This window comes from Streptomyces sp. SA15 (assembly GCF_002291145.1).
Lineage (GTDB): Bacteria > Actinomycetota > Actinomycetes > Streptomycetales > Streptomycetaceae > Streptomyces.
Map to the genome: position 1 here is coordinate 1 of NZ_NTGE01000093.1, position 230,686 is coordinate 230,686.

The 230,686-nt window shown below is 70.4% G+C and carries 191 protein-coding genes, 1 tRNA gene, 2 rRNA genes, 4 pseudogenes and 1 riboswitch (1 of these 199 cut by a window edge); of the genes and pseudogenes, 121 read left to right on the forward strand and 77 right to left on the reverse strand.

Translation table 11 applies throughout. The annotated features are described in order from the left end of the window. The 4 genes from CLM62_RS50765 to CLM62_RS16900 all read left to right on the forward strand — a co-directional run. A 23S ribosomal RNA gene (locus tag CLM62_RS50765) occupies positions 1 to 105 on the forward strand; the annotation flags it as partial. A 91-nt stretch (positions 106 to 196) separates the two neighbouring features. After that, positions 197 to 313: ribosomal RNA gene (gene rrf / locus CLM62_RS16890) — 5S ribosomal RNA — on the forward strand. 113 nt (positions 314 to 426) lie between these two features. Further along, the gene (locus CLM62_RS16895) at positions 427 to 1,089 is read left to right on the forward strand and encodes a DegT/DnrJ/EryC1/StrS family aminotransferase (RefSeq protein ID WP_095750894.1); all 663 of its coding nucleotides are present in this window, start codon (positions 427 to 429) and stop codon (positions 1,087 to 1,089) included. An 84-nt stretch (positions 1,090 to 1,173) separates the two neighbouring features. Next, positions 1,174 to 1,249: transfer RNA gene (locus CLM62_RS16900), tRNA-Thr, on the forward strand. Positions 1,250 to 1,307: 58 nt separating this feature from the next. On the opposite strand, the gene CLM62_RS16905 is transcribed toward CLM62_RS16900, so the two are convergent. Beyond that, positions 1,308 to 4,061, reverse strand: a complete 2,754-nt coding sequence (locus CLM62_RS16905) for a SpoIIE family protein phosphatase (RefSeq protein ID WP_095750702.1) — start codon at positions 4,059 to 4,061, stop codon at positions 1,308 to 1,310. 375 nt (positions 4,062 to 4,436) lie between these two features. On the opposite strand from CLM62_RS16905, the gene CLM62_RS16915 reads away from it, so the two are divergent. From CLM62_RS16915 to CLM62_RS51555, 9 genes are all read left to right on the forward strand, one after another. Next, entirely contained in the window at positions 4,437 to 9,911 is a 5,475-nt protein-coding gene (locus CLM62_RS16915; RefSeq protein WP_095750703.1) for a HAMP domain-containing protein, read from the forward strand. 318 nt (positions 9,912 to 10,229) lie between these two features. Then, positions 10,230 to 10,910 carry a two-component system response regulator gene (locus CLM62_RS16920; RefSeq protein ID WP_095750704.1) on the forward strand — a complete coding sequence of 227 codons (681 nt, stop codon included), beginning with the start codon at positions 10,230 to 10,232 and terminating at the stop codon, positions 10,908 to 10,910. A 158-nt stretch (positions 10,911 to 11,068) separates the two neighbouring features. Continuing rightward, a complete protein-coding gene (locus CLM62_RS16925; RefSeq protein WP_095750705.1) occupies positions 11,069 to 13,786 on the forward strand; it encodes a DNA translocase FtsK in 2,718 nt (905 codons plus the stop codon). Between the two features lie 234 nt (positions 13,787 to 14,020). Then, positions 14,021 to 14,860 carry a helix-turn-helix domain-containing protein gene (locus tag CLM62_RS16930; RefSeq protein ID WP_095750706.1) on the forward strand — a complete coding sequence of 280 codons (840 nt, stop codon included), beginning with the start codon at positions 14,021 to 14,023 and terminating at the stop codon, positions 14,858 to 14,860. 92 nt (positions 14,861 to 14,952) lie between these two features. Continuing rightward, positions 14,953 to 16,425, forward strand: a complete 1,473-nt coding sequence (gene rimO, locus CLM62_RS16935) for a 30S ribosomal protein S12 methylthiotransferase RimO (RefSeq protein WP_095750707.1) — start codon at positions 14,953 to 14,955, stop codon at positions 16,423 to 16,425. After that, positions 16,422 to 17,195, forward strand: a complete 774-nt coding sequence (gene pgsA, locus CLM62_RS16940; RefSeq protein WP_095750708.1) for a CDP-diacylglycerol--glycerol-3-phosphate 3-phosphatidyltransferase — start codon at positions 16,422 to 16,424, stop codon at positions 17,193 to 17,195. Before rimO ends, pgsA begins: the two co-directional genes overlap by 4 nt. Continuing rightward, positions 17,192 to 17,749, forward strand: coding sequence for a CinA family protein (locus CLM62_RS16945; RefSeq protein WP_095750709.1), 558 nt, complete (start codon positions 17,192 to 17,194; stop codon positions 17,747 to 17,749). Before pgsA ends, CLM62_RS16945 begins: the two co-directional genes overlap by 4 nt. 109 nt (positions 17,750 to 17,858) lie before the next feature. Then, positions 17,859 to 18,239, forward strand: a complete 381-nt coding sequence (locus tag CLM62_RS16950) for a helix-turn-helix domain-containing protein (RefSeq protein WP_003993396.1) — start codon at positions 17,859 to 17,861, stop codon at positions 18,237 to 18,239. A 363-nt stretch (positions 18,240 to 18,602) separates the two neighbouring features. After that, positions 18,603 to 18,890, forward strand: coding sequence for a hypothetical protein (locus CLM62_RS51555; protein WP_095750710.1), 288 nt, complete (start codon positions 18,603 to 18,605; stop codon positions 18,888 to 18,890). Here CLM62_RS51555 and CLM62_RS16960 read toward each other — a convergent pair. From CLM62_RS16960 to CLM62_RS16975, 4 genes are all read right to left on the reverse strand, one after another. Continuing rightward, complete coding sequence (locus tag CLM62_RS16960; RefSeq protein WP_095750711.1) at positions 18,838 to 19,602, reverse strand: SDR family NAD(P)-dependent oxidoreductase; 765 nt, start codon at positions 19,600 to 19,602, stop codon at positions 18,838 to 18,840. The two genes, CLM62_RS51555 and CLM62_RS16960, sit on opposite strands and share 53 nt — an antisense overlap. A 106-nt stretch (positions 19,603 to 19,708) precedes the next feature. After that, on the reverse strand, positions 19,709 to 20,545 hold the full coding sequence (locus CLM62_RS16965; RefSeq protein WP_095750712.1) for an Fpg/Nei family DNA glycosylase: 837 nt from the start codon (positions 20,543 to 20,545) through the stop codon (positions 19,709 to 19,711). Between the two features lie 44 nt (positions 20,546 to 20,589). Then, on the reverse strand, positions 20,590 to 25,704 hold the full coding sequence (locus CLM62_RS16970; RefSeq protein ID WP_095750713.1) for an ATP-dependent helicase: 5,115 nt from the start codon (positions 25,702 to 25,704) through the stop codon (positions 20,590 to 20,592). A 253-nt stretch (positions 25,705 to 25,957) separates the two neighbouring features. Beyond that, a complete protein-coding gene (locus tag CLM62_RS16975) occupies positions 25,958 to 26,902 on the reverse strand; it encodes a hypothetical protein (protein ID WP_095750714.1) in 945 nt (314 codons plus the stop codon). An 80-nt stretch (positions 26,903 to 26,982) separates the two neighbouring features. Here CLM62_RS16975 and CLM62_RS16980 point away from each other — a divergent pair, with 80 nt between their 5' ends. Both CLM62_RS16980 and CLM62_RS16985 read left to right on the forward strand, forming a co-directional pair. Then, entirely contained in the window at positions 26,983 to 27,177 is a 195-nt protein-coding gene (locus CLM62_RS16980; RefSeq protein WP_095750715.1) for a DUF3046 domain-containing protein, read from the forward strand. A 60-nt stretch (positions 27,178 to 27,237) separates the two neighbouring features. Then, the gene (locus CLM62_RS16985; protein ID WP_095750716.1) at positions 27,238 to 28,488 is read left to right on the forward strand and encodes an AI-2E family transporter; all 1,251 of its coding nucleotides are present in this window, start codon (positions 27,238 to 27,240) and stop codon (positions 28,486 to 28,488) included. Between the two features lie 51 nt (positions 28,489 to 28,539). Here CLM62_RS16985 and CLM62_RS16990 read toward each other — a convergent pair whose 3' ends face one another. Further along, entirely contained in the window at positions 28,540 to 29,112 is a 573-nt protein-coding gene (locus tag CLM62_RS16990) for a GNAT family N-acetyltransferase (RefSeq protein ID WP_095750717.1), read from the reverse strand. Positions 29,113 to 29,390: 278 nt separating this feature from the next. On the opposite strand from CLM62_RS16990, the gene recA reads away from it, so the two are divergent. Together recA and recX are read left to right on the forward strand one after the other, a co-directional pair. Beyond that, on the forward strand, positions 29,391 to 30,515 hold the full coding sequence (gene recA / locus CLM62_RS16995; protein ID WP_095750718.1) for a recombinase RecA: 1,125 nt from the start codon (positions 29,391 to 29,393) through the stop codon (positions 30,513 to 30,515). A gap of 3 nt (positions 30,516 to 30,518) precedes the next feature. Next, the gene (gene recX, locus CLM62_RS17000) at positions 30,519 to 31,403 is read left to right on the forward strand and encodes a recombination regulator RecX (protein WP_095750719.1); all 885 of its coding nucleotides are present in this window, start codon (positions 30,519 to 30,521) and stop codon (positions 31,401 to 31,403) included. A gap of 385 nt (positions 31,404 to 31,788) precedes the next feature. On the opposite strand, the gene CLM62_RS17005 is transcribed toward recX, so the two are convergent. The 8 genes from CLM62_RS17005 to CLM62_RS17035 all read right to left on the reverse strand — a co-directional run bounded on the left by CLM62_RS17005 (position 31,789) and on the right by CLM62_RS17035 (position 38,270). Beyond that, positions 31,789 to 32,190, reverse strand: coding sequence for a rhodanese-like domain-containing protein (locus CLM62_RS17005; protein WP_095750720.1), 402 nt, complete (start codon positions 32,188 to 32,190; stop codon positions 31,789 to 31,791). Positions 32,191 to 32,218: 28 nt separating this feature from the next. After that, positions 32,219 to 32,758: a cysteine dioxygenase gene (locus CLM62_RS17010; RefSeq protein ID WP_095750721.1), complete on the reverse strand. Its 540-nt coding sequence runs from the start codon at positions 32,756 to 32,758 to the stop codon at positions 32,219 to 32,221. Between the two features lie 84 nt (positions 32,759 to 32,842). Then, a complete protein-coding gene (locus tag CLM62_RS53070) occupies positions 32,843 to 32,929 on the reverse strand; it encodes a putative leader peptide (protein ID WP_313960178.1) in 87 nt (28 codons plus the stop codon). 82 nt (positions 32,930 to 33,011) lie between these two features. Beyond that, on the reverse strand, positions 33,012 to 34,655 hold the full coding sequence (locus tag CLM62_RS17015; RefSeq protein ID WP_095750722.1) for an FAD-dependent monooxygenase: 1,644 nt from the start codon (positions 34,653 to 34,655) through the stop codon (positions 33,012 to 33,014). Between the two features lie 235 nt (positions 34,656 to 34,890). Beyond that, the gene (locus CLM62_RS17020) at positions 34,891 to 35,799 is read right to left on the reverse strand and encodes an amino acid ABC transporter permease (protein WP_095750723.1); all 909 of its coding nucleotides are present in this window, start codon (positions 35,797 to 35,799) and stop codon (positions 34,891 to 34,893) included. Then, complete coding sequence (locus CLM62_RS17025; protein ID WP_095750724.1) at positions 35,796 to 36,470, reverse strand: amino acid ABC transporter permease; 675 nt, start codon at positions 36,468 to 36,470, stop codon at positions 35,796 to 35,798. Before CLM62_RS17025 ends, CLM62_RS17020 begins: the two co-directional genes overlap by 4 nt. Positions 36,471 to 36,566: 96 nt before the next feature. Beyond that, positions 36,567 to 37,412 (reverse strand): glutamate ABC transporter substrate-binding protein, encoded by an 846-nt coding sequence (locus tag CLM62_RS17030; protein ID WP_095750725.1) that lies wholly within the window; start codon positions 37,410 to 37,412, stop codon positions 36,567 to 36,569. Between the two features lie 81 nt (positions 37,413 to 37,493). After that, entirely contained in the window at positions 37,494 to 38,270 is a 777-nt protein-coding gene (locus CLM62_RS17035) for an amino acid ABC transporter ATP-binding protein (RefSeq protein WP_095750726.1), read from the reverse strand. A 284-nt stretch (positions 38,271 to 38,554) separates the two neighbouring features. On the opposite strand from CLM62_RS17035, the gene CLM62_RS17040 reads away from it, so the two are divergent. Both CLM62_RS17040 and CLM62_RS17045 read left to right on the forward strand, forming a co-directional pair. Beyond that, complete coding sequence (locus CLM62_RS17040) at positions 38,555 to 39,241, forward strand: response regulator transcription factor (protein WP_095750727.1); 687 nt, start codon at positions 38,555 to 38,557, stop codon at positions 39,239 to 39,241. A gap of 9 nt (positions 39,242 to 39,250) precedes the next feature. After that, positions 39,251 to 40,642, forward strand: a complete 1,392-nt coding sequence (locus CLM62_RS17045) for a HAMP domain-containing sensor histidine kinase (RefSeq protein WP_095750728.1) — start codon at positions 39,251 to 39,253, stop codon at positions 40,640 to 40,642. A 144-nt stretch (positions 40,643 to 40,786) separates the two neighbouring features. Here CLM62_RS17045 and CLM62_RS17050 read toward each other — a convergent pair whose 3' ends face one another. Further along, positions 40,787 to 41,782 carry a TAXI family TRAP transporter solute-binding subunit gene (locus CLM62_RS17050; protein WP_095750729.1) on the reverse strand — a complete coding sequence of 332 codons (996 nt, stop codon included), beginning with the start codon at positions 41,780 to 41,782 and terminating at the stop codon, positions 40,787 to 40,789. Positions 41,783 to 41,902: 120 nt separating this feature from the next. On the opposite strand from CLM62_RS17050, the gene CLM62_RS17055 reads away from it, so the two are divergent. Continuing rightward, entirely contained in the window at positions 41,903 to 42,307 is a 405-nt protein-coding gene (locus CLM62_RS17055; protein WP_095750730.1) for a MazG nucleotide pyrophosphohydrolase domain-containing protein, read from the forward strand. 19 nt (positions 42,308 to 42,326) lie between these two features. Here the strand turns inward: CLM62_RS17055 and CLM62_RS17060 are convergent, their stop codons facing one another. Together CLM62_RS17060 and CLM62_RS17065 are read right to left on the reverse strand one after the other, a co-directional pair. After that, complete coding sequence (locus CLM62_RS17060) at positions 42,327 to 43,538, reverse strand: cation:proton antiporter (protein WP_373559153.1); 1,212 nt, start codon at positions 43,536 to 43,538, stop codon at positions 42,327 to 42,329. Positions 43,539 to 43,560: 22 nt separating this feature from the next. Beyond that, positions 43,561 to 44,046 (reverse strand): cation:proton antiporter regulatory subunit, encoded by a 486-nt coding sequence (locus CLM62_RS17065; protein ID WP_095750732.1) that lies wholly within the window; start codon positions 44,044 to 44,046, stop codon positions 43,561 to 43,563. Positions 44,047 to 44,178: 132 nt separating this feature from the next. Between CLM62_RS17065 and CLM62_RS17070 the strand changes: the two genes are divergently transcribed. From CLM62_RS17070 to CLM62_RS17085, 3 genes are all read left to right on the forward strand, one after another. Then, positions 44,179 to 45,183: a sensor histidine kinase gene (locus CLM62_RS17070; protein ID WP_095750733.1), complete on the forward strand. Its 1,005-nt coding sequence runs from the start codon at positions 44,179 to 44,181 to the stop codon at positions 45,181 to 45,183. A 32-nt stretch (positions 45,184 to 45,215) separates the two neighbouring features. Further along, positions 45,216 to 45,872 (forward strand): response regulator transcription factor, encoded by a 657-nt coding sequence (locus tag CLM62_RS17075; protein WP_095750734.1) that lies wholly within the window; start codon positions 45,216 to 45,218, stop codon positions 45,870 to 45,872. A 344-nt stretch (positions 45,873 to 46,216) separates the two neighbouring features. Continuing rightward, positions 46,217 to 46,738 carry a bifunctional DNA primase/polymerase gene (locus tag CLM62_RS17085; RefSeq protein WP_095750736.1) on the forward strand — a complete coding sequence of 174 codons (522 nt, stop codon included), beginning with the start codon at positions 46,217 to 46,219 and terminating at the stop codon, positions 46,736 to 46,738. A gap of 45 nt (positions 46,739 to 46,783) precedes the next feature. Here the strand turns inward: CLM62_RS17085 and CLM62_RS17090 are convergent, their stop codons facing one another. Next, on the reverse strand, positions 46,784 to 47,026 hold the full coding sequence (locus tag CLM62_RS17090; protein ID WP_095750737.1) for a hypothetical protein: 243 nt from the start codon (positions 47,024 to 47,026) through the stop codon (positions 46,784 to 46,786). A 279-nt stretch (positions 47,027 to 47,305) separates the two neighbouring features. On the opposite strand from CLM62_RS17090, the gene CLM62_RS17095 reads away from it, so the two are divergent. Then, complete coding sequence (locus CLM62_RS17095; protein WP_095750738.1) at positions 47,306 to 48,835, forward strand: FAD-dependent monooxygenase; 1,530 nt, start codon at positions 47,306 to 47,308, stop codon at positions 48,833 to 48,835. A gap of 160 nt (positions 48,836 to 48,995) precedes the next feature. Next, positions 48,996 to 49,763 (forward strand): hemerythrin domain-containing protein, encoded by a 768-nt coding sequence (locus tag CLM62_RS51560; RefSeq protein WP_257003888.1) that lies wholly within the window; start codon positions 48,996 to 48,998, stop codon positions 49,761 to 49,763. A gap of 63 nt (positions 49,764 to 49,826) precedes the next feature. Here the strand turns inward: CLM62_RS51560 and CLM62_RS17110 are convergent, their stop codons facing one another. The 5 genes from CLM62_RS17110 to CLM62_RS17130 all read right to left on the reverse strand — a co-directional run bounded on the left by CLM62_RS17110 (position 49,827) and on the right by CLM62_RS17130 (position 53,291). Beyond that, positions 49,827 to 50,363 (reverse strand): hypothetical protein, encoded by a 537-nt coding sequence (locus CLM62_RS17110; RefSeq protein WP_095750739.1) that lies wholly within the window; start codon positions 50,361 to 50,363, stop codon positions 49,827 to 49,829. Continuing rightward, entirely contained in the window at positions 50,360 to 50,821 is a 462-nt protein-coding gene (locus tag CLM62_RS17115) for a DUF4383 domain-containing protein (RefSeq protein WP_095750740.1), read from the reverse strand. The genes CLM62_RS17110 and CLM62_RS17115 overlap by 4 nt, the downstream gene beginning before the upstream one ends. Positions 50,822 to 50,925: 104 nt before the next feature. Beyond that, entirely contained in the window at positions 50,926 to 51,903 is a 978-nt protein-coding gene (locus CLM62_RS17120; protein WP_095750741.1) for an SDR family oxidoreductase, read from the reverse strand. Positions 51,904 to 52,056: 153 nt separating this feature from the next. Then, the gene (locus CLM62_RS17125; protein WP_095750742.1) at positions 52,057 to 52,782 is read right to left on the reverse strand and encodes a DUF6766 family protein; all 726 of its coding nucleotides are present in this window, start codon (positions 52,780 to 52,782) and stop codon (positions 52,057 to 52,059) included. An 86-nt stretch (positions 52,783 to 52,868) separates the two neighbouring features. After that, the gene (locus CLM62_RS17130; protein ID WP_095750743.1) at positions 52,869 to 53,291 is read right to left on the reverse strand and encodes a hypothetical protein; all 423 of its coding nucleotides are present in this window, start codon (positions 53,289 to 53,291) and stop codon (positions 52,869 to 52,871) included. A 189-nt stretch (positions 53,292 to 53,480) separates the two neighbouring features. Here CLM62_RS17130 and miaB point away from each other — a divergent pair, with 189 nt between their 5' ends. Then, the gene (miaB, locus tag CLM62_RS17135) at positions 53,481 to 55,010 is read left to right on the forward strand and encodes a tRNA (N6-isopentenyl adenosine(37)-C2)-methylthiotransferase MiaB (RefSeq protein ID WP_095750744.1); all 1,530 of its coding nucleotides are present in this window, start codon (positions 53,481 to 53,483) and stop codon (positions 55,008 to 55,010) included. A 138-nt stretch (positions 55,011 to 55,148) separates the two neighbouring features. Further along, positions 55,149 to 55,862: a class III extradiol dioxygenase subunit B-like domain-containing protein gene (locus CLM62_RS17140; protein ID WP_095750745.1), complete on the forward strand. Its 714-nt coding sequence runs from the start codon at positions 55,149 to 55,151 to the stop codon at positions 55,860 to 55,862. 83 nt (positions 55,863 to 55,945) lie between these two features. Here CLM62_RS17140 and CLM62_RS17145 read toward each other — a convergent pair whose 3' ends face one another. Together CLM62_RS17145 and CLM62_RS17150 are read right to left on the reverse strand one after the other, a co-directional pair. Continuing rightward, a complete protein-coding gene (locus CLM62_RS17145) occupies positions 55,946 to 56,239 on the reverse strand; it encodes an antitoxin (protein WP_095750746.1) in 294 nt (97 codons plus the stop codon). A 26-nt stretch (positions 56,240 to 56,265) separates the two neighbouring features. Next, positions 56,266 to 56,535, reverse strand: coding sequence for a hypothetical protein (locus tag CLM62_RS17150; RefSeq protein ID WP_095750747.1), 270 nt, complete (start codon positions 56,533 to 56,535; stop codon positions 56,266 to 56,268). A gap of 183 nt (positions 56,536 to 56,718) precedes the next feature. Here CLM62_RS17150 and miaA point away from each other — a divergent pair, with 183 nt between their 5' ends. The 6 genes from miaA to hflX all read left to right on the forward strand — a co-directional run bounded on the left by miaA (position 56,719) and on the right by hflX (position 64,921). Next, positions 56,719 to 57,657, forward strand: coding sequence for a tRNA (adenosine(37)-N6)-dimethylallyltransferase MiaA (miaA, locus tag CLM62_RS17155; protein ID WP_095750748.1), 939 nt, complete (start codon positions 56,719 to 56,721; stop codon positions 57,655 to 57,657). Positions 57,658 to 57,765: 108 nt separating this feature from the next. Next, positions 57,766 to 58,269: a hypothetical protein gene (locus CLM62_RS17160; RefSeq protein ID WP_095750749.1), complete on the forward strand. Its 504-nt coding sequence runs from the start codon at positions 57,766 to 57,768 to the stop codon at positions 58,267 to 58,269. Between the two features lie 48 nt (positions 58,270 to 58,317). Continuing rightward, positions 58,318 to 59,187: a diaminopimelate epimerase gene (gene dapF / locus CLM62_RS17165; RefSeq protein WP_095750750.1), complete on the forward strand. Its 870-nt coding sequence runs from the start codon at positions 58,318 to 58,320 to the stop codon at positions 59,185 to 59,187. A 209-nt stretch (positions 59,188 to 59,396) separates the two neighbouring features. After that, positions 59,397 to 61,637 (forward strand): bifunctional (p)ppGpp synthetase/guanosine-3',5'-bis(diphosphate) 3'-pyrophosphohydrolase, encoded by a 2,241-nt coding sequence (locus CLM62_RS17170; protein ID WP_095750751.1) that lies wholly within the window; start codon positions 59,397 to 59,399, stop codon positions 61,635 to 61,637. Positions 61,638 to 61,735: 98 nt separating this feature from the next. Next, a complete protein-coding gene (locus tag CLM62_RS17175; protein WP_095750752.1) occupies positions 61,736 to 63,244 on the forward strand; it encodes a M1 family metallopeptidase in 1,509 nt (502 codons plus the stop codon). Positions 63,245 to 63,427: 183 nt separating this feature from the next. Then, positions 63,428 to 64,921, forward strand: coding sequence for a GTPase HflX (hflX, locus tag CLM62_RS17180; protein ID WP_095750753.1), 1,494 nt, complete (start codon positions 63,428 to 63,430; stop codon positions 64,919 to 64,921). Between the two features lie 123 nt (positions 64,922 to 65,044). On the opposite strand, the gene CLM62_RS17185 is transcribed toward hflX, so the two are convergent. Continuing rightward, entirely contained in the window at positions 65,045 to 66,268 is a 1,224-nt protein-coding gene (locus tag CLM62_RS17185) for a serine protease (protein ID WP_095750754.1), read from the reverse strand. Between the two features lie 518 nt (positions 66,269 to 66,786). On the opposite strand from CLM62_RS17185, the gene CLM62_RS17190 reads away from it, so the two are divergent. The 4 genes from CLM62_RS17190 to CLM62_RS17205 are packed head-to-tail and all read left to right on the forward strand — an operon-like array spanning position 66,787 to position 73,792. Further along, on the forward strand, positions 66,787 to 67,185 hold the full coding sequence (locus CLM62_RS17190) for a CU044_2847 family protein (RefSeq protein ID WP_095750895.1): 399 nt from the start codon (positions 66,787 to 66,789) through the stop codon (positions 67,183 to 67,185). Beyond that, positions 67,185 to 69,434, forward strand: coding sequence for a trypsin-like peptidase domain-containing protein (locus CLM62_RS17195; protein ID WP_095750755.1), 2,250 nt, complete (start codon positions 67,185 to 67,187; stop codon positions 69,432 to 69,434). Before CLM62_RS17190 ends, CLM62_RS17195 begins: the two co-directional genes overlap by 1 nt. Next, the gene (locus CLM62_RS17200; protein ID WP_095750756.1) at positions 69,431 to 70,429 is read left to right on the forward strand and encodes a MoxR family ATPase; all 999 of its coding nucleotides are present in this window, start codon (positions 69,431 to 69,433) and stop codon (positions 70,427 to 70,429) included. The genes CLM62_RS17195 and CLM62_RS17200 overlap by 4 nt, the downstream gene beginning before the upstream one ends. 6 nt (positions 70,430 to 70,435) lie before the next feature. Next, positions 70,436 to 73,792, forward strand: a complete 3,357-nt coding sequence (locus tag CLM62_RS17205) for an SAV_2336 N-terminal domain-related protein (RefSeq protein ID WP_095750757.1) — start codon at positions 70,436 to 70,438, stop codon at positions 73,790 to 73,792. Between the two features lie 302 nt (positions 73,793 to 74,094). Here CLM62_RS17205 and CLM62_RS17215 read toward each other — a convergent pair whose 3' ends face one another. From CLM62_RS17215 to CLM62_RS17225, 3 genes are all read right to left on the reverse strand, one after another. Continuing rightward, positions 74,095 to 74,457: a sensor histidine kinase gene (locus CLM62_RS17215; protein WP_095750758.1), complete on the reverse strand. Its 363-nt coding sequence runs from the start codon at positions 74,455 to 74,457 to the stop codon at positions 74,095 to 74,097. Between the two features lie 147 nt (positions 74,458 to 74,604). Beyond that, positions 74,605 to 76,089: a histidine kinase dimerization/phosphoacceptor domain-containing protein gene (locus tag CLM62_RS17220; RefSeq protein WP_095750759.1), complete on the reverse strand. Its 1,485-nt coding sequence runs from the start codon at positions 76,087 to 76,089 to the stop codon at positions 74,605 to 74,607. Further along, positions 76,086 to 76,763: a response regulator transcription factor gene (locus tag CLM62_RS17225; protein WP_095750760.1), complete on the reverse strand. Its 678-nt coding sequence runs from the start codon at positions 76,761 to 76,763 to the stop codon at positions 76,086 to 76,088. The genes CLM62_RS17220 and CLM62_RS17225 overlap by 4 nt, the downstream gene beginning before the upstream one ends. A 177-nt stretch (positions 76,764 to 76,940) precedes the next feature. Between CLM62_RS17225 and CLM62_RS17230 the strand changes: the two genes are divergently transcribed. The 9 genes from CLM62_RS17230 to CLM62_RS17270 all read left to right on the forward strand — a co-directional run bounded on the left by CLM62_RS17230 (position 76,941) and on the right by CLM62_RS17270 (position 88,054). Beyond that, positions 76,941 to 77,339 carry a hypothetical protein gene (locus tag CLM62_RS17230; protein ID WP_095750761.1) on the forward strand — a complete coding sequence of 133 codons (399 nt, stop codon included), beginning with the start codon at positions 76,941 to 76,943 and terminating at the stop codon, positions 77,337 to 77,339. 193 nt (positions 77,340 to 77,532) lie between these two features. Next, the gene (locus tag CLM62_RS17235) at positions 77,533 to 78,696 is read left to right on the forward strand and encodes a DUF6777 domain-containing protein (RefSeq protein ID WP_095750762.1); all 1,164 of its coding nucleotides are present in this window, start codon (positions 77,533 to 77,535) and stop codon (positions 78,694 to 78,696) included. 723 nt (positions 78,697 to 79,419) lie between these two features. Next, entirely contained in the window at positions 79,420 to 80,805 is a 1,386-nt protein-coding gene (locus CLM62_RS17240; RefSeq protein ID WP_095750896.1) for an FAD-binding oxidoreductase, read from the forward strand. A 103-nt stretch (positions 80,806 to 80,908) separates the two neighbouring features. Then, positions 80,909 to 81,550: a choice-of-anchor M domain-containing protein gene (locus CLM62_RS17245; protein ID WP_179382125.1), complete on the forward strand. Its 642-nt coding sequence runs from the start codon at positions 80,909 to 80,911 to the stop codon at positions 81,548 to 81,550. After that, complete coding sequence (locus tag CLM62_RS17250; RefSeq protein ID WP_095750764.1) at positions 81,550 to 83,235, forward strand: choice-of-anchor M domain-containing protein; 1,686 nt, start codon at positions 81,550 to 81,552, stop codon at positions 83,233 to 83,235. The genes CLM62_RS17245 and CLM62_RS17250 overlap by 1 nt, the downstream gene beginning before the upstream one ends. An 86-nt stretch (positions 83,236 to 83,321) precedes the next feature. Continuing rightward, entirely contained in the window at positions 83,322 to 84,851 is a 1,530-nt protein-coding gene (locus CLM62_RS17255; RefSeq protein ID WP_095750765.1) for an anchored repeat ABC transporter, substrate-binding protein, read from the forward strand. Continuing rightward, positions 84,851 to 86,449 (forward strand): TIGR03773 family transporter-associated surface protein, encoded by a 1,599-nt coding sequence (locus CLM62_RS17260; RefSeq protein WP_095750766.1) that lies wholly within the window; start codon positions 84,851 to 84,853, stop codon positions 86,447 to 86,449. The genes CLM62_RS17255 and CLM62_RS17260 overlap by 1 nt, the downstream gene beginning before the upstream one ends. Further along, complete coding sequence (locus CLM62_RS17265) at positions 86,442 to 87,185, forward strand: anchored repeat-type ABC transporter ATP-binding subunit (RefSeq protein WP_095750767.1); 744 nt, start codon at positions 86,442 to 86,444, stop codon at positions 87,183 to 87,185. Before CLM62_RS17260 ends, CLM62_RS17265 begins: the two co-directional genes overlap by 8 nt. Continuing rightward, positions 87,182 to 88,054 (forward strand): anchored repeat-type ABC transporter permease subunit, encoded by an 873-nt coding sequence (locus tag CLM62_RS17270; RefSeq protein ID WP_095750768.1) that lies wholly within the window; start codon positions 87,182 to 87,184, stop codon positions 88,052 to 88,054. The genes CLM62_RS17265 and CLM62_RS17270 overlap by 4 nt, the downstream gene beginning before the upstream one ends. A gap of 127 nt (positions 88,055 to 88,181) precedes the next feature. On the opposite strand, the gene CLM62_RS17275 is transcribed toward CLM62_RS17270, so the two are convergent. The 6 genes from CLM62_RS17275 to CLM62_RS17300 form a co-directional block, all read right to left on the reverse strand. Further along, positions 88,182 to 88,949, reverse strand: coding sequence for a class I SAM-dependent methyltransferase (locus CLM62_RS17275; RefSeq protein ID WP_095750769.1), 768 nt, complete (start codon positions 88,947 to 88,949; stop codon positions 88,182 to 88,184). A gap of 93 nt (positions 88,950 to 89,042) precedes the next feature. Further along, positions 89,043 to 90,260: an aminotransferase class V-fold PLP-dependent enzyme gene (locus CLM62_RS17280; RefSeq protein ID WP_095750770.1), complete on the reverse strand. Its 1,218-nt coding sequence runs from the start codon at positions 90,258 to 90,260 to the stop codon at positions 89,043 to 89,045. A gap of 1 nt (position 90,261) precedes the next feature. Next, positions 90,262 to 91,581 carry a pyridoxal-phosphate dependent enzyme gene (locus CLM62_RS17285; RefSeq protein ID WP_095750771.1) on the reverse strand — a complete coding sequence of 440 codons (1,320 nt, stop codon included), beginning with the start codon at positions 91,579 to 91,581 and terminating at the stop codon, positions 90,262 to 90,264. After that, positions 91,578 to 93,047 carry a Y4yA family PLP-dependent enzyme gene (locus CLM62_RS17290; protein WP_095750772.1) on the reverse strand — a complete coding sequence of 490 codons (1,470 nt, stop codon included), beginning with the start codon at positions 93,045 to 93,047 and terminating at the stop codon, positions 91,578 to 91,580. The genes CLM62_RS17285 and CLM62_RS17290 overlap by 4 nt, the downstream gene beginning before the upstream one ends. A gap of 358 nt (positions 93,048 to 93,405) precedes the next feature. Next, complete coding sequence (locus CLM62_RS17295) at positions 93,406 to 93,825, reverse strand: hypothetical protein (RefSeq protein WP_095750773.1); 420 nt, start codon at positions 93,823 to 93,825, stop codon at positions 93,406 to 93,408. Beyond that, entirely contained in the window at positions 93,822 to 95,792 is a 1,971-nt protein-coding gene (locus tag CLM62_RS17300) for a heavy metal translocating P-type ATPase (RefSeq protein ID WP_095750774.1), read from the reverse strand. The genes CLM62_RS17295 and CLM62_RS17300 overlap by 4 nt, the downstream gene beginning before the upstream one ends. 95 nt (positions 95,793 to 95,887) lie before the next feature. On the opposite strand from CLM62_RS17300, the gene CLM62_RS17305 reads away from it, so the two are divergent. Beyond that, on the forward strand, positions 95,888 to 96,280 hold the full coding sequence (locus CLM62_RS17305; protein ID WP_095750775.1) for a helix-turn-helix transcriptional regulator: 393 nt from the start codon (positions 95,888 to 95,890) through the stop codon (positions 96,278 to 96,280). A gap of 144 nt (positions 96,281 to 96,424) precedes the next feature. Here CLM62_RS17305 and CLM62_RS17310 read toward each other — a convergent pair whose 3' ends face one another. Next, positions 96,425 to 99,466, reverse strand: coding sequence for a SpoIIE family protein phosphatase (locus tag CLM62_RS17310; protein WP_257003889.1), 3,042 nt, complete (start codon positions 99,464 to 99,466; stop codon positions 96,425 to 96,427). A gap of 1,295 nt (positions 99,467 to 100,761) precedes the next feature. Between CLM62_RS17310 and CLM62_RS17320 the strand changes: the two genes are divergently transcribed. The 6 genes from CLM62_RS17320 to CLM62_RS17340 all read left to right on the forward strand — a co-directional run bounded on the left by CLM62_RS17320 (position 100,762) and on the right by CLM62_RS17340 (position 109,131). Next, on the forward strand, positions 100,762 to 101,016 hold the full coding sequence (locus CLM62_RS17320; RefSeq protein WP_179382127.1) for an ATP-binding cassette domain-containing protein: 255 nt from the start codon (positions 100,762 to 100,764) through the stop codon (positions 101,014 to 101,016). Positions 101,017 to 101,036: 20 nt separating this feature from the next. After that, positions 101,037 to 101,387, forward strand: a complete 351-nt coding sequence (locus CLM62_RS53075) for a hypothetical protein (RefSeq protein WP_373559154.1) — start codon at positions 101,037 to 101,039, stop codon at positions 101,385 to 101,387. 563 nt (positions 101,388 to 101,950) lie between these two features. Next, positions 101,951 to 103,519 (forward strand): diaminobutyrate--2-oxoglutarate transaminase family protein, encoded by a 1,569-nt coding sequence (locus tag CLM62_RS17325; protein WP_373559155.1) that lies wholly within the window; start codon positions 101,951 to 101,953, stop codon positions 103,517 to 103,519. 429 nt (positions 103,520 to 103,948) lie between these two features. Next, complete coding sequence (locus CLM62_RS17330) at positions 103,949 to 105,961, forward strand: IucA/IucC family protein (RefSeq protein ID WP_095750899.1); 2,013 nt, start codon at positions 103,949 to 103,951, stop codon at positions 105,959 to 105,961. 39 nt (positions 105,962 to 106,000) lie between these two features. Then, positions 106,001 to 106,825 carry a GNAT family N-acetyltransferase gene (locus tag CLM62_RS17335; protein ID WP_095750778.1) on the forward strand — a complete coding sequence of 275 codons (825 nt, stop codon included), beginning with the start codon at positions 106,001 to 106,003 and terminating at the stop codon, positions 106,823 to 106,825. A 332-nt stretch (positions 106,826 to 107,157) separates the two neighbouring features. Then, a complete protein-coding gene (locus tag CLM62_RS17340; RefSeq protein WP_095750779.1) occupies positions 107,158 to 109,131 on the forward strand; it encodes an ATP-dependent DNA helicase in 1,974 nt (657 codons plus the stop codon). 151 nt (positions 109,132 to 109,282) lie between these two features. Here the strand turns inward: CLM62_RS17340 and lexA are convergent, their stop codons facing one another. Continuing rightward, on the reverse strand, positions 109,283 to 110,062 hold the full coding sequence (gene lexA, locus CLM62_RS17345) for a transcriptional repressor LexA (protein WP_095750780.1): 780 nt from the start codon (positions 110,060 to 110,062) through the stop codon (positions 109,283 to 109,285). Between the two features lie 564 nt (positions 110,063 to 110,626). Between lexA and nrdR the strand changes: the two genes are divergently transcribed. Together nrdR and CLM62_RS17355 are read left to right on the forward strand one after the other, a co-directional pair. Further along, entirely contained in the window at positions 110,627 to 111,184 is a 558-nt protein-coding gene (gene nrdR, locus CLM62_RS17350) for a transcriptional regulator NrdR (protein ID WP_095750781.1), read from the forward strand. Between the two features lie 164 nt (positions 111,185 to 111,348). Then, positions 111,349 to 114,228 carry a vitamin B12-dependent ribonucleotide reductase gene (locus CLM62_RS17355; protein ID WP_095750782.1) on the forward strand — a complete coding sequence of 960 codons (2,880 nt, stop codon included), beginning with the start codon at positions 111,349 to 111,351 and terminating at the stop codon, positions 114,226 to 114,228. 105 nt (positions 114,229 to 114,333) lie between these two features. Here CLM62_RS17355 and CLM62_RS17360 read toward each other — a convergent pair whose 3' ends face one another. Then, positions 114,334 to 114,867, reverse strand: coding sequence for a TerD family protein (locus CLM62_RS17360; protein WP_095750783.1), 534 nt, complete (start codon positions 114,865 to 114,867; stop codon positions 114,334 to 114,336). Positions 114,868 to 115,016: 149 nt separating this feature from the next. Between CLM62_RS17360 and CLM62_RS17365 the strand changes: the two genes are divergently transcribed. The 3 genes from CLM62_RS17365 (at position 115,017) to CLM62_RS17375 (ending at position 117,353) form a co-directional block, all read left to right on the forward strand. Further along, on the forward strand, positions 115,017 to 115,622 hold the full coding sequence (locus tag CLM62_RS17365) for a YdbC family protein (protein ID WP_095750784.1): 606 nt from the start codon (positions 115,017 to 115,019) through the stop codon (positions 115,620 to 115,622). Between the two features lie 153 nt (positions 115,623 to 115,775). Beyond that, entirely contained in the window at positions 115,776 to 116,435 is a 660-nt protein-coding gene (locus CLM62_RS17370; protein ID WP_095750785.1) for a histidine phosphatase family protein, read from the forward strand. A gap of 12 nt (positions 116,436 to 116,447) precedes the next feature. Next, the gene (locus tag CLM62_RS17375) at positions 116,448 to 117,353 is read left to right on the forward strand and encodes an ADP-ribosylglycohydrolase family protein (RefSeq protein ID WP_095750786.1); all 906 of its coding nucleotides are present in this window, start codon (positions 116,448 to 116,450) and stop codon (positions 117,351 to 117,353) included. A 373-nt stretch (positions 117,354 to 117,726) separates the two neighbouring features. Here the strand turns inward: CLM62_RS17375 and CLM62_RS17380 are convergent. Continuing rightward, positions 117,727 to 118,114, reverse strand: a pseudogene (locus tag CLM62_RS17380) (MFS transporter); the annotation flags it as partial. A gap of 183 nt (positions 118,115 to 118,297) precedes the next feature. Here CLM62_RS17380 and CLM62_RS17385 point away from each other — a divergent pair. Both CLM62_RS17385 and CLM62_RS17390 read left to right on the forward strand, forming a co-directional pair. After that, positions 118,298 to 118,999: a ribonuclease HII gene (locus CLM62_RS17385; protein ID WP_095750787.1), complete on the forward strand. Its 702-nt coding sequence runs from the start codon at positions 118,298 to 118,300 to the stop codon at positions 118,997 to 118,999. Positions 119,000 to 119,067: 68 nt separating this feature from the next. Then, on the forward strand, positions 119,068 to 119,709 hold the full coding sequence (locus CLM62_RS17390; RefSeq protein ID WP_095750788.1) for a hypothetical protein: 642 nt from the start codon (positions 119,068 to 119,070) through the stop codon (positions 119,707 to 119,709). Between the two features lie 295 nt (positions 119,710 to 120,004). On the opposite strand, the gene CLM62_RS17395 is transcribed toward CLM62_RS17390, so the two are convergent. Continuing rightward, positions 120,005 to 120,640: a hypothetical protein gene (locus CLM62_RS17395; RefSeq protein WP_095750789.1), complete on the reverse strand. Its 636-nt coding sequence runs from the start codon at positions 120,638 to 120,640 to the stop codon at positions 120,005 to 120,007. 366 nt (positions 120,641 to 121,006) lie between these two features. On the opposite strand from CLM62_RS17395, the gene CLM62_RS17400 reads away from it, so the two are divergent. Beyond that, positions 121,007 to 123,166 carry a RecQ family ATP-dependent DNA helicase gene (locus CLM62_RS17400; RefSeq protein ID WP_095750790.1) on the forward strand — a complete coding sequence of 720 codons (2,160 nt, stop codon included), beginning with the start codon at positions 121,007 to 121,009 and terminating at the stop codon, positions 123,164 to 123,166. A gap of 108 nt (positions 123,167 to 123,274) precedes the next feature. Here CLM62_RS17400 and CLM62_RS17405 read toward each other — a convergent pair whose 3' ends face one another. Beyond that, a complete protein-coding gene (locus CLM62_RS17405; protein WP_143659105.1) occupies positions 123,275 to 123,535 on the reverse strand; it encodes a hypothetical protein in 261 nt (86 codons plus the stop codon). Between the two features lie 37 nt (positions 123,536 to 123,572). Beyond that, entirely contained in the window at positions 123,573 to 124,478 is a 906-nt protein-coding gene (locus CLM62_RS17410; protein ID WP_143659107.1) for a hypothetical protein, read from the reverse strand. A 114-nt stretch (positions 124,479 to 124,592) separates the two neighbouring features. Here CLM62_RS17410 and CLM62_RS17415 point away from each other — a divergent pair, with 114 nt between their 5' ends. The 7 genes from CLM62_RS17415 to CLM62_RS17445 all read left to right on the forward strand — a co-directional run bounded on the left by CLM62_RS17415 (position 124,593) and on the right by CLM62_RS17445 (position 136,043). Then, positions 124,593 to 126,335 carry a DUF4192 domain-containing protein gene (locus CLM62_RS17415; RefSeq protein WP_095750793.1) on the forward strand — a complete coding sequence of 581 codons (1,743 nt, stop codon included), beginning with the start codon at positions 124,593 to 124,595 and terminating at the stop codon, positions 126,333 to 126,335. A 606-nt stretch (positions 126,336 to 126,941) separates the two neighbouring features. Continuing rightward, positions 126,942 to 129,128: a glycogen debranching N-terminal domain-containing protein gene (locus CLM62_RS17420; protein WP_373559156.1), complete on the forward strand. Its 2,187-nt coding sequence runs from the start codon at positions 126,942 to 126,944 to the stop codon at positions 129,126 to 129,128. 131 nt (positions 129,129 to 129,259) lie between these two features. Further along, a complete protein-coding gene (locus CLM62_RS17425; RefSeq protein WP_095750794.1) occupies positions 129,260 to 130,018 on the forward strand; it encodes an NUDIX domain-containing protein in 759 nt (252 codons plus the stop codon). Positions 130,019 to 130,178: 160 nt separating this feature from the next. Continuing rightward, positions 130,179 to 132,068: an ATP-binding cassette domain-containing protein gene (locus CLM62_RS17430; protein ID WP_095750901.1), complete on the forward strand. Its 1,890-nt coding sequence runs from the start codon at positions 130,179 to 130,181 to the stop codon at positions 132,066 to 132,068. Between the two features lie 162 nt (positions 132,069 to 132,230). Then, positions 132,231 to 133,118, forward strand: coding sequence for a FadR/GntR family transcriptional regulator (locus CLM62_RS17435; protein WP_095750795.1), 888 nt, complete (start codon positions 132,231 to 132,233; stop codon positions 133,116 to 133,118). Between the two features lie 427 nt (positions 133,119 to 133,545). Further along, entirely contained in the window at positions 133,546 to 135,084 is a 1,539-nt protein-coding gene (locus tag CLM62_RS17440; RefSeq protein ID WP_095750902.1) for an RNA polymerase sigma factor, read from the forward strand. Positions 135,085 to 135,206: 122 nt separating this feature from the next. After that, positions 135,207 to 136,043: a trypsin-like serine protease gene (locus tag CLM62_RS17445; RefSeq protein WP_095750796.1), complete on the forward strand. Its 837-nt coding sequence runs from the start codon at positions 135,207 to 135,209 to the stop codon at positions 136,041 to 136,043. Between the two features lie 130 nt (positions 136,044 to 136,173). Here CLM62_RS17445 and CLM62_RS17450 read toward each other — a convergent pair whose 3' ends face one another. Further along, positions 136,174 to 136,404, reverse strand: a complete 231-nt coding sequence (locus CLM62_RS17450; protein WP_095750797.1) for a hypothetical protein — start codon at positions 136,402 to 136,404, stop codon at positions 136,174 to 136,176. A 444-nt stretch (positions 136,405 to 136,848) separates the two neighbouring features. Between CLM62_RS17450 and CLM62_RS17455 the strand changes: the two genes are divergently transcribed. The 6 genes from CLM62_RS17455 to CLM62_RS17480 all read left to right on the forward strand — a co-directional run bounded on the left by CLM62_RS17455 (position 136,849) and on the right by CLM62_RS17480 (position 143,784). After that, on the forward strand, positions 136,849 to 138,972 hold the full coding sequence (locus CLM62_RS17455) for a type IIA DNA topoisomerase subunit B (RefSeq protein WP_095750798.1): 2,124 nt from the start codon (positions 136,849 to 136,851) through the stop codon (positions 138,970 to 138,972). Positions 138,973 to 139,212: 240 nt separating this feature from the next. After that, positions 139,213 to 139,737 (forward strand): CcdC protein domain-containing protein, encoded by a 525-nt coding sequence (locus CLM62_RS17460; RefSeq protein ID WP_095750799.1) that lies wholly within the window; start codon positions 139,213 to 139,215, stop codon positions 139,735 to 139,737. After that, positions 139,734 to 140,885 carry a sensor histidine kinase gene (locus CLM62_RS17465; RefSeq protein ID WP_095750800.1) on the forward strand — a complete coding sequence of 384 codons (1,152 nt, stop codon included), beginning with the start codon at positions 139,734 to 139,736 and terminating at the stop codon, positions 140,883 to 140,885. Before CLM62_RS17460 ends, CLM62_RS17465 begins: the two co-directional genes overlap by 4 nt. Beyond that, positions 140,882 to 141,565 carry a response regulator transcription factor gene (locus CLM62_RS17470; RefSeq protein ID WP_095750801.1) on the forward strand — a complete coding sequence of 228 codons (684 nt, stop codon included), beginning with the start codon at positions 140,882 to 140,884 and terminating at the stop codon, positions 141,563 to 141,565. Before CLM62_RS17465 ends, CLM62_RS17470 begins: the two co-directional genes overlap by 4 nt. 69 nt (positions 141,566 to 141,634) lie before the next feature. Further along, complete coding sequence (locus tag CLM62_RS17475) at positions 141,635 to 142,195, forward strand: DUF485 domain-containing protein (RefSeq protein ID WP_095750802.1); 561 nt, start codon at positions 141,635 to 141,637, stop codon at positions 142,193 to 142,195. Further along, entirely contained in the window at positions 142,192 to 143,784 is a 1,593-nt protein-coding gene (locus CLM62_RS17480; protein WP_095750803.1) for a cation acetate symporter, read from the forward strand. Before CLM62_RS17475 ends, CLM62_RS17480 begins: the two co-directional genes overlap by 4 nt. Positions 143,785 to 143,882: 98 nt before the next feature. On the opposite strand, the gene CLM62_RS17485 is transcribed toward CLM62_RS17480, so the two are convergent. Beyond that, positions 143,883 to 144,575 (reverse strand): response regulator, encoded by a 693-nt coding sequence (locus CLM62_RS17485; protein ID WP_095750804.1) that lies wholly within the window; start codon positions 144,573 to 144,575, stop codon positions 143,883 to 143,885. A 147-nt stretch (positions 144,576 to 144,722) separates the two neighbouring features. Between CLM62_RS17485 and CLM62_RS51565 the strand changes: the two are divergent. Continuing rightward, positions 144,723 to 144,901, forward strand: a pseudogene (locus tag CLM62_RS51565) (ABC transporter ATP-binding protein); the annotation flags it as partial. A 62-nt stretch (positions 144,902 to 144,963) separates the two neighbouring features. On the opposite strand, the gene CLM62_RS17495 reads toward CLM62_RS51565, so the two are convergent. The 5 genes from CLM62_RS17495 to CLM62_RS17515 form a co-directional block, all read right to left on the reverse strand. After that, a complete protein-coding gene (locus CLM62_RS17495) occupies positions 144,964 to 145,644 on the reverse strand; it encodes a response regulator (RefSeq protein ID WP_095750805.1) in 681 nt (226 codons plus the stop codon). Next, the gene (locus tag CLM62_RS17500) at positions 145,644 to 147,317 is read right to left on the reverse strand and encodes a sensor histidine kinase (protein WP_095750806.1); all 1,674 of its coding nucleotides are present in this window, start codon (positions 147,315 to 147,317) and stop codon (positions 145,644 to 145,646) included. The genes CLM62_RS17495 and CLM62_RS17500 overlap by 1 nt, the downstream gene beginning before the upstream one ends. 124 nt (positions 147,318 to 147,441) lie before the next feature. Further along, positions 147,442 to 148,386 (reverse strand): sucrase ferredoxin, encoded by a 945-nt coding sequence (locus tag CLM62_RS17505; protein ID WP_095750807.1) that lies wholly within the window; start codon positions 148,384 to 148,386, stop codon positions 147,442 to 147,444. A gap of 359 nt (positions 148,387 to 148,745) precedes the next feature. Further along, positions 148,746 to 148,982 carry a hypothetical protein gene (locus tag CLM62_RS17510; RefSeq protein ID WP_095750808.1) on the reverse strand — a complete coding sequence of 79 codons (237 nt, stop codon included), beginning with the start codon at positions 148,980 to 148,982 and terminating at the stop codon, positions 148,746 to 148,748. Positions 148,983 to 149,119: 137 nt separating this feature from the next. Next, complete coding sequence (locus tag CLM62_RS17515; protein WP_095750809.1) at positions 149,120 to 149,674, reverse strand: DUF6082 family protein; 555 nt, start codon at positions 149,672 to 149,674, stop codon at positions 149,120 to 149,122. A 320-nt stretch (positions 149,675 to 149,994) separates the two neighbouring features. On the opposite strand from CLM62_RS17515, the gene CLM62_RS17520 reads away from it, so the two are divergent. Then, the gene (locus CLM62_RS17520) at positions 149,995 to 151,047 is read left to right on the forward strand and encodes a GTP-binding protein (RefSeq protein ID WP_179382128.1); all 1,053 of its coding nucleotides are present in this window, start codon (positions 149,995 to 149,997) and stop codon (positions 151,045 to 151,047) included. A 39-nt stretch (positions 151,048 to 151,086) separates the two neighbouring features. Here CLM62_RS17520 and CLM62_RS17525 read toward each other — a convergent pair whose 3' ends face one another. Continuing rightward, on the reverse strand, positions 151,087 to 153,543 hold the full coding sequence (locus CLM62_RS17525; RefSeq protein WP_095750810.1) for a DNA topoisomerase (ATP-hydrolyzing) subunit A: 2,457 nt from the start codon (positions 153,541 to 153,543) through the stop codon (positions 151,087 to 151,089). A gap of 398 nt (positions 153,544 to 153,941) precedes the next feature. Between CLM62_RS17525 and CLM62_RS17530 the strand changes: the two genes are divergently transcribed. From CLM62_RS17530 to CLM62_RS17545, 4 genes are all read left to right on the forward strand, one after another. Then, complete coding sequence (locus CLM62_RS17530) at positions 153,942 to 155,339, forward strand: pitrilysin family protein (protein ID WP_095750811.1); 1,398 nt, start codon at positions 153,942 to 153,944, stop codon at positions 155,337 to 155,339. After that, positions 155,336 to 156,724: a pitrilysin family protein gene (locus CLM62_RS17535; protein ID WP_095750812.1), complete on the forward strand. Its 1,389-nt coding sequence runs from the start codon at positions 155,336 to 155,338 to the stop codon at positions 156,722 to 156,724. The genes CLM62_RS17530 and CLM62_RS17535 overlap by 4 nt, the downstream gene beginning before the upstream one ends. A gap of 215 nt (positions 156,725 to 156,939) precedes the next feature. After that, positions 156,940 to 157,104: riboswitch (cyclic di-AMP (ydaO/yuaA leader) on the forward strand. A gap of 12 nt (positions 157,105 to 157,116) precedes the next feature. Further along, positions 157,117 to 157,902 carry a M23 family metallopeptidase gene (locus CLM62_RS17540; RefSeq protein ID WP_095750813.1) on the forward strand — a complete coding sequence of 262 codons (786 nt, stop codon included), beginning with the start codon at positions 157,117 to 157,119 and terminating at the stop codon, positions 157,900 to 157,902. A 201-nt stretch (positions 157,903 to 158,103) separates the two neighbouring features. Further along, entirely contained in the window at positions 158,104 to 158,799 is a 696-nt protein-coding gene (locus CLM62_RS17545; protein ID WP_095750814.1) for a GntR family transcriptional regulator, read from the forward strand. A gap of 170 nt (positions 158,800 to 158,969) precedes the next feature. Here the strand turns inward: CLM62_RS17545 and CLM62_RS17550 are convergent, their stop codons facing one another. After that, complete coding sequence (locus CLM62_RS17550) at positions 158,970 to 159,251, reverse strand: HPr family phosphocarrier protein (RefSeq protein ID WP_095750815.1); 282 nt, start codon at positions 159,249 to 159,251, stop codon at positions 158,970 to 158,972. A gap of 207 nt (positions 159,252 to 159,458) precedes the next feature. On the opposite strand from CLM62_RS17550, the gene CLM62_RS17560 reads away from it, so the two are divergent. From CLM62_RS17560 to CLM62_RS17575, 4 genes and pseudogenes are all read left to right on the forward strand, one after another. After that, positions 159,459 to 162,332 (forward strand): bifunctional GNAT family N-acetyltransferase/acetate--CoA ligase family protein, encoded by a 2,874-nt coding sequence (locus tag CLM62_RS17560; protein ID WP_095750816.1) that lies wholly within the window; start codon positions 159,459 to 159,461, stop codon positions 162,330 to 162,332. 91 nt (positions 162,333 to 162,423) lie between these two features. After that, entirely contained in the window at positions 162,424 to 163,020 is a 597-nt protein-coding gene (locus CLM62_RS17565; protein ID WP_095750817.1) for a DUF5998 family protein, read from the forward strand. Then, on the forward strand, positions 163,020 to 164,222 hold the full coding sequence (locus CLM62_RS17570) for an alkaline phosphatase family protein (protein WP_095750818.1): 1,203 nt from the start codon (positions 163,020 to 163,022) through the stop codon (positions 164,220 to 164,222). The genes CLM62_RS17565 and CLM62_RS17570 overlap by 1 nt, the downstream gene beginning before the upstream one ends. Before the next feature lie 71 nt (positions 164,223 to 164,293). Then, positions 164,294 to 164,503, forward strand: a pseudogene (locus CLM62_RS17575) (thymidine kinase); the annotation flags it as partial. A 49-nt stretch (positions 164,504 to 164,552) separates the two neighbouring features. Here CLM62_RS17575 and CLM62_RS17580 read toward each other — a convergent pair. Beyond that, the gene (locus CLM62_RS17580) at positions 164,553 to 165,356 is read right to left on the reverse strand and encodes a VOC family protein (RefSeq protein WP_095750819.1); all 804 of its coding nucleotides are present in this window, start codon (positions 165,354 to 165,356) and stop codon (positions 164,553 to 164,555) included. 306 nt (positions 165,357 to 165,662) lie between these two features. Between CLM62_RS17580 and CLM62_RS17585 the strand changes: the two genes are divergently transcribed. After that, a complete protein-coding gene (locus CLM62_RS17585) occupies positions 165,663 to 166,514 on the forward strand; it encodes a sulfurtransferase (RefSeq protein ID WP_095750820.1) in 852 nt (283 codons plus the stop codon). Between the two features lie 143 nt (positions 166,515 to 166,657). Here CLM62_RS17585 and sepH read toward each other — a convergent pair whose 3' ends face one another. The 3 genes from sepH to CLM62_RS17600 form a co-directional block, all read right to left on the reverse strand. Next, on the reverse strand, positions 166,658 to 167,704 hold the full coding sequence (gene sepH, locus CLM62_RS17590; protein ID WP_095750821.1) for a septation protein SepH: 1,047 nt from the start codon (positions 167,702 to 167,704) through the stop codon (positions 166,658 to 166,660). A gap of 462 nt (positions 167,705 to 168,166) precedes the next feature. Then, entirely contained in the window at positions 168,167 to 169,486 is a 1,320-nt protein-coding gene (locus CLM62_RS17595; RefSeq protein ID WP_095750822.1) for a D-arabinono-1,4-lactone oxidase, read from the reverse strand. Beyond that, entirely contained in the window at positions 169,446 to 170,684 is a 1,239-nt protein-coding gene (locus tag CLM62_RS17600; protein ID WP_095750823.1) for an MFS transporter, read from the reverse strand. The genes CLM62_RS17595 and CLM62_RS17600 overlap by 41 nt, the downstream gene beginning before the upstream one ends. Before the next feature lie 150 nt (positions 170,685 to 170,834). On the opposite strand from CLM62_RS17600, the gene CLM62_RS17605 reads away from it, so the two are divergent. Together CLM62_RS17605 and CLM62_RS17610 are read left to right on the forward strand one after the other, a co-directional pair. Beyond that, positions 170,835 to 171,977 carry a ferrochelatase gene (locus CLM62_RS17605; RefSeq protein WP_095750824.1) on the forward strand — a complete coding sequence of 381 codons (1,143 nt, stop codon included), beginning with the start codon at positions 170,835 to 170,837 and terminating at the stop codon, positions 171,975 to 171,977. An 8-nt stretch (positions 171,978 to 171,985) separates the two neighbouring features. Next, positions 171,986 to 172,801 carry an inositol monophosphatase family protein gene (locus tag CLM62_RS17610; RefSeq protein WP_095750825.1) on the forward strand — a complete coding sequence of 272 codons (816 nt, stop codon included), beginning with the start codon at positions 171,986 to 171,988 and terminating at the stop codon, positions 172,799 to 172,801. A 255-nt stretch (positions 172,802 to 173,056) separates the two neighbouring features. On the opposite strand, the gene CLM62_RS50065 is transcribed toward CLM62_RS17610, so the two are convergent. Further along, on the reverse strand, positions 173,057 to 173,230 hold the full coding sequence (locus CLM62_RS50065; RefSeq protein ID WP_172629090.1) for a hypothetical protein: 174 nt from the start codon (positions 173,228 to 173,230) through the stop codon (positions 173,057 to 173,059). Between the two features lie 417 nt (positions 173,231 to 173,647). Here CLM62_RS50065 and CLM62_RS17615 point away from each other — a divergent pair, with 417 nt between their 5' ends. The 4 genes from CLM62_RS17615 (at position 173,648) to CLM62_RS17630 (ending at position 177,199) form a co-directional block, all read left to right on the forward strand. Then, on the forward strand, positions 173,648 to 174,301 hold the full coding sequence (locus CLM62_RS17615; RefSeq protein WP_007385219.1) for a response regulator transcription factor: 654 nt from the start codon (positions 173,648 to 173,650) through the stop codon (positions 174,299 to 174,301). Positions 174,302 to 174,307: 6 nt separating this feature from the next. Beyond that, positions 174,308 to 175,534, forward strand: coding sequence for a HAMP domain-containing sensor histidine kinase (locus CLM62_RS17620; protein ID WP_095750826.1), 1,227 nt, complete (start codon positions 174,308 to 174,310; stop codon positions 175,532 to 175,534). Between the two features lie 416 nt (positions 175,535 to 175,950). Next, positions 175,951 to 176,247 (forward strand): DUF4193 domain-containing protein, encoded by a 297-nt coding sequence (locus tag CLM62_RS17625; RefSeq protein ID WP_005481602.1) that lies wholly within the window; start codon positions 175,951 to 175,953, stop codon positions 176,245 to 176,247. A 13-nt stretch (positions 176,248 to 176,260) separates the two neighbouring features. Next, positions 176,261 to 177,199 carry a hypothetical protein gene (locus CLM62_RS17630; RefSeq protein WP_095750827.1) on the forward strand — a complete coding sequence of 313 codons (939 nt, stop codon included), beginning with the start codon at positions 176,261 to 176,263 and terminating at the stop codon, positions 177,197 to 177,199. 17 nt (positions 177,200 to 177,216) lie between these two features. Here CLM62_RS17630 and CLM62_RS17635 read toward each other — a convergent pair whose 3' ends face one another. Beyond that, entirely contained in the window at positions 177,217 to 177,678 is a 462-nt protein-coding gene (locus CLM62_RS17635) for a DUF3093 domain-containing protein (RefSeq protein ID WP_095750828.1), read from the reverse strand. 58 nt (positions 177,679 to 177,736) lie between these two features. On the opposite strand from CLM62_RS17635, the gene CLM62_RS17640 reads away from it, so the two are divergent. The 8 genes from CLM62_RS17640 to CLM62_RS17675 all read left to right on the forward strand — a co-directional run bounded on the left by CLM62_RS17640 (position 177,737) and on the right by CLM62_RS17675 (position 185,018). Next, a complete protein-coding gene (locus CLM62_RS17640; RefSeq protein WP_095750829.1) occupies positions 177,737 to 178,321 on the forward strand; it encodes a PaaI family thioesterase in 585 nt (194 codons plus the stop codon). Next, positions 178,318 to 178,869, forward strand: a complete 552-nt coding sequence (dut, locus tag CLM62_RS17645; protein WP_095750830.1) for a dUTP diphosphatase — start codon at positions 178,318 to 178,320, stop codon at positions 178,867 to 178,869. The genes CLM62_RS17640 and dut overlap by 4 nt, the downstream gene beginning before the upstream one ends. A 1-nt stretch (position 178,870) precedes the next feature. Beyond that, the gene (locus tag CLM62_RS17650; RefSeq protein ID WP_095750831.1) at positions 178,871 to 179,641 is read left to right on the forward strand and encodes a DUF3710 domain-containing protein; all 771 of its coding nucleotides are present in this window, start codon (positions 178,871 to 178,873) and stop codon (positions 179,639 to 179,641) included. A gap of 99 nt (positions 179,642 to 179,740) precedes the next feature. After that, positions 179,741 to 180,433 (forward strand): ABC transporter ATP-binding protein, encoded by a 693-nt coding sequence (locus CLM62_RS17655; RefSeq protein ID WP_095750832.1) that lies wholly within the window; start codon positions 179,741 to 179,743, stop codon positions 180,431 to 180,433. Positions 180,434 to 180,567: 134 nt separating this feature from the next. Then, positions 180,568 to 183,114: a sensor histidine kinase KdpD gene (locus CLM62_RS17660; RefSeq protein WP_095750833.1), complete on the forward strand. Its 2,547-nt coding sequence runs from the start codon at positions 180,568 to 180,570 to the stop codon at positions 183,112 to 183,114. Further along, complete coding sequence (locus CLM62_RS17665; protein ID WP_095750834.1) at positions 183,108 to 183,824, forward strand: response regulator; 717 nt, start codon at positions 183,108 to 183,110, stop codon at positions 183,822 to 183,824. Before CLM62_RS17660 ends, CLM62_RS17665 begins: the two co-directional genes overlap by 7 nt. Before the next feature lie 45 nt (positions 183,825 to 183,869). After that, positions 183,870 to 184,268 (forward strand): OB-fold nucleic acid binding domain-containing protein, encoded by a 399-nt coding sequence (locus CLM62_RS17670; protein WP_095750835.1) that lies wholly within the window; start codon positions 183,870 to 183,872, stop codon positions 184,266 to 184,268. Between the two features lie 3 nt (positions 184,269 to 184,271). Further along, positions 184,272 to 185,018: a DUF3159 domain-containing protein gene (locus CLM62_RS17675; protein ID WP_373559151.1), complete on the forward strand. Its 747-nt coding sequence runs from the start codon at positions 184,272 to 184,274 to the stop codon at positions 185,016 to 185,018. 119 nt (positions 185,019 to 185,137) lie between these two features. On the opposite strand, the gene CLM62_RS17680 is transcribed toward CLM62_RS17675, so the two are convergent. Continuing rightward, positions 185,138 to 185,815, reverse strand: a complete 678-nt coding sequence (locus CLM62_RS17680) for a TrkA family potassium uptake protein (protein WP_095750836.1) — start codon at positions 185,813 to 185,815, stop codon at positions 185,138 to 185,140. Further along, the gene (locus CLM62_RS17685; RefSeq protein ID WP_095750837.1) at positions 185,815 to 186,486 is read right to left on the reverse strand and encodes a TrkA family potassium uptake protein; all 672 of its coding nucleotides are present in this window, start codon (positions 186,484 to 186,486) and stop codon (positions 185,815 to 185,817) included. Before CLM62_RS17685 ends, CLM62_RS17680 begins: the two co-directional genes overlap by 1 nt. Positions 186,487 to 186,875: 389 nt before the next feature. Between CLM62_RS17685 and CLM62_RS17690 the strand changes: the two genes are divergently transcribed. Together CLM62_RS17690 and CLM62_RS17695 are read left to right on the forward strand one after the other, a co-directional pair. After that, the gene (locus CLM62_RS17690) at positions 186,876 to 188,924 is read left to right on the forward strand and encodes an APC family permease (RefSeq protein WP_095750838.1); all 2,049 of its coding nucleotides are present in this window, start codon (positions 186,876 to 186,878) and stop codon (positions 188,922 to 188,924) included. A gap of 93 nt (positions 188,925 to 189,017) precedes the next feature. Then, on the forward strand, positions 189,018 to 190,346 hold the full coding sequence (locus CLM62_RS17695) for a class I SAM-dependent RNA methyltransferase (RefSeq protein WP_095750839.1): 1,329 nt from the start codon (positions 189,018 to 189,020) through the stop codon (positions 190,344 to 190,346). Positions 190,347 to 190,622: 276 nt separating this feature from the next. Here CLM62_RS17695 and CLM62_RS17700 read toward each other — a convergent pair. Together CLM62_RS17700 and CLM62_RS17705 are read right to left on the reverse strand one after the other, a co-directional pair. After that, positions 190,623 to 191,078: pseudogene (locus CLM62_RS17700) on the reverse strand (nucleotidyl transferase AbiEii/AbiGii toxin family protein); the annotation flags it as partial. 387 nt (positions 191,079 to 191,465) lie between these two features. Next, positions 191,466 to 191,966 (reverse strand): flavin reductase family protein, encoded by a 501-nt coding sequence (locus CLM62_RS17705; protein WP_179382129.1) that lies wholly within the window; start codon positions 191,964 to 191,966, stop codon positions 191,466 to 191,468. A gap of 418 nt (positions 191,967 to 192,384) precedes the next feature. Between CLM62_RS17705 and CLM62_RS17710 the strand changes: the two genes are divergently transcribed. Next, positions 192,385 to 193,329, forward strand: coding sequence for an NADP-dependent oxidoreductase (locus CLM62_RS17710; protein WP_095750841.1), 945 nt, complete (start codon positions 192,385 to 192,387; stop codon positions 193,327 to 193,329). Between the two features lie 51 nt (positions 193,330 to 193,380). Further along, positions 193,381 to 194,229 carry a helix-turn-helix transcriptional regulator gene (locus CLM62_RS17715; RefSeq protein WP_095750842.1) on the forward strand — a complete coding sequence of 283 codons (849 nt, stop codon included), beginning with the start codon at positions 193,381 to 193,383 and terminating at the stop codon, positions 194,227 to 194,229. Positions 194,230 to 194,265: 36 nt separating this feature from the next. Here the strand turns inward: CLM62_RS17715 and CLM62_RS17720 are convergent, their stop codons facing one another. Beyond that, positions 194,266 to 194,604: a helix-turn-helix transcriptional regulator gene (locus CLM62_RS17720; RefSeq protein ID WP_257003892.1), complete on the reverse strand. Its 339-nt coding sequence runs from the start codon at positions 194,602 to 194,604 to the stop codon at positions 194,266 to 194,268. A 189-nt stretch (positions 194,605 to 194,793) separates the two neighbouring features. Between CLM62_RS17720 and CLM62_RS17725 the strand changes: the two genes are divergently transcribed. Beyond that, positions 194,794 to 196,221 carry an MFS transporter gene (locus tag CLM62_RS17725; RefSeq protein ID WP_095750844.1) on the forward strand — a complete coding sequence of 476 codons (1,428 nt, stop codon included), beginning with the start codon at positions 194,794 to 194,796 and terminating at the stop codon, positions 196,219 to 196,221. 94 nt (positions 196,222 to 196,315) lie between these two features. Here the strand turns inward: CLM62_RS17725 and CLM62_RS17730 are convergent, their stop codons facing one another. Further along, positions 196,316 to 197,479, reverse strand: coding sequence for an LLM class flavin-dependent oxidoreductase (locus CLM62_RS17730; protein WP_095750845.1), 1,164 nt, complete (start codon positions 197,477 to 197,479; stop codon positions 196,316 to 196,318). Positions 197,480 to 197,689: 210 nt separating this feature from the next. Here CLM62_RS17730 and CLM62_RS17735 point away from each other — a divergent pair, with 210 nt between their 5' ends. Further along, positions 197,690 to 198,622, forward strand: coding sequence for a TIGR03619 family F420-dependent LLM class oxidoreductase (locus CLM62_RS17735; protein ID WP_257003893.1), 933 nt, complete (start codon positions 197,690 to 197,692; stop codon positions 198,620 to 198,622). 149 nt (positions 198,623 to 198,771) lie between these two features. Here the strand turns inward: CLM62_RS17735 and CLM62_RS17740 are convergent, their stop codons facing one another. The 4 genes from CLM62_RS17740 to CLM62_RS17755 form a co-directional block, all read right to left on the reverse strand. Next, a complete protein-coding gene (locus CLM62_RS17740) occupies positions 198,772 to 199,539 on the reverse strand; it encodes an AfsR/SARP family transcriptional regulator (RefSeq protein WP_095750847.1) in 768 nt (255 codons plus the stop codon). 232 nt (positions 199,540 to 199,771) lie between these two features. After that, positions 199,772 to 202,597 carry a LuxR family transcriptional regulator gene (locus CLM62_RS17745; protein ID WP_143659109.1) on the reverse strand — a complete coding sequence of 942 codons (2,826 nt, stop codon included), beginning with the start codon at positions 202,595 to 202,597 and terminating at the stop codon, positions 199,772 to 199,774. A gap of 280 nt (positions 202,598 to 202,877) precedes the next feature. Next, entirely contained in the window at positions 202,878 to 203,666 is a 789-nt protein-coding gene (locus CLM62_RS17750) for a thioesterase II family protein (protein WP_095750849.1), read from the reverse strand. Next, on the reverse strand, positions 203,663 to 203,899 hold the full coding sequence (locus CLM62_RS17755; protein ID WP_095750850.1) for a hypothetical protein: 237 nt from the start codon (positions 203,897 to 203,899) through the stop codon (positions 203,663 to 203,665). The genes CLM62_RS17750 and CLM62_RS17755 overlap by 4 nt, the downstream gene beginning before the upstream one ends. 549 nt (positions 203,900 to 204,448) lie before the next feature. On the opposite strand from CLM62_RS17755, the gene CLM62_RS17760 reads away from it, so the two are divergent. The 9 genes from CLM62_RS17760 to CLM62_RS17805 all read left to right on the forward strand — a co-directional run bounded on the left by CLM62_RS17760 (position 204,449) and on the right by CLM62_RS17805 (position 213,187). Then, positions 204,449 to 205,288: a helix-turn-helix domain-containing protein gene (locus CLM62_RS17760; RefSeq protein ID WP_095750851.1), complete on the forward strand. Its 840-nt coding sequence runs from the start codon at positions 204,449 to 204,451 to the stop codon at positions 205,286 to 205,288. Between the two features lie 95 nt (positions 205,289 to 205,383). After that, positions 205,384 to 206,259, forward strand: a complete 876-nt coding sequence (locus CLM62_RS17765; RefSeq protein WP_095750852.1) for an MBL fold metallo-hydrolase — start codon at positions 205,384 to 205,386, stop codon at positions 206,257 to 206,259. A 455-nt stretch (positions 206,260 to 206,714) separates the two neighbouring features. Continuing rightward, complete coding sequence (locus CLM62_RS17775) at positions 206,715 to 208,196, forward strand: MFS transporter (RefSeq protein WP_257003894.1); 1,482 nt, start codon at positions 206,715 to 206,717, stop codon at positions 208,194 to 208,196. Positions 208,197 to 208,287: 91 nt separating this feature from the next. Then, complete coding sequence (locus tag CLM62_RS17780) at positions 208,288 to 209,322, forward strand: AvrD family protein (protein ID WP_095750853.1); 1,035 nt, start codon at positions 208,288 to 208,290, stop codon at positions 209,320 to 209,322. A gap of 70 nt (positions 209,323 to 209,392) precedes the next feature. Continuing rightward, positions 209,393 to 210,088 (forward strand): AAA family ATPase, encoded by a 696-nt coding sequence (locus CLM62_RS17785; protein ID WP_095750854.1) that lies wholly within the window; start codon positions 209,393 to 209,395, stop codon positions 210,086 to 210,088. Positions 210,089 to 210,200: 112 nt separating this feature from the next. Beyond that, positions 210,201 to 211,208, forward strand: a complete 1,008-nt coding sequence (locus CLM62_RS17790) for a beta-ketoacyl-ACP synthase III (RefSeq protein WP_095750855.1) — start codon at positions 210,201 to 210,203, stop codon at positions 211,206 to 211,208. Between the two features lie 276 nt (positions 211,209 to 211,484). Beyond that, the gene (locus CLM62_RS17795) at positions 211,485 to 211,751 is read left to right on the forward strand and encodes an acyl carrier protein (protein ID WP_095750856.1); all 267 of its coding nucleotides are present in this window, start codon (positions 211,485 to 211,487) and stop codon (positions 211,749 to 211,751) included. Between the two features lie 90 nt (positions 211,752 to 211,841). Further along, positions 211,842 to 212,591: an HAD family phosphatase gene (locus CLM62_RS17800; RefSeq protein ID WP_095750857.1), complete on the forward strand. Its 750-nt coding sequence runs from the start codon at positions 211,842 to 211,844 to the stop codon at positions 212,589 to 212,591. Further along, the gene (locus CLM62_RS17805; RefSeq protein WP_095750858.1) at positions 212,588 to 213,187 is read left to right on the forward strand and encodes an AAA family ATPase; all 600 of its coding nucleotides are present in this window, start codon (positions 212,588 to 212,590) and stop codon (positions 213,185 to 213,187) included. Before CLM62_RS17800 ends, CLM62_RS17805 begins: the two co-directional genes overlap by 4 nt. Before the next feature lie 122 nt (positions 213,188 to 213,309). On the opposite strand, the gene CLM62_RS17810 is transcribed toward CLM62_RS17805, so the two are convergent. Genes CLM62_RS17810 through CLM62_RS17825 form a run of 4 tightly spaced genes read right to left on the reverse strand, consistent with a single transcriptional unit; the run spans position 213,310 to position 216,711 of the window. After that, entirely contained in the window at positions 213,310 to 214,011 is a 702-nt protein-coding gene (locus CLM62_RS17810) for a GntR family transcriptional regulator (RefSeq protein ID WP_095750859.1), read from the reverse strand. Positions 214,012 to 214,045: 34 nt separating this feature from the next. Further along, entirely contained in the window at positions 214,046 to 214,582 is a 537-nt protein-coding gene (locus tag CLM62_RS17815; RefSeq protein ID WP_257003895.1) for a flavin reductase family protein, read from the reverse strand. Next, the gene (locus tag CLM62_RS17820) at positions 214,579 to 215,007 is read right to left on the reverse strand and encodes an ester cyclase (protein ID WP_095750860.1); all 429 of its coding nucleotides are present in this window, start codon (positions 215,005 to 215,007) and stop codon (positions 214,579 to 214,581) included. The genes CLM62_RS17815 and CLM62_RS17820 overlap by 4 nt, the downstream gene beginning before the upstream one ends. Before the next feature lie 54 nt (positions 215,008 to 215,061). After that, positions 215,062 to 216,711 (reverse strand): BCCT family transporter, encoded by a 1,650-nt coding sequence (locus CLM62_RS17825; protein WP_095750861.1) that lies wholly within the window; start codon positions 216,709 to 216,711, stop codon positions 215,062 to 215,064. Positions 216,712 to 216,975: 264 nt separating this feature from the next. Here CLM62_RS17825 and CLM62_RS17830 point away from each other — a divergent pair, with 264 nt between their 5' ends. The 5 genes from CLM62_RS17830 to CLM62_RS17850 are packed head-to-tail and all read left to right on the forward strand — an operon-like array spanning position 216,976 to position 221,611. After that, positions 216,976 to 218,145, forward strand: coding sequence for an LLM class flavin-dependent oxidoreductase (locus CLM62_RS17830; protein WP_095750862.1), 1,170 nt, complete (start codon positions 216,976 to 216,978; stop codon positions 218,143 to 218,145). Beyond that, positions 218,142 to 218,768 carry an amino acid synthesis family protein gene (locus CLM62_RS17835; RefSeq protein WP_095750863.1) on the forward strand — a complete coding sequence of 209 codons (627 nt, stop codon included), beginning with the start codon at positions 218,142 to 218,144 and terminating at the stop codon, positions 218,766 to 218,768. Before CLM62_RS17830 ends, CLM62_RS17835 begins: the two co-directional genes overlap by 4 nt. Beyond that, a complete protein-coding gene (locus CLM62_RS17840) occupies positions 218,765 to 219,316 on the forward strand; it encodes an amino acid synthesis family protein (protein WP_095750864.1) in 552 nt (183 codons plus the stop codon). The genes CLM62_RS17835 and CLM62_RS17840 overlap by 4 nt, the downstream gene beginning before the upstream one ends. A 4-nt stretch (positions 219,317 to 219,320) precedes the next feature. Beyond that, entirely contained in the window at positions 219,321 to 220,088 is a 768-nt protein-coding gene (locus CLM62_RS17845; RefSeq protein WP_257003896.1) for an alpha/beta fold hydrolase, read from the forward strand. Next, positions 220,085 to 221,611, forward strand: coding sequence for an aldehyde dehydrogenase (locus CLM62_RS17850; protein ID WP_095750866.1), 1,527 nt, complete (start codon positions 220,085 to 220,087; stop codon positions 221,609 to 221,611). Before CLM62_RS17845 ends, CLM62_RS17850 begins: the two co-directional genes overlap by 4 nt. A gap of 13 nt (positions 221,612 to 221,624) precedes the next feature. Here the strand turns inward: CLM62_RS17850 and CLM62_RS17855 are convergent, their stop codons facing one another. From CLM62_RS17855 to glnT, 6 genes are all read right to left on the reverse strand, one after another. Continuing rightward, positions 221,625 to 222,290 carry an XRE family transcriptional regulator gene (locus CLM62_RS17855; RefSeq protein ID WP_095750867.1) on the reverse strand — a complete coding sequence of 222 codons (666 nt, stop codon included), beginning with the start codon at positions 222,288 to 222,290 and terminating at the stop codon, positions 221,625 to 221,627. Between the two features lie 52 nt (positions 222,291 to 222,342). Then, positions 222,343 to 223,458, reverse strand: coding sequence for an FAD-dependent oxidoreductase (locus tag CLM62_RS17860; protein ID WP_095750868.1), 1,116 nt, complete (start codon positions 223,456 to 223,458; stop codon positions 222,343 to 222,345). Beyond that, the gene (locus CLM62_RS17865; protein ID WP_095750869.1) at positions 223,455 to 224,774 is read right to left on the reverse strand and encodes an FMN-binding glutamate synthase family protein; all 1,320 of its coding nucleotides are present in this window, start codon (positions 224,772 to 224,774) and stop codon (positions 223,455 to 223,457) included. Before CLM62_RS17865 ends, CLM62_RS17860 begins: the two co-directional genes overlap by 4 nt. A 21-nt stretch (positions 224,775 to 224,795) precedes the next feature. Further along, positions 224,796 to 225,485 carry a glutamate synthase gene (locus CLM62_RS17870; protein WP_095750870.1) on the reverse strand — a complete coding sequence of 230 codons (690 nt, stop codon included), beginning with the start codon at positions 225,483 to 225,485 and terminating at the stop codon, positions 224,796 to 224,798. Next, complete coding sequence (locus tag CLM62_RS17875; RefSeq protein WP_095750871.1) at positions 225,473 to 226,360, reverse strand: glutamine amidotransferase; 888 nt, start codon at positions 226,358 to 226,360, stop codon at positions 225,473 to 225,475. The genes CLM62_RS17870 and CLM62_RS17875 overlap by 13 nt, the downstream gene beginning before the upstream one ends. A 152-nt stretch (positions 226,361 to 226,512) precedes the next feature. Continuing rightward, positions 226,513 to 227,871, reverse strand: coding sequence for a type III glutamate--ammonia ligase (glnT, locus tag CLM62_RS17880; RefSeq protein WP_095750872.1), 1,359 nt, complete (start codon positions 227,869 to 227,871; stop codon positions 226,513 to 226,515). A 310-nt stretch (positions 227,872 to 228,181) separates the two neighbouring features. On the opposite strand from glnT, the gene CLM62_RS17885 reads away from it, so the two are divergent. Continuing rightward, positions 228,182 to 229,735 carry a TIGR02677 family protein gene (locus tag CLM62_RS17885; protein WP_095750907.1) on the forward strand — a complete coding sequence of 518 codons (1,554 nt, stop codon included), beginning with the start codon at positions 228,182 to 228,184 and terminating at the stop codon, positions 229,733 to 229,735. Then, positions 229,732 to 230,686, forward strand: the 5' portion of a protein-coding gene (locus tag CLM62_RS17890) for a TIGR02678 family protein (RefSeq protein ID WP_095750873.1). It continues 392 nt past the right edge of the window; 955 of the gene's 1,347 nt are visible here — the first part of the coding sequence; it begins with the start codon at positions 229,732 to 229,734; its stop codon lies beyond the right edge, outside the window. Before CLM62_RS17885 ends, CLM62_RS17890 begins: the two co-directional genes overlap by 4 nt.

Sequence of the window (230,686 nt, forward strand, 5' to 3'; positions counted from 1 at the left end):
ATGAGGGGTTAAGGCTCCCAGTAGACGACTGGGTTGATAGGCCGGATATGGAAGCACCGCAAGGTGTGGAGTTGACCGGTACTAATAGGCCGAGGGCTTGTCCCCAGTTGCTCGCGTCCACTGTGTTGGTTCTGAAACCACGAACAGCCCCGTACCCGGTTCAGGGTGTGGTGCGGCGTTCACAGTTTCATAGTGTTTCGGTGGTTATAGCGTGAGGGAAACGCCCGGTTACATTCCGAACCCGGAAGCTAAGCCTTACAGCGCCGATGGTACTGCAGGGGGGACCCTGTGGGAGAGTAGGACGCCGCCGAACAATTATTCAGAGGGCTGGACCCGGAACTTCGGTTCCGGGTCCAGCCCTTTTTTGTTCTGCGTCACTTGAAGTTCACGTTGCGCAACCACGATCCCCGTATGGGTACTGCTGCAATGCTCAGGGCCGCCGGCGTCGGCATCGGTGACGAAGTTGTCGTACCGGCCTTCGGGAACGCGGAAGTCGCCGAGGCCGTGGTCCTGGCGGGGGCGCTTCCGGTGTTCGCCGACATAGATCCGGTGACCTATTGCCTTGACGCGTCCGCTGTCGAGGCGGCCGTAACTCCGCGGACGGCGGCTGTAGTTGTCGTACATCGATTCGGGCGGCCGGCCGACATGGTGCGGCTGCTCGGGGTCGGGGAGCGGCACGGGCTTCTTGTGCTCCAGCAGGGGGAGTCCGAGGCGCCGTACGACGAGGTTGCTCAGCGGAGGCAGCGGGCCAGCTATCTCGATACGAAGTTGAGGGGTGTGCGCACGCCTGATGGAGGTGACGGGCACACCTATCAGCAGTACGTCGTGCGGGTCCCGGGGAACGGGCGGCCGGATCGGGATGCCTTCGCCCGGGCCGTGGGGGCCAGGGGCGTCGAGTGCCGGGTGCCGGTGAAGACGCCTGTGCATCGGCTGCCGGAGTACCGGCGGTGTGTGGCGCTGCCGGAGACCGAGAGGGCCGCCGACGAGACGTTGGCGCTGCCCGTGGAGGCCTCGTTGACGAAGCGGGACATGCAGCGGATCGTCGGTGCGTGCAATGCGCTCGGGGGCCTGCTGCAGCCGGCCTTCTAGGGAATAGCTCCGGTTCGGAGCACACGCGAACTGTGTGTATGATCTATCCCGTCAACCGCGCGGGAGACCGCGAAAAGGTGACAGGCCCCTATAGCTCAGTCGGCAGAGCGTCTCCATGGTAAGGAGAAGGTCAACGGTTCGATTCCGTTTGGGGGCTCCACGACAAAAGGCCCTCGCCCTTCCGGGTGGGGGCCTTTGGCATGCTCTCCGGGGCTCGGTCAGTCCAAGTGGAGGCCGGGGACGCGCATCGCCAGGATCGCCATGTCGTCGGACGGGGCGTCCTGCGCGAAACGCTCCACCGCGCGCATGATGCGGGCCGCGACGGCGCCCGCCGTCAGGCCCGTGCAGGTCGTCAGGACGTCGGCGAGGCCGTCGTCGCCCAACATGCGGGTGCCTTCGCGGCGCTCGGTGACGCCGTCCGTGACACACAGGAGGACGTCGCCCGGATCGAGGGTGACCGTCTGCTCGTACAGCTCCAGGTCGTCCATGACGCCGAGGAGCGGCTGGGGTTCGGCGGCCGGCTCGACCGTACCGTCCTGGCGCAGGCGGAGCGGGAGGGGGTGGCCGGCGCAGACCACCTTCAGCTGGGCGCTGCCGTCCTCCTGTGGCCACAACTCACCGTAGAGGAGCGTCAGGAAGCGGCTGCGGGCGCCCTCATCGAGGATCGCGGAGTTCAGGCGCTCCAGGACCGCAGGGCCGCTCAGGCCCTCGCGAGCGAGCAACCTCAGGGCGTGGCGGGCCAGGCCCGTGACCGCCGCCGCGTTCGGGCCCGTGCCGCAGACGTCGCCGATGGCGAAGCCGTAGGCACCGTCGCGGATCGGGAAGAGGTCGTAGAAGTCGCCGCCGACCTCGTTGCCCTCGCCGGCCGCGCGGTAGATGACCTCGACCTCCACGCCGTCGATCTCGGGGAGCTCGGGCGGCAGGAGGCTGCGCTGGAGGGACTGGCTGATCGCAGTGCGCTCGGAGTAGAGGCGGGCGTTGTGCAGGGCGAGGGCGGCCCTGCGCGAAAGGTCCTCCGCCAACTCCAGGATTTCCTGGCGGAAGTGTTCGTCCGTGGGCTTGCCGAGGGTCAGCATGCCGATGACGCGGTTGCGGGCCACCAGGGGGAGGACCACTGTCTCGCCGCCCACTGCCGAGGCCGTGGCGAGGGTCGGGCCGATGCCCGACGCCAGCTGGCGGGTGGGTCCGCCGCTGAGGCCGAGGCTGCGCATGGAGCTGCGCAGGGCCGCCTGGTGGGCGGCCTCGCCCGGGGCGGACCAGACGCGGGCGCCGGGGGTGGGGACCGGGTCCGGCGGGGCGATCTTGGAGAGGAGGGACTTGATGCCGTCGATCAGTTCCTCGTCCTCGTGCAGGACGTACGACAGGTACGGATCCGAGGCCTGGTCCGCGATCGTGTAGACCGCGCACCAGGTGGCCAGGGACGGGACCGTCATCTGGGCCATCAGAGCGAGGGTCTGGTCGCGGTCGAGGGTGCCTGCCAGGAGGTCGGAGGCCTCGACGAGGAAGCTCAGGGAGCCTCGGCGCAGGCGTTCGAGTTCGCCGAGGCGGGCGGACTCCACGGCCAAGGCGATGCGGTCGGCGGCGAATTGGAGGCGGAGGGCCTCTTCGTTCGAGTATCTGCCGGGGGCCTCGGCCGCCACGCCCAGGGAGCCCGTGAGGCGGCCCTCGACCTTCAGGGGGACCGTGACGACCGAGCGCATGCCGGTGCCGCTCAGCAGCGGTACGGCGCCTGGTACGGCCGTGAGGTCGTCGTGGACGGCGGGCATGCGAGCCGAGCCGTAGCGGCCGGGGCCCGCCTCGACGGGGACGCGCGCGAAGCGCTGGCGGGCGGAGGGCAGGCCTGTGGAGGCGCGGACCTCCAACTCCGTTTCGTCGTCGGTCGCGAGGAGCAGGAAGGCGGAGTCGCCGTCGAGCATGTCGCGGGCGCGTTCCACCGTGCGCTGGAGGAGGCCGTCGAGGTCGTCCGGGGCCGGGGAGCCGATGAACACCTCGAACGGGTCGGCGTTCTGGCCGTCGGACCCGGTGTTCGTGTCGGAGGCGGGGACGCGCAACGGGGTCTGCAGCACGGCCCGTTCGTGGTCGCGGACGAGGAGGCAGACGGTGGAGGGCTCGCCGGCCGTGTCGCGGACGCGGAGGTGGGAGGCGTACACGGAGGTGATGCGGCCGTTGGCGCCCCTGATGCCGTAGCTGCCCTCCCAGCGCGAGAGTTGCAGGGCCTCGGCGATGCCGGTGCTGGTGCCGGGGGTGTGCGGCCAGGCCGCGAGGTCGGTCAGCGGCTTGCCGATGACCTGTTCGGCCGCGTAGCCGAAGAGTTCCTCGCCGTCCTCGTTCCAGGAGGTGATGGCGCCCGTACGGTCGATCTGGACGACCGCGACGCGGACGCGGCCGTCAGCGAGCGGGAGGAGGTCGGCCGGCAGGGACGGGCCCGCGGCGCGGGTGCCCACCGGGCGCTCGGGGAGTGCGAGTTGGAACCAGACCTGCTTGTGCGTGGGCGTGTACTCGACGCCCCAACGGCCGGCGAGGGCCGCGCAGAGCTGGAGGCCGCGGCCGCCCTCGCGGTCGGGGCTGCCCATGTTGACGGCCTGACCCTGGAGGGGGATTTCGCGCTCCGGATACCGGTCGGCCACCTCGATCCGTACGCCGTCGTCACTCCGTAGGCACAACACGTCGGCGGATGTGCCCGCGTGCACCACGGCGTTGGTCACCAGTTCGCTCGTGAGGACGACGGCGTCGTCGACGATGTCGGCGAAGCCCCAGCCCTGGAGGGTGTCGCGGACGAAGGAGCGGGCGCTCGCGACCGATCGCCCGACGGGCTCGAAGCTGGCGGCCGCGCGCGCGGTGATCACAGAACTCCTCGACCGGTTGTCGACGTGCAGGGCTGCCTGGCCGACGGGCTCGTGCCGCTGTTGCGGCAGGCCACCCGTCGGCCGGGGGTCCGGGGGCTGTCCCCCGGGGATCAGTCCGGTGGTCATGTGTGCGGCCGCCCTCCGATGCCCGCTCGTTCTCGTGCCACCGCCCAGGCCGGACGGACCGGCGCGGCTGGACAGCCGCATGCAAGGTTACTTACCTTCCCCGTCCATGCGGATGCCGGTCTGCAGTGTTTCCGTCCGGAGGGTGTGCGGACGATGTGCGAAGCTGCCGAACTGTTATGGCCTGGTTCAGGCAGGGTGAAACACTGGGCAAGCTTCTGGTGAAGGTACTGGCAGGCTGAGTGTGGTTTGCACGCGGTGGGCAGCAGCCCCCTCGTGCGGCCTGATATAGCGAGCAGGAATACGCAGTAGTAACTGGTACGCCGAGCAGTAGTACCCGACACAGCAGTAACGGTCGACCCCTGCGGGAGGGACACAGTGGAGTCTGGCGCAGCGACGCGGGGCACTAAGACGCGCGCGAAAGGCGGGCCGTCCCCGAGTAACCAGCGCAAGACGCGTGGCGGGACCACCGCGGTGGATACGGCTGCCTTGAACCGACTGCTGGTGGCTCTCGTGGCGATGCGCGACGGGAACTTCCGGAAGCGGCTCACGGTGTCCGGGGACGGCGTGATGTCGGAGATTGCTGCCGTTTTCAATGAGGTGGCGGACCGTAATCTCCATCTGACGGGTGAGCTCGCGCGGGTGCGGCGCATGGTGGGACGTGAGGGAAAGCTCACAGAACGTCTGGAAACGGGCGCATCGGAGGGCTCGTGGGCGGCCGCCATCGACAACTCGAACGCGCTTGTGGACGACCTCGTACGGCCCGTCTCCGAGGTCAGCCGGGTGTTGTCCGCGGTGGCCGAGGGCGATCTGTCGCCGCGTATGGAGCTGCGGACGCAGACGCCGGAGGGGGCGGGGCATCCGCTGCGCGGGGAGTTCCTGAAGGTCGGGCGGACCGTCAACAACCTGGTCGACCAGCTGTCGACGTTCACCGACGAGGTCACGCGCGTGGCCAGCGAGGTCGGTACCGAGGGCAAGTTGGGCGGACAGGCCCGGGTGCGCGGTATGTCCGGTTCGTGGAAGGACCTGACCGAGTCCGTCAACACGATGGCGTACCGGCTTACGGCCCAGGTGCGGGACATCGCGCTCGTGACCACGGCGGTCGCCAAGGGTGACTTGTCCCGGAAGGTCACAGTTCATGTCGAAGGCGAGATGCTGGAGCTGAAGAACACCGTCAACACGATGGTGGACCAGCTGTCGTCGTTCTCCTCCGAGGTGACCCGCGTCGCGCGCGAGGTCGGCGTCGAGGGCGAGCTGGGCGGCCAGGCGCAGGTGCCCGGTGTGGCCGGTGTGTGGAAAGACCTCACCGATTCGGTGAATCTCATGGCCGGCAACCTGACGGCCCAGGTGCGCGGGATCTCCCAGGTGACGACCGCGGTCGCCAGCGGTGACCTGTCGCAGAAGGTGACGGTGTCCGCGCGCGGCGAGGTCGCGCAGCTCGCCGACACGATCAACCAGATGACCGAGACACTGCGGACCTTCGCCGACGAGGTCACGCGCGTGGCCAACGAGGTCGGCGCCGAGGGACGGCTCGGCGGGCAGGCGAACGTGCCCGGAGCGGCGGGGACGTGGAAGGACCTGACGGATTCCGTCAACACGGTCTTCCGGAACCTCACCATTCAGGTGCGGGACATCGCCCAGGTGACGACGGCCGTGGCCAGTGGTGACCTGTCGCAGAAGGTCACGGTGGACGTGGCTGGCGAGATGCTGGAGCTGAAGAACACCGTCAACGGGATGGTGGACCAGCTGTCCGCGTTCGGTGCCGAGGTCACCCGCGTGGCCCGGGAGATCGGCGTCGAGGGTGAACTGGGCGGCCAGGCGCAGGTGCCCGGTGCGGCCGGTACGTGGAAGGACCTGACGGACTCCGTCAACACCGCGTTCCGCAACCTCACCGGACAGGTGAGGAACATCGCCCAGGTGACGACGGCTGTGGCCAACGGCGACCTGTCGCAGAAGGTCACCGTCGACGTGTCCGGCGAGATGCTCCAGCTGAAGAACACCGTGAACACGATGGTGGACCAGCTCTCCGCGTTCGGTGCCGAGGTCACGCGTGTGGCCCGGGACGTGGGTACCGAGGGCCGGCTGGGCGGTCAGGCCCGCGTGGATGGCGTCTCCGGCACATGGAAGGAGCTCACCGACTCCGTCAACTTCATGGCGGGCAACCTCACCTCGCAGGTGCGGCAGATCGCCCAGGTGACCACGGCGGTGGCGCGGGGTGACCTGTCGCAGAAGATCGACGTGGACGCGCGCGGGGAGATCCTGGAGCTGAAGAACACCCTCAACACGATGGTGGACCAGCTCTCCGCGTTCGCCGACCAGGTGACCCGGGTGGCCCGCGAGGTGGGTACGGAGGGCCGGCTGGGCGGCCAGGCCCAGGTGCCCGGTGTCGCCGGTGTGTGGCGTGACCTGACCGACTCCGTGAACGGCATGGCGGGCAACCTCACCGCCCAGGTGCGCAACATCGCGCAGGTCGCGACGGCGGTGGCGCGGGGTGACCTGTCGCAGAAGATCGACGTGGACGCGCGCGGGGAGATCCTGGAGCTGAAGAACACCCTCAACACGATGGTGGACCAGCTGTCGTCCTTCGCCGACCAGGTGACCCGGGTGGCGCGCGAGGTGGGCACCGAGGGCATCCTCGGCGGTCAGGCCGAGGTGCAGGGTGTCTCCGGCACCTGGAAGGACCTCACACAGTCCGTGAACTTCATGGCGAACAACCTGACCATCCAGGTGCGCAACATCGCCGAGGTCACGACCGCGGTCGCCAAGGGTGACCTGTCGAAGAAAATCACCGTCGACGCGAAGGGCGAGATCCTCGAACTCGTCAGCACCGTCAACACGATGGTGGACCAGCTGTCGTCCTTCGCCGAGCAGGTGACCCGGGTGGCCCGCGAGGTCGGCACCGAGGGCATCCTGGGCGGCCAGGCCCATGTGCCCGGTGTCGTGGGGATCTGGAAGGACCTCAGCGACAACGTGAACCTGATGGCCAACAACCTGACCATGCAGGTGCGGAACATCTCCCAGGTCGCGTCCGCCGTGGCCAACGGCGACCTGACCAGGACGGTGACGATCGAGGCGCGTGGCGAGGTCGCGCAGCTCGCCGACACCTTCAACACCATGGTGAAGACGCTGAGTTCGTTCGCCGACCAGGTCACCAAGGTGGCCCGTGAGGTGGGCACGGACGGCATCCTCGGCGGGCAGGCACGCGTGCCGGGTGTGGCCGGCACGTGGAAGGACCTCACCGAGTCCGTGAACCAGATGGCGTCCAACCTGACCGGTCAGGTGCGCAACATCGCCATGGTGACCACGGCGATCGCCAAGGGCGACTTGACCAAGAAGATCGACATTGACGCTCGCGGCGAGATTCTCGAGCTCAAGACGACGATCAACACGATGGTCGACCAGCTGTCGTCCTTCGCCGAGGAGGTCACCCGAGTCGCCCGCGAGGTGGGTACGGAGGGCCAGCTCGGCGGACAGGCACGCGTGCGTGACGTCGACGGCACCTGGCGCGACCTCACCGAGTCCGTGAACGAGATGGCGGGGAACCTGACCCGGCAGGTGCGTGCCATCGCGCGCGTGGCGACCGCGGTGACCCGCGGCGACCTCAACCTGAAGATCGATGTGGACGCCTCCGGCGAGATCCAGGAACTTCAGGACTACATCAACAAGATGATCGCCAACCTGCGCGACACCACGATCGCCAACAAGGAGCAGGACTGGCTCAAGGGCAACCTGGCCCGCATCTCCGCGCTGATGCAGGGCCGGCGCGACCTGGAGGACGTGGCCTCCCTCATCATGAGCGAGCTGACGCCGGTGGTGTCCGCGCAGCACGGCGCGTTCTTCCTGGCGATGCCCCTGGTCGACGGCAAGGACATGAACGCCGAGGGCGAGGACCAGTACGAGCTGCGGATGCTGGGGTCGTACGCCTATTCGATGGGTTCCATGCCGACCTCGTTCCGGCCGGGGGAGGGACTGATCGGGACGGCCGCCATGGAGAAGCGCACGATCCTGGTGGAGAACGCGCCCAGCGGCTATCTGAAGATCTCCTCCGGGCTCGGGGAGGCGCCCCCCGCGCAGGTGATCGTCCTTCCGGTGCTGTTCGAGGGCAAGGTGCTCGGTGTCATCGAGCTGGCGTCGTTCACGCCCTTCACGCAGATCCAGAAGGACTTCCTCAACCAGATCGCCGAGATGATCGCGACCAGCGTCAACACCATCTCCGTCAACACCAAGACCGAGGTGCTGCTGAGGCAGTCGCAGGAGCTGACCGAGCAACTGAGGGAGCGGTCGGAGGAGTTGGAGAACCGGCAGAAGGCCCTCCAGGCGTCCAACGCCGAACTGGAGGAGAAGGCCGAGCTGCTGGCCCAGCAGAATCGCGACATCGAGGTGAAGAACACCGAGATCGAGGAAGCGCGGCAGGTCCTGGAGGAGCGCGCCGAGCAGCTCGCCGTGTCCATGCGCTACAAGAGCGAGTTCTTGGCCAACATGTCGCACGAGTTGCGTACGCCGCTCAACTCGCTGCTGATCCTGGCCAAGTTGCTCGCCGACAACGCCGAGGGGAACCTCTCCCCGAAGCAGGTCGAGTTCGCGGAGACGATCCACGGGGCCGGTTCCGACCTGCTCCAGCTGATCAACGACATCCTGGACCTGTCGAAGGTCGAGGCGGGCAAGATGGACGTCTCCCCGACGCGTATCGCGCTCGTCCAGCTCGTCGACTACGTGGAGGCCACCTTCCGCCCGCTGACTGCGGAGAAGGGCCTGGATCTGTCCGTACGGGTGTCGCCGGAGTTGCCGGCCACCCTGCACACCGACGAACAGCGGCTGCTTCAGGTGCTGCGCAACCTGCTGTCCAACGCGGTGAAGTTCACCGACTCCGGGGCCGTCGAGCTGGTCATCCGGCCCGCCGGCAAGGACGTGCCGATGGCGATCCGCGAGCAGCTGCTGGAGACGGGTTCGCTGCGCGACCCGGACGCCGACCTGATCGCGTTCTCCGTGACCGACACCGGCATCGGCATCGCGGCCAGCAAGATGCGAGTGATCTTCGAGGCGTTCAAGCAGGCGGACGGCACGACGAGCCGCAAGTACGGCGGTACGGGCCTGGGACTGTCGATCTCGAGGGAGATCGCACAGCTGCTCGGCGGTGAGATCCACGCGCAGAGCGAGCCGGGACGTGGATCGACGTTCACGCTGTATCTGCCGCTGCATCCGAGCGAACTGCCGCCGCAGGGCTATCAGCAGCTGGTGCCACCCCCTCTGGAGGCCGGGGACCTGATGGTGTCCGCCTCGGGTCTGCCCGAGCTGCCCGAGGCGGAGACGCCGGCCGAGGTGAAGTCGTACCAGGAGACGCAGAACGGCGCCGCCGCGCTCTTCCGGCGCCGCCGCAGGCCCATGCCGGAGATCGAACAGCGCCCCGCGCAGGCCGAGCAGTGGCCGGCCCCCGCGGAGCAGCAGACGGCGTCGAAGTCCCGCCGGGGCATCCGCTTCGGCGGGGAGAAAGTGCTGATCGTCGACGACGACATCCGTAACGTCTTCGCCCTCACCAGCGTCCTCGAACAGCACGGACTGTCCGTGCTGTACGCGGAGAACGGCCGTGAGGGCATCGAGGTCCTGGAGCAGCACGACGACGTCGCGGTCGTCCTGATGGACATCATGATGCCCGAGATGGACGGATACGCGACGACCACGGCGATCCGCAGGATGCCGCAGTTCGCCGGGCTGCCGATCATCGCGCTGACCGCTAAGGCGATGAAGGGCGACCGCGAGAAGGCGATCGAGTCGGGCGCCTCCGACTACGTGACCAAGCCGGTCGATCCCGATCACCTGCTGTCGGTGATGGAGCAGTGGATGCGCGGCGAGTGACGGGAAGGGTCGGGCTTTGTTCGGGCTTCGTGACCATGTGGCGGGAACCTTCGGAGGGCGCCCGGTGTTGCCGACTCGGGGTGGCCGAGGTCGTGTAGAAGTACGGGAACCGGGGAACCTTCTGGTCTCCCGTCGCGTTTCTGCTACGTGCACAGTGACATCGCGGTGACAGGGTGTGGCGACGGGCGGGGTGCGGCTACGATGACCGGCACAAGGACGGGCGACGCAAGGGAGTCGTCCCCTGGGGCGGCGCCCACCGGCGTCACCCCAAGTCCTGCGGACAGGGGAGGCCCCACGCCGGGGCGAGGAGGGCGGGCCATGGTGCAGAAGGCCAAGATCCTCCTGGTCGATGACCGGCCGGAGAATCTGCTGGCGCTGGAGGCCATCCTCTCTGCGCTCGATCAGACGCTGGTGCGGGCATCGTCCGGGGAGGAAGCGCTCAAAGCACTGCTCACGGACGACTTCGCGGTCATTCTGCTGGACGTCCAGATGCCGGGCATGGACGGTTTCGAAACGGCCGCGCACATCAAGCGGCGAGAACGCACGCGGGACATCCCGATCATCTTCCTCACCGCGATCAACCACGGACCGCATCACACGTTCCGGGGCTACGCGGCGGGCGCGGTGGACTACATCTCCAAGCCCTTCGACCCCTGGGTGCTGCGCGCGAAGGTCTCCGTCTTCGTCGAGCTGTACATGAAGAACTGCCAGCTGCGCGAGCAGGCGGCGCTGCTGCGGCTCCAGTTGGAGGGCGGCGGCAAGGCGGCTGCCGGGGAGACGAAGGAGCCCGCGGGGTTGCTGGCCGAGCTGTCGGCGCGGCTCGCGGCGGTCGAGGAGCAGGCCGAGGCGCTGTCCAAGCAGCTGGACGACGAGTCGGCGGACGCGGCGGCGGTGGCCACGGCGGCCCATCTCGAACGCAAACTCACGGGGCTGCGGCGGGCGCTGGACGCTTTGGAGCCGGGCACGGGGAGCTCTCCTTCGGTGCCGTCGCAGAACTGACCTGTGCCGCAGGCGTCATAGCGTGCGATCGTGCCAGGGCTCAGACAGGGTTGTGTGCGTGAGCATGCGTCAACTCGGCGCCTTTCCGAGAGCGACACGAACGGGTGAAGCACCCGGCACACGTGTCCGCTGTCGTCTCCACCGGTAACCTCACACCTATGGCCTCACGTCCCTCCGCAGCCAAGAAGCAGCCCGCGAAGAAGGCTGCCTCCGCGAAGGCTCCGGCGAAGAAGGCCGCCGCTGCGAAGAAAGTCCCGGCGAAGAAGGCGCCCGCCAAGAAGGCCGCGGCGAAGAAAGCCGCGCCACCGAAGCCGGCGCCCAGCCCGACCGGGGGCATCTACCGGCTGGTGCGCGCCGTCTGGCTCGGGATCGCGCACGCCGTCGGCGCGGTGTTCCGCGGCATAGGGCAGGGCGCGAAGAACCTCGACCCGGCCCACCGCAAGGACGGCATCGCGCTGCTGCTGCTCGGCCTCGGGCTGATCGTCGCCGCCGGCACCTGGTCGAACCTGCGCGGCCCCGTCGGCGACCTCGTCGAGATCATCGTGACCGGCGCCTTCGGCCGGCTCGACCTGCTCGTGCCGATACTGCTCGCGGTCATCGCCGTGCGCTTCATCCGCCACCCCGAGCAGCCCGAGGCCAACGGCCGCATCGTGATCGGCCTGTCCGCGCTCGTCATCGGCGTGCTGGGTCAGGTTCACATCGCCTGCGGCTCGCCCGCCCGCGGCGACGGCATGCAGGCGATAAGGGACGCCGGCGGCCTCATCGGCTGGGGCGCGGCCACCCCGCTGACGTACACCATGGGCGAGGTCCTCGCCGTACCGCTGCTCGTGCTGCTGACGATCTTCGGGCTGCTGGTGGTCACGGCCACCCCGGTCAACGCAATCCCGCAGCGGCTGCGGCTGCTCGGCGTGAAGCTGGGCATCGTGCACGACCCGGCCGAGGACGAGCTCGGTGAGGACGACGAGAGGTACGACGACCAGTGGCGCGAGGCGCTGCCCGCGCGCCCCGGCAGACGTCGTACGGCCTCCGAGGCGTACGACCCCGACAGCGCGGAGCAGGAGGCCCTCTCACGGCGTCGTGGGCGCCCCAGGCGCTCCGCTGTGCCGCAGCCCGCCATGGACCGCCCCATGGACGCTGTGGACGTCGCAGCGGCCGCCGCTGCCGCGCTCGACGGTGCCGTCATGCACGGCATGCCGCCCTCGCCGGTGGTCGCCGACCTCACCCAGGGCGTGAGCGTGGGGGACCGCCAGGAGACGACTCCGACGCCGACGCCCACTCCGGCGCCTGTCCCTGCCGCGCGCCCCAAGCAGGAGAAGCTGGACACGGGGGTCGCGGACCTCACCAAGGCCGCCCCTGAAGTGCCCCGCGAGCTGCCGGCGCGCGCCGAACAGCTCCAGCTCTCCGGCGACATCACGTACGCGCTGCCCTCCCTCGACCTCCTGGAGCGCGGAGGCCCCGGCAAGACGCGCAGCGCCGCCAACGACGCCATCGTCGCCTCGCTCACCAACGTCTTCACCGAGTTCAAGGTCGACGCCCGCGTCACCGGCTTCACGCGCGGGCCGACGGTCACGCGCTACGAGGTCGAGCTCGGCCCCGCCGTGAAGGTCGAGCGGATCACCGCGCTGACCAAGAACATCGCGTACGCCGTCGCCAGCCCGGACGTACGGATCATCAGCCCGATCCCCGGCAAGTCGGCGGTCGGCATCGAGATCCCGAACACCGACCGGGAGATGGTCAACCTCGGTGACGTACTGCGTCTCGCGGCCGCCGCCGAAGACGACCACCCGATGCTGGTGGCGCTCGGCAAGGACGTCGAGGGCGGCTACGTGATGGCGAACATGGCGAAGATGCCGCATGTGCTCGTCGCCGGTGCGACCGGTTCCGGTAAGTCGTCCTGCATCAACTGCCTGATCACCTCGGTCATGATGCGGGCGACCCCGGAGGACGTCCGCATGGTCCTCGTCGACCCCAAGCGCGTCGAGCTGACCGCGTACGAGGGCATCCCGCACCTGATCACGCCGATCATCACCAACCCGAAGCGGGCCGCCGAAGCGCTGCAGTGGGTCGTACGGGAGATGGATCTGCGCTACGACGACCTGGCGGCGTACGGCTACCGGCACATCGACGACTTCAACGAAGCCGTGCGGAACGGCAAGGTGACGGCGCCGGAGGGCAGTGAGCGCGAGCTCCAGCCGTACCCCTACCTGCTGGTGATCGTCGACGAGCTCGCCGACCTGATGATGGTCGCCCCGCGCGATGTCGAGGACTCGATCGTGCGCATCACGCAGCTCGCGCGCGCGGCCGGCATCCATCTGGTGCTCGCCACGCAGCGGCCGTCCGTGGACGTCGTCACCGGCCTGATCAAGGCGAACGTGCCCTCGCGGCTCGCCTTCGCCACCTCCTCGCTCGCCGACTCGCGGGTCATCCTCGACCAGCCCGGTGCCGAGAAGCTGATCGGCAAGGGTGACGGGCTCTTCCTGCCGATGGGCGCGAACAAGCCCACCCGTATGCAGGGCGCCTTCGTGACCGAGGAAGAGGTCGCGGTGGTGGTCCAGCACTGCAAGGACCAGATGGCGCCCGTCTTCCGGGACGACGTCACCGTGGGCACAAAGCAGAAGAAGGAGATCGACGAGGACATCGGCGACGACCTCGACCTGCTGTGCCAGGCGGCCGAGCTGGTCGTCTCCACGCAGTTCGGGTCGACGTCCATGCTGCAGCGCAAGCTGCGGGTCGGGTTCGCCAAGGCCGGGCGGCTGATGGACCTCATGGAGTCCCGGGGGATCGTCGGACCCAGCGAGGGGTCCAAGGCCCGTGATGTTCTTGTGAAACCTGACGAGCTGGACGGCGTGCTCGCGGTAATACGCGGGGAGTCATAAAGAGAGTCCCAAGGCCGGTGCTCGATCGTGACCCTCTCGTAAGGGATCATTGAGCAACCGTTTCCCTTCGGCGTACGTCAAGTTGAGGGAAGCGCAAAGCATGTGCTCCACCATCGGCGTGTCCGGCCATTCCGATGGCGTACAAAGTCCCACCGCCCGGTTGCCCCACCCTTTCGCACCCCCCCTAGACTGAACCTCCAGCACAGGTGGCTTAAACGCTCGAAAGGCGCCCCCGTGTCCATCGGCAACTCCCCTGAAGACGAGCGTCCGTTCGAAGACGATCGTGAGGATGCCCGCCCTTCGATCGGCCGTGCCCTCCAGCAGGCGCGCATCGCGGCCGGGCTGACTGTCGACGATGTCAGTTCCGCCACCCGAGTTCGCCTCCCCATCGTGCACGCCATCGAGGCGGACGACTTCGGTCCGTGCGGCGGAGACGTCTACGCCCGCGGTCACATCCGGACTCTGGCCAAGGCCGTCCACCTCGATCCCGGTCCGCTGCTCGCCCAGTACGACGCCGATCACGGCGGCCGTCCGGCTCCGACGCCGGCCGCGCCCCTGTTCGAGGCGGAGCGCATCCGTCCGGAGCGGCGGGGGCCCAACTGGACCGCTGCCATGGTCGCCGCGATCGTCGCCGTGGTCGGCTTCGTCGGGTTCACCGCGTTCAAGGGCGGCGACGGCGACTCCGAGGCCAAGACACAGGTCGCGGAGGGCTCCAAGCCCGCGCCCAAGTCCCCCTCGCCCACGCCCAAGAACGACAAGCCCGAGGACCCGGAGCCGGAGCCGTCGGACAGTGCCATCGCCGCCGCTCCCCAGGACAAGGTGACCGTCCAGATCCGCGCAGCCGACGGAAAGAGCTGGATCTCCGTCAAGGACCACAACGGCATGCGGCTGTTCGACGGGCTGCTCAAGGAGGGCGAGACCAAGACCTTCCAGGACAGCGAGAAGATCAACCTGGTCCTCGGCGACGCCGGGGCGATCGACCTGTATGTGAACGGCAAGAAGATCGAGGACGACTTCCGGCCCGGGGCCGTGGAGCGGCTGACCTACACGAAGGGCGATCCGCAGGTCGGATAAGCGGCTTCTTCGGGTGAGTGGGTACGGGGTTGGCCAAGATCGGCCAACCCCGTCGACGTGGGGTGTCAGCGGGACGAAGTAGTCTTGAGCCCATGCCTGAACGCCGTACCGTCGCACTCGTCACTCTTGGCTGCGCCCGCAACGAGGTGGACTCGGAGGAGCTCGCAGGCCGTTTGGAGGCGGACGGCTGGCAGCTCGTGAAGGACGCCGAGGACGCCGACGTCGCCGTCGTCAACACCTGCGGATTCGTCGACGCCGCCAAGAAGGACTCCGTCGACGCCCTCCTCGAGGCCAATGATCTCAAGGGGCACGGCAGAACCCAGGCCGTCGTGGCGGTGGGCTGCATGGCCGAGCGGTACGGCAAGGAGCTCGCCGAGGCCCTCCCCGAGGCCGACGGCGTACTCGGCTTCGACGACTACACCGACATCTCCGACCGCCTGCAGACCATCCTGAACGGCGGCATCCACGCCGCTCACACCCCGCGCGACCGGCGCAAGCTGCTGCCCATCAGCCCTGCCGAGCGTCAGTCGGCGTCCGACGTCGCCCTCCCCGGGCACGGTGCCCCGTCCGACCTGCCGGAGGGCGTGGCTCCGGTGTCCGGCCCCCGTGCACCCCTGCGCCGCCGCCTCGACGGCGCCCCGGTCGCCTCGGTGAAGCTGGCCTCCGGTTGCGACCGGCGCTGCTCCTTCTGCGCCATCCCGTCCTTCCGCGGCTCCTTCATCTCGCGCCGCCCGAGCGATGTGCTGAACGAGACGCGGTGGCTGGCCGAACAGGGCGTCAAGGAGATCATGCTGGTCTCCGAGAACAACACGTCGTACGGCAAGGACCTGGGCGACATCCGTCTGCTGGAGTCGCTGCTGCCCGAGCTCGCGGAGGTCGACGGCATCGAGCGGGTGCGCGTCAGCTACCTCCAGCCGGCCGAGATGCGGCCCGGACTGATCGACGTGCTGACGTCCACGCCCAAGGTCGCGCCCTACTTCGACCTGTCCTTCCAGCACTCCGCCCCCGGCGTGCTGCGGGCGATGCGCCGCTTCGGCGACACCGACCGCTTCCTGGAGCTGCTCGACACCATCCGGAACAAGGCGCCCCAGGCCGGCGTGCGCTCCAACTTCATCGTGGGCTTCCCCGGTGAGTCCGAGGACGACCTGGCCGAGCTGGAGAGGTTCCTGAACGGCGCGCGGCTGGACGCCATCGGCGTCTTCGGGTACTCCGACGAGGAGGGCACGGAAGCGGCGACGTACGACAACAAGCTGGACGAGGACGTCGTCGCCGAGCGGTTGGCACATGTCTCCCGGCTGGCTGAGGAACTCGTCTCGCAGCGGGCCGAGGAGCGGCTCGGTGAAACGCTTCAGGTGCTGGTCGAGTCCGTGGACTCCGCCGAGGGCGCGTACGGCCGCGGGGCGCACCAGGCTCCGGAGACGGACGGCCAGGTGCTGCTCACGAGCGGCGAGGGGCTGAGCGTCGGTCGTATGGTCGAGGCGAAGGTGGTCGGTACGGAAGGTGTCGACCTGGTGGCCGAGCCGCTGCAGGGTTCGCTCGCGTGTAGTGAGGAGGCGGGCAGATGACCGGAGTACCGGCATCGGCGGCGGGTGGCCCCTCCGGTGCGAAGCGTGCGGCCGGCCCTGCTGCCTCCGTCCCCGCGCCGTCCGGCGGGAAGGGGGCGTCCGGTGCCTCATCTGCCTCGTCTGCCCCGTCGGAGGGGACCAAGTCCGCTCGTAGTGGGAAGCTGGCGGCAGCCGCCGTCAACCAGGCCAGCGTCTGGAACATCGCCAATCTGCTGACCATGCTCCGGCTGCTCCTCGTGCCCGGCTTCGTCGCGCTGATGCTGGCCGACGGCGGATACGACCCGGCGTGGCGCTCGCTCGCCTGGGCGGCCTTCGCCATCGCCATGATCACCGACCTCTTCGACGGGCATCTGGCGCGGACGTACAACCTCGTCACCGACTTCGGGAAGATCGCCGACCCCATCGCCGACAAAGCGATCATGGGGGCGGCGCTGATCTGTCTGTCGGCGCTCGGTGATCTGCCGTGGTGGGTGACGGGCGTCATCCTCGGCCGGGAACTCGGGATCACGCTGCTGCGTTTCCTGGTCATCCGGTACGGCGTCATTCCCGCGAGCCGAGGCGGCAAGCTCAAGACGCTCACGCAGGGCGTGGCCGTGGGGATGTACATCCTGGCGCTGACGGGGTGGCTGGCCACCCTGAGGTTCTGGGTGATGGCGGCGGCGGTCGTGCTGACCGTCGTGACCGGACTCGATTATGTGAGACAGGCCATTGTGTTGCGCCGGCGGGGAATCGCCGAGCGCAGGGCCGCGTTGGAGGAGACGGAAGCGTGAGTTCCCCGGCCGCCGAAACGGCCGTAGAAGTGGTGCGACTACTCAAGGTGAAGGGTGAGACGCTCGCCGTCGCCGAGTCGCTCACGGGCGGACTGGTTGCGGCGGAAATCACAGCGGTCCCCGGGGCGTCCAAGGTGTTCCGGGGTTCGGTCACCGCCTATGCCACCGAGCTGAAGCACGAGTTGCTGGACGTCGACGCCACCCTGCTGGCGGAGCGCGGGGCGGTGGATCCGCAGGTCGCGGCCCAGATGGCGGCCGGAGCGCGCAAGGCGCTCGGTGCCGACTGGGGCATCGCGACGACTGGCGTCGCCGGTCCGGAACCGCAGGACGGCAAGCCCGTCGGGACGGTGTTCGTGGCCGTCGACGGGCCGTCGGCAGCGACTCCGGCGGTGCCCGGTGGCGGGAAAGTGACCGCTCTGCGGTTGAACGGCGACCGTGCGGACATTCGTATGGAGAGTGTACGGAGCGTACTCGCACTGCTCCTGGAGGGGCTTGCGAGCGAACAGACTGGGAATGAGCGGGCACAGGATACGGAACGGAACGGGGGGTTTTGATGTTTGCAGCCCTGAGTGAACACGACATCGCTCCCCGCACGGCCGCGGCGCAAGGCGGTACGGTGGGGCGTAATGGATGCGGCTACGCGGTCCGAGGAGGGAGCCACCGATGATTCTGCTCCGTCGCCTGCTGGGTGACGTGCTGCGTCGGCAGCGCCAGCGCCAGGGCCGTACTCTGCGCGAAGTCTCCTCGTCCGCCCGAGTCTCACTCGGCTATCTCTCCGAGGTGGAGCGGGGGCAGAAGGAGGCTTCCTCCGAGCTGCTCTCCGCCATCTGCGACGCGCTGGACGTACGGATGTCCGAGCTCATGCGGGAAGTGAGCGACGAGCTCGCCCTCGCCGAGCTGGCCCAGTCTGCTGCTGCCACCCCCAGCGAGCCTGTGCCCACGCCCGTTCGCCCCATGCTGGGTTCCGTATCGGTGACCGGTGTGCCACCGGAACGGGTGACGATCAAGGCGCCCGCCGAAGCGGTGGACGTGGTCGCCGCGTGAGGTTCACGCGGGTGTGAGCGTGAGCTGACGCTGCGCTGAGGAAGTGTGCGGGGCCCCGCCGGGGGCTCTCCGGATGATCTGGATACAGGTGATCTTGGGAGGCGCTGGTTGGGGCTTTCGTGCGTTGTGGGGGCCGGCTGGGGGTCCTGGTGGGTCTTGGGGAGGTGGCGGCTGGGGGTTCTGGTGCTTCGTGGGGAAGCGCCGTTTGGGGCTTTCGTGCATCGTGGAGAGGCGGGGCCGTAGTTTTTCGGTTCGGCGCGGTTGTTTGGAAGCCGCGCGGACCCACTGGTGCGACCGTGTGCCGCCGGTGCGCCCTCCCCGTGGGTGAGCAGGGCGGTCTAGCGTCGGGCTGGAGGTGGGTCCATGGCACGGCCGATAGTGCGCTGGGGGGCCTGGGGCGCGGTCGTGGGGCTCGGTGCGCTGTGGTGGTGGGCCGTGGTGCGGCTCGCGGTGTCACCCGACGCCGGGGCGCTGGAGGGGGCCGTCGCGGCCGGGGGATGGGGGCTGAGTCTGCTGCCGGTGCACTGTGTGCCCAAGGCACGGGCCGTAGGAGCGGTCGGTGCGGAGCGGTGGGCGCTCGCCTGGAGGGCGGCCCGGGCTACCACGGCATCGCCACACCGCCGTTCGGACGCAGGATCTGCCCCGTCGTGAAGGACGAGGCGTCACAGGCCAGGTAGAGGACGGTTTGGGCGACCTCCTCCGGTTCGCCGACCCGGCCCAGGGGCGACATCCGGGACATCCGCGCCTCCGTGTGCGCCTGTGCCTCGGTGTCGTGGCGGTCGGTCATGGGGGTACGGATCCAGCCCGGCGCGACCGCGTTGACCCGGATGCCGTGCCGGCCGACCTCCCCGGCCAGCGTCTTCGTCAGCTGGACGACGGCCGCCTTGGCCGCGCCGTAGCAGAGCAGGCCGGGGCCGCCGGTGTCCACGGCGCCGGAGGCCATGGTGACGATGCTGCCCCTGATCTGCTGCGCGAGCATCAGCCGGGCGGCCTCCTGGCAGGCGTAGAGCACTCCCTTGAAGTTGACGGCCAGTACCCGGTCGAGGTCCTCGTCGCGGGTCTCCAGGACCGGGCTGCTGTGCATGATCCCGGCGATCGCGGCCATCACGTCGAGGCGCTCGCAGGAGGCCACGGCCCGGCGGATCTGTTCGCGGTCGGTGACGTCCAGGTGATGGGTGTAGGCGGTGCCGCCGGCGTCCTTGATGGTCCTCGCCGTCTCGTCGAGGCCCGGTGCGTCCAGGTCCGCGCAGTGCACGGTGGCGCCCGCCTCGGCGAGCAGGACGGCCGAGGCACGGCCGATGCCGCCGGCGGCGCCGGTGACGAACGCGGTGCGGCCGGTGAGGTCGTACGCCTTGACGGGCATGAAGGGACGGTACGAGCGTTTCTGACGGGTCGTCAATTGCTAGTCGTCGATTAGTCGTACCGTGTGGAGTAGGGGCCGGCTGCATGTGCAATGTGGTGATCTGCGGTCAACCGGTCGTACGGCGTGGGGTTCTGTGGGGCGGGGCTGTGTGTGGTGCCGGACCCTTCTGACAGTTCGGGCACCAGTACGTGGGGCGCTCGCGGGAGCCGTCGCCCTGGTCGGCCGCGCGGACGGGCGTGTGGCAGCGCAGGCAGGGGCGGGGTGCGCGGCCGTACACGAACAAGTCCTGGCCTCGGCGGCCCGTCGTACTGCGGATCGGGCGGTCGCGGTTCGTTTCCAGGAGCTTCTTGGCGAGCGCGGGCAGTTGTGCCGCGCGGTCGGTGGGGAGGGCGCCGACGGGCAGCCAGGGGGTTGCGCCGAGAAGGAAGCAGAGCTCGCTCTTGTAGACATTGCCGATGCCGGCGAGGTTGCGCTGGTCGAGCAGGGCTTCGCCGAGGGGGCGGGCGGGGTCGGCGAGAAGGTTGGCCAGGGCCCGGTCCGGGTCCCAGTCCGGGCCCAGGAGGTCGGGGCCGAGGTGACCGACGGCGCGGTGTTCGTCGGTGGTGCGCAGGAGTTCGAGTACGGGGAGGCGGTAACCGACGGCCGTGCGGTCGGTGGTGCCGAGGATCGCGCGGATCTGGTGGGTCGGGCCGCCGGTCCAGCGCTGGTGATGGGCGTACACCTTCCAGGAGCCCTCCATCCGCAGGTGCGAGTGAAGGGTCAGGCCGCCCTCGATGCGGGTGAGGAGGTGCTTGCCGCGCGGAATCACGTCCAGGACGGTGCGGCCCGTGAGGTCGGCCGTGGCGTACCGGGGCACTCGGAAATCGCTTCGGGTCAGCACCTTGCCCGCGAGGGCGCCGTGCAGGCGCCTCGCGGCCTGCCAGACCGTGTCTCCTTCGGGCATGGGTCAAGGGTGGCATGCCACGGGCGGCGGTGACGTCGGGGCGGTCATGCCCGAAGCCGCAGGCCGCGAGGTGTCGCTATGAAGCCCGCTCCTTCCAGGAGGGTGCCGATGGGGGAGGTGAGGGCCGAGGCTCCGTTGACGCGCTCCACCGTGACCGTGCCGAGGGAGCCGGCCTTGGCGGCAGCGGCGAGGGCCTCCGCCGCCGCTTGCAGGCGTGGGTCCTCGGTGGCCGTGCCGTCGGGAGCGGAAGGCCAGGCCAGCAGGGTCTTGCCGCCCCGCTCCATGTAGAGCGTCAGCTCGCCGTCGACGAGAACCACCAGGGAGCCGGCCTTGCGACCCGGCTTGTGGCCGGCGCCGGTCGGGGGCTCCGGCCACGGGAGGGCCGCGCCGTACGCGTTCGCGGGGTCGGCGGCGGCGAGGACCACGGCTCGGGAGTCGGGGGCGGGGCGGGTACGGCGGCCGGGGACGGTGGGGCCGTACGGAGAGCCGCCTGGGGCATGGCCGGGGCCGGTCGGCTGGGGCTGGGCGAAGTCGCGGGGTGAGGTCCATTCGCTCCGCGTGGTGGGGGCGGGGAAGGGGGGCCAGTCGTCACCGAAGCCGAGGGCGCCGAAGCCGGGGGCGGTCTCGTCGGGGTGGCCGGGACCGGTCTCGTCGGCGTGGCCGTCTGACGGGTCCGCAGCGTCGGCTGCGAGGGCGTCGGGGGAGTCGACGTCGTGCGGTGCAGAGGTCGTGGGTGGGGCGTGCGGTGACGGGTCCGGGGATGCGCCGAGGTCGTGCGGTGACGGGTCCGGGGATGCGCCGAGGTCGTGCGGTGACGAGTCCGGGAATGCACCGAAGCCGTACGGCGACGGGGCCGTGGGTGGGCCGAAAGCGTCCGATGTGCCGTCGCTGTGGGGCGGGGCGGGCAGCGCTTCGCCCCGGTCGCGGGCGTTGGCCACCGCGCGGAGGCGATCGACCGCGCCGTCCATCGCGAACTGGGCAGCGCCGAGGCCCTCGACCACATAGCCGCGTCGTGCCTGTCCGCTGTCCTCGAAGGCGGACAGGACGCGGTACGTCGCCGAGAAGCCGCCCTCGACGCCCTCCGCCGAGACGGCTCCCCGGGTCACTACGCCGTGCCGGTCGAGCAGGACGCGGGCCAGTGCGTGAGCGCGCACGGTGGGGTCCGCTTCCAGCTCCGGGAGCAGGGACCAGCGGCCGGCGACGGTCGGCGGGCCGGTGCGGGAGGCGGGGCGGGCGGCGGCCGTGAGGGAGCCGTAGCGTCCGCGCGGGATCGTGCGCTTGGCGCGGTGGGCGGTGGAACCCGCGGTGCGGCCCGAGCCGAGGAGGGAACGCATGGGCGCGAGCGTGTCGTTCGTGAGCCGTCCGGACCAGGCCAGGTCCCAGACGGCGTCGGCCAGTTGGGGATCGGTGACGTCGGGGTGGGTGGTGGCGCGGACCTGGTCGGCGATCTGGCGGAAGAACAGGCCGTAGCCCCCCGAGAGGGTGTCCAGGACGGACTGGTGGAGCGCCGTCAGCTCGAGGGGGTGGGGAGGGGGCAGGAGCAGGGGCGCGGCGTCCGCCACGTACAGGGAGACCCAGCCGTCCTTGCCGGGGAGCGCCCCGGCGCCGGCCCACACGATCTCGCCGGCCGCCGTGAGCTCGTCGAGCATCGCCGGTGTGTAGTTCGCGACGCGGGACGGCAGGACCAGCTTCTCCAGGGCGGACGCGGGCACGGACGCGCCCTGCAGCTGTTCGACGGCACGCACCAGTCCGTCGATGCCGCGCAGCCCGTGTCCCTTGCCGATGTGCTGCCACTGGGGGAGGAACTGGGCGAGCGCGGGCGGAGGAACCGGTTCCAGTTCATGCCGCAAGGCGGCGAGGGAGCGGCGGCGGAGGCGGCGGAGCACGGCCGCGTCACACCACTCCTGACCGATCCCGGCCGGGTGGAACTCGCCCTGTACGACCCTTCCCGTAGCCGCGAGCCGCTGGAGGGCGCCGTCGGTGACCGCCACGCCCAGGCCGAAGCGGGCGGCCGCCGTGGCCGAGGTGAACGGGCCGTGGGTGCGGGCGTAGCGCGCGAGGAGGTCGCCGAGCGGGTCTTTGACGGGCTCCATGAAGGCTTCGGGGACGCCGACCGGCAGCGCCGTGCCGAGCGCGTCGCGCAGGCGGCCCGCGTCCTCGATCGCCGCCCAGTGGTCGGTGCCGGCGATGCGGACCCGGATCGCACGGCGGGCGGAGGCCAGCTCCTGAGACCACTGCGGCTCGGCGCCCCGCTCGGCCAGCTCGGCGGCGGTGAGCGGGCCGAGCAGTCGCAGCAGGTCGGCGACGCCTTCGACGTCCTTGACGCGCCGGTCCTCGGTGAGCCACTGGAGCTCCCGCTCCAGCTCGGTCAGTACCTCGGCGTCGAGCAGTTCGCGCAGCTCCGCCTGGCCGAGCAGCTCGGACAGCAGCCGCGAGTCCAGGGAGAGGGCGGCGGCGCGGCGCTCGGCGAGCGGTGAGTCTCCCTCGTACAGGAACTGAGCGACGTACCCGAAGAGGAGGGAGCGGGCGAAGGGGGAGGGCTCGGGGGTGGTGACCTCGACGAGGCGCACCTTGCGGGACTCCAGGTCGCCCATCAGCTCGACCAGGCCGGGCACGTCGAAGACGTCCTGGAGGCACTCGCGGACCGCCTCCAGGACGATCGGGAACGAGCCGAACTCGCTGGCCACCTGGAGAAGTTGGGAGGCACGCTGACGCTGTTGCCACAGCGGGGTGCGCTTGCCGGGGTTGCGGCGCGGCAGCAGCAGCGCGCGGGCGGCGCATTCGCGGAAGCGGGACGCGAAGAGGGCCGAGCTGCCGACCTGGTCGGTGACGACCTGGTCGACCTCGCCCTTGTCGAAGACGACGTCGGCCGCGCCGACGGGGGCCTGGTCCGCGTCGTACTCCGTGCCGAGCTTTGTCGGTTCCTGGTCGAGCAGGTCCAGGCCCATCAGGTCGGCGTCGGGCAGCCGTAGGACGATGCCGTCGTCGGCGTGCATCACCTGGGCGTCCATGCCGTACCGCTCGGACAGCTTGGCGCCGAGCGCCAAGGCCCAGGGGGCATGGACCTGGGCGCCGAAGGGGGAGTGCACGACGACCCGCCAGTCGCCCAGTTCGTCGCGGAAGCGCTCCACGACGATCGTGCGGTCGTCGGGGACGTGGCCGCAGGCCTCCCGCTGCTCGTCGAGGTAGGACAGGACGTTGTCCGCGGCCCAGGCGTCCAGGCCCGCGGCGAGGAGGCGGAGGCGGGCGTCCTCCTTGGTGAGGGATCCGACCTCGCGCAGGAACGCGCCCACCGCGCGGCCCAGTTCCAGCGGGCGGCCGAGCTGGTCGCCCTTCCAGAAGGGGAGCCTGCCCGGGACGCCCGGGGCGGGGGAGACCAGGACGCGGTCGCGGGTGATGTCCTCGATGCGCCAGGAGCTGGTGCCGAGGGTGAAGACGTCGCCGACTCGGGACTCGTAGACCATCTCCTCGTCGAGTTCGCCCACCCGGCCGCCGCCCTTCTTGGGGTCGGAACCGGCGAGGAAGACCCCGAAGAGGCCACGGTCGGGGATCGTGCCGCCGGAGGTGACGGCGAGGCGCTGGGCGCCGGGACGGCCGGTGATCGTGCCGGCGACTCGGTCCCAGACCACGCGCGGTCGCAGTTCCGCGAAGGCGTCGGACGGGTAGCGGCCGGCGAGCATGTCGAGGACCGCCGTGAAGGCGGACTCGGGGAGCGAGGCGAAGGGGGCGGCTCGGCGGACCATGGCGAGCAGGTCGTCCAGCTGCCAGGTGTCCATCGCCGTCATGGCGACGAGCTGCTGGGCCAGGACGTCCAGGGGGTTCGCGGGGACCTTCAGGGACTCGATGGCGCCGGTGCGCATGCGTTCGGTGACGACGGCCGCCTGCACCAGGTCACCGCGGTACTTCGGGAAGACCACGCCGGTGGAGACGGCTCCGACCTGGTGTCCCGCGCGTCCGACGCGCTGGAGGCCGGAGGCCACGGAGGGCGGGGACTCGACCTGGACGACCAGGTCCACCGCGCCCATGTCGATGCCGAGTTCGAGACTGGAGGTGGCGACCACGGCGGGGAGGCGGCCTGCCTTGAGGTCTTCTTCGACGAGGGCGCGCTGTTCCTTCGACACCGAGCCGTGGTGGGCGCGGGCGATGACCGGGGGCGCGCCCTGGGCCGCGCCGGAGCCGCCCATGAGTTCGGCGGGGGCGTGGTGTTCGTCCAGGGTCTCGCCGGTGGCTCGCTCGTACGCGATCTCGTTCAGGCGGTTGCAGAGGCGCTCCGCGAGGCGGCGGGAGTTGGCGAACACGATCGTCGAGCGGTGAGCCTGGACCAGGTCGGTGATCCGCTCCTCGACGTGCGGCCAGATCGACGGGCGTTCCGCGCCGTCGGTGGCTTCGGCCACCGGGGAGCCGCCCAGTTCACCCAGGTCCTCGACCGGGACGACGACGGAGAGGTCGAACTCCTTGCCGGACTTCGGCTGGACGATCTCCACCTTTCGGCGGGGGGAGAGGTAGCGGGCGACCTCGTCGACCGGGCGGACCGTGGCCGACAGGCCGATGCGGCGGGCCGGCTTGGGGAGGAGCTCGTCCAGGCGCTCCAGGGAGAGGGCGAGGTGGGCGCCGCGCTTGGTGCCGGCGACCGCGTGCACTTCGTCGAGGATCACCGTGTCGATGCCGGTCAGCGCGTCGCGTGTGGCCGACGTCAGCATCAGGAACAGGGACTCCGGGGTGGTGATCAGGATGTCCGGGGGGCGGGTGGACAGGGCGCGGCGCTCCGCGGCGGGGGTGTCGCCGGAGCGGATGCCCACCTTGACCTCCGGTTCGGGCAGGCCCATACGTACGGATTCCTGGCGGATACCGGTCAGGGGGCTGCGGAGGTTGCGTTCCACGTCTACGGCGAGGGCCTTGAGCGGGGAGACGTACAGGACGCGGCAGCGCTTCTTGGGGTCGGCGGGTGGGGGTGTCGAGGCGAGCTGGTCCAGGGCGGCCAGGAAGGCGGCCAGGGTCTTGCCGGAGCCGGTCGGGGCTACCACCAGGACGTCCGAGCCCTCGGCGATGGCCTGCCAGGCGCCTGCCTGGGCTGCGGTGGGCGCGGAGAAGGCCCCCGTGAACCAGCGGCGGGTCGCGGGGGAGAAGGTGTCGAGGGCTCGGTGTGTGGAGCTGGCCATGCGTCCATCCTGCACCCGGGCACTGACAATGCCTCTGCCTCCGGCGGTCGGGGCGGGGTGCCCTGCGGGGGTCTCCGGCGGTTGGGGAGGGTGCGGCGGGTGCCTGCGGGTGCCTGCGGGTGCCTGCGGGGGTCTCCGGCGGTTCGCGGGGGTGCGGGTGCCTGCGGCGGCCTGTGCGGGTTCGGTGGGGGCGCGGGTGATGGGCGGGTGAGCTGCCGACCGAGGTTCGGCGACGAGGCGCGCGGGTGGCGCGTCAGGTCAGGGCGCGGCCGTAGGCCTTCAGGGTGCGCAGTGCCTCGATGGTCACCATCGGGCGGGCCTCCAGAGCGGTGCCCGGAGCCCACTGGCGCCACCGGATCGGCCAGCCGCCGTCGTCCTGTTGGTCGCCTGCGAGGAAGTCCAGGGAGCGGGTCATTTCGGCGTCCGTGAACCACGCGCGCGCGAGGGAATCCGGCGTCTTCGCGTAGTCGTGCGGGAAGTGGTGCTCGCCGGGGGCGTACCCCGGGGCGACCGGGTACGTGTCGAGGCGGTCCGGTTCCAGGGCCGCGAGCCGGTTCTCGCGTACCAGCCGGCCCAGGCGGTCGGCGACCGCCTCCGCGCGCGGGCGGTCGGGAACCGAGTCCAGGAAGGCCACGGCGGCCTGGATCTCGTACGGGTGGGACTGCTGAAGGGACTCGACCGTGTGCCAGCAGAAGTCTGTGGCCCGGAACAGCCAGGCGTGCCACACCTCGTTGCGGTGCAGGAGGCCGACCACCGGTCCGGTGGCGAGCAGATCGCTCGGCGGGTCGTCCACGATCGGGATGAAGGGGGCCGCCGGGTAGCCGCGCTGGCTGGGATGGATCGCCGGGAGCGCGCCGTCCGGTGTGGAGACCGAGGTCAGATACCGGCATACGCGCTCCACGCGCTGTCCGCCGCAGCGTCCGACGGCGTCCAGCACCCGCAGGGCCTGACCGGTGTGCAGCGGCTGGCTGACCGGGCCGCGCAGGTCCGGTTCCAGCGCGTGGCCGTACCCGCCGTCCTCGTTGCGGTAGGCGTCCAGCGCCGTCTCCACCGGGTCGGGGCTCCCGTTCAGGAAGTGGTACGCGAAGAGCCGCTGCTCCAGCACCCGCGCGGTGAGCCAGATGAAGTACTCGGCGCGTGCGAGCGGGGAATGCGCCGGGGGCGTCGGGGGGAGTGGGGAAGCTCCTGTTTCGGCCATGCGTCAGACCGTAGGGCGGAAAGCGGTGTCGGCAAGCGGTCCCGGCTCAGGCCCACCCTCAGGGGCGGGATACTGGAGTCATGCGGTTGACGGTCTTCTGGCAGCGGATGGCGGACCACTTCGGTCCGGGCTACGCCGACACCTTCGCGCGCGACCACGTGATGTCGGAGCTCGGCGGGCGCACGGTGCACCAGGCGCTGAACGCCGGCTGGGACGCGAAGGACGTGTGGCGTGTGGTCTGCACAGTCATGAACGTTCCGAGGGAAAAGCACTGATCGGTCACGAAGATCGCAGGACCGCAGCCGATTGTCAGCCACATGGGCGAAACTTGCAGCGTGGCACCCACTGACGAGACCGGCCAGGCCGCCCAGCACGCATCCCCGTTCGGTACGACGCCGCCCACCCGGCCCCCGGCCGACGGCACCGCCCGGCCGAACGCCCGCATGCCGCGCTGGCTGCCGCGCGCCATGGTGCTCGCGCTCGCCCTCTTCGCCGTGTTCCAGCTGGGCAGCTGGGCCTTCCACCAGCTCACCGGCCTGCTGATCAACATCCTCATCGCGTTCTTCCTGGCCCTGGCCATCGAACCCGCGGTGAGCTGGATGGCCGCGCGGGGCCTGCGCAGAGGCCTGGCCACAGCCATCGTCTTCCTCGGCGTGATCATCGCGGCGGCGGGCTTCGTCACGCTGCTCGGCTCCATGCTCGCGGGCCAGATCATCAAGATCGTCGAGGATTTCCCGGCCTATCTCGACTCCGTCATCAACTGGATCAACATCCACTTCCACACCGATCTGAAACGGGTGGACGTCCAGGAGGGCCTGCTCCGCTCCGACTGGCTGCGCAACTACGTGCAGAACAGCGCCACCGGCGTCCTGGACGTGTCCGCCCAGGTCCTCGGAGGACTCTTCCAGCTGCTGACGATCACCCTGTTCTCGTTCTACTTCGCCGCGGACGGCCCACGGCTGCGCCGCGCGCTCTGCTCCGTCCTGCCGCCCGCCAAGCAGGCCGAGGTGCTGCGCGCGTGGGAGATCGCCGTCAACAAAACCGGCGGCTACATCTACTCGCGCGGTCTGATGGCGCTCATCTCAGGAGTCGCGCACTACGTCCTGCTGGAGTTTCTGAATGTGCCGTACGCGCCCGTGCTCGCCGTGTGGGTGGGGCTGGTCTCGCAGTTCATTCCCACCATCGGCACCTATCTCGCGGGCGCCCTGCCGATGTTGATCGCTTTCACGGTCGATCCCTGGTACGCGCTGTGGGTGCTGATCTTCGTCGTGGTCTACCAGCAGTTCGAGAACTACGTGCTGCAGCCCAAGCTGACCGCGAAGACTGTCGACATCCACCCCGCGGTCGCCTTCGGCTCGGTCATCGCGGGCACCGCCCTCCTCGGCGCCGTCGGTGCGTTGATCGCCATCCCGGCGGTGGCCACGCTGCAGGCCTTCCTCGGCGCGTATGTGAAGCGGTACGACGTCACGGACGATCCCCGCGTCCACGGACACCGAAGAGGGGCGGGGCCCGGACTGCTCACCCGCGCGCGTGGGCTGTGGGCGCGGCGGCCGGGGGCACAGGGCCCCGCCGACGGCTCCTCCTGAGGGAATCGGGGCAGCCTGCACGGGGGACGGCGGCCGCCGAAGGCTGATCTGTCAGCGCAGGTCGAGCCGCATCAGGACCCGGGGATGACCGGCCAGCACCGACGTGGTGTCGGCGGCGTGGACGAACCCGGCACGTTCGAAGTTCTTGCGGAGCCCGGCATACGCCATCGTCAGGTCGACCTTGGCGTCACCGTTGTCGAGGGGGTACGCCTCGATCGCCGGTGCGCCGTGGGCGCGGGCGAACTCCACCGCGCCGGCGATGAGCGCGTGCGAGATGCCCTTCTTCCGGTGACCGGAGCGTACGCGGATGCACCACAGCGACCAGACCGGCAGGTCGTCGACGTGCGGGATCTTACGGTTGCGCGCGAAGGAGGTGTCCGAGCGCGGCGCCACGGCGGCCCAGCCGACCGGCTCGTCGCCGTCGTAGGCGAGCACCCCCGGAGGGGGCTGAGCACGACACAGCTCGGCGACGTACTCACCGCGGGCCGGCCCGCGCAGCTCGTTGTTGAGCCTGGACGGGATCCGGTAGCTCAGGCACCAGCAGACGTTGGCCCCGGGTGACTTCGGGCCGAGCACGGTCCGGACATCCTCGAAGACCGAGGCCGGGCGAACCTCGATGGCCATGGCACCACGATGTCACGGCGTACGTGGCGGCGCCGCTCAACCTCCGGCGGCACGGCGAACGTAGTCTCGGAGGTGCCACGGGGTGCGCTTGACACGAAAATCGAACATCCATTCTCATGGAGGCTCCGGCGAGGACCTCGACGGGGATTTCGACACGGTTTTGACGGAGAAGTGCCCCAGTTATCCACAGGCCGGACGAGCGTCGGGGCGCATTGTCAGTGGCAGGCGTTAGCGTCTTTGACGTGAAGCGATCGACTCAAGCAAATCGGGTGGAACCCATGGCAGGAACCGACCGCGAGAAGGCCCTGGATGCCGCGCTCGCACAGATTGAACGGCAATTCGGCAAGGGCGCGGTCATGCGCATGGGCGACAGGTCGAAGGAGCCCATCGAGGTCATCCCGACCGGGTCGACCGCGCTCGACGTGGCCCTCGGCGTCGGCGGCCTGCCGCGCGGCCGCGTCATCGAGGTCTACGGCCCCGAGTCCTCCGGCAAGACGACCCTGACCCTGCACGCGGTGGCGAACGCGCAGAAGGCCGGCGGTCAGGTCGCGTTCGTGGACGCGGAGCACGCTCTCGACCCCGAGTACGCGCAGAAACTGGGCGTCGACATCGACAACCTGATCCTTTCCCAGCCGGACAACGGCGAGCAGGCCCTGGAAATCGTGGACATGCTGGTCCGCTCCGGCGCCCTCGACCTCATCGTCATCGACTCCGTCGCCGCGCTCGTCCCGCGCGCGGAGATCGAGGGCGAGATGGGCGACAGCCACGTCGGTCTGCAGGCCCGCCTGATGAGCCAGGCCCTGCGGAAGATCACCAGCGCCCTCAACCAGTCCAAGACCACCGCGATCTTCATCAACCAGCTCCGCGAGAAGATCGGCGTGATGTTCGGCTCCCCGGAGACCACGACCGGTGGCCGGGCACTGAAGTTCTACGCCTCGGTGCGACTCGACATCCGACGCATCGAGACGCTGAAGGACGGCACCGACGCGGTCGGCAACCGCACCCGCGTCAAGGTCGTCAAGAACAAGGTCGCGCCACCCTTCAAGCAGGCCGAGTTCGACATCCTCTACGGCCACGGCATCAGCCGCGAGGGCGGCCTGATCGACATGGGCGTGGAGCACGGCTTCGTCCGCAAGGCCGGCGCCTGGTACACGTACGAGGGCGACCAGCTCGGCCAGGGCAAGGAGAACGCCCGCAACTTCCTGAAGGACAACCCCGACCTCGCCAACGAGATCGAGAAGAAGATCAAGGAGAAGCTGGGCGTCGGGGTCCGGCCGGAGCCGTCGGCCGTCGAGCCGGGCGCGGACGCCGCGGTCTCCGCCGCCGCGGACGACGCCGCTAAGGCGGTGCCCGCTCCGGCGGCCAAGGCGGCCAAGACCAAGGCCGCGGCGGTCAAGAGCTGATCCGTGACACGACGAACCGACTGGGCCGAGTACGCCTACCCGGACGCTCCGCGTGAGCGGGGTGGGGTAGGCGACGAGGGCTCCGCGCACGCCGGCGTGAGCGGCGGCGACCCGGCCCACGGCGTGGACGGGGCTTATGAGCGGGAGGCGTGGTACGGCAGGGCCGGCTCGTATGGCGACGAGTCAGCTGGTGGACAGCGGCTGGACGGCGGGCCGGACGGTGGCTCGGCGTTCGGCGCCGATGCGTACCCCGGCGGCTCGCGCCGGGGTGGTGGGGCCCATGGCGCGGGCGGCGCACGCGGACGCCGTCGGCGCGGTCGCACGGAGCCGTCCGGTGAGGACGGAGGCGCCTCCTCTTCGTCGAGGGCCGGGCAGGGGGAGCCTCCAGGGGACCCGGTGGAGCAGGCACGGGCAATCTGTCTGCGCCTGCTCACCGGGACCCCACGTACGCGGAAGCAGCTCGCGGACGCCCTGAGTAAGCGGGAGATCCCGGATGACGCCGCCGAGGAGGTGCTGTCGCGGTTCGAGGAGGTCGGCCTGATCAACGACAGCGCGTTCGCGGACGCCTGGGTGGAGTCCCGGCACCACGGCAGGGGGTTGGCGCGGCGCGCACTCGCGCAGGAACTGCGGACCAAGGGCGTCGACCCAACGCTGGTCGACGCGGCCGTCGCCCAGCTCGACTCCGAGCAGGAGGAGGCGACCGCGCGCGAGCTCGTCGCCCGCAAGCTGCGCACGACCCGCGGCCTGGACCGCGACAAGCGGCTGCGTCGCCTCGCGGGGATGCTGGCTCGCAAGGGCTATCCCGAGGGCATGGCTCTGCGGGTGGTCCGGCAGGCGCTGGAAGAGGAGGGCGAGGACACGGAATTCCTCGGGGACGAGGGGCTCTGAACGAGTCCTTCGGGGACGAGGCGTTCCGGGCGAGGCTTCGGAGGTGAGAGCTCGGAACGGCGAAAGGGCCAACAAGAGGGCTGCGTGGCCCGGCGGCCCGGACACGGTGGACGCGCGGGGGCGCCCATCGCGTTCGGGAGCCGGGCACGCTGCGGGGCACAGGTGTCCCGGCACGGTCCTCCCCGTCGTTGACGTCACCGTCCTCCGTCGCCCGCACCTCGCCGGTATGCCGGTACGGCGGGTCTGCTCGCCCTGGCCGCCACCGCCGTACCCGGGCGCACCGCGCTCAGGACCCGGCCGGTGACGGCGGCCACGGCGAAGGAGTAGGCCGACCGCGGCAAAGGGGCAGGGGCGCCTACGACGTGACGTCCTTACAAGAAGACGCCTACGACGTCACCGGAAGCCCCGCCGCCTTCCACGCCTGGAACCCGCCGACCAGATCGGTGGCCCGGCGCAGCCCCAACCGGTGCAGGGACTCGGCCGCCAGGCTGGAGGCGTAGCCCTCGTTGCAGAGCACCACGACACGCAGGTCGTGGCCGGTGGCCTCGGGGGCGCGGTGGCTGCCCTGCGGATCGAGGCGCCACTCCAGCTCATTGCGCTCCACGACGAGGGCGCCGGGTATCAGGCCGTCCCGCTCGCGCAGAGCCGCGTAGCGGATGTCCACCAGCAGCGCGTCCCCGGCCCGGACGGCCTCGTACGCCTCCCGTGGCTCGATCCGCTCGTATCCCTCGCGGACCCGCTCCAGCAACTCGTCGATACCGACCGGCCGTTCATCAAAGCCGTTCATCGCCGCCCCTCCCTTGCTCCCGTTCCGCTCACTGCCAGTCCTCCGGGCGCTCCACCTGCTCCAGGTGCAGGATCTGACCAGTGCGGCTGTAGCGGCGGATTCGTGGCAGCGGCGGGTAGTAGGCGTGGACAGAGATCGCGTGCCGCTCGGTGGACTCGTTGAGGACCTCGTGGACGTGGTGGCGGCCGAAGGCGCGGCCCTGCCCGGCCGGCAGCCGGCGCTCCCGGTCCACGCCGTCGGTCAGTTCCAGCGTCTTCCAGCCGTCGGTGGGCAGCCGGGCGGCGAGCGAGTTCTCCTTGAGTTCGCCGGAGGCGGTGAGGAAGGCGCCGACCGAGTCGGCGTGGTCGTGCCAGCCGGTGCCGCTGCCGGGCGGCCAGCCGATCAGCCAGGCCTCGCTGCCGCCGGGACCCTCCAGCCGCACCCAGGTGCGGCCCTCCGGGTCGAGTGGGAGCGAGGCGATCAACTCGGCGTCAGCGGCCGTACGCCGTACGAAGTCGAGCAGGTCCGCCTGCGTGGGGGCGGCGACTTGGGGAGACCCAGCGGGGGACACAAGGGGAGAGACAGACACGGGCACCGTCCTGATGAGCGTTCGCGAGGAGCGCGCGACAACGCTGGAGCGACGCGCGCTTGAGAGAAGACGAGGAATGCGAATTCAGCAGGACGGGCGACACACGCAGCCCGCATAGCGGACGAGGTCCATGTGGACCCTCCGCCACAGGCGCACACAGGTGTCGGTCATGATCCGGAGTACACCACGACGGTGCGGACGGGTCAACTCACCGTCACTATGTGGACACACAGTGACGGCGAGTACAGACGCGTCAGCGAGAACCGGCCCCCGCACCCGCCTCCGCCTTGGCCGCCCCGCCCAGCGCCGCCTCGGCCGCCGTGTACAGGTCGGCCGGCCGCACTCCGGTCAGCGCCGTGACCAGGTGACCGTCGGGCCGTACGAGAAGGACGGTGTGGGGGGCGGCGCCCGGGTACTCCTCGGCGACCAACAGCTCGGCCGGGTGCGGCAGCGCGGTCACCGCCGCGGCCAGCCGGGGCATGATCCCGGCGGTCACCCAGTGCTTGCGCTCCCACACGCCCGTGCCCGGCGCGATCAGTACGACGAGCAGGGCGCCACGACCGAGGCGGTCGCGCAGCTGTACGAAGGAGCCGTCCTCCGCGGTGACCCGTACATCGGTGACCTGCGCCCCGGGCGGAGTATCGACGGGCGTCTCGCCTTCGAGGCTCGGCGGTGCGAGCGGCGAGTCGGCGTACGCCCCCGGCGCACCGAGCGTGCCGCGCCCCAAGTGACCGTCCGTGAGCAGCGCGTCGTGGCCGCGGGCCGAGCCGGGGACGTAGGTGCGCAGCCCTCCGCCGCCACGCAGCAGCGGCAGCGCCTGGTCGGCGGCGCGCAGCCGGGCGGCGACGATGGCGCGCCGCTCGGTCTGGTAACTGTCGAGCAGCGCCTCGTGCGGCCCGTGGTGCCAGGCCAGCGCCAGCTTCCAGGCGAGGTTGTCGGCGTCGCGGAGCCCCTCGTCCAGCCCCTGCGTGCCCAGCGCCCCGAGCAGGTGCGCCGCGTCCCCGGCGAGGAAGACCCGGCCGACGCGCCAACGGCGGGCCACTCGGTGGTGGACCGTGTGCACGCCGGTGTCGAGGAGTTCGTACGGCGGTGTCGAGCCGCCGGTCCAGCCGGCCAGGGTCTCCCGGACGCGGGCCACCAGCAGCTCGGGCGTGACCAGGTCCTTGCCCGGCGGCAGCAGCCAGTCCAGCCGCCACACCCCGTCCGGCAGGGGGCGTCCGGTGATCTCGCCGGCCGACGGGCCGGACGTCCGCCACGGCGGCATCCGGTGCAGCAACGCTTCGCCGGGCCAGGGGAGTTCCGCGCGCAGTGCGGCCACGGCGTGTCGCTCCACCGCCGTACGGCCCGGGAAGCGGATGTCCTGCAGCTTGCGCACCGTCGAGCGGGTGCCGTCGCAGCCGACCAGGTAACTGCCGCGCCACCAGGTGCCCTTGGGGCCGCGGGTGTGGGCCGTGACGCCTGAAGGTTCCTGCTCGATGGTGTCGAGGCGGCTGTTCACGGCGATCTTGACGAGGGGCTGGCCGGCGAGGGCGGCGCGCAGGGCCCCGGTGAGCAGATGCTGGGCGAGGTGGAGCGGGGCGGGGCCGGCACTGACGACGTCTGTGTCGCCGTCGGCGCCGGTGTCGTCCGTGCTCCCGAACGTGACCTTGCGCATCACCTGCTTGCGCCGCATCGACCGCCATCCGGCCCAATGGACTCCGGCCTCGGCGAGCGGCACGCCGGTCAGCCGCTCCATGAGGGCGGTGGTGTCCTCGCGCAGCACCACCGTGCGCGCGAGACGCGGTTCGTCCTTGCCCGGCCCCTCGTCGAGGACGACGGACGGCACGTCCTGACGGGCCAGCGCCAGGGCGAGCGTGAGCCCGACGGGCCCCGCTCCGACGATGATCACCGGATCCACGGCGCGGCGCCCCCTGCCCGCAGCGGTGTCCCGAGGGACGTGAGTGAACAGGAAGGTGGAGCAGGGTGCACGATCACAGAACGTATGCAACAGACTGGGCGCCAGCCGGTCAAGCTGGACGCACTTCCGGTGACCCGTCACGTCGGGTGCCGCCGACGATGATCACAAGCGTCGGAGGCAGTGGCGCGCTCGCCACTGCCTCCTCGCCGCTCGAGTCATGTCACATGACTGGCCGTCAAATGGTGCCTCCGGCGCCGGTCCCGTAGCTGCCGCGCACCTCGGCGGCGTTGAGCTCCTCGACGTCCTCCTTGCCGAGGACCGTTCCGGTGCCCCTCTTGCTGCGCCGCAGCCTGCCCTCCAGCCAGCTCGCGAAGCTGGTGAGGATGAAGTTGAGCACGATGTAGATGACCGCCACCACGATGAAGCTCTGAACGACGTTGGCGTAGTTGGCAGCGAGTGTGCCGCGCGTGTTGAGCAGCTCGGTGAACCCGATCATCACGCCGCCCAGCGCCGTGTCCTTCACGATGACCACGAGCTGGCTGACGATGGCCGGCAGCATCGCGGTGACGGCCTGCGGCAGCAGGACGTTGGTCATCGTCTGGCCCTTGCGCAGGCCGATGGCCATCGCGGCCTCCGACTGGCCCTTGGGCAGGGACAGGATGCCGGCCCGTACGATCTCGGCGAGGACGGACGCGTTGTAGAGCACCAGGCCGGTGACGACCGCGTAGAGGGGCCGCTGTTCGCTGGTGACGTTCGTGTAGCGGTCGTAGAACTCGTTGGCGAACAGCATCAGCAGCAGGACCGGGATCGCCCGGAAGAACTCGACCACCACGCCGGCCGGACCCCGCACCCACCGGTGGTCGGAGAGGCGCGAGATACCGAAGAACGCGCCCAGCGGAAGGGCGATCAGCATGGCCAGTGTCGCGGCCTTCAGCGTGTCGCCGAGGCCTGGCAGCAGATACGTCGTCCAGGCCTGGGACTCGGTGAACGGCTTCCACAGGGCCCAATTCAGCTGGCCCTTGTCGTCCATGGTCTGCCAGACCCACCACAGGAGCAGGGCGAGCAGGACGAAGAAGACTATTGAGAGGAGCACGTTGCGCCGCTTGGCGCGGGGCCCCGGAGTGTCGTAGAGAACGGAGCTCATCGCTTCACCGCCAGTCGCTTGCTCAGCCAGCCCAGGATGAGGCCGGTCGGGAGGGTCAGTACCACGAACCCGAATGCGAAGACGGCGCCGATGAGCAGCGTCTGGGCCTCGTTCTCGATCATTTCCTTCATCAGGAGGGCGGCCTCGGCCACGCCGATCGCGGCCGCCACGGTCGTGTTCTTGGTCAGGGCGATCAGCACGTTGGCCAGCGGGCCGATCACCGAACGGAAGGCCTGCGGCAGGACGATCAGCCGCAGGGTCTGGGTGAAGTTCAGCCCGATGGCACGGGCCGCCTCGGCCTGTCCGAGCGGCACCGTGTTGATGCCGGAACGAATCGCCTCGCAGACGAAGGCCGCGGTGTAGGCGACGAGACCGAGGACCGCCAGGCGGAAGCCCTGGTCTTCGAAGTCGGACGCACCCATCGTCACGCCGAAGATGTCGGCGAGGCCGAGCGAAGTGAAGACGATGATGACGGTCAGGGGGATGTTCCGGACGATGTTGACGTAGGCCGTGCCGAACCCGCGCATGAGCGGCACCGGGCTGACCCGCATCGCGGCCAGGAGGGTGCCCCAGACCAGGGAGCCGACGCCGGAGAAGACGGTGAGCTGTACCGTCGTCCAGAAGGCGCCCAACAGGCTCGGGTCGTCATAGTCTGAAAGAAAGTCGAACACGATTTCCCGCGCTTCCGGGTGTGTGGCGTACGTGGACAGCGCGGCGTGCCGCCGCCTTGATCGCAGTCGGCGACGGCACGCCCGTGAACCCTCGAGCTACTTGACGATGTTGCCGATCTTCGGCGCGGGCTCGTTCTTGTAGTTGGCCGGACCGAAGTTCTCGTCGACCGCCTTCTGCCAGGACTTGTCGCTGACCATCTTCTCCAGGGCGGCGTTGATCTTGTTGAGGGTCTCGGTGTCGCCCTTCTTCACACCGATGCCGTAGTTCTCGTTGCTGAGCTTGAGGCCGGTGAGCTTGAACTGGCCCTTGTACTGCTCCTGCGCGGCGAAGCCGGCGAGGATCGAGTCGTCCGTGGTCAGCGCGTCCACGGCGCCGCTCTGCAGAGCGGCGATGCACTCCGAATAGCCGCTGTTCTGCTTGAGGTTGGCCTTCGGCGCGATCTCTTCCTTGACGTTCTGCGCCGAGGTGGAGCCGGTCACCGAGCACAGGTTCTTGCCGTTGAGGTCGGTGCCCTCGGTGATGTCCGAGTCGGCCTTGACCAGCAGGTCCTGGTGAGCCAGCAGGTAGGGGCCGGCGAAGTCGACCTTCTTCTGGCGCTCCTCGTTGATCGAGTAGGTGGCCGCGATGAACTTCACGTCGCCACGGGCGAGCGCGTTCTCGCGGTCGGCGCTCTTGGTCTCGACCCACTCGATCTGGTCGGGCTCGTAACCGAGCTCCTTGGCCACGTAGGTCGCCACGTCCACGTCGAAGCCGGAGAAGGACCCGTCCGGCTCCTTCAGACCGAGGCCCGGCTGGTCGTACTTGATGCCGATCTTGATCTTGTCGCCACCACCGGAGGAGGCGGAGTCGCCGTCGTTGCCGTTGTCGCCACCGCATGCTGTGGCGCTGAGGGCGAGTGCGAGGACGGCGGCCGAGGCGGCGGTGACCTTGCGGAGCTTCATGGTGAACATCCTTTGAGTGGTGAAAGATGCGTGCCGTCAGAGGCGGGTGACGCAGGCCTGCAGGCGGGCGCGGGTGCGCCGTCAGTGGTGCAGGATCTTGGACAGGAAGTCCTTGGCCCGATCGCTGCGCGGGTTGCTGAAGAACTGGTCCGGTACGGCCTCTTCGACGATCTTGCCGTCGGCCATGAAAACCACCCGGTTGGCGGCCGAACGAGCGAAGCCCATCTCGTGGGTGACGACGACCATGGTCATGCCGTCGCGGGCGAGCTGCCGCATGACCTCGAGGACCTCGTTGATCATCTCGGGGTCGAGCGCCGAAGTGGGCTCGTCGAAGAGCATGACCTTGGGGTCCATGGCCAGGGCGCGCGCGATGGCGACACGCTGCTGCTGGCCGCCGGAGAGCTGTGCGGGGTACTTGTCCGCCTGGTTGGCGACACCGACCCGGTCGAGCAACTGGCGGGCCTTCTCCTCGGCCTTCTTCTTGTCGGCCTTGCGGACCTTGATCTGCCCCAGCATCACGTTCTCGAGCACGGTCTTGTGCGCGAACAGGTTGAAGGACTGGAAGACCATCCCGACGTCGGCGCGCAGTCGGGCCAGTTCCTTGCCCTCCTGGGGCAGCGGCTTGCCGTCGATGGCGATCGTGCCGGAGTCGATCGTCTCCAGGCGGTTGATGGCGCGGCACAGGGTGGACTTTCCGGACCCGGAGGGTCCGATGACCACGACAACCTCGCCGCGGCCGATCGTCAGGTCGATGTCCTGGAGCACGTGCAACGCGCCGAAGTGCTTGTTGACGCTCTTCAGGACGACCAGTTCTCCGGTCGCGGCCACATCTTCCTTGGCCACCGATACTTCGGTCATCGCTCTCTGGCTCCGTCCTCCTCGGTTTCGGAGGACCTTAGTAACCCACGCGACCAGCGTCATTACATCTGAGGTGAATCTGAGGATCACGATCCGATAGCAATCGGACACCTGTCGTAGCACTTCGAGCTGGGCGCGTATCGGGCGGGTAACGGAAGTGGCGCGCAACCGGAACCCTCTTGACGCCGTCCTCGTTCATCAGCGTCACTGCCATGTGCACGCGCGCGTGCACGCGTTTTTCTACACATCGAGATCGTACGTCCGATGAACCAAAGGGGGCCCGGATGAGACTGCTCCTTGTCGAGGACGACAACCATGTCGCAGCCGCCCTGTCCGCGGTCCTGGCGCGGCACGGTTTCGACGTCACGCACGCCCGCAGTGGCGAGGAGGCCCTTCAGGCCCTCGTCCCGGAAGGCGCCGGCTTCGGAGTCATCCTCCTCGACCTGGGTCTGCCCGACCAGGACGGATACGAGGTCTGCGGCAAGATCCGCAAGCGCACCAGCACGCCGGTGATCATGGTCACCGCGCGCTCCGACGTCCGCTCCCGCATCCACGGCCTCAACCTCGGGGCCGACGACTACGTGGTGAAGCCGTACGACACCGGAGAGCTGCTCGCCCGTATCCACGCCGTCAGCCGGCGCACCGCCCACGAGGACGCCCCGGACGGCGCCGAGACCGCGCTGCGCCTCGGTCCGGTGCACATCGAGCTGCCCACCCGTCAGGTCAGCGTGGACGGTTCGGTCGTCCAACTGACCCGCAAGGAGTTCGACCTCCTCGCCCTGCTGGCCCAGCGGCCCGGCGTGGTCTTCCGACGGGAGCAGATCATCAGCGAGGTCTGGCGCACGAGCTGGGAGGGGACCGGACGCACCCTGGAGGTGCATGTCGCCTCCCTGCGCGCCAAGCTGCGCATGCCGGCCCTGATCGAGACCGTACGCGGCGTGGGCTACCGGCTCGTCGCCCCGGGCTCGTAGCGGGGCCGGGTGCGCACACGTCTCCTCCCGCTGCTCATCGTCCTGATGGCGGCCGTGCTGCTCGCCCTGGGCATCCCACTGGCCGGCAGCGTGGCCGCGGCCCAGCAGCAGACGGTGGTCGTGGACCGGATCGACGACACGGCACGCTTCGCGGCGCTCGCCCAGTTCGTCACCGACACGCCCGGCGAGGCGAACGGGCGCAAGGAGACGCTGGCCAGCGAACTCGCCAGCTACCACGACGTCTACGGCATCCGGGCCGGTGTCTTCTACCGCAACCGCATCTCCATGGCGAAGGCGCCGGCCGGCTTCGTCCTCCCCGAGGCGGGAGAGGTACGCGACGCGTTCGACGAGGCGCTGCTCAGCCGGCGCAGTCACGACCCCAGGCAGGTGTGGCCCTGGCAGCGCAACCGCCTGGTCGTGGCCTCGCCGGTGATCCGGGACGGCGACGTCGTCGCGGTCGTCGTCACCGACTCGCCCACCGGGCAGATGCGGTCGCGGACCCTGCACGGCTGGCTGATCATCGGCACGGGCGAGACCGCCGCGATGCTGCTGGCCGTCGGTGCCGCCCTGCGGCTGACGGGCTGGGTCCTCAGGCCCGTCCGTGTCCTCGACGCCACCACCCATGACATAGCCACGGGTCGCCTGAAGTCCCGGGTCGCGGCCGCCGGCGGTCCGCCGGAACTTCGCAGGCTGGCCCGGTCGTTCAACGAGATGGCGGACAACGTCGAGGACGTCCTGGAGCAGCAGCGCGCCTTCGTCGCCGACGCCTCGCACCAGCTGCGCAACCCGCTCGCGGCGCTGCTGCTGCGCATCGAACTGCTCGCCTTCGAACTCCCCGAGGGCAACCAGGAGATCGCCTCGGTCCAGGCCGAGGGCAAGCGACTGGCCCAGGTCCTCGACGACCTGCTCGACCTGGCCCTGGCCGAGCACACCGAGGCGGACCTGAGGGTCACCGACATCGGCGCGCTGACCGCCGAGCGCGTCGCGGCCTGGACGCCGACCGCCGAGGCCAAGGGTGTACGGCTGGTTGGCGACTGTCCGCCCACCACCGCCTGGGCCGACCCGGTCACCCTCTCCAGCGCGCTGGACGCGGTGATCGACAACGCGGTGAAGTTCACGCCGAAGGACGAGATCGTCGAGGTCACGGTCGCCTCCGACGGCGACACCTCCACAGTGGTGGTCACCGACAACGGCCCGGGCCTGACCGACGAGGAACTCGCCCGCATCGGCGACCGCTTCTGGCGCAGCGGTCGCCACCAGAACGTCAAGGGCTCCGGCCTCGGCCTGTCCATCTCCCGGGCCCTGCTCGCGGCGGGTGGCGGCTCGATCGCGTACGACCACCACGAACCGCACGGGCTGACGGTGACGGTGACGGTACCCCGGTCGGGGCCGGTGGCGTGAGGCGGATGCGCGGAACTCCGTACGGCGACTTGCGGTGCGCTCCTGAGGTTTCGCTACGGCGTGCGCGCATGGCTCGTACGGCGTGCGGCCGAGACGGCGTACGACGGCTCCCCCGGACGCCCTACGACGTCCGCGTGAGGTTTCCTACGGCTTGACGGAGCGGTAGTAGCGCCGGGCGCCCTCGTGCAGGGCCAGCGGGTCGGTGTAGATCGCCGTGCGTACGTCGACCAGCTGGGCGGAGTGGACGGTCGCGCCGATGCCGTCCCGGCTGTTGATCACGGTTCGGGTGAGCCAGTCGGTGAGCCGGGGGTCCATGTCCTTGCGGGTCACCAGCAGGTTGGACACCGCCAGCGTCGGCACGGTGTCACCGTGCTGGATGGTGGGATACGCCGACTCCGGCATGTCGGTGGCGCGGTAGTAGCGCGCGGCACCGCCCTGCTTGTGCAGCCTGGCGACGAAAGCGGCATCGATGGGCACGAACCGGAAGGTCGAATTCTTGGCGAGTCGTTCCAGCCCGTCCGTGGGCAGTCCGCCCGACCAGAAGAACGCGTCGAGACCGTGTCCCAGCCGCTTGGGACCGGTGTCGATGCCCTCCGACGAGGGCGTGATGTCCTTCTCCGGGTCGATGCCGGCCGCCCTGAGCACCGCGTTGGCGATCAGCCGTACGCCCGAGTCGGGCAGCCCTATGGCCACCCGCTTGCCCCGCAGGTCCGCGACGGAACGGATGTCCGAGTCCGGCGGGACGACGAGCTGGACGTAGTCGTCGTAGAGGCGGGCGACACCGCGCAGCCGGTCGGCGCCGGTGCCGTCGTCGATCTTGTACGTCTCCACCGCGTCGGCCGCGGCGATCGCGAAGTCGGCCTTCCCGGTCGCCACGCGCGCGACGTTCTCCTGCGACCCATGGCTGGTCAGCAACTGCACCTTCAGGTCCGGCATGTCCTTGTGGAGCGCGGTGCGCAGGAGGTCGCCGTACTCGTAGTAGACCCCCGCGCGGGTGCCCGTGCTGAACGTGACCGTCCCGCCCGGCGGCTCCTCGCCCCAGGGCCGCAGCCACCACAGCAGCAGCCCGAGGACCACGAGGCCGGCCGCCGAGCCCTGCAGGGCCCGACGCCTGCCGATACGGGGCAACACCTTGGACATGCGCGTGATCCTGCCAGCCCGTGTGCCCCGCTGACCAGGGCGGGGATCAGAAGGCGGGGCGCCGGAGGGGGTGTGGTCACGGGTGAGGGGACTGTCAGAGGCGGCCGTTAGAGTCGCCGTATGAGCTCCTCGCCCGCCGACCTCGTCCGTGCGTTCCACCTTGCCTTCGGGCTGGACGCCCGCGACATACCGACCGAGATCTCCCCCGAACTCGCCGCTCACCGCGGTGAACTGCTCGCCGAGGAGGCGGCGGAGGTCGCCGAGGTGTCGGTGAAGGGCCCGCTCGACCGGCTCGCCCACGAACTGGCCGACGTCGTCTACGTCGCGTACGGCACGGCTCTCGTGCACGGCATCGACCTGGACGCGGTGATCGCCGAGATCCACCGCTCCAACATGACCAAGCTGGGCCCCGACGGCCAGGTCGCCCGCCGCGCCGACGGCAAGGTCCTCAAGGGGGACCACTACGAGGCGCCGGACGTGTCGGCGGTGCTGCGCCGCCAGGGGTGGGAGCCCGACGGCGTGTGACGGTCCCCACCCGGGGCTGTCAGTCGCCGCCCACCGACGCCCCCGCCTGCGCCGACCGCGACGAGCCCTCCTGGGCCTCCTGGCGTTCGCCGGCGCGGCGGGTCCACCAGGACGCCAGCGGTTCCGTGTAGCGCGCCGTGAGCGGGCCGAGTACGACCAGGATGAGAACGTACGCCGTGGCCAGCGGTCCGAGGGACGGTTCGATGCCCGCGCTCACCGCCAGCCCGGCGATGACGATCGAGAACTCGCCCCGCGCCACGAGGGCACCGCCCGCGCGCCAGCGGCCCTTGACAGAGATCCCCGCCCGCCGTGCCGCCCAGTAGCCGGTGGCGATCTTCGTCGCGGCGGTGACGACCGCAAGGGCGAGGGCGGGCAGCAGCACGGGCGGGATGCTGGCCGGGTCGGTGTGCAGCCCGAAGAAGACGAAGAACACGGCGGCGAACAGGTCCCGCAAGGGACTCAGCAGAGTGTGCGCGCCCTCCGCGACCTCCCCGGACAGCGCGATGCCCACCAGGAACGCGCCCACCGCCGCCGACACCTGGAGCTGCTGGGCCACGCCCGCGACCAGGATCGTCAGGCCCAGCACGACGAGCAGCAGCTTCTCCGGGTCGTCGCTCGACACGAAACGGGAGATGATCCGGCCGTAGCGCACCGCCACGAACAGCACGAGCCCCGCCGCCCCCAGCGCGATCGCCAGCGTCACGCTGCCGGCCAGCAGTCCGGCGCCGGCCACCAGTGCCGTCACGATGGGCAGGTACACCGCCATCGCCAGGTCCTCCAGGACCAGGACACTGAGGATCACCGGGGTCTCCCGGTTGCCGACGCGTCCCAGGTCGCCGAGCACCTTCGCGATGACCCCGGACGACGAGATCCAGGTGACCCCGGCGAGGACGACGGCGGCCACCGGTCCCCAGCCGAGCAGCAGCGCCGCCGCCGCGCCCGGCAGGGCGTTGAGCGCGCAGTCGACGAGCCCGGACGGGTAGTGCGCCTTGAGGTTGGTGACCAGATCACCGGCCGTGTACTCCAGGCCGAGCATCAACAGCAGCAGGATGACGCCGATCTCGGCACCGGTGGCGACGAACTCCTCGCTCGCGCCGAGCGGCAGCAGTCCGCCCTCGCCGAAGGCCAGACCGGCGAGCAGGTACAGCGGGATCGGGGAGAGCCGGAACCGGGCGGCGAACCGGCCGAGCAGGCCGAGGCCGAGGATGATGGAACCGAACTCGATCAGCATGACCGCGGACGAGTGCACCGGATCACTCCCGCCCGAGTATCGCCGCGGCCGCGTCGACGCCCTCACGGGTGCCGATCACGATGAGGATGTCACCGCCCGCGAGCCGGAAGTCCGGCGCCGGCGACGGGATCGCCTCGGCCCGCCGCAGCACCGCCACCACGGACACGCCCGTCTCGGTCCGCATCCGGGTGTCGCCCAGCACCCGGCCGTTCCACCGAGAGGTCGCGGCGACCTCGACGCGCTCGGCGACCAGCCCGAGGTCCGAGGCGTACAGCAGGCTCGCACTGTGGTGGGACGGCTTCAGCGCGTCGATCAGCGCGCCCGCCTCGGAGCCGGTCAGCCGCAGGGACTGCGCACAGGAGTCGGGATCGTCCGTCCGGTACACGTTCACCGTACGGCCGCCGTCGCGGTGCGCCACCACGGACAGATGGCGGTGCTCCCGCGTGACGAGGTCGTACTGGACCCCGATACCCGGCAGCGGCGTCGCCCTCAGACGTGGAGCAGACACGTTTCTTCCCCTTGTTCGTCGATGTGCGAGTTGATGTGCGAGTCGATGTGCTCGTCGGTGTGTGTTCGTCGGTGCCCTTGATGATCACGACTGCCCGCTCTGCATGCTGCCATCCGCCCGTACGGTGGCGACATGGGTGTCGTCACGGATATACGCGGGCGGCGGAAGGCCGCGAGGCTCACAAGCGTGTCGCTGTTCTGGCGGATCTTCTCGCTCAACGCCGTCGGGCTGATCGCGGCCGCCGCCCTGCTGCTGGGCCCGGTCACCGTGTCGACGCCGGTCCTGCCGGTCGAGGCGCTGATGATCGTGAGCGGCCTCGCGGCCCTGCTGGTCGGCAACGCACTCGTCCTGCGCGTCGGCCTCGCCCCGCTCCAGCGGCTGGGCCGGGCCATGGCCACCGCCGACCTGCTGCACCCCGGAGCGCGCGCCCCCGTCGCGGGTCCCGTGGAAACGGCCGCGCTGATCACGACGTACAACACGATGCTCGACCGGCTGGAGGCCGAACGCGCCGCCGGTGCGGCCCGCGCGCTCTCCGCCCAGGAGCGCGAACGCCACCGCGTCGCCCGCGAACTCCACGACGAGGTCGGCCAGACCCTGACCGCCGTCCTCCTCCAGCTCAAGCGCGTCGCCGACCGGGCGCCCGAGGAGCTGCGCGAGGAGGTGAGCCAGGCGCAGGAGGCCACCCGCGCGGGACTCGACGAGATCCGGCGGATCGCGCGCCGCCTGCGCCCCGGCGTACTGGAGGAACTCGGCCTGACCAGCGCCCTGCGCTCCCTTGCCGCCGAGTTCACCACGGACGGACTGACCGTCCGCCACCACGTCTGCGGCAACCTGCCCCACCTGACCGAGGAGTCCGAGCTCGTGCTCTACCGAGTTGCCCAGGAGGGCCTCACCAACACCGCACGGCACGCCGCCGCCGACCGCGCGGAAGTCCGGCTCCGGCCGGTGGCCGAGGGCGTCGAACTCCTCGTGCGCGACAACGGCAGGGGACTCGACGGGGCGCCGGAGGGCTCCGGCATCAGCGGCATGCGCGAACGCGCCCTGCTGATAGGCGCCGTGCTCTCCCTCGCACCCGCCCCCGGCCGGGGCACGGACATACGCCTGCGCGTCCCGGCCGCGACCGGGGGCAGCCGCTGATGACGAGCCGGCCGACGATGACGACTCAGCCGATGACGACGCCCCCGATCCGCGTTCTGCTCGCCGACGACCACACCCTCGTACGCCGAGGCGTACGGCTCATCCTCGAGGGCGAGCCGGACCTCACGGTCGTGGCCGAAGCCGGCGACGGGGCCGAGGCGGTCGACCTGGCACGCGCGCGTGCCGTCGATCTGGCGGTCCTGGACATCGCCATGCCCCGGATGACCGGCCTCCAGGCGGCCCGCGAACTCTCCCGCCGGCTGCCAGGGCTGCACCTCCTGATCCTCACGATGTACGACAACGAGCAGTACTTCTTCGAGGCCCTCAAGGCCGGCGCCAGCGGCTACGTCCTCAAGTCCGTCGCCGACCGCGACCTCGTCGAGGCGTGCCGGGCGGCCGTGCGCGACGAGCCGTTCATCTACCCCGGCGCGGAGCGCGCCCTCGTCCGCTCGTACCTGGACCGACTCCACCGGGGCGACGGCCTGCCCGAGCGGGCCATCACCGAACGCGAGGAAGAGATCCTCAAGCTGGTCGCCGAGGGGCACACCTCGAAGGAGATCGGCGAGCTCCTCTTCATCAGCGCCAAGACGGTCGAGCGCCACCGCGCGAACCTCCTTCAGAAACTCGGCATGCGCGACCGCCTGGAGCTCACCCGCTATGCGATCCGTGCGGGCCTCATCGATCCGTGAGATCCGTGAAATCCGTGAGGCCGTGCGTCGCTGTCCGGGTGCCGTGGAGGCGGCCCGCTCCGTAGTCGAGGCGGCGCGCGGTGTCCACCAGGGAGGCAAGCGGATCCGTCTCGGACGGGTCCCTCTCCAAGAGGATGAGCCGGCGCAGTGAAGCGCGCGCGCCGCGCAGCTGCTCCGGCCACGTCCTTGGAAGCCGGACACGGGCCCACGTATTCGCCACGGTTCGCCACCCCTTCCGGGAAATAGAAATATCTACCAGCATGAACGCGCCGGGCTCGGCCGTCTCGGCATTTCGGGGAAAGTGCGTCCCGCTTGCGCGGGCTTACATATTCGGGAGGCACACCTTGCGAACAGTCACGCGGCAGGCCGTGGAATGGCTCGCCGCCGCGGCGACCGATCCGCGGGACTGCAAACGGCAGTGGAGCGGCGAGACCGGGGCGGCGGTACTGGCTTGCGGGCGGTTCTGGGACGTACTCAGCGTGCCGGAGGACCTGGGCCTGCCGGCCCTCGACGCCCTGCTGAGCATCCCTCAGGCGCCCGGTCCCGCGCTGGCGGACACCGCGTCCCGCAGAGTCGCCTTCTTCCTGCCGCCGGACCCCGCGGGCCGCTGGATCGGCTCGGGCATCCGGTACGCGGGCAAGGGCGCGTGGATCGCTGTGCCGGCACCGCATCGCGCCGCGGGCCGACTGCGCTGGCTGGTACCGCCGGACGGCACCGGCGCGCTGTTCGTTCCCGCCGCCGTGGAACTGGCCCTGCAACTGGCCCTCGGAAGACGCGCCGCGCAGGCCGGTCCGAGACAGCGGTGCCCGATGTGCGGGGCGCCCGCCTCCGGAGCCCGAGTCCCGGGGGCCGGCCGGCCGGGCTGACACCGGCGCATCCGTGCACAACCGATTCACCGGCGCCCGGTGTCCTCAGCGCGTGGTGACCAGCTCGACCCGGTCGCCCCGGGGCAGTGTGACGACCCGTTCCCATCGGCCGGGGCGCGGCACGCTCGCCGCCTCCTGGCGCTGCCCTGTCACGGCGGGGCTGAGAGAGGTCAGGATGGTCCACTGTGCGTCCCGCGCGCCGGGCAGCATCCGGTCGTCGGCCTGCCACTCCCTGACGAGGGCGGCGTAGATCGGCGGGTCCGCCTGAGAGGTCTTGATGCGATTCATGCCCTTGCAACGCTCCCACGCGCGCGGGTGCTACGCCTTCGGCCCGGCGTGGCCCCATCTGGTGAGGCTGCGTCCCTCGTTCGGGGCCATGTGGTAGTCGGACAACAGCATGAGGGAGCGGAAGCCCTTGGAGTGGGGCTCCTGCGGGCGTCGCCTGTCCTCGTCCTGTGCGCCTCGTCCTGTGCGCCTCGTTCTCCGCCTGTGAAGGTCGGCCTCCTCGTGGGGTGTCGGTCTGGCCCACCCGGCGCGGCGCCGCCGCCGCGGCACTACCGTGGATTCATGACGGCGCACTTGGACGTGCTGGTGGTCGGTGCCGGACCCACAGGGCTCGCGCTCGCCGCGCAACTGCGCACGTACGGGATCGATTTCCGGATCGTCGACCGCTCCCTCGACCGGGTCCACGAGTCACGCGCGTTGGGTGTCCAGCCCCGCACCCTGGAGGCGCTCGCCGGGTTCGGGGTGACGGACGAGCTGGTGGCGCGCGGCAACCCCGCGATGCAGGTGAGGATGCATCTGCCGGGGCGAGTGGTACGGATGCCGTTGTTCGACATCGGGCTGGCCGATACGGCGTACCCCTTCCTGCTGTTCCTGTCGCAAGCGGAGACGGAGAGAGTCCTCGCGGAGCATCTGGCGGAGCAGGACATGGCCGTGGAGCGCGGCACGGAGCTGGTCCGTCTGGAGTGGACGGGTTCACCCGCGTCCTGTCGGCTTCGGCGTGGCGACGGTACCGAGGAGACGGTGCGAGCGCGGTACGTGGTGGGCTGCGACGGCGCGCACAGCACGGTCCGGGCTCAGGCGGGCATCGGCTTCGAGGGCTACGCCTATCCGCAGACCTTCCTGCTCGCCGACCTGGACGTCGACGGACTGGAAACCGGCGCCGTCCACACGTACCTGACCGGTTCCGGGATTCTGCTCTTCTTTCCGCTCGGTTCACCGGCCCCTTGGCGGATGCTCGCGATGCGGCCGCCCGGCGCCCCGGAAGCCGAGGTGACGCTGGGGCTCCTGCAGGAGATCGCCGACGCGTACACCGCGGACCCACTGGTGCTGAGGGACCCGGCGTGGATGACCGACTTCCGGCTCCACAACCGCGGCGCCGCGCACTACCGCTCGGGGCCCTTCTTCCTCGCCGGGGACGCGGCCCACATACACAGCCCGGCCGGCGCCCAGGGCATGAACACCGGCATCCAGGACGCCCTCAACCTCGGCTGGAAGCTGGCCCTCGTGTGCGACGGCAGGGCGCCGGAGGAACTGCTGGAGACATACGAGGCCGAGCGCGCCCCCGTCGGCCGCAGCGTGCGGCGCTTCACCGACCGGGCCTTCACCATCGGCACCAGCGGCAACCCGGTCATCCGCTTCGCCCGCACCCGACTGGCGCCGCGCCTGGCCCCGTTGGCGCTGCGCGCGAGCGGACCGCGCGGGCTCGTCTTCCGTACCGTGTCCGAGCTGGGCATCCACTACCGGCGCAGCCCTGCCACGACCGCAGGTTCGCGACCGCCGAGGCGCGGTCCGCGAGCGGGTGACCGACTGCCCGATCTGCCGCGCGGACTCCAGGCGCGGACCGCTGGGCCGGGTTGGCATCTGCTCCTGTCCGGTCCGCCCGCGCTCTGGAGCGATGAGCGGCTCTCCTCAGTCGTGCGCGGCCGGGACGATCTGGTCAGCACGCACCGGCTCGGCAGGCAGAGCCCATGGCCGTCGGTGGCCCACGGGCTCGTCCGCCCCGACGGCTACCTCGGCTACGTCGCTCGCGGAGCACACCTGGAAGGGCTGCGCGAGTACCTCGACCATTGGCTGCCCGCACAGCAGGGCTGATCCGTACGGCCGAGGGCGGGAAGCACACGCCTCACGCCCAGCCCTCGCCAGGCGCCTCATCTTCCACGCCTGTTCACGCATCAGCCAGCCCGTCCCGGAAACCCGAGAAGGAAGAAGGAGGGGGATATGTGCAGACAAGAGATGAAAAGAGGGTTCAGTCATGGCTGACGACCTCATCACCATGGTCACCACCGACCACCGCGAGCTGAAGCGCCTGTTCGACATGATGCAGAAGGACAAGAGCTCCCGGCCGCTGGCGCTCCCCCTGGCCGTGGCCATGCTGGAGGCGCACAGTGAGGCCGAGGAGGACCGGGTGTACCCCGCGGTCGCCCGCGAGGCCGGCGAGAAGGAAGAGGCCGAGCAGGCCGCCGAGGAGCACCATCAGGCCGAGGACCTCGGCAAGCATCTGCTGGAGATGGACTGGGAGAGCAAGGCGTTCGACCGCGCTCTGGACGACTGGGTCGGCGCCGTTCTGCACCACGTCGAGGAGGAGGAGAACGAGATCCTCCCCGCACTGGGCGAAGCCGTCGGCTCCGACCGGCTGCGCGAACTGGGCCTGGAGTTCGCCACCCGGCGGTCCCGGAAGCTCGCGGGTCAGCCCCTGAGCCACGTCGGCGCCGCCCCCGCCGCGAAGGGCCAGCAGGCCACCGCGGGCGCCAAGCGTCAGCAGGCCACGGCGGGCACCAAGCGTCAGCAGGCCACCGCGGGCGCCAAGCGTCAGCAGGCGGGCGCCAAGCGTCAGCAGGCCACGGCTGGCACGAAGCAGCAGCAGGCCACGGCCGCGGAACGTCAGCAGGCCACTGTAGGCGGGACCAGGGCCGAGCTGTATGAGAAGGCCCGGGAACTGGGCATCGAGGGCAGGTCCTCGATGAGCAAGGAGGAACTCGCCCAGCAGGTGAAAAAGGCACAGGGGCGCAGGAAGCGGTGAATCCACCGGATGAGGGCCGACCCCAGGGCGTTTCACCCCTCCTGGGACCGGCCCTGGACCCTGTCACCCCTCCTGGAACGCCGCCCTGACCTGCCGGCCACGCAGCTCCTCGAGCCTGCTCTGTTGTCGCCGTGCCCGCTCGTGAAGGTCGTCGAGCAGTTGCGGGTCGAGACGTTCCTCGGTGTCGGCGAGCTCGCGGAGCGTCTCCCAGCAGGCCGTCTTGCCCTCCACCCCCACCCGAAGCGCCTCCAGCTCCAGCAGCGGGCTCAGCGGGGAACGCCGTACGACGCGGCCGTTGCGCTTCAACCGGCCCACCCGCTCGGCCACCCGGCCGGCATAGACCTTGTAGTGCCGCACCGGGACGTCCAGCCGCTTCATGACGCCGATCAGGCTCGCCCGGTCCTCGGCGATCTCCGCGGCGATCGGCCCGATCGCCGCGGCGAGGGCCGTACCGCCGTACGCCCGCACCATGTGACGGGCCCGCTCGGCCCCGGCGGTGGCCCCCGCCAGGTGGTCATTGAGGTAGATGCCCAGAAGGGAGGAAACGGTGTCCTTGGTCTGCCCGTGGTGACGCGTCTCGGAGCGCGTTCGAGTGTTCATCGCGTATCCCTTTCGCCGTCCGCGCGCAGCCCGGGGAGCATGACGCCCAGGGCGATCATGCCGATGGCCAGGCCGAAGTGGAGCCAGTTGTCGGCGGTGTTGACCGGTAGGAAGTTGGCCGTGCTGTCCCGGTCGATGACCAGGCCGTAGATCCACAGCGCGAGGTAGACGAGGCCGCCGCCGACGAGGAACGTGCGCGCCGCGGAGACGGCGCCGGCCATGGCTGCTCCGGCGATGCCGAACAGCAGGTGCACGATGTTGTGCAGGACCGACACCTGGAAGACGCCCAGCAATTCGGCGTCCGAGTCGTGTTCGGCGAACTTCAGCGTGTCGTAGTCGGTGGTGATCGCGGGGACGAAGCCCAGGACACCGATCAGCAGGAAGACCACCCCCACCAGGAGCGCGGCCCGCTGGACCGGGGTCCGGGCGCTCGGTGCCTTACGGTGTGTGCCGGCCATGAGCGGAGCCTTTCTGGCGGAGGCGGCCCCAGGCGTGCCTGCTTCGGTACGCCGTACACCGGGTACCCCGCGCACGCCTGCCCAGCAGTGTGCGTCCCGGTCCGTCAGTGGGCGCGTGCCCGTCGTGCGACGCCCGCCGCCGCGCCCGCGAGCAGCGTGGCGGCGCTCAGCCGGCGCATCGCGGTGCGTCGGCGTCCGTTCCATCCGCCGTGGGTCGCGCCCGGCCCCGGCGCCGGTACGTGCAGGTTGCCGTGGCCGGCAGGGGCGGTCTCCTTGCGGGACAGGTGGGTCCGGTCCGCCTGGCGGGCCGTCACCCGCTCGGCCAGTCGGGGCGCCACTCTGGACTGCAGCACCAGGGAACGGCCCACCGGCCCCACCACGACCTCGCGCCGCGGGACACGCACCAGGTCCACGATGGTCCGGGCGACGCGTTCGGGGCTGTAGACCGGCGGCATCGGTACGGGCTTGCGCCCGGTGTAGTTCGCCGCGTGCTCGAACAGCGGCGTGTCGACGCTGGCCGGCAGCACCGTGCACACGTGGATCTGCTTCACCTTCTCCAGCTCGAGCTCCTGGCGCAGACTCGCGCTCAGGGCCCGGATCGCGTGCTTGGACATGCCGTACGCATGGGTGTACGGCTGACTCACCACGCCGGCGACGGACGAGACGTTCACCAGCGTCCCCCGGCCCTGCTCACGCATGACCCGAAGAGCGGCGCGGCAACCGTGCACGTAGCCCATGACATTGACGTCCATGACCTTGCGGAAGTCCTCCAGAGGAGTCTCCTCGAAGGGGCCGAACACGGTCACGGCCGCGGCATTGACCCACACGTCGATACGGCCGAAGTGCTGCACCGCACGCCGGGCCAGGTCCTCGACCGCCTTGGGATCCGTGACATCGGTCGGCACGACGAGGGCCTGAGCGCCACGGTGGCGTTCACACTCCTGGCGGACCGCCTCCAGCGCCTCCTCCCGCCGTGCGGCCAGCACCACGGGGCATCCCCTGCGGGCGAACGCGACGGCGGTGGCCCGTCCGATGCCGCTGGACGCGCCGGTGATCACGACGACGGAATCGCGCACTCGCATGGACGGCTCCTTATCCCTGCCTGCCTGAATGTCCGATAAGTCACTCAACCACCGGACGATCTCCTTCGCCGCTCGACGAGTCCTCCCGGGTGATTTCCCGCGCCCGCCGGGGGAGGGACCGAGCGCCCGACAGCCGGGCGACGCGGGTACGGCTCAGCCTTCGACGCCGGTGGCGGAGTGGGATGCGCCGACGGGCTTCGACTCCGGTGATCCGCGTTGCCTCAGATAGATGGAGAGGACGGCCATGGAGGCGACGGCGAGCAGTTCGGACTGCCAGTTCTGCAGGGTGCGGCTCCAGAAGTCCGCGGAGGAGAGATAGTCGGGCCAGCTGGTCGGGGCCTGGAGCTGTCGCAACTGCTGTTCGTTGTACGCGGCGACTCCGGTGACGGACTGGGTCAGCCAGGACAGCAGGAAGAAGCCGCCCATGACCAGGCCCAGGGAGCGGGAGTAGAGGAGTCCGCGCCAGTCCGTGTGGGCGGCCCAGCGGGGCGAGTCCGCCCTGGCGTGCCTGCCGACCATCTGGTCCTTGTCCGATTCTGGGCCGGCCTTGTGGAGTTCCTTGGATTCGGGCGAACCGCGTTGCAGCAGCCAGACGGTGCCGAAGATGTAGAGGAAGAACTGCAGGTACTCCGACTGCCAGTTCTCGGTGACGTCGACGGCGAAGTCCGAAGAGGTCAGGTACGCGGCGAAGCCGACAGGCGCCAGCCCGTCGGCGACGAGCTGGTTGTTGAACTCGGCGCGCCCGGCGACGGTCTGTCCCGCCAGGGCGATCACAAAGGTGACCAGGAAGAACAGACCGAGGCTGTTGTGCCGCACGAAGCGCCCTACGCGGCGGCGGACCGGTGCGGTGCCGTTGCCGGACTCCGTCCCGGCGTTCACCGGTGCGTCAGCCCCAGCGTCATGAAGTAGGCCAGGCCGCCGATGATCACCAGCAGGGTCGAGACGAACAGTGTCCTCACGGTCTCTCACCTGCCCTTGATCTCGCACTGGTACGGCTGTTGTGGGCGGGACCGGCACCCGGCGGCCGTCACCCTCCACCCGGCGGGGAAGCGCGCGAGGAACACGGTGTCGTGCTCCAGCACCACCCGGGCCTGGTCCCCGTACACCTCGACGCCTCGCACGGCACCGGCCGCGGGGAGCTCCCGCTCCTCGACCGCCTGCCGGATCGCCCGATCGCACCGGCTCTTGGCCGACTGTTCCAGCTCCTCCCGGGTGGTCGGCGCCAGCGCGGCGCACAGCCGGTCGTGCTGTCCGGCGTCCAACGCCTGCTCGAACCGGCTGACTTCCGCCTCGGCCGCGTCACGCCGCTCGGGAAGCGAGCTGCAGGCGCTGACTGCGACGCATACGACCACGGCCGCGCCCCCGGGGCCGTACCACCGTCGTCGCATCCTGCCTCCCGGCGGCCCGGGCGCATCGGGCACACCCGGTCGCCCCTGCGAAATGCGGTTACCCGCCCATGGGACATCCGCGCCCATATGAGGCGCAACCGGGACGTGGCCGACGGTGCTCCACCCGGGGCTTCCCCGGCCCGCGTCCGTAGGCCAGAAGGGTCTCCCGAGAGCGCCTACTCTTGACGCATGACCAGCAGCAGCGACCGGAGCCCGGCAGTGGATGTTCGATCATCTAAGACCTACGAGATCCGCACCTACGGGTGTCAGATGAACGTCCACGATTCCGAGCGATTGTCCGGGCTGCTCGAAGAGGCCGGTTACGTCCGTGCGCCCGAGGGCTCGAACGGCGACGCGGACGTCGTCGTCTTCAACACCTGCGCGGTCCGCGAGAACGCCGACAACAAGCTGTACGGCAACCTCGGCCACCTCGCCCCCCAGAAGGCGAAGCGCCCCGGCATGCAGATCGCGGTCGGCGGCTGCCTCGCGCAGAAGGACCGCGACACCATCGTGAAGAAGGCGCCCTGGGTGGATGTCGTCTTCGGCACGCACAACATCGGCAAGCTGCCGGTGCTGCTGGAGCGCGCCCGCGTGCAGGAAGAGGCGCAGGTCGAGATCGCCGAGTCGCTGGAGGCGTTCCCGTCCACCCTGCCGACGCGGCGCGAGAGCGCGTACGCGGCCTGGGTGTCGATCTCCGTCGGCTGCAACAACACCTGCACCTTCTGCATCGTTCCGGCGCTGCGCGGCAAGGAGAAGGACCGCCGCCCCGGCGACATCCTCGCGGAGGTCGAGGCCCTGGTCGCCGAGGGAGTCAGTGAGATCACGCTGCTCGGCCAGAACGTCAACGCGTACGGCAGCGACATCGGCGACCGCGAGGCCTTCAGCAAGCTGCTGCGGGCCTGCGGCACGATCGACGGCCTGGAGCGCGTGCGCTTCACCTCTCCGCACCCGCGCGACTTCACCGACGACGTGATCGCGGCCATGGCCGAGACGCCGAACGTGATGCCGCAGCTGCACATGCCCCTGCAGTCCGGCTCGGACACCGTCCTGAAGGCGATGCGCCGCTCCTACCGCCAGGAGCGCTACCTGGGGATCATCGAGAAGGTGCGCGCCGCCATCCCGCACGCGGCGATCACCACCGACATCATCGTGGGCTTCCCCGGCGAGACCGAGGAGGACTTCGAGCAGACGCTGCACGTCGTGCGCGAGGCGCGCTTCGCGCAGGCCTTCACCTTCCAGTACTCCAAGCGGCCCGGCACCCCGGCCGCGACCATGGAGAACCAGATCCCCAAGGCGGTCGTCCAGGCGCGGTACGAGCGTCTCATCGCGCTCCAGGAGGAGATCTCCTGGGAGGAGAACAAGAAGCAGGTCGGCCGCACGCTCGAACTGATGGTCGCCGAGGGCGAGGGCCGCAAGGACGGCACCACGCACCGCCTCTCCGGCCGCGCCCCCGACAACCGCCTGGTCCACTTCACCAAGCCCGAGCAGGAGGTGCGGCCCGGCGACGTCGTGACGGTCGAGATCACGTACGCCGCCCCGCACCACCTCCTCGCCGAGGGCCCCGTCCTCGATGTGCGCCGCACGCGCGCGGGGGACGCCTGGGAGAAGCGCAACGCGGCCGAGGCGGCCAAGCCGACCGGAGTGATGCTGGGTCTTCCGAAGATCGGCGTTCCCGCACCGCTGCCGGTCGCCACGGGCAGCGGCTGCGGCTGCGACTGACAGCGGGGCGCGGGCGGGGCGACACCGGTCCACCGGTCGCCGCCGGGCTCTGACGTGCACACCGAGGCGTGGACGGCGTGAGGGCCCGGTGCCCGTCGGCTGACGTCTGACCGCCCCCACAGGGTTACCCTGCCGATCATGCTTGTCGCCGCCGCTGTCTGTCCCTGCCCGCCCCTGCTGGTGCCCGAGGTCGCCGCCGACGCCGCCCCCGAGCTCGACGTCGCGCGCGCCGCGTGCACGGAAGCACTCGGAGTGCTCGCCGCCGCCCGGCCCGACCGGCTCGTGGTCGTGGGGCCGGCCGGGGAGAGCGGGCGCGGGACGCACCCGGAGGGCGCGCGGGGCTCCTTCCGGGGATTCGGCGTGGACGTCGACGTACGCCTGGGCGCGGACCGCGGCACGGCACCCGAACGCCCGCTTCCGCCCTCGCTCGCCGTGGCCGCGTGGCTGCTGGAGCGGACCGGATGGACCGTTGCCCCGATCGAGGGACTCGGCGTGGGGGAACCTCTCGGGGCCGAGCGGTGTATTCAAGTCGGACGGGACATCGCCGCCGGAGCCGAGCGGGTGGCGCTGCTGGTGATGGGCGACGCCAGCGCGTGTCGCACGCTCAAGGCACCCGGCTATCTCGACGAGCGGGCGGCGCCGTTCGACGCGGAGGTCGCGCGTGCGCTGGGGGCGGCGGACGTGGCGGCGCTCAGGACGCTGGACGCCGACCTGGCGTACGAGCTGAAGGCCTCCGGCCGGGCTCCTTGGCAGGTCCTCGCGGGCTCCGCCGAGGGCGCGGGGCTCAGCGGCGCCCTGCTGTACGAGGACGCGCCGTACGGCGTGGGGTATGTGGTCGCGGCCTGGTCGTGAGGTCCTGGCTTCGGCGCGCGCACACGGCGGACGGCCGGGAGCGTCGTGCTCCGCGGCCGTCCGTCGATGTGCCGTGCCGGTGTTCAGGAGGTCGGCGGGGGTGAAGCAGGCGGTGGCGAGGGCGGCGCGGTCGGCGGTGTGCCGTCAGTGCCGCCCGGGTCCGTGCCGTCCTTGTGGGCGAGGCGGTCCATGGCGCCCTTGGCCTTGCCCGTGCCCGACTGGATCTTGTCGCTGTACTTGCCCTTGGTCTTCTCGTCAACGATCTTCGCGGCCTTGTCGAGGCCGTGATCGATCTTGTCCCCGTGCTCCTTGGCGAGGTCGGAGACCTTGTCCTTGGCCGGGGCCAGCTTGGCTTTCAACCTGTCCAGGAAACCCATGGTTCACCCTCCCACACGGCGGGCGGCTACTTGTGGGCGCTGTCGCCGGCCTCCCTGTCGGCCGCCTCGTCGGCGGACTGCTGCTTGGGGATCTCGACGCCCTCGTCGGCGGTGTCCGTGTCGGCCTCGGCCGCCTTGGCCTCCACCGCGTCCTCGGTCGTGGCCTCGGTCGACCCCTTCGCCTCTGCCGCCTCCTGAACCGCGGGCTCGGCCGTCGGGGTGTCGGCCTTCGCCTCGGCGGTTGACGCCTCCTCCGTGGCCTTAGACCTCCGGAGAAGTCGTGCGAAAACGCCCATATCCACTCCATACGTTACTCGTGCGGGCGAAATCCCGCGTCGTCCGGTGCGTCCGATTGCGCCGCCCGGGCCGCCGCCTCTCGCATGCGGGCGGCGGAAAACCTCGCAACTGGCAACGACCCCGGCCCCGGACCGTCACGTAACTCGTTCGAGACCACGACCGACGTTTGCGAGACTGGGGCGGTGAGCAGCGCACCCCCCGCCCCCCGCGTCATCGCCGTAGTCGGACCGACCGCGGCCGGAAAGTCCGATCTGGGCGTTTTCCTGGCCCAGCGGCTCGGCGGCGAGATCGTCAACGCCGATTCCATGCAGCTCTACCGAGGGATGGACATCGGCACCGCCAAGCTGACGCCCGAGGAGCGCGCCGGCATCCCGCACCACCTGCTGGACATCTGGGACGTGACCGTCACGGCGTCCGTCGCCGAGTACCAGCGGCTCGCGCGGGAGCGGATCGACGCGCTGCTCGCCGAGGGGCGCTGGCCGATCCTGGTCGGCGGCTCGGGCCTGTACGTCCGCGGAGCCGTCGACAACCTGGAGTTCCCCGGCACCGACCCCGAGGTCAGGACCCGGCTGGAGGAGGAACTGACCCTGCGCGGCTCCGGCGCGCTGCACGCCCGTCTGGCGGCCGCCGACCCCGAGGCCGCGCACGCCATCCTGCCCAGCAACGGCCGCCGTATCGTCCGGGCCCTCGAAGTGATCGAGATCACCGGCAAGCCCTTCACCGCCAACCTCCCGGGCCACGACTCCGTCTACGACACCGTCCAGATCGGCGTCGACGTGTCCCGCCCCGAGCTCGACGAGCGCATCGCACGCCGGGTGGACCGGATGTGGGAGGCGGGTCTCGTGGACGAAGTGCGCGCACTTCAGGCGCAGGGGCTGCGCCAGGGGCGTACGGCGTCGCGCGCGCTCGGCTACCAGCAGGTGCTCGCGGCGCTCACCGGGGAGTGCACCCTCGAGGAGGCGCGGGCCGAGACCGTACGTGCCACCAAGCGCTTCGCGCGCCGTCAGGATTCATGGTTCAGGCGCGATCCGCGGGTGCACTGGTTGAGTGGGGCTGCGGCGGACCTCACAGAACTTCCGCACCTCGCACTGGCATTGCTCGAACGACCGGTTACAGCCTGATCACGTCATGGCATCGGGACGCTCCGGCCGCCATCCCGGCCTCCGGCGCCGTGCCATCATCGAGCTTCGATCGACCAAGTGGAGTCCGAGTTGGGAGGGCGCGTGGCGATGGAGGCCGGCCCTCGCGACACCGCACGAAGCACCGAGCCCCTCACCGCCGAAAGCGGTGAAACGGAGCAGGACGGCGACCGTCTGATCCCCGACGGGCCCGACGAGACCCAGGGCGGTGTGACCGACGACGGCCCCGAGCCCGAGGAGATGTTCCCGGGCGGGCCGGAGGTCGAGGTCGAGCTGCGTCCGCAGCGCCGACTGCGCATCTGGCAGATCGCGCCCATCGTGTCCCTGGCCGCGGTCGGCTCCCTGATGTTCGCGTTCCCGCTCGCTTTCGACTTCGGCGACAGCGGGGCCGTGATCGCCATGCTCGGGCTGCTGATCTGCTCGTGCGCGGCCGGCTGGGGCATGATGGCCGCCCGCCGGGTGGGTTACACGTGGCCCGGGCTGCCGCAGCGGGGCTCAGGTCGCCGTTCGGACTGGCGGGTCGTCCTCGCGTACGCGCTGGTCGTGGGTCTCGTGGTGGTGCTGGCCGTCTGGCGCGTGGCCCGGCTGCGCTGACGCTCCCATGGGCGCCGCGGTGTCGTAGGGGCACCGTACGATCGAGGCATGACCACGCGGATCGCCTTCCTCAAGGGCCACGGCACGGAGAACGACTTCGTGATCCTCCCGGACCCCGAGAACGCTATCGACCTGCCCCCCGCCGCCGTCGCCGCCCTGTGCGACCGCCGTGCGGGCATCGGCGGTGACGGCCTGCTGCACGTGGTGCGGTCCGCCGCGCACCCCGAGGCCGAGCACATGGCGGCCGAGACCGAGTGGTTCATGGACTACCGCAACGGCGACGGCTCGATCGCGGAGATGTGCGGCAACGGCGTGCGGGTGTTCGCGCACTACCTCCAGCGCGCCGGGTACACCGGTGAGGGCGACCTCGCGGTCGCCACGCGCGCAGGCGTGAAGACCGTGCACATCGCCAAGGACGGTGACATCACCGTCAGCATGGGCAGGGCGCTGCTCCCCGACGGGGACGTCACGGTGAGTGTCGGCGAGCGCAGCTGGCCCGCGCGGAACGTGAACATGGGCAATCCGCACGCGGTGGCCTTCGTGGACGATCTCGCCGACGCGGGCAACCTGTTCTCCCCGCCGCCCTTCAGCCCGGCCTCCGCCTACCCGGAAGGGGCCAACGTCGAGTTCGTGGTCGACCGCGGCCCCCGGCACGTCGCCCTGCGCGTGCACGAGCGCGGCGCCGGCGAGACCCGCTCGTGCGGCACGGGCGCGTGCGCCGTCGCCGTGGCCGCCGCCCGCCGGGACGGCGCCGATCCGGCCGTCACCGGTGCCCCGGCGACGTACACCGTCGACGTGCCCGGCGGCACCCTGGTGATCACCGAGCGGCCCGACGGCGAGATCGAGATGACCGGCCCGGCGGTGATCGTCGCCGAGGGCGAGATCGACGCGGAGTGGCTGGAAAACGCCGTTCGATGACCGGCCGCAGGTCACATGACCCGAAACCGTAAACCCACGAGCTCTCGCTCGAATGGGTGATCCGTTTCACGCTCGGCGAGAGGCGGTCAGGTGCGCGTGGTGGGCTCGGTAGCATCAAGCACCGGCCCGGACGGGGGACCGATGCCATCCCCTGAGCCGTGTCCGCCCTGGGGCACCCCGTCCGCCGGTCAACGCAGCCGGAGGTGCCCATGAGCGCGGAGACCGAGCATTCCCTCCCGCCCGCCCTGAATCCTGCGACTCCAGGCCCGGTGGTGACATCGGACCCGGCGACGTCAGGCCCTGTGACGCCGACAGCGCCTCGCAGGAAGGCACGCGCCCGGCTCGACCTGCGCCGCCTGGGCCGGGCCGCGCTGCTCGGCCCCGCCGCCCGCGGCCGGCTGCCCGACGCCATCGGCCACGTGGTCGAGGCCCACCGCGCCCACCACCCCGACGCCGACCTCGAACCGCTGCGCCGCGCCTACGTCCTGGCCGAGTCCTCGCACCGCGGGCAGATGCGCAAGAGCGGTGAGCCGTACATCACACACCCCCTCGCGGTGACTCTGATCCTCGCCGAACTCGGCGCCGAGACAACGACCCTGACGGCGTCTTTGCTCCACGACACCGTCGAGGACACGGACGTGACGCTCGATCAGGTGGGCGAGCAGTTCGGCGCGGAGGTCCGCTTCCTCGTCGACGGCGTCACGAAACTGGAGAAGGTCGACTACGGCGCCGCCGCCGAGCCCGAGACCTTCCGCAAGATGCTCGTCGCCACCGGCAACGACGTCCGCGTGATGTCGATCAAACTCGCCGACCGGCTGCACAACATGCGCACCCTCGGCGTGATGCGCCCCGAAAAACAGGAGCGCATCGCCAAGGTGACCCGGGACGTCCTCATCCCGCTCGCCGAACGCCTCGGCGTCCAGGCTCTCAAGACCGAACTGGAAGACCTGGTCTTCGCGATCCTGCACCCCGAGGAGTACGAGTACACGCGGGAGTTGATCGTCGACAACGCCTCCCGCGCGGACGACCCGCTCGCCGAGACGGCCGAGCAGATGCGCACCGTCCTCAAGGATGCCGACATCCCGGCCGAAGTCCTCATCCGGCCCCGGCACTTCGTCTCCGTGCACCGAGTTGCCCGCAAACGCGGCCGACTGCGGGGTGCCGACTTCGGCCGCCTGCTGGTGCTGGTCAACGAGGACGCCGACTGCTACGGCGTGCTGGGCGAACTGCACACCTGTATGACGCCCGTCGTCTCGGAGTTCAAGGACTTCATCGCCGTCCCCAAGTTCAACCTGTACCAGTCGCTGCACACCGCCGTGGCCCTCCCCCAGGCTCGAACCGACTCGCCCGGGGGCACCCCCATGGACGGTCAGGTGGTCGAAGTCCTCATCCGCACCCACCAGATGCACAAGGTCGCGGAGGCCGGTGTCGTCGCGCTCGGCAATCCCTACGCTCCCCCCGCAGAGGAGCAGGGCGCCGCGGACGGGGAGCGCGCCGACCCCACCCGCCCCGGCTGGCTCTCCCGCCTGCTCGACTGGCAGGAGGCCGCGCCCGACCCGGACACCTTCTGGTCCACGCTCCGCGAGGACCTCGCCCAGGACCGCGAGATCACCGTATTCCGCCCCGACGGCGGCGCACTCGGCCTGCCGGACGGCGCGACCTGCGTGGACGCCGCGTACGCGCAGTACGGCGAGGACGCGCACGCGTGCATCGGCGCCCGTGTCAACGGCCGCCTGGCGACCCTGAGCACGGTGCTGAGGGACGGCGACACCGTCCAGCTCCTCATGGGCCAGGACCCCGCCTCCGAGCCCTCGAGGGAGTGGCTGGAGCACGCCCACACACCCGCCGCCCGGATCGCCATCCAGCGATGGCTCGCCACACATCCGTCGCACGACGACACCCGACAGGAAACGGAACGGGCCGAGACCCCCCGGCCCTCCTCCGACGGGCCCGCCCTCGACGCACCCGCCGCCGACGTCCCCGCCACCCGTCCGGCCGGCGCCAACGCCATCGTCGACCAGCCCGGCGCGACCGTACGGCTGGCCGGCTGCTGCACACCCGTACCGCCCGACGGGGTGATCGGCTTCGCCGTCCGCGGGGGAGCGGTGACCGTCCACCGCGTGGAGTGCCCGGCGGTGGCGCGCATGAAGAGCGCGGGGCGCGTGGAGGTCGGCGTGCGCTGGGGCGACACCACCGGGTGCCGGGTCACGCTGTTCGCCGAATCGTTCGGCCGCCCCCACCTGCTCGCGGACCTCACCGAGGCCATGGCCCTCGAAGGCGCCGAGATCGTCTCGGCCATCGTCGAACCCCCGAGCCAGCAACGCGTCCGCCACACGTACACGCTCCAACTCCCCGACGCGGCCCTCCTGCCCGCCCTCATGCGGGCCATGCGCAACGTGCCGGGCGTGTACGACGTGAGCCGGGCGCAACCGCAGACGCCGGGGACCTGAGGCGCTCGCTGGTCTGTTTGCCTGTTCGCCGACCCGTTCGAGTGGGACGGATGCGCGTCGTCGCCGTCCGGCACGCGCGCGCTGGTAGCCGTGGGTCCATGCTGCTCACCCCCCGCAACAGAACCCCCGGACGCCTGAGAGTGGCCCCGCTGCTCGCCTCGGCCGTCTCCGTCTGCCTCGTCTCCGCGAGCGCCCCCGCCGCCCCGCTGGGCGTCGGCGACCGCCTCTTCCCGTACCTGGGCAACCCCGGGTACGACGTGGCGTCGTACGACCTCTCCTTCACCTATCCCGGCACCAACAGCAAGCCTTTCCAGGCGGTGACGACCATCAACGCCTGGACGACGACCTCGCTGGAGCGCGTCAACCTCGACTTCGCGCACGGCAAGGTCCACTCGGTCGAGGTCGACGGCAAGCCCGCGTCCTTCGCGAGCGCCGGCGAGGACGTGGTGGTCACCCCCGGGAAGCCGCTGCCCAAGGGCAGCTGGACGCGGATCACCGTCCGGCACACCAGCAACCCTGTCTCCCCCAAGGGCCGGGAGGGCGGCTGGGTACGGACCGCGGACGGCCTCGCCATGGCCAACCAGGCCGACGCCGCCCACCTCGTGTTCCCGTGCAACGACCACCCCTCCGACAAGGCGCTGTACACCATCAGGATCACCGCACCCGACGGCTACACGGCCGTCGCCAACGGCCTGCCCACCAGCGTGGCCCGGGCCGGCCGGGCGACCACCTGGACGTACCGGACCCGGCACCCCATGGCCACCGAGCTCGCACAGGTGTCCGTCGGCCGCTCCACCGTGCTGCGCCGCACCGGCCCGCACGGCCTGCCCGTACGGGACGTCGTGCCCACCAAGGACCGCGCCCTGCTCGAACCGTGGCTGAAGAAGACCCCCGGCCAGATCGCCTGGATGGAGAGCAAGGTCGGGCCGTACCCGTTCGAGACGTACGGCGCGCTCGTGGCCGCGGCGGACACCGGCTTCGAACTGGAGACGCAGACCCTCTCCCTCTTCGAGAGGGACCTGTTCACCGACCCCGCCTACCCCAAGTGGTACATCGAGTCGATCATGGTGCACGAGCTGGCCCACCAGTGGTTCGGCAACAGCGTCAGCCCCCGCACCTGGTCCGACCTGTGGCTGAACGAGGGACACGCCTCCTGGTACGAGGCCCTGTACGCGGACGAGAAGGCGGACCGTCCCCTGGAAGCGCGGATGAGGGCGGCGTACGGCACCTCCGACAGCTGGCGCGCCGCCGGCGGGCCCCCCGCCGCCCCCAAGACACCCCAGCCCGGCCAGAAGATCAGCATCTTCCGGCCGAACGTCTACGACGGCGGCGCGCTCGTCCTGTACGCGCTGCGCCAGGAGATCGGCCGACTGGCCTTCGACCGCCTGGAACGGTCCTGGGTGACCCGTCACCGGGACGGTGTCGCCACGACCGCGGACTTCGTCGCGCTCGCCGAGGAGATCTCCGGACGCGACCTGGACGCCTTCTTCAAGGCCTGGCTGTACGGCGAGAAGACCCCGCCGATGCCCGGGCACCCCCACTGGAAGCCGCTGGCACCGGAGAAGGCGGCCAAGGCAGCCCCCGGACAGCGCCACGGCGCCCGGTGAGAGACCACGGAATAAGACGGTGACGAGACGGGCCGTGCCGTGCGACCATCTTCAGGTCGGCGCGGCACGGGACACGGGAATCTCCCGGGGGACTCGTGCGTTGTGAGCAGTGACGGAACAGCTCAGAAGCTCCGCTTCCGCTCTGTCGCCGCCATCGGAATCCCCAATCGACGTAAGGACCCAATGACCTCCTCTTCATCCCCTTCCCAGGACACTGAGCGCCTCGCGCACGCCTACCCCGAAGCTCTTCGGGCCGATGCCCTGATGGAAGAGGACGTCGCCTGGAGCCACGAGATCGACGGAGAGCGGGACGGCGACCAGTTCGACCGCTCCGAGCGCGCGGCTCTGCGCCGCGTCGCGGGCCTCTCCACCGAACTCGAGGACGTCACCGAGGTCGAGTACCGCCAGCTCCGCCTGGAGCGGGTCGTGCTCGTCGGCGTCTGGACCTCGGGGACCGTGCAGGACGCGGAGAACTCCCTCGCGGAGCTCGCCGCCCTCGCCGAGACCGCGGGTGCCCTCGTGCTCGACGGCGTGATCCAGCGTCGCGACAAGCCCGACGCGGCCACCTACATTGGCTCCGGCAAGGCCGACGAGCTGCGGGACCTCGTCCTCGAATCGGGCGCGGACACCGTCATCTGCGACGGTGAGCTCAGCCCGGGGCAGCTCATCCACCTCGAAGACGTCGTCAAGGTCAAGGTCATCGACCGTACGGCCCTGATCCTCGACATCTTCGCCCAGCACGCCAAGTCCCGAGAGGGCAAGGCGCAGGTCGCGCTCGCGCAGATGCAGTACATGCTGCCGAGGCTGCGCGGCTGGGGTCAGTCGCTGTCCCGGCAGATGGGCGGCGGCAAGGGCGGCGGCCTCGCCACCCGTGGTCCCGGTGAGACCAAGATCGAGACGGATCGGCGTCGGATCCGCGAGAAGATGGCGAAGATGCGCCGGGAGATCGCGGACCTGAAGACGAGCCGCGAGATCAAGCGCCAGGAGCGCAAGCGCCACAAGGTGCCGTCCGTCGCCATCGCGGGCTACACCAACGCCGGCAAGTCCTCCCTGCTCAACCGCCTCACGGGCGCGGGCGTGCTGGTGGAGAACGCCCTGTTCGCGACCCTCGACCCGACCGTGCGCCGGGCCGAGACCCCGAGCGGACGGCTGTACACGCTGGCCGACACGGTCGGCTTTGTACGACACCTGCCGCACCACCTGGTCGAGGCGTTCCGCTCCACCATGGAAGAGGTTGGCGAGTCCGACCTGATCCTGCACGTGGTGGACGGCTCGCACCCGAACCCGGAGGAGCAGCTGGCCGCCGTGCGCGAGGTGATCAGGGACGTCGGCGCCACCAACGTGCCCGAGATCGTCGTGATCAACAAGGCGGACGCGGCCGACCCGCTGGTGCTCCAGCGTCTGCTGCGGATCGAGAAGCGCTCCATCGCGGTCTCGGCCCGCAGTGGCAAGGGCATCACGGAGCTGCTCGCGCTCGTCGACCACGAGCTGCCCAGGCCGTCGGTCGAGATCGAGGCACTCGTGCCGTACACCCACGGCAAGCTGGTCGCCCGTGCCCACGACGAGGGAGAGGTGATCTCCGCGGAGCACACCCCGGAGGGCACCCTGCTCAAGGCGCGGGTGCACGAGGAACTGGCGGCGGACCTCGCGCCGTACGTCCCGGCGCCGGCACTCTGACGGACAGCTCGAAGGCCCGCCCCCGTTCGCAGGGGGCGGGCCTTCAGCACGTGCGGGTCACTGCCCGCCGTATGCCTTGCTCATGCCGAGACACCCCACCGCCGTACCTCGCTCAACGGCCGGTCACTGGCCCGCGAACTTCTCGCTCACCGAGTCGTACACGCCCTTGGCCGCCTCACCCAGTCGCGGACCCGCCAGCCAGCCCGCGGTCACCGGGCCTATCGAGGTGTTGGAGACCAGCGCGGGCTTGCCGTCCGAGCCCGTCGCCACCCAGCCACCGCCGGACGAACCGCCGGTCATGGTGCAGCCGATGCGGTACATCGTCGGGTCCGAGGCGCTGAGCGACAGCCGTCCCGGCTTGTCCTGGCACTGGTACATCGTCTGGCCGTCGAACGGCGCCGCGGCCGGGTAGCCGGTCGCCGTGATGCCCTCCACCTTCGCCACGGCCGGAGCCTTGAAGTCCACCGGAAGCGCCGAACCGACCGTCTCCTCCAGCGATTTGCCGCCGCTGCCCTCCTCCGGCGTCACGTGGATGACGGCGAAGTCGTACGACGCGCCGTCACCGCCCGTCGCACCGCCCTGCTCGATCCACTGGTCCGAGGTCTGCGCCCAGTCGCCCCACCAAGCGCCGTACGGAGCGACCTTCTCCTTGGCCGCGCTCTCCAACTCTCCGGCCGTCATTCCTTCGTTGTTGTACGACGGCACGAACGCGATGTTGCGGTACCAGCCGCCGTTCTTGCCGGCGTGCACGCAGTGGCCCGCCGTCCACACCAGGTTGGACTTGCCGGGGTGGGCCGGGTCCTGCACGACTGTCGCCGAGCAGACCATCGTGCCCTCGGGGGAGTCGAAGAACACCTTGCCCGCTTCGGGGGCGTTGGCGTGATACGCAGGCGCAACGGCCTTCGCGTCCACCGGCGCGGGCTCCGGGTCGGTCACGCCCTGGTCACCGGAGAGGTCGCTGTCGTCGACGGCGTTGTCCGGGTCCTGGGCGTCCCGCATCCGGTCCGGGTCCCACAGCCCCTCGATGATGGGGTTGATGTACTCGTCGGCCTCGCGCAGCCAGTCGTCCTTGTCCCAGTTCTTCCAGGCGCCGTTCTTCCACTTGTCGATGTCGATCCCGTGCTCTTTGAGCTTGTCCCGGATGTCGTCCGGAATCGTGATCTTGCCGTCGCCCCCGGGCGCGGCGGAGGGGGTGACTTCGCCACCGGCCTCGGCATCGCCCGAGTCGCAGGCGGTGGCGGTGAGCACGAGCGCCGAGGCGAGGGCGACGGCGGCCAGCACGGGGGAGGTTCCGCGGCGCGCGTTCCTCCCCCGACGAGCGGTGAACGAGGGCCGTATGGATCGCATGGTCTGACTCCCCCTGGTGTGAACGAGCTGAGCGCTGTGCCGTGCTCCCACGAGCGGTCGGGCTCAACTCGCGCCGACGTCACGGCGCGTGGGAACGGCATCACACACTATGCGCTCGCTGTGGGGGACTACCGACGGAACGGCAACGGTTTCGCTACGGGCTTGCTGAGCTGGCACTTCATCCGGAGTGTTGCCGATCTGACGTCCTCTCGTGTCCGGGGCTGTCGAGGCTGTCGGGCCCCGTTGATGTCAACGATTCGTCATCCGTTCCCCCTTGCAAGACGAGGACGCACGTCAGGGCGAGGTGTCGTCGTGGGGTTGCCGAAGGCGGCGCGGCCGATATTGCGCTGGCTTGCTCAACGCCGGTAGTCGTATCGATGGGCAGGATGAGTGTGCAGTGCCGGGCCGGGGCGGTCGTGCGAGACCTTTGTCTTGTGGGCGGCATCGAACGCGACTCAGGTCGGTCGGTGTTGCGTATGGCCTCGCCATAGGACTGGACGATCGGACATGATGTGTTCATGCCTGAGTCTCTTGAAGTGGAGCTCGCCGGAGCGGTGTTGCGGTTGGAGCTGTCCGACACCGGGGAACCGGAGCCAGCCGGAAGCGTGGCGGGAGAGGAGGAGGACTTCCGGGATCTTCCCGAGGGCTTTGGCACGGTGACGAAGGTGGGCGCCAGGCGCGATCGCGCCGTCGTGGTCGCCACTGAGGGGTTGCGGACCATGCTGAGTCCGCTGGGGCCGCTGCTCCAGGAGGTGCACCGTTCGGTCACCAGCGTTCCCGAGCCCCCCCAGGAAATCTCGGTCACGTTTGGGGTACAGGTGGGCCAGGACCTCAAGTTGGGGATTGTGGGAGTGAACGGCCAGGCGACGATGACGGTTTCCGCCACCTGGCAGACCGACGATGCCCGAAGGAACTGATGGTGGGGTGGTTCCGCCCGTCCGACGACATGGCGCCGGCCTTGGTGTCGGTGCTGAGCAAGGGCTCCTCTTCAGCCGCGGGCGCCGGGGCGCTGCTGTCCTCGCGCTATGTTCTCACCTGCGCGCATGTGGTCAGCCTGGCTCTCGGCAAGGACAGGGAGAACACGGAGCGGCCGGCGCCCTCCGACCGTCTCTCCCTCGTGCTGCACGACGGGCAGGTGAGACACCCGCGCACGGCGCGGCTGTCCGTGTGGGTGCCTCCTCGCCCGAGTCCCAGGGGGTCCTGGGGGGAGGGGGACTTGGCGGTGCTGGAACTCGACGAGCCGACCGGACCCTCGACGCGCGCCGTGGCATGGCAGGACATGACGGAAAGGCTCAAGGTACGGGCGTGGCACGGCGGTGGTGAACGCATCACCGGCGCCGACACCACCATCAAGGTCTCCGACACCTGGTACTACTACGCTGACGCCGACCTCTCCGGCGCCTCCATCCAGGAGGGTTACAGCGGCAGTCCGCTGTTCAGGCAGGACGACCCCGCGGTCGCCGTCGGCCTCGTGACCGACCACGTCATCAGCCACAGGCCGTTATCGGACAGGCAGACGGTGCGGCGCACTTTGACGGTGCCATGGCAGCGTATTCGCGAGGAGCTGGCCTGTGCAGAGCCGCCCGCACACCATGTGCTCGACGCATGCCTGCCCGCCCGCCTCACCGACCCGGGGACCGTGCCGGACAACGCCGTCGACCTGCTGCTGGAGCTGTTCGAGAGCGCGGAACTGAAGCGCCACGCACGCCTGCTGGCGCCGAAACTGGGCTATCGGATGCTCTCCGAGGAGCCGGACACGGCCGCCCCCTCGCTGGAAGAGGAACTGGCCGTCCTTCTGTTCACCGAGGAACGTGCGCTCGCCACGCTCGCCGAGTCGCTGACGGAAAAGGTGCGCGCGAGTCGGCGGAAGACGCTCAACGGTCTGCTGGCGCTCGGGTGTTCGGTCAAGGGCATCCGGCCACGGCTCCTGTCGGCCAAGGAGTATGAGGAGCTTCTCGAGATACTGAGGCGGGTGAACTCCGCTCACCCCAGGCTCTTCTGTCAGGCGGCCCGTCGTGTGCTGGAGTTCGATGGCCGCAGGCCCGACTGGCTGGACAGCACCGACATGACGGAGCCGGAACTGGCGACTGCCGCCGAAGAACTTGATGGGTACTACGACTATTCGCTGGAAGACGGTGACGTTCCGCGGATGCCGCGGTTGCTTCGGCTGGCCGTTTTCCTCTCCGCCGCCGTCACCGGCAAGAGCACCAGGGAGGAGCTCAACACCTGGTGCGAGAAAGTCTGCCGGCGTCTGGGCGTCGACCGGTCCCTCCTGGTCGATTACCGTGAACGTGGCTCCGCATGGGCGAAGTTGCGGCGACGACCGGTGACGCGGATCTCCGTCGAGCTGTCCCGGAACGCCTCGGACCGGGAGCGCTACGACTGCCGGATCTGGCTGGTACATGAGGGGCTCGAACCGCGCCCGGTTCCGGTGGGCGACGGGCCCTTCACTGCGGAGGAGATCGGCCGGAAGGTCGACGGGGCGGCCGAGGACTATCGCAACGGCGGCGACGAGCCCGCTCCCTGGATCGACGTGGTGGTCGGGCGGGAGGAGCTCCATGTGCCCGTCGACGCCTGGACGGGTGGCGGCGTGCTTGATGGACTCGCCCGCCTCGGTGTTCCGCGTCGTCCCGGGCAGCAGGAGAAGCGCCGGGTGCTGGGGGCGCAGTACCGAGTGGCGCTGCGGTTGCGCGAATACGGAGACAGGGAGGACGAGCGGCGCGGCAACCTCCGGCGGCGCTGGGAGGCCGGGCACACGGCCCCCATCGTCATCAGGGACGAGGCCGGAGCCTTTGACAGGGTGGTGTTCGCGCTGGAAGGCGTACACGGGCGCACGGCGTGGGCCGTCCTGCACGGTAAGCCGGAGGACCGCCATTACTTCCTGGAGGTCTGCCTGGCCCTCGGGGTCCCGGTGGTGCTCTGGGACCGCGAGGCCACATGCCTTGAACACGCGCAGCGGCTCGAGGACATCGTCGGCGGCGTGTCGTTGTCCGACGTGCCGGAGGTGGTCCAAGGCTTCCGGAAAGCCGTGCACCACGACGGGGAGCCGTTCGCGGCACGCCCGGCCATGGTGTGGGACGACCCCGGCATGCCGCTCCCGCCGTTGCCCGACTACGGCGATCCCCCTGACGCCCCGAGGAACTGGGAAAGGCTGGCTGCCAGGTGACAGCTGAGAACTCCGGGAACGACTGGCGCTTGTTCCAGGGCGATGGCCAGGTACGCGAGGTGGACTTTCCCGAAGCACCGCCATGGCGCCGGTTCGGCGGTGCCCCGGGCGGGGCCGGCCGACGGCGCGATCGTCCGTATCTCATCGGATCCGAAGAGGCGGATGTGGTCAGTGCGGCGCTGATGCTGCGGCGGCCCCTGCTGGTCACCGGGCAGCCCGGGACCGGGAAGTCGTCCCTGGCGCACGCCATTGCCCATGAGCTGTCCCTGGGCCGGGTGCTGCACTGGCCGGTCAACAGCCGGACCACGCTGCAGGACGGCCTCTACCACTACGACGCGATCGGCAGGCTGCGCGATGCGGGCCTGCGACGTGACCAGGACGGGGAACAGGGCCTGGTGCCGAAGGAACCGGACATCGGCTCCTACGTGCGCCTCGGGCCGCTGGGGACGGCGCTTCTCCCGGTGACGCGGCCTCGGGTCCTGCTGATCGACGAACTCGACAAGGGAGACATCGACCTGCCCAACGACCTGCTGACCATCTTCGAGGACGGCGAGTTCGAGATCCCCGAGCTGGCCCGGCTGACCGGGGAGCAGGACCGGGCGCGGGTGGTGACCGCGGATCCAGGAGGCCGGGCGGACGTCGACCGCGGCCGGGTGCGCTGCTCGGAGTTTCCGGTCGTCGTCATCACCAGCAACGGCGAACGCGACTTCCCCCCGGCGTTCCTGCGCCGCTGCGTCCGGCTCGACCTGCCCGAACCCGACGAGGAGCGCCTGCGGGCGATCGTACGTGCCCACCTGGGCGACAGCGACGGATCCGGCGCCGACGGGATAGAAGGGATCGACGAGCTCGTACGCGCGTTCCTCTCCCGGCGCGCGAGCGGCGAGCTGGCCACCGACCAGCTGCTCAACGCCGTCTTCCTGCGCCGTGGCGGGGTCGGCCTCGATGCCGACGGTCTGTTGGACGCCGTACTGCATCGCCTCGGTGGGACGGTGTAGCCGCGGATGTTCGAGCGGGTGCTGAACGTCTTCGCGGACTGCGGAGTCGGCCTGTCGAGCGAGGAGTTCCTCGACTCCCTCTGGCTCGCCGGCCGGCTGCCGTCGGCCCCCACCGGTGCCCTGGCGAGGGCGGGGGCCGGGAATCCGCCGGACGACGGCGTCCCTGCGGACTACCAGGTCCACGCCGAGCCCGCGGACGCCGGTGACACCGACGAGCACGCACGGCCGCCGGGCGCGTTCCGGCGCCCGCGGCGCGCCCGCGGCGCCCTGCACGGCGGCGCCGCCTCCACCCCGGCGAGGGACCGAAGGTTCGCCGACCCCCCGCCGGCCCCGGCCCTATCCGTCCGGCCCCCCGGTGAGAAGGCCCTCGGCACAGCGGAACTGGCCCTCGGCCGCGCGCTGCGGCCGCTCCGTCTGCACCGGCCGGATCCGCGCCGGACCGAGCTGGACGTTCCCAGGACCGTCACGGCCATGGCCGAAACCGGACTGCCCGACGCCGTGCTGCGCCCGGCCAAGGCGCACTGGCTGGACCTGGCGATCCTGGTGGACGACGGGGTGTCCATGCTCCCCTGGCAGCGTCTGGCCACCGAAGTACGACTCCTCATGCAACGCGGCGGCGCCTTCCGATTCGTCCACACGTTCAGCCTGGACACCCGCGCCCCGGACGGACCCCTGATGGGCTACCGCCCGTTCGGCACCACTCCCGCGACGCTCCCGCCTTCCGCCGTCGTCGACCCCTCAGGTCGCACTCTGGTGCTGGTAGTCAGCGACGGCGTGGGCCAGGCATGGCGTGACGGAAGGATGCACCACCTGCTCGACCGGCTGGCCCAGGTGGGCCCGGTCGCCGTGCTGCAGACGCTCCCGCCACGCATGTGGTCCGGCACCGGTATCCGGGCGGAGCGCTGGCGGGTCACCACACGGCGCCCGGCGGCGGCCAACGGGACCTGGCGCGTCACAGACCCGGTGCTGCCGCCCGCGCTTCGGCCGTTCGACGGTCTACCCGTCCCCGTCCTCACGCCCACCCCCGCCGCGGTGGCCACTTGGGCCCGGCTGGTCGGCTCGGCGGGTACCAGCGCGCTGCTGCCGCTGCTGGCGCCCGCGCCGTCGCGCGCCCGGCCCGACGCATCGGGCGCCGCGCGGCCCGGCATCGACAGGGCACCGAGGACCGAGGTGTCGAGGTTCCGTTCCGTCGCCTCGGCGCAGGCCTACCGGCTCGCGGCGTACCTGGCTGCGGTCGCGCCGCTGCCCGTGCCCGCGATGCAGCTCGTACGGCAGGCGCTCGGCGGGCCGGTGGACGCAGGCCATGTCGCGGAGGTCTTCCTCAGCGGGCTCCTGCGCCGCGTCGGTGACACCGAACGGCCACCACAGCAGTGGCAGTTCGACTTCTCCGAGGGAACGCGCCGGATCCTGCTCGGCACGGTGCCCCCGCCCGAACTGCTGCGCACCACCCGCGCGATCACCGGCCGCCTGGCCGAACTCAGCGGCACCTCGCCCACGTTCCTCGCCTGGCTGCCCCACCCGGACGGCCAAGATCAGGTGTCAAGCGGCCGACGGGCGTTCAGCTGGGTGGACGAGCGAGCCATGCGTCGGCTGGGCGTGCCGCTGCCCGCCGCCTCGGCGAGGACCGCCGCTCGGCCGCGCTACGACCTCGCGATCAGTACGACGCACGCGCCACCGACACCGGGCGACATGGCGGCGCAGGAAGTGGTGATCCCCTGGGCGTTCGGGAAGGAGGCCGACCCGAAGTCCGCGACGATCGAAGCTTTGCGGGCCAGCGGCCTGAACCTGGGCGACGTGGCCGCGAAGGTCGTCTTCATCGCCCCACCCGGGGTCACAGGGCTGCCGGCGTACGCCGCGGTGGCCGGATTCACCCACCGGTGGGTGGACGTCTACGCGGACGGCGGTGTGCTGGAACTGTCCGGCTCCGAGCCGGACACCGAGGGCATGGACGTGGCGAAACCTGACGAGTTCCTGCTCTGGGCACAGGTGGGCGGCCCGCAGGCGGACGGCATGCCGACCGTGGCTCTCCCGTCCGACCTCGACGGGCCACTCGACGAGCGCACGGTGCAGGTGGTGCATCACGCGGCACGGCTGCGCATGGTGCCACCGGGCTCCGCGTCGGCGGCCCTGCGGATGCTGACCAGGGTCGCGGCTCTGAGGGCCAAGGGGAGCGCCAGGTGGCGCCTGCCGGTGCTGTCCACCGGCACCGAGCCGCTTCCGGTGGACAAGTCGACCCGGGGGCAGGGCATCGACCTGGAGCTGATCAGGCAGACGGCGGAGCGGTACCGCAAGGAGATGGTGAAGGGAAGCGAGATGACCGAGACCATCCCCGCCCCCCGAGTGTCGCCGCTCAACCAGCGCATCGCACAGGCCGACACGACGGATCCCGCCACCCTGCTGCGTCGCCTCGGCGCCGCTTCTCAGGACGGGCAGAGCTGGACCTGTCCCCGGGACCGGGGCGACCACGCCGACATCGTCTTGAAGGTCCGCTCCGGTGGCCGGATCTCCTGCAGACGCTGCTTTCCACGCGACGTCGGGCTGGTCCGGCTCACCGAGGAAACGCTGCTCCTGACGCCCGACGAGGCCGCCGCATTCATCCTGAACGACCACAGTGCCGGTTTCCCGGCGCCCGGTACGGCGGTCACCGCGCGCGTCACCGGCTCCGCGCCGGATGGGTACCGATGCGCTGTCCGCGACCCCGTCACCGGCCGGACACGCGAGGCGGTTCTGCCGGCACGAGAGCTCCGGGAACTCCACAAGGGCCGCTCCGGCCGCCGCCTGGCGCAAGGGGACACCGTCGTCGCGCTGGTCCTCGGGATGGGGGACGGCGGGCAGCGGGGCGGTCCGCAGAGCGGCGAGGACGGTGCCCTCGTGCTGTCCCTCACCGCCGCGGCCCTGGTCGAGCGTGTCCTGGCCGGATTCGTGCCCGAGTTGACGACCGGCGAGGTGGCGATCACGGGCATCGCCCGGGTCCCCGGAGCCCGGACAAAAGTCGTCGTGGCACCCACCAGGTCGGCGAACAGCGTCAAGGGAGCCTTCATAGGGGAGGGCGCCGAGCGGATACATGGCGCTCAACGCATGCTCTCCGGACGGCTGAACGAAAGGATCGAAATCATCCCCTATTCCAGCAATCAGCGGAACCTGCTGGTCAACGCCCTTGTCTACGCGCAGCCGCCGACCGGCATTCTCATCGAGGGACAGCGAGCAGTCGTCGCCGTCCCCGAGCACCAGGTCGGCGGCGTCATGGGAGAAGGCGGTCTGAACGCCCGGCTCGCCGGACAGCTCACAGGTCTGTACGTCAAGATCGTTCCTTCGGGAGCCGACCTGAGGTTGGAGATGGACTCGGAATTCGACGGCGAATAGGCATGGCTGCCCGGTTACCGGCGCACGGCTCCGCGACTGTACCCACGGGCGGTACGCCCCTTGGTCGCAAGCTGCTGATCGACCAGTACGCAAGCCTGCGTCCCCCGTCCCAGTGACGGATCCCTGCAGGGGGTTGGCCACCACCCAGGGAGATCGTGCACCGCACTCTTCCCCAGGCGGGCAAGAGATGGACCGACACAGTCCAGTACCACGACGAGCGAGGCAGAAGAACCGCACGCCAGCGTTGTTCACGGCGTCGGTGGCGAGACGGTCGGCGGCGATGCCGCACGCCGCTCGGGCGCTCACGGACCACTCGTGATCTCCTCTGTCGCGTCGTCGGTTGTAGTGAGCGTGGGCTCTGGGTGAGGCGGTCGGTGCGGCGAACGCCCAGTGTCGGCCGGGATGGCCAGCGGCAGGTCCGCAGTGATGGTCGCGCCCTGAGGAGTGGTGCGGATGGTCAGGGTGCCGCCGATCTCCTCGACGCGTCCGTACATGGACTGGATGCCCACGCCGGGCGTCCACGGCTCGGCGCAGCGGCCGCTGTCGGCGACGGTCACGCGCAGGATCGCGGGGCCCGCAAGCTCCAGGGTGAGGGCGGCGGTGGTGCCGTCGGAATGCCGGGCGATGTTGGTCACGGCCTCCACCGCCACCCGGTACGCGGCCACCTCGACGGCCGCGGGAAGCGGCGGCAGACGATCCGGAGCGTCGATCGTAACGGCCAGGGGCCGGCCGTCCGCGGCGTGCAGCGGGGCGATGCGCTGGCGGACGGCGTCGACGAGGCCGAGTTCGTCGAGGGCCCGGGGCCTGAGTCCTTAGACGATCCGGCGGATCTCGGTGATCGCGTCGCCGATGTCGGCGCGCAGCCCGCGCAGTGTCTCCACGGCGCGCTCCGGGTCGGTGGCGATGAGGTTGACGGCCGCGTCCGCGGTGTAGGCGATGCCGGTCAGGGCCGGGCCGAGACCGTCGTGCAGATCCCGGCGCATCCGGCGCCGCTCCTCCTCCAGCGCGGTCACCACCCGGCCGCGGGAGAGGATCAGTTGCTCGCTGAGCCGTGCGGCGTGCAGGGCCTGGGCGAGCGGCGCCGCCACCAGTTCGACCACCGCCGTCGCGGCCCGGGGTAGCCGCAGGTGCCCGGGTGGAAGGCACACCACGAGGTCTCCCACGTGCTCGGCGCCCGCGCGCAGGGCGGTGAGCGTGGTGTGGCCGTCGTCCATGGTGCCCGCCGTGGCGATGTCGGCCCCGTCCTGGCGCAGTGCGATGCCGGGCACGCCGAGGGTCGAGCGCAGGGTGTGCAGCCACAACGGCGGCGGGGCGCCGGCGGTCAAGTCCGTGCCGAGCCGGGTCAACGTCTCGACCGGGTCGGCCGACCTGCCGAACAGCATCTCGTCCATGCTCGCCTCGACCCGCATCCGTACGGGCTGGTAGCCGGCGGCGATCGCGGCCGCCAGCAGTGCCGGCACTCCCTTGCCGGGCCGGGCGCCCACCAGCAGCTCCCACACCGCCGCGACACCTTCGTAGACCGCCGCGCTCAGCGCCAGCATGACGATCAGAACGGCGGCCCCGCGGATCACGACCCGTACGTCGGCCCGGCGTGGCGCGACGAGCGCGACGGTGACGGCGAGAGGGAGGAACAAAGACAGGGCTCCCGTGGCGAAGACGGTGGACAGCGGCCCCATGGGCAGGGAGTTCTGGGCCGCGAAGAGCAGCATGCCGCCCAGCGTCGTCGCTGCGGCACCCAGTACCAGCCACAGCACGCGGCGCCGGTCCTCCCCGGTGGTGACCTCGAAGAGCACCCAGGTCCCGGCGCACATCGAGGTTCCGGAGGCGATCGCCGCGGCCACCTGCGCCGCCTCCACACCGGCCACCGCGGCCACCGCGCATCCGGCGCCGGTGACGACGACGGCGGCGTCCGCCCGGCGCAGCAGGCGGGACGGCGGCCGCTTCTCCACGACGCGGAGGGCGGCCAGCGGCACGGTCACCGTGGAGGCGAGTACGGCCAGGACCGAGGCGAGAGTGTGGGCGCCGGCTGCGAGCGCGAGCGGAGCGGCCAGCAGGGCGGCAGCCGACCCGGCGAGGAACCGGGCCGCCGACGAGCCCGGGTGTCGGGCGGTGACCGCACCGCAGGACCCTGCCAGGAAGGTGCCGACCATCACCGCCCAGATCACCCACTGGTCGGAAGAGGAGGGCGGGGCGAACCAGAGGGAGGCGAGAGCCGCGGCGGTGAGCACTGCGAGACCGGCCCACAGCGCGGCGAGCGACGTGCCGACGAGCAGCGTCGACGGGCGCCGACCCGTCACGGCCCCGACCCCGGCGTAGCTTCGCCCAGCCCCCGTTCCCGGGCCAGGATCACCGCCTCGGTCCGCCCGCTCACCCCCAACTTGGAGAAGATGGCGGACAAATGGTTCGCCACGGTCTTCGAGGCCAGCGCCAGGTCGGCCGCGACCCGGGCATTGCTGTGTCCCCGGGCCACGCGGTCGAGAACTTCGAGTTCGCGGCCGGTCAGCTCGGGGAAGGGGGGAGCGGCCGGTGCGGGCACCGAACCGAGATGGCCGATGATACGGGCGGCAACGCCGGGCGCCATCACGAACTGCCCGGCCGCGACCGAGCGGATGGTGGTGAGGATCTCCTCCTGCTCGGCGCCCTTGAGGAGATACCCACGAGCGCCGGCGCGCATCGCGGACACCACCGTTTCGTCGTCCTCGAACATCGTGACCACGAGTACCGCCACGTCCGGCAGCACCGCGGCCAGCCGCTGGGTTGCCTCGACGCCGTCCATCCCGGGCATCTGGATGTCCATCACAACCACGTCGGGCCGGGTCAACTGGGCCTCCCGCAGCGCCTCTTCGCCGGTGGTCGCCTCCGCCACCACCTCCACGCCGTCCAGCGAGGCCAGCAGGGCGCTCATCCCGCGCCGTACGACGGGATGGTCGTCGGCGATGAGCACCCGGATCGGACCGGCGGCTGAGGTCATGCCCCGATGATGGCCGACCGGGATCCCGGCTGGGAGGCCCGTCGTCCTTCCGGGCCGGGAAATCCTCCCGGGTGACAGGGAACATCGGGCGATGCGCGCCGAAGGGCCCGCCCGCCATGCTCGGTTCAGTTGGTCGCCGCACCGGCGGCCCTCAACACCCGTAGCGGGGGAACCGACATGACCCGGATCGAAGCGGCGGGGCCGACCCTCACCCGCAAGAACAAGGTGGGCCTCGCGCTCGCCGGAGTGCTCGGGCTGATCGACATGACCAGCGTCTTCACCCCGCTGCCGGACTCGGAGGCGCCGGGGCCGCCGGTGGGCGTCCTCGTCGCTGGGACCGTCCTTGGAGTGATCACCGTCGTCGCCGTCGTCCACACCTGGCTCACGGCCGACCGCACCGGCTCCCGTGTCGTCGCCGGCTCACGGATCCTGTCGGCGGTCACCGCGCTCCCGGCGCTGTTCGTCACGGGTGTCCCGGCCTGGGTCGTGGCCGTCGTCGCGGTCTGCGTGGTCGTCACCGTCGTCGTGATCGCCCTGGTCCTGTCCCGCCCGGCTCCGGAACCCGCCGCGACATGACACCGTCGGCGGGCCTCCGCGGCACCGGAGCTCAGCCCGGCGACGTGCCGGCCTCTTGAGCAGTGCGGCACCACGGGGGTGCGCCGGACGCTCACACACTCTCCGTCTGCTGCGGCCCCTCGCCCGGCGGTCGCTGAGTCAAGCAACCGAAACGACGTTTTCACGTTCAAGTGAAGGATGAACGGGGACCTGAATGCGACACACTCGGGGGATCGGACGTGCCGCCATCGTGATGGCGGCGATCCTGAGCATCGTCAGTCTGACCACCACGGCGTGCCTGCCCGCCAAGATCGTCGTCAAGGCGATCGCCCGGGGTGCTCCGGCCGCCGCGCCCTTCTTCGCGGAAGCCCTCGGGCTGGGCACGAACCTGTCGATCGACGGGGCGCCGGCGCTCGGAGGAGGTGTACACAACGGCGACAGGCCCGGTCTGTACGGGGGTTCGCGGGACAGGAAGACCTGTGACAAGGACAGGCTCGCAGCGTTCCTGACGGACCGCACCAACCGGAAGAAGGCGGCGCAGTGGGCCGAGGTGCAGGACATCGGCATCGACCAGATCGGCGGTTTTCTCCAGAAACTGACGCCCGTTCTGCTGCGCAACGACACGCTGGTGAAGAACCACGACTACAAGAAGGGCAAGGCGGTTGCCTTCGACGCGCTGCTCGAGGCGGGCATCGCGGTACTCGTCAACCTGAACGGGAAGCCCGTGGTGCAGTGCAGCTGCGGTAATCCGCTGGGTGCGTTCGAGCACGATGTCGACAGCCCCGAGGTCGAGTTCAAGGGCAAGAACAAGAAGTGGAAGTCCTACGACCGGGAAAAGGTCGTCAAGGTCGAGCCGACGGACGACGGGGACGAGGTCGAGAAGTACGAGCTGGTCGATGTCCAGGAGGAAGATGCCGGACTGGAACGGCCTGTGGGCTCGGACGGTACGGAGGACACCCCCCTTCCCGTCGATCCCGGCGTCGAGGAGGACAGCGGACACGTCGACGTTCCCGAGGTGACGGGCACCTCCGTCGAGGAAGCCCGTCAGATCCTGGAGAGCCGGGGCCTCGCAGTCGAGACCACGGAAGAACCCTCCGAGACGGCCGGCCCCGGCATGGTCCTCGGCCAGAGTCCAGCCGCGGGAGAACGGGTTCCGGCGGGAGGCATGGTGACGCTCACGGTGGCCGCCGCCCCGTTCACGTCCACGTCCGAGCCCACATCGGAACCCCCGGTCGACGGGTCCACCGCCCCGGGCACCACGCCCACCGCGACGGACGACGGCACGTCAGGAGCCGCGGTTCCGGAGGGAGGAAGCCCGACCGCCACTGCCGACCTCGGGGGAGCCGACTCCGACGGGTCCTTCGACAGCACCTCCTGAATCCCCGGTCCGCCGCCGTACTGCCCCTGCTTCCGCTTTGATCGCGAAGGCAGGGGCGGCGCTGATTCACGGGGAGCTCCAACCCGCGGCACTTGTACACGGGGCCGTCCCTGGGCATCGACCAAGGCTCTTACCCACGCGAACAGCTGCTTCGTTCGTGGCCGGAGCCCCGGAAGAAGCCGCGGCCGCGGGGGACGCGGCTGGATGCGTACAAGCCGTTGATCGACCAGATGCTGCGGGCGACGGTGAGGTTCCTGACCCAGCGGCGGCCGGCCTGTCTGCCGCCCGACACCCGGCCGCCGCCTCGGCTGCGGCCTACGACCAGCTACTGCGGCGGATCAAGGCCGCCGCCTCCTGCGGGAGATCCCTGCGGGGCTTCGATTACGGCTGCCCATCCGGCTTGTCGTGGTCGGTGCCGGATCAGGTGCCGTTGCCTTCCGTGCCGCCACGTGCACGCAGAGCACACTTGGGGGGAGGGCGCACCGCGGATACGCCCCGGACTCCGGCGAGCAGCGATCCGTAGAAATTGCGTGGCTCGGTAGTCGGCGGGACGCTGGACAGGTCAGCCTCGCGGCATCCGACGACACGACGCCCGCGACATTCCGGACGCCGAGACGACTTGATGAGGTCCCGGGCGAGAGACCAAGCGGCGGGTGATCGAGGTGACAGCCGGAGAAGGCCGAAGCCGGGGGCATGACATCGGCGCCTCCCGAGGAGATCACCATGGACAGTGCGACCTTGGATGCGATGCGGACCTCTCTGCGGGGGCCGGTCATAGGCCCGCAGGATCCCGATTATCTCCAGGCTCGCAGCATCTACAACGCAATGATCGACAAGCGTCCTGCCGCCATCGTGCGGTGCGCGGACGCCGCAGATGTCATGAATGCGGTCAATTTCATCCGCGACAACGGCCTGGAACTCGCCGTCCGGGGTGGCGGGCACAGCGGTCCCGGCCTGTGCCTCGTGGACGACGGCGTCACCGTCGACCTGTCGCCGATGCGCTGGGTACGGGTCGACCCCGCCGCGAGGACCGCCCAGGTGGGCGGCGGCAGCCAGCTCCGGGATCTCGACCACGCCACCCACGGCTTCGGCCTCGCGACTCCCACCGGCATCGTGTCGATGACGGGCGTGGGGGGCCTGACCCTCGGCGGTGGCCATGGATACCTCACCCGCAAGTACGGCCTGACAGTGGACAACCTGCTGGCCGCGGACGTCGTGCTGGCCGACGGCAGTTTCGTCACCGCGAGCGAGACCGAGCACCCGGACCTGTTCTGGGCCCTGCGCGGTGGCGGCGGCAACTTCGGCATCGTGACCTCGTTCACCTACCGGCTGCACCCGGTGGACAACGTCGGTGTAGGAATCACCGTGTGGCCGGTCGACCACACCCGCGAGGTGCTCACGTGGTACCGCGACTTCCTCCCGCAGGCCCCAGAGGACATCTATGGCTTCTTCACGCTCTTCACCATCCCGCCCGGCCCGCCCTTCCCCGAACAACTCCACGGCCAGAAGGTGTGCGGCATCGTGTGGTGTCACACCGGTGACCCGGACCGCACCGAGGACGCCCTCGCGGTGGTGAACGAGCCCGCGCCGCCCGCCTTCCACTTCACGGCACCGATGCCCTATCCCGCGTTGCAGAGCATGTTCGACGAGCTGATCCCGACCGGGTACCAGTGGTACTGGCGCGGCGACTTCTTCGACCGCATCCCGGACCCCGCCGTGGACGTGCACCTCAAGTACGGCGAGAACCTCCCCACGCCGCTGTCGCTGATGCACCTCTACCCAGTCGACGCGGCCGCCCACCGGGTGGCCCGGGAAGACACCGCGTGGAGCTACCGGGACGCCGTCTGGTCCGGCGTCTTCGCCGGCGTCGACCCCGACCCGGCCAACGCCGAGACCGTCAAGCAATGGTGTGTCAACTACTGGGAGGAGACCCACCCCTACTCGATGGGCGGCTCGTACGTGAACTTCATGGGGCAGGGTGAGGACCAGGAGCGGGTCCGGGCCACCTACCGCGACCACTACGACCGGCTCGCACAGGTCAAGCGGACGTACGACCCGGACAACCTCTTCCGCGCCAACCAGAACATCAGGCCGACCCAGCAATACTGAACACACGGACCAACTGGGCGGTGGTCATTGCCAAGCGTTTATGAAAACGATTATCGTCTTGTCATGCCCGAGCGGGCATGAACATGACCCAGGGGGGTTTCCTTTGCGTACCCACAGACGCCTGCTGACCGTCACCGGCATCGCCGCCGCCGCGCTCGCCACGGCCGGTCTCAACACGTCGGCCTTCGCCGCCACCACGCTCAGCAGCGGCCACGTCGACGTCCTCGACGCCGAGTGGGACGGCGCCGATCTGCATCTGCACGTCCATGACGAGGAGACCGGCACCGAGTACGAGCCGGCGGACGTGACGCTGGCGGTGCCGGCGGCCGCCAGGGTCGCCAACCCCGGCCACGGCTGGCTGGGAACGGGCAGCCAGGTGTGGCTGCTCCCCGACGACGAACTCGTCGCGGACTCCCGGGGCGTTCTGTTCCCGGGCATCTCCACCGAGCACCTCGCCACGGGTGTCTTCGCCAACAACACGGTCACCTACCGGCTGGTCAGCGCCACCCGCAACGGAGCCGCCACCGAGGACTTCAGCGTCTACGCGGGCAGCACCCGCTGGTACGACAGCAACACCGCCACCACCTCCTTCAAGTCCAGGACCTTCGGAGTCGGCACCCACAACCACGCCAACTGGGCCTTCGAGGAGGCCGGTACCTACCAGCTGACCTTCAGGGTCCAGGGCACGGTAAGCGGTGTGACAGAGCAGGCCACCGCGACCTACACGGTCGTCGTCAGCTCGTGATGCGGGCCCTGACGCGCGACAGACGCGCCTTCACAGCCGCGGCTCTCACCACGGCGACCGCGGTGCTCCTGGGCGCGGCAGGGCTGGCCGCCGCCGGCGGCGGGCCTGCCCGTGCCGCCGGCGGTGCCGTCGTGCTCGACGAGGGCGAGTTCGATGTCACGCCCCGACTGGTCGACGGGAAGCTGGAGTTGCAGATCGACGACCGGAGCAGCGGCACGACGGCCGTGCGGGAGCCCTCCGATGTGGTGCTGCACGTGGTGCAGTCGTCCCTGCAGTCCACCCTGGACCCGGTGGCCACCGTGCTCGGCATGACGACCACGGACACTTCCTGGCAGCTCAACGGCTGGGAGGCGGAGAACATCTTCGCGCCGCAGCCGGGCTGGAACGGCTCCGCGGCGGGGGGCGACACCGAGGTCACGCTGTCCGGATACGACGGGCCCGGGGACTTCGGTATGGCCACGTACACCCCCGAGATGGACAACGCGGACGCTCCGGCGATCCCGTACCTGGGCAGCGTCGCGTCCGTTCAGCGCACCTTCACGCTGCCCGGCGACGAGGAACGGCTGCTGCCGATCTGGCAGTTCACCGCGGAGGGCGTCTACCGGCTGACGTTCGCGGTGACCAGCGGCGGTTCCACCGACACCGAGACGCTGGCCGTGGTCGTCGGTGACGACATCGACCCGAACGACGTAATGCCGGGCGACGGCTCCACCCCGACGCCCCCGACGCCCTCGACGTCCCCGCCGTCCTCGAGCACCTCGCCCTCGACGAGCCCGACGCCCACGCCCACCGCACCGTCCGCGTATGTCATCGACAACGGCCACCTCGATCTGGCCGCGCGCCCGGTGGACGGATCGCTGCAGTTCCAGATCAAGGAGGGCACGGCCCTCGACCACGAGTGGTATCAGCCCGACGAGGTCGTGCTGCATGTGAAGCCCGCGGCCAGGCGGAAGATCACTGAGGGGTATGAGTTCTTGGGGCCTGTGGGCGGCCCCGTGTGGTGGCTGCCGATCCAGCAGCTCGACGGTCTCATCTGGCCCGGCTGGAGCACCGACCAGTTCAAGAGCTCCGAGATCGACGGCCGTGTGGCCTTCCGGCTCGATGCCCTTCAGGGACCGGGCGCGTTGCACATCTTCGGCGAGGACTCGCTCGGCAAGGTGATCATGCAGGCCGACAGCTCCGACGGGCTGCCGGACAGCTTCGACCTGTCCGTGCCGACCCACCGTCATACCGTGTGGACCTTCGCCGCCGAGGGCGTATACCGCACCACCTTCACCGTCAGCGCCACACTCGCCGACGGCACGAAGGTCAGTGACACGGAGACCATCGCGTGGGTGGTCGGGGACGACGTGGACCCGTCGACCGTGAGGCCGGGTGCGGGGGACGAGCCGACGGCGACACCGACGGCCGGCCCGTCGGAGTCGGCCTCGGAGACGCCGACCGCTTCCGTGTCCCCGTCCGACTCGCCGAGCGCCTCGGCTTCGGCGACGGCCCCGGGTTCCGGCTCTTCCGGAGCCGGCGGAAGTTCGTCGACCGGCGGTAGCGGCAGCAGCGGAACCTCGACGACCGGCGGCCTGGCCTCCACGGGCGCGCAGGTCGGCGTGATCGCGGGCATCGCCGTGGTCGCCCTGCTGGTGGGCGGCGGTGCGGTGTTCTTCGTGCGACGTCGCCGTACCGCCCAGTGAAAGCTCCGCGTACGACGGACCGGCGCCTGGCAGCCACCCGGTCCGTCGTACGCGGCATTGTCGTGTTCGAGAGAAGGAGGAGCCCCATGCGGGGCCACCCCAGACGCACCACCACCGCCGCGCTGATCGCGGCGAGCGCGTTACTGTCCGGGTGCAGCGGGCTGCAAGCCGGTTCAGCCGATGCCGAGTTGACGGTGTCGACGACCACCGCGATCATCGCCGACCTCGTCGAGCAGGTCGGCGGTGACCGCGTCGACGTCACCTCGATCGTGCCGCACCACGGCGACCCGCACTCCTACGAGCCCAGCCCCGGAGACGCGGCCAAGGTCGCCAAGGCCGACGTCGTGTTCAGCAACGGGCTGCTGCTCGAAGAGCCCGGGATCATGAAGATGGTCCATACCAACGCCCAGAAGTCGGCGCCGAAGATCGAGGTCGCCGAGAAGCTGGAGGAGTACGGCGGCACGGTCATGGAGCTGGAGGAGGACCTCGGGCTCGACGTGCTGTGGCTCGGCTGGGCCGTCGAGGGCGAGGTCGCGGGAGACGGCTCCCAAGTCCGTACGACGGCCAAGAAGCTGGAGGGACCCGGCGAGCTGCGCGTGTATCTCACCGACACGCTCGGCAAGCCCAAGGTGTACATCGACTCCGCCGACGGCCTCGACGACGCCGACTCCTTCACCCTGCCGCCCGAGGCGCACACCCACGTCAACTGGGCGTTAAGCAAGCCCGGTACGTACCGGCTGACCGTCGAGGGACGGACCGAGACCCTCGACGGGAAGAGCGAGGAGATCGGCAGCGGCACCTTCACCTTCACCGTCGGCGACGACGCCGAGGCACCCGAGGGAGCGCGCGTGCTCGACGGCGGCCACGCAGACGTTGCCCTCAACGCCGAGACGGGGAAGGTGTACGTCCGCGCGGACGACGACAAGAGCGGCGAGCCGGCGCGGCTCGGGGCCGAGGACGTGGTGCTCAACGTGCCCGACCGGGCCAAGGCGGCCGTACCGAAGGAGGAGCCGTATTCCTTCCTCGGCGCGGCGGGCGACGAGCTGTGGGTGCTGCCGCAGGCCGTGATCGGCAAACACGTGCACGGCGACTTGGACCCGCACGCCTGGGCGGACGTCTCCAACGCCGAGGCGTACGTGCGACGGATCGAGACCGAGCTGATCAAGGCTGATCCGGACGGGAAAGCGACGTACGAGAAGAACGCGGCCGCGTATCTGAAGACGCTCGGCGCCCTCGACGAGGAGGTCGCGCGGAAGCTGGCCACCGTGCCGGAGAAGAACCGGAAGCTGATCACCACACACGACGCCTTCGGCTACCTCGCGAAGGCGTACGGCATGGAGATCGCGGGCTTCGTCGTGCCCGTGCCCAACCAGGAACCGAGCGCGGCCGAGGTCGAGGAACTCGGCAACACCATCCGGGAGAAGAAGGTCCCGTCCGTGTTCCTGGAGCCGAACCTCGCGGCGCGCGCCGACGTGCTGCGCAGGGTCGCCGAGGACGAGGGGGTCGGGATCTGCACGATCTACGGCGACTCGTTCGACGACAAGGTCGACGACTACGTATCGATGATGCGGCACAACGCGACCGAGCTCGCCAAGTGCCTGGGGGAGGACGCCTGATGAGGCGGAGAGTTCAGCGGGTCGCTGTGGCGGTGGTCCTCGCGGCCACACCGGTGGGACTGGCGGGAGGCGGGGTCGCCGTCGCGGACGACAGCACGGCACGTACGGTGGGACCCGGACTCGGGCGGATCGCTTATGCGGACGGGGCGTTGACCCTGGATCCAGCGGACCGCGCCCATGTGATCGACGTCGACGACGCGGACGTGGCAGACGCCTCGGCGCCCGGGTGGGACACGACCGGCGTACCTGAGGGCACGGTGGCTGGGGACACCGTTCGGTGGTCGCTGACCGGGCTCGACGGGCCGGGCGACCTGAAGGTGTACTCGGCCGAGGACGAGGACAAGGAGGGAGGCGACGCCGCCGAGGACGCGCTGCTGTTCGACAGCGCGGACAACCTGCCGGACGAGCACGAGCTCCCGGTGGGTCAAGAGGGCAAGACGCGCTGGGAGTTCAGCGAGGACGGCACGTACCAGGTCATCTTCTCCGCACAGGCCACGGCGGCTGACGGGCGGGATCTGTCGGTCGGGACCGTGTACACGGTGGTGGTCGGGGACACGGCGGACGGGAAGGACACGGCGGACGGGAAGGACACGGCCCCGGAGCAGCCGGTCGCCGGGGAGGCACCTGCCGAGGACGCAGCCGAGGAGGTGCGGACTCCGACGGCGGCCGGGAAGGCCGTGACGGAGGCGGTCGAGGCCCAGCGGCGCACCGCCCTGGTCGCCGCCACGGCCGCCACCGACGTCGTCTCCGACAAGAAGGTCCTCGACGAGGGCCACGTCGACTTCGCCGCCCGTGTCGTCGGCGAAAAGCTGCAGATCAACATCAAGGACGGCACGGTCTCGGGGAAGACGACCTGGCGCGAGCCCTCCTCCGTGGTCCTGCACGTCAAGCCCGCGGCCAAGAACACCCTGCCTGCGGGCGACGAGTTCGCGTTCCTCGGAAAGGGCGGCGACCCGGTGTGGCTGCTGGACCAGGTGCAGCAGGAGGGGCTGCTGTGGCCCGGCTGGTCCACGGACAACATCGAGGCCGGGGCGACCAAGGGGGGTGTGGAGTTCTCGCTCACGGCAGTCGAGGGTCCGGGTACCTACGCGCTCTACACGTACGACGCGATGTCGGGCGCGAACGTCCTGTTCAACAGCAAGGACGGGGTGCCGGACTCCTTCGACGTGCCCGCCGACACGCACGCGCACGGCGGATGGGCGTTCACCGAGGAAGGGACGTACCGGCTGACCTTCAAGATGAGCGGCACGCTGGCGAACGGTACGAAGGTCTCCGACACGGAGACGGTGACGTTCGCGGTCGGCGACACCGACCCCGGCAAGGTGACGCCGGGCGACGGCTCCGGCAAGGGCACCTCCGGGACCGCCGGGTCGTCCGGTACCTCTTCCTCGGGTTCCTCGGATTCCTCGGACACGGCAGGTTCCGCGTCCGACTCCGGCTCCACGGGCGGCTCTTCCGCCGACGACTCCAGCGACGGCACGATGGCCTCCACCGGCGCCGGTCAGGCCGTACTCCTGGGCTCGGCCGCGGCCGCCCTCACCGCTGTGGGCGCCGCGTCCTTCCTCGCCGCCCGGCGAAGGAGGACCGCACGTGGCTGACAGACCGTACCCGCTGCTGCGGGTCACCGGCGCGACCGTCGTCCTTGGCGGCAGGACGGCCCTGGAGAAGGCCGACCTGACCGTCGACTCGGGCGAGTTGGTCGGGCTCATCGGGCCGAACGGCGCCGGCAAGACGACTCTGCTGCGGGCCGTCCTCGGGCTGGTGCCGCTGGCCGGGGGAGAGGTGGCCGTCGAGGGACGGACCGGGCGCAGGGCCGGGCAGCGCATCGGGTACGTGCCCCAACGGCATGAGTTCGCGTGGGACTTCCCCATCGACATCGCGGGCGCGGTCCTCACCGGCCGCACCCGGCAGATGGGCTGGCTGCGCCGCCCGGGCGCGGCGGACCGGGCGGCGGTGGACGAGGCGCTGGAGCTGACCGGGCTCACCGAACTGCGCCGCCGCCCCGTCGGTGAGCTGTCCGGCGGCCAGCGGCAGCGGGTCCTGGTGGCCCGCGCCCTGGCCGCCGGGCCGCGCATCCTGCTCCTCGACGAGCCGTTCACCGGAGTCGACGTACCCACCCAGGAGTTGTTGAACGAGCTGTTCGGCCGGCTGGCCGCGGAAGGCAGGGCGCTGCTGATGACCACCCACGACCTGGCGGCCGCCGCCCGCACCTGCCACCGGGTGGCGCTGATCAACCGCACGGTCGTCGCCGAGGGCGGCCCCGAACTCCTCGCCGACCCCGACCAGATGCTGCGGGCGTTCGGCCTGGACCGCGCGATCGGAGCCGTAGCGTGATCGAGTTCCTCACGGATCCCTGGCAACTTCCCTTCATGCAGCGGGCGTTCGCCGTCGCCGCGGTCATCGGCCTGGTGTGCGGAGTGGTGGGCGTGTACGTCGTGCTGCGCGGCATGGCGTTCATCGGCGACGCGGTCGCCCACTCGGCCTTCCCGGGCGTCGCGCTCGCCTACGCCTTCGAGGGCAACCTGCTCCTCGGCGGCGCCGCGGCCGGCATCACGACGGCCGTGTTGATCGCCTTCGTCTCCCAGAACCGGCGGCTGAAGGAGGACACCGTCATCGGTGTCTTCTTCGCCTTCGCCTTCGGACTCGGCATCGTGCTGGTGTCCACGCGCGACAGCTGGACGACCGACCTGTCGTCCTTCCTGTTCGGGCAGGTGCTGGCGGTCAGCGCGGCGGACGTGTGGACCGTGGCAGCCATCGGGGCCGTACTCGTGCTCGTCGTACTCGCGATCGGCAAGGAACTGGTCGCCGTCAGCCTGGACCGGGAGGCGGCACGTGCCGCGGGCCTGCCGGTGTTCCGCCTCGACCTGGCCCTCTACGTCGTCGTGACCACGACGATCGTGATGTCCCTGGAGGCGGTCGGCAACATCCTCGTCCTCGCCCTGCTCATCACCCCCGCGGCCGCCGCCCGCATGCTCACCGAACGGCTGTGGGCGATGACCTTGCTGGCGTCGCTCATCGGCTGTGCGGGCAGCGTGGCGGGCCTGTACGTCTCGTACACCTACGACCTGGCCGCGGGCGGCTCGGTGGTCGTGGTCCTCACCGGCCTGTTCGTCCTCACCTGGTGCCTGGCACCCCGCCACGGCCTGATCGCGAAGCGCATCCGGCGCCCGGACGGGGCCGCCCTCGTATCCGCCGGACGTTGACACTCCGACGGCCGGCCCATGCACCACGGCGATGGGCGCGGTGGCGTGGCGGCGGTCTCGCGGGCAGGCTGCCCGTGAGGCCGGCCGTCGCGTTCACCGGGCGGGAGTGCCGTGTACGGTGCGCCGCCTAGCGGGTCGCCACCACCACATAACTGTTGCCGTACTGCCAGACCGGACCGGCATGCGTGAAACCTGCCTGCCGCAGCAGCCGTACATGCGCGGACAGGGGCAGCCCGGTTTCTCCGCCCGTGCCGTTCCGCGGCTGTTTGCGGCGGCGTTCGGCTAGGAGGTCCGCCAGCTCGGGGTCGTCGGCCACGGCCGCCCACCAGGATTCCCAGTCCTCGTGGGCGAATGCCTGCTGCCGCTCAGCCCGGCATCGTCCGACGTGGGTGACGATCTCGGCGGCCTTGGGACTGCCCTCCGGCGGGAGATGGTCGCCGTTGACGAGGACGCCGCCGGGACGCAGCAGCGCGGCGAGTTGCCGGTACGTGTGCTTGAGGGCGTCCGGGGGGAGGTAGTGCAGCGCGGTCGTGGAGACCACCGCGTCGAGCGGGCGGTCCAGGCCCAGAGCCTGGATCCAGCCGGTCTCGCCGACGACTGCCTCGACGTAACGGGCGGCGGCACCGTGATGGGTGCGGGCCAGCTCCAGCAGCAGGGGGTCCATGTCCACGGCCACGATCTCCGCGTCCGGCAGCCGACGGGCCAGCCGTGCCGCCAGAGAGCCGGGACCGCAGCCGAGGTCGAGTACGAGGGGGGTGCCCGTCCTGTCGGCCGTGATGTGCTCGACCACATCGGCGACGACCGTGAACCGCTCCTCGCGGCCGACGGCGTACCGCTGCTGCTGGCGTTCCCAGCGTTCCACCCACAGCTCGGCCGTCGCCATGCTCAGCCCCATCCGGTCGCGCCACCTCGCCGTTCGCACCTGTCTTCCGGAACTCCTCAGCACCCTACAGCTGAAAACGGTTCCCATTCACACATGGGTGCGGTGTCACTGAAGGGAGGCGAGTACGGACAACAACCGGTCGATTTCCTCAGGAGTGTTGTAGAGGTGCAGGCTGACGCGCACCGAGCCGGTCGTCTCGCCCGCGCTGCCCTGGCAGTGGTTGTCCGAGCGGACCATGAAGCCGTGGCTGAAGAGGATGAAGCCCAGGTCACCGGAGTCGATGTCGCGGTGCCGGAAGGTGACGATGCCCTGTCGCCGCTGGACCGGCGAATCGGCGGCCAGGCTGAGGTGGCAGCCGAGGATCTCGTAGGCGGCCAGGTGGCGCAGCCCTTCGGTGAGCCGGGCCGCGAGGGCCACGGTCCAGCGCTCGATCCGGTCGGTGCCGGCGGCCTCCAGCCAGTCGAGCGCGGCGGCCAGGGAGGCGATGCCGGCGGTGTTCGGGGTGCCGTTCCACCCGCCGGGCGTGAAGGCCGGTCCGCGCGTCTGACGGGCCCAGACCGCTCCGGAGCCGGGCAGGGCCAGGGCCTTGTGTCCGGAGAAGACGACGAAGTCGACGTCCAGGTCGGCCACGCACACCGGCAGATGGCCGATGCTCTGGGCGGCGTCGAGGCAGATGACCGCGTCCGGGCCGGCCGCCTGGCGGATGCGGTGGACGTTCATGTTCCCGCCGTAGACGTGGTGCACATGGGTGGTGGCGACGAACCGGGTCCGAGAGCCCGCCTGCGCCGCCAGCGCGTTGTGGTCGTAGTCGTGGGAACCGGGCTGGTACGGCATCCGACGGACGTGGACGCGCACCCCCTGACCGGCCAGGAGCTGCTGGGTCTCCAGCCAGGGTGCGATGTTCGCCTGGTGGTCGGCGACGGGGACGACGATCTCGTCGCCGTCGGTGAGGTACGAGGCCAGCCAGTCGCGCGCGATCGTGCGCAGGCCCTCGGTCGTGCCGCTGGTGAAGTGGACGGCGGAGCGTTCCGGTGCCGGGTCGGCCAGGAACTGCTTGACGCGGTCCCGGGTTCGCTCCACGAGTTCCGTGGTGCGGTTGGCCCAGGTGTAGGTGCCGCGGCCGGCGTTGGCGTTGGCGGTGGTGAGGTAGGTCTGGGCCTCGTCCAGCACGGCTTGTGGCTTCTGGGCGGTGGCCGCGCTGTCCAGGTAGGCCAGCTCCGGATGGGCCGTGATGATCGGGAACTGGGCGCGCAGTTCTCGCTGCCAGTCGCGCAGGTCCTCAGGGAAGGCCATGCCTTTGCCCCGGGCAGGGGTGACGGTCATGTCAGTCCCGTACCAGGGGCGCGCCCGCATCGCGCCAGGCGACGATGCCGCCGGCGAGGCTGCGGACGTCCGGATGTCCCATGCGGGTCAGCAGTGCCGCGTACTGTGCGGACTTCTCGCCCACCGGACAGGCCAGCAGCACCGGCCGGCTCCGGCTGAAGGGCAGGCCGCCCCGCAGGAGTTCGTCGAACAGCTCGTCGACGATGTTCACCGACCCGTCGATATGCAGTGCCGCGTACGCGAACGGGCTGCGCAGGTCGACCACGAGCGGCCCGTCGGCGGCGATCCACCGCTGGGCGTCCGCCACCCCGATGGCCGGGGCGGCGCGCACTTCGGAGGCGGACAGGTCGGTCACCGAGTTCTTCCGTCGGGGCCGGCCCAGCAGGTCGGGCCGCCGCTGCCGGACGTAGCTCAGGTAGCTCTCGACGCGGTCGCAGACGATGAAGACGGCTGTCCGACGCTCGGTGAGCTGAGCGTCCACCTCGCGCAGGTGGCGGACCGCCCCGAAGTAGGCGGCCCCGCCGGTGGGTCCGGCCAGCATCCCGCAGCGGCGGACCAGGGTGAGCATGCCGTCGATGGCCTCGTCGGCGCTCACTGTCTCCATCGTGTCGTACGTGTCCGGGTCGAACAGTCCGACTTCGTGGACCTCGTCGATGGTGCGGATGCCCGGGATGAAGTCGGACTTGCCTCCGACCAGCCCGACGACCCGTACCCGTGGGTCCTGCTCACGCAGCACCCTGGCCACGCCGGTGGAGGAGCCGGCCGTGCCCACGCAGGCGATGAACCAGTCCGGGGCCCGGCCGTCCAGGTCCTTGACGATCTCCGGGCCGGTGCCGGTCAGATGGGCTTCCGTGTTACGGGGGTTGAAGTACTGGTCGGTGTGCAGATAGGCGTCGCCGGAATCGGCGAGGGTGCGGTGGAAGAGGGTGAGCGGGTCGTCGGTGTCGGTCGGGTCGAGGCATTCGCTCTGTCCTGGCAGCTCCTCGATCTCCGCGCCCAGCAGCAGGAGCAGGTCCTTGATCTCCGGCACCCGCATGCGGTTGGTGACGCTCTTGAACGTCAGGCCGTGCATCCCGGCGATGACGGCCAGCGCCTTGGCCGTGTTGCCGCTGGAGAGTTCGACGATCTGGCTTGCGTGCTCGGCCGCATCGGCGAGGTGGGGGCGCGCCATGTTCCAGGCGGCCCGGTCCTTCACCGAGCCGAAGGGGTTGAGCATCTCCAGTTTGGCGAACAGGTCGATGTTCCGCAGCCCGGTGACGGTCGGGTCGATGCGCACGAGAGGGGTGTTGCCTATGACCTCGGTGATGCTGTCGTACCTCACTCATGTCCCCCTGAGGGCGTCGTCGGCCAGTACTGTTCGTCGAGGCTCCAACGCCATGAGCCGCCGTCCTGCCAGGCGGCGACCTTGCGGGCGACGGGCTGGTGTTGTGCCTGGCCGGCGTGGAAGTCCATGGCGTATCCGGCGGTGTTCGCGAAGGCCATCAGATCGCCCGGCTCCGGCCGGCGCGGAAGGAAGACCGTGCGCCGGGTGATCATGTCGGTCTCCAGACAGAGACTGCCGAAGAGATGGACACCCACGGGTTCCGCGTCGGCGGGGACTCCGGTGCCGTTCTTGGGGATGACGACGGGGTCCATCAGCACCCCGTGCTCTTCGAGGGCCACGTCTTCGGCCTTCAGCGCCAGCCGTACCGACAGGTCACCACCGGCGCCGGAATCGCGTACCTCCAGGACCGTCGCCAGCGTGATCCCGCACTGGTCCACCAGGGCCCGCCCGGGTTCGACATGCAGGTCGTACAGATGCTCCAGCAGGAGCGTGGCGAGTGGTCGGCCGCCCAGCGAGGCGGCGGGGTGCGCCAGCAGTTCGTCGAGGTACCGCTCGCCGGCGACCGGCCGGTGAGCCGGGTACAGCCCCAGCGTTCCCCGCAGTGTGCCGGCCTCGTTGCGCAGCCCGTAACCGTGCCCCTGCCAGGTCAGGGGCGGGCGCCTGCCCAGGACGGCGCCCGTGAGTTCCGTCGTGTACCGCTCCCACTGCTCGGAGTGGGCGAGGTAGTTGACGCCGAATCCGCCACCGACGTCCACGGCCCGCGGACGCAGCCCCCGGCTCCGGCACTCTTCCAGAAGCCTGAGACAGCCCTCAAGGGCCGTTGCCTTCTCGGTGAGACTGGTGGTGTCCAAGTGGTAGGCCACGCCGTGCAGTTCGACGGTGTCACTGTGCCGTTCGGCCGTCTCCAGCAGCGTGTCGAGGTCGCGTACGGGCGTGCCGAAGCGGCTGCGTCGGCTCAGCACCCTCACGCCGGATGCCTCGAACCCCGACAGCCGCAGCAGGACGCGGGCCTTGGGGAGGGCGTGCTTGCGGACAAGGCCGGCGAGTTGGTCCAGTTCGCCGACCGAGTCGACGCTGACGGTGACCCCGGCGCGGGCGGCCAGCCACAGGAACTCCGGGTTCTTGGGCCCGGTGGCCAGAATCCGGTCGGACACGAAACCGGAGCCGAGCGCGTGCCGCAGTTCGCCCAGCGACGCCACGTCCACACCCGCGTCCGTCGCGGCGAGCCGTCGCACCAGGGCACTTGACCGGTTGGCCTTGTGGGCGAAGAACACCTGGCCGGACAGGTGGTGCTTGCGGTACACAGACCGGAACCGCTCGAGATTCTCGGCGATCTGGTCAGGCACCAGCACGTTGAGCGGTGATCCCAGCGCGTGGGTGAGCATGTGCAGTAAGTCGGGGGACCGCAGCAGGGATTGCAACCGGGGACCGAGTCGGGGTTCCAGATACAGGGGCCTGCCCATGCGTGTCCCTTTCCTGAGAACGCCAAGGTCCGGCATGCCGAGCGCGGCCGACACTTCGTCCCGCGGTTCGCCGTATAGCACCTTTCCCTCACCTGCGCTCTCTTACGCCCCGAGGCGCCGGTGTCGTACCACAATGGACGGGGTAACGCCGAGGCCACCGTGTCTTTCGACGGCGTCCTGATGCGGGCGTCCGGCGGGGTTGTGTCCCCTCGGCGGCCGGCCAGAGGGGCCGGGCGTCAGTGAGGCTCCGCCGGAACCTGGCATCCGCGGTCTGCACTGGCAGTCGGCCGACCGCGAGGACCGGACCCGCGCGAAACACGGCGCCTTGGTGTGACACCGGCCACGCGGAGGGCTTGGATCAGCTCTCCACCTGTCCCCGCACGCGCCGGGACGGCGTGAAGCCGTACAGGTCGAGGATGCCGGGCGGGTCGGCGAGGCCGGGTCCGCCCTGTTTGATCCAGGTGGTGATGTCGGCGGTGGCGTCGGTGTCGTTGACCAGGCCTAGCCACACGGGCCGGCCACCCGCCACGCGGCCGGCGGGCGAGGGCTGCACGACGACGACGTTGGCGTGTTCGCAGGCGTCGAGGCAGTCGGTGACGCGGACGGTCGCGGTGCCGTCGAGTGCCTGGCGCAGGCCGCGCAGCTGAGCCGCGTGGTCGAGGCCGGGGATCTTCGGCGTGCCGCAGCAGCACCCCCGGCACACGGTGACCGTGCACCGCTCCGCCCCTGCCCCGTCGGCGGGGGCGGCAGCGGCAGTACGGCGGGAGCGCTTGCTCACGCGGTGTCCTTCCCGGGGTTGGCCCAGGCGGCCTCGCGCAGCAGGCGCAGGCCGTTGAGGCCGACGATGACGGTGGAGCCCTCGTGGCCTGCGACGCCGAGCGGCAGCGGCAGCGTACCGATCAGGTCCCAGGCGACCAGTACGGCGATGAACGCCCCGGCGATGACGAGGTTCTGGGTCACCAGGCGCCGGGCGGTGCGGGACAGCCGTACGACGGTGGGGATGGTGGCGAGTTCGTCGCGGACCACGACGGCGTCGGCGGTCTCCAGGGCTAGGTCGGAACCGGCCTTGCCCATGGCGATGCCGGTGTGCGCGGCGGCCAGGGCCGGGGCGTCGTTCACGCCGTCACCGACGACCAGAACCCGGCGGCCTTCCCGCTCCCACGCGCGGACGGCGGCCACCTTGTCCTCGGGCAGCAGACCGGCGCGGACGTCGGTGATGCCGACCTCGGCGGCCAGATGCCGCGCGGCGCGTTCGTTGTCGCCGGTCAGCAAGGTCGGGGCGCGGCCGGTCAGGGCGGTGAGCGCGGCGATGGTGGCGGCGGCGTCGGGCCGCAGCCGGTCGGTGAGACCCAGCACCCCGGCTGCTTCCCCGTCGACCAGGACCACCACTGTGGTGCGCCCGGCGTCCTCCAGCCCTTGGACGACGGCGTGGACCCGGCCCGCGTCGGCGGTCAGGAGCCGGTCCGGGGAGCCGACCTGGACGGTGTGGCCCTCGACGGTGGCGGTGACGCCCTGTCCTGGCGTGGAGGTGAAGCCGTCCGCGTCGGCGAGTGCGAGCCGGCGTTCGCGGGCGGCGTCGACGACGGCGCGGGCCAGCGGGTGCTCGCTGGGGTGTTCGGCGGCGGCCGCCAGGGCCAGCACCGCGTCCTCACTCAGGCCGCTGCCGGTCAGCGGCCGGATGTCGGTGACGCGCGGGGTGCCCTCGGTGAGGGTGCCGGTCTTGTCCAGGGCGACGGTGTCGATCTGGCCGAGGCGTTCCATGGCGACGGCGGACTTGGCGAGCACGCCGTGGCGGCCGGCGTTGGCGATGGCCGACAGCAGCGGCGGCATCGTGGACAGCACCACCGCGCACGGCGACGCCACGATCATGAAGGTCATCGCACGCAGCAGCGCCGACTGCAGGTCGTCGCCGAAGAGCAGCGGGACGGCGAAGACCGCCAGGGTGGCGGCGACCATGCCGACCGAGTAGCGCTGCTCGATCTTCTCGATGAACAGCTGGGTCGGCGCCTTGGTCTCGGAGGCTTCCTCGACCATCTTCACGATCCGGGCGATCACCGAGTCCGACGGATCCCGCTCGACCCGCACCCGCAGGGCGCCGGTGCCGTTGACCGTGCCCGCGAACACCTCGTCGCCCGCCTCCTTCGTCACCGGCAGCGGCTCGCCGGTGATGGTGGCCTGGTCCACCTCGCTCGCGCCGGATACGACCCGGCCGTCCGCGCCGACCCGCTCACCGGGCCGGACCAGGATCGTGTCCCCGACCGCCAGCTGTTCGGCCGGCACGCTCTCCTCGCTGCCGTCGGGCAGCAGCCGGGTCGCGGTGGAGGGTGCGAGGTCGAGCAGGCCGCGCACCGAGTCCGCGGTCCGGGCGGTCGCCACCGCCTCCAGGGCGCCGGAGGTGGCGAAGATGACGATCAGCAGCGCGCCGTCCAGGACCTGGCCGATGGCGGCGGCACCGAGCGCGGCGACCACCATCAGCAGGTCGACGTCCAGCGTCTTGTCCTTCAGGGCCTTCAGGCCCTCCCAGCCCGGCTCCCAGCCGCCGGTGACGTAGACGGCCGCATAAAGCGGCCCCCACAGCCACACCGGGGCGCCGAGCAGGTGCAGCGGCAGCGCGATCAGGAACAGGACCAGGGCCGCCGTCGCCCAGCGGGCCTCGGGCAGCGCCAGGATCCGGGTGCGCCGACGCGGTGGCGGACCGGCGGTGCGGTGCTCCGGTGGCGCGGGGGCGGTCAGCGTGGAAGTCATCACAAGCCTTCGACGGGGGACGGGGTTTCCGACCCTTCCACCGTACAGGAACATCTGAACAGCTATTCATGCGTTCATTCCCGTACGATAGCCCCATGGGCCACGGACAGAAACCCGCCGCGCGCGACTACGCCACCCCGCGCACCCGGCTGACGCCGGAGAACGCGCCGAAGGTCGCCGAGACCCTCCAGGCCCTCGCCACCCCCTCCCGGCTGCTGATCCTGGCCCGGCTGCGCGAGGGCCCCTGCGCGGCCACCGAACTCGCCGACGCCGTCGGCATGGAACAGTCCGCCTGCTCCCATCAGCTGCGCGTGCTGCGCAACCTCGGCCTGGTCACCGGCACCCGCCGGGGCCGCTCCGTCGTCTACGCCCTGCACGACAACCACGTCGCCGGACTGCTCGACCAGGCCCTGTATCACATCGAGCACTTGCACCTGGGGATCACCGACACCCCTGCCGAAGAATCCGAGCCGGTCACCGTCTCCTGACAGCACGCCGTTCGGCGCCGATCGCGAACGCGGCCGTGGCCGAGCGCGTGCATGTCGGTGACCGAAGTGCTGCAACGAATCAAGACGCTGGTGGACTTGGCGCTCGCCCCGGAACAACGCTGGGGCCACGGCATCGCCGATTGACTACGGCAGGAGCTGCTCGGTCCAGATGCATTTGCCGTTGGAGGTGTAGCGGGTCCCCCAGCGTTGTGAGAGTGCGGCGATCAGCTGCAGGCCGCGGCCGCCTTCGTCGGTCTCGAGTGCCCGGCGAACGTGAGGGGTGGTCAGGCTGCCGTCGGTGACCTCGCAGATGAGCGAGCGGCTGCGGATGAGGCGCAGCTGGGTGGGACCTCTCGCGTGACGGATGACATTGCCGACGAGCTCGCTGGCTATCAGTTCTGTGGTCCACAGGAGGTCGTCCAGATGCCAGTCGGTGAGCTGATGTCGTATGTGGTCGCGGGCCTGGCCTGCGGCGATCGGATCCTCGGGAAGCTCCCAGCACGCCACGTCCCCAGCGGCCAGAGCGTGGGTGCGGGCCACGAGCACCGCGGTGTCGTCACTGGTCTGCTCCTTGGTGGAGAGGAGCGTGGAAGCGAGCGCGGTGCACAGCTGGTCGAGACGCCGGCCGTCGGCATCCCGGTCGGCGATCGTGGCGCCCAGGTCACGCCCATCGGACATCTGGACGTTGGTGAGCATGTCGGCCAGGTGGGCCATGCCGGTGTCGATGTCGCGGAACGCGGACTCGACCAGGCCATCGGTGTAGAGCACGAGCAGGCTTCCTTCGGGCACCGTCAGCTCCACGGTTTCGAAGGGCGGCGTTGCCGCGCCGAGCGGCGGGTTCTGAGGCAGCTGCGGAAAGTGGACGGTGCCGTCGGGCTGGACGAGGGCAGGTGGGGGGTGCCCGGCCCGGACGATGGTACAAACGCGGTTGGTGGGGTCGTAGACCGCGTACAGGCAGGTGGCGAAGGAGTCATCACCAAGGTCGCCGACCAGGTCATTGAGGTGGGAGAGCAGCTCGTCGGGGGGCAGTTCGAGTCCGGCCAGTGTGTGTACTGCGGTGCGCAGGCGCCCCATGGTGGCGGCCTCGGACAGCCCGTGGCCCATGACGTCTCCGATGACGAGCGCGACTCGCTCGGCGGACAGCGGGATGACGTCGTACCAGTCGCCGCCGACCTCCAGCCCCTCGGTGGCCGGCACATAGTGGGCCGCCGTGGTGACGGCCGGCAGGGAGGGCAGAACCAGCGGGAGCAGGCCGCGCTGCAACTCCTGGGCACGGATGTGTTCGGCGTCGTACAGGCGGGCACGTTCCAGGGCTTGGGCGACCAGCCCGCTGAGCGCGGTCAGCAGGGCCCGATCCTCCTCGCTGAACCGACGCGGCTTTGAGAATGAGATGACCAGGCAACCGACGGGACCACCGGAGGCGATCAAGGGCAGGTACGCCCAGGCATGCTTCCCTCCCGAGAACGCGAGGTCGGCGACATGCGGATAGCGTTCGCGGAACTCCCGCCTGGAGATGAGGTACTGCGGGGCGCGGTGGTGGACGGCGTCGGTGAACGGGCTGTGATCGGACAGGCTGATTCTGGCGGGGCTGTTGTTCAGGAATTCCTGGGAGTACCCGGCGCTTCCTGCCACCCGGAGGCTCTCGCCGTCCACGAGCTGCACAAACAGGCCGGTGGCTCCGAACAGGGGCAGGACACGCTCTGCGACGGTATCCACGACGTCGCTCACAGTGACCGCTTCGGCCAGTGCCGCGTTGAGACGCCCGATGTACGTGGTGCGCTGGGCGGCGGCGCGCTGTGCTGCCTCACGCTGCTCGTCCGCCAACCGCTTCTCGGTCACGTCGGTGAGGTAAACCGTCACACCGTCCGGTGAAGGGACCAGACGCAGGTGGTACCAACGCCGGTTTGTCGGCCACTGGACATCGAAGCCGGTCGGAGCGCCCGCGGCGGCGGCAAGCCGGCAGCGGTCCTCCAGATCGGGAACGCGGGCGACGGGAACGTCCCACAGTAGGCGGCCGAACAGTTGCTGTGAGGGGCCGAGGAGGCGCTCGGCGTGGAGGTTGACGAACTCGATCCGCCAGTCGGTATCCACCGTGAGGAAACCGTCGCTCATGTGCAGCAGGGAATGGGCGACCGAATCCAGCGCCGCCCGCTTCTGCGTCGTGTCCCACACGGTGCCCACAAAGTGAGTCGGCTCGCCGTCCTCGCCGAGGACGACCTGGGCGCGGGCCTCTATCCAGACGACGGTGCCGTCCGGCCGGCACAGCCGGTACTCGGCTGCGTACTCGCCGCGCTGCCGGATGGCCTGCTCCACCGCGGCCACAACGCGCGGCAGGTCGTCCGGGTGGACGAGTCCCACAACGGTGTCGACCCGTCCGTCGAAGGTCTCCGGGTCGATGCCGAGTATGGTCATCGTCGCCTCGTCATAGACCACGTCGCCGGTGCGGAGGTTCTGGTCCCAGCGACCGACGCGGACCGCCTCACGTGCCTGCTGGAGCCGGGGCCCGGCCAGATGTTCCGCGTTCCACCAGGCGGGGCCAAGGCTGCCTGTGGCGGGAGCTGGACGTGCCAGACGCTCGCACACCCACCGTGCGAGCGCCTCGAGGAAATCCCGCTGCGCGACCGAGGGAACTCCACACACGGTCACGACCGAGAGCACTCCGAGCGAGCTTCCCTCTACGGCGAGCAGCGGGACAGCCACGATCCCGGTGTCGGCTGGAAGGGCGCAAGCCTGTGTGTCGGTCGTAGGCAGCCACACGAGCGCGCCGTTCCGCAGGGCCCGGACCGGTGCGGTCTCATCCTGCCAGCCGAGAGTCTCCCACTCCTGGGCGAAAGTTCGGGGCAGTCCGCCCGTCGCGGCCAGGTGCAACGGGCGCCTGTCACCGGGTATGCGCAGGTGCACCATGCCACCCAGCCCACCGAGATCGGCCACCGCGTGATGCAGCGCGAGCTGCAGCGCCTCTGCCTGAGTCTGCCCGTCGCCCATGTTCCTGAGTACGCGCATCCTGGCGGCTGCCGGCGCCTCCGTCGCTGCCGGCGGAGCCTGACCGAGCTGTTCATTCGGGGCCATATGGACCACACTCACCGTCCCGCCACGCAGGGCTAAATTTACACATTTTTCTGAATGCCCGGGTGCGATGCCCTGGGGATCTAATTCGCCCGCGCCGGCAATCACCACCCCACTCATGGGCAACCAGCCGAGCTGATGTCGCGGTGCTGTGCCCGGGCGAGCGCGTGGTCAGCCTTCCGATCGCGCTGGTCGCTGCGAGGAGGCCGTCGCAGAGGGCGGCGGCTGGGTTGGGTACTGACATGTCGGGCACAATTCGTCATGCCCGTCGGGCCTGACGAGGGTGCCCCATCCAAGGCAAGCCTCGCAGTCGCGGGCCAGGGTGATATCCGGGCGAGGAGCTGGAGTGCGAGGGGCGGGGCGGGCTCCATGAGCCATGCGCTGGCGAACTTCCTCCTGGTGAGCAATGGTCCCCACTAAAAATGCCAGATTATGACCCGATATGACTGTGATATCCGTCACATGTGACCCTCCGTAGTTTACCCAGTCCACTGAGCTCAGTCGTGGACCCCGATGCCTCAGCCGCCGGGCTGACGGAGACTTCGGCGCTCGGCGGTGCTCCCTCCTCGGCACGGAGCACCGCGACAAGCAATCACACGATTGCGGCGAGGGCAGCGAAGATGACCATGCCGATCGTGACGATTGCCGCGGCGCTATTCCGGATGTTCTTACCGATCTGACCACCGGCTGAGTTGTGAATTCCGTTGCGAGAGTTGCCGGATCTATTCGACGTCCGGCCCATCTGGCCCTCCCGAGTTCCAGCGGCGCAACTGGCGCGGGCAGCTCGTCCATGTGGCCTGAGGACGGCAAGGGCTGCTCGCCGTCGGCCCACCGACCGACCGCCATGAATACCCCTGTTGCCACAAACGAGGCGAGGCCGCCTGCCACGCCGAGCTGCCGTTCATCCCCTTGAGGCAACCAGTGGCGCGGCACCAGCACCGCCCCACAGAAACACGGCGAACGTCACGACAGCCGCCGCTGGTGACCCTTGTCCGTTGGGCACTGCGCTCACCGGCTCCCGCCACGAAAAGGACGGCGCGGCTGCGGCGCGTTCCTCCGGGCTGAGGCCGGCCAACTGCTCAGCCCCGATGGGTGCGGCAGGCCCTCCAACTGGACGCGGGAACCGATCAGTTGCCGCATCGCTGACTCACTACGTCCGGACAGCCGACGCAAGCAACGACACAACGCGGTCACGGTCACTCGGCTCTTCCTGCGTTGTCAGTTCTCATCGACATTGCCGAGCCGTTTGATCGCTGAGTGCTGCCAAGAACCGTCGAGAAGCGTTGCCCGCCTCCGCTCAGGAAACCAGCTGGCCGACTGACCGAGATCCTCACCGAGCGCCCGGACGTCGCTGACACCGCCGCCCGGCCACCGGCGGTCCGGCCACACTGGATCCCACCATCACCTTCGAGGACGTGCAGTTTCCGATACGCTCCCGACCTGCCCGACGCGACGGAGGGGATCGCCTCACCATCCTCGCCGGGTCCACGGTGGCGCTCGCCGGACACTCCGGCGCGGGCAAGAGCACCTGCGCCGCGCTACTCCAGCGCCACTGGGACCCCACCGGCGACACGATCACGATCGACAGCCACGACCTGCGTGACCTACCCCTGGCCCGGTCCCGGCGGCTGATCGCTGCGGTCCCCAGAACACCTACCCCTTCGACCTGAGCGTCCGCGACAACATCCGCATCGCATGCCCCGACGCCTCCGACGCCGAGGCAGAAGCGGCGGCCCGCACGGCCCACGCCCACGACTTCATCGTCCGCGACCTTCCGCACGGCTACGAAACCCGGGCGGGAGGGCGCGGCACCCACCTCTGCGGCGGCCGGCGCCAGCGCCTGGCCCACACCCGCGCCCTCCTCGCCGACGCGCCTGTCCTCGTCCTCGACGAGGCGGTCTCCAACCTCGACACGGAGAGCGAGGCCGCCGTCGACCGCCCAATGAGCACCGCCCGCACCACCCATCTTCACCCGGTGCCGCTCTGGACCGGCAACGGTTCCGTCACGGCAAGGATCTTGAGGCAACCCGTAACCCGGTGAGTGGTCCGGGGTTGGTAGCGGTGGGGGAGCGGTGCGGGCAACGACGGGGACTTGGCCTGCCGCCGGTGACGGCCGGTCGGGTCCCCGGGCCCAATTCCCCCGAGCTGTCGAGTGATCGCTCGCTGGGGTGCGTATGTCGGGTTGGGGGCCGCGTCGGGGACGAGGGCGCGAGGGATCGCTTGCGCCTGGACAGGGAGAGGACGGCGGGACACGTGACCGAGTCTGTGTCTGGAGGAAGTTTCGGGTCGGTTGGGGTCGGAGGGTCTGTGGAGGTGCACGACTCAACTGGAGTTCTAGGGTCGTCGGAGGTGCAGGACTCGCTTGGGGTGGAAGGTTCAGGGTCCGCGGAGGTGCGCGACTCGGCTGGGGTGCGAGGGTCTGCGGAGGTTCGCGACTCGGCTGGGGTGCGAGGGTCGGCGGAGGTGCGCGACTCGGCGGAAGCGCGTGACTTGGCAGAGGTGCGCGAGCCCGTGGCGGTGTCCGAAGCCGCAGGGACCCGTCCGGCCGCGGGAGTGCGCCTGGATGCCGGGCCGCGGGCCGCGGAGCTGTCCGGTCATGCGGAGGTGCCCGCAGTGCGTGATTCTGCCGGGGCGAGCTTCTTGCACGAAGGCATCCTGCGGCGCCAGTCGGCGCGCGAGTCGGCGGCACGTACCTATGCGCGCGCACTGCCGATCGTGCCCGTGCGGGCGCGCGGACTGACGATCGAGGGTGCGGACGGCCGCCGTTACCTGGACTGCCTCTCGGGCGCGGGGACCTTGGCCCTCGGCCACAACCACCCCGTGGTCCTGGAGGCGATCCGCAAGGTCCTCGACTCGGGCGCACCGCTGAACGTCCTCGACCTGGCGACCCCCGTCAAGGACGCCTTCACCACTGAACTGTTCCAGACCCTGCCGCCCGAACTCGCCGACCGTGCGCGCGTGCAGTTCTGCGGACCGGGCGGTACGGACGCGGTGGAGGCCGCGTTCAAGCTGGTCCGGGCAGCGACCGGGCACACGGGCATGCTCGCCTTCACCGGCGCCCACCATGGGATGACCGACACAGCGCTCGAAGCGTCGGCCCTCGCCTGCGACATGCGGGTCGCGCGCCTGCCCTATCCGCAGGACTACCGCTGCCCGTTCGGCGTCGGCGGCGCACGCGGCTCCGAACTCGCCGCCCGCTGGACCGAGTCCGTCCTCGACGACCCCGAGTCGGGGTCCCCCCTGCCCGCCGGGATGATCCTCGAACCCGTCCAGGGCGAGGGCGGGGTGATTCCCGCGCCCGACGCGTGGATGCGGCGCATGCGCGAGATCACGGCCGCCCGGTCCATCCCGCTGATCGCCGACGAGGTCCAGACGGGCGTCGGACGCACGGGCGCCTTCTGGGCGGTGGACCACAGCGGGGTCGCCCCCGACGTGATGGTCCTCTCCAAGGCCATCGGGGGCAGCCTGCCCCTGGCCGTCGTGGTCTACCGCGACGACCTCGACATCGGGGAACCCGGCGCCCGCACAGGCACGTTCCGCGGCAACCAGCTCGCCATGGCCGCAGGCACGGCGACTCTGGCCTACGTCCGCGAAAACCGCCTCGCGGAACGAGCGGCGGCTCTCGGCTCCCGCATGGTCGTCCAACTGCGGGAACTTGCCCGGGAGTTCCCCGTCATCGGTGAGGTGCGAGGCCGGGGTCTGATGATCGGCGTGGAGTTCGTGGACCTTGAGGGGGATTCTGAGCCTATTGGGGACGGGACGGGAGTCTTCGGCCTTGCGCCTGTCGGCGCCGGCGCTGCCACAGACTCCGGCCGATCCGGTGCCGCCGACGCCGCAGCCTCGCGAGGCCTCGGCCCAGTTGAAGACGTGAGGCGGCAGGCGGCGGGACTCGGCCTCCCTCCCGGGCCTCGGCCTCCTGCCCCCGAACTCGCGGCCGCTGTCCAGCGGGAATGCCTGCGACGTGGTCTGATCGTCGAGCTCGGAGGTCGCCACGCGAGCGTCGTACGTCTGCTGCCGCCACTGACGATCACCGACGAGCAGGCGGCCGCAGTACTGGACCGACTGTCCGACGCGGTGAAAACGGTGGCCCAGCGCCACGCACGCGGCGACGAGACGCACCAGCAGCGCCACCGGACCAGTCGGCACGGTGTCCGCGTCGAGCGTGCGGGGTAGCCCAGCGGCCGCGCCCCAGCGCGTTCCCACACCGACGCCGCCACCGTCCCTCAGCCCTCTACCGACCGACCTGTCCCTGAACACGACTCACCTCCAGCCGAACCGCTCGACTTCCTGAACACCCCAGCCCCCCACACGACTCGCTGCACCACGACGCCGACCGCCCCGGCCGCACGAGCCAGAACCACTCCGAGGAACAGAGCCTTGAACCCCACCCCCGCACCCGGCGGCCGTGCCCTCTCGGACGACCCAGCATCCTCCGGAGAGCAGACCTCCCGGCAACCAACACCCGCGTCAGCCCCGACACGCGCCGTCCGACCACGGCAGGAGGCCTCGGGTCCGGGCGGAGAGACCGCGGTGCGGCGAGAGCCCTCGGGGCAGGGAGCTGAGGTAGTCGCGGCCAGGCAGTCCGCGGTACCGGGAAGAGAGATCCCGGGATCTCCCACGCAGCCCCCGGAAACCCCAGCGCCGCGGCGGTCCCCCGAAGCCGAGCGGCCGCACGTCGCCACCGCACATCTCCTGGAGCATCCCGACCCCCATACGGCGGCCGAGGCCGCAACTGTGGAGAACCTGCTGCGCTGCTGGACGCGCGAAGCCAACCTCCCCGCCCCCGACGCCGACATCCTCCGCATCCCCCTCCCCGTCAGCGGTACGGCCCTGCTCGCCCCGGTCCGCTACTGGTCCCCGACAGGCTGGCACCGCTTTGGCCTCCCGTACCTCGCCGACACCCCCGAGCAGGCCCCGCCGGTCGACGCCGTCACCGTCGCCGCACTGCTCGCCCGGGAGACACTCGGTACCGGCGCTGCCACCTCATCGACCGCCGGCACCGCCTCCGGGACCGGCGCTGCTGCCCCTTCGACCACTGCCTTCTCCATCGCGAGCGAGGCCGCAGTGCCCGAGGCCGGGACCCGTTTCCCCACACCCGACACTCCCGCCCAGCAGTCCGGTGCTCTCGCCCAGGTCGCCGCCGGCGGTGCCGACCTGGTCGCCCGCGTGGCCGACTCTGTCCGGCGAACCGTCACCTTCGTCAGCGACCGCCGGAAACACCCTGCCGACACACCCGACCTCTTCCTCGCAGCCGAACAGGCGCTCATCCTCGGGCATCCTCTGCACCCGACCCCGAAGAGCCGTGAGGGCCTCTCCGAGGCCGAAGCGCAGCCGTACTCGCCCGAGTTGCGCGGTTCCTTCCCCCTGCACTGGATGGCTGTCGCCTCCTCCGTACTCGCTACCGACTCGGCCTGGACCGAACGCGGTCGCCCAGTCCCTGCAGCCCAACTCACCGCACGCCTCGCCGGCACCGGACTGCCGCTGCCCGACGGCCACACGGCCCTGCCACTGCACCCGTGGCAACTGCGCGAGGTTCGGCACCGCCCCGAAACCGCGGCCCTGCTCGACGCAGGACTGCTCCAGGACCTCGGCTCGCACGGTTCCCCATGGCACCCCACCTCCTCCGTTCGTACCGTCCACCAATCCGGCGCCCCCGCCATGCTCAAGCTGTCACTGGGCCTGCGCATCACCAACTCCCGTCGTGAGAACCTCCGCAAGGAACTCCACCGCGGCGTCGAGGTCCACCGGCTGCTGCGCAGGGGTCTGGCCAAGCAATGGCAGGCGGTCCATCCGGCGTTCGACATCGTCCGTGACCCTGCCTGGATCGCGGTCGACGGGCCGGACGGCAGCCCGGTGCCAGGACTCGACGTGATGATCCGGCACAACCCCTTCAGTCCTTTGGACGACGTCTCCTGCATCGCCGGGCTTGTCGCGCCCCGACCTCACGCCCGACCAGCCGATGCCGCAGGCCGTCGGAATGCCGACCGACCACTCGTGCGGTCCCGGCTGGCTGAGCTCGTCACACACCTCGTCATCCGGACCGGCCGCTCTCAGGGAGCCGTGGCCGCAGAGTGGTTCCTGCGCTACCTCGAGCAGGTCGTCCGCCCGGTGCTGTGGCTGGACGCGGAGGCGGGGATCGCCCTTGAGGCCCACCAGCAGAACACCCTGCTCCTGCTGGACAGCGACGGCTGGCCCGCCGGCGGCCGCTACCGCGACAACCAGGGCTACTACTTCCGTGAGTCCCGGCGCGCGGAACTCGACGCCCGGCTCCCCGGCATCGGCGAGCACAGCGACCCCTTCGTCTCCGACGAGGTCACCGACGAGCGGTTCGCGTACTACCTCGCCATCAACAACGTTCTCGGCCTCATCGGCGCCTTCGGCTCCCAGCGCCTGGCCGACGAACGGCTGTTGCTCGCCGCCTTCCGCCGCTTCCTCGACGACGTGGCCTCCGGCCCTGCCAAGCTGCGCACCACGCTGCCCGCCCGTCTGCTCGACTCTCCCGTCCTGCGTTGCAAGGCCAACCTGCTGACCCGCCTGCACGGCCTCGACGAACTCGTCGGCCCGGTGGACACCCAGTCCGTCTACGTCACCATCGCCAATCCCCTTCATCTCTGAGGACCATGACCCACCCCACCTCCTGAGAGGAGCCTCGTCGTGCCTCCCGCTGACGCGAGTGCCAACGTAGGTACCGCCCCCGTCGCCGACATCGGTACCGATACGAGCCCCGGTGTCGGCGAGAACCGCACCGACACCCTCGTCGGATTGGGCCAGGACAGCGAGGACACCCTGGACTTCCGCCTCCCCGACGAACTCCTCGCGCTCATCGAGGACGAGCGGACTGACTCCCTCGCAGCACGGGCCCGAGACGACGGCACGGCCCCGCCCGCCTTCGGCCTCTCCCCAGCCGACGACCTGCTCGACCGCGTCGCCGACTGGGGGCCTACCACCACCCCCGTGGGCGTGTTCTATCTCGTCCCCGTGCGCGTCGAGCGCGACCTACCGCTCGTCAGCCGTTGGATGAACGACCCCGCTGTCGCAGCGTTCTGGGACATGGCCGGGCCCCCGTCCGTCACTGAGGACCACTTGCGGGCGCAGTTCACCGGCGACGGACGCAGCGTCCCGTGCCTCGGGGTGCTCGATGGCACTCCCATGAGCTATTGGGAGATCTACCGGGCGGATCTCGATCCGCTGGCCCGCCGCTACCCCGCTCGACCGCACGACACCGGTATCCATCTCCTCATCGGAGGTCTCGCCGGCCGCGGGCGAGGGCTAGGCAGTGCTCTGCTGAGAGCCGTCGCCGATCTCGTGCTCGACAAGCGGTCTGCCTGTGCCCGCGTCGTCGCGGAACCCGACCTTCGCAACATTCCCTCCATCGCCGCCTTCCTGAGTGCCGGCTTCCGCTTCTCCGCCGAAGTCGACCTGCCCGCCAAGCGGGCCGCCCTCATGGTCCGAGACCGGTCCCTGTGCCATCTGCTGTGACGCCACGTCGCAGCGTCATCACTTTTGGTACACCGCCCGCGCCGATCCGGTTCCCACTCGCGCCGAATGTTTTTCAAGCCGAGTCGGCCCCGCCGTGACCGCGCCCGATCGCTGCCGAAACCGAGTCCGACATCAGACGTGACCGAGCCGGCGTCGGCCGGAATTGAAGCGATTCCGGCCCGCAATCGACCCACCTCGAACCCGAACGCGCCCATCCAGCTCTCGACCGAACCCGTCCAACACTCACCCGAGGAGCACCCGGTCTTGATCCCGCCCCTCGTTCCAGCCGTGATCACTCGTTTGTCAGTGCCGGGCCGTAGGGTGGTCGCGCTATGACGAAGCCCTCACTCCCCGAACTCCTGCATGCTGCCGTCACTGCCGTCGGCGGCACGGAGCGCCCCGGCCAGGTGACCATGGCCCAAGCTGTCGCGGACGCGATCGACGACGGCTCCCACCTGCTGGTCCAGGCCGGCACCGGCACCGGAAAGTCGCTCGGCTATCTGGTGCCCGCGCTCGCGCACGGGGAGCGCGTCGTCGTAGCGACCGCCACCCTCGCCCTCCAGCGCCAGCTCGTGGAGCGTGACCTTCCGCGCACAGTCGATGCGCTGCACCCGCTGCTGCGCCGCCGCCCGGAATTCGCGATGCTGAAGGGCAGGTCGAACTACCTGTGTCTGCACCGCCTCAACGAGGGCGTCCCGCAGGACGAGGAAGAGGGCCTCTTCGACCAGTTCGAGGCGGCCGCCCCCACCAGCAAAATGGGCCAGGACCTGCTGCGGCTGCGCGACTGGGCGGACGAGACCGAGACCGGCGACCGCGACGACCTCACGCCGGGTGTGTCCGACCGCGCCTGGGCCCAGGTGTCGGTCTCGTCGCGGGAGTGCCTGGGCGCCTCGAAGTGCGCTTACGGCGCCGAGTGCTTCGCCGAGATGTCCCGCGAGCGCGCCAAGCTGGCCGAGGTCGTCGTCACCAACCACGCACTGCTCGCCATCGACGCCATCGAGGGCGCCCCGGTTCTCCCACAGCACGAGGTGCTGATCGTCGACGAGGCGCACGAGCTGGTCTCCCGCGTGACCGGGGTCGCCACGGGCGAGCTCACGCCGGGCCAGGTCAATCGTGCGGTGCGCCGCGCGGCCAAGCTGGTCAACGAGAAGGCCGCCGACCAGCTCCAGACCGCGGCCGAGGGCTTCGAGCGGCTGATGGAACTGGCCCTGCCCGGCCGTCTCGAGGAGATCCCGGAGGATCTCGGCTACGCGCTCATGGCACTGCGGGACGCATGCCGTACGGTCATCTCCGCGATCGGCGCGACCCGCGACAAGTCCGTCCAGGACGAGGACGCGGTCCGCAAGCAGGCGCTCGCTTCCGTGGAAAGCGTGCACGACGTGGCGGAGCGGATCACGAACGGCTCCGAGTGGGATGTCGTCTGGTACGAGCGGCACGACCGCTTCGGCGCCTCCCTGCGTGTCGCTCCCATGTCCGTCTCGGGCCTGCTGAGGGAGAAGCTCTTCGCGGACCGCTCGGTGGTCCTGACATCCGCGACGCTGAAACTCGGCGGCGACTTCAACGGCGTCGGTGCCTCACTGGGCCTCGCCCCCGAGGGCACGGAGGGCGACGACGTACCCCAGTGGAGGGGCGTCGATGTCGGATCGCCCTTCGACTACCCCAAGCAGGGCATCCTGTACGTCGCGAAGCACCTGTCGCGACCCGCGCGGGACGGCGACCGCGCCGACATGCTCGACGAACTCACCGAGCTGATCCAGGCGGCGGGCGGCCGCACGCTGGGCCTGTTCTCCTCGATGCGGGCCGCTCAGCTGGCCGCGGAGGAGCTGCGCTCCCGGATCCCCGAGTTCCCGATCCTCCTCCAGGGCGAGGAAACCCTCGGCGAACTGATCAAGAACTTCGCGGCCGACCCCGGGACGTGCCTCTTCGGCACGTTGTCGCTCTGGCAGGGCGTCGACGTCCCCGGCCCAAGCTGTCAACTGGTCGTCATGGACAAGATCCCGTTCCCGCGGCCGGACGACCCGCTGATGAGCGCCCGCCAGAAGGCGGTGGAGGACGCCGGCGGCAACGGCTTCATGGCGGTGGCCGCCACACACGCGGCCCTGCTGATGGCTCAGGGAGCCGGCCGCCTCGTACGGGCTTCAGGAGACCGCGGTGTGGTCGCCGTACTGGACCAGCGACTTGCCACGGCCCGGTACGGAAGCTATCTGAAGGCGTCACTGCCTGACTTCTGGTACACCACGGACCGTAGCCAGGTCCGGAAGTCGCTGGCCGCGATCGACGCGGCGGCGAAGCAGGCAGAGGCGTGAAAAGCGCGTTGGCCTGACCGCCACCGGTCAGGCCAACGTACGCGTCAGGGACGCCTGATGGTGTCCCGTACAGCACAGGACCCCGGAACCGGCGCAGGGGTCCCGGGGTCCGGTCAGGGGACGGGGCCGTCCGGCCCGCCCGCCGCAGCCGTCACACGCGCCGCAGCACCGCCACCACCTTGCCGAGGATGGTCGCGTCGTCGCCGGGAATCGGCTCGTACGCCGCGTTGTGCGGGAGGAGCCAGACGTGGCCGTCCTCGCGCTTGAAGCGCTTGACGGTGGCCTCGCCGTCGAGCATGGCGGCGACGATGTCGCCGTTCTCGGCGACCGGCTGGCGGCGGACGGTGACCCAGTCGCCGTCGCAGATCGCGGCCTCGATCATGGAGTCACCGACGACCTTGAGGACGAACAGTTCACCGTCACCGACCAGCTGTCGGGGGAGAGGGAAGACGTCCTCGACGGACTCCTCAGCGAGGATCGGGCCACCGGCGGCGATGCGGCCGACCAGCGGGACGTACGACGCGGCGGGCTTGCCGGCGGTGTCCGTGGGCTGTGCGGAGGCGGCCTGGTCGGAGCCGCGCACCTCGTACGCGCGCGGGCGATGCGGGTCGCGGCGCAGGAAGCCCTTGCGCTCCAGTGCCATCAGCTGGTGTGCGACCGAGGAGGTGCTGGAGAGGCCGACCGCCTGGCCGATTTCCCGCATCGACGGCGGGTAGCCACGCCGCTGCACCGAGTCCCTGATCACCTCGATCACCCGGCGCTGCCTGTCGGTGAGTCCGGAGCTGTCCGCGCGAATGCCTGGAGGTCGGCCCGGCAGGGAACGCTTGTGTCCCTCGGGATTGGTGGCTTCGTTCATCGCATGCACCGGCTCGAATCGGCCCTGGGAGCGGTCCTGGGCAGTGATGGTGGCACTGTCTGCGGTGGTGGTCACGTCGGCCCCTCTCGATGGTCTCCCTGCTGCACAACGGTAGTTGCTTTCGAAAGGTTGCGCCAAACACACGTTCGAGTGAAAAAACGCGAATCGCCTGACTTGATCATGTGTCTGGGTGTATGGCTGACGCGGCGCCTAGCGGACAAAGCGGCCCATCGTTGTACTCTTCACCGCCGAGGTGGCGACCTCGTGGGTTGCCGCCCCAGTTTGCCATCCGCCATCCCGTCAACCGGGAACCGGCCCCCATCTGTGCGGGAACCCCACGTGCCCTCCCTGTGGCGCTCACGCTATCTCCGCATGCCCCGTGGCGATACGGCTGTGCGCCTGTGAGTGTCGGTGCGGCGGTGCGGTCGCATGGCACATGCCAATACGGGCGCGACGCGCGCGTAAGGCGTGTGTGTATGAGCCAATCCCCACATCTAGTGGTTGGATTGCAGCAGTGGCCCAGAAGTTGTGGTCCCCCGGGTCTTCGGGCCCTCGGCGATCGCCTATGCTTGGGGCTGCTTCTGGGGCCCAAGAGGTCTCTGAGGCTATTGAGTCTGCTGTGAGGAGGGTTGGGAGTTTATGCACTGCCCCTTCTGCAGGCACCCCGACAGCCGCGTCGTCGACAGTCGTACGACCGACGACGGCACGTCGATCCGCAGGCGCCGCCAGTGCCCTGACTGCTCCCGTCGTTTCACGACCGTGGAGACGTGCTCGCTCATGGTGGTGAAGCGGTCCGGAGTCACCGAGCCTTTCAGCCGTACCAAGGTCATCAACGGCGTGCGCAAGGCATGCCAGGGACGGCCTGTCACTGAGGACGCGCTCGCCCAGCTCGGCCAACGGGTCGAGGAGGCTGTGCGGGCCACCGGAAGCGCCGAGCTGACCACCCACGACGTGGGGCTGGCCATACTCGGCCCGTTGCAGGAGCTCGATCTCGTCGCCTATCTGCGATTCGCCTCCGTCTACCGGGCGTTCGACTCGCTCGAGGACTTTGAGGCCGCCATCGCGGAACTCAGGGAGACGGGACCCCCCGCCGCGGACGACGAGGACCGCGACGGTGCTGTCACGGGGAGCCAGGAAGACGACAGCGGGTCCGGAGGGACTGCTCAGGTCCCTGAGCCCGCACGCACCGCCGACTGACCGGTGGGCCGGACCGGGGCCTCGGGCTCCGGATCAGGCCGGGTTGCGGCGATGAGAAGACCTGTTGCGGGCGGTAGCGAGGGTGCCCGCAACACCAGACAGAACACCGTGCCACGGGAACATCGGGGCACTTCAGGGCGTTTTAGCCCGTACAGGGAGGCGGCATGACAGAGACGGCGAGCGGTCCGGCACGGAGTTCCCGCGCCAAGGGCACGAAGGCGGCCAAGGGACTGCGCATCGAGCGCATCAACACCACCCCCGGCGTGCACCCGTACGACGAGGTGGCCTGGGAGCGCCGTGACGTCGTCATGACCAACTGGCGCGACGGCTCGGTCAATTTCGAGCAGCGTGGCGTCGAGTTCCCCGACTTCTGGTCGGTGAACGCGGTCAACATCGTCACCAGCAAGTACTTCCGCGGTGCCGTCGGCACCCCGCAGCGCGAGACCAGCCTCAAGCAGCTGATCGACCGCATCGTGAAGACGTACCGGAAGGCCGGTGAGGACCACAAGTACTTCGCCTCGCCCGCCGACGCCGAAATCTTCGAGCACGAGCTGGCGTACGCCCTCCTGCACCAGATCTTCAGCTTCAACAGCCCCGTCTGGTTCAACGTCGGCACGGCTCAGCCCCAGCAGGTCTCCGCCTGCTTCATCCTGTCCGTCGACGACTCCATGGAGTCGATCCTCGACTGGTACAAGGAAGAGGGCATGATCTTCAAGGGCGGCTCCGGCGCCGGCCTGAACCTCTCCCGCATCCGTTCCTCCAAGGAACTCCTCTCCTCCGGCGGCAACGCCTCCGGCCCGGTCTCCTTCATGCGCGGTGCCGACGCCTCCGCAGGAACGATCAAGTCCGGTGGCGCCACCCGCCGCGCCGCCAAGATGGTCATCCTCGACGTCGACCACCCCGACATCGAGGACTTCATCGAGACCAAGGTGAAGGAAGAGGAGAAGATCCGAGCCCTGCGCGACGCGGGCTTCGACATGGACCTGGGCGGCGACGACATCACGTCCGTCCAGTACCAGAACGCCAACAACTCGGTCCGTGTGAACGACGAGTTCATGAAGGCGGTCGAGCAGGGCGGCAAGTTCGGCCTCCGCGCGCGGATGACCGGCGAGGTCATCGAAGAGGTGGAGGCCAAGACCCTCTTCCGCAAGATGGCCGAGGCCGCCTGGGCCTGCGCCGACCCCGGCATCCAGTACGACGACACCATCAACCACTGGCACACCTGCCCGGAGTCCGGCCGTATCAACGGCTCGAACCCCTGCAGCGAGTACATGCACCTGGACAACACGTCCTGCAACCTCGCCTCGCTGAACCTGATGAAGTTCCTGAAGGACGACGGCAAGGGCAACCAGTCCTTCGAGATCGAGCGCTTCGCGAAGGTCGTCGAGCTCGTCATCACGGCGATGGACATCTCCATCTGCTTCGCGGACTTCCCGACCCAGAAGATCGGCGAGAACACCCGCGCGTTCCGCCAACTCGGCATCGGCTACGCCAACCTGGGCGCCCTGCTGATGGCGACCGGCCACGCGTACGACTCCGACGGCGGCCGCGCCCTCGCCGGCGCCATCACCTCCCTGATGACCGGCACGTCGTACAAGCGCTCCGCCGAGCTCGCCGCGGTCGTCGGCCCGTACGACGGCTACGCCCGCAACGCCCAGCCGCACCTGCGCGTCATGAAGCAGCACTCCGACGAGAACGCCAAGGCCGTCCGCATGGACGACCTGGACACGCCGATCTGGGCCGCCGCCACGGAGGCCTGGCAGGACGTGCTGCGCCTCGGCGAGAAGAACGGTTTCCGTAACTCCCAGGCGTCCGTCATCGCCCCGACCGGCACCATCGGTCTCGCGATGTCCTGTGACACCACCGGCCTTGAGCCCGACCTCGCCCTCGTCAAGTTCAAGAAGCTGGTCGGCGGCGGCTCGATGCAGATCGTCAACGGCACCGTTCCGCAGGCCCTGCGCCGCCTGGGCTACCAGGAGGAGCAGATCGAGGCGATCGTCGCCCACATCGCCGAGCACGGCAACGTGATCGACGCCCCCGGCCTCAAGCACGAGCACTATGAGGTGTTCGACTGCGCCATGGGCGAGCGCTCCATCTCCGCGATGGGCCACGTCCGCATGATGGCCGCGATCCAGCCGTGGATCTCCGGCGCGCTCTCCAAGACGGTCAACCTGCCGGAGTCGGCGACCGTCGAGGACGTCGAAGAAGTCTACTTCGAGGCGTGGAAGATGGGCGTCAAGGCGCTCGCCATCTACCGCGACAACTGCAAGGTCGGCCAGCCCCTCTCCGCCAAGACCAAGGAGAAGGAGAAGGCCGAGGAGCCTGTCGCGGAGACCAAGGTCGAGAAAGTCGTCGAGTACCGCCCGGTCCGCAAGCGCCTCCCCAAGGGCCGTCCCGGCATCACGACGTCCTTCACCGTGGGCGGCGCCGAGGGCTACATGACCGCCAACTCCTACCCGGACGACGGCCTGGGCGAGGTCTTCCTGAAGATGTCCAAGCAGGGCTCGACCCTCGCGGGCATGATGGACGCCTTCTCCATCGCTGTCTCCGTGGGCCTGCAGTACGGCGTTCCGCTGGAGACCTACGTCTCGAAGTTCACGAACATGCGCTTCGAGCCGGCCGGTATGACGGACGACCCGGACGTGCGGATGGCGCAGTCGATCGTCGACTACATCTTCCGTCGCCTGGCGCTCGACTTCCTGCCCTTCGAGACCCGTTCCGCACTCGGCATCCACTCCGCCGAGGAGCGCCAGCGCCACCTGGAGACGGGTTCCTACGAGCCCTCCGAAGACGAGGTCGACGTCGAGGGCCTGGCCCAGTCGGCGCCGCGCGCCCAGGAGTTGAAGGCCGTCGCCACTCCGAAGGCAGAGGTCGAGGCGGCCAAGCCCGCTCCGCAGCAGGCCCACACCAGCGCCGAACTGGTGGAGATGCAGCTGGGCATCCAGGCCGACGCCCCGCTCTGCTTCTCCTGCGGTACGAAGATGCAGCGGGCCGGCTCCTGCTACATCTGCGAAGGTTGCGGCTCGACCAGCGGCTGCAGCTGACACCGGGTCGGGGGCGTCCCCGCCCGACAGGTAGTCCCTGAAGAGTCCCGAAAAAGAGGGGCGCCGGCCACGAGCCGGCGCCCCTCCTCGTCGTATTGAACCCACTCAGGCCCGGCGCGTGCGGCCCATGATCGCCGTGAAGGACGCGGGGTCGTCCTCGAAACCGTGGATGCCGGGGTGGAAGTCCCAGACGCCGGACTCCTCCCGTAGGAACTCCGCGACTGTCGCCGCCGTCGCTCCGAGCACACCGCCGAAATTGTCCTCGGCCAGGTCGGTGTAGCCCTCACGTATGCGCAGGGCCGGGTTGATCACACTGACGAAGGTGCGGTGACCGGGGCGCTGCTGGATGACGACGCCGACCACCACGCGCGCGTAGCGGGCGTCGAGCCGTTCGAGCTCCACCGTAAGGACCTCGTCCCAGCCGAAGCCCTTGCCGTCCTTGCTGTCGCGGTTGAGGTAGATGGTGCCATCGGGGGAACGGCTGTCGAAGTGCACCACATAGGCGGGATCCCCGTACGGATCGCTCGCCAGGTAGGTCGCGGCGACTATGTCCAGATCGGTGGGCGGCTGCCCCGCCGGACTCGGGTCCCACTTGAGGGCGATCTCGACCTTGCGGATCCCCTTGCTGAGGACGTTCACCAGACTTCCCCTTCCCCCTGTGTCGCCGACCCGAACTACCGGGCAGGCACGGCAGATTGTCCATCCTGCCACGCGCCCGCGGCAGCTTGCGGACGAGCACTCCGTCCGAGCGTGACCGGCGCCACGCTCCGTGGCCTTACGATGGCGCGGTGCTGGTCAAGTGGATTCGCTGCACCGTCGTGGACCGCCGGGGGTTCGAGCGGGGGCAGCGAAAGTGGGCGGGGCTTCTGGGAGAGCCGGGGTTTCGGGGACAGGGTGGGGGCTGGAGCAGGGGACGGCAGGGCGTGGCGCACATCTTCGCCTTCTGGGAGAGCCGTGCCTTCTACGACTCCTTCATGGCCCGCTCCCACGACCGGCTGGCGGCGGCCCAGTCCGGCACCTTCAAGGACATCCAGGTCAAGCTGTTCGATTACCGCTTCGATGTGAAGACCGGCTTCGAACCGCGGTTCACGGACGCCGACCTGGTGCGGGTCGCCCACTGCCGTGTGCACGAGGAGCGTGCCGAGCATTTCACGCTGATGCAGGAGAAGGTCTGGAACCCGGCGATGGCCGGCTCACCCGGCATGATCCGCGGACTGTTCGGCGAGGCGCCGGGAAACGAGTTCCTGGTGCTGTCGATGTGGCGGTCGGCCGCCGAACACGGCAAGTACCGCACCGAGCGCGTGGAGCGGCTCGCCCTGCGCGCCCAGACAGAAACGGACGTCGCGTCCCTCACGGGCGACATCGTGGAGCTGGAACCGACCTGGACGGTTTGATGTCCGGACCTCGACCCGTGCACGGCGGTTTGAAATCCGGACCCGTTCGATCGTGCGTCTTGGTGTGGTCCGCCGTGCGGGAAGTGTGTGACCTACGCTGTATAGAGCCCGTACGAGTGCTCGATGGGACCTCACTCGATCTAGGGTTTTGGCATGGCACGACCACGGCGCATCGTCCTTGTCCGACACGGCGAGTCAACGGGCAATGTTGATGACACCGTGTATGAGCGTGAACCCGACCACTCACTGGCGTTGACCGAGCGGGGTTGGCGGCAGGCTGAGGAGACGGGCAAACGGCTGCGCGAGCTGTTCGGCCGCGAGCGGGTGAGCGTGTATGTCTCCCCGTACCGCCGCACGCATGAGACGCTCCGCGCCTTCCACCTGGACCCCGAGCTCATACGGGTGCGCGAGGAGCCCCGGTTGCGCGAGCAGGACTGGGGAAACTGGCAGGACTGTGACGACGTCCGGCTTCAGAAGGCCTACCGGGACGCGTACGGCCACTTCTTCTACCGCTTCGCCCAGGGCGAGTCCGGTGCCGACGTGTACGACAGGGTCGGCGGCTTCCTGGAGAGCCTGTACCGCAGCTTCGAGGCCCCCGACCACCCGCCGAACGTGCTGCTGGTGACCCATGGCCTGGCCATGCGCCTGTTCTGCATGCGCTGGTTCCACTGGACGGTCGCGGAGTTCGAGTCGCTGTCGAACCCGGGGAACGCGGAGATGCGGATGCTCGTTCTCGGGGACGACGGCAAGTACGTGATGGACCGGCCCTTCGAGCGCTGGCGGGATCCGGACCCGTACGGGATCACTGGATAGGGTGGCAGGGCGATGACCGCTGACTCCTCTCCCGGCCGGCGCCTGGAGCGTGCCCTGGCCAGCCTGCGCGGACTGGCGGTGGGTGACGCGCTGGGCTCACAGTTCTTCGTGCCGGTGAACTACCCGCTGTTGAGGAGCCGCGAGCTGCCGTCCGGCCCCTGGCAGTGGACGGACGACACGGAGATGGCCTGCTCCGTGGTCGCCGTCCTGGTCGCTCACCAGCGCATCGACCAGGACGCACTGGCCCGCTCCTTCGCCGAGCACCACGACTTCAACCGGGGCTACGGCCCCGCCGTCAACCGTCTGCTGCGGTTGATCCGGGAAGGCGGTGACTGGCGGGAGCTCGCCGCCGCGCTCTTCAACGGCCAGGGGTCCTGGGGCAACGGCGCCGCGATGCGGATCGCACCGCTGGGCGCCTGGTACGCGGACGACCCGGAGCAGGCGACCCACCAGGCGGAGATCTCGGCGTACCCGACGCACCAGCACCGCGAGGCGGTGGTCGGCGCCATGGCCGTCGCCGCGGCCGCCTCGCTGGCCGCGGCTCCCGGTGGCCCGTCCAGTCCGGAGGCGCTCCTCGACGGCGTCATCGCACTCGTCCCGAAGAGTGCCGTCGGCGCGGGACTGCGGCGAGCCCGGGACATGCTCGACTACGCCGACGCCGGCACCGTCGCGGCCGTACTGGGCTGCGGTCGGCGTACGACCGCCCACGACACCGTGCCCTTCGCACTCTGGTCGGCCGCCAGAGCTTTGGGGGACTACGAGCAGGCGTTCTGGACAACCGCGCAGGTCGGCGGTGACGTGGACACGAACTGCGCCATCGTGGGCGGGGTGATCGCCTCAGGGAAGGCGGGGACTCCTCCGGCCGAGTGGGTTGAGCAGACCGAGGCGTTGCCCGAGTGGGTTCCGAACTCCGTCTGACCTGACTGATCGCCCTGCCGTCCCCGGCGGGCCGTCTTACTGAGTTGCTTGCCGTACCTATGAGCGCCCGTCGGTTCTCGGCGGATGCGCCCGGGTGGGCTGTGGAAACTCTCTGTGTGCGGTGGGAACTCTGCGTGACCGTCCGGGCGTTGTCGTGGTGTTCGCTGTGTGATCCATGGGTTTGCACAGACCAGTGACCGACGAGAGGCCGCGGGAGGTGGTCATGCGGTACGTGTTGTGTCTGACGATGCTGACGGCCGTGGTGGCAGTAGTTGTCGTGGTGGCCGGAACGCGGATGACCGGACCGGTGTCCTCGCCGTCTGTCCCCCGGACCGGGTCCGGCCATCCGCAGCTCATCGGGAGCCGGGCCGTGTCAGCCCAGGCCCGGACCCGCCGTGCCGGCGAGGGCCTCCAGGTCGCTCTTGCGGACCTTGATCACCAACCAGGCGGTGACCAGGGCGAGTACGGCCATCGCCGAGGCCGCGATGAAGCCCGTCGAGATGCCCTGCGCGAGCACCTCGTGCCCCCAACGTGCCCCCAAGGAGCGGGCAGTTGATGCGTCTGGGCGAATTCCGCCTTCTGCGCCGGCGAACCGTCGGCGAGGAACTGCGGCATCTGCTTCTCCGCTTCGTCCTGCTGGCCGAACCGAACACCGTCGTCAGGATGGACAGGCCGAGCGAACCGCCCACCTGCTGCGTGGTGTTGAGCAGACCGGACGCCGCGCCCGCCTCGTGCTGGGCGACACCGGAGACGGCGATGATGATGTACCGCTCCAATCTTTGCGCAAGCGAATGGGGTGACCAGGATCTCGAAGAGATGATCGACCAGTTGATGCTTCCTGCTGCGGCCGGCCGAGGGGTGATCGAAGTTGGCGGCGCCCGTGAAGCCGTTCGGGGAAACCGGGGTGTCGGAGGGTGATCCGGTCGGCGTAGGCTAAGGGCGCCATGCCGTACGAACCGCCTACTCACACCGTCGAGCGCTCCCTTCGCGCCACGACCGGAGCGAAGATCATTGCCGGTGTCGACGAGGTGGGGCGCGGTGCGTGGGCCGGCCCCGTCACCGTCTGCGCGGCGATCACCGGACTGCGTCGGCCCCCGGAGGGCCTAACCGACTCAAAGCTGCTCACCGTCAAGCGGCGTACCGAGCTCGCCGAAGCGCTGCGGACTTGGGTGACGTCCTACGCCCTGGGGCACGCCTCCGCGGATGAGATCGACGAGATGGGGATGACGGCCGCCCTGCGGATCGCGGCGGTGCGTGCCCTGGAGGCCCTGCCTGTCCCTCCCGACGCGGTGATCCTCGACGGGAAGCACGACTATCTCGGTACGCCCTGGAAGGTCCGCACGGTGATCAAGGGCGACCAGTCATGCGTGGCCGTCGCGGCGGCCTCCGTGATTGCCAAGGTTCAGCGCGACAAAATGATGGCCGAACTGGGTATCGACCATGCAGACTTCGATTTTGCGGCCAACGCCGGGTATCCGTCGCCCGTGCACAAGGCCGCACTGGCGGAGCGGGGACCCACCCCGTACCACCGGTTGTCGTGGGCGTATCTTGATGCGCTGCCCCAGTGGCGGCACCTCAAGAAGGCCCGCAACTGGGCGGACGGAAGCGTTCCGGAGATCGAGGGTCAGCTCGGCTTCGATTTCTGACGATTCCGCTCGCACTCATGTGCCACCCGCCCACGCGGGCCGTACCAACGTTTGATAAACATCAGCTCATGCCTCTCATTCCCGAGGAGCCTCAGATTCACGAGAGTGCCCAGGGTCCCCGCGCCACTCCGGCCAGCGGCCGTACCGCGCCGACCCCCCGTCCCGTACCCGGCCCCCGCCCCGCTGCTCACCCGCGCCCCGGTCGCCCCGGCCCTCTGCGGCCCGCGCCGCCGGTGCAACGTACGCCGCGTGACGTGGCCGTGGCCAAGCCCGAACCGTCGGGCCCGGCCGCCCCTGTCGCCGCCGCTCCGGCTGCGGCGACCCCGCAGATCCAGCTGATCCCGGCCTCCGCCGAGGGTGCGCTCGATGCTGCCGAAGAAGCCGTCGACCTGCTGTTGGACTCGGGCCGAGCCCCCGGGGACGTGCTGGTGATCACCACCGGCGAACAGCACCCGTGGGCCGCCCACGAACTGTCCTTCGGCGAAGCCTCCTACTGGGCGCAGCATGACGCCGGCGACGACGTCTTCTACGCGGACGCCGCCGTGGCGTCCCGTGCGGCGTCCCGTCCCGTGGTCGTGGTCGCCGTCAACGGCGGTTCCGACGCGGCTGCCGCCGACGCCCTGCCGTTGGCCCATGCCCGGGCCGGTGCCCTGCTGATCGTCTGCGGTGACCCGCAGCAGATCAACTCGGTGCTCGGCGTCGGCGTCTGAGCCACGTCCGGTACGTCCTGAGGGACGTCGGGGGGTGACGAGAGGTGCCGCCGCGGCGGCACCTGCACGGCGGACGTTCCGGCGTGCGCGCGCCCAGGCGGCGGCGCTTCGGGCGCGGAGCCGGGGCGGCAATGTGCGTGCGCATGCCCGAACAGTCCCAGGAGTGCGCTCGGCCGTCGTCGGCCCAGGGGATGCCGCCCGGTCCGTCGTAGAGCCTCGGATGTGCGCCATGCGCCGCTATGACGTTGGCGGGCCCACGACACGGCGCATGGCCGGCGCTCCAACACGGTCGGTGTCAGCGGGCCGCCGCGCGGCGCAGGACCTCCGAGACGGCTCCGCCCGTGCGCGGAGGCGGGGGCGGGGCCTCGGACAGGGCGAAGGGCTCCGGCGCTGAGTCCGCGTTCGGGCGACGTCCGCCGCGGCCCTCGCCCAGGACCTGCCAGCCGTCCCGGGTCAGCGTGATGTACGCCCCGCAGCGCAGCCCGTGCAGAGTGCAGGCATCACGCAGCCCCCACATCCACGCGCCGTCCTCCTCCGTCCAACGCGCGTCGCCCTCGCGGCAGTAGAGCAGCACGGCGGTGCGCACCGGTGTGCGGCGCCGCAGGTCGTGCGGGATCACTCGGCGCAGCTGCGCGAGCAGCACGTTGCGGAACAGCCAGCCGTCCGCCGGCGCCGGGCGGCGCGTGAATGAGGCGCTCGCCCGCAGCCGCTCGTCGGGGTCGAGGACAGCCACGATAGCGGTCGCCGGCTGGGGACGGTGCCGTGAGTGCAGCCCGCTGACGACCTCGCGGGGATTGCGCAGCAGAGGGATTCCGGCGGCTGCCCACTCCGCGGGTTCGAGCATGCGGGACAGAGGATTGGCGGATGCGGCGGACAGATCGGCAGGCGACGACGTCGACGCCGCGGAGGACGGAGCGAATCCGAAGGTCACGGTCCTCCCTTCGGCTACGCGCCCACACTGCGGGCGGGGTCGGATTCGGGGGAGCGCACACCGCAGCGGAGCCCTACCGGACCACGGTGAGCCGTGCGGGGAGCGGACTTCAATTCTTCCTGTCGAACTTGGTTGCGGCAACGAGCAATTGGGCCTACCGACCCTTATCGGACGGTTGATGTCTTATATCCCTACCCGGTGCTCAGGAGGCGAACGCATGGGACGTTCGAGCAGGACACGTGCGTACGCCGTCGCCGGGCTGTTCGGCGCGTGGGTGTCATGTCGTCGAGCGGTGGGCCATTTGTGAGCTGATTGTCACGCTGGGTGAATTGGCCGATTGTCAGTGGCGTCGGGTTGCATGGAGGCATGGACGATCTGGAGTTCCGCACTGAAGCCGATGCCATCCTCGCTGAGCTCGTCGGCGACCCGGGGGGTTCGGCGCGGCTGCGGGAGGATCAGTGGCAGGCGGTGGCGGCTCTGGTGCAGGATCGCCGGCGGGCCCTGGTGGTCCAGCGCACCGGCTGGGGCAAGTCGGCGGTGTACTTCGTCGCCACCGCTCTGCTGCGCCGTCGTGGCTCCGGTCCGACGGTGATTGTGTCGCCGTTGCTGGCGCTGATGCGCAACCAGGTCGAGTCGGCCGCGCGGGCCGGCATCCGGGCGCGCACCATCAACTCGGCGAATCCGGAGGAGTGGGACACCATCCACGAGGAGGTCGAGCGCGGCGAGACCGATGTTCTCCTCGTAAGTCCGGAACGCCTTAATTCCGTGGATTTTCGCGAGCAGATGCTGCCCAAGCTGGCGGCCACGACCGGTCTGCTGGTGGTCGACGAGGCGCACTGCATCTCCGACTGGGGCCATGACTTCCGGCCGGACTACCGCCGGCTGCGGGCGATGCTCGCCGAGCTCGCCCCCGGCGTGCCGGTTCTGGCCACCACCGCGACCGCCAACGCGCGGGTCACCGCGGATGTGGCTGAGCAGTTGGGTACCGGCGCCGGTGAGGCCCTGGTACTGCGCGGCCCGCTCGAGAGGGAAAGCCTGCGGCTGGGTGTCGTCCAGCTGCCGGACGCCGCGCACCGCCTGGCCTGGCTCGCCGAGCACCTGGACGAGCTGCCGGGCTCCGGGATCATCTACACACTGACGGTGGCCGCGGCCGAGGAGGCCACCGCCTTCTTGCGGCAGCGCGGCTTCCGCGTGGCCTCCTACACGGGGCGCACGGAGAACGCCGACCGGCTGCAGGCCGAGGTCGACCTGCTGGAGAACCGGGTCAAGGCGCTGGTCGCGACTTCGGCGCTCGGGATGGGCTTCGACAAGCCGGACCTGGGATTCGTGGTGCACCTCGGCTCGCCGTCCTCGCCGATCGCCTACTACCAGCAGGTGGGGCGTGCGGGTCGCGGTGTGGCCCACGCCGATGTGCTGCTGCTGCCGGGCAAGGAGGACGAGGCCATCTGGCGCTACTTCGCCGATACCGCCTTCCCGCCCGAGGCGCAGGTCCGCCAGACCCTCTCGGCCCTGGCCGGCGCGGGACGGCCGCTGTCGGTGCCGGCCCTGGAGGCGGCGGTGGATCTTCGGCGCAGCCGGCTGGAGACGATGCTGAAGGTGCTGGATGTCGACGGCGCGGTCAGGCGGGTGAAGGGCGGCTGGACGGCCACAGGCGCCGACTGGGTGTATGAGGCTGAGCGCTACACATGGGTGGCGCGGCAGCGGGCGGCCGAGCAGCAGGCAATGCGCGATTACGTGAGCACGTCCGGGTGCCGGATGGAGTTCCTGCGCCGGCAGCTGGACGACGAGGGGGCGACCGCGTGCGGCCGTTGCGACAACTGCGCGGGCGCCTGGGCCGACTCCTCCGTCTCGGCGGAGACGTTGACCGGGGCGGCGAAGGAACTGGATCGCCCGGGGATGGAGATTGAGCCGCGCCGGATGTGGCCGACGGGAATGCCCGCACTGGGCATCGACCTCAAGGGCCGTATCCCGGCCAAGGAGCAGTGCTCCACCGGGCGTGCCCTGGGGCGGCTCTCGGACATCGGCTGGGGCAACCGGCTCCGCCCGCTGCTGGCCGAGAACGCGCCCGATGGTCCCGTCCCCGATGATGTCCTGCGGGCCGCGGTGGCGGTCCTCGCCGACTGGGCGCGCTCTCCGGGCGGTTGGGCGGCGAATGTCCCGGATGCCTCTGCCCGGCCGGTAGGAGTCGTCGCCGTACCGTCCCTGACCCGCCCGCAACTGGTCGGTTCCCTCGCCCAGGGAATCGCGACGATCGGCCGCCTACCCCTGCTCGGCACGCTGATGTACACCGGGCCGAGCGGCGCGCACGCGGCACGTCGCAGCAACTCCGCCCAACGCCTCAGGGCGCTGTCCGGCGCCTTGACCGTCTCCGAAGAGCTGGCCGGTGCCCTGGCGCGCTCGGAAGGCCCCGTCCTGCTCGTGGACGACTACACCGACTCCGGGTGGACCCTCGCAGTCGCTGCCCGCCTGCTCCGCCAGGCGGGCAGCGAACAGGTTCTTCCGTTGGTCCTCGCCGCGGCAGGCTGAGCCTTCCCGGTCCATGGGTGCGCCCGCATTCGTCGCATCTGCCGTGGTGGGGCGCGCCAGGAAGTCGACTCGACGCATCATCGGCGTGACTCCTCCTCCCGCGACCACTCATCCAGACGATCGAGCACCGTGTCCATGTGCGACTACGGGAAGCAGAAGGAGATCGGCTTCGGGTTCGCTCCACTCGTCGGCGTCGTGCACGGCGAACCACTCGGTGTCGCACGCCTCGAGGGTGACGGCATCGGCGAAGTACCTGCCCCCGTTGACCGGAAGGCCGTACCGCAGCGACTTGACGGTGTGCCTGATGGTGAGGGAACAGCGGTGGTAGGGGGCCGAGATGGTGACCGTGCGGTTCGAGGGCATGCTCAACGCACTCTCCTTCGTCATCCGGTGGTTCAGCCGCTCTTCATGCACGCGAGCTGGTGTAGGAGTCCTGTTGGTACATCCGTGCGTAGGTCCTTCCCGCCGCTCTCCATGAGTTCGGCGTGGGTGCCCTCCTCGACGACGGCGCCTTCCGACAGCACGACGATCTTGTCGGCCATGCGCACGGTCGGGATCTGTGGGAGACGACGGTCACGGTTCCGTGCGCCCGCCCGAGTCCGCGTGCCAGCGTCACGTGGCGCCGGAAGACCTCGTACTCGCTCACGGGATCGAGCGATGCGGTCGGCTCGTCGAGCACGACCAGCAGGGGATCGTCGCGCATGCAGGTCCGAGCGAGGGCCAGGTTCAGGCCGGCGAATACCAGTGGCCCGCCCGCTGGGTAGCCAAAGGCCACGTCCTCCAACCGCAGCCCGGGCGGTGCTTTCCCGTCTCCCGATGCCCGGCCGCCGGGCCGGTCGGTCCGGACCGGATCACGCGGCTCGGTGATCTCTTCGAGCTCCTTGCGCAGTCCTCTCCCCACCGCCAGCGGCACGGTGCCGTGGACGAGGACGAATCCCTCCCATCCGGTGCCGCTGGCGGCGAGCATGGCCAGCAGAGCGACCACGTACTGGGCCACCTCACCGGCGTCGGTCCGTGACCGTGCGAACAACAGGCCGAGCAGGCCCACTGTCATCGCCATCGCCATCGCCATCGCCATCGCCACCGCCCCCGCGGCCAGGGGCAGCCAGTTTCTCCGGACGAGCTGGCTGCGGGCTGTCCAGATGGGTTCGTGCTGATCGAGCACCGCGTCCCGGTAACGCCTCGCCGTCCACCCTTGCAGGCCGAAGATCCGGATCTCCTTGCCGGTTTCCGGTCGCCAAGAGTTCGTCGCATGCAGCCGACCCGGCATCCCCCGTTCCTGCGCCTGCCCTTGCCAGGCCGAGGTGAGCAACGGAGTGCGCCGGGCGAAGGGCTGTGAGCCGCCTCATCCGCACACTGACGTGTCCCTGATCGGACTTATCCACAGGCCGAAGCGGAACTCCATGATCCGCGAGATCGTCGACGCATGACGAATCACAGCGAAACGACTGGATCCTCCGAGAACGGCGACATCGGCGGACGAGACGGATACGCGGCGCACGACGGCTCCGGCTCTGACAGCGGACGTCCCGGTGTCGCCGCCGAGCACGTCGAGTGTGTGTCGTACGACGCCCACGGAGGCGATCACCAGGTCACCCTGCGCACGCCCGCGGAACTGGCCGACGCCCTGCCGTACCTGCTCGGGTACCGCCCCGAGGACAGCATCGTCCTGGTCGCCCTCCACGACCGGGGCGGGCGTGGCCGGTTCGGTGGCCGGGCCCGGCTCGGCATTCCGATGAACGAGGACGACTGGGCCTCCGCGGCCCGGCAGTTGGCCCACGGCTTGATCACGGGCAGCGAGCGGAGGGGCGCCAAGCCCGAACAGATCGTCGCCTACGTCTGCCAGGAACCGGCCAAGGACGAGACGGGGCAGCAGGTCATGCAACGGCTGGCACGGCTTGCCGGGTTGCTGCGCACGGAGTGCGGCCGGCTCGACGTGCCCGTGATCGAGGCGCTCTGCATCTCCGACGGCCGCTTCTGGTCGTATTGCTGCCCGAGCGAGGGCTGCTGTCCCCCCGACGGATTGCCGATGGGACTGCCCGGTACCTCCGTGTTGGCCGCCGCCGCGACCTACGCCGGGCTCCAGGTGCGCGGCACACTGCGCGAGTTGCGGGCCAGGCTGCTGCCCTGGGAGACCGCCGCTGCGCCGGAGCAGGAGATCGTCCTGGACACCACCAGCATGGCGCAGGTTCCCAGGATGCTCGACGCGGCGGGTCGGGCGGACGTGGCCGAGGAGGCCATGGAGCTCGCCGAGCGGGTCATGACGCGGTTCGCCGAAGCACCGCCCGTCTCCGGACCGCTCCAAGCGGATCTGCGCGACGACGAACTGCTCGGACACGAAGAAGCGGCCACGCTGATTCTCGCCCTGCAGGACCGCTCGACCCGTGACCGCGCGGCCGAGTGGATGGAGGCTGAGGAGGCCGGCCCGGCTCTGCGTCTGTGGCGTGCCTTGGCCCGCCGTTGCGTCGGGCCGTACAGCGAACACGCGGCGGCTCCGCTCACCCTCGTCGGCTGGGTCGCATGGTCGTCCGGTGACGAAATCGAGGCCCGGGAGGCCCTCGCCATGGCCCTGGGCGCGGATCCTGACTACCTCTTCGCCCGCCTCCTGCACCAGGCCTGCAACGAGGGCCTGGACCCGGAGTCCATCCGCCGCTGCCTGCGCACGGAACGCGAGCATCGGGCGGCTCGTTCGGCGACGGCGGGCGCCGGACCGGAGGGCGCGGGGCGGGAGGTCGCTGAGCCAGAGGGCGTGGCATCGAGGCAGGCGGAGGCAGCGGCGTCGACGCAGCAGGAGGCCGGAGCGCGGACGCCGCAGGACGAGGCCGGTGCCGATGCCGGTGCCGGTGCCGGTGGAGATCATCCGGTATCCGAATCCGCACCCAAAACCCCCCGGCGCCGCCGGCGGACACGTTCAAGTGGCGGTCCGGACGGCCGTCCTCGCGCCGCGGAACCGGGAGGGCGACCGTCATGGACTGACAACTCCCACGCGCGTACCCGTCCGGCGGCCGGGACACGGCCTGGAGCTGCGAGGGCCGACGGCACGCGTCCTCGGCCCTCGGTGGCGGAAGGCGGGCGCCCACGTCCTTCGAGCAAGGCCGACGCACGTCGGCGCGGTTCCTGCCCGGGTGCGGCGCGGCCGGGAGGTGACGCCAGCGAGGGAGAGGCATGAGTACCTGCCCGAGGTCGGTCGGTCAGGTGCGGTTGGGGATGCGAAGGCGGGTGTGAGGCGTGGTCGGGTGCCGTAGGGATGCGAGAGGCGCGATTGCGGCGTGGTCGGTTCCGCCGGGAGGCGGGCGAGGCCGGGGGTGGGGCGTGCGCCAGTGTGTTGGGGACGTTGTTCGATGGGTGTCCGGCTTGGTCGAGCGTGGTCGGGCCGCCCGTCGGCGAATGTGGGTGCTGCTCTCTCTGCCCCGCCGCCCTTCGGTCGGCTCCCAGGACCGCGGGCGTGACCCCGAAGAGGTCCGCCCCGTTCACCTGAGTGGCGGAACGTCTGGACGGGCCGTGCCGCCGTACCGCCCTTGTCCCTCAGGAGCCCCGCACCCGGCGCCGACCACGCCCGAGGCGCACAGAGCGCAGAGGAAGCCGCCCCTTGCACCAGCCGACTCCGCCCTCCGCCGCCGACGACGACAGCCCTGGGCTCGACAGACCCGCGCTGTCTTGGAGGAGAGGCACCAGCCCGCCGACACAGGTGCCGAGCACGAAGTCGGCACCGATGTTGAGCACGAAATCGTACGAGCCGAGGCTCACGAGCGGCGCCGACCGCACCGTGCGGACGATGGAGTACGACCCTCGCCGCACTCCGGTGTGGAAGCCGGACCGGCCCACTCCTCCCGGCCGACATCCGTCCGCGCCCACGGGGCAGAGCCCGGCCCTGCCGACGGACCAGCGGTCCAGCACCACACCGCCGACGGCCCAGGGCTGCCCCACGTCCCCGGTCACCGGACGCTCCCATCGGTCGCCGTCCGCCGCGCTGGGCCACCTGCCGTCGACCCCGCCCCCGGCGCTCCGCGGCTCGGCCGACCTGCCGCCGGTCCACACCGCACTCATCTGTGTCGCGCTGCCGGGCCTCGTCATCTCCTCGGAGCAGGGGCAGTTGACAGGTCACGGCTTGGAGGGGTTCTACCGCGCGGGTCGACGCGTGCTCTCGCGCTGCCAGGTCCGCGTCGCGGGACGCGAACCGGTCGCCGTGCAGGCCCGGACGACCGCGCCGGACCGAGCCCGCTTCGTGGGAACGCTGCGCGCCTCCCCCGGCTCGGGCCCGGACCCGGACGTCGTGGTCGAACGCACGCGTCACGCGGACGGCACGGAACGCATCACGCTGCACAGCGCGGCCCCCCGCCCGCTGCGCCTGCCGGTGGAGGTGGCACTCGGCACGGACCTGGCTGACCTGGGCGCGATCGCGTCGGGCCGCGCGGGACCCGAACTGCCCGCCAGCGTCCACGACTCCGGCCTGCGCTGGACCCGCGCCGGGGGAAGCGCGTCGGTCACGGCCGACCCGCCGCCCGCCGACGCATTGGCCTCCGCGGGACTGCTGCGCTGGGAGTTCGAACTGCTTCCGGGCGGCACGGTGTGCGTGGAACTGCGGGTACGGCCGGACGGCGCGGGACCCGTCCGGGCCGTGGGGCGTGCGGCGACGAACCCCCTGGCGCCGGCACGGGCGACGGGCGATCATCCCGGAGTCCGGGCGCTGTTGCACACCGGTATCGAGGACCTCCAAGCCCTGTTGCTGCGCGACCCGGGGCACCCCGCCGACACCCACCTCGCGGCGGGAGCGCCCTGGCGCTGCGGCATGGCACCGGCCGAGGCGCTCGTCGCGGCCCGGATGACCCTGCCTCTCGGTACCAGGCTCGCTGTGGGCACACTGCGCACACTCGCTCGTACGCAAGTGCCGGGCCCGGGCCCGCGGACCGGCATGATCCCCGGGCCCCGACGGGACGCGGGGCCGCATCTGCCACCCGGTTGTACAGGCACGGAGGCAACCCTGCTCTTCCCCGTACTCCTCGCGGAAGCCCGCCGATGGGGCCTCCCGGAGCATGAGACGGAGGAGTTGCTGCCGGCGGCCGAGCGGTGTCTGACCTGGTTGCGGACGACTGTGGGCGAGGGGCCGTACCTGTGCGACCCGCAGCCGGGCGGACCCGTCCGCTGCGAGACCCAGGCGTATGCCCACCGGGCCGCGCTGCTCGGCGCCGACCTGCTCGACGCGTTCGGGAGGCCGGGCGGCACCGCGCTGCGGCAGTGGGCCCGGGAGCTGCGGACGGCTTTCCGCGAGGACTTCTGGGTCGAGGACCGCGGCGGAGGCCGACCGGCGGCAGCCCGGGTCCCGGACGGGTGCCTCGTGCCGCAGCTCGCCGCCACCGCCGTCCATCTGCTCGACACGGGGCTGCTGGGCGCGGGCGAGCAGGCACCCGGGCTGCTCGACCGGGTGCAGACGGAACAACTCGCCAGGTTGCTCGGAAGCCCGGCCATGGACTCCGGGTGGGGCCTGCGCGGGCTGGGTGCCAAGGAGGCGGGATACAACCCGTTCGGCCACCGCGCCGGTGCCGTACGGGTCCAGGAGACGGCGGTCGCCGTCTCGGGCCTGTCCGCCGCTGGCTACGAGAAGGAGGCGAGCTCGCTGCTGCGGGGCGTACTGGCGGCGTCCGAGACCTTCGGCCACCGGCTCCCCGAGATGTACGCGGGGGAGCAGCGCACCGACGGAAGCGCCCCGCTGCCCCATCCGGCGGCCTGTCGGCCCTCGGCCACGGCGGCGGCCGCCGGAGTCCTGCTGCTGACCACCCTCGCGGGAATCCGCCCCGACGCCCCGGCCGGGACGGTCACGCTCCGCCCGGTGCGCAGCGCGCCTCTGGGGGAGATCGGACTGACCGGGCTGCGGGTCGCGGGCACCCCGTTCTCCGTGCGGGTCAGTCGGCTCGGCCTCGCCATGGTCGAGGAGGCGGCCGACGGGCTCCAACTAGGAGTTTGACCTCGTAGGACACGGCACCGAACGGCGGCGGGGAGTCGGCTGTGAACCCCCGGCCGGACCGAAGTGGATCAGCTGCCGACGCAGTCGACGAAGGGAGTGTTTATCGTCAGGCAGACGACTATGATCGCCGCATGCCCTACGACCCGTCAGCCTTTCCGCCCTTCGCCGTGACCGTGGACCTGGTCGTGCTGACCGTGCGCCGCCATGCCTTGTGCGCGCTGGCGGTACGCAGGGGCGAGCCGCCGTTCCAGGGGCGCTGGGCGCTGCCCGGGGGCTTCGTACGGGCCGACGAGGATCTGGCGCAGGCCGCGGCGCGCGAGCTGGCCGAGGAGACCGGACTGCGCGCCCACGAACCGGCCGTCCCCGCCCAGGACAACGGTGCCCACCTGGAACAGCTCGCGACCTACGGCGACCCCAAGCGTGACCCTCGGATGCGTGTGGTCAGCGTCGCCCACCTCGCTCTCGCCCCCGACCTGCCCGCTCCCCGGGCGGGCGGCGACGCCAGCAACGCGCGCTGGGCGCCCGTGGAGGAGCTGTTGCAGCAGGGCGGTTACGGCCGCGACGGCGAACCGGTCGCGCCGCTCGCCTTCGACCACGCCCAGATCCTGGCCGACGGTGTGGAACGCGCCCGCTCCAAGATCGAGTACTCGTCTCTGGCCACGGCGTTCTGCCCGCCCGAGTTCACCGTCGGCGAGCTGCGCCGGGTCTATGAGGCGGTGTGGGGCGTGGCGCTCGACCCGCGCAACTTCCACCGCAAGGTCACGGGCACCCCGGGCTTCCTGGTCCCCACCGGTGGTACGACCACCCGCCAGGGCGGCCGCCCGGCTCAGCTCTTCCGGGCCGGCGGCGCCACCCTGCTCAACCCACCCATGCTGCGCCCCGAGGTATGACACCGGGGGACGCGCGGGGACGCACGAACGACTCGCGGCCGAACCGCGAACCGCCCCGCGTTCCGAACGATGAACAGGGGCCCGACCGCACCGCTCGACTGCTGCGATGCGGGCCTTGCGGTACCGGAAAAATCGGACATAGCGCGCTATCTTGCTGTGGGTGATCCAGGCCTTCGGACTTACCAGCAACTCCCGCAAGGACCTTCCGCCCGCCGTCGACGACGTGTCCTTCGAAGCGCACGCAGGCCGTGTCACTGTGCTCCTCGGGGCGCAGGGCGCGGGAAAGACGACGGCGCTGAGGCTGATGCTCGAACTCCAACAGGGCCGGGGCATCACCTACTTCAGAGGTCGCCCCTTGCACCGCATCGCGCACCCCTCGCTAGAGGTCGGCGTGCTCCTGGGGGACGTGCCGGGGCATCCCGCCCGCACCGTCCGCGGCCATCTGCGCATGCTGTGTGCCGCGGCTGGTGTCCCGGTCCGGCGAGCCGACGAGGTGCTGGAGGTGGTCGGCCTCGTCAGCCTGCGCGACGAACGCCTCGCCACTTTGTCGCGCGGCATGGACCGCCGCCTCGGTCTGGGCTGCGCCCTGCTGCCGGACCCGCACACGCTGGTGCTCGATGATCCCGCCGACGGGCTGTCCACCCGCGAAAGCCAGTGGCTCTACGGCATGCTGCGGGCGCACGCGGACCAGGGTGGCACGGTCCTGTTCACCACAACCGACCCCAAGGAGGCCGCACGCGCCGCCGACCGGGTGGTGACGCTGGAGAAGGGCAGACTCGTCGCCGACCAGGAGGCCACGGAGTTCGCCCGCACCCGGCTGCGCCCCCGCGTCGCCGTCCGCAGCCCGCACGCGGCACGCCTCGCGGCCCTGCTCACCAAGGAGGCTCGCACCACCCGGCGCTCCGTCGAAGTCGTACGGGAGGGCGGCAACCGTCTGTCCGTGTACGGCAGTACATGTGCCGATGTCGGCGAGACGGCCTTCCGGCACGGCATCCTCGTCCACCAACTCGCCGACGAGATCGGAGACATGGGGCCGGTTGCGGAGCGCCTCTCCTCGGACACGGCAGCCACGTCAGACACGCCAGGCGCACGCCAAGCGACGCAGCCGGGCGGCACGGAGCGGCAAGCCGCCGCGTCGCAGGCGACCGGAGAAGCCGGCACGCCCACGCCCGGGCCTACGAGCACTAGCGAGGGGGACGAGCGGCGCGCCCGCTGCGCCGAACCCCTCGAGACCGCCGATCCCCTCTCCCCCCTCCCGCCCCCCATTTCCGTCCGCTCCGCGCCCAGCCCCTTGCGTCCGCTCCGCTACGAGTTGCGCCGCGCCGCCGGAGTCGGCACCGGGTTCGTCACCGGTGCCGCCGTCCTCGTCACCTCCGCCCTCACCGCCGTACTACTGGCCGGTCTCGGACACACCCCGCAGCCGCGTCTGCTGGCCGCGTGGCCGCGGGAGCTTCCGCTGCCGCCCGCGGCGCTCGGCGCGGGACTGCTCGGGGCGCTCGCCTTCGGAGACGAGTTCCGCCACCCCGCCCTGGCGGCGGACCGCGGCACGGTGCCCCGTCGGCTGGGGCTGCTTGCCGCGAAACTCGTCGTCGCCGCGGCCACCGCCCTGTTGCTGGCCGTCCTCACGGTGGGCTGCGACGCCGAGGTTCTCTATCTCGTCTACGGACGGGAGCTCGCGGAGGTTCCCGCCGACTGGTTGTCGCTGAGTGCCAGTTGGACCGGGCTCGTGGTCGGGTGCGCCTGGGCGGGTGTGCTGGCCGCGGGCGTCTTCCGGTCCACCACGGCCGGGCTCGCGGCGGTGGTCACCGTACCGATCCTCGTCGTACCCCTCGTACAAAAGGTCTTGGCGGGTTCGTCCGTGCGGACGGCGGCCGGATTTCCCGCGCGGATGCGCGAGGTGCTCTTGCTGCAGTGGCCTTTCGGCGGAGAACGCTATCTGTCCGCCGTGGCACGTGTGATCGTCCAACCCGTGGGCGGTGCGCTGGCGTTGTCGCTCACCGCTCTGCTCAGCGCATATCTGCTCACGACCCTGCGCAGCAGGGCCCGATGACGACCGCACGCGCCCTTCATTTCCCGCCCTGCGCGCAACTTCCCGGGGGAAGCCCATTTCTTTCCGATAAGGCGTCAATTGCCACGGGGTGAGCGATCACCCTTTCGTGTGCTTTTCACCAAAGACCTCAAGGGAGTTGGAGAGGGCGCCGACAAAGGATCCGTGACTACCCTTGCGCACACCATGATGACCGCCGCCCGCTCCGCAGACTCCGGTCTCGCCGGCCCGGGCGAACTCGACCGCTATCCCTACGCCGAGGCGTCAGCCGCCGACCGCGTCGGAGCCCCCGCCTGGGAGGGCGCGGACCCGGAGCTGGGCCGCGTGGGCCGACGCGCCGCCGGAAGTCGCGGACGCGGGCTGCACGGTCAACTCGTCCAGCAGCTGGGCCAGATGATCGTCTCCGGCGACCTGGGCGCCGACCGGCCGCTGGTGCCCGAGGAAATCGGCCAGCGTTTCGAGGTCTCCCGCACCGTCGTCCGCGAATCGCTCCGTGTCCTGGAGGCCAAGGGCCTGGTCAGTGCCCGCCCGAACGTCGGAACACGCGTGCGCCCCGTCAGCGACTGGAACCTTCTCGACCCGGACATCATCGAGTGGCGGGCCTTCGGGCCGCAGCGCGACGACCAGCGCCGGGAGCTGAGCGAGCTGCGCTGGACGATCGAGCCGCTCGCAGCCCGCCTCGCCGCCGGGCACGGGCGCGGGGACGTCCAGCAGCGGCTCACCGACATGGTCGGCATCATGGGCCACGCCATGGGGCAGGGCGACGCGCTCACCTTCTCCCGCGCCGACGCCGAGTTCCACTCCCTGCTCATCCAGGTCGCGGGCAACCGCATGCTGGAGCACCTCTCCGGGATCGTCTCGGCCGCGCTCCAGGTCTCCGGCGGCCCGGTCACGGGCTGTGACCGGCCGAACGAGACGTCGCTGGCCCACCACGGGCGGATCGTCGACGCCCTCGCCGCCGGCGACGGCGCGGCGGCCGAGGCGGCCATGCGACAACTGCTCACCGTCCATCCCGAGGTGGAGCGCGGGGTGCCCGCGCCGCGCGAGCACTGACCGCGTTCCGCGGGCGGCGTGGCCGGGGGTGCCTTCCCCCTCCTGCGGCATCGCTCGGCCGGCGAACCGCCTCCCGTCGGACCCCGCAGGATTCTCAGGAATCCTGCGGGGTCCGACGGCACAATGAGGCGGTTGGTCCGCCGGAGCAACCAGCTCGGGACGGCAGCTGACCCCCTTTGCCCATGTCTGATCGCTTTTGATCCCTTACGGGGTGTGACTCGGGCCACGCAGATTGGGCGTAACGCTCGCGGGAGCAGCGCGATGACCTAAGAGGTGACAGCCGCGGAGGGAATACGGACGCCATAAAAGGCGCTGTGCATTCTCCCGGCCCCGCCCGCACCGTCGGCCCATCCCCAGGCCGGTGGTCGGCTCCTGTCCGCCGTGGACGGGGCCGGAAGCCGTTTTCCAACGTTCCGAGAGGTTGTTCGTGTCGGCCAGCACATCCCGTACGCTCCCGCCGGAGATCGCCGAGTCCGTCTCTGTCATGGCGCTCATTGAGCGGGGAAAGGCTGAGGGGCAGATCGCCGGCGATGACGTGCGTCGGGCCTTCGAAGCTGACCAGATTCCGGCCACTCAGTGGAAGAACGTACTGCGCAGCCTCAACCAGATCCTCGAGGAAGAGGGTGTGACGCTGATGGTCAGTGCCGCGGAGCCCAAGCGCACCCGAAAGAGCGTCGCAGCGAAGAGTCCGGCCAAGCGCACCGCCACCAAGACGGTCGCGGCGAAGACGGTGACCACCAAGAACGCCACCGCCACCGCCACTCCGACGGCACCCGCCGCCGAGCCCGCCGTCGAGGAAGAGGCGCCTGCCAAGAAGGCCGCCGCCAAGAAGACGACCGCCAAGAAGGCGGCCGCGAAGAAGACCGTTGCCACCAAGAAGACGGCGGCAGCGGCCAAGAAGACGACCGCCAAGAAGGACGACGCCGAGCTGGTCGAGGAAGAGGTCCTCGAGGAGGCCAAGCCCGGCGAGGAGCCCGAGGCCACCGAGAACGCCGGCTTCGTGCTCTCCGACGAGGACGAGGACGACGCGCCCGCCCAGCAGGTCGCCGCCGCCGGCGCCACCGCCGACCCGGTCAAGGACTACCTCAAGCAGATCGGCAAGGTCCCCCTGCTCAACGCCGAGCAGGAGGTCGAGCTCGCCAAGCGCATCGAGGCCGGTCTGTTCGCCGAGGACAAGCTGGCAAACGCCGACAAGCTGGCGCCCAAGCTCAAGCGCGAGCTGGAGATCATCGCCGAGGACGGCCGCCGCGCCAAGAACCACCTCCTGGAGGCCAACCTCCGCCTGGTGGTCTCCCTGGCCAAGCGCTACACCGGCCGCGGCATGCTCTTCCTGGACCTGATCCAGGAGGGCAACCTCGGCCTGATCCGCGCGGTCGAGAAGTTCGACTACACCAAGGGCTACAAGTTCTCCACGTACGCCACCTGGTGGATCCGTCAGGCGATCACCCGCGCGATGGCCGACCAGGCCCGGACCATCCGTATCCCGGTGCACATGGTCGAGGTCATCAACAAGCTGGCGCGCGTACAGCGCCAGATGCTCCAGGACCTGGGCCGCGAGCCCACCCCGGAGGAGCTGGCCAAGGAGCTCGACATGACCCCGGAGAAGGTCATCGAGGTCCAGAAGTACGGCCGTGAGCCGATCTCCCTGCACACCCCGCTCGGCGAGGACGGCGACAGCGAGTTCGGTGACCTCATCGAGGACTCCGAGGCCGTCGTCCCGGCCGACGCGGTCAGCTTCACGCTCCTCCAGGAGCAGCTGCACTCCGTGCTCGACACCCTGTCCGAGCGCGAGGCGGGCGTCGTCTCCATGCGCTTCGGTCTCACCGACGGTCAGCCGAAGACCCTCGACGAGATCGGCAAGGTGTACGGCGTCACGCGTGAGCGCATCCGCCAGATCGAGTCCAAGACCATGTCGAAGCTGCGCCACCCGTCGCGTTCGCAGGTGCTGCGCGACTACCTCGACTAGGTCGCGCTCGTACGGCATCGAAGGCCCGGGTCCCCGAGAGGGGCCCGGGCCTTCGTGCTGCGGGCCACGGTGCTCTGCATGACTCTGGGTGTCCGATCATCACCCCGGAGTGAGGAGCACGCATGCGTTGTCGCATTGCCCGGGTGCTGGCCCGGCCGCTGGTCCTGGCGGCCGCGGCGGTAGCCATACCCTGGGCGTCCGCTGACCCCGTGTCCGCCGACGGCATCGTCGTGGGGGGCTTCCCGGTCGACGTGTCCGAGAGCCCGTGGACGGTGGCGCTGTCGAGCCGTGACCGGTTCGGGGGTACGCGCGCGGGGCAGTTCTGCGGCGGTGTCGCGGTCGGCCGGACGACCGTGCTCACCGCGGCGCACTGCCTGGAGGAGGACGTTCTGGGGGTGCCGCCGGACAGCGTCCGCGACCTCAAGGTCATCGCGGGACGCACGGACCTCCTGTCGGATGAGGGGCAGGAGATCCCCGTACGGGACATCTGGGTGAACCCGACCTATGACGGTGTGACCAACTCGGGGGACTTCGCCGTGCTCAGCCTCGCCGAACCCGTGCCGCGGGGCTCGGTCATCGCGATGGCCACGGCCGGCGATCCGGCCTACACACCGGGGACGGGTGCCGTGGTGTACGGCTGGGGCGATGTCACAGGAGCAGGTGACTATGCGCGCGGTCTGCGCGGGGCGCAGGTGCACGTGCTGTCCGATGCCCCCTGCGAGGAGGCATATCCGGGCAGCAGCGACGGCACCTACTTCGCCGACACCATGCTGTGTGCCGGAGAGGAGGAGGGCGGCAGTGACGCCTGCCAGGGGGACAGCGGAGGGCCGCTGGTCGCTCGGGGGAAGCTGATCGGCCTCGTGTCCTGGGGGAGCGGTTGCGGTCGTGCGGGCAGCCCTGGTGTCTATACGCGCGTGTCCGACGTCCTGCGGAGGCTCGGGTGGGACAGCGTGGCCTGAGGACCGCATGAGGGCCTCTGGCGGAGGCTGAGGGGTTTTCGTGGCCACGAGCAAGGGCGGCTGCCCCTGAGAGCAGGGGCAGCCGCCCATGGCCGGCCTGTGCCGGAGCCTGGCTCGTCGGACGCGAGTGTCAGTGCTCTTCTTCGGAGGCGCTCGCCGGAGCGGACGTCAGCCGCTCCGTCTCGTCCTGTATCTCAGCGGCGATCTTCTTGAGTTCCGGCTCGAACTTGCGGCCGTGGTGGGCGCAGAAGAGCAGTTCTCCGCCGCTCAGCAGGACGACGCGCAGGTATGCCTGGGCGCCGCAGCGGTCGCATCGATCAGCGGCCGTCAGCGGGCTCGCGGGGGTCAGAACAGTAGTCACGTCGCCTCTTCTCTAGCTCGACGAGCTGTCGTACCAGGGTCAACATCCAACCAGCCCGAAAACGTTCCCGCTCGTGGCTTTTCCTGGAAAAAATCTCTCCGAGGCGGCTGTCTGCTGCCGGTTGGCGGCGAATGTGCCGTATTGCGTGTCTGTGTGTCTTACGGGTTCGCGCTGTCGGTCATTGTCGTGCCCTCCCCGGCTGGCTTGCCGGTTGTTCATGAGGACGTGCCCGGAGCCTAAATGGTTCATGCCTGGAAGGGAACGTGATGTGTGCTTCACTCCATCGAGGGATCGAACATGTATGCGACCCTGGACTAGTCTGACGCTTAGACGGAGGGTGGCGTTACAACGGCTCTACCAGGCCTCGGTACCCTCAGAGCGGCAACCCAAGCCGCGCCCTTACCCAGAAGGGCCCCACCTGAAATTCAGCGAGGAGCGAACCGCGTGACCGCCGAGACGTCCGTGCCGTCCACAGCGCTGCTGGCAGGAGCAGACCGGGACGGTTCCAACTACACCGCGCGGCACCTGCTCGTCCTCGAGGGGCTCGAGGCCGTGCGCAAGCGCCCGGGTATGTATATCGGCTCGACCGACAGCCGAGGTTTGATGCACTGCCTGTGGGAGATCATCGACAACTCCGTCGATGAGGCCCTCGGCGGCTACTGCGACCACATCGAGGTGATCCTCCACGACGACGGCTCGGTGGAGGTCCGGGACAACGGCCGCGGCATCCCGGTCGACGTCGAGCCCAAGACCGGCCTGTCCGGCGTCGAGGTCGTCATGACCAAGCTGCACGCCGGCGGCAAGTTCGGCGGCGGCTCGTACGCGGCCTCCGGCGGCCTGCACGGCGTCGGCGCCTCGGTGGTGAACGCCCTTTCCGCCCGCCTCGACATCGAGGTGGACCGCAGCGGGCACACCCACGCCATCAGCTTCCGGCGAGGCGTTCCCGGAGCCTTCGCCGCCGTGGGCCCGGACACCAAGTTCGAGGCCAAGGGCGGCCTGCGCAAGACCAAGAAGATCCCCAAGACCCGCACCGGCACGCGCGTGCGGTACTGGGCCGACCGGCAGATCTTCCTCAAGGACGCCAAGCTGTCCCTGGGGGACCTGCACCAGCGCGCCCGCCAGACCGCGTTCCTGGTCCCGGGTCTGACCATCGTCGTCCGCGACGAGTACGGCCTCGGCGAGGGCGGCAGCAAGGGCGAGGAGTCCTTCCGCTTCGACGGCGGCATCAGCGAGTTCTGCGAGTACCTGGCGAACGACAAGCCGGTCTGCGACGTCCTCCGCTTCTCCGGCCAGGGCACCTTCAAGGAGACCGTCCCGGTCCTGGACGACCACGGCCAGATGACGCCCACCGAAGTCACCCGTGAGCTCGGCGTGGACGTCGCACTGCGCTGGGGGACCGGCTACGACACGACACTCAAGTCGTTCGTCAACATCATCGCCACGCCCAAGGGCGGCACCCACGTGGCCGGCTTCGAGCAGGCCGTCACCAGGACGATGAACGAAGTGCTGCGCGCCAAGAAGCTGCTGCGCGTGGCCGAGGACGACATCGTCAAGGACGACGCTCTGGAGGGCCTCACCGCGGTCGTCACCGTCCGCCTCGCCGAGCCGCAGTTCGAGGGGCAGACCAAGGAGGTCCTCGGTACTTCGGCGGCCCGCCGCATCGTGAACACCGTGATCTCCAAAGAGCTCAAGGCGTTCCTGACCTCCACGAAGCGGGACGCCGCGGCCCAGGCCCGCGTCGTCATGGAGAAGGCCGTCGCGGCGGCCCGCACCCGTATCGCCGCCCGCCAGCACAAGGACGCCCAGCGCCGGAAGACGGCCCTGGAGTCCTCGTCGCTGCCCGCCAAGCTGGCCGACTGCCGCAGCGACGACGTCGACCGCAGCGAGCTGTTCATCGTCGAGGGAGACTCCGCTCTCGGCACCGCCAAGCTGGCCCGGAACTCCGAGTTCCAGGCGCTGCTGCCGATCCGGGGCAAGATCCTCAACGTCCAGAAATCATCCGTGACGGACATGCTCAAGAACGTCGAGTGCGGAGCGATCATCCAGGTCATAGGAGCGGGCTCGGGCCGTACCTTCGACATCGACGCGGCCCGCTACGGCAAGATCATCATGATGACCGACGCCGACGTGGACGGCTCGCACATCCGGACCCTGCTCCTGACGCTGTTCCACCGGTACATGCGGCCCATGGTCGAGGCCGGCCGGGTGTTCGCCGCGGTGCCGCCGCTGCACCGCGTCGAGATCGTCCAGCCGAAGAAGGGCCAGGACAAGTACGTCTACACGTACTCGGACCGAGAGCTGCGCGACAAGCTCCTGGAGTTCCAGAGCAAGGGGATCCGGTACAAGGACTCCATCCAGCGGTACAAGGGTCTCGGTGAGATGGACGCCGACCAGCTGGCCGAGACGACCATGGATCCGCGCCACCGCACCCTGCGCCGGATCAATCTCTCCGACCTGGACGCCGCCGAGCAGGTCTTCGATCTGCTGATGGGCAACGACGTGGCGCCGCGCAAGGAGTTCATCTCCAGCTCGGCGGCGACGCTGGACCGGTCGCGAATCGACGCGTAGCGCTGCGCTGGGCTTGGGGGGATCACTGGCCTTTGGCCGGGTCGTTCCCCCCAACGCTCGTGCGGGGCGAGCACGGTCGGCCCGTGAGGTGTCTCCACCCCTGGGTGGAGGTCTGGCCACCTCCGGGATCCACCCGTGATCCACCCCGGCTCCGATTTACCGACCTGCGCATTTCCGTAGCGTCGAAGGCGTCGGCGGCACTCGCTGTCGGCCTCTCCTTCTTCGCTCACGGAGGCTGTGATGTCCGGGCTCGTCGACGCGTTGGTGATCGTGGCCGTGATCGCCCTGGTGTTCGTCCGGCAGTTCCGCGCACGCCGGATCGATACCGACAAACGCTGGTGGGTCCTGCCCGCGATCCTGGCCGTCGTGGGCCTGCGCGAGCCTGGCATGGTCGATGCTCATCACCACACGACATCGATCGTCCTGCTCGCCGCCGAGTTGCTCACGGGCCTCGCCATCGGAGCCGGCTGGGCATGGACCACCCGAATATGGGTCGAGCCCGACGGCGCCGTGTGGAGCAGGAGCACCAAGGCGAGCGGGGCCGTCTGGATCCTCGGCATCGCCCTGCGTGCCGGTCTCTTCGCGCTCGGCGCGGTGCTGGGCGTCCACCAGGACTCCTCCGCGCTGCTGCTCGCCCTGGCGGCCACGCTGCTGATCCGCTCCGGGATCCTCGTATGGCGGGCCCAGTCCCTGCACCCGGCTGCCCAGCCCCGTACGGCGTACGGTCATCCCATGTCCCGAGCCGCGTGGAAGGAACGTGTGTGACGGAGAAGGCCTGGACACGCTGGCCCTCGCGGGAGGCGCTCGGGCGCGCGGAGACCTCGGGCCCTCGGCGGCTGCTCGGGTGGATCGTGCGGGCGTTGGTGCTCGGCATGCTTCTCTGGGGCGTCTTCACCAGGAGTCCGGCACACGGCTGGGGGGCGCTCGGGGCCGCGGCGGGCGTGCTCCTGGCGGCGTTCGGCGCCTGGGCCCTCTACCGGACCACCCTCGCGCACCGGCTCTGGCCATCCCTGGCGCTCTTCACCGTGCTCCTGGGCATCGCCGTCGGCGCCCAGGTGGCCGGCTTCAGGGTCGCCGCCCTCGTCATCTGGTGCGGATGTGCCGTCACCGCCTTGGAGCGGCTGCCCATCGCGGCCGCGCTGCCGGTGGCCTCGGTCGCCCTCGCGTCGTACTCGGCGGTCGACAACGACGCATGGCTGACCACCGCGGCCACCATGGCCGGGCTCGCCCTCGCCGGATACGTGCTGCGGCTGGACGCCGAGGCCCGCGGCAACGCCCAGCGGCTGCTCGCCCAGGAGCGGGCCGCGCGGGCGGCCGAGGCGGAGTCGGCGGCGCTCGCGGAGCGGTCCCGCATCGCACGAGAGATCCACGACGTACTGGCCCACAGTCTCTCGGCACAACTCGTGCATCTGGAGGCGGCCCGGTTGCTGATCGAGAAGGGAGCCGACCAGGAGCAGATCCTCGAACGGGTGGTGGCGGCACGGGGAATGGCCCGCGACGGACTCGCCGAGACCCGGCAGGCGCTGTCGGCGCTGCGCGGCGAGCTGACCCCGCTGGAGGACTTCCTGACCCAGCTCGTCGCCACGGCCGAGGGTGGCGAGGCCACCGTTTCGGGTGAGCGCAGACCGCTGCCGGCCGAGGCGTCACAGGCCGTTCGAAGGGTCGCTCAAGAGGCCCTGACCAACGTCCGCAAGCATGCTCCGGGAGCGAAAACGCAGGTGCGGCTCGAGTACGGCGAGCACGAAGTGACGCTGGTCGTGCGGGACTCGGGCGGTTCGCCGGGCGAACTCGGCGTGACCGGCGCCGGGTACGGTCTTCTGGGCATGCGGGAGCGTGCCGAGCTGCTGGGCGGTTCGCTGGACGCGGGGCCGGACGAGGAGGGGTTCATGGTGACGTTGAAGGTGCCCGTATGACGGAGGAGGTGAAGGGGGAGCCCGCGCGGGTGGTGGTGGCGGACGACCAGACCGTGGTCCGTGAGGGCATCGTGATGCTGCTGGGGCTGCTGCCCGGGATCGAGGTCGTGGGAGCCGCAGGGGACGGCCACGAAGCGCTGAAGCTGGTCGCCGAACTCGCCCCGGACGTGGTGCTGATGGATCTGCGCATGCCCCGCTGTGACGGGGTCGAGGCGACCCGCCGTATCCGGGCGGAGCACCCCGGGACGCAGGTCGTGGTGCTCACGACCTACATGGATGACGAGTCGCTCTTCCCGGCGCTCAGAGCGGGGGCGCGTGGCTATCTCACCAAGGACGCGGGGGGTGACGAGATCGTGCGGGCCGTGCGGAGCGTGCTGACGGGGGACGCGGGGCTGTCGCCGAGCATTCAACGGCGGCTGCTGGAGCGGCTGTCGGAGCCCGAGCCGCGGCAGGGTGCTCCCGCCGAGGCTCCGGACGGGCTCACCGCACGCGAGACCGAAGTGCTGGTGCTGATCGCCGACGGCCTGAGCAATCAGGAGATCGCCCGCGAGCTGCACGTCTCCACGGCGACGGTGAAGACCCACATCAACAACCTGTTCGCCAAGACAGGGCTCAAGGATCGTGCGCAGGCGGTGCGTTACGCCTACGCGAAGGGGCTCGTGCGGCCTCCGACGGCTTGAGTCACCTGATGGGGTGAAGAGCGCGGAGAAGAAGAGTCGGGGATCTTCCCGTTCTGTCCATCCTTGGGCATGCAGCCAAGCAACGGTCGCCGCCGCGGAGGCGCGGGTGGTGCCGAGAGTCCGGTCGACCAGCACGACGGTCATGATTCGCCTCCCGCCGAGGCGTCCGGGAGCGTGCGGTACGACGACCCCTGGTACGACGCACTCGCCTCCGGGTGGGGCGAGTCGGGAGGTGCGGGCGGGTCTGTGCCGACGGATGTGTCGGTCCGCCCAGAGGGCGAGGCCCCGGCTGTCGACGCGGCCGACGTGTACCTGGAGGTGCAGCGCAGTGCTGCCTTCCAGGAGGTGCGCAGGCGGTACCGGAGGTTCGTGGTGCCGGCGGTCGTCGTGTTCTTCGTCTGGTACATGGCCTACGTCGTGACCGCCACGACCGCGCCCGGACTGATGGCGCGTCCCCTGGCGGGTGCCGTGAACGTGGCGATGCTGGCGGGGCTGGGGCAGTTCCTCACGACCTTCCTGTTCACCTGGGCGTACGCGCGGCACGCGCGGCTGCGCCGGGACCGGGCCGCGCTCGACCTGCGGTGGGCCACTCAGGAACTGACCCGCGGCATTCGGGGCGGCGCGTCGTGACGGGGAACCACCAGACGCTGGCATTGCTGCTGTTCAGCTCGTTCGTCGCGGTCACGCTGGGGATCACGACGTGGGTGAGCCGCCACCGGCAGGGCTCGGCGGAGGAGTTCTACGCGGGCGGCCGGCTCTTCTCGCCGATGGAGAATGGTTTTGCCATCGCGGGTGACTACATGTCGGCCGCCTCCTTCCTCGGCATCTCCGGGCTCATCGCCCTCTACGGCTACGACGGACTGCTGTACTCGGTGGGCTTCCTGGTGGCCTGGCTCGTGGTGCTGTTCCTGGTCGCGGAACTGGTCCGCAACTGCGGGCGGTTCACGCTCGCGGACGTGGTCGCCGCGCGGATGAGGGAGCGGCCGGTACGGATCGCGGCGGGAACCTCCTCGGTCACCGTCTCCGTTCTGTATCTGGTGGCGCAGATGGTGGGGGCGGGAAGCCTGGTCGCGCTGCTGATCGGGCGTACCAGCGAGGCGGCGCAGGCCTGGACGGTCATCGGGGTCGGCGCGCTCATGGTGATCTATGTGTCGTTGGGAGGGATGCGGGCCACCACCTGGATCCAGATCGTCAAGGCGGTACTGCTGCTCAGCGGCACCATCGCGCTGACCGTGCTCGTCCTGGCGCGGTTCCACGGCGACTTCGACCGGCTGCTGCTCACGGCGGCGGAGCGCAGTGGTCACGGCGCGTCGTTCCTGGCGCCCGGACTGAAGTACGGCGGCGACTGGACCGCGCGCTTCGACTTCATCAGCCTGGGACTCGCGCTGCTGCTGGGCACGGCCGGACTGCCGCACATCCTGTCCCGCTTCTACACCGTGCCCACCGCGCGGGCCGCACGGCGTTCGGTCGTCTGGTCGATCGGGCTCATCGGCGGCTTCTATCTGATGACGATCGTCCTCGGGTTCGGCGCGGCGGCGATCGTGGGGCCGGATGCCGTACGTGGGTCGAACGCCGCCGGGAACACGGCCGTACCGCTGCTGGCGCTCGACCTGGGCGGTGGCGCGGATTCCGCGGGAGGAACGGTTCTCTTCGCGGTCGTCGCCGCCGTCGCCTTCGCGACGATCCTCGCGGTGGTCGCCAGCGTCACGCTCGCCTCCTCGGCGTCCGTCGCCCATGACCTGTACGCGTCCCTGCGGCGTCGGCGCGCCGGGCCGCGCAGTGAGGTGGCCGTGGCGCGTGCCGCCGCCGTCGGCATCGGTGTGGTGGCGATCGCCCTCGGCCTGCTGGCGCGCGACCTCAACGTCGCCTTCCTGGTGGGCCTCGCCTTCGCCGTCGCGGCGTCCGCCAATCTGCCGGTGCTGCTCTACTCGCTGTTCTGGCGCGGTTTCACCACCCGCGGTGCCGTATGGGCCGTCTACGGCGGGCTGATCCCGGCCGTGGTGCTCGTGCTGCTTTCGCCGGTGGTGTCGGGCAGCCCCGAATCGTTGTTCCCGGGCGTCGACTTCCAGTACTTCCCGCTGCAGAACCCCGGTCTCGTCTCGATCCCGCTGGGCTTCGTCGCGGGCTGGCTCGGCACGGTGACCTCGGCTGAAGTGCCCGACGAGGCCAAGCACGCGGAGACCGAGGTGCGGTCGCTGACGGGAGCGGGGGCCGTTTAGAGGCCGGCGCCTTCACTGTCGTACGAGAAGCATGTTGGTGACTTCGGCTTTCACGGTCGTACGACATCGGCTCCGTGACGTAGGGCACGCTGCGATGCCTACGGGGCCACCCACGCGTACCGGTGTTCCGGGCGTCCCATGTCGCCGTACTTGAGGGAGAGGCGGAGGCGGCCGGCCTGTTCCAGGTGGCGGAGGTAGCGCTGGGCGGTGGAGCGGCTGAGGCCTGTTTCGGCGGCGACCTCGTGGGCCGAGAGGGGGCGATCGGCGCGGTGCAGGACGCGGCAGATCAGGTCCGTCGTCGGTTCCGAGTGACCGCTCGGCAGGCCCGGTGACGGCGGCGTCGGCGTGGTGCGCAGCGCGCTGAAGATCCGGTCCACCTGCTCCTGGCCGGCGATGCCGCTGCCGCCCACCCGGTCGACGGTCCGGCGCAGGGCGGCGTAGGAGTCGAGGCGGGCGTGCAGGGCGGCGAACGTGAACGGTTTGACCAGGTAGTGCAGGGCGCCCAGACGCATCGCGGCCTGGACGGTCGTCACGTCGCCGGCGGCCGTGATCATGATGACGTCGGTGCAGTGGCCCTGTTCCCGCATCCGGTGGACGAGCTCCAGGCCCGTCTGGTCGGGCAGAAAGTGGTCGAGCAGCATCAGATCGATGGTCCCGCGCTGTACGGCGGCCAGGGCCTGGGCGGTGCTGTGCGCGCGGGCGGTCACCTGGAAGGCGGGGACTCTTCTCACGTACTTGGCGTTGATCTCGGCGATACGGAAGTCGTCGTCCACGACCAGGACGTCAATCATCGGGCGGGCCTCTTTCCCGCAAGGCCAGACGGGCGTTGCGCCAGTGTTTCGGCTTCGCTGTTGTAGCGCGAGCAGAACGAGCACAACAGGCCGTTGCAGGCAAAAGAACGGCATGTGCTCACAAGGCCGATGCCGTGACGCGGGCGCAAGTCGACGACGCTGACCCTGGTCAACGGGCTGGACGAGCCCACCGAGGGCGAAGTCCTGGTCGTGGGGGAGAGCCGGTGCGCGGGGTTCGCGACAAGGTCGGCTTCGTCTTCCAGCAGGACGCCACCTTCCTCTGGCGTACGGTCCTGTCCATTGTCATGGCGGGCCCCGCTTTTCAACCTGGGCAGGACGTACTCGACGCAGTTCGCCGAGCAGGCCGCGCAGTCCGCAGGCTGAAGCCTCAGGCGCGGGTCGCCCACACGTAACGGTGTTCCGGGCGTCCCGCGTCGCCGTACTTGAGGGTGAGCCTGGCCCGGCCCGTGCGCTCCAGGAGCTTCAGATAGCGCTGGGCGGTCTGGCGGCTCACCCCGGTCCGTTCGGCGATCTCCTGGGCCGACAGGGGGCCTTCGGCGTTCATCAAGGACCGGCGTACGAGCTCCGCGGTGGTGGGGGAGTGCCCTTTGGGCAGGTCGGAGTCCGATGGCGTGGACAGGGCGCCGAAGATGCGGTCCACCTCGGCCTGTTCGGCCTCGCCGCCGCCGTCGAGGGTGCGGCGCAGCTGCGCGTACGCCTCCAGCTTGGCGCGCAGGCCCGCGAAGGCGAACGGCTTGACCAGGTACTGCAGCGCCCCCTGCCGCATCGCCGCCTGTACGGTCGAGACGTCCCGCGCCGCCGTCACCATGATCACGTCGGTCTCATGGCCGCGCCGGCGCATCTCCTGGACGACCGCGAGGCCCGTATCGTCGGGCAGATAGTGGTCCATGAGGACCAGGTCCACGTGCGGCAGCGCCTCCAGCTGTCCCAGCGCCTCCGCCGCATTGTGCGCCTCGCCGGCCACATGGAAGCCCGGCACCTTCTCCACGTAGGCGGCGTTGACCCGCGCCACCCGGGTGTCGTCGTCCACGACCAGGACCTCGATCATCACGACTCCTCCTCGGTGGCGGGCTGCGGGGCTTGCGGCGCGGTGAGGGCGGGTACCTGTTCGGGCTCGGCCAGCGCGTCGGGCAGGACGACGGTGAACTCCGCGCCCCCGCCGCCCGCCTCGCCGACCGTCGCGCTGCCGCCCTGCCGCTCGGCGAGCCTGCGCACGAGGGACAGCCCGATGCCGCGCTCCCGGTGCGCCGGCGGCTTCTTCGTGGACCATCCCTCGGTGAAGATCGACTCGCGGTGCTCCACCGGGATACCGGGCCCCGTGTCACGGACCCTGAGGACGGCGGTACGGCCCTCCGTGCGCAGCTCGACCTCCACGCGCGCGTGCGGTGTGCCCGCGACCGCGTCCAGGGCGTTGTCCACCAGGTTGCCGAGAATCGTGACGAGCCCGCCTGGATCGACCAGCCGGTCCGGCAGCCGGGTCCGGTCCGAGACCCACAGCGCGACCCCGCGCTCGGCCGCGACGGTCGCCTTGCCGACCAACAGCGCGGCGAGCAGGGGGTCCTGGATCTTCTCGGTGACCTGTTCCGCGGTGGCACGGTGGTCGCCGACGACCTCCCCGACGAACTCCACGGCGTCGTCGTACATCTCCAGCTCGAGCAGCCCGAGGAGCGTGTGCATGCGGTTGGCGTGCTCGTGGTCCTGGGCGCGCAGGGCGTCGATCAGACCGCGCGTGGAGTCGAGTTCCCGGCCGAGCTGCTCCAGCTCGGTGCGGTCGCGCAGGGTGGCCACGGCGCCCCCGTCGTCCGTGGGCATGCGGTTGGCGACCAGCACCCGCTGGCCGCGGACGGTGAGCAGGTCGGTGCCCGTCACCCGGCCGGCCAGGACGTCGGCCGTACGGCCCTCGCCGAGCGCCTCCTCGGGGGAGCGGCCGACGGCCTCGTCCCCGATGCCCAGCAGGCGCTGCGCCTCGTCGTTGAGCAGGCGGACGCGGCCGGCGCGGTCCAGGGCGACCACGCCTTCCCTGATGCTGTGAAGCATGGCCTCGCGCTCCGCGAGCAGCCCCGAGATGTCCGAGAAGGCCAGGTCCCGGGTCTGCCGCTGGACCCGCCGGGAGATGAGCCAGGCGGCCAGCGCTCCGACGGCGAGGGCGCCGCCCGCGTACGCGAACAGCCCCGGGATCGCGTGGATCAGCCGTGCCCGCACGCTGTCGTACGCGATGCCGACCGAGACCGCGCCGACTATGTCGCCGTCGCTGTCCCGCAGCGGCACCTTGCCACGGGCGGAGCGGCCCAGGGTGCCGCTGTCGATCTCCATGACATCCCGGCCGGCGAGGGCCTGGCCGGGGTCGGTCGAGACGGTCCTGCCGATCTGGTCCGGGTTGGTGTGCGACCAGCGCACGCCCCGCCAGTCCATCACCACGATGTACTCGGCCTTGGTCGCCTCGCGGATCCGCTCCGCCGTCCGCTGGACGGGCCCGTCGGCCGTCGGCGGCGTGTTCTTGACCTCGTCGGCGATCTGCGGCTGGGCGGCGGTGGTCTGCGCGATCGCGAGCGCGCGGCGCATCGCCTGGTCGTCCAGCTGGTCGCTGAGGGGTGCGAGGAACAGCCCGGTCGCGAGGACCGCGACTCCCGCGGCGATCGCCAGCTGCATCAGCAGCACCTGCGAGAACATGCGCCTCGGCAGTCCGAGGCGCAGGCGGCGTGCGGGGGGAGTGGGGCTCATATCCAAGACGGTACGTGGGTGTCCCGGAGCTGCCGCAGGGGGTGTGGCGTGGATCTCTTGATCAATGTGTGGGTGGCCGACCGGCAACCCGCCCAGTAGGGCCCGCCTTGTGCAGCCGGTTCCGTCAGCTCGCGAGAGCCGTTGTGTTCGGCAGTTCGCGCACCGCAACCACGTCCATCCGCGCCGGCGAGCCGAGCACCGACGCCCCGCAGCTCTCCGGACGGGGAGGCACGGACGCGCCCTGGGCGACGACGACGCGCCACTGGCGTCCGTCGGCGTGGGCGACGGTCACCTCCCAGCCCGAAGGAGAGCCCTCCGTGCGGACGATGGCCAGCGCGTCGGCCGCGTACTCGCCCACGGCCGTGCGCACGGCCAGTTCGGCGGCCTGCCCGGGCCGCTCCCAGGCCGAGTTCCCTCGGCACCCCTCCATGACGATCCGCCCCTCCCGGACCCCGTGCAGGATCTCCTTCACGGTATGGGCCTCGGCCCGGCCGTAGGCGTATCCGTACGGCAGGACGAGCAGCGTCGGCGAGAAGCGATGTCCACCCAGATGGGTGACCTCCCAGGTGCCCTCGACCCCGGAGGCGGCCAGCTCGGTCGCGAGGGGGCGGCCGAGCAGGGCACAGCAGCGGTCGCGCTTGCCGTTGGTGCACACGAGCGCGAGCGGGTCGCCGGTATGGGGCCGCCCGTCGAGTGCCGAGCAGAAGGTGCTGTGGTCCCCTCTGCCGAGGGCCGCGAAGTCGAGGTCGAGCAGCCGGTGCGGATCGCGGGTCGTGGCGGCGTGCAGCCACGCGTTCCCGGGCGCGGTGTGGGCGGCGTACACGTGGCGCAGAGCGGGCGTTCCGCTGTCGGCGTGGCGCCCGGGGCGGCGGATGAGCGCGATGCGTACGCCCGTGCCCTGCGCGGCCGCCTCCAGGGCGCGGCCCAGCGCGGGGTCCAGGTGGCTCGAAGTGAGCGCCTCGACACCCCAGGGACCGGGCTGCTCCAGCAGCAGCCAGGTCCTCGCCGTGGCCGCGGTCCCGGAAAGGGGCTCGCCGAGATCCCGGGAGACGGTTGAGCACGTACTCACAGAGGTGAGCCTAACCTGACTTGGGTCAGGGCGACTTCCGGAGGGGCCCGTGTCCTGCTCCGGCAGGTGCTGCGGCGGCCTGGGCCCTACGCGGCCGGCCGCACGGGCCACGGTGAAGATCGAAGACCATCAGGCAGGTGGCGCGGTATGTGGGCCGGGGGCGCCGGTGGCGGTGCCGAAGGTCGCGTGACACGCGTGTGGCCTGGTGCCGTTCTGACGCCAGGCCTCATCGGTGGTGATCGAGCAGTGGGCGGGGTGACGGACTGCTCGGTGGGGGGATGCCCGGGTCGCTCAGCGGTTCTGCGCGGCCGGGAAGCTGTACGGGACGAGTCAGGGGTGGACGCGTGCTCGCTCGGGGGTCAGGAGTCGGGGATGTCTGCCTTGGCGCGAATCAGTGTCTCTCTGCTGACGATGACGATGCGCTCGTAGTCGGCCCGGGAGGCGTCGGCAGGCAGTTCTCGCTCAAGCGCCTCGGTGGCCTCGGTGCCGATGACGGCGAAGTTGCCGTCGCTCAGCTCGAACACGTCCGGGCAGTTCGCTCCTGAGGCACTGCCACGGGCACTCGGAGGCACACCGATGCGGCGCACGATTTTCAAGGGTGCTGGTCCTTAACGATGGGTGGGCACAGTTTTGGACAGCAGGTTACTGGTGTTGTTCGTGTGGAGTGGCCATATGCGCAAGATCACCTGGCCGTGTCGTCACGGGCAGGTGGTTGACCGGTCGGTGGGGCTGGTCACGCTGTCGGGGGGTTGCCCACCACCCACCACTCGTCCGTCTCGGCCTCGTCCAGATCCTTGATGAGGCCATCCACCATGCGCCCGATCCTGGCCTCGTCCGACGAGTGCTTCAAAGTGGCGCGCTGCCCCTTCGAAGCCTCCCAGTACTCCCGCAGGAGGGGGCTCTGGAAGAGCTCACGCAGGTGCCCGTACAGCTCCTCCTGGTCCAGGATTCCTGAGCGGTAGAGGTGGTACAGGTTGACGTACCAGGCGTTGGCGTAGAAGTACTGGCGCCGCTTCGCGGCCGGGATGCTCTTGTCGTAGGTGTCGATCACCTCCGCGAGGGAGGGATCGTCGATGGCCTTGGCCAGCAATTCCCAGTGCATGCGCTGTTGGTGTGCCAGCGCCTTGCGCCGGGACGCCATTTCCTCGAGCTCCATACGCCTCACCTGCAGGCGTGCCTCTTCGAGCCGCCGTTGACGCGAAGCCATAGTCAACGTGGCGGTGGCGAGCATCAGGCCCGCCGCCGCGACGGAGCCCAACCCCTGTACTCCAAAATTCCGTGTGGCCATGTCAACCCCCGAATCAGGCGGCCGTCCGCCGGTCGTCGGGGTGCGGGTCGACTGAAGGGGACCGGCGAGCGGTGGGCGGCGCTTGCCGTCTCCCAGAGTGCCGAGCGGCTCTGATCGGCGGGGGAGGCGGAGAGGGGCGCACGGAGGGAAGCGAGGGTCGCACACCCCGGCGCCTTGCCCAACGTCTGCCCCGCAAGTACTGCTAACAATCGTTCACTTCGCGGTGATTCTTCCGGCTCGTATCCTGGGTCGGCATTCAATCCTCGTACGTGTGCACGGTGGCGATCCGGCGCACGCTTCGGCGTGAGAGAGGTAGCGCATTGAGTCGGAGTCCGCGGCAGATCCCCGTCGTCGTGCTCGCCGGATTCCTGGGGTCCGGCAAGACCACCCTCCTCAACCATCTCCTGCACAGCAGCGGCGGCAGCCGTATCGGCGCCATCGTCAACGACTTCGGCGCCATCGAGATCGACGCGATGGCCGTCGCCGGTGCCCTCGGAGACTCCACCGTCTCCCTCGGAAACGGGTGTCTGTGCTGTGCCGTGGACGCCAGTGAACTCGATGTCTACCTGGAGCGGCTCGCTCGCCCCGACACCGGCATCGACGTCATCGTCATCGAGGCCAGCGGGCTCGCCGAACCCCAGGAACTCGTGCGCATGGTGCTCGCCAGTGAACATCCGGGGATCGTGTACGGCGGTCTGGTCGAGGTCGTCGACGCCGCCGAGTTCGACGAAACCCGCGCGAAGCATCCCGAGATCGACCGGCACCTCGCCCTCGCCGACCTGGTCGTCGTCAACAAGCTCGACCGCGCCGCCGACGGTGAGCGGGTGCTGGACCTGGTCCGGTCCCTCGTCGACCGCGCCGCCGTCGTGCCCGCGCGCTACGGCCGGATCGACCCCGAGTTCCTCTTCGACTGCCGACCGAGCGAGGAGCGCGTCGGGCAGCTGTCCTTCGACGACCTGCACGAGCACCGCGCGGACGACGATCATGGGCATCATCTGCACGCCGGCTACGACAGCCTGTCGTTCGTCTCCGAAGCGCCCCTCGACCCGCGCCGGCTCATGGGGTTCCTCGACAGCAGGCCCGAGGGGCTGTACCGGATCAAGGGGTACGTCGACTTCGGGCCGTACGACGTCACGAACCGTTACGCCGTCCATGCCGTCGGGCGGTTCCTGCGCTTCTACCCGGAGCCGTGGGCGGCCACCGACGCCCGCCTCACCCAGCTGGTGCTCATCGGCTCCGGCATCGACGCCCCCGCCCTCGGCAAGGAACTTCAGGCGTGCGAGAGCGACGCCCCACACGCCGACGAGCATGGCATGTGGGGCGTCCTGCGCTATGTCCAGGACCCGGCGGAAGAGGCCTTCCAGGAGGCCTAGGTCCGGCGGATCATGCCGCAGACGCGGGGTCCGGCATCTCTAGACCGGCCCCGCCACCACCGCCACCGGCTTCCCCAGCGACACGCCCGAGCCGTCGCGGCGGGGGTCCATCTCCGGGAGGTCGGCCGGTGAGCCGTTCTTCTGTGCCGCCTTGGCCGGGGTCGGGCCCGCCCAGGCCAGCGCCAGGCAGTCCTCGCCCTTGAGGAACCGCTGGCAGCGGACGCCGCCGGTGGCACGGCCCTTGCGCGGGTACTGGTCGAACGGGGTCAGCTTGGCGGTCGTCTGGACGGAGTCGTCGAGCGTGCCGCGCGAGCCCGCGACCGTGAACACCACCGCGTCCACCGCCGGATCCACGACCGTGAAGGAGATCACCTTCGCGCCCTCGGCGAGCTTGATGCCCGCCACGCCGCCGGCCGGGCGGCCCTGCGGACGGACCTGGGAGGCTTGGAAGCGCAGCAGCTGGGCGTCGTCCGTGATGAAGACGAGATCCTCCTCGCCGGTGCGCAGCTCGACCGCGCCGACGATCCGGTCGCCCTCCTTGAGCGTGATCACCTCCAGCTCCTCCTTGTTGGCCGGGTAGTCGGGGACCACGCGCTTGACGACGCCCTGTTCCGTGCCGAGCGCCAGGCCGGGGGAGGACTCGTCGAGCGTGGTCAGGCAGACCACCGTCTCGTCCCCCTCCAGGGAGACGAACTCCGCCAGCGGGGCGCCGCCGGAGAGGGTGGGCGCCGCCGCCGTCTCCGGGAGCTGGGGCAGGTCGATGACGTTCACCCGGAGCAGGCGTCCGGCCGATGTCACCACGCCCACCTCGCCGCGCGCCGTGGCCGGCACCGCCGAGACGATCACGTCGTGCTTGGCGCGCCGCGCGTCTGCGTCCTCCGGGAACGGCTCACCGTTCGCCGTACGGGCCATCAGACCCGTCGAGGACAGCAGCACCCGGCACGGGTCGTCCGCCACCTGGAGCGGCACGGTGGCAGCCGGGGCACCCGCCGACTCCAGCAGGACCGTACGCCGCTCGGTGCCGAACTTCTTCGCCACCTGGGCCAGTTCGGCGGAGACCAGCTTGCGCAGCTCGGCGTCCGAGTCGAGGATCCGGGTCAGCTCCGCGATCTCGGCGTTGAGCCGGTCCTTCTCCGCGTCCAGCTCGATGCGGTCGTACTTGGTGAGGCGGCGCAGCGGCGTGTCCAGGATGTACTGCGTCTGGATCTCGCTCAGCGAGAAGCGCTCCATCAGGCGCTCCTTGGCCTGCGCGGAGTTGTCGCTGGAGCGGATCAGGCGGATGACCTCGTCGATGTCCACCAGCGCGGTGAGCAGGCCTTCGACCAGGTGCAGACGGTCGCGCTTCTTGGTGCGGCGGAACTCGCTGCGACGGCGTACGACCTCGAAGCGGTGGTCGAGGTAGACCTCCAGGAGCTCCTTCAGGCCCAGGGTGAGGGGCTGGCCGTCCACCAGCGCCACGTTGTTCACGCCGAAGGACTCCTCCATCGGCGTCAGCTTGTAGAGCTGCTCCAGGACCGCCTCCGGCACGAAGCCGTTCTTGATCTCGATGACCAGGCGCAGGCCGTGCGCGCGGTCGGTGAGGTCCTTGACGTCGGCGATGCCCTGGAGCTTCTTCGAGCCGACCAGATCCTTGATCTTGGCGATGACCTTCTCCGGGCCGACCGTGAAGGGCAGCTCGGTGACGACGAGGCCCTTGCGGCGCGCCGTCACGTTCTCCACGGACACCGTCGCGCGGATCTTGAACGTGCCGCGGCCCGTCTCGTACGCGTCCCGGATGCCGGTCAGACCGACGATACGGCCGCCGGTGGGCAGGTCGGGGCCCGGGACGTGCCTCATCAGGGCGTCCAGATCCGCGTTCGGGTAGCGGATCAGGTGGCGGGCGGCCGCGATGACCTCGGCCAGGTTGTGCGGCGGCATGTTGGTGGCCATGCCGACGGCGATGCCCGACGCGCCGTTGACCAGGAGGTTCGGGAAGGCGGCGGGCAGCGCCACCGGCTCCTGCTCCTGGCCGTCGTAGTTGGGGGTGAAGTCGACCGTGTCCTCGTCGATCGACTCGGTCATCAGGCTCGTCGCCGGGGCCTGCCGGCACTCGGTGTACCGCATGGCGGCCGGCGGGTCGTCGTTGCCCAGGGAGCCGAAGTTGCCGTGGCCGTCGACCAGCGGGACGCGCATCGAGAAGGGCTGGGCCATGCGCACCATGGCGTCGTAGATCGACGCGTCGCCGTGCGGGTGCAACTTACCCATGACCTCGCCGACCACGCGGGCGCACTTCACATAGCCGCGGTCGGGGCGCAGGCCCATCTCGTTCATCTGGTAGACGATGCGGCGGTGCACCGGCTTGAGGCCGTCGCGGGCGTCCGGCAGGGCGCGGGAGTAGATGACCGAGTACGCGTACTCGAGGAAGGAGCCCTGCATCTCGTCGACGACGTCGATGTCGAGGATGTTCTCCTCGTACGAATCGTCGGGCGGCGGGGTCTTCGTGCTGCGGCGGGCCATCGCTGCCGGCTCCTCCTGTTTCTGGTCGCTCGCCTACGGGGCGCTGAAGTCGGTGTCGAGAGGGCGGCTGTGCTCAGCCCTTCGGGCCTGAAGCGCCCTCGCCCTCTCGGCACCGACGCGCCCCTTCGGCTCACTCTTGCTGAAGCGTGAACGGGATCTGACTCGGACCATTGTGGACCGCGGGACTGACAGTGCGGGCCGGGGCCCGGGATCGGCCGCCCCGCCCGGCCTCGGGCAGGCGCCCGACCGCGGCTGCCCGCAGGCTACGCGATCTCGCTCTGGGCGTACCTCGCCCGGGAACTTCGCCGACCCTCCACACGCTTGCATACAGTGGCAGGACCGGCAGGAAAACCGCGGTTTCGAGGACCGCGACCGCGATCGAAGGGACGTACATGCCCATGGGTCACACGGCCACAGCCCAGGCAGGCTCCGGGGGCCTGACAGCGACCGAGCACCGCCTGGCCAACGGGCTGCGCGTGGTGCTCTCCGAAGATCACCTGACCCCGGTCGCAGCGGTGTGCCTCTGGTACGACGTCGGCTCGCGCCACGAAGTCAAGGGGCGTACCGGCCTTGCTCACCTTTTCGAGCACCTGATGTTCCAGGGCTCGGCCCAGGTCAAGGGCAACGGCCACTTCGAGCTGATCCAGGGCGCGGGCGGCTCGCTGAACGGCACCACCAGCTTCGAGCGCACCAACTACTTCGAGACCATGCCCACCCACCAGCTGGAGCTCGCCCTCTGGCTGGAGGCCGACCGCATGGGCTCCCTGCTCGCCGCCCTCGACGACGAGTCGATGGAGAACCAGCGGGACGTCGTGAAGAACGAGCGTCGGCAGCGCTACGACAACGTCCCCTACGGTACGGCGTTCGAGAAGCTGACCGCCCTCGCCTACCCGGAGGGCCACCCCTACCACCACACCCCGATCGGCTCGATGGCCGACCTGGACGCGGCGACCCTGGAAGACGCGCGCGCGTTCTTCCGCACCTACTACGCGCCCAACAACGCCGTACTCTCCGTGGTCGGCGACATCGACCCGGAGCAGACGCTCGCCTGGATCGAGAAGTACTTCGGGTCCATCGCCGGGCACGACGGCAAGCCCGCCCCGCGCGACGGCTCGCTGCCCGAGGTCATCGGCGAGCAGCTGCGCGAGGTCGTCGAGGAGGAGGTCCCGGCCCGCGCCCTGATGGCGGCCTACCGGCTGCCGCACGACGGCACGCGCGCGTGCGACGCGGCAGACCTGGCGCTCACCGTCCTCGGCGGCGGCGAGTCCTCCCGCCTGTACAACCGGCTCGTACGACGCGACCGTACGGCCGTCGCGGCCGGCTTCGGCCTGCTGCGGCTGGCCGGAGCGCCCTCCCTGGGCTGGCTGGACGTGAAGACCTCCGGCGACGTCGAGGTACCGGTCATCGAGACCGCCATCGACGAGGAGCTCGCCCGGTTCGCCGAGGAGGGCCCCACGGCCGAGGAAATGGAACGCGCCCAGGCCCAGTTGGAGCGCGAGTGGCTGGACCGGCTCGGTACGGTCGCCGGCCGCGCCGACGAACTGTGCCGGTACGCCGTCCTGTTCGGCGACCCGCAGCTCGCCCTCACCGCCGTACAGCGCGTGCTGGAGGTCACGGCCGAGGAGGTCCAGGAGGTCGCCAAGGCCCGCCTGCGCCCCGACAATCGCGCCGTGCTCGTCTACGAGCCGATCTCCGCGGAGATCGCGGAGCACACCGAGGACGCGAATCCCCCTGAAGACCCGGAGGCCGAGGCCACCGTGGAAGCCACCGACGACAACGAGGAGGCGGCCAAGTGACCGAGCTCGCCACGATGGAGTTCCACCCCCAGCCCCGGGCGGGCGAGGCCAGGCCCTGGGCGTTCCCGGCCCCCGCGCGCGGGGCGCTCGACAACGGCCTGACGGTCCTGCGCTGCCACCGCCCCGGCCAGCAGGTCGTCGCCGTGGAGGTGCTCCTGGACGCGCCCCTGGAGGCCGAGCCGGCCGGCCTGGACGGCGTCGCCACGATCATGGCGCGGGCCTTCTCCGAAGGCACCGACAAGCACTCCGCCGAGGACTTCGCCGCCGAGCTGGAGCGCTGCGGCGCCACGCTCGACTCGCACGCCGACCACCCCGGCGTACGTCTGTCCCTGGAGGTTCCGGCCTCGCGCCTGGCCAAGGGGCTGGGCCTGCTCGCCGACGCCCTCAGGGCGCCCGCGTTCGCCGACAGCGAGGTCGAGCGGCTGGTGCGCAACCGCCTCGACGAGATCCCGCACGAGCTGGCCAACCCCTCGCGCCGCGCCGCCAAGGAGCTCTCCAAGGAGCTGTTCCCGGCGACCTCGCGCATGTCGCGTCCCCGTCAGGGCACCGAGGAGACGGTCGCCGCCATCGACTCCGCGGCCGTACGCGCCTTCTACGAGAAGCACGTCCGTCCCGCCACCGCCACCGTCGTGGTCGTCGGCGACCTCACCGGGATCGAGCTCGACGGGCTGCTCGGCGACACGCTCGGCTCCTGGACCGGCTCCTCGGCCCAGCCGCGGCCGGTGCCGCCGGCGACCGCCGACGACACCGGCCGGGTCGTCATCGTGGACCGTCCGGGCGCCGTCCAGACGCAGCTGCTCATCGGCCGCCTCGGCCCGGACCGGCACGATCGGGTGTGGCCCGCGCAGGTGCTCGGCACGTACTGCCTCGGCGGCACCCTCACCTCCCGCCTGGACCGCGTCCTGCGCGAGGAGAAGGGCTACACCTACGGCGTGCGGGCGTTCGGGCAGGTCCTCAGGTCCGCGCCCGACGGCACGGGTGCCGCGATGCTCGCCATCAGCGGCTCCGTCGACACCCCCAACACCGGTCCGGCCCTGCAGGACCTGTGGACGGTGCTGCGCACGCTCGCGGCGGAGGGACTGACCGACGCCGAGCGTGACGTCGCCGTGCAGAACCTCGTCGGGGTGGCGCCGCTGAAGTACGAGACCGCCGCGGCCGTGGCGAGCACGCTGGCCGACCAGGTGGAGCAGCACCTGCCGGACGACTTCCAGGCGACGCTGTACCAGCAACTCGCCGCGACCGGCACCGTGGAGGCCACGGCGGCGGCCGTGAGCGCCTTCCCGGTGGACCGTCTGGTGACGATCCTCGTTGGCGACGCGGCGCAGATCAAGAAGCCCGTGGAGGCCCTCGGCATCGGTCAAGTCACCGTCGTTTCCGCGGAGTAGGTGCAGGAGCAGGCGCGGGAGCAGCCGTACGCGCGCGTAGGGGCCCTGGTGACGCAAGAGTCACCAGGGCCCCTTAATGTCCGAATTGAGGGAGAGGTTGCCTGTCTGCCCTGTGGCATGCGCTACAAAAGCCCTGATCTGTTTGAGGATTGACAGGGGCCCCGTTTAGCTTCATGCGGGCTGTCCGTCAGGCACTGCGCCGCGCCCGCGGCACCGGACAGTCATCGCCGAGTCCCCGTACGGCGCGAGCCAGGGGAGCCGGGGACCCACCGCAGTCCCTGGGGTGAATCGGACGCCCGCGCGCGCAGCGAGGGGGTCCGTAGGAGACCTTCCTGCTCCGAACCCGTCAGCTAACCCGGTAGGCGAGAGGGAAGGAAAGGACCAGCCACTACATGGCGTTCATGTGCGCCACCGGGAAGCACCGTCGTACCGGCCGGATGAAGCGCGGCACCGCCCAGGCGGCAGGCGTCGCGGCGATCGCCACCACCGGCGTCATCGGCACCCTGGCCGCTCCGGCGCTCGCCGCCGAACCCGCCGCCGAGCAGACCGGTCTCACCCCCGTCATCACCATCGGAAACTCGATCGCCGACCAGATCGACGCCCAGGCCACCGCGCAGCAGCAGGCCGCCGAGGAGGCCGAGGCGAAGCAGCAGGCCGCCGAGGCGCGCAAGAAGGCCGAGGAGGCCGCGCGCAAGAGGGCCGCCGAGGCCGCCAAGGAGGCGCGCGAGGCCAAGGAGCGCGCCGCCCGCGAGGCCGAGCGCAAGCGCCTCAACACCTTCGTCTCCCCGATCTCCGGCTCGTACATCTCGACCGGCTACAAGACCGGCGGCGCCGTCTGGTCCTCCGGCAGCCACACCGGCGTCGACTTCCACGCCTCGAGCGGCACGTCCGTCCACGCGGTCGGCTCCGGCACCGTCGTCGAGGCCGGCTGGGCCGGGTCGTACGGCAACCAGATCGTGATCAAGATGAACGACGGCACGTACACCCAGTACGGCCATCTGTCGTCCATCGGGGTCTCGGTGGGCCAGACGGTCACCCCGGGCCAGCAGATAGGCCTCTCCGGCGCGACCGGCAACGTCACCGGAGCGCACCTGCACTTCGAGGCCCGTACGACGGCCGAGTACGGCTCGGACATCGACCCCGTGGCCTACCTCCGCTCGCACGGCGTGAACGTCTGACGACAGACGGCGAGACACCACGGCGAGACACCCCGAAGCCCCGGCTCCCCGAGCCGGGGATTTCGGTGTTTCCGACGACCCGCTGTCCAAAAAATATCCATGGATTCCGGCCCGCCGTCGGAAATTCCGGCTCATTGCAATAGAGTCACTGAACACACGTCAATCGTCGACGTTTCACGGGGATTAAGGCGGAGGTCGGTCATGCGTATTCCGGCGCACTCGGTATGCACGGCGATCCGGGACGACATCGTCGCGGGTGTCTACGAGCGCGGCAGCCGGCTCACCGAGGAACTGCTCGCCCGCCGCTACGGCGTCTCGCGCGTCCCCGTCCGGGAGGCCCTGCGCACACTGGAGGCGGAGGGCTTCGTGGTGACCAGGCGGCACGCGGGCGCGTGCGTCGCGGAACCCACCGAGCAGGAGGGTGCCGACCTGCTGGAGATGCGCATGCTCCTGGAGCCGCTCGGCGCCTACCGGGCCGCCCAGCGGCGCACCGAGGCGCACCTGAAGGTGCTGCGCGGACTGGTCCGGCTGGGCCAGGAGCGGGCCAGGCGGGGCAACAGCGAGGACCTGCGCTCCCTGGGGGGCTGGTTCCACGAGACGCTCGCGCAGGCCTCCGGCAGCCCCGCGCTCACCTCGATGCTGACCCAGCTGCGCCACAAGATCGCCTGGATGTACGCCGTGGAGGCGCCGGCCAACCCCGTGGAGTCCTGGACGGAACACGGCGCGATCGTCGACGCCGTGGCGCGCGGCGACAGCGAGCGCGCGCGGGGTCTCACGGCGCTGCACACGGAGCGCGCGACGACCGCGCACCGACTGCGCTTCGCCTCCGGCCCGGAGCGCGTGGAGCGTGTGAGGAACTCGCAACATCCCGTAAACATGACGAGCCTGCGGCATTAACACGGGAGCCGTATACAAAGAGGGTGTAATTCGCGGGGGATTATTTTCGCTGCCCGTGAACGGGAAATACGAAGGGCTCGCCCGATAATTCGGACGAGCCCTTCGGTGCTGCTGGAGGTGCGTCTTTCAGGCGACGACCGCCGCGAGCGTCAATTGGGTGCTCAGCTTGCTCAGACGGTCTCGGGGAGTTCCTCGAGCCCCTCGGAGACCAGCTTCGCGAGACGGTCGAGGGCCGCGTCCGCACCCTCGGCGTCGGAGGCGAGAACGATCTCCTCGCCGCCCTGGGCGCCCAGGCCGAGGACGGCCAGCATGGAGGCCGCGTTGACGGGGTTGCCGTCGGCCTTGGCGATCGTCATCGGGATGCCTGCGGCCGTGGCGGCCCGGACGAAGATGGAAGCGGGGCGGGCGTGAAGACCCTCGGCCCAGCCGACGTTGACGCGGCGCTCAGCCATGTGATGCTGCCCTTCGGTGTATCAGGGTTGTCTAGACCAGTTTCCCATATCGTGAAGCATGCCCGGAGCGGTCCTTCGTCCCGCCCCTCAGGTGTCGTCGGGCCGCGGCCTCGGCCCGACTTCCGTCCTCCACAGACTGCCCCGCGCCGTCGTCGGACGCGAGACCGCCCCGCGCCGTTGTCGTACGCGAGCCGTACTCTGGGGCCCATGCAGACCTCGCCGGACCGGCATGAGTATCCCGCCCACTGGGAGGCCGACGTGGTGCTGCGCGACGGCGGTACCGCGCGCATCCGGCCCATCACCGTTGATGACGCCGATCGCCTCGTCAGCTTCTATGAGCAGGTCTCGGACGAGTCGAAGTACTACCGCTTCTTCGCGCCCTACCCTCGCCTGTCCGCCAAGGACGTCCACCGCTTCACGCACCACGACTTTGTGGACCGGGTGGGACTCGCGGCCACGATCGGCGGCGAGTTCATCGCCACCGTACGCTACGACCGCATCGGCGCCGACGGCATGCCCGCCTCCGCTCCCGCCGAGGAGGCCGAGGTCGCCTTCCTCGTGCAGGACGCCCACCAGGGGCGCGGGGTCGCCTCCGCCCTCCTGGAACACATCGCGGCCGTCGCGCGCGAGCGTGGGATCCGCCGGTTCGCCGCCGAGGTGCTGCCCGCCAACACCAAGATGATCAAGGTGTTTACGGATGCCGGGTACACCCAGAAGCGCAGCTTCGAGGACGGCGTCGTACGCCTGGAGTTCGACCTGGAGCCGACGGACCGCTCGCTCGCCGTGCAGTACGCGCGCGAACAGCGCGCCGAGGCGCGGTCCGTGCAGCGGCTGCTCATGCCCGGCTCCGTCGCCGTCGTCGGGACCGGCCGCGCGCCCGGCGGCGTCGGGCGCAGCGTCCTCGACAACATCAGGGACGCCGGGTTCACCGGTCGGATGTACGCCGTGAACAGGGCCTTCCCCGAGGGGCAGAAGGAAATCGACGGGGTGCCCGCGTACCGCTCGGTGCGGGACATCGAGGGGCCGGTCGACCTCGCGGTCGTCGCCGTGCCCGCTGAGCATGTCCCGGAGGTCGTCGAGGAGTGCGGCGCCCATGGCGTGCAGGGGCTCGTCGTGCTCTCCGCCGGGTACGCCGACAGCGGGCCCGAGGGGCGTGAGCGGCAGCGGGAACTCGTCCGGCACGCGCGCGCGTACGGCATGCGGATCATCGGGCCGAACGCGTTCGGGGTCATCAACACCTCCCCGGACGTCCGCCTGAACGCCTCCCTCGCGCCCGAAATGCCCCGGCCTGGGCGGATCGGGCTGTTCGCGCAGTCCGGCGCCATCGGTATCGCCCTGCTGTCCCGGCTGCACCGGCGCGGTGGCGGGGTCACCGGGGTGACCGGGGTGTCGACCTTCGTCTCGTCCGGCAACCGGGCGGACGTGTCCGGCAACGACGTCCTTCAGTACTGGTACGACGACACCGACACCGATGTCGTCCTCATGTACCTGGAGTCCATCGGCAACCCGCGCAAGTTCACGCGGCTCGCGCGGCGGACGGCGGCGGCGAAGCCGCTGGTCGTGGTGCAGGGGGCCGGTTCCGCTCCGCAGGGGCATGCCGTACGGGCGACTCGGTTGCCGCACGCCACGGTGTCCGCGTTGCTCCGGCAGGCCGGGGTGATCCGGGTGGACACGATCACGGAGTTGGTGGACACGGGGTTGCTGCTCGCGCGGCAGCCGCTGCCCGCGGGGTCGCGGGTGGCGATTCTGGGGAACTCCGAGTCGTTGGGGGTGCTGACGTACGACGCGTGTCTCTCCGAGGGTTTGCGGCCGTTGCCTCCGTTGGATCTGACGACGGGGGCGTCGCCGGGGGACTTTCATGCGGCGTTGTCTCGGGCGTTGGCGGATGAGGCGTGCGATGCGGTGGTGGTGACGGCGATACCGGCTGTTGGGGAGGGGTTGGCCGGGGATGCGGCGTTGGCGGAGGCGCTTCGGTCCGCTGTGGAGCGGGTGCCGGGGAAGCCGGTGCTGGTGGTGCATGTGGAGCTCGGGGGGCTTGCGGAGGCGTTGTCGGCTGCGGCCAGTACTGCACCACAGGCGGGTTCCACGGTGCCCGGCGTTGCCGGCGGTGCCCACCCTCCCCCACTCTCGGCTTCGCTCGAGCGGGGGGACCCCCATCGCCCTGCGGAACGACTGCCCACCGCACCGACGCAGGACGTACCCGCCCCCCAGAACGGCTCCCGTCTCATCCCCGCCTACCCCGCCGCGGAGCGTGCCGTCCGGGCCCTTTCCGAAGTCGTGCGGTACGCGCGGTGGCGGCGGGAGGTCGCCGAGCCCGGGAAGGTGCCGGAGTACGAGGACATCGACGAGAAGGGGGCCGCCGAGCTGATCGGCGGGCTGCTCGCGCGCGGGCAGGGGCTCACCCTCGGTACCGAGGAGACCTGCGAGCTGCTCGGGAAGTACGGCGTGCATGTCCACCGTGCCCTGCCCGCCCCCACCGCCGACGATGCCGCCCGCGCCGCCCGCACCCTCGGCTACCCGGTCGCCCTCAAGGCCACCGCCCCGCACCTGCGACACCGCGCCGACCTCGGCGGCGTACGCCTGGATCTCGCGGACGAGGAGCAACTGCGACGGGCGTACGCCGAGTTGACCGAGCTGTTCGGGACGCCTCAGGAGCTGCGGCCGGTGGTGCAGGGGATGGCACCGCGGGGAGTCGACACCGTCGTGCGGGCCGTCATCGACCCGGCGGCCGGGGCCGTACTGTCGTTCGGGTTGGCCGGGGCCGCCACCCAGCTGCTCGGGGACATGGCACACCGGCTGATTCCCGTCACCGACCGCGAGGCGACCTCGCTCATCCGTTCGATTCGTACGGCGCCCCTTCTCTTCGGCTGGCGCGGCTCGGCCCCGGTCGACGCATCCGCCCTCGAAGAGCTGTTGCTGCGGGTCTCCCGGCTGGTCGACGACCACCCCGAGGTCGTCGCGGTCACCCTGGAGCCGGTCGTCGTCGCCCCGCGCGGCCTGAGCGTCCTCGGCGCCTCCGTCCGCCTGGCGCCCCCGCCGGCCCGCGACGACCTCGGCCCGAGGACGCTCCCGGCGTACTGACGCGTACGGACGCCCATCGGGGTGCCCGGGACCGGCCGGGCCCGACGGAGACCGCCGTGAGCGTCCCTCGCAGTCAGTGGGTCGCCGTAGGATGGGCGTCATGGCCAAGACCAGTACGACGACCCAGGGGCTGCGTGCGGCGATCGAGCGCAGCGGCTACTACCCGGCCCTCGTGGCCGAGGCGGTGGAGGCCGCTGTGGGCGGCGAGCCCATCCAGTCGTACCTGGTCCATCAGGAGACGACGTTCGACCAGAACGAGGTGCGGCGGCATGTGACCGTCCTCGTCCTCACCGGCAACCGCTTCATCGTCAGCCACACCGACGAGCAGGCCGCCGACAGCACGTCCCCGACGCCGTACGCCACGACCTCCACGGAGTCGGTCAAACTCGGCCGGATCTCGTCGGTCGTGATCAGCCGCGTGGTCGCCAACCCGGAGCAGTACTCGCCGGGCACGCTGCCCCGCGAGGTCGTGCTGACCATCGGCTGGGGCGCCGTCTCCCGGATCGACCTGGAGCCCGCCGCCTGCGGCGACCCCAACTGCGAGGCCGACCACGGCTACACGGGCAACTCGACGGCGGACGACCTGAGTCTGCGCGTGAGCGAGGCCGGGGACGGCCCGGAGACGGTGCGCCAGGCGCTCGCCTTCGCGCAGGCCATCTCCGAGGCGACCGCGGACGTCACCCGCTGATGGCGCAGCCCGCCTCCGCCTGGGACGCCCACCCGGAACCGCTCGCCCTCGACTCCGCGCCCGTCCCCGCGTACGGCACCGGTTCCCTCGCCGACCTGCTGCCCACACTGGCCGCCGGCCTGGCCGTACCGGGCATGACCGCGGCGATCCCGGAGCTCACCGCCGCCGACCGGAACTGCGTGTTCCTGATCGACGGCCTCGGCTGGGAGCAGCTGCGGGCGCACCCGGACGAAGCCCCCTTCATGAACTCGCTCCTCGGCACCTCGCGCGGCGGCACCGGGCGTCCGATCACCGCCGGATTCCCGGCCACCACCGCGACCTCCCTCGCCTCCATCGGCACCGGTCTGCCCCCCGGCGCCCATGGCCTGCCCGGCTACACCGTGCGCAATCCGGACACCGGCGAGCTGATGAACCAGCTGCGCTGGCAGCCGTGGACCGCGCCGCACGTCTGGCAGCCGTACCCCACCGTCTTCCAACTGGCCGACCGGGCCGGTGTGCACGCCGCGCAGGTGTCGTCCCCCACCTTCGAGACCACCCCGCTGACCAAGGTCGCGCTCAGCGGCGGCACGTTCCACGGGCGGATGTCCGGCGAGGAGCGCATGGACCTCGCGGCCGAGCAACTGGCCGCCGGAGACCGCTCCCTGGTCTACACGTACTACGCCGAGGTCGACGGCGCCGGCCACCGCTTCGGCGTCGACTCCGACACCTGGCGCGGCCGCCTGATGCACGTCGACCGGCTGGTCCAGCGCCTGGCCGAGCAACTGCCCCCGCGCACCGCGCTCTATGTCACCGCCGACCACGGCATGATCGACGTGCCCTTCGACGAGCAGCACCGCATCGACTTCGACGCGGACTGGGAACTGCGCGCCGGGGTCGCCCTGCTGGGCGGCGAGGGCCGCGCCCGGCACGTCTACGCGGTGCCGGGCGCCGAGAGCGACGTGCTGACCTGCTGGCGCGAGGTCATCGGCGAGCAGTTCTGGGTGGCCTCGCGGGACGAGGCGGTCGCGGCCGGCTGGTTCGGGCGGCCCGACCAGGTCGAGCGGCGGGTGTACGACCGGATCGGCGACGTGGTCGCCGCCGCGCGCGACGACGTGCTCCTCATCGCCTCGGAGCGGGAGCCGAAGGAGTCGTCGATGGTCGGCAACCACGGTTCGATGACCCCCGCCGAGCAGCTCGTCCCGCTGCTCGAAGTACGCTCCTGACGTCCGCCGGCCACCATCCGCCACCGAAGACCGCAAGGTGCTCAACCCGCCATGCCCGAGCTGGTGTTCTTCTGCAAGTGGAGGCGATGTGCTGGTGCGGGGCGCGCGCCGCGCACAACGCCCGCACGCTGGGCGGCGAGATGGTGGTGGAGGGCGAGCAGGTCGTCGTCGGAGATGTGAACCGCCCGGCCGCGGAGGTCGGTTACGAGGTGCTGTGCCGACGCCACCACCGCCGCCGGATGACCAGCGCGTCGGTGAGCATCGCAGGCCAGCTGCCTTGACCTGCGGCGTTGTTCACACGGTTGATCCGTGGCTGACCGCCGGCCAGGATCAGCGCGGCCGCCGCAGCAGCGAGAACCGCGCGCCCTCCGGGTCCGCCACCATCGCCACCCGGCCGTGGGCGCTGTCCCGGGGCTGTTTGAGGACGTGGCCGCCCAGGTCCGCCACGTGGGCCGCCGCCTCGTCCGTGTCGGCCACTTCGAAGTACGTCACCCAGTGCGGCCCCCGGTCGCGGGGCACGGCGCCTCCCACGCCGTGGATGCCGGCGACGGGGCGGCCGCCGATGTGCAGGGTCACGTAATCCAAGTCGGTGGACACCACCGGCTCCTCCTCGTGACCGAACACCGTCTCGTAGAACTTGGCGACGCTCACGGACTCGAAGGTCAGCAACTCGTGCCAGGCCGGCGTCCCGGGCACCCCGCCGATGGACGTGCCGAGGTGCGCCGCCGCCTGCCACACCCCGAAGACGGCGCCCGACGGATCGGAGCCGATCATCAGGCGTCCGGCCTCCCCCGCGTCCAGCGGGCCCACCCCGACCGTGCCGCCGCACAGCCGTACCGTTTCAGCCGTCAAATCCACGTCGTCCGAGGCGAGGTAGGGCGTCCAGGCGAGGGGAAGGTGGCGGTCGGGCGGCAGTTGGCCGATTCCGGCCACCTCGTGTCCGTCGAGCAGGGCCCGGACGTAGGGGCCGAGTTGCTGGTGGCCCGGCCGGAACTCCCAGCCGAACAGCGATCCGTAGAACTCCTGGGTCGCGGCCATCCCGTGCACCATCAGACTCACCCAGCAGGGCGTGCCGGGCACGTGCCGAGCGTGCGTCTCGCCGTTCGGGCCGGCCGACCCCCTTGGCTCGGTCATCGTCACTCTCTCCTCGGCCCCTCGCGGTGGCCATGTCGCTTCCGCTCCGACGGAACCCCGTGCCGATGCTCGCACCCCCGCGCGCCCCGGGCGCGTCGCCGGGCCGTGGCCCGTGCCCGTGCCCGTGCCCGTGCCCGGAGAATGCCCGCTGTCCGCGTTCCCGACCGTGTCCGGGTGATGGCCTACAGGTGTCGATCGGCTGTACAGCATGTGCCCGATCCAGTACGCCTCGTGATCGGGCCTGCCCGGCGGGCAGAGTAGCCGGACATGGGCGAAGGGGCCACCCCGTGCGCGAGGATGGTGGCCATGAACGCCATCATCTTCGCATCCGAACTCGCCGGCCACCTGGCGGGCCAGAACCCGCCGGTCCTGCTCGACGTCCGCTGGCAGCTGAGCGTCGCCAAGGCGGCCGGGGAGCCGTCGTTCGACGGCCGTGCCGAGTACGCGGCCGGGCACATTCCCGGCGCCGTCTTCGTCGACCTGGACAGGGAGCTCGCCGCGACGCCCGGCACCGGCGGTCGGCACCCGCTGCCCGACCTCGCGGAGTTCGGCGCCGCCATGCGCCGCGCGGGCGTCTCGTCCGGGACGCCGGTGGTCGTGTACGACGGCGGGCAGGGCTGGGCGGCTGCCCGCGCCTGGTGGCTGTTGCGCTGGACGGGTCACCCGGACGTGCGGGTCCTCGACGGCGGGTTGCCGGCGTGGCAGGGGGAGCTGTCGACGGAGGTGCCCGAGCCGGCCGAGGGCGACTTCCAGCCGGTGCCGGGCGCGACCGGGCTGCTGGACGCGGACGAGGCCGCTGCGCTGGCGCGTTCCGGGGTGCTGTTGGACGCGCGGGCGGGAGAGCGGTACCGGGGCGAGGTGGAGCCGATCGATCCGGTCGGCGGGCACATCCCCGGGGCCGTGTCCGCGCCCACGAACGAGAACGTGGGGGCGGACGGACGCTTCCTGCCCGCGGAGGAGTTGGGCGCCCGGTTCAAGGCACTGGGCGTGTCCGACGGCTCGGAGGTCGGGGTGTACTGCGGCTCGGGCGTCTCGGCCGCCCATGAGGTGCTGGCGCTGGCGGTCGCGGGAATCCCGGCGGCGCTGTACGTCGGCTCCTGGTCGGAGTGGTCCTCGGATCCGTCGCGGCCGGTCGCCGTGGGGCCCGACCCTCAGTAGGCACAGGCCGTGGCGTCCGACGCCCAGTAGGCGCACACCTGGAGGGGCCCGCACCGACCGGCGCGGGCCCCTCCAGACGTCGTACGACTGATCCGGTGTCGTACGACTGATCCCGATGTCGCACGACCGACCGCTGCTGCTTCCTACTCCTGCTTCTTGCGCCGTGTGCCGAACACGATCTCGTCCCAGCTCGGGACGGCCGCTCGGCGGCCCGGGCGGACGCCGTCCGCCTCCGCCTGGCGGTCGGTGGCGCCGATCAGGCGGTCGCGGTGGCTGGTGACGGAACGGGGCATGAGGACGTCCGCGTAGGCGGAACCGGCCGAGGCCGCGGGGGCCGGTGGCTCCTCCTCCTCGGGTTCCGGGGCGGAGGGCTCCTCCACCTCGGGTTCCTCCACCGGGCGTTCCGGGACCACCAGGTCGCCCCGGAAGCTGGGCACCGCCTCCAGCAGGCTGGTCAGCGAGTCCCGCTCGCCCGCGCTCTCCTCGGCGGGCTCGTCGAGCGAGGGCGGCAGGCTCGGCCGCTCCCGGTCGAGGGCGCGGTCCAGCGGACGGTCGCGCGGCAGCCGTGCGATGCGCGGTACGAAGGGAAAGCTGGGCTCCGGGCTGGCGGCGAGGTCGTCGGACTCGCCGATCAGCGAGCGCGCCTCCTCGTCGACGGCCTGGACGAGCCGCCTGGGCGGGTCGTACGTCCAGCTCGCCGAGTGGGGTTCGCCCGCGACCCGGTAGACCAGCAGGACTTCCCACGTGCCGTCGTCGCGGCGCCACGAGTCCCACTGGACGGTGTCCTTCTCGGCGCCGCGCAGCAGCAGTCGCTCCTGGACGGCCTCGCCGAGCTGGGGTCCGGCGGCGTTCTCGCCGGGACGGCGGACGGGGGTCTTCCTGGCCCGCTCGGCCATGAAGGCGCGCTCCGCGAGCACAGGGCCCTCGAAGCGCCGTACGCGATCGACGGGGATCCCGGCCATCTGCGCGACCTCTTCCGCGGTCGCGCCTGCTCGTATACGCGCCTGGATGTCTCGGGGGCGGAGATGGCTCTCCACCTCGATCTCGATCTGGCCGAGGCGGGGACGGTCGCCGCGCACGGCGGCGCGCAGGCGTTCGTCGATGGGAAGCGTGTACTCCGTAGAGTCGGCAGCCTTCAGCACCAGCCGTGTGCCGTCATTGGAGACGGCCACGACACGCAGTTCGGGCATGGGGACCTCCCGGGTGGTGCCTGCCGACGTCACGTGCGTCGCTGCTTCCGCTAGTCGAGTGTGGCCTGCCCGGGTGCAGCCTGCCACAACCTTGCCGAGTTGCCCGGCGTGTCGGGCACTGGCCCTGGAACGCCGTTATGGCACGGTTACCTATTCGCAACGCTAAGTGACCAACTCCGTCACCCTGTGCAACTAGCCCCCTCATGGCGGTCCTTGAAGGCCACGGACGCCCTGGCGGGAGACCGGACCCAGGGCTCGCAACAGTACTCCATTTGGGCCACGTGCGTGGATTGGCACGCCGCCCAACTTCTGGCAAGGGATGGCGCCCGGCCGTCGTGGCACGGTTTTCCGGATCTTGAACGTGGCGTACTTCACGCAATCGCCAGAAACGGAACTAATGGCTTCGGCCGTACGTCGCCTTCCGCGCGGTTGGTTGACCAAGTCCGTCCCCCAGCGCGTCCGCTACGCCCCCAACACCCGCCGCAAGTAGTCGTTGTGGAACCGGCGATCGGGATCCAGCCGGTCCCGCAACGCCGTGAACTCGCCGAAGCGCGGGTACACCTGGGCGAAGTACTCGGCGTCCCGTGTGTGCACCTTGCCCCAGTGCGGCCGGCCCTCGTGCGCGGTGAAGATCCGCTCGGCGGCGGTGAAGTACGCCTGGTAGGGCGCCCCCTTGGCCATGTGGACGGCGATGTACGCACTGTCGCGGCCCGAAGCGGTGGACAGCGTGATGTCGTCGGCCGGGGCGGTGCGTACCTCGACCGGGAAGCTGACCCGGAGGGCGGAACGGTCGACCGTCGCCTTGAGTTCGCGCAGCGTGTCGGCCAGGGCCGCGCGCGGGACGGCGTACTCCATCTCCACGAAACGCACCCGGCGCGGCGACGTGAAGACCTTGTAGGGAATGTCGGTGTAGGCCCGCGCGGACAGCGCCTTGCTGGAGATCTGCGCGATCGCCGGCACCGTGGCGGGCACCGCGCGGCCGACCCACTGGGCCACCTGGAAGACGCCGTTGGAGAGGAACTCGTCCTCGAACCAGCCCGCGAGCTGCCCCACCGGCTGCTCCGGGCCCGCGCTGCGGTTGTTGCGCTTGGTGTTGGTGCTGCCGGTGTGTGGAAACCAGTAGAACTCGAAGTGCTCGTTCTCGGCCCACAGTTGGTCGAACTCGGCCACGACCTTGTCGAAGGGCATCGGCTCCTCGCGCGCCGTGAGCAGGAAGATGGGCTCGACGGCGAAGGTGATCGCGGTGACTATCCCGAGGGCGCCCAGGCCTATTCGGGCCGCCGCGAAGACTTCTGGATTCTCCTTCTCCGAGCAGGTGAGCACCGAGCCGTCGGCCGTGACCAGCTCAAGCCCCTTGATCTGCGCGGCGATCGAGCCCGACTCGCGGCCGGTGCCGTGCGTACCGGTGCTGGTCGCCCCGGAGACCGTCTGCTCCATGATGTCGCCCATGTTGGTGAGCGACAGACCCTCGCGAGCCAGGGCCATGTTGAGCCTCTTGAGCGGAGTGCCGGCCTCGACCGTGACCGTGCCGGCCTCGCGATCAATGCCGCGGATGCCGGTCAGGAGTTGAGGGCGGATCAACACACCGTCCGTGGCGGCGATGGAGGTGAAGGAGTGCCCGGAGCCGACGGCCTTCACCTTCAGGCCGTCCTCGGCGGCCTTGCGCACCGCGTCGGAGAGTTCCTCGACGGAGGCGGGAGCGACCTCCCGCGCGGGTCGCGCGGCGACATTGCCTCCCCAGTTACGCCATGTGCCGTTCTTCCCGCTCGCTGTGCTGCTCAACGGTCCCTCCCCGACGCGGAGCCGGCCTGCTGAGCCGGCGGTACCCGAGGAAACCGACCGCGACCGCGACGGCTCCGGACACCGCCGGAACCCCGTACCCGGCCCGCGCACCGGCGGCGTCGATCACCCAGCCGGCCACGGAGGAGCCGAGCGCGACCCCGACCGCGAGCCCGGTGCTCACCCAGGTCATGCCCTCGGTCAGTTGCGCGCGTGGTACGTGCTGCTCGATGAGGGACATCGTCGTGATCATCGTGGGAGCGATGGACAAGCCCGCAACGAACAGCGCCACGGCCAGAAGCGGCAAGTTTCCGACCAGTAGGAGGGGGATCATACTCACGGCCATCGCGCAGACGCCCAGCAGCCAGCGAGGTTCGGGCGCTCCCTTGAAGCGCAGCAGCCCGAACACGATCCCGGCGACGCAGGAGCCCGCCGCGTACAGCGCGAGGACGACGCTCGCGGCGCCCTTGTGCCCCTGCTCGTCGGCGAAGGCCACGGTGACCACGTCGACGGCTCCGAAGATCGCGCCGGTCGCCACGAAGGTGGCCACCAGGACCTGCAGGCCCGGGGCGCGCAGGGCCGTGCCGGAGCCGCGGTGCTCGCGCGGATGCGGGGCGGGCTCGGTGGCGCGCTGCGCGGTCAGCCAGAAGACGCCGACCGCCAGGAAGCAGGCGGCGAGCAGCGGGCCGGCCTCCGAGAACCAGGCCGTGGACAGCCCGATGGAGATGATCGGCCCGAAGATGAAGCACACCTCGTCGATCACGGACTCGAAGGAGTACGCCGTGTGCAGTTGCGGAGTGCCCCGGTAGAGCGCCGCCCAGCGGGCCCGGATCATCGCGCCGACGCTGGGCACGCAGCCGATGCCGACGCAGGCCACGTACAGCGTCCAGTCCGGCCAGCCGTAGTGCGCGGCGAACAGCAGCACCGCCGCCGCGACGAGCGAGATCAGCGTCGCCGGACGCAGCACCCGCCGCTGCCCGTACTGGTCCACCAGACGCGACACCTGCGGACCCGCCACCGCGGCGGCGAGCGCGATGGTGGCCGACAGGGCACCTGCCAGGCCGTACTGCCCGGTCAGCTGGGAGACCATGGTCACCACGCCGATGCCCATCATCGACAGCGGCATCCGGCCGAGGAGGCCCGCGGCGGAGAAGCCCTTGGAGCCGGGGGCGGCGAACAGGGCGAGGTAGGGGCTGGGCAACGGGGTCTCCGGAATGGCTCAGTAAGGTGCGAACGCAGTCGATACAGCTTACTGATTAGGTGACCCTAACGCACCCCTGCCGACGGGGCCGACCAGCAGTGGTCACCCCGCCGTTTCCGGGCTGTCAGTGCCGGGTGGCAGGATCGACCCATGCCAGACGCGCTCGATGTCACCCCCCACGACGCCACTCCCTACGACGCCCTGCTCCTGCTCTCGTTCGGCGGCCCCGAGGGCCCGGACGACGTGGTTCCGTTCCTGGAGAACGTGACGCGGGGGCGCGGTATCCCCAAGGAACGCCTGAAGGAAGTCGGTCAGCACTACTTCCTGTTCGGTGGGGTCAGCCCGATCAACGACCAGAACCGCGCCCTGCTGGACGCCCTCCGCAAGGACTTCGCGGACCACGGCCTGGACCTGCCGATCTACTGGGGCAACCGCAACTGGGCGCCCTACCTGACGGACACCCTGCGTGAGATGGTCACGGACGGCCACCGCCGCATCCTGGTCCTCGCCACCAGCGCCTACGCCTCCTACTCGGGCTGCCGCCAGTACCGCGAGAATCTCGCCGACGCGCTGGCCGCCCTGGAGGCCGAGGGCCTGGAGCTGCCGAAGATCGACAAGCTGCGGCACTACTTCAACCACCCGGGCTTCCTGGAGCCCATGATCGACGGCGTGATCGAGTCCCTCGCCGACCTCCCCGAGGACGTCCGCGACGGTGCCCACATCGCCTTCTCGACCCACTCGATCCCGACCGCGTCCGCGGACACCTCCGGCCCCATCGAGGGCCACGGCGACGGCGGCGCGTACGTCAGGCAGCACCTGGACGTGGCGCAGCTGATCGCCGATGCCGTCCGCGAGCGCACCGGCGTCGACCACCCCTGGCAGCTCGTCTACCAGTCCCGCTCCGGCGCCCCGCACATCCCCTGGCTGGAGCCCGACATCTGCGACCACCTGGAGGAGGGGCACGCGGCCGGGGTTCCGGCGGTCGTCATCGCGCCCATCGGCTTCGTCTCCGACCACATGGAGGTCCTGTACGACCTCGACACGGAGGCCAAGGCCAAGGCCGAGGAGCTGGGCCTGCCGATGCGCCGCTCGGCCACCGTCGGCGCCGACCCGCGGTTCGCCGCCGCGATCCGCGACCTCGTCCTGGAGCGCGCCGCGGTCGAACGCGGCCAGGAGGTCACCCCCTGCGCCCTGGGCGCGCTCGGTCCCGATCACCATCTCTGCCCGATCGGCTGCTGCCCGGCTCGCGCCCCGCGCCCCGCCGCCGCGGGCGCCGACAGTCCCTACGTGTGAGGAGCCCCGTGACCGACCCCCTGCACGCGGAACTGCTGAAACTGGCCCAGGAGGCCGCCCGCCGCGCGGGCGCGCTGTTGCGGGACGGCCGCCCGGCCGACCTCGCGGTCGCCGCGACCAAGTCGAGCCCGATCGACGTGGTCACCGAGATGGACATCGCGGCGGAGAAACTGATCACGGACCTGCTCTCCGAGCACCGCCCGGACGACGGCTTCCTCGGCGAGGAGGGCGCCTCCACCGAGGGCACGAGCGGCGTCCGCTGGGTGATCGACCCGCTCGACGGCACGGTCAACTACCTGTACGGGCTGCCCACTTGGGCCGTCTCCATCGCCGCCGAGCAGGACGGCGAGAGGGTGGTCGGGGTCGTCGCGGCCCCGATGCGCGGCGAGACGTACCACGCGGTCCGCGGCGAGGGCGCCTGGGCCACCGGCGCCTGGGACGGCGAACGCAGGCTGGCCTGCCGCCCCGCGCCGCCGCTGGAGCAGGCCCTGGTCTCGACGGGCTTCAACTACGTCACCGAGGTCCGCGCCCACCAGGCCGACGTCGCCCAGCGGCTGATCCCGCTGCTGCGCGACATCCGGCGCAGCGGCTCGGCCGCGGTCGACCTGTGCGACGTGGCCTCCGGCCGCCTGGACGGCTACTACGAGCGCGGCCTCAACGCCTGGGACCTGGCCGCGGGCGACCTGATCGCCCGTGAGGCGGGCGCCCTGACCGGTGGACGCCCCGGAGAACGCCCCGCACGTGACCTGACGGTGGCTGCCACCCCGGGCGTCTTCGAGCCCCTCCAACAGCTCCTGGAGGACTTCGGAGCCTGGCACGACTGACGGCACCCCACACCACCACAGCCCACAGCCAGGGCCCACCAACCCCCACTGTCCCCACGCGCCGGCCGCGAGGGAGCCGAAGGGGCGCGCCGGTGTCGAGAGGCCGAGCGCGCGGAGGCCCGAAGGGCTGAGCACGGTCGGCCTCTCGACACCGGCTTGGGCGCCCCGTAGGCGACCGAGCCATCAAAACGGCGCAAAAACAGCGGGGCCCGGCGCTGGATTCGCCGGGCCCCGCCGCATTGCCGTGCGAGCCGATCAGACGCTATACGCGCCGACCTCCACACCGTGTTCGGCGGCGAGGCGGCGCAGGTCGTCGAGCTCGGCCTGCTCCACCTCGACGAGGAAGTCGTCGCCCTCGTCGCGAGCCCGCGTCAGGTCGGACTCGGTCGCCCTTATGCGCTGCAGAAGTCCTGCGGTGAATGCGTCCATGCTGCGCCCCCTCGTCCTGGGTCGTGGGTCGGTGGCACGGGGGTGTGCCGTTCGGAAGGGGCGATCACGTCTCCGTAGGTGCCCAGCGCTGCCCGGTGCTGGGCGGCGACGGTGCCGGACACCCACGCCCACTCTGCTGCAAGCGGATCGCGGAGTGCCGCATGGTGGTACGGCACGTGCAGAGCGTGATCGCGGGGTGTAAAGCCGTCCTCCCCCCGCTCTCTTCCACGGAAACCTCAACCGGAGGAGAAAATCTCGGATTCCCGGGCCTCATACCTGTCCTTGGGGCTGCGCTCACCCGCCTTACCGCCGACTTATGGCCGAAAAGGGCAGGATGGAGGTCTACACACCGACCAAGCCCCCCTGCCCGCGTGCCCGAGAAGCGCTACGCGGGTGGACACAGGAAGGACAAGCGACGTGCGCGTACTCGTCGTCGAGGACGAGCAGCTGCTCGCCGATGCGGTGGCCACCGGACTGCGCCGGGAGGCCATGGCCGTCGACGTCGTGTACGACGGTGCGGCCGCCCTGGAGCGCATCGGAGTCAACGACTACGACGTGGTCGTCCTCGACCGCGACCTCCCGCTCGTGCACGGCGACGACGTCTGCCGCAAGATCGTCGAGCTCGGCATGCCCACGCGCGTGCTGATGCTGACGGCGTCCGGTGACGTCAGCGACCGTGTGGAGGGTCTGGAGATCGGCGCCGACGACTATCTGCCCAAGCCCTTCGCGTTCAGCGAGCTCACGGCACGCGTGCGTGCCCTCGGTCGGCGCACCAGCGTGCCCCTGCCGCCGGTTCTGGAGCGCGCCGGGATCAAGCTGGACCCCAACCGCCGCGAGGTCTTCCGCGACGGCAAGGAGGTCCAGCTCGCGCCCAAGGAGTTCGCCGTCCTGGAGGTGCTGATGCGCAGCGAGGGCGCGGTCGTCTCCGCCGAGCAGCTCCTGGAGAAGGCCTGGGACGAGAACACCGATCCGTTCACGAACGTCGTGCGGGTCACCGTCATGACGCTGCGCCGCAAGCTGGGCGAACCTCCGGTCATCGTCACGGTCCCCGGCTCGGGCTACCGGATCTGATCCCCCGTGGCCGCGACCCCCGCGCCTCCCCAGGCGCCTCCGAAGCCCACCTGGGACCCCCGACGGCCCCAGGCGCCGTGGCTGCGCCCGACCATCCGGATAAGGCTCACGCTGCTGTACGGCGGGATGTTCCTGATCGCCGGCATCCTGTTGCTGTCGATCATCTACCTGCTCGCAGCGCAGGCGCTCAACGTCGGCAGCGACCTGCCGTTCAAGATCGTCGAGGGCAAGGTCACCAGCACCATCTGCAACCTGCCCGACCAGGCCTCGCCCGCCGAGTTCAACAACGCCATGAACCAGTGCGTCAACGAGCAGCGCCAGCACGCCCTCGACAATCTGCTCAGCCGCTCGCTCCTGGCCCTGCTCGGCCTCGCGATCATCGCCTTCGCCTTCGGCTACGCCATGGCGGGGCGTGTGCTGTCGCCGCTCGGCCGGATCACCCGCACCGCGCGCGCGGTGGCGGGCTCGGACCTGTCCCGCCGTATCGAGCTGGACGGCCCGGACGACGAGCTTAAGGAGCTGGCGGACACCTTCGACGACATGCTGGAGCGGCTTCAGCGGGCGTTCACGGCCCAGCAGCGCTTCGTCGGCAACGCCTCGCACGAACTGCGCACACCGCTCGCGATCAACCGCACGCTCCTCGAAGTGCATCTGTCCGACCCGAACGCGCCGGTGGAGCTGCAGCAGCTCGGCAAGACGCTGCTGGCCACGAACGAGCGCAGCGAGCAGCTCGTAGAGGGCCTGCTGCTGCTCGCCCGCAGCGACAACCAGATCGTCGAGCGCAAGCCGGTGGACCTCGCCGAGGTCGCCACGCAGGCCATCGACCAAGTGCATGGCGAGGCGGAGGCCAAGGGTGTGGTGATCCGCGGCGAGCAGAAGCCCGCCGTGGTCCAGGGCAACGGCGTGCTGCTGGAGCGGATCGCCCTGAACCTCGTACAGAACGCCGTGCGGTACAACGTGCCGGAGAACGGGTGGGTTGAAGTGACGACGGAGATCCAGCACGGACAGGCGGTCCTGGTCGTCTCCAACACCGGTCCGGTGGTGCCGGCGTACGAGATCGACAACCTCTTCGAGCCCTTCAGACGGCTGCGTACAGAGCGCACGGGCAGTGACAAGGGTGTCGGGCTCGGTCTGTCCATCGCCCGGTCCGTGGCCCGGGCGCACGGCGGGCACATCTCGGCTCAGCCGCGTGACGGAGGGGGACTCGTCATGCGCGTGACCCTTCCTGTCTGAGAGCATGGCCCCCGCACACGATCCGACACACGGGGATGTTCGCTTTGCGCGGAATTTTCGGGGCACCTGCCGACCGTCCGCCGAGCGTCTCCCTGTGTGATCGATCACAAGAGCGAATTTCCAGCCATATACTCTCCGTGATCATGTGGTCTGCCGGAAAGCCGGGAAAGTCCGGGTTTCCGGGGGTCCTGATCACGGGAAGTACACGGTGAGACGCCTTTGAAGTGCGGGATTCGGACCGTGTACGGTCCCGATCGCCATCCAACCCGATCACTCATGAGGAGTCCGGTTGGGTGTCGATTGAGTAACAGACCTTGATGTGAGGCAAAATCTCCGCCTCGGGTCGGGCACAAGTCCGGCCTCTCACGCGTTACGTGCGCTGGAGACACCGCAGACACCCAGAGGGGGAGAGCGACATGGCAACCGATTACGACACTCCACGCAAGACCGATGACGACGTCGACTCGGACAGCCTTGAAGAACTGAAGGCTCGACGGAACGACAAGTCGACATCCGCAGTGGACGTCGACGAATTCGAGGCCGCCGAGGGCCTCGAGCTGCCCGGCGCCGACCTGTCCAATGAGGAGCTGGCCGTCCGGGTGCTGCCGAAGCAGCAGGACGAGTTCACCTGCATGAGCTGCTTCCTGGTGCACCACCGCAGCCAGCTGGCCCGGGAGAAGAACGGCCAGCCGATCTGCCGCGACTGCGACTGAGGACGGGTCGGCCGTGACTGGCTCGACCCCTCCCTGGAAGCGCCGCTCTCTCCTCAAGGGAGCGGACCGAGGGCCGTCCGACGGCTCGCACGGCGCGCGTGACGACGAGCGGGGCTCATCCGACAAGGGATCGGCCTCGCTCGAACCGGCGGCCGGCCGGGCTGACCTCCCGGTGCCGGCCGAGACCCCCGCGCCCGTCGCGCGGCGGCGGGCGGCGGTGATCCGGGAGAAAGCCAGGGAAGGCGTCCGCAAGGGCGGCAGCCGCGCCCGGGCGGCCCTTGCGCAGCTCGCCGACCGGTTGATCGACAACGCCCCGCGGATCCCCGTACGGGACCTCGCGACGCTGCGCAGGCAGTTCCCGGGTCTCGGGCCCGAGGAGCTCGCCGACAAGCTGGTGACGGGTGCGTCGAGCGCGACGGCCACGGTCGGGGCGGGGATCGGCGCGGCCGCGATGATGCCCGTGCCGCCCGCGATGCCGGCGGAACTGGCCGCCGAGATCACCGGCGTGGCGGCGATCGAGCTGAAGCTGATCGCCGAGCTCCACGAGGTCTACGGCGTACGGCCGCCGGGCAATCTGAAGCAGCGTTCCACCGCGTATCTGAACTCCTGGTCGGGAGAGCGCGGAATCGACGTGACCAAGCCGTCGACGCTGAACGGCGCGCTGAACAGCCGTATGAAGCAGCAGCTGCGGCAGCAGATCATGAAGCGAATGGTGCGGAACCTGCCGAATCTGATGCCGTTCATGGTGGGCGCGGCCGTGGGGGCCGTCATGAACCGCCGGGACACCAGGCAACTCGCGGAGCGGATCCGGGCCGACCTGCGCGAGAAGCAGGTGCCGTGGGACGAACTTCCCGCACTGCCGCCCCTGGAGACCCCCAAGGACGCGCTGCCGATCGGGGACATTCCCGAACAGGGCGGTCCGAGAGCGGACGGCCCGAAAGAGCTCGAGTGACGCCTCGTCCGGGTGTTCTATCCGGCGGCCCGCGCCGCCTTCAGAGCCTCGGCCAGCCGCTCCGGCTCACGCGTCGACAGGTACAGGTACGGCGTCGGGTCCTCGGGGTCCGTGACCTCCACGCGCAGCGCGGTGGGGATGTAGGCACGCAGCAGCAGGAAGGCGCGGGTGTCGGCCTTGTACGTACGCCAGGCGGCGGCCTCCGCCGCGTCCAGGACCTCCGCCTCACCCAGCGCCGACACCGGGATCTTCGCCTCGCCCGCGATCAGGAAGCCGCCCACGACGCGGATGCGCGGCGAGCCGTACGCGCTGGCCACGACCGCCGCCGCGGCGGTGCCGCCGGCCAGGCCGCCGAGCATCGGCAGGGTGCCGAAGGGCAGCAGGATCAACGCCATCGAGACCCCGACCAGGAAGGAGATCAGCCACCAGGAGCGGGGTGCGGTGAGGCGTTCTTCGTACGGGGTGGCGGAGAGCTGCATGAAGCACAGCTTGGCACGGTGTCGGTACAGCGCCGACGCGCGGGTAAGGTCTGCGGCTGTGAGTGGTACTTCCGCAGCTCTGAAGCCTCCGGCCGACGCCGTGAATCCGGTGCGGCACCCTGATGCTCCCGCGCCCGGCGAGCTCCTCGGTGCGCACTACGCACAGTGTTTCGGCTGCGGCGGTGGGCAGCCGCACGGGCTGCACCTTCAGGCGCGGGCCGGTGAGGGGGTCGCCCTCACCGCCGAGTTCACCGTGCAGCCCGCCCACCAGGGTGCTCCTGGGCTCGCGCACGGCGGTGTGCTGGCGAGCGCCCTCGACGAGACCCTGGGCGCGCTGAACTGGATGCTGCGGACGATCGCCGTGACCGGGCGGCTGGAGACCGACTTCGTACGGCCCGTGCCGGTCGGTACGACCCTGCATCTTCAGGCCGAGGTGAGCGCGGTGGCCGGGCGGAAGATCTACTCGACCGTCACCGGCCGCATCGGCGCTCCCGACGGGCCCGTCGCGGTCCGCGCCGACGCCCTCTTCATCGAGGTGAAGGTCGACCACTTCGTCGACCACGGCCGCCGGGAGGAGATCCAGGCTGCCATGAACGATCCGGACCAGGTGCGGCGCACCCGCGCTTTCGAGGTGAACCCGTGAGCCGTGACCCCGTGACCGTGCAGATCCGGCGCGTCGACCCCGACGTACCGCTTCCCGCATACGCGCATCCCGGTGACGCGGGAGCCGATCTGCGCACCACCGAGAGCTGTGAACTGCTGCCGGGTGAACGGGCCGTGCTGCCCACGGGGGTGTCTGTGGCCCTCCCCGAGGGGTACGCGGCCTTCGTGCACCCGCGGTCCGGTCTCGCCGCCCGCTGCGGTGTCGCTCTCGTGAATGCCCCGGGGACGGTTGATGCCGGGTACCGTGGGGAGATCAAGGTGATCGTGGTGAATCTCGACCCGCGCGAGTCCGTGCGGTTCGAGCGCTTCGACCGGATTGCCCAACTGGTCGTCCAGCAGGTCGAGAGGGTCCGCTTCCAGGAGGTCGCGGAGCTTCCCGGCTCGGCACGGGCCGAGGGGGGATTCGGGTCCACCGGTGGCCATGCCGCGGTGGACGGCGGGCGCGGCACAAGTGGTCACGCCGCCGTGGGCGGCGCGACGGGTGGGAATCGATACGCTTCGGTCGTATCCGACCGGGAAGGACAGTGACGTGTTCGGACGTCGCAAGAAGAAGGGTTCCGCTGAGGACGCGGCGGACGCGGCGAGCGAGGCCGAGCAGGTCGTCGACAGTGTCGACACTGAGGCGGACGACGAGGTCGAGCGTGAGCGCGTGAGGCTGGAACCGGAGCCGCGGCCCGACGGGCCGTGGGACAGCTCCGAGGTCCGTGACCCGGCCGAGGGCCGGGTGGACCTGGGCGGTCTGTTCGTGCCCGGCGTCGACGGCATGGAGCTGCGGGTCGAGGTCGCGGGCGACGCGATCGTCGCGGCGACCGTCGTGCTGCAGGACAGCGCCATCCAGCTGCAGGCCTTCGCCGCTCCCAAGCGGGAGGGCATCTGGGGCGAGGTGCGCGAGGAGATCGGCTCCGGCATCACCCAGCAGGGCGGCATCGTCGACGAGGTCGAGGGACCGCTGGGCTGGGAGCTGCGCGCCCAGGTGCCGGTGCAGCTGCCGGACGGCACGGGCGGCTTCCAGGTGGTGCGGTTCGTCGGCGTGGACGGGCCCCGCTGGTTCCTGCGCGGGGTGATCTCGGGCCAGGGCGCGGTACAGCCGCAGGCCGCCGGTCTGCTGGAGCAGATCTTCCGGGACACGGTGGTGGTTCGCGGCGAGGGCCCGATGGCGCCACGCGACCCGATCGTCCTGAAGCTGCCGAACGACGCGCAGATGGTCCCCGAGAGCATCACGCAGGAGGAGGCGGGCTCCCGCTTCTCCGGCGGCATGGGACAGCTGCAGCGCGGGCCGGAGATCACCGAGGTCCGGTAGAACAGCTGAGAGCCTGTGTCACAGGGCCGCACCTCTCGCCGGGGTGCGGCCTTTTCTCGTACTCTGGCGCCCGGTTCACGGGGGAACGGGGGAGGACGCATGACTCAGGTGGTCACCGAGACCATGGTGCGCGTCGAGAACGTCCGCAAGTCCTACGGCGACTCGGCCGCCGTCGTCCACGCCCTGCGCGGCGTTTCCCTCGACGTGCCGCGCGGGGAACTCGTCGCCCTCAAGGGCCGGTCGGGATCCGGGAAGACCACGCTGCTGAACATCGTCGGCGGCCTCGACGCGCCGGACGAGGGGCGCGTCACAGTCGACGGACTCGACCTCGCGGGGCTGGACGAGGACGGCCTGCTCGCCTTGCGCCGGGACCGCGTCGGCTTCGTCTTCCAGTCCTTCGGGCTCATCCCGATCCTCACCGCCGCCGAGAACGTCGGCGTGCCGATGCGGCTGCGCCGGGCCGACCCCCGCGAACGCGAGGAGCGCGTCGAGCTGCTGCTGTCCCTGGTCGGCCTCGCCGACCACGCCGGGCAGCGGCCCGGCGAGCTGTCCGGCGGCCAGCAGCAGCGGGTCGCCATCGCCCGCGCCCTCGCCAACAGCCCCTCGCTGCTCATCGCCGACGAGCCGACCGGCCAGCTGGACGCGGAGACCGGTCACTCCGTGATGGAGCTGCTGCGTGCCGTCGTACGCAGTGAGAAGGTCACCGCGCTCGTCGCCACGCACGACGCGAACCTGCTGGACCTGGCCGACCGGGTGCTGGAGCTGAGGGACGGGGAGATCCTCCAGGGGTGACGCTCCGCCGTCACGGATGTGGGCGTCAGGGTTGCGTCAAAGACGGTCCCGAGGGCGTACCCGACCCCTTTTGTCGGGATTCTTGGCCGTAAGGTCGACGCTGCGCAGGCAGGTGACCGAAAGACAATGAGGGCATGGGACGCGGCAGACTTCGGATCTATCTCGGTGCGGCACCGGGCGTCGGCAAGACGTACGCGATGCTGTCCGAGGCGCACCGGCGTGTCGAGCGGGGCACCGACTGTGTCGTGGCCTTCGTGGAGCACCACGACCGGCCGCGCACCGAGGTGATGCTGCACGGCCTGGAGCAGACCCCGCGCAAGGAGCTGGAGTACCGCGGCGGCGTCTTCACCGAGATGGACGTCGACTCCGTCCTCACCCGGCGGCCTCAGGTCGCCCTCGTGGACGAACTCGCCCACACCAACATCCCCGGCTCGCGCAACGCCAAGCGGTGGCAGGACGTGGAGGAGCTGCTGGCGGCCGGGATCGATGTGATCTCGACCGTCAACATCCAGCACCTGGAGTCGCTGGGCGACGTGGTGGAGTCGATCACCGGCGTGCGGCAGCAGGAGACCGTGCCCGACGAGGTGGTACGGCGGGCGGACCAGATCGAGCTGGTCGACATGTCGCCGCAGGCGCTGCGGCGACGGATGGCGCACGGCAACATCTACCAGCCGGACAAGGTGGACGCGGCGCTGTCGAACTACTTCCGGCCGGGCAACCTGACGGCGCTGCGGGAGCTGGCGCTGCTGTGGGTGGCCGACCGGGTGGACGCGTATCTGCAGCAGTACCGCAGCGAGCACCGGGTGTCGAAGATCTGGGGTTCGCGGGAGCGGATCGTGGTCGGGCTGACCGGCGGTCCGGAGGGGCGGACGCTGATCCGGCGGGCGGCGCGGCTGGCGGAGAAGGGCGCCGGCGGCGAGGTGCTCGCGGTCCACATAGCCCGCAGCGACGGGCTGACCTCGTCCTCACCGAAGGAACTGGCCGTACAGCGCACCCTCGTCGAGGACCTGGGCGGCACCTTCCACCACGTGGTGGGCGACGACATACCGGCAGCGCTGCTGGACTTCGCGCGCGGTGTGAACGCCACCCAGATCGTCCTCGGCTCCTCGCGCCGCAAGACCTGGCAGTACGTCTTCGGCCCCGGGGTCGGCGCGACGGTCGCCCGGGAGTCCGGAACCGACCTCGACGTGCACATCGTCACCCACGACGAGGTCGCCAAGGGGCGCGGACTGCCGGTGGCCAGGGGCGCGCGGCTGGGCCGGGCCCGGATCATCTGGGGCTGGCTCGTCGGCGTGTCCGGGCCGGCGATCATGGCGTTCCTGCTCAGCCTCGTGGACATCGGCCTCGCCAACGACATGCTGCTGTTCCTGACGGTGACGGTGGCGGCGGCCTTGCTCGGCGGGCTCTTCCCCGCGCTGGCCTCGGCGGCGGTCGGCTCCCTGCTGCTGAACTACTTCTACACACCACCCCTGCACCACTGGCGGATCGCCGACCCGGAGAACATCGTCGCCCTCGCCATATTCGTCGCCGTCGGGGTGTCCGTGGCCTCCGTGGTCGACCTCGCGGCCCGCCGCACGCACCAGGCGGCCCGGCTGCGGGCGGAGTCGGAGATCCTGTCCTTCCTCGCGGGCAACGTGCTGCGCGGCGAGACCGGCCTGGAGGAGCTGCTGGAGCGGGTCCGCGAGACCTTCGGCATGGAGTCGGCCGCGCTGCTGGAGCGGGAGAGCGGCGTCGCCCCGTGGACCTGCGCGGGCCGGGTCGGTCCCGGGCGGGCGGTGCTGCGGCCGGAGGACGCGGACGTCGACACGCCGGTCGGGGACCATATGGCGCTCGCGCTGACCGGCCGGGTGCTGCCCGCCGAGGACCGCCGGGTGCTGGCCGCCTTCGCCGCCCAGGCCGCCGTCGTCCTGGACCGCAGGCGCCTGAAGGAGGAGGCCGACCAGGCCCGCACGCTGGCCGAGGGCAACCGGATCCGTACGGCGCTGCTGGCCGCCGTCAGCCACGACCTGCGTACGCCACTGGCCGGGATCAAGGCGGCCGTCTCGTCGTTGCGGTCCGACGACGTGGCGTGGTCGCAGGAGGACCAGGCGGAGCTGCTGGAGGGTATCGAGGAGGGCGCCGACCGGCTCGACCACCTGGTGGGCAACCTGCTCGACATGTCCCGGCTGCACACCGGCACGGTCACCCCGCTGATCCGGGAGATCGACCTCGACGAGGTGGTGCCGATGGCGCTCGGCGGGGTGCCCGAGAACAGCGTGGAGCTGGACGTCCCGGAGACCCTGCCCATGGTCGCCGTGGACCCCGGGCTGCTGGAGCGGTCGGTGGCCAACCTGGTCGAGAACGCGGTCAAGTACAGTCCGCCCGGCGATCCGGTCCTGGTCTCCGCCAGCGCCCTCGCCGACCGGGTCGAGGTGCGGGTGGTCGACCGCGGGCCGGGCGTCCCCGACGATGCCAAGGAACGCATCTTCGCGCCCTTCCAGCGCTACGGCGACGCCCCGCGCGGCGCCGGAGTCGGACTCGGCCTCGCTGTGGCCCGCGGTTTCGCCGAGGCCATGGGCGGCACCCTCGACGCCGAGGACACGCCCGGCGGCGGCCTCACCATGGTGCTCACGCTCCGCGCGGCGGGATCGCGTCCGGAGTTCCTCCCCTCAGCGGAACCGGAAAGGCAGGCTTCATGCTGAGTCCTACTGGGGGGACCCCCCAGACCCCCACAAGGGTGTTGGTCGTCGACGACGAGCCGCAGATCGTGCGCGCCCTCGTGATCAACCTCAAGGCGCGCCAGTACGAGGTCGACGCCGCGCACGACGGCGCCACCGCCCTCCAGCTCGCCGCCGCCCGCCACCCCGACGTGGTGGTCCTCGACCTGGGCCTGCCCGACATGGACGGCGTCGAGGTGATCAGGGGCCTGCGCGGCTGGACCCGGGTGCCGATCCTGGTGCTGTCCGCCCGGCACTCCTCCGACGAGAAGGTCGAGGCCCTCGACGCGGGCGCCGACGACTACGTCACCAAGCCGTTCGGCATGGACGAGCTGCTGGCCCGGCTACGGGCTGCCGTACGCCGCGCGGAGCCCACCGGCGGCGGCGAGGACGACGTCCTGGTGGAGACCGACGGATTCACCGTCGACCTGGCCGCGAAGAAGGTGAACCGGGACGGCAAGGACGTACGGCTGACGCCCACGGAGTGGCATCTGCTGGAGGTGCTGGTGCGCAACACCGGCCGCCTGGTCAGCCAGAAGCAGCTGCTCCAGGAGGTGTGGGGGCCGTCGTACGGGACGGAGACGAACTACCTGCGGGTCTACATGGCCCAGCTGAGGCGGAAGCTGGAGAAGGATCCGTCGCATCCGAGACACTTCGTCACCGAGCCGGGTATGGGGTACCGGTTCGAGCGCTAGTACGGGGGGTACGTAGCTGTCGGTGGGCCCCGGTACGCTTCAGATATGAGTGCTGCCCCTCGATCCGAGAAGCCGGTGGGCCGGTTCCGGCGCATGCTCGACCGGCTCTCCTCGTCGCAGGAGGACCTGGAGTCCGAGGAGCTGCGGGAGGACGCCGCGACCGCCGGCTGTACGCGGATCGGTGACTGTCACGACCGACAGGTGGTCACGGTTACTGGTACCTTGCGCACGGTCACCCTGCGGCCGCGCGCGGGAGTTCCGGCCCTGGAGGCCGAGCTGTTCGACGGCTCCGCCGCCCTGGACGTGGTGTGGCTCGGCAGGCGCTCCATCGTGGGGATAGAGCCGGGGCGCAAGCTGATCGCATCGGGCCGGATCTCGATGAGCCGGGGCCGCCGGGTGCTCTTCAATCCCAAGTACGAACTGAGACCCCTCGGACGGGAGTAGCCGGTGACGTCGCTCGACAAGCCGACCACAGACACCGATGACACCGCGGACATTCAAGACGCCGCAGCCGCTGAGCGGGATGCCCGGGCGGTGACGGAGGCCGCGTTGTTCGAGGCGTTCGGCGGCGTGCGGGGCATGGTCGAAACGGTGCTGCCCGGCCTCCTGTTCGTCACGATCTACACGATCAACAAGGACCTGCACCTGTCGGCGATCGCCGCCCTGGGTGTGTCCCTGCTGCTGGTCGTGGTCCGCCTGGTGATGCGGGACACCGTCAAGCACGCCTTCAGCGGCGTCTTCGGCGTCGCCTTCGGTGTCGTCTTCGCGATGATGACCGGCAACGCCAAGGACTTCTATCTGCCCGGCATGCTCTACACGCTGGGCCTGGGCCTGGCGTACATCATCACGACCCTGGCCGGCGTGCCGCTGATCGGTCTCATCCTCGGCCCCGTCTTCAAGGAGAACCTCTCCTGGCGCACCCGCAACCCGGGCCGCAAGAAGGCGTACGCGAAGGCCAGTTACGCCTGGGGCGCGATCCTGCTCGCCAAGTGCGCGATCCTCTTCCCGCTGTACTGGTGGGCCGACACGGCCCAGCTGGGCTGGGTGCTGGTCACGCTGAAGATCCCGCCGTTCCTGTTGGCCGTGTGGCTGACGTGGGTGTTCCTGGCGAAGGCGCCGGCTCCCATCGATGTCTTCGCGGAGATGGAGGCGGAGGAGAAGGCGCGGGAGGCTGCGGCTCGGTCGGCCGAGTAGGCACCCGACTCGGCAGGCCGAAACGCCGAAGCCGAGCGACAAAGGGGCGCCCTGGAGACCCAGGGCGCCCCTTCTCGTCGTACCCCCGGAGGGATCAGTCGTCGTAACCCCCGGAGGGATCAGCTCGTCGCGTCCTCCCGCCGCACCGACAGCAGGTCCTCCAGCTGCTCCTCACGGGCCTGCGCGGCCACGAACAGCAGTTCGTCGCCCGCCTCCAGGGAGTCCTCCCGGGAGGGGGTGAGGACCCGGGTGCCGCGGATGATGGTGACCAGGGACGTGTCCTGAGGCCACTCCACGTCGCCCACCTGGGTGCCGGCCAGGGCCGACTCCTCGGGGAGGGTCAGTTCGACGAGGTTGGCGTCGCCGTGGCTGAAGCGGAGCAGGCGGACCAGGTCGCCGACGCTCACCGCCTCCTCGACCAGGGCCGACATCAGACGCGGGGTGGAGACGGCGACGTCCACGCCCCAGGACTCGTTGAACAGCCACTCGTTCTTGGGGTTGTTGACGCGGGCCACGACGCGCGGGACGCCGTACTCCGTCTTCGCCAGGAGGGAGACGACGAGGTTCACCTTGTCGTCTCCCGTCGCGGCGATCACCACGTTGCAGCGCTGGAGCGCCGCCTCGTCCAGGGACGTGATCTCGCAGGCGTCGGCGAGCAGCCACTCCGCCTGCGGGACGCGCTCGACCGAGATGGCGGTCGGCGCCTTGTCGATGAGCAGGACCTCGTGGCCGTTCTCCAGCAGCTCGCCCGCGATCGAGCGGCCAACCGCGCCGGCACCGGCAATGGCGACCCTCATCAGTGACCGCCCTCCTCGTCGGGACCCTTAGCGAACGCCGCCTCGACCTTGTCGACCTCGTCGGTACGCATCATCACGTGCACCAGGTCGCCCTCCTGCAACACCGTCTGCGAGCTGGGCAGGATCGCCTCGCCGAGCCGGGTCAGGAACGCCACCCGGACGCCCGTCTCCTCCTGCAGTCTGCTGATCTTGTGGCCGACCCAGGCGGTCGAGGCGTGCACCTCGGCCAGCTGGACACCGCCGGTGGGGTCGCGCCACAGCGGCTCGGCGCCCGAGGGCAGCAGCCGGCGCAGCATCTGGTCGGCCGTCCAGCGGACCGTCGCGACCGTGGGGATGCCCAGGCGCTGGTAGACCTCGGCGCGGCGGGGGTCGTAGATCCGGGCCGCGACGTTCTCGATGCCGAACATCTCGCGGGCCACACGGGCGGCGATGATGTTCGAATTGTCACCGCTGGAGACGGCGGCGAACGCGCCGGCCTCCTCGATGCCCGCCTCGCGCAGGGTGTCCTGGTCGAAACCGACCCCAGTGACCCGGCGACCACCGAACGAGGAGCCGAGTCGTCGGAAGGCGGTGGGGTCCTGGTCGATCACGGCGACCGTGTGCCCCTGTTGCTCCAGGGTCTGGGCGAGAGCGGACCCCACTCTCCCGCAGCCCATGATGACGATGTGCACGACCGTCCTTCCGGTGTGAATAGTTACTGCTCAGCCACATCAGGGTCTCAGACAGACGCCCAAGCTACACACGCGCGGTAGGACGTCGGCACCCCTGTGCACGGTTGCCTCGCACCGGGGCGGTCAGCGGCGGCTGATGCTGCGGACGCTGGCCAGAGTCAGGATTCCGAGGCCGACGAGGGCGGCCGCGGCGCCGATCAGCTGTGCGGTCGTGTGCATGGAACCTCCAGGGGCGGCTAAGGCCGGGAAATGCGGGGTTTTGTCATATAGGCATGCGGATCCCGCCACCCGTGGAACCCGCAGCCGGGCCGCTGGTCGATTTCACCCATAGGGCAGATGAGGGGTGGCGGGTGGTTGCCCCCGCGTTCGAACGCCTACGATGCTCTGTTGTGTCCAAACTGACCGACGTGCCCAAACGGATTCTGATCGGGCGCGCACTGCGCAGTGATCGGCTCGGGGAAACACTCCTGCCGAAGCGCATCGCCCTCCCCGTCTTCGCCTCCGACCCGCTGTCCTCCGTGGCGTACGCGCCCGGCGAGGTCCTGCTGGTCCTGTCGATCGCGGGCGTGTCGGCGTACCACTTCAGCCCCTGGATCGCCGTCGCGGTCGTCGTGCTGATGTTCACGGTGGTCGCCTCCTACCGGCAGAACGTGCACGCCTACCCCAGCGGCGGCGGCGACTACGAGGTGGCCAACACCAACCTCGGACCCAAGGCGGGCCTGACGGTCGCGAGCGCGCTGCTCGTCGACTACGTCCTGACCGTCGCCGTGTCGATCTCCTCGGGCATCGAGAACCTGGGCTCCGCGATCCCGTTCGTGGTCGAGCACAAGGTGGCCTGCGCGATCGGCGTGATCGTGCTGCTCACGGTGATGAACCTGCGCGGTGTGAGGGAGTCCGGCTCGCTCTTCGCGATCCCCACCTACGTCTTCGTCGCGGGCGTCTTCACCATGATCGCGTGGGGTGCGTTCCGCGGGCTGGTCCTCGACGACACCATGCGGGCGCCCACGGCGGACTTCCAGATCGAGGCAGAGCACCAGGGGCTGGCGGGCTTCGCCCTCTTCTTCCTGATGCTGCGCGCCTTCTCCTCCGGCTGTGCCGCGCTCACCGGCGTGGAGGCGATCTCCAACGGTGTGCCCGCCTTCCGCAAGCCCAAGTCGAAGAACGCGGCGACGACGCTCGCGATGATGGGCCTGCTGGCCGTCACCATGTTCTGCGGCATCATCGTGCTCGCGCTGGTGACCGACGTCCGCATGGCCGAGAACCCGGCATCCGACCTGCTGCGCAACGGTGTCGCGGTCGGCGCCGACTATGTGCAGAACCCGGTGATCACCCAGGTCGCCGAGGCCGTCTTCGGCAAGGGCAGCTTCTTCTTCATCGTGCTCGCCGCGGCCACCGCGCTGGTGCTGTTCCTGGCCGCCAACACCGCCTACAACGGTTTCCCGGTGCTCGGCTCGATCCTCGCCCAGGACCGCTACCTGCCGCGCCAGCTGCACACCCGCGGAGACCGCCTCGCCTTCTCCAACGGCATCGTGCTGCTCGCCGGCGCGGCCACGCTCCTGGTGTGGATCTACGGCGCCGACTCCACCCGGCTGATCCAGCTCTACATCGTCGGCGTGTTCGTGTCCTTCACGCTCAGCCAGACCGGCATGGTCCGCCACTGGAACCGCCACCTGGCCACCGAGCGCGACCCGGCCAAGCGCCGCCGCATGATCCGTTCCCGCGCCATCAACACCTTCGGTGCCTTCTTCACCGGTCTGGTGCTGGTCGTCGTCCTGGTCACCAAGTTTTCGCACGGCGCCTGGGTCGCGCTGCTCGGCATGGTGCTCTTCTACGGGATGATGACGGCGATCCGGAAGCACTACGACCGCGTCTCCGAGGAGATCGCCGCCCCCGAGGGCCCGAGCGACGACATCGTACGGCCGTCCCGCGTGCACTCGGTCGTGCTGATCTCCAAGATCCACCGACCGACGCTGCGGGCGCTGTCGTACGCCAAGCTGATGCGCTCCGACACCCTCGAGGCGCTCAGCGTCAACGTCGACCCGGCCGAGACCAAGGCACTGCGCGAGGAGTGGGAGCGGCGCGGCATCGACGTACCGCTGAAGGTGCTGGACTCGCCGTACCGCGAGATCACGCGGCCGATCATCGAGTACGTGAAGGGCCTGCGCAAGGAGTCGCCGCGGGACGCTGTGTCCGTGATCATCCCCGAGTACGTGGTCGGCCACTGGTACGAGCAGCTGCTGCACAACCAGAGCGCGCTCAGGCTCAAGGGCCGTCTGCTGTTCACGCCGGGTGTCATGGTGACCTCGGTGCCCTACCAGCTGCAGTCCTCCGAGGTGGCACGGAAGCGGGCCCGCAAGCAGCAGGAGTGGAACGCTCCGGGCTCGGTGCGGCGCGGTCCCGCCCAGGAGCGGGCGAAGGAGACGTCGACACCGACGTAGACTGGTGGGCTGTTGTCCCCCCCTTCCCCCAATCGTTCCCCCAATCCTTCCCCCAGTCGTTTCCCGCTATCGATGTTGTGGAGTCACCCCGCCATGCAGGCAGAACCGAAGAAGTCGCTGGTGGGGGAGGAGTACGAGGTCGAGGTCGGCCCCGTCGCCCACGGCGGGCACTGCATCGCCCGTACCGAGGAGGGCCAGGTGCTGTTCGTCCGGCACACGCTGCCCGGCGAGCGGGTCGTGGCGCGCGTGACGGAAGGCGAGGAAGGGGCGCGTTTCCTACGGGCGGACGCGGTCTCGGTCCTGTCGCCGTCCAAGGACCGGATCGAGGCTCCCTGCCCGTACGCCGGCCCCGGCCGCTGTGGCGGCTGCGACTGGCAGCACGCCAAGCCGGGCGCCCAGCGCCGGATGAAGGGCGAGGTCGTCGCCGAGCAGCTGCAGCGGCTCGCCGGTCTCACGCCTCAGGAGGCAGGCTGGGACGGCACGGTGATGCCGGCGGAAGGCGACAAGCTGCCGGCGGGTCAGGTGCCGCAGTGGCGGACGCGGGTGCAGTACGCGGTGACGCCCGACGGCCACGCGGGCCTGCGCCGACACCGCTCGCACGAGGTCGAGCCGATCGACCACTGCATGATCGCGGCCGAGGGTGTCAGCGAGCTGGGCATCGAGAAGCGTGACTGGACGGGCATGGAGTCCGTCGAGGCGATCGCGGCGACGGGCTCGCAGGACCGCCAGGTGATCCTGACGCCGAAGCCGGGCGCGCGGCTGCCGCTGGTCGAGCTGGACAAGCCGGTCTCCGTGATGAGGGTCGAGGAGAAGGACGGCGGCGTCCACCGCGTCCACGGCCGCCCCTTCGTCCGCGAACGCGCGGACGGCCGTACCCACCGCGTCGGCAGCGGCGGCTTCTGGCAGGTCCACCCGAAGGCGGCGGACACGTTGGTGACGGCGGTCATGCAGGGCCTGCTGCCCCGCAAGGGCGAGATGGCGCTGGACCTGTACTGCGGTGTCGGGCTGTTCGCGGGGGCGCTGGCCGACCGGCTCGGCGAGAAGGGCGCGGTCCTCGGCATCGAGTCCGGCAAGCGCGCGGTGGAGGACGCCCGGCACAACCTCGCCGACTTCGACCGCGTGCGCATCGAGCAGGGCAAGGTCGAGGCTGTGCTGCCGCGCACCGGGATCACGGAGGTCGACCTGATCGTCCTGGATCCGCCGCGGGCGGGCGCCGGACGGAAGACGGTCGAGCATCTGGCGTCGCTGGGGGCGCGGCGGATCGCCTATGTGGCTTGTGATCCGGCGGCGTTGGCGCGGGATTTGGGGTACTTCCGGGATGGGGGGTATCGGGTGCGGATGTTGCGGGTGTTCGATCTGTTTCCTATGACGCATCATGTGGAATGCGTTGCGATTCTCGAGCCGGCCGCCAAGGGGGCTTGACCTGCGGGTTCGCCATCCCCGGTGCTTCCCTCGACCTGTTTCCCTCCGCACAACACATCGGGCAGATACAGACCGATCCAATCCCCGGTACCGAGGGGATCGAAGCGCGCGAACCGCACGCCGTCAGGCCACTGGCCGCGGAGAGGGACTCTCCGGCCACCGCTCCGATGACGCAGTTACGGAGGAGCCGGAAAACCGACGCGCCGCAGGTAGCCCGCAGGAATCGACAAGATCCATAGAGCTGCTGCCTGACCCGGTGTCATGGGTGGTTCGTCGTCGGCCACGGGCGTGACGGCGGCCGAACTCCTCGAGCTCGGCGTTGGACCAGCGGCGGGAGGCTGCGAACACGTCGATCAGATCGCGGGGCGCTCCGCGGTCGGCGAGGGCGCGGACCTTGGTCCCGATCACGTCCTCCTCCGCGAGGACGGGCCCGTACGGGCTCTGGGCGACCGGCCGCCAGAAGATCTCCTTGAGGATGTCGACTTCGCACTCCTGCCCGGTGGCCGGGTCAGTCACGGTGAAGCGGGCGGACAGCGGGGCGGTCTCCAGCGCGTGCACCTTCCAGCCGCGGGCTTCCAGGCCGGCGCGGAGCGTGGCCGCGATGTCGGCCATGGGCGCCGGGTTCTCGGTGGCGACGTCGAGGTCCTGGCTGGGGCGGTTCACGAGGCGGTGTGCCCGCACGGCATACCCGCCGGTGAGAACCAGGGGGTATGGGGAGCCGAGGGCGATCACGGATACACCTGGCCCATGCCGCCCTGCCCGATCCGCCCGAGCAGCTCGTATCCGCCCAGCTCGGCGGGGTCGTCGGGGCTGAGGGGCGCGATGTGCACGTGGGGCCTCACAATCGGGGCGAGCGGCTGGGGCAGGCGGTCATCGTCACGCTAGACCACTGCTCGGGGGAGGGACGTGTGGTTCCGGGCAGCGGACGCATGGCGAGTCACCCTTCGTCGGCCGTCCCTGGGACCGGGGTCCCTGTGTCCGGCTCAGCGATCGGGGGAGGCGTGGGCGGAGCCTGCGTCGGCTCGGGCCGTCTGCCGACGGGCCGGTATCCCCTCTTCTGCGCGGGGGGTCACGACTGCGCACGCGTTGACCCGTGCGCGCCCGGATGATCTCCCCGCGTCACTGTCCGGCCAGTCGCGCGTAGTCCCCCTGGAAGAAAACCAGCGGGCGAGGATCACCGGCGACCGCCAGGTCGAGTACCCGGCCCAGGACGAACAGGTGGTCGCCGGCCGGGACGACATCCGCCACCTCGCATTCGATCCATGCGGCGACGCCGTCGAGGATCGGGGCTCCGGTGACCCCCCGGTGCCAGTCGAGCCGGCCGAACTTGTCGCCTCCACTGGTCGCGAACACCGCGGACAGCTCCGCCTGATGTTCCGCCAGCACGTTGGCCACGAAGGATCCGGCTCGTTCGATACGTGGCCAACTGGTGGAGGTCACACTGGGGAAGAAGCCGACCATGGGCGGCTCCAGTGACACCGACGCGAAGGAACCTACGGTCAGACCGACCGGCTCGTCCCCGTCGATCGCCGAAACGGCCACCACACCGGTCGGAACTTGTCCGAGCACTCGGCGGAAGTGCGCCGAGTCGAAGGCCGAGGCATCCAGACGAGTTGCCATCGCTCTCCTCATGAGAAGGTAACCGCCGCACAGCCGTACGGCAGTTGATCGCTCACGGGAAATCGTAGGAGCTGATCCAGCGGGCGGAGAGGGCGAGTCTGTGCCGGTTGCCGTCCACCTGGGAGCGGCACCACCACGCCCGCGGCCTCGTTCGTATTGGTGCTGCCAATATGACATCTGCGAACTGGTTCGGTTCCGCCACTCGGTGAATCATCGTGGTCATGTCCGGGTTGACCAGGCCCAGTTCGGGTTTCCAGCGCATGACCGTGAAGCGGCTGACCGCTCTCGCCGTGTTCCCGGGCGCACAGAGACCCCACCCCTTGGTGACCGCCGCACTCTGACCGCGGTCACCGGATCGCCGGCCGGGCGCCCCCTCCGTATGACCCCTTGATTCGATTCGTGAAAGGAACCCCGCATCATGCGCGCTGTCGGAATCGAACAGTTCGGCGGACCCGATGTGTTGAAGGTCGTGGACCGTCCGTTGCCCGTCCCCGGCCCGGCACAGGTCCGTATCCGGGTCACCGCCGCCGCGGTCAACCCCACTGATCTGCTGCTGCGTTCGGGGGAGCTGGCCGCCGCCATGGCCGGGCAGGAGCCGCCCCACACCCCCGGCATGGACGCCTCCGGAGTCGTCGACGCGGTCGGTGACGGTGTCGACCTCGGGGTCGGTGAGCCGGTCATGGCGTTCGTCAATCCCTTCCACGCCGGGGGCGGAGCCCAGGCGGAGTACGTTGTGGTGCCCCGCGACCAGGTCGTCGCCGCGCCCCGGGGCCTCGACCTCCGTGACGTCGCCGGCCTGCCCATGAACGGGCTCACCGCGAACCTGGCCCTCTCAGTCCTCGACCTGCCCGAAGCAGCGACGCTGGCCGTCACGGGAGCGGCGGGCGCGTTGGGCGGGTACGTGGTGCAACTCGCCAAGCACCGCGGGCTCCGAGTCGTCGCCGACGCCGCTGTGCGGGACCGCGACCTGGTCCACGGGCTCGGCGCGGATCTGGTCGTGCCGCGTGCCGCCGCCACCGCTGATCTCGCCGGCGCCTATCGTGCCGCGGTTCCCGAGGGGGCTGACGCGATCGTCGACGCGGCCGTCATCGGTGCCGACGCTCTGGGCGTGGTGAAGGACGGCGGGCGGTTCGCCAAGTGCCGTCCCTACGAGCTGGCCTCGGAGCGCGGCATCGCCATCCATGGGGTACTGGTTCTGGGGCATCCGGCCAAGCGCCCCGCCCTGGAGGAGCTCGCCGCCTTGGCGGAGAAGGGCGTACTGACCCTGCGCACCGCCGACGTACTCGCTCCCGAGAGGGCTCCCGAAGCCCACCGGCGCCTGGAGGCCGGTGGGGTCCGAGGGCGTCTGATCCTCGCCTTCTGACAGCCGTTCCGGTGACTCGGACTGGTTCTTCGTGCGTGAAGGGTGGCTTACATGAGGGGTAGCAGTGTCGCTTTGGGCCAGGAGGAGACCAGGAACGTCAAAGACGCCAACAGAGAGCGGCGGGCCGCGCTGCGCCACTTCCTCAGGTCCCGCCGGGCGCGGCTCTCGCCCGGCGATGTCGGGCTGACGGTGGGCGGGCGCCGGAACACACCAGGGCTCCGGCGCGAGGAAGTCGCCGTGTTGGCCGGGGTGAGCGCTTCCTGGTACACGTGGCTCGAACAGGGCAGGGACATCAAGGTGTCCGAGGACGTGCTCGACGCGGTCAGCAAGGCGCTCAACCTGGACCGCACCGAGCGCGCGCACCTGTATCTGCTGGCCGGAGTGAATCCGCCGGCCGCCCGCCAGGAGGTGACCTCGGAGGAGCTGTCCCGGCTCCGGCTCGCCGTCGAGGTGTGGCAGCCGGCTCCGGCCTTCGTGGTCGACCGGTACTGGAACGTCCTGGTGAGCAACGCCCCCGCGCGCACACTGCTCGGCGTGCAGGCCACGGGCTCCAACTACCTCTGGTCGTTCTTCACCGACGGCCGCAACAGGAGTCGCTACCCCCACTGGCTGGACGTGGCGAGCCGCCTGGTCGGCCAGTTCCGCGTCCAGGCCGTGCGCTTTCTCGACGATCCGAACTTCGAACGCCTGGCGCGAAGGCTGTGTTCGGCGAGTCCGGATTTCGACCGGCTGTGGGCGCGGCACGAGACCCGGGACACGGGGATCGCGACCGTCGAGGTGCGGCCCGCCCCCGGCCGCAGGGCGGCCTTCCACCACGTCGTCATGGGGCTGCACCAGAGGTCCGAGCCGCTGCTCATGCTCTATATGCCGACCCAGATCGACGGCGACCGGGCCGGGTGAACGCCGACGCGACCGGGGAGAGGCCGGACGTGCCGGCTACTGGTCCGCCTCGCGGCGAGCCGCCTCGATGATCGCGTCGAGCAGGCCGGGAAAGGCACGGTCCAGGTCGGCACGGCGCAGGGAGTTCGTCTTCACCGTGCCCTCGTACTGCTGCCGAAGGATTCCCGCCCGCCGCAGCACCTTGAAGTGATGGGTGCTGGTGGAGCGCGTGACATTGATGTCGAAGGTCCCGCACGCCATGTTCCGCTCCGAGTCGGCGAGTTGGCGCACGATGCTGCGCCGCACCGGGTCGGCCAGTGCCTCCAGCACGCCCTGGAGCGCGATGTCCTCGGCGGCGAGGTGATCGGTGATGCGCTCGGTGGTCTGTGCGGTCACGTGACTCGGCCTCCTTGCGTTCCGGCGTGGCGCCTTCATCGTACGACAGCGGTCATATGATGACGGCCATCAAATTTGACCGTCATCGTCATAGTGGTTTGAATGGACACGGGGAGAGATCCCTGGCCGCGGTCGTCGGTGGTCTGCGGTCGTTCTTCGCCCCAGCGAGCCCTCCCGGAGGAGAGAACGATGCCCCGTGCTGAGTCCCAACCAGTTGGGTTGCCCGATGAGGTGACACCGGCCCAACGGGCCGTGTCGCCAGGCCTGCGGCTGACCGCCCTCGCCACCGGTTTCGTCATGGCCGCGCTGGACGTGACCGTCGTCAACGTCGCGGGCTCGGCGATCCAGGAGCAACTGCACGCCTCGCTGCCGGAACTCACCTGGATCGTGGACGGGTACGTGCTGGTCTTCAGCTCGCTGCTGCTGCTCGCCGGCGGCCTGGCGAACCGTCTCGGCGCCAAGAACGTCTATCTGTGGGGCATGGCCGTCTTCTTCGTCGCCTCCCTCGGCTGCGCCCTCGCGCCGAACGCGGCCGTGCTGATCGTCGCGCGTCTCCTTCAGGGCGTGGGAGCCGCGCTCTTCATGCCGAGTTCGCTGTCCCTGCTGGTGTTCTCGTTCCCGGAGAAACGAGAGCGCACCCGGATGCTGGGCCTGTGGTCGGCGATCGTGGCCACCTCCGCGGGCCTCGGCCCGACCGTGGGCGGTCTCCTGGTCAGCGCGTTCGGCTGGCAGAGCATCTTCGTCCTCAACCTGCCCATCGGCATCATCGGCATGCTGCTGACCAAGCGCTTCATCGCTCCGTCCGAGGTACGCGCCACCAAGCTGGCGGTGCCCGGCCATGTCCTGTGGATCGTGGCACTCGCCGCCCTGAGCTTCGCGCTCATCGAGGGGCCGCGGCTCGGCTGGGGAGCCGGCGGGATGCTGGTGTCGTACGTCGTGCTGGTGGTCGCCGCCGGTTCGCTGCTGGTGCGCGAGCGGCGCGCCGACAACCTGGTCATGCCGTGGAGCCTGTTCAGCCGGCCGAGTTTCGCCGGCGCCAACCTGGTGGGTTTCCTCTTCAACCTCGCGCTGTACGGCAGCATGTTCATGCTGAGCCTGTACCTCCAGCACGCCCGTGGGTCCACCCCCTTCCAGGCCGGGCTCGAACTGCTGCCGATGACGATCTGGTTCCCGCTGGCCAACGTCGTCTACTCGCGCATCTCCGCACGGTTCTCCAACGGGGCACTGCTGACGGTCTTCCTGCTGGTCGCCGGGATCTCCTCGCTGACCATGGTCACCGTGTCCTCGGCCACGCCCTACTGGGTGCTGGCGGTGGCCGTCGGCCTCGCCAACATCGGCGCGGGCATCATCTCCCCGGGGATGACCGCCGCCCTGGTGGACGCCGCCGGCCCCGAGCACGCGAACGCGGCCGGCTCCGTGCTCAACGCCAACCGTCAGATCGGCACGCTCGTGGGCATCGCCGCGATGAGCGTCGTACTCGGCACCACCTCGGACTGGAACCGCGGTCCGGCGCTGTGCTTCGCGGTGATCGGCGTCGCGTATGTCGCCGCCGCCGCCGGCGCCTGGCTGATGATCGCCCGCGCCGAACACCGTGAGGCCGCCATCGCCACCACCTGACCGTCCGCCGTCAGTGGGGTCGGCCGAGCGCGGCGCCGCTGCCGCACCGGGGCGAACATCGCCCGGTGCGGCAGCGGCGTTCGACGACGGTCGCTCATCCGGCGGCCGCGCCACGCGGCCGTGCTCCGTGATCGGGCAGAGTGAGCTTGCCGCCGAACAGGTCGCGGTTCTCCTGGTACCACCGGGCGGACTCGGCCAACGGGCGCGCCGAACCGGTGAAGTGGGGAGCCACATAGCGTGCCAGCAGGTCGTAACTGCGCTTGGTCCGCTCCGGATCGGCCCAGTCCTGGAGGTACACCAGGAGGGTGCCGAAACCGCCGGTCTCCTCCTGCATGCGCCGGATGCCCGCCACGCAGTCGTCGACCGACCCGACTATCGCGCTGCCGGCCTCGATCGCCGCCTCGATCGCGTTCTCCGGCTCGACGCCGGGGATGTTCACGTCGAGTCCGCGCAGATCACCCCAGTACTCGTAGGCCCAGCGCTGATAGCCGGCGCGCACGTCGTCGATGGCCTGCGCGCGCGTCTCGGCGACGTGGATCGGCAGCGTGATCCGCCAGTTCCCGCGGTCGACCGTCCTGCCGTGCTCCGCGGCGGCCTCCTCGGCGTACCGCCACTGTGTCTTCATGTCGGGAGGCCGGTGACCGGGCCGCGACACACCGAACGAGACGGTGCTGATGCCGAGTTGGCCGGACAGCCGCACGCTGTGGGGCGAGGCGACGCTCGCGGCCGCGATCTCCACCTTGCCCGCCCGATACGGCGCGAGCTGGAGCTTGGCGTCCTGAAGGGTGAACCACGGCGTCTTCCTGGTGACCGGCTGGTCTCCGTGGAGCAGTTCCACGACCGCCTCCAGGGACTCGCCGAACATGCGGCGCATCTCCCCCCACTCGCGGCCGAGCATATGAGCGTCCACCGGGCTGCTGCCCGCTCCGACCCCGAGGATGAAGCGGCCACGGGTCAGATGGTCGAGATGCATGGCGCGGGTCGCCACCATGAAGGGATGGTGATACGGCAGTGTCATCACGCCGGTGGCCAGTTTGATCTGGCGCGTCCGCTCGGCGGCGGCGGCCACGAACAGTTCGGGGACGCCGATGCTGTTCCAGCCCAGCGAATGGTGTTCGCCGATCCAGAATTCATCGTAGTTGAGCCGGTCGAACAGCTCGATCAAGTCGAGGTCCCGCTCGAACTGGAGGGTGGGATCCTCGCCGAGCGGGTGGAACGGTGCCAGAAACGCGCCGAATTTGAGTCGTTCCGGATACATCAAATCCCCTGTCTGTCATGGATGATTCGCCGCCTGAACGAATATAGGCGTTGGGTCGGGCCCGAGGGGGGAGTCAGTTTCTCCTATGGGCCGCACCACCAGTTCCCCTGGTGACGGGACCAGCGCGCTCTGGAGAACCGCTTTCCGCTCCCCTAACGTGGGTGAGGCTGCCGGAAGAGATTCCGGTGCGTTCCCACACTTTCATTGCTGATGACATTCCAGAGCGGGTGGAGCGGACATATGCGTCTGGGCTTCGGTCTTCCGACATTCGGTCCGGCGGCCAACGAGGTGAACGGCATCGCCCGGTTCGCCGCCGACGCGGAGAAACTCGGCGCGACCAGCCTCTGGGTCGGCGACCGGCTGTTGACCGCGGTGGATCCGACCGTCGGTTATTCCCCCGGTTCCCTTGCCATTCCGGACGAATTCCGGGTGGCGGCCGACCCGTTGACGGCGCTGGCGATCGCGGCGGCGGTCACCGGTGAGGTCCGGCTGGGCAGCAGCGGCATCAACGCGCCGTGGTATCCGCCCGCGCTGCTGGCACGCGCGCTGGCCAGCCTCGACGTGGCCAGCGGCGGCCGGCTCATCGCCGGGTTCGGGAGCGGCTGGTCGCCCGAGGAGTATCAGGCCGCGGGGGTGCCGTTCGACGGGCGCGGCGCGCGACTCGACGAACTGCTGGACGTGCTCGTGGCCTGGTGGACGGCCAACCCCGTGCAGCACCAGGGCCCGCTGTTCACGATCCCGGCCGGCCATGTGGAGCTCAAGCCGGTGCAACGGCCGCATCCCCCGATCTTTCTCGGCGCGTTCGGACGACGTGCGCTGCGGCGGATCGGACAGCGGGCCGACGGCTGGATGCCGGTGTGGTGGGCGCCCGAGGCCTTTCCCGCGGCGCAGCTCACCGAGGGGTGGGCGACCGTCCGGCAGGCGGCCGAGGAGGCCGGGCGGGACCCGGACGGGATCGGGGTGATCCTGCGGGTCAACGTGGCCGCCGGCACACCGGTGACGGTGGTCGCCGAGGAGGTGATGAAGATGCGTTCGGTGTTGCCGGCGGACGAGGTCTTCGTCGACTTCACCTTCGTGGCCGGCACCGTCGATCACACCATCGACCTGGCCGGGCGCCTGCTGGACCGCGTCTCCGCGGGGTGAGGACAGAGCGCGGACAGGGCGCCGGGTGAGGACGACTCGCACCCGGCGCCTGCGATGGTGCCGGGCGGCTGTTCGGGAGCCGACTGAGCGAACCGCCACGGGCGGCCGGCCCCTACGGCTTCTCGAGAAGGCCGGCCGCCCCTGGCGGTTCATGCTGCCGCCGGCACCCTCAACTCCTCGTCGGCCAGGATCTGCTGGTGCAGCTCGTGCAACGGCCGGCACGGCGTGATGCCCAGCTCGCGGTCGAGCAGGGAGCGCACGTGCTGGAAGGCCTGGAGGGCGTCGGCCCGCCGGTCGGAGCGGTACAGGGCGAGCATCAGCTGCCGGTGGAACGCCTCGATCAGCGGATGCTTGTTCACCAGCGCGTACAGCGGCCCCACCAGCTCGCGGTGCCGCCCCAGCGTCAGGTCCGCCTCGTTGCCCAACTCGACGCACTCCAGCCGGGTCTCCTCGGCCCAGGTCGCGAACTCGTCCACGATGGGGCCGCCGCGCAACTCGCCGAGTACCGTGCCGCGCCACAGCGCGAGCGCCCGGCCGCAGGCCACGGAGGCCTCCTGGTACCGCCCGGCGCGGAACGCGGCCCGGCCCTGCCGGGCCAGCCGCTGGAACTCGTGCGCGTCCAGGGTGCCGTGACCGAGCTCCAGGACATAACCGGGGAACCGGGTCACGATCGGGCTGTGGCCCTGATCCGCGCGTCCGAGCAGTTTGCGCAGCTGCGATATGTAGACGTGCAGAGTGGCGACGGCACGGCGCGGGGGCTCGTCACCCCAGATCTCGGTGCACATCTGGTCCATGGAGACGACATCGTCGGCACGCACCACCATGGCCGCGAGCAGGGACTCCATCTTCGGAGCGGTGACCGTGAACACGTCCTTGCCGTCAGTGATGCGCAGGCTTCCCAGGATCTCGAATCGCATGACGCTGCCTTCCTGATGGTGGGAGGCCCGACGACGCTCGGCACGACACCGGGCCGGAGCGCTCGTCGAGGCGGATTGTTGCGGCAGACCATTGCCACGCCACTCGCCGGAAGATTTCCACTGTGATTGTCGTCCTGCCTGCCGGATGTTTCCGGAATACTTCCTCCAGCTAAAGGTTCGTCCATTTCAGGGCCTGGTCCTGTGCTGTACTCATAGAGCTGATTTAAGCCTCTCAGGAAGTCTGTGTACGTGCATCAGTAGAAATACGTACGGCCATCAGCCTGGCCAGCTCCGCCCGGGAACCGATCTCCAGTTTCCGGTAGATGCGGGAGAGGTGGACCTCGATCGTGCGCGGGCTCACCCGCAGTGTCTCGGCGACCTCGCGGGTGCGTCGCCCGGTGCCGACCAGGCGCGCCACCTCCAGCTCGCGCCGGGTCAGGGGCGCGAGGTCGGGTGCCAAAGGCACGGGCGAGGGCGCCGCGGAGGGCCGGCCGCGCTCATGGGGGCCCTCCTGGGGGCTGCCCGACGGCAGCTGGGCGAAGAGCGGCACGTGCCAGTGATCGGCCAGTGCCAGCGCGGCGGTCCACAGTCCCTCCGCCTCCTCGGGCCGTCCGCCGGAACTCGCCGCCCGGGCGGTCCGTTCGGCCGCGCGCAGGCTCTGGAGTCTCAACTGCGCGCCGTCGAAGAGGCGTTCGGCCTTCTGATAGGCGGTGATCGCCCGCGCCGGCTCTTTCTGCTGGGTGAGCACATGGCCGCGGGCCAAGAGCGCGTAGGCCTGTGTGTGCGGCAGCGGGCAGACCTCCAGCGCCCGGGAGGCGCACTCGGCCCACAGTGCGGCGCGGGTGCCGCTGGAGACGGAGGCCAGGGCGAGCAGCTCGTAGGCCCGGGTCCGCAGCGGAGGGCTCAGTGCGCCGAGGTCGGGGGCGCCCAGATCGAGCAGCAGGTCCAGGCAGCGTTCCTGACTGCCCTGGAGCAGGAGGGATTCGGCAACCGTCAGCACGGCCAGGGAATGCCAGGTGTCGCTCCAGTAGTGCAGGGCCCGCAGCGCTTCCTCCGTACGGGCTGAGGCACGGCTGCTGCCAGGCGGCTCCGCGTAGGTGATGCAGAGCGCCTCCTGGGCCATCGCGTACGCCCGCAGCCGGTCCGCGCCCAGGTGTCCGGCCAGGTCCGCGGCGTCGGCGGCCGAGCGCCGCGCGCTGTTCAGCCGGCCCTGTCGCAGCTGGGCCTCGGCGAGTCCGCTGAGCAGCGTGGGGAGCATGGTGTCGGGGGAGCGGCCCGCCGAGACGGCGATACCGCGTGCGTAGCGGGACTCCGCCTCCTGCGGTCGCCCCAGCGACAGGGCGCACCAGCCGAGCAGGGCGAAATACTCCGTGTGCAGGCGCATTTCGGCGTTCGGGAGCTCGTCCATCTGCCGTACCGCGGCGTCGTAGGCGGCCAGGGACCGCGTGGTGCGGCCGGCGGTCAGTTCGGCGAGGGCGTGCAGCGACAGGGCGCCGGCCAGCGTCGTCGCCCGGCCACCGGAGCGGGCCAGCTGGAGCGCGGCGGAGGCGAGGGCGGCCAGTTCGCCGTCGTTGCACAGGGACGACACGATGCCCCGGAAGATCGTCAGCCGGGCGAGCAGATCCGTGTCGGCGGCGGAGCAGGCCCGCGCGAGTTCGGTGCGCAGCAACGTGTCGGCCTCGGCGAACCGTCCGTGCAGGCACTCCACCAGCACACAGACGCGTATCGCCGCGTGGTGCGCCTCGTCCGGCCGTATCCCGGCATCCTGGGTGAGCAGGCGCCGTAACGCCTCGTTGTCGTTGAGGCAGTCGGTCGCCTGGAGTGCCCGGGCCAGGGGCGGGACCAGGCCGAGCAGCCGGCCCGGCGAGCGGTCCTCCGAGGCGAGGCCGCGCAGCGCGAGCAGAAGCCAGCGCACGGCGTCCTCAGGGGCGCTCAGCGCCGCCTCCTTGCCGGCCCGGGCCAGCGTCTCCAGGTCCTCCGGGGTGAAGGTGCTCGTGGACAACTCGATGTGTACGGCACGCTCGGCGGCCGGGGCGGCGCGGCGGTTGAGGACGGTCAGCGCCCTGCGGTGGGCCTGCTGGCGTCGGCAGTGGTCCGCCCGCTCGTGCACCAGCTCGCGCAGCACCGGCTGGCGGAAGACGAACTGGGTGGCGGAGTGGGGCAGTGGGCGCAGGATGTCGAGCCGGATCAGCCCGGTGACGGCCGCGCACACCTCGTCGAAGGGCAGCTCGCAGACGTCCGCCAGTTCCTCACGGGTGAAGCGGTCGCCCAGCACCGCCCCGGACTCGGCCACGAGGCGTTCGACGGGGTTCAGCAACTCCAGCTCGGCGGTGAGCGGGGCCAGTCGGCCGGTGACCAGGTCGGCGGTCAGGGAGGGTCTGAGCGGCGCGGACTCACCGAGCACCAGCAGATTCAGGATGTTGCCCTGGCTCTCCCGATACGCCGACCGCAGCCAGCCGGTGTCGGGCCGTACGTTCAGCAGCCGGGCCGCCTGTTCCGGGCTGATCGGCCCCAACCCGACGCGGGTCACCCGGCCCTGTTCGGCACCGTAGGCAAGCGTGCTGAGCAGTAACGGGTCGGCCTGCCGGGGCCGGTGGGCGATGACGATGAGGAGGGGTGCCCTGAGCGACCAGCGCACCAAGTGGTCGGCGAACTCCAGGGACTTCGGGTCGGCCCAGTGGAAGTCGTCGAGCACCAGCAGCAGTCCGCCACCGGCGGCGTCGGCCAGCAGGGCGTGCACCGCCTGGGACAGCGGGAGCGGCTGGGGCGGGGGATCGGTGCGGCTGCGCCGGGCGCACAGTCCCGCCCGGACCAGTTCGGCGTGGGCCGGCGAGAGCCGGGCCAGCCCCTGCGGCGTCACCAGGTCGCCGAGGGCCCGGGTGAAGACACAGAACGCGTCCCGTTCCGCCGGGTAGCAGCGGCCGTCGAGCACCCGGACTCCCTGGTCCAGGGCGGCCGCCATCAGTTGGGCCAGCAGCCGTGTCTTTCCGGACCCCGGGTCCCCGTGCAGTTCGACGACGCCGCCGTGGCCGTCCCCGACCCGCTGGAGTGCCCGCATGAGCTGCAGTGTTTCACCGCAGCGCACCGATGCCGCTCGTGGAGTGTCCGTGGTGGTCAAAGATGTTTCCACAACGACTGAAACCTTTCCCCCGAACCAGCTAATCGTTCCCACGATAACGACTGCTGTCCGAATGAGGGGGATGGCTATGTGAGCGGTAAACAATCGATGGCGTGCGAAATGTGTTATTCCTGGTCGGTTTTCTTGACCAAGTTTTTGTTTTCGCTTGGTCTGTGAAGCGTGTTTTTTACAGTCCCGACATCTGGGGCCGGCCCTCGGCTCATATCTGCTCGGTGGCGACCGGGAGCAGCTGGGAGATCACCCGCAGCGTGGCCTCGGGGTACTCCCGGTGGAAGAAGTGGCCGCCGGGCAGTGTGTGCACCCGGAAGTCGTACGAGGTGTGCCGCGCCCACTCCCGGGCCTGCGCCGGCGTGAGCAGCGGGTCGCTCTCAGCGGCCAGTACACGCAGCGGCACGGGCAGCGGCTCGGCGGGGTGACGCGGGTGGCTGTGCACCAGACACAGATCGTCCCGCAGCAGCTCGACGGACCTTCGCAGCCAGTCCGGGTGGCGCGCCACTCTGTCCGGGACCCCGCCCAGGCCCCGCATCCACGAGGTGAGTTGAGCGTCGGAGGCGTTCTGCGGGGCGACGGCGGAGTGCGGCACGTGCGGCGGCGCGCACGCCCCCACCACCAGCAGCTCTGGCGCGTGCCGGCCCGTCGCCACGCGGCGCCGGGTCAGCTCGTGGGCGATCAGACCGCCCAAGCTGTGCCCGTACACCGCGTAGTGCCCGTCCAACAGGGGGTCGAGCTGCTCGTCGACCTCGTCCAACAGCCGGTCGAAGTCACGGAACCGCGGCTCGCGTACCCGGCGCTCCCGCCCCGGCAGTTGCACCGGGACCACCGCGACGTCCGGACCGAGCCCGGCCTGCCAGGCGGCGAAGGAGGAAGCGGCACCGCCCGCGTGATGGAAGCACAGCAGCCGGATCGCCGCGCTGTCCGGCAGCCGCTGCCACGGCAGCAGACAGGGCGGGACGGGTCCGGCCCCGGAGGCACGGCCATTGACGGTCATGTCCTCACCGACTCGACGGCGGGCTCGGGGAGATTCCCTGGGTGGGCCGCCTTGGGCCTCTGTGCCCTCGGCACCCGTACGCCGGCCGCCCGCCCCGGCGCGGTCGGCGGCGGCGGCGAGGGCAGCGCGTCCTGGCCGGGTGGCTCGCCGGAGCCGTTGCGCACGGTCGGGACCGTCACCTCCGGACCGGTCTCGTCGTGGACGAAGGTGAGGAAGTCGTCGACGGTCTTCACCTGTTCAGCCCTCCCAGGCTCTGCGCCCGCCGGATGCGCTCCGCGGGCTCGGTGTTCCCGGACGGCTCGTGACGGAGGAGAGACGCCGAAGCGTCGCCGCCCCCGCCCGGCGGGAAGCCGCCGGGCCACGGCCGCGTCATCGTTGGCGACCTGTCTAAAGGCGCCCTAACGGCCGGCCTAGGCCCGACGGCCGGGACAAGGGGAAGCCGGGGTGACGGGAGACGGGGGAAGCCGGGGTGACGGGAGAACGGAGCCCGGGCCAGAGCTTCTTAAGCCGTGCTTTGGCTCGCCCGATTAGACCTGCCTACGCACTTGGGCGTCACCGACGACGACCACGAGTCGGAGTTCGACCTGGACCTGGAGGTGACAGCGCATGGCGCGTTGTCCGCCGCGCGGCGATGCCGTGCTTCAAGTCCCCCTTCCCCAGGAGCACCTCGGTGTCCGACCATGGAGGTGTAACCCCTGTCACGTGCCGCACACGGCAGGGGAGCAGGTGGGTAAGGTGGCGCATATCTCAGTACCTATGGCTGGACAAAGGGGCGGGAAGTCATGCCGACTGGCCGTCAATTAAAGGAACTCGGACAATTCTTGAAGGTGCGCCGGGCGGAAGTGAACCCCACCGAAGTGGGTCTGCCACGGGCCGGCGTGCGCAGAACACCCGGGCTGCGCCGTGAGGAAGTGGCACTCCTGGCCGGTGTGGGAGTGTCCTGGTACACCTGGATCGAGCAGGGCCGGGCCGAGAACGTGTCCGCCGAGGTCCTCGCCGCGATCTCCCGGGTCCTCAGCCTGGACGACACCCAGCGCCAGTACGTGTGGCGCCTCGCCGGTCTGGGATCGTCCCACTTCGCCTCCTCGCCCCCACCGGACGGGGAGTCCTTCAAGCCCTTCGTCGACAACTGGCTGCCCAACCCGGCCTACATCGCCGACCGGGCGTGGAACGTGGTGGTGGCGAACGCCGCCGCCCGCGAACTGCTCGCGCTGGACTCCGGCTGCGGCAACCTCGTGGAGGACTTCTTCCTCAACCCGCAGACACGCACCCGGTATCCGGACTGGGAGCAGGACGCGGCGACGGTGGTGGCCCGGTTCCGGGCGCACACCGCGAACCATTCCGGCGACCCCCTGCTGGAGGCGATGGTGGACCGACTGCTCGCGCGCAGCGAGCAGTTCGCGAAACTGTGGAACGCGCAGGAGGTGCAGGAGGACTCCTGCGGCATCGACCTGCTCCAGCATCCGCGGGCCGGTGAGCTGTCCCTGCGGCGGACGACACTGGACTTCACCCCCCGGCTGGGACTGCGGCTCACCGTGTTCATGCCGGTCCCCGGGACCCGCGCGGAGCGAGCCCTGTCGCTGCTCACCCTGTCGCGGGAAGTAAGAGGTTCCGCGGCCTGAGAGTCGGGTTGTCCCGCCGGTCCGGCGGGACAACCCGACCTTTTTCCTTCTCTCTTCCTCTCTCCGCCATCCCCTCTGCCGAAAGTGCCTTCGCCATGTCTGCTGTACGGCCGCTCGAGCGGCTGACACGTCCCTCGCCGCTGCGGTCGCTCACCTTCGGGAACTGGCGGCTGACCCATGTCCCGGACGGGATGGTCCAGTTGAGACCGGAGGGCTGGTTCACCGGACTCGGCCCGGACGACCTCGCCGCGCTCGCTCCCTACCGGGACCCGGACGGTTTCCTGGTCGCTTCTGTGGGCGGCCTGCTGGTTGAGCATCAGGGCCGGTCCCTGCTGATCGACGCCGGATTCGGCCCGCGACGCCTGGAGGCGGCGCAGACGCATCCCGCCCTGGGCGTGCTGGCGGGCGGCGACCTGATCACACTCCTCGGGACGGCGGGGGTGCGGGCGGAAGCCGTGGACACCGTCGCCTTCACCCATCTGCACGACGATCACATCGGCTGGGTGCTGGCGGCCGACGGCTCCCACTTCGAGAGCGTCACATCCTTCGTGCTGTCGGCGGCCGAGTGGCGGGAGGGGGGCAGCCTGCTGCCGACGAGGCTGGCACGCCGGGTCCGTACGGTGCCGGACGGCGGCGAGGTGTTCCCCGGCGTCACCCTCCGGGAGTGGCCCGGACACACCAGCGGCCATGCGGGATACGTGGTGCAGGTCGCCGACGAGCAGTCCGGGGACGACGGCGTCCGCCGGGTCCTGGTGCTCGGTGACGCGCTGCACTCGCCCGCCCAGGCGGCGCATCCCGAGTGGCGGGTGTTCTTCGACGGCTCGGGCGAGGAGGCGGTCGGGACGCGCCGGGCCGTACTCGAGGAGGCCGCGCGGCCGGGCACCGTCTGTTACGCCGGGCACTTCGCGGACGTGGTCTTCGGCCGGGTCGAGGTCACCGACGGCGGCTACCGGTGGCAGGCCCTGGAGTGAACGGGGTGCGCTGCTAGGCCCTGTCGTCAAATTCCCGTCGTCCGCCCGAAGGGCGGGCCCCGCGCCCGCCGCGATGGGGCCCCCCGCTCGAGCGAAGCCGAGAGTGGGGGAGGCTGATGTCCGCGTCGGTGCGTGCTCTCGGCGTGCCGGGCACAAGCCCTCGTACTGGATGTACTTGGGCTTGTGCCCGGTGCGGCGAGTGGGGGTACCTCCCACGCCCTCAAGGCAGTGGGGGAGCGTGCCGGGCGTCGCGGGGCAGGCGGGAATGTGACGACAGGGCCTACGGCAGTTGCGCAACCTGCGGGCCGGGGCGGGCAGTCCGTCCCGGCCCGCCGTGTGTACCGCGGCCGCTCGGGAGCCCGCCGGCCCCGGGGAAGGGGCCGAGCCTGTTGGCGGCGACCAATATGTTGAGCGCGCACTGTTTGGTGATCGCGATCGGCGTGAGGCTTCTGGCCATGCCGAAGACACACTCCTCAGAGCTCTCCATGACAGGGAAGCAGAAGACGATCCTCGTCGTTCTGCTGGGCGCGCAGTTCATGTTCGCCGTCGACTTCTCCATCCTCACCGTGGCGCTGCCGGAGATCGGCTCCGACCTCGGGTTCGGGCTCGACAGTCTCCAGTGGATCTCCACCGCCTTCGCCCTGACCGCCGCAGGCTTCATGCTGCTCTTCGGGCGCATCGGCGACCTGATCGGCCGTAAGAAGCTCTTCCTCGTCGGCATGGCGCTGCTGACCGTCTCCTCGCTGCTCGGTGGTCTGGCCACCAACCCCGAGCTGATGATCGTGGCCCGGGTGCTCCAGGGGCTCGCCACGGCGATCGTCACCCCGTCGGGCATGGCGCTGATCACCACCAGCTTCGAGGAGGGCCCGCTGCGCACCAAGGCGCTCGGGCTGAACGGCGCGCTGCTCTCCCTCGGGTTCGCCGGCGGCGCGGTCCTCGGTGGTGTGCTCACCGACCTGCTCTCCTGGCGCTGGGACTTCTTCATCAACGTCCCGGTCGGTGTGGCCCTGTTCATCGGCGGCATCCTGGTGATCACCGACTCGGTGGCCGAGGACCGGCCCAAGCTGGACGTGCCCGGTTCGATCACGGTCACCGCGGGCCTGCTCGCCTTCGTGTACGGCGTCACCAGCGCCGAGCGCGAGGGCTGGGGCTCCGCGCAGACCTGGGCCACGCTGCTGGTCGCCGCCGTACTGCTGGTCTCCTTCTATGTGATCGAGCTGAAGGCCGCCGCGCCGCTCGCCCCGGTGCGCATCCTGAAGGCCAACTCCGTCAAGTGGGGCAACCTGGGCGGCCTGATCACCTTCTCCATGGAGTCCGCGCTCTCCTTCCTGCTCACCCTCTATCTCCAGCAGGTGCTGGGTCTCACCCCGTTCCAGACGGGCCTGATGTTCGGCTTCCTGGGACTCGGCGCGTTCCTCGGCGGCACCTTCGCCTCGAAGATCATCGCCCGTACCGGCGCCAAGGGCAGTCTGGTCCTCGGCCTCGCCGTGCAGGGTGTGATGACCGGCGTGCTGTTCTGGCTGGGTGAGGACAAGACCGTAGGCATCGCCGCCGTCCTGGTCACCACGTTCGTCGGCGGGTTCGGCCACGTCCTGGCGATCGTCGCCTACACCGTCGTCGGCACCTCCGGCATCGAGGACCGCGAGCAGGGTCTGGCCACCGGTCTGGCCGCCATGACCCAGCAGATCGGCTTCACCCTCGGCATCCCGGTGATGTCCGCCGTCGCCGCCTCGCAGTACGGGGAGCTGGACAACGGCGTCGCCTCCGCGGCCGGCGTCCTGGACGGCACCACCTTCGGCATCCTCGTCGACGGCCTGGTGGTCCTCGCCGGCGCCCTCGTCATCAGCGTCCTGCTGCGCACGGCGAAGTCCGGTTCCCTCGCCGCGGTGCGCGTCGGCGACGGCGAGGAGGAGCCCAGCCTCACGGGCGCCCCGTAACCGGCGCCCCGGCCGCTCTCCCGGGCGCGGGGCCCCTCGCCCCGCACCCGCCTCGCCCGAGCACAAGGCCCGAGCACAAGGAAGGAACCCGATGTCTGCTCAGTCTGCCTCGTCCCTTCTGCCCGTCGCTCCCCCCTACCTCCCGGACGTCTCCGACTACCTGGGCGCACCCGAACGCCGCTTCTTCGGCGAGGGATACAAACGCGCTCGGCACCTCCTCACCGGCTTCCACACACCCGAGGCGGACGGCGCGGCCGCCGAGGTGCCCCGGCTGGCCGCCACCGCGCGGGTCAGCTACCCGAGCGACTGGTCCCGCAAGGGCGACACCGACCAGCGGCCGCACCTGTCCACCGTCGACGTCCTGCTGCTCGGCGCCCAGCTCACCGAGGCACTGCTCACCGGCCACCTGGGGCTGACCGGGCGGGAGCTGGCCACGGTCTGGCTCGCCCGGGTCCGCATCAAGGCCGGCACCCGTCCGGTGGAGGAGGACCTGGCCGGGTTCCCGGTCTCGGCGTACGTCGCCGACCGGTTGCCCGCCCCGCGGCCCGGCCGCGCCCGCACCGCCGTCGAGGCCGCCGTGGGCACGCTGCGCATCCGCCTGGAGGCCGACCACCCGGACGTCCGTCCGGGTGAGCGGTCCCGTGTCGAGCCCGTGGTCCGCGACGGCGGCTACGGCGACACCCACCGACTCGGTGACCAGCGCGTCGAGAGCATGCAGGTCAGGCCGGATACCAACGTCGCCACCGCCGACGTACGCCTCACCGGCGGTCCGGACGGCGCGCTCGGCGGCATGGAGGGCGAACAGCAGCCGTCCGTGCACCTCGTGGACGCCTTCGTGACGGCCCTTCAGGTCGGGCAGGTCCTGCTGTACGAGCTGGACCGGGTGCCCCGCGCCGCCTCCGACACCCTGTGGATGCGCAGCACGCTGCTGGCGGCCACCACCCCGCACCGGCCGCGCGCCACCGCCGACGGCGGTCCGCTGCCCATGCGCGCGGAGCTGCGCGACGCCGTCCTGCTCAACAACCGCCACGGCGAGACCTGGCGCCGCGCGGACATCGCCGCGCAGCTCGCCGACATCACGGTCGTCTGCTCGGTGGCCCACCGCCTGCCGCCGTCCGCGACCTGAACCGGCCCCCCATCCCAAGGCGTTCGGGCACCAGAGCCCCGGCGCCGTCCGTCAACCACGGGAGAGTCACATGAAGCTCGCCATCGCAGGCACCTACTCCGTCGGCAAGACCCTCACCACGATGGCCGTCTCACACCTGACCGGCCTGCCCCGTTCCGCCGCCAAGACCATGCGGGAACTGCTGCCCATCTCCATCCCCGGCAAGACGCTGGAGGAGTGCACCCCGCCCGAGCTGATCATGCTGATCATGCGGCGCAACCAGGAGCGCGCGGTCAACGAGTCCCACCTGCCCGACGGCTTCGTCTCCGACGGATCCTCGCTGCACGAGTGGGCCTACGGCACCGTCCGCGTGCTGGTCGGCATCAACCCCAACGAGTCGGTGAACCTGGAGACCATCGAGGTCAGCGAGGAGATCGGCTTCTACGGCAAGGTCCTGTCGCAGATGGCCGTGCCCGCCAAGCAGCACGCCCGCGCCACCTACGATTCCTTCGTCCACCTGCCCATCGAGTTCCCGCTGGTCCCCGACGGGCACCGCCCGGTCAACGAGCGCTTCCGGTCCCTCGCGGACGAGCTGATGCTCAAGACCCTGGACGAGCTGAACATCCCGTACCACACGGTGGGCGGCTCCATACCCGAGCGCCTTCAGAAGATCATCGACATCTACGGCTTCGAGCCCGTGATGAGCATCGACGCGGCGATCGAGAAGGCCCAGGCCGAGTACGCGCTCATCGACACGAGTTCGGAACTGGCCCGCGCCGCCGCCTGAACCCCGGCGGCCCCGCGAGGCCCGCATCCGTCACGACCACCACTAGAGAACAGAGCCACCACAGCGAGGACACACAGAACCGGACACCACCCAGGAAAGTCGGGGAAGACCCATGCCGTACGCCGTCCTGCGCGGGCTCGGCGCTCATCTGCCGTCGAGACGCGTCACCAACGCGGAACTCGCCACCCTCTTCGAGACGTCCGACGAGTGGATCACCACCCGCACCGGCATCAGAGAGCGCTACTGGGCCCCGCCCGGCCAGTCCACCGGCGACCTGGCCACCGAGGCGGGCCGCGCGGCCCTGAAGTCCGCCGGCCTCGACGAGGGAGCCGATGTCGGCCTTCTCATCGTCGCCACCACCACACCCGACCACCTCTGCCCCGGCACCGCGCCCGACGTGGCGGCCCGGCTGGGACTCGGGAACGCCGCCGCGTACGACATCGCAGCGGTGTGCTCCGGTTTCGTCTACGCCCTCGAAGCGGCCGCCAACGCCATTCGGGCGGGCCGGGCCGAGCGGGCGCTGGTCATCGGGGCCGAGACGTACTCCACGATCCTCAGCCCGAACGACCGCACCACCTCCGTGATCTTCGGCGACGGAGCCGGGGCGGTCGTACTGGGCTGTGGGGCCGGCGACGAGCCGGGCCGGCTGCTCGGCTTCGACCTGGGCAGCGACGGCACCGGCAAAGACCTCATCCGGATCCCGGCGGGCGGCTCCCGGCAGCGCTCCAGCGGACTGCCCGCGGCCGAGGACGACCACTACTTCACCATGCAGGGCAAGAAGGTGTTCGCCCACGCGGTCCGCCGTATGTCGGACTCCTCGCTCGCCCTGCTCGAGAGCGTCGGCTGGAGCGCGGACCAGGTCGGGTACCTGGTTGGTCACCAGGCCAACCTCCGGATCCTCAGGGCCGTGGCCGAACAGCTCGGGCTCGACGCCGGCCAGGCTGTCACCAACATCGACAAGGTCGGCAACACCTCCGCCGCGTCCATTCCCCTGGCGTTGGCCGACGCGGCGGCGGCAGGAACGTTCCGGACCGGCGAGCGCCTGCTGCTCACCGCCTTCGGCGGCGGCCTCACCTGGGGCTCCGCCGCCCTCACCTGGCCGGACATCGTCCCCGTCTGACGCGGCGCCCCAGGTACGGCGCGAACGACAGCGCGCGCCCGCGCACCGCGTCCCTCGCGCGCACTACTGCCGCTGCGCGTCCACACCCCTCGCGTCCTTCGCATCCTCCGCGGCCAGACAGCCCCAGCGCGCACCACCGCCGCTGCGCCGATTCCCAGGGCCCGCGGGTCCCACATCTCACGCGCCGCATCACGCACGCGAGCTGAGGCCCGTGGAAACCCCGCGCGCATCGCACCGGAACCGTGCACCACCGAACCGGAGAGGAAACACCGTTCCATGAGCAACTCCGTCACGTCCGCCTCCGTCGCCGCCCTCGCCGACGCGGTCCTGGCCCTCCTCGTCGACAAGTACGAGGCCCCCGCCGAAACCACCGCCGTCGACACGGAGTTCGAACTCATCGGCTTCGACTCGCTCATCCTCGTCGAGGTCGCCGTGGACCTCAGTCGCCGCTACGGCATAGAGGTCGCCGACGACGAGCTCCAAGCGGCGGGCACCGCCGCCGGGGTCGCCGAGCTCCTGGTGGCCAAGGGCGCCGGCGTCTGACCCTGCCGGTTCCCTCGTCCGACCCCTCCGTCCGCAGCGCGGCCGGCCCGGACCGGGCCGGCCGCGTTCCTCCACCGGGATGGACCCGCCATGACCTCCGCCGATCACCGCCCCGCGGCCTTCTTCGACGTCGACAACACCCTGACCCGCGGCACCGCGCTCTTCCGCTTCCTCGTCTACTGGTACGCGGCCCAGGGCAGGCCCCCGCACGACGCCGTACGGGAACGGCAGCGCCTGAAAGCCATGACCACGGCCGGCGTCAGTCGGGAGGAGACCAACCGCGCCTACTTCCGGCTGCTGACCGGCGCCCCCGCCGCCGAGATCACCCGAGTCGCCGAGGCCTGGTTCCGCGCCGAGCTGGCCCGGGGCGGCTTCTTCCACGAACCCGTCCTGGAAGCGCTGCACACCCACCGCCGGGACGGCTACCAGGTCGTCCTGGTCTCCGGCTCATTCCCCGCGGTGCTCCTGCCCGTTGTGGAACACATCGGTGCACATCACCTGTTGTGCACCGAGCCCGAGATCACCCCGGTCTCCCGCACCTACACCGGCCGGCTGGCCGACCGCCCCCACCAGCCGATGATCGGCAACGCCAAGTCGGAGGCCGTACGGGAACTGGCCGCCGCCCACTGCATAGACCTGGCCTCCTCCATCGCCTACGGCGACCATGTCTCCGACGCCCCGCTGCTCTCCCTGACCGACCGCGCCGTGATCGTCGGTGACGACCCGGACCTGCGGCGCCTCGCCGCCCACCATGGCTGGCACCGGCTGCCCAAGGCACCCCCTCCCCCCGCCGTACCGCTGCCCGAACCGAACCCCGCCCCGCCAGGAGCAATGCTGTGAGGATCGCCGTCGTCGGCGCCTACGGAGCCGGCAAGACCACCCTGATCACCGCCGCCACGGCCCACACCGGGCTGCCCGCAGCCCACGGCACCCCGATGCGGGACCCCGCCGGCAGCCGGCCCAAGCCGCTGGAGGAGGCCACCGAGCCCGAACTGGTCCAACTCGTCGTGCGCCGCCACGCCGAGCGGCTCCTCGCCGAGGCCGCGCACCCGGAGGGGTTCCTCTCCGACGGCTCCCTCCTGCACGAGTGGGTCTACGCCACGGTCCGGCTCGCAGTCGGCCTCCACCCCGGCACCGACCAGGGACCGCAGATCGTGATGGCAGACCCCGACAGCCCCTACCGCAGCGTGCTCGACCATCTGGGCCGTGAGTTCCTGCACCGCGCGCTCGCCTCGTACGACGTCTTCGTCCACCTCCCCGTCGAGTTCCCGCTCCACGACGACCCGCCGCCCATAGCCGAACACTTCCGCACCCTCTCAGACCGCCTCCTCCTGGACACCCTCCACACAGCGGGCGCCCCCGTCCACACAGCCACCGGCCCTCTCGAAAACCGCCTGGCCACCCTCCTCACCCTCACCCCCGCGTATGTTCCGTGAACTCGAAATGCCCATGGCTGGCAGATCCATAAGGCCATCGCACGAACCGACGCCCGCACGCGGGACAGCGAGCCGAGCGGACGGGATGCTGTACGCAGAGGTGAAACCGCCGTGACCGGTCGTCAGGTGCCGTTCGGCTGGCGGGCGCTGTTCGTGGCTGCGTCAAGGCCCGCCATGAGTGCCAGTCGGCTCGCACGAACGTGATCACGCATCACCCGCTCCGCACTGTGCCCGTCCTTGGCGATGATCAGTTCGAGGACGTGGTGGTGCTCGCGGTCGGACTGCAGGGCCCGGCCGGGTTGACTGAGCGATGTCGTCACCAGCCGGGAGTAGGCGAGCTGGTTCATGAGGATGCGGTAGTGCGCTTCCAGCTTGGCATTGTCGGCTCCGGTGATCAGCAGGTCGTGGAACTCCTCGACGAGCTCGGCGTAGCGGGCCTTGTCGTCGGCCGCGACGGCGGCGTCGGCCTCGACGAGGTTCTGCTCGAGGCGGTCGAGCTCGGGGACGCGGCCGCGCTGTGCCAGCAGCCTCGCCGCCGCGCCCTCCAGCAACTCCTTCATCTCGAACAGCTCGGTGATCTCACGACGTGAGGGTGCCGTCACGAAGGTCCCCACGCGAGGCCGGATCTCGACGAGACCTTCGGTCTGCAACTGCTTGAGTGCCTCACGGACGGGTGTGCGGCTGACCCCGAAGGACTCTGCCAGCGCGATCTCGGACAGGCTGCCCCCTGCCGGGAGTTCACCGCTGATGATGCGGCGTCGCATCTCGGTGATCACGCGGCCCTGCGCGCTTCCGTTGTCGGCCGCCTGCTTGGCTTTGCTCATCGGGCCTTCCCCCACATTGGTCTGTGCATGGCGTTCAACTTAGATCGGTGAGCGCACCGCCGTCGAAGAAGCCTCCGGCCCTGTAGATCATCGGGGTCCGTTCGGTGACGGCCGCGTCGACGACCCGGCAGACGAAGATCGTGTGCGTGCTGGCCTGCAGTCGCTCACGGATCTCCACCTCCATCCTGGCGCTGCTCCGGTCGATCAGTGGGCTGCCGAACGGGCCGGGCTCCCAGTCGAGACCGCTGAACTTGTCGTCGGACTTGGCGGCGAAGCGTTTGACGACGTCCAACTGCTCGGTCGAGAGGATGTTGATCGCGAGATGGGTGGCCCGGAACAGGCACGCGTACGTCGACGACGTGCGCTGCACGCACACCATCACCGTCGGCGGGTCGAGCGAGATGCTGGCGAAAGCGTTCACCGCCAGCCCTTTGGGCCGGTCCCCGTCCATGGCGGTCACCACCGTCACCCCGGTGACGAACCGCCGGTTGACCTGCTTCATCACGTCCGTGTCGGGCTTCACGCGGACAGTGTCCATGGGTGCCTCCTCGGTGCGCGTCGTGCCGGTCATCGGTCCTCCCCGACGCTGATGATGCCGATTGCGGCGAGCAGCGAACGAGGGTCCCAGGTGACGAACTCCTCGACCACCAGGTCGCCTTCGAAGCGTGCGAAGGTCGCTCCGTCGACCTCGACGGACCGATTGGTCGGCGGTACGCCGAGGAAGGAACCCTCGTGCCTGCCGGAGCTGTGCCAGCGCACCGCCATACGGTCGCCCTCCGCCACGATCTCGTCGATGGTCGTGACGAGATCGGGAAACGCGGAGCGGGCCGCGAGGATGGACGCCTTGAACTCGGTCAGTGACTGGCCCTCCTCCTTCGGAGAGCTCCGTCGGCGGTAGTCGGCGCTCAGCAGGCTGTCGAGCGCGTCGACCTCGCCACGGTCCCAGGCCGCGGCCCAGGTCTCGATGACCCGCCCTTTACGGACGTTGCTGGACATATCTTTTCCTCCTGGCTCTGCCTGTGCCGTGGACAGATCGGTTTCGGGTCTGTGTCAGTGGACCGAACTGGTGGTCGTCGGCGCGGCGTTGGCCTCTTCCTCACGCGTGCCGGAGCGGTCCTCCGGTGCGGGGTTCCGGCCGGCGAGGGCCTGCTCCGCCGCCCGGCGGTCGGAGGTCAGCTCCTTCCAGAAGGAGACCGCCAGACCGGCGATGATCACAAGGAACGGTGCCGAGGTGACGATCACCGTGTTCTGCAAGGCGTTCAGGCCACCGGCGAGCAACAGGGCGATCGCGGTGACGCCGGTCAGCACGCCCCACAGGACGAGGACCGAGCGCCGGGGATTGAGCGAACCGTCCGAGGTCATCATGGAGAGCACGTAGGTGTTCGCGTCCGCGCCCGAGATGAAGAACATCAGGACCAGCACGATGGCGATCGCTGATGTCACGCTCGCGAGCGGGAAGTTGTCGAGGGTCGCGAAGAACGCGCTGTTGATGTCCGCGGCCGTCTGCTTGGCAATGGTGCCGCCCTCGAACATGTCGACATGGATGGCGGTGCCGCCGAACACGGTGAACCAGGTGAAGAACACGACCGTGGGGACCGCGAGTACGCCCGTGATGAAGCCACGGATGGTACGGCCACGGGAGATGCGGGCCAGGAAGACTCCGACGAAGGCCCCCCAGGACACCCACCAGGCCATCATGAAGTAGGTCCACCACTGCATCCATTCGAGGCCACCGAAGGCGGTGCCCTGCAGGCTCATCCGGAAGAAGTCGCTCGCCCAGGTGCCCACGGACTCGATGTACAGGTTGGCCAGGAACACCGTCGGACCGACGACCAGCATGAAGAGGAAGAGCACGATGGCCAGGATCGTGCTGCCCTGGCTCAGGAGCTTGATTCCCTTGCTGACACCGGTCACGGCCGACAGCGTGAAGACGGCGGTGACGAGGGAGATGATCAGAACCTGGCTGACGGAGTTGACGGGAACGCCGAACAGCGTGCCGAGACCGTTGTTGACCTGCAGGGCACCGAGTCCCAGCGACGTCGTGGTGCCGAACAGTGTCGCGAACACCGCGAGGATGTCGATGGCCTTGCCGATGGGGCCGTTCACCCGCTCGCCGAGCAGCGGGTGGAAGAGCTGGCTGACCAGCGCGCGACGACCCTTGCGGAAGGTCGAGTAGGCGATACCGAGACCGAACACAGCGAAGATCGCCCACGCGTGCAGTCCCCAGTCGAAGTAGGAGTACTGCATCGCCCGGACAGCGGCCTCGGGCGTGCCCGCCTTGGCCAGTCCGTGCGGTGGTGCGGCGAAGTGCGAGATGGGCTCGGCCACACCGTAGGAGACAAGTCCGATGCCCATGACCGCGCTCAGGATCATGGCGAACCAGGCGGGTGTGGAGAACTCGGGGCGGTCGTGGTCCTTGCCGAGCCGCATGTCGCCGGCCGGGCTGAAGGCCAGGAAGACGAGGAAGATCAGGATGGCCAGCGTCACCACGAGGTAGGTCCAGCCGAAGGTTTCCGTCACCCAGTTCAGTGATGTGTTCGTCACCTTGGTGAGGTTGTCGGTGAACAGGATGGCCCAGACGACGAAGAGGGCCGAGATGCCGACCGATGTCCAGAAAACGGAGCCGAGCCGCCCCCTCTCGGAGCCGGGTGCGGTCGCGGGCTCCGGGGGTCCTGGCTGTTCCGTGGCGGGAGTGGACATGGGCGCTCCTTGAAGGCTGTGTAGCAACAGTCAAGCCAAGGCTGCTTGTATGCCAGGGGACGTTAAGCACGCCACAGAAGGCTGTCAAGCATGTGTGCTACCGACCGTGTTACATGGCGGTTGCGTGCGTTTCACGCCCGATCTGTTGACTCTGTCTCCAAGTGCCACCTACGGTCTCTTGTATGCCACAGCGCGATGCTGTGTGGTCTGGCATGCCAGCGTTTGGCCTGAAAGGGCCCTTCCTCGCCCGAAAGGAACACGCAGATGCGCTTCTCGATCTTTCACGGGACGGGTGCCCCGGGCCGTCTCGCCGACTACCACCAACTCATGGGCGAGGCACGGGAGTTCGCCGTCGCCGCCGACCGCGCGGGGTTCTGGTCCATCTGGTACACGGAGCACCACTTCGGCCACGAGGGCCAGGAGCTCACTCCCAACCCGGTGCTCATGGGCGTCGACATCGCGGCCCGCACCTCCCGCATCCGGATCGGCCAGGCCGCGAGCATCGTCACCTTCTGGCACCCGCTGCGCCTCGCCGAGGACCTCGCGCTGCTCGACCAGTTGTCCGGCGGGAGGGTCGAGGTCGGTGTCGGGCGCGGTCTCTACGGCCGTGAGGCGCTGAACCTCAACCCCGTGGCCGACCCGCGCGACCAGCAGAAGAACAGGGCGCTCTTCCAGGAGACTCTGGAGGTGCTCAAGGCGGCGTGGACCGGTGAGTTCTTCTCCCACAAGGGCGACTTCTTCGAGTTCCCGGCTCCTGGCGTGAAGTGGAACCACCCGCTTTCGCCGCCGTCGCCCGACTTCATGACCGACGGTGTCATCTCCAAGATGATGGTGACGCCGCGCCCGCTGCAGCCGCAGCTTCCGCTGTGGCAGGTCATCGACACGCCCCCCTCCATCGAGTGGGCTGCCCGCAACGGCGTCAAGGGCATCTTCTGGCTTCCCCCGGTATCGGCACTCAAGGGCCGCTTCGAGCTCTACCGTGACGCGGCCAGTGAGGCCGCCGGCCGGGAGTTCGCACTCGGTGAGGGGATCGGACTCGTCCGCGACGTGTTCGTCGCCGACACCATGGAGGAGGCGCGTGCCGGCTTCGAGGAGGCCGTCATGAACACCTATCGGTGGGTCTGCCACTGGCGAGGGCTGTCGAACCTGATGGAGGACGGTGAGGAGCTCACCGACGCCCACGAGCTCAGCTACGACTTCCTGCACGGCCGCAACCAGCTCGTCGGCACCCCCGAGTACGTGGCGGAGAAGATCGCCGAACTCCGTGACGAGCTCAACGTGCGGGACCTGTTCCTCTGGACGACCCACCCCGGTCTCGAGCACCGCAAGGCGATGCGCAGCCTCGAACTGTTCAGCGAGAAGGTGATGCCGCGGTTCACCGGCTCGCAGGGCGCCGACGTCACCGACGCCGTCGCACCGGGTGCCCGGTCGTGAGCGCGCACATCCGCCGGATCTGCACGGTTTTCGAGGATCTGGTGACCGAACTCGGCGCACCGGTGGCCGGCCCGGTACGCCGGGCGGCCGTGGCGGCCGTCATCGCCAACCCGTGGGCCGGTCGCGGTCTGGTCGACGATCTGAACGAAGAGGTCGTCAGGGTCGCGCCGGTACTGGCGCACGAGCTCACCTCGCGCCTCGTCGGCGCCCTGGGCGGGACGGGCCGGGTCGAGGCGTTCGGCAAGGCCGCGATCGTCGGCCTCGACGGTGAGACCGAGCACGCGGGTGCGCTGATCCACACGCCGTACTTCGGAAACCTCTTCAGGGAGATCACCGAGGGCAGTTCGGTGATCGTCTTCTCCGACGACCGGGCCGAGGCCGGGGCGTCGCTCACCGTGCCGATGTGGCACAAGGTCCACGCGGCGACGCGGTCCCACTACCAGACCATCGCCGTCCGCGTCCCCGACGCCCCCCGTGCCGACGAGATCGTCGTCATCGCCGCCGGGTCCTCCGGCGGGCGGCCGAACGCCCGGATCGGCGACCGCTCCGCCGACCCGCAGGTACGACTCGCGGACCACCCCCGTAGCCGCTACAAGACCGAGAACCTGGAGTCCGTGCGATGAACGTCCGCAAGATCGTCACCTACGTCGACGAGGTCGTCACCGAGGGCGGCCGTCCCGTCAACCCGCCGGCCCGCAGCGCCGTGGTCGTCGCCGTCATCGAGAACCCCTGGGCGGGGGAGGGCTTCGTCGAGGACCTCGCTCCCGGCATCGACGCCACCGCCTCCGACCTCGGCAAGCTGCTCGCACCACGGGTCGTCGAGGCGCTGGGCATCCCGGTGGAGGCCTACGGAAAGGCGGCCGTCGTCGGGCTCGACGGAGAGATCGAGCACGGCTCGGCCCTCATCCACACGCTCAAGTTCGGCGACCACTTCCGTAAGGCCGCCGAGGCGACCACGCTGCTCCCCGCGGTCGAGAAGCGGGCCGGCGCGGGCACCGTGTTCGACATTCCGCTCAAGCACAAGACCGATGCCACGGTCCGCTCGCACCACCAGACCATCGAGGTCCGCGTGGCCGACGCCCCCCATGCGGACGAGATCGTCATCGCCCTGGCGGCCGCCGGGCAGGGACGCCCGCAGGCACGCCTCGCGCCGTTGTCGACCGAGCAGTGACACCGTGATCCACCACACCGTCACCGGGACCGGCCCGGACGTCCTGCTCCTGCACGGCGTCGGTCTCGACCACACGATGTGGCAACGGTGCATGCCCGAACTCACCGCGAACCACCGGGTGACCAGGGTCGACCTCCGTGGCCACGGCGCCTCGCCCCCGGCGCGGCAGGGGACCTCCCTCGCCGAGCTCGCGGCCGATGTCGTCGAGGTCCTCGACCACATCGGCGCCCATCGCGTCCACCTCGTGGGCTTCTCGCTGGGTGCCCTCGTGGCGCAGCACATCGCCGCCCACCACCCGGCTCGCGCCGCCACCCTGTCCCTGGTGAGCAGCGTCGCCCTGCGCACACCGCGGGAGCGCGAAGCGGTCCTGCGACGGCTTCGGGCGGCGCGGACCGACCCGGCGGTGACCGCGGACGCAGCCGTGCAACGGTGGTTCGACGAGGCGTGGCGACTGCGGGAGCCGGACCTCGTGGCGGACGTACGAAGGACACTGCTGGCGAACGACCACTCGTCCTACCTGGCCTGCTACACCGTCTTCGCGACCGGTGACGAGGAGGTCGGCCCGCTCCTCGGCCGGATCACGGCACCCGCACTGGCCATCACCGGGAGCGAGGACCCCGGATCGACCCCGGACATGTCCGGCCGACTGGCGTCGGCCATCCCGGACGCCCGCGTCAGGATCGTGGCGGGCGCTCGTCACCTGCTCCCGCTGGAGCGGCCGCGGGAACTGGCCGCAGCGCTGACCGAGCACTTCGAGAGGATCACGCCATGACCGTCCGCAGTGAGGCCGTGCCGGCCGACGGCAAGCCCACCGTCCTTCCCCGGCGCGACCACTTCATCAACGGTGAACGGGTGGCTCCCGCCGGGGGTGAATACTTCGAGAGCGTCAATCCCACGACCGGGACGGCCTTCTACGAGGCGGCCCGGGGCAGTGCCACAGACACGGAGCGGGCCGTGACGGCCGCGCAGGAAGCGTTCGAGAACCCGGCCTGGCGTGATCTTTCCCAGACGCGTCGTGGCCGGCTACTGCGTCGGCTCGGCGACCTGATCGGGGAGAACGCCGACCTGCTCGCGCGCACGGAGACGCTCGACAACGGCAAACTGCTCCGCGAGATGCGTGCCCAACTGGCCGCTCTGCCGGAGTACTTCTACTACTACGCCGGACTGGCCGACAAGATCCACGGCGAGGTCATCCCCGGGGCGGCCCGCAGTCTCCTCAACTACACCCTGCGGGAACCGGTCGGCGTCTGCGGCGCCATCACCCCCTGGAACTCGCCGCTGCTGCTCACCACGACCAAGCTGGCCCCGGCGCTCGCCGCGGGAAACACGATGGTGGTCAAGCCGTCGGAGCACACCTCCGCCTCCCTGCTCGAACTGGCCGAGTTGCTCGAACCGGCCGGCTTCCCACCGGGAGTCGTCAACGTGGTGACCGGGTTCGGTGCCGAGGCCGGAAGCGCCCTGGTCTCGGACCGGCGCGTGCGGAAGATGTCCTTCACCGGGAGCACCGCCACCGGGGCGCTGATCGCGCGCGCCTGTGGCGAACGCTTCGTCAGGGCCACGCTCGAACTCGGCGGCAAGTCCCCCAACATCGTCTTCCCGGACGCCGACATCGCCTCCGCCTCGATGGGCATCGTCGCCGGAATCTTCGCCGCCGCCGGGCAGACGTGCGTCGCCGGCAGCCGGGTGTTCGTGCACCGTGACGTGTACGACGAGACGGTCGAGCGGGTGGTGGAGCGTGCCCGCACGATCCGTATCGGCGACCCTCTCGAGGCCGGGACCGAACTGGGCCCGCTGGCGATGGCGTCCCAGCTCGCCAAGGTGGAGGAGTACGTCGCGACAGGCCGGAAGGAGGGCGGCCGGGTCGTCACCGGTGGCGCCAGGGCCGACGTCGGCCTCGACGGGTACTTCTACGAGCCGACCGTCTTCGTCGGCACCGACAACGGGATGCGGGTGAGCAGGGAGGAGATATTCGGCCCGGTCGCCTCGATCATGCCCTTCGAGACCGAGGAGGAGGTGACGAGGCTCGCCAACGACACCGACTACGGCCTCGCCGCCGGTGTGTGGACCAGGGACCTCGGCCGCGCCCACCGGATGGCCTCGGCGCTCGAAGCGGGCACGGTCTGGGTGAACACCTACCGGGCCATGTCGCCGATGTCGCCGCGTTCGGGCTTCAAGAACAGCGGCATGGGCGTCGAGCACGGCACCGAGACCATCAAGGAGTACACCCGCCTCAAGTCGGTGTGGATCAACACGAGCGACGAACCCCAGGGCGACCCGTTCGTGCTGCGGTCGTAGCGGGACTCACGACTCACTTCGGTACGTGGTCGCCGTACGCCGTGACGGACAGAAAGCGGATCGGGAGTTCCACCAGTTCCTGCGGCCCGTGAGCGCCCTCTCCGTCGAGCTGGAGGGCGTCTCCGGGGCGCATGGTGTAACTGGCCTCCCCGTGTCCGTAGACCATTTCGCCTTCCAGCATGAAGAGCAGCTCGGTGCCCGGGTGCTGGAAGAGGGGGAAGACCTCGCTCTGCTCGGTCAGCGTGACCAGGACGGCCTCCATGCGCTTGTGCGGGCCGCGCAGGGCGCCGAGGAGTTCGTAGAGGTGGCCGACGCGGCTGCCGCGGCGGGCGATGCGGGCGCCCTGCCCGGCAGGCACGAAGACAGCCTCGCGGTCGGCGTCGACCCCCCGGAACAGCGCCGTGACCGGGACGCCGAGACCGGTGGCGAGGCGGCCGAGTGTGGTGAGGCTGCACGAGGTCTGCGCATTCTCGATCTTGGAGAGCATGGCCTTGGAGATCCCCACTCTGGCCGCCATCTCGGCCACCGACAGGCCCGCCGCCGTTCGGTACTCCCTGACCTGCCGGCCGATGACGACTTCGAGTTCCAGCTTTCGTGCCGCCTCTCCTGGGTCGACCTCACGGTCCGGCAGATCGCCGGCACGGGCGGGGAACGCGGGGGTGTCCGGGTCAGGCGTCATACGGGCCATTGTGCAGCGACGGTGTTTCCCACGAGGAAACGGGCCGGGGGGATCACCGCTGGGCGGTCAGGGTGAACCGCGGCTCCGGAGCGGCTCCGTCCAGAGCGAGGCCGGTGGCCATCTCCCCGATCAGCGGCGCGAACTTGGCGCCGTGTCCCGAGCAGGGCGAGCAGACGACCAGCGGGCCGGAGCGGTCGAGGAGGAAGTCCTCGTCGGGCGTGGTGGTGTAGAGGCAGGTCGCCTCGTTGAAGGGCTCCGGAACCAGGCCGGGCAGCCACTGACGCACATAGGCCGTGATCCGGTCCCGTGCGGCAGGGTCGACCAGGCCGCTGCGGGTGTCGGCGGTGGTGGTGCGGCCCGCGTCGTGCTCGGCGATCTTACGGCCGTCCTGTGGGCCGCCGTCACGTCCGCCCGGGAGGCTGTAGGTGTTGAGGGTGTCCTTGTGGACGACGACGGGCCAGGGCGGGGCTGAGGGGTCGCGGCGCGGGAAGTGGAAGACCTGTTGCTGGCTGACGGTCAGCTCCGGCAGCGGTACGAGGCCGCCGAGCAGGCCGGCCACCCAGGCTCCGGCGGCGATCACGGCCCGGCGTGCCGTGATCGGGCCCCGGTCGGTCTCCAGCCGTACGGCCTCGTCACCGAGCACACTGATGCGTCGTACGGCGCAGTCGTGACGGATGTCCGCCCCGCGCGCCTCGGCCCGTTCCAAGAAGGCGGTCACGGCTCCGGCCGCGTCGACCGTGCCCGCCTCGGGGTGGAACAGGACGGGGCCGTCGAAGCGCAGCCCCGGCCAGCGGCGCGCGGCCTCCTGAGGCGGCAGTAGTTCGTGCGGTACGGCGGCTGCCGCCAGGGCGGTCGCGATGCGCTCCGGGTCACGCAGCCGACCGTGGTCGATGCCGCCGACGTCGCGCAGCAGTCGCGTGCCCGCATCGGCCTCCAGCTCGCGCCACAGCTCCATCGCGCGGCCGGTCATCCGGATGTACAGCTGGTCCGGATAGGCGCGGCGCACGATGCGTGCGCTGCCGTGCGAACTGCCCTTGTCGTGCCCGGCACCGAACTGTTCCAGGACGGCGACGGACCGCCCGCGCCGGGTGGCCGCCCACGCGGTGGCCGCCCCCGTCAACCCCGCGCCGACGACGGCGACGTCGACGTCCACGGCGGACGGGCTCACAGCCCGGCCCCTGGGATCCAGTGGGTGCCCGCGAGCGGGACCCGGGCCATGGCGGCCGCCTCGATGGTGAGCGCCACCAGGTCCTCGGGCTCCAGATGCGTCAGGTGGGCCTTGCCGCAGGCGCGGGCGATGGTCTGCGCCTCCATGGTCATCACCCGGATGAAGTTGGCGAGCCGACGGCCGCCCTCGACGGGGTCGAGACGGGCGGACAGCTCCGGGTCCTGTGTGGAGATGCCGGCGGGGTCGCGCCCCTCCTGGTAGTCGTCGAAGTACCCGGCGGCCGATCCCAGCTCCCGGTACTCGGCATCCCACTTGGGGTGGTTGTCGCCCAGCGCGATCAGTGCCGCCGTTCCGATGGCCACCGCGTCCGCCCCCAGCGCCATGGCCTTGGCCAGATCGGCGCCGCTCCGGATGCCGCCGGAGACGATGAGCTGCACCTGCCGGTGCACGCCCAGCTCCTGGAGGGCCTGGACGGCCTGGGGGAGTGCGGCCAATGTCGGGATGCCGACGTGCTCGATGAACACGTCCTGCGTGGCGGCGGTGCCGCCCTGCATGCCGTCGAGGACCACGACGTCGGCGCCTGCCTGCACGGCCAGCTTCACGTCGTAGTAGGTGCGCGTCGCGCCGATCTTGACGTAGACCGGCTTCTCCCAGTCGGTGATCTCCCGTAGTTCGCGGATCTTGATCTCGAGGTCGTCGGGGCCGGTCCAGTCGGGGTGGCGGCAGGCGCTGCGCTGGTCGATGCCGACGGGCAGCGTGCGCATGCCGGCGACCCGGTCGGTGATCTTCTGGCCGAGCAGCATGCCACCGCCACCGGGTTTGGCACCCTGGCCGAGGACGACCTCGATGGCGTCGGCCTTGCGCAGGTCGTCCGGGTTCATGCCGTAGCGGGACGGCAGGTACTGGTAGACGAGGTGCTTGGACTGGCCGCGCTCCTCGGGGGTCATGCCGCCGTCCCCGGTGGTCGTCGACGTACCGGCCTCGGAAGCCCCCCGGCCCAGTGCCTCCTTGGCCTGCGCGGACAGGGCGCCGAAGCTCATGCCCGCGACGGTGACCGGGGTCTTCAGGCGCAGCGGGTACGTGGCGCCCCGATCGCCGAGGACGACGTCGGTGTCGCAGCGCTCGCGGTAACCCTCCAGCGGGTAGCGGGACATGGACGCGCCGAGGAACAGCAGGTCGTCGAAGTGCGGGACCCGGCGCTTGGCGCCCCAGCCGCGGATGTCGTAGATGCCGGTCTCGGCGGCGCGCTGGATGGCGTGGATGGTGGCACGGTCGAACGTCGCCGACTCGCGCAGGCCCTGGGATGCGAAGTCCACGGGAACAACTCCTCTGGTCCTCTAGTACGCGGCCGAGTTGGCGACCGTGAAGTGGTACAGCCGTCGGGCGGAGCCGTAGCGGCGGAAGTCGGCCGGGTCCTCCTCGCGATCGGCCGCCTTGAGCAGAACGGCCAGCTCGGTGAGGTGTTCGTCCCGCATCTCCTTCTCCACGCAGTCCGCGCCGAGGGACTTGACCGTGCCCTTGACGTAGACGCGGGCCTCGTACAACGAATCCCCCAGCGCGTCACCCGCATCGCCGCACACCACCAACCGCCCCGCCTGGCCCATGAAGGCGCTCATATGGCCGACGTCGCCGCCCACGACGATGTCCACGCCTTTCATGGAGATCCCGCAGCGGGCCGAGGCGTTGCCCTCGATGACGAGCAGACCGCCGTGTGCGGTGGCGCCGGCGGACTGGGAGGCGCTGCCGCGCACCCGGACCGTGCCCGACATCATGTTCTCGGCGACGCCCGTGCCCGCGTTGCCGTTGATGGTGACCGTGGCCCGCTGGTTCATGCCCGCGCCGTAGTAGCCCACCGGGCCGTCGACGACGACATCCAGGTCCGTGGTGAGGCCGACGGCGACGTTGTGGGCGCCGTCGGGGTGGGTGACGCGCCAGGACGTACCCGGATCCGCCTGGTGCAGCGTGCGGTTGAGGTCGCGCACGGAAGCGCGCGACAGATCGACATCGGTGGGTGTCAGCGTTGCCACGTGTAGACCTCCTCGGGCTCGGGTTCGAAGACGCGGGCGGACTCGATGCCGGGCAGATGGGCGAAGTACCGGTACTCGGACGCCATCGCGACCCACGCATCGGTCTCGGCGACGATGGCGGGCTTGCAGGCGATCGCGTCCCGGACGACGGCGAACGTGTCACCCGTGGTCACGAGCAGCGTGTAGAAGCCGTCGAACCGCTCGCAGAGCAGCCGGAGCGACTTCTCCAAGTCGTGTCCCTGGGCGAGTTGGGCCGCCACGAATCGGGCGCCGACCTCGGAGTCGTTCTCGCTGTCGAAGGCGATGCCCGCGGCGCGCAGTTCACGGCGGATGGTGGCGTGGTTGGAGAAGGAGCCGTTGTGCACGAGGCAGACGTTCTCGTCGACGGAGAACGGGTGGGCCCCCTCGGGGGTGACCGCGGACTCGGTGGCCATACGGGTGTGGGCGATGCCCTGCCGTCCGGTGGCGGCGCGCAGGCCGAACTCCTCGGCGAGCGCGTCGGGGTGACCCACGCCCTTGAGGACGGCCAGCTCGGTGCCCCGTCCGGTGACGACGGCCGAGGGGAAGGCGGCGCGCACGGCCCGTTCGAGGTCGGCGGCGGTGAGGGCGGGGGAGTGGACCACCGTGTTCTGGCCGATGGTGACGGCGACGGTGTCCTGGCCGATCAGCGCGGCGATCTGCCCCGGCTCGGTGTCCGCGGTCAGCACACTCACCGCGGCGTGCCCGGCCGGGGTGAGACGCGCGTCGCCGTAGAGGGCGACGCCCGCCGAGTCGGGACCGCGCTCGGCGGCCTGGTGAAGCATTCCGGTGAGCAGCTCGCCGAGCCTCGGCTCCAGCGAGGGATCGCGCACCTGGAGTCCCGCGATGCCGCACATGGCATGACCTCCAAAGGCTTTCAAATGGCAGGTGTCGGAAGGAGGGCTCAGAAGGCAGTTGTCGTACGGCCCAGACGGCAGTTGTCAGACGGCCCAGACGGCAGTTGTCAGACGGCCCAGACGGCAGTTGTCAGACGGCTCAGAAGGAGAGGTCAGACGGCGGTGAGATAGCGGTCGACCTCCCAGAGGGAGACCGTGTTGTGCCAGTCGTAGAACTCCTCGCGCTTCAACTCGGCGTAGTAGGCGCTGACTCCGGCCGACGGGTCGACCGCGTCGAGCACACCGCGGACGACGTCGTCGCCCTCCAGCGCGTGCACCGCGTCGAGGAGCGTGCGCGGCAGCCGGGGACCGCCGCTCACGACGCCCGGATCGCCCGGGTCGAGGGCCCGGCGTACCCCGTCCAGCCCCGCGCCGAGAGCGCCGGCCGCGGCGAGATAGGAGTTCGCCGAGCCGTCGCCGCCGCGCAGCTCGACGCGGTGCGCGTCCGGCACACGCAGGAAGTGGGTGCGGTCGTTGCCGCCCCAACTCGCCGTGCGGGGTGCCCAGGTGGCGCCCGAGGCGGTCGTGGTCGCACCGGTGCGCTTGTAGGAGTTGACCGTCGGCGCGATGAGCGCGTGGAGCGCCGGGGCGTGCGTCAGCAGCCCGGCGGCGAAGTGGTACGCCTCGGGGCCGAACCCCATGCCGTACGGGTCCCGGGCGCCGTCGCCCGCGGGGAAGAGCGGGCGCTCGCCGTCCCACAGCGACAGGTGCATGTGGAGCCCGCTGCCGGTGCGGTCGGTGAACGGCTTGGGCATGAACGTGGCGGTCATGCCGCGCTGTTCGGCGAGGACCTGCACGATGTAGCGCAGTGTCACGACTCGGTCGGCGGTCGTCAGGGCGTCCGAGTGGTGGAAGTTCTGCTCGAACTGCCCGTTGCCGTCCTCGTGGTCGCTCGCGTACGGGCCCCAGCCGAGCTGCACCATCGCGTCGGACACCGCGGTGAGGTGGTCGTACATGCGGGTCAGCCCGCGGGCGTCGTAACAGGGCTGTGCGGCGTCGTCGAAGCGGTCGGCCGTGATGAGGCTGCCGTCCGCCGCCCGCTGCACCAGGAAATACTCCACCTCGGCGCCGCTGACCAGTCGTACGCCCTCGGCGGCGGCCTTCTCGGCGAGCGTCCGCAGGATCACGCGCGGCGCGAACGCGTACGGGCTGCCCTCGACCTGCGGGTCGCAGTGCACCATCCCCAGGCCGGGACGGACGAAGGTGAGCGGGGTGTACGAGGACACGTCCGGAACCGCGATCACATCGGGGTCGCGCGGCAGTTGGCCCATGGCGCCCGCGGCGTATCCCGCGAACCCGACGCCCTCGCCCTGCAGCGCGTCCGCCGCCTCGACGGGCACCAGCTTCGCGCAGGGCTTGCCGGTCAGCGTCGTGAAGGTGGCGAGCAGGAACCGTACGCCGTCCGCCTTGGCCAGCGAGGCGAGTGACTGGGTGGCGGACGCGGGCGGGGTCGAGGTCAGCGGATCGGACATGAGCGCTCTCCTGGGGCCGGCCTGTCTACTGTCATGACCGAAAGTCTCATGTCATGAAACGCATGGGGTGTGTCCCCTTCGTTGCTGCCCTGTAAACCAGGGCGCCTGGATCTGGTGGTGTGGTCGAAGGCGCCGACGGCAGCTCACACGAACTGACGGTGGGCGTGACCGCGGCGCTGGTGCTGTCCCTGGTGTCCTCCTGGAGGGCGGGATGAATCCGCTGTTCCCGGACTCGCCCCTGAATGTCTGTGCCGCCCTCTACGGTGGAGATCCGGATGCCGCCGAGGCGGTGGGGAAGGGGACGACAGGCGTGCGCAGGGTTCCACCGGAGATGTTCCGGTTCACGACGGTGGAGAGGTCCGATCTGTATGGGGCGGTGCTGGACGCCTTCGGTGTGGCCGGCGAGCACCTGGAGACGGCGCTGGGGCTCGACGCGGTGCGCGAGCGGCTGCGAGGAGTGGGCTGGGCGGCGGCGGTCGAGGATGAGGAACTGCATGAGGCGCTCAGGCGACTCGTGCAGTGGGAGCTCCTGGACGTGGTGCACAACCACGCGGAGAACTACCACACGGCCGAGGAGTACGAGCGGCGCAATCTGCAGTACTCACTGACCCGCCGGGGCGAGGCCGCTCTCGCCGGAGTGCGGCACGCGCTTGAGGTTCTCGCCTCCACGGGGGCGCTGCAGACGGCCGTGCTGGAGGCGATCGCCGACCGGCTGGACGAGCTGTGCCTGCTGTCCGGCGAACCCGCCTCGGCCGATCGCCGGATCTTCAGCACACTGCGGGAGCTGGAGGGACACCTGGAGGCCCTGGTGGAGAACACCAAGGCGTTCAACGGCGAACTGCAGCGGCTCCTGCGCGCCGAGGGCGCGGATCTGGAAGTGTTCCGCGAGGTCAAGGCCGCCACCGTCGCGTATCTGCAGGAATTCCTGGTCAACCTCGACCGGCGCGGGCAGACGGTCGCCGCCGCCGTGGCCCGGGTGGAGGAGCGGGGGACCGCCGTGCTGCGCGAGCGAGCCCTGCGCGGGGCCGAGCTACCGCCGGTGGCCGGTGAGGATCCCGCGGCCGGCTGGCTGGAGAGCAGGCGGGCGCGCTGGGCGGGCCTGCGGGCGTGGTTCCTGCCGGACGACGGGGCGCGGCCCCGGATCGAGCAGCTGCACGACATCGCCCGGCGGGCCATCGTCTCGCTCCTGCAGGTCCTGGAGCGGATCAACGAGTCACGGCGCCGCTCCTCCAGCGCCGTGCAGGACTTCCGGGAACTGGCCCGCTGGTTCGCGGCGGCCCCCGCGGAAGAGGACCTGCACCGGCTGTGGTCGGCGGCCTTCGGCCTCGGCCCGGCGCGCCACGCTCACCTCGCCCACCCCGACCCGGAGTTGATCCCGTCGTCTCATTCCTGGTCCGAGGCCCCGCCGGTAGCGGTGTCGGCGCTGCTGCGGACCAGCGGACGGACGGAGCGCTTCACGCGCACGGGCAAGGTGCGGGACGTCGCGGCAATCAGGGCGGAGCGCTCCGCGCGGGCCCGCGCGGAGCGAGCGGAACTCGCGCGCGCCTGGCAGGTGCTGGAGACGCACCGTCCCATGCGTCTGTCCTCCTTCGGCGCGTTGGATCCCGCTGTGTTCGACCGCCTGCTCGACCTACTGGGCCGGGCCCTGGCCGCACGGCCGGACGCGGGCGGCCTGCGGCGCGCCACGACGGGAGACGGCCGGGTGGAGATCGCGCTGGCGCCGCCTCCCGACGAGCGCACCGCCGTACTGCACACCGCGAAGGGTTCACTGGCCGGACCGGACTACGTCGTCCACATCACGGCGGCGGGCGGAGCGAGCGCCTTCCCGGCCTTCCGCGCCGCGCAGCAGGAGGCGGCGGGATGAGCACACTCGCCAACCAACTGGCCGCCGCAGAACGGGAGGAGGTCGCCCGCGCCATCCGGCTCCTCCTGGCCCGCCCCCTACTCACCGAGGCCGCCGATCCGGTCGGCTTCGAACTCGTACGACGCCGTCGCGAGCCGCTGGCCCAGTGGTTCGACTACACATGCGGCTGGAGCCTGGTCGTGGAGCCCCGCCGCGGTTACGCCCGCCTCACCAAGGTCCGCGCTAACCCGGACGGCTCCCGCCCGGCGCGCAGGGCGCGTTCCGGCCGAGCCCCGTTCGACCGCCGGCGTTACGTGCTGCTGTGCGTGACCGCGGCCGAGTTGCTGTCGATGCCGATGACGACCATCGGCATGCTCGCCGACCGTGTCGTGCAGGCCACGGCGGCCGACCGGGCGCTGACCGTGTTCGACCCGGTCCACCGCCCGGAGCGGATGGCGTTCGTCGACGTCCTGAAGCTGCTGGAGTCGTACGACGTGCTGCGTTCGGTGGACGGGACGACCGACGCGTACGTCGAGTCCGCGGAGGCAAAGGTCCTTTACCGCGTGGACACCACGCTGCTGATGCGGTTGCCCGCCGCGCCCGTCGGTGCCTCCCGGATCGCCGTGCCCCCGGACGAGGTGCCCCCGCGGTTCGAGGAACTCCTCACGGGTCTTGTGCGGGAGCGCCGCTACGGCGGCGTGGTCGTCGACGGTACGGCGGACGAGGCGCACAGCGAGACCGCCGCCACGGATGCACAACGCAACCTGAGGCTGCGCCACTCGGTGCTGCGCCGCCTTCTCGACGACCCCGTGCTGTACCGGACGGACCTCGCCGAGGACGAGCTGGCGTACGTCACCTCCCTGACCGGACGACAGATCCTGCGCCGCTCGGTCGAGCAGGCCGGCTTCCTCCTGGAGGAACGAGCCGAGGGTTTCCTGCTCGTGGACCCGGAGGGGACCGCCACCGATGTCC

Coding starts and splice junctions, on each gene's coding strand:
- CLM62_RS16895 (WP_095750894.1), top strand. CDS start 427: ATGCTCAGGGCCGCCGGCGTCGGCATCGGTGACGAAGTTGTCGTACCG.
- CLM62_RS16905 (WP_095750702.1), bottom strand. CDS start 4,061: ATGACCACCGGACTGATCCCCGGGGGACAGCCCCCGGACCCCCGGCCG.
- CLM62_RS16920 (WP_095750704.1), top strand. CDS start 10,230: ATGGTGCAGAAGGCCAAGATCCTCCTGGTCGATGACCGGCCGGAGAAT.
- CLM62_RS16925 (WP_095750705.1), top strand. CDS start 11,069: ATGGCCTCACGTCCCTCCGCAGCCAAGAAGCAGCCCGCGAAGAAGGCT.
- rimO (WP_095750707.1), top strand. CDS start 14,953: ATGCCTGAACGCCGTACCGTCGCACTCGTCACTCTTGGCTGCGCCCGC.
- pgsA (WP_095750708.1), top strand. CDS start 16,422: ATGACCGGAGTACCGGCATCGGCGGCGGGTGGCCCCTCCGGTGCGAAG.
- CLM62_RS16950 (WP_003993396.1), top strand. CDS start 17,859: ATGATTCTGCTCCGTCGCCTGCTGGGTGACGTGCTGCGTCGGCAGCGC.
- CLM62_RS51555 (WP_095750710.1), top strand. CDS start 18,603: ATGGCACGGCCGATAGTGCGCTGGGGGGCCTGGGGCGCGGTCGTGGGG.
- CLM62_RS16960 (WP_095750711.1), bottom strand. CDS start 19,602: ATGCCCGTCAAGGCGTACGACCTCACCGGCCGCACCGCGTTCGTCACC.
- CLM62_RS16965 (WP_095750712.1), bottom strand. CDS start 20,545: ATGCCCGAAGGAGACACGGTCTGGCAGGCCGCGAGGCGCCTGCACGGC.
- CLM62_RS16970 (WP_095750713.1), bottom strand. CDS start 25,704: ATGGCCAGCTCCACACACCGAGCCCTCGACACCTTCTCCCCCGCGACC.
- CLM62_RS16975 (WP_095750714.1), bottom strand. CDS start 26,902: ATGGCCGAAACAGGAGCTTCCCCACTCCCCCCGACGCCCCCGGCGCAT.
- CLM62_RS16980 (WP_095750715.1), top strand. CDS start 26,983: ATGCGGTTGACGGTCTTCTGGCAGCGGATGGCGGACCACTTCGGTCCG.
- CLM62_RS16990 (WP_095750717.1), bottom strand. CDS start 29,112: ATGGCCATCGAGGTTCGCCCGGCCTCGGTCTTCGAGGATGTCCGGACC.
- recA (WP_095750718.1), top strand. CDS start 29,391: ATGGCAGGAACCGACCGCGAGAAGGCCCTGGATGCCGCGCTCGCACAG.
- CLM62_RS17005 (WP_095750720.1), bottom strand. CDS start 32,190: ATGAACGGCTTTGATGAACGGCCGGTCGGTATCGACGAGTTGCTGGAG.
- CLM62_RS53070 (WP_313960178.1), bottom strand. CDS start 32,929: ATGACCGACACCTGTGTGCGCCTGTGGCGGAGGGTCCACATGGACCTC.
- CLM62_RS17020 (WP_095750723.1), bottom strand. CDS start 35,799: ATGAGCTCCGTTCTCTACGACACTCCGGGGCCCCGCGCCAAGCGGCGC.
- CLM62_RS17030 (WP_095750725.1), bottom strand. CDS start 37,412: ATGAAGCTCCGCAAGGTCACCGCCGCCTCGGCCGCCGTCCTCGCACTC.
- CLM62_RS17035 (WP_095750726.1), bottom strand. CDS start 38,270: ATGACCGAAGTATCGGTGGCCAAGGAAGATGTGGCCGCGACCGGAGAA.
- CLM62_RS17040 (WP_095750727.1), top strand. CDS start 38,555: ATGAGACTGCTCCTTGTCGAGGACGACAACCATGTCGCAGCCGCCCTG.
- CLM62_RS17050 (WP_095750729.1), bottom strand. CDS start 41,782: ATGTCCAAGGTGTTGCCCCGTATCGGCAGGCGTCGGGCCCTGCAGGGC.
- CLM62_RS17055 (WP_095750730.1), top strand. CDS start 41,903: ATGAGCTCCTCGCCCGCCGACCTCGTCCGTGCGTTCCACCTTGCCTTC.
- CLM62_RS17060 (WP_373559153.1), bottom strand. CDS start 43,538: ATGCTGATCGAGTTCGGTTCCATCATCCTCGGCCTCGGCCTGCTCGGC.
- CLM62_RS17070 (WP_095750733.1), top strand. CDS start 44,179: ATGGGTGTCGTCACGGATATACGCGGGCGGCGGAAGGCCGCGAGGCTC.
- CLM62_RS17075 (WP_095750734.1), top strand. CDS start 45,216: ATGACGACGCCCCCGATCCGCGTTCTGCTCGCCGACGACCACACCCTC.
- CLM62_RS17090 (WP_095750737.1), bottom strand. CDS start 47,026: ATGAATCGCATCAAGACCTCTCAGGCGGACCCGCCGATCTACGCCGCC.
- CLM62_RS17095 (WP_095750738.1), top strand. CDS start 47,306: ATGACGGCGCACTTGGACGTGCTGGTGGTCGGTGCCGGACCCACAGGG.
- CLM62_RS51560 (WP_257003888.1), top strand. CDS start 48,996: ATGGCTGACGACCTCATCACCATGGTCACCACCGACCACCGCGAGCTG.
- CLM62_RS17110 (WP_095750739.1), bottom strand. CDS start 50,363: ATGAACACTCGAACGCGCTCCGAGACGCGTCACCACGGGCAGACCAAG.
- CLM62_RS17115 (WP_095750740.1), bottom strand. CDS start 50,821: ATGGCCGGCACACACCGTAAGGCACCGAGCGCCCGGACCCCGGTCCAG.
- CLM62_RS17120 (WP_095750741.1), bottom strand. CDS start 51,903: ATGCGAGTGCGCGATTCCGTCGTCGTGATCACCGGCGCGTCCAGCGGC.
- CLM62_RS17130 (WP_095750743.1), bottom strand. CDS start 53,291: ATGCGACGACGGTGGTACGGCCCCGGGGGCGCGGCCGTGGTCGTATGC.
- miaB (WP_095750744.1), top strand. CDS start 53,481: ATGACCAGCAGCAGCGACCGGAGCCCGGCAGTGGATGTTCGATCATCT.
- CLM62_RS17140 (WP_095750745.1), top strand. CDS start 55,149: ATGCTTGTCGCCGCCGCTGTCTGTCCCTGCCCGCCCCTGCTGGTGCCC.
- CLM62_RS17145 (WP_095750746.1), bottom strand. CDS start 56,239: ATGGGTTTCCTGGACAGGTTGAAAGCCAAGCTGGCCCCGGCCAAGGAC.
- CLM62_RS17150 (WP_095750747.1), bottom strand. CDS start 56,535: ATGGGCGTTTTCGCACGACTTCTCCGGAGGTCTAAGGCCACGGAGGAG.
- CLM62_RS17160 (WP_095750749.1), top strand. CDS start 57,766: ATGGAGGCCGGCCCTCGCGACACCGCACGAAGCACCGAGCCCCTCACC.
- dapF (WP_095750750.1), top strand. CDS start 58,318: ATGACCACGCGGATCGCCTTCCTCAAGGGCCACGGCACGGAGAACGAC.
- CLM62_RS17170 (WP_095750751.1), top strand. CDS start 59,397: ATGAGCGCGGAGACCGAGCATTCCCTCCCGCCCGCCCTGAATCCTGCG.
- CLM62_RS17175 (WP_095750752.1), top strand. CDS start 61,736: ATGCTGCTCACCCCCCGCAACAGAACCCCCGGACGCCTGAGAGTGGCC.
- hflX (WP_095750753.1), top strand. CDS start 63,428: ATGACCTCCTCTTCATCCCCTTCCCAGGACACTGAGCGCCTCGCGCAC.
- CLM62_RS17185 (WP_095750754.1), bottom strand. CDS start 66,268: ATGCGATCCATACGGCCCTCGTTCACCGCTCGTCGGGGGAGGAACGCG.
- CLM62_RS17190 (WP_095750895.1), top strand. CDS start 66,787: ATGCCTGAGTCTCTTGAAGTGGAGCTCGCCGGAGCGGTGTTGCGGTTG.
- CLM62_RS17195 (WP_095750755.1), top strand. CDS start 67,185: ATGGTGGGGTGGTTCCGCCCGTCCGACGACATGGCGCCGGCCTTGGTG.
- CLM62_RS17205 (WP_095750757.1), top strand. CDS start 70,436: ATGTTCGAGCGGGTGCTGAACGTCTTCGCGGACTGCGGAGTCGGCCTG.
- CLM62_RS17225 (WP_095750760.1), bottom strand. CDS start 76,763: ATGACCTCAGCCGCCGGTCCGATCCGGGTGCTCATCGCCGACGACCAT.
- CLM62_RS17230 (WP_095750761.1), top strand. CDS start 76,941: ATGACCCGGATCGAAGCGGCGGGGCCGACCCTCACCCGCAAGAACAAG.
- CLM62_RS17235 (WP_095750762.1), top strand. CDS start 77,533: ATGCGACACACTCGGGGGATCGGACGTGCCGCCATCGTGATGGCGGCG.
- CLM62_RS17240 (WP_095750896.1), top strand. CDS start 79,420: ATGGACAGTGCGACCTTGGATGCGATGCGGACCTCTCTGCGGGGGCCG.
- CLM62_RS17250 (WP_095750764.1), top strand. CDS start 81,550: ATGCGGGCCCTGACGCGCGACAGACGCGCCTTCACAGCCGCGGCTCTC.
- CLM62_RS17255 (WP_095750765.1), top strand. CDS start 83,322: ATGCGGGGCCACCCCAGACGCACCACCACCGCCGCGCTGATCGCGGCG.
- CLM62_RS17260 (WP_095750766.1), top strand. CDS start 84,851: ATGAGGCGGAGAGTTCAGCGGGTCGCTGTGGCGGTGGTCCTCGCGGCC.
- CLM62_RS17275 (WP_095750769.1), bottom strand. CDS start 88,949: ATGGGGCTGAGCATGGCGACGGCCGAGCTGTGGGTGGAACGCTGGGAA.
- CLM62_RS17280 (WP_095750770.1), bottom strand. CDS start 90,260: ATGACCGTCACCCCTGCCCGGGGCAAAGGCATGGCCTTCCCTGAGGAC.
- CLM62_RS17290 (WP_095750772.1), bottom strand. CDS start 93,047: ATGGGCAGGCCCCTGTATCTGGAACCCCGACTCGGTCCCCGGTTGCAA.
- CLM62_RS17300 (WP_095750774.1), bottom strand. CDS start 95,792: ATGACTTCCACGCTGACCGCCCCCGCGCCACCGGAGCACCGCACCGCC.
- CLM62_RS17305 (WP_095750775.1), top strand. CDS start 95,888: ATGGGCCACGGACAGAAACCCGCCGCGCGCGACTACGCCACCCCGCGC.
- CLM62_RS17310 (WP_257003889.1), bottom strand. CDS start 99,466: ATGAGTGGGGTGGTGATTGCCGGCGCGGGCGAATTAGATCCCCAGGGC.
- CLM62_RS17340 (WP_095750779.1), top strand. CDS start 107,158: ATGACGAAGCCCTCACTCCCCGAACTCCTGCATGCTGCCGTCACTGCC.
- nrdR (WP_095750781.1), top strand. CDS start 110,627: ATGCACTGCCCCTTCTGCAGGCACCCCGACAGCCGCGTCGTCGACAGT.
- CLM62_RS17355 (WP_095750782.1), top strand. CDS start 111,349: ATGACAGAGACGGCGAGCGGTCCGGCACGGAGTTCCCGCGCCAAGGGC.
- CLM62_RS17370 (WP_095750785.1), top strand. CDS start 115,776: ATGGCACGACCACGGCGCATCGTCCTTGTCCGACACGGCGAGTCAACG.
- CLM62_RS17375 (WP_095750786.1), top strand. CDS start 116,448: ATGACCGCTGACTCCTCTCCCGGCCGGCGCCTGGAGCGTGCCCTGGCC.
- CLM62_RS17385 (WP_095750787.1), top strand. CDS start 118,298: ATGCCGTACGAACCGCCTACTCACACCGTCGAGCGCTCCCTTCGCGCC.
- CLM62_RS17390 (WP_095750788.1), top strand. CDS start 119,068: ATGCCTCTCATTCCCGAGGAGCCTCAGATTCACGAGAGTGCCCAGGGT.
- CLM62_RS17400 (WP_095750790.1), top strand. CDS start 121,007: ATGGACGATCTGGAGTTCCGCACTGAAGCCGATGCCATCCTCGCTGAG.
- CLM62_RS17415 (WP_095750793.1), top strand. CDS start 124,593: ATGACGAATCACAGCGAAACGACTGGATCCTCCGAGAACGGCGACATC.
- CLM62_RS17420 (WP_373559156.1), top strand. CDS start 126,942: ATGGAGTACGACCCTCGCCGCACTCCGGTGTGGAAGCCGGACCGGCCC.
- CLM62_RS17425 (WP_095750794.1), top strand. CDS start 129,260: ATGCCCTACGACCCGTCAGCCTTTCCGCCCTTCGCCGTGACCGTGGAC.
- CLM62_RS17445 (WP_095750796.1), top strand. CDS start 135,207: ATGCGTTGTCGCATTGCCCGGGTGCTGGCCCGGCCGCTGGTCCTGGCG.
- CLM62_RS17460 (WP_095750799.1), top strand. CDS start 139,213: ATGTCCGGGCTCGTCGACGCGTTGGTGATCGTGGCCGTGATCGCCCTG.
- CLM62_RS17470 (WP_095750801.1), top strand. CDS start 140,882: ATGACGGAGGAGGTGAAGGGGGAGCCCGCGCGGGTGGTGGTGGCGGAC.
- CLM62_RS17475 (WP_095750802.1), top strand. CDS start 141,635: ATGCAGCCAAGCAACGGTCGCCGCCGCGGAGGCGCGGGTGGTGCCGAG.
- CLM62_RS17485 (WP_095750804.1), bottom strand. CDS start 144,575: ATGATTGACGTCCTGGTCGTGGACGACGACTTCCGTATCGCCGAGATC.
- CLM62_RS17495 (WP_095750805.1), bottom strand. CDS start 145,644: ATGATCGAGGTCCTGGTCGTGGACGACGACACCCGGGTGGCGCGGGTC.
- CLM62_RS17500 (WP_095750806.1), bottom strand. CDS start 147,317: ATGAGCCCCACTCCCCCCGCACGCCGCCTGCGCCTCGGACTGCCGAGG.
- CLM62_RS17515 (WP_095750809.1), bottom strand. CDS start 149,674: ATGGCCACACGGAATTTTGGAGTACAGGGGTTGGGCTCCGTCGCGGCG.
- CLM62_RS17525 (WP_095750810.1), bottom strand. CDS start 153,543: ATGGCCCGCCGCAGCACGAAGACCCCGCCGCCCGACGATTCGTACGAG.
- CLM62_RS17530 (WP_095750811.1), top strand. CDS start 153,942: ATGGGTCACACGGCCACAGCCCAGGCAGGCTCCGGGGGCCTGACAGCG.
- CLM62_RS17540 (WP_095750813.1), top strand. CDS start 157,117: ATGGCGTTCATGTGCGCCACCGGGAAGCACCGTCGTACCGGCCGGATG.
- CLM62_RS17545 (WP_095750814.1), top strand. CDS start 158,104: ATGCGTATTCCGGCGCACTCGGTATGCACGGCGATCCGGGACGACATC.
- CLM62_RS17550 (WP_095750815.1), bottom strand. CDS start 159,251: ATGGCTGAGCGCCGCGTCAACGTCGGCTGGGCCGAGGGTCTTCACGCC.
- CLM62_RS17560 (WP_095750816.1), top strand. CDS start 159,459: ATGCAGACCTCGCCGGACCGGCATGAGTATCCCGCCCACTGGGAGGCC.
- CLM62_RS17565 (WP_095750817.1), top strand. CDS start 162,424: ATGGGCGTCATGGCCAAGACCAGTACGACGACCCAGGGGCTGCGTGCG.
- CLM62_RS17570 (WP_095750818.1), top strand. CDS start 163,020: ATGGCGCAGCCCGCCTCCGCCTGGGACGCCCACCCGGAACCGCTCGCC.
- CLM62_RS17580 (WP_095750819.1), bottom strand. CDS start 165,356: ATGACCGAGCCAAGGGGGTCGGCCGGCCCGAACGGCGAGACGCACGCT.
- CLM62_RS17585 (WP_095750820.1), top strand. CDS start 165,663: ATGAACGCCATCATCTTCGCATCCGAACTCGCCGGCCACCTGGCGGGC.
- sepH (WP_095750821.1), bottom strand. CDS start 167,704: ATGCCCGAACTGCGTGTCGTGGCCGTCTCCAATGACGGCACACGGCTG.
- CLM62_RS17605 (WP_095750824.1), top strand. CDS start 170,835: ATGCCAGACGCGCTCGATGTCACCCCCCACGACGCCACTCCCTACGAC.
- CLM62_RS50065 (WP_172629090.1), bottom strand. CDS start 173,230: ATGGACGCATTCACCGCAGGACTTCTGCAGCGCATAAGGGCGACCGAG.
- CLM62_RS17625 (WP_005481602.1), top strand. CDS start 175,951: ATGGCAACCGATTACGACACTCCACGCAAGACCGATGACGACGTCGAC.
- CLM62_RS17635 (WP_095750828.1), bottom strand. CDS start 177,678: ATGCAGCTCTCCGCCACCCCGTACGAAGAACGCCTCACCGCACCCCGC.
- CLM62_RS17655 (WP_095750832.1), top strand. CDS start 179,741: ATGACTCAGGTGGTCACCGAGACCATGGTGCGCGTCGAGAACGTCCGC.
- CLM62_RS17660 (WP_095750833.1), top strand. CDS start 180,568: ATGGGACGCGGCAGACTTCGGATCTATCTCGGTGCGGCACCGGGCGTC.
- CLM62_RS17665 (WP_095750834.1), top strand. CDS start 183,108: ATGCTGAGTCCTACTGGGGGGACCCCCCAGACCCCCACAAGGGTGTTG.
- CLM62_RS17670 (WP_095750835.1), top strand. CDS start 183,870: ATGAGTGCTGCCCCTCGATCCGAGAAGCCGGTGGGCCGGTTCCGGCGC.
- CLM62_RS17680 (WP_095750836.1), bottom strand. CDS start 185,815: ATGAGGGTCGCCATTGCCGGTGCCGGCGCGGTTGGCCGCTCGATCGCG.
- CLM62_RS17695 (WP_095750839.1), top strand. CDS start 189,018: ATGCAGGCAGAACCGAAGAAGTCGCTGGTGGGGGAGGAGTACGAGGTC.
- CLM62_RS17705 (WP_179382129.1), bottom strand. CDS start 191,966: ATGGCAACTCGTCTGGATGCCTCGGCCTTCGACTCGGCGCACTTCCGC.
- CLM62_RS17710 (WP_095750841.1), top strand. CDS start 192,385: ATGCGCGCTGTCGGAATCGAACAGTTCGGCGGACCCGATGTGTTGAAG.
- CLM62_RS17715 (WP_095750842.1), top strand. CDS start 193,381: ATGAGGGGTAGCAGTGTCGCTTTGGGCCAGGAGGAGACCAGGAACGTC.
- CLM62_RS17725 (WP_095750844.1), top strand. CDS start 194,794: ATGCCCCGTGCTGAGTCCCAACCAGTTGGGTTGCCCGATGAGGTGACA.
- CLM62_RS17730 (WP_095750845.1), bottom strand. CDS start 197,479: ATGTATCCGGAACGACTCAAATTCGGCGCGTTTCTGGCACCGTTCCAC.
- CLM62_RS17735 (WP_257003893.1), top strand. CDS start 197,690: ATGACATTCCAGAGCGGGTGGAGCGGACATATGCGTCTGGGCTTCGGT.
- CLM62_RS17740 (WP_095750847.1), bottom strand. CDS start 199,539: ATGCGATTCGAGATCCTGGGAAGCCTGCGCATCACTGACGGCAAGGAC.
- CLM62_RS17745 (WP_143659109.1), bottom strand. CDS start 202,597: ATGCGGGCACTCCAGCGGGTCGGGGACGGCCACGGCGGCGTCGTCGAA.
- CLM62_RS17750 (WP_095750849.1), bottom strand. CDS start 203,666: ATGACCGTCAATGGCCGTGCCTCCGGGGCCGGACCCGTCCCGCCCTGT.
- CLM62_RS17760 (WP_095750851.1), top strand. CDS start 204,449: ATGCCGACTGGCCGTCAATTAAAGGAACTCGGACAATTCTTGAAGGTG.
- CLM62_RS17765 (WP_095750852.1), top strand. CDS start 205,384: ATGTCTGCTGTACGGCCGCTCGAGCGGCTGACACGTCCCTCGCCGCTG.
- CLM62_RS17775 (WP_257003894.1), top strand. CDS start 206,715: ATGCCGAAGACACACTCCTCAGAGCTCTCCATGACAGGGAAGCAGAAG.
- CLM62_RS17780 (WP_095750853.1), top strand. CDS start 208,288: ATGTCTGCTCAGTCTGCCTCGTCCCTTCTGCCCGTCGCTCCCCCCTAC.
- CLM62_RS17785 (WP_095750854.1), top strand. CDS start 209,393: ATGAAGCTCGCCATCGCAGGCACCTACTCCGTCGGCAAGACCCTCACC.
- CLM62_RS17790 (WP_095750855.1), top strand. CDS start 210,201: ATGCCGTACGCCGTCCTGCGCGGGCTCGGCGCTCATCTGCCGTCGAGA.
- CLM62_RS17795 (WP_095750856.1), top strand. CDS start 211,485: ATGAGCAACTCCGTCACGTCCGCCTCCGTCGCCGCCCTCGCCGACGCG.
- CLM62_RS17800 (WP_095750857.1), top strand. CDS start 211,842: ATGACCTCCGCCGATCACCGCCCCGCGGCCTTCTTCGACGTCGACAAC.
- CLM62_RS17810 (WP_095750859.1), bottom strand. CDS start 214,011: ATGAGCAAAGCCAAGCAGGCGGCCGACAACGGAAGCGCGCAGGGCCGC.
- CLM62_RS17815 (WP_257003895.1), bottom strand. CDS start 214,582: ATGACCGGCACGACGCGCACCGAGGAGGCACCCATGGACACTGTCCGC.
- CLM62_RS17820 (WP_095750860.1), bottom strand. CDS start 215,007: ATGTCCAGCAACGTCCGTAAAGGGCGGGTCATCGAGACCTGGGCCGCG.
- CLM62_RS17825 (WP_095750861.1), bottom strand. CDS start 216,711: ATGTCCACTCCCGCCACGGAACAGCCAGGACCCCCGGAGCCCGCGACC.
- CLM62_RS17830 (WP_095750862.1), top strand. CDS start 216,976: ATGCGCTTCTCGATCTTTCACGGGACGGGTGCCCCGGGCCGTCTCGCC.
- CLM62_RS17840 (WP_095750864.1), top strand. CDS start 218,765: ATGAACGTCCGCAAGATCGTCACCTACGTCGACGAGGTCGTCACCGAG.
- CLM62_RS17850 (WP_095750866.1), top strand. CDS start 220,085: ATGACCGTCCGCAGTGAGGCCGTGCCGGCCGACGGCAAGCCCACCGTC.
- CLM62_RS17855 (WP_095750867.1), bottom strand. CDS start 222,290: ATGACGCCTGACCCGGACACCCCCGCGTTCCCCGCCCGTGCCGGCGAT.
- CLM62_RS17875 (WP_095750871.1), bottom strand. CDS start 226,360: ATGTGCGGCATCGCGGGACTCCAGGTGCGCGATCCCTCGCTGGAGCCG.
- glnT (WP_095750872.1), bottom strand. CDS start 227,871: ATGTCCGATCCGCTGACCTCGACCCCGCCCGCGTCCGCCACCCAGTCA.